Raw genomic sequence first — 225,088 nt, 5'->3', positions numbered from 1 at the left:
TTATGGCAAATTTTAAGGTTTGTCATTTTTCCGGCGATTAAACCGGTTGTGGCCACCTTATCGGTTCTCACATTTTTGACCATTTACAATGATTTCTTATGGCCGCTCGTTGTGACGAATACCGACGACATGAAGACCGTCACTGTCGGTGTAGCAAACTTGGTGCAAGGCGCCAATTTCGTAAACCCCGGCCGTATGATGGCGGCCACGTTAGTAGCCACATTGCCGGCGCTGATCATTTTCGTTGCCGCCAATAAGTACTTTGTAAGAAGTGTCATCAGCTCTGGCATCAAATGAGTTGAAACAATTGAATTCAGCATAAAGTGTGGACCTTACGGGGTACGCACTTTTTTTGCTTTCAAATTTTAAACCACAAAGATGAACGAGTGGCCAAATATAAGGTAAACTATTGGTATGGTCTTATATCCCGATTGAATTTCGGTATTTTTTACATAGTAACTCTATAGGAGGCAATCGAGTGAGCAGCTTTATCGTAATGCAAGGAGAAACCTATCAAGAAGAAAAAAAGAACGGCATTTTATGGTCGCCCCAAACTGACCGTTCCGGCATGGCGCAGCATTCATATAAACGATTAGAAGAAGTAAAAAAAGGCGATAAGATCTTTCATTATGTGAAAGGAGCAATTGTGGCGCTGAGCGTCGCTGTCGAAGATTGCAAAAAAGCCAAAAGGCCCTATCACGCAGAAAGCGAAAATGCAGAAGGCTATTTGGTCAAAGCCGAGTACAGAGAACTCGAGACACCGCTGCATGTAAGTGACTGCATCGATGACCTCGTTTCGTTGCTGCCCGTGAAGTATTCCGCTTTCCAAGAAGACGGCAGCGGAAATCCCGGCTACTTGTATCCGTGCAACGAAGAATTGACGCTGCAATTGCTTGAAGGAATCAGCTTGTTGAATGTCTACATCCCGGACGTTGAGCAATTGGAATTGGCAATGGAAGTGGTACGGACGACGGAGCATCATCCATTAATCATGCTAATAGCTGAAACCGTTCTTGAGACACGGACAAAAATGGAACGAAGAGAAATCTCTTTCCATCAGCGGGTAGCTCCGCTGTGGGACCATCAATGCGCCGTATGCGGAATTGATCAGGAAGTGTTGTTAAAAGCGAGTCCTGCAAAACCATGGAAAGACTGCACTGGCCTAGAACGGATGGATCCGCGTAATGGGATTTTATTATGCCGCAACCATGATGCTTTGTATACTAATGGGTTGATAACGGTGAATGCAAACGGCAAGCTGCAAGTTGCAGCAAAATTGGCGGAACAAGAAGAATCCGTTTATCTGCTGCCAAAAAAATTAAAAATCGTGGTAGATCCTGGAACCAAGCCGTATTTTAAATGGCATAAAAAACACGTCTTCATTGATAAACGGAAAACTGTCGCACCTCTTCTGTAATTTAGCGGCAAAGGCATATGCCGAATAGGCGCAAACAAAACCAACCGGCAACTTTTTAAAAAAAGAGCCGTTAAAAGCTACCTTTCAACTTTTTCTTGTTGAAACGCAGCTTTTTTTGCGCGAAAAAATAGGGCCGCTAATCAAATAAACTGTCCCAATTATGACGTATCAGCCTAAAAAATGGGTATAGGGAAGAAAGGAAAACAAGCGTTGCTTATTCCTGCAGATGGGAGAACTTCTATGGACTTGCTTATCATTATTTTATTACTGCTGGTGTGTTTATTAATTTCAAATATCGTCAGCCATTATACACCTTTTATACCGACAGCATTGATTCAAGTGGCATTGGGTATTATTTTAGTTTTAATTTTTGAGGATTTATCGTTTGAAATAGAAACAGAATGGTTCTTGCTGCTGTTTATTGCGCCTCTTTTATATAACGATGGCCGGCATTTCCCTCGTGAAGAATTGTGGAAAATGAGAGGGCCAATTTTGGGGAATGCGGTCATACTCGTAGTGCTGACGATGCTTGGAGGCGGTTATTTTATCCATTGGCTTATCCCGGCTATTCCGTTAGCTGCCTGTTTCGCCTTGGCAGCGATTTTGTCGCCAACCGATCCTGTCGCTGTAAACGGCATTGCAAAACGCATTCATATTCCGGAAAAAGTATTGAATTTGGTTCGAGGCGAATCGTTGATCAACGATGCATCAGGGCTGGTTGCATTCAATTATGCGGTAGCAGCTGTGGTCACGGGTTATTTTTCATTAAGCGAAGCTGTATGGGACTTCTCCTATAAGTTTGTGGCAGGTGCTGTATTGGGGCTCATTTTAGCCCTGGTGATCATTTGGGTGCGGTTATTGCTGCGCAAACAAGGAATCAATGACGTCACTTTTTTTACCTTGCTTCAAGTGATGACGCCTTTTTTGATATTTATTGTGACAGAAGACATGCTTCATGCTTCTGGCGTTATTGCGGTAGTGGTAGCTGGGATTGTTCATTCCTTGATACGGGAACGGACTGAGACCCTTATTGCTGAAGAGCAAGTATTGACTGAGAATATTTGGACCATTATTTTATTTATCCTAAATGGAATAGTTTTCCTGCTGTTGGGATTGAATATTCCTTCCTCTATGAGCGGAATTTTGGAGAGTGCAGATTCTCGCATTTGGACGATTTTAGGTTATGTGATTGCTTTAGGAATTGTCATCTTGGGGATTCGATTTGTTTGGGCGTATTTGTTTTCTATTTACGAATATCGCTTCAGCAAAGGAGAAGACACAGGCAAACCCAATTTAAAAACAACGCTTTTTGTCAGTTTGACTGGTGTGCGCGGTACAGTGACGATGGTCGGGGTACTGTCGCTTCCGTTGGTATTGGAAAGCGGCGAAGATTTTCCGAACCGGTCGTTGATCCTCTTTTTGGCAGCGGGAACCATTTTATTTACATTGATTTTGGCTACCGTCCTGTTGCCGTTGTTAAGCAAAGGCATGCTGAATGAAGGAGAAGGCGAAGATTTTCTCGATATCGAAGAAGCAAGAAGAAGAGTGCTGTTGGCGTCGATTCGCACGCTTAAAGAAGAAATGAACGAAGAAAACGAGCCGGTTGCCTATGAATTGATTAATGAATATCGGCTGCGTCTTCAACAGCTTCATCCAGATGATGAAAAGGCCCATAAAATCAATCGGAAACTTAGAAAGATCCGCTTGGCGGGGTTAGAAGCTGAAAGAAATTTCATCGAAGAAGCAAAGCGTACTTACGAAATTGATCCGGATATTCACGAAGCATTCGAGAAATCCATGAATCGCCGGGAAGACGCCATCTCGAAAAACATGCGTTCGTTTACTTTCTACATGCATGGAAAATTGATTCGGGCATGGAAGCGGTTTAGAGGGCAGTATATTAAAGATGAAGAAACGCGCCTTGTCAAAGTCCAAACCGGAAAAGACCTTCAAGTAAAAGCGCTGGAAGCTGCAGTCGGCCATTTAGAAGAAATGGCTGAAAAAGAAGAGCAAAAAGAACCTGTGGAAACGGTCATTGCCGAATACAGACGAATGATCAGCGGGCTTAAAAAGCCGGAATCGTTTTACAACGAACAATACGACCTCCAAAAAGAAGAACTGCGCATTCTTGTCATGGACAAAGGCCGCGCTGAAATATTAAAATTGTACAACGAAGAGGACATTACGCGGGATCAGGCAAAAGAACTGAGAAGGTACGTCAACTACTTGGAAAGTGTCACTATTCATGACCAAATTGAATAAGGGTATATTAGAAAGGGGAAATCGGTATGAAATTGGCGAAAATTCAATCTGTTCTTTACAAGGCGTCCCGCTTGGTAGGGGATGTAAAAGCGATCAAAAATGGAACTTTCCCGCAACGAATTGCGCAGCGCACCATTCGAAGAGCGGCTAATCGCATGCTTGATAAATTGTTTAAAATATAAAGCGGTTTGTAAATTTAGGAGATAAATTTAAAGCAGGAGCAGAACTGTTGCATCATTCAGTTGCTGAACCTGCTTTTTTTCATTGATGATAAACACGACTGTAAATGAACAAAAGGAAATGAAGTGGCAGTATTTTTTTAGTGTATAGAAGAAATGGTAAAGGGTATATTTACCTATTTAATAACTTTTCTTAAAAAATACAATATTTGGTCTAGTTGAATAAAATCAATACGTCTGTAGACAACTTATAGATTACAGGACCATTGGGCAAATAAGTTCAAAGGTCATAGTTTTCAGACTCATTCTGCCTGGCAATTTTGTATAATATAGGCGAATGCCCTACTAAAAATAAGGAGTGAATAATTTGTCTAAAAATGCCATTAGCCGCATTTTCTTAAGTGTTTTATTAGTATTGGCTGCGGCCCTGCCTTACTCTTTAACTGCCAAAGCAGAAGAGGCCATCACGGTGGCGGATGCCATTGCCAACAATACCGGATCAAAAACGGTTCAAGGCTATATCGTAGGATTTGCCCTCTCAGGCACGAGCTACGATCAGGAAGCACCCTTTACGGGAGCGACCAACATCGGTTTAGCGGATTCTCCAGATGAAACCGATGCGGCGAAAATCTTGCCGGTGCAATTGCCGACTGGCTCCATCCGCACAGCGTTGAATTTGAAAGACAATCCGCAAAACTTGAAAGCCAAAGTGGCCATTTCAGGAACACTTGAGGCATATTTCCAAGTTCCTGGCTTAAAGTCACCAACGGCTTACACGATTCTTGCTGCTGGTGAAGAACCGCCAGCGCCGCCTGCTGCGAAAATTGTTGGTTCCCTAGCGGAAGCACGTGCAACGCAAGGCGAAACGATTCAAGTGGAAGGCACGGTTACGACTGGAACTGGCTTCTGGGGCGGCAACGCGTTTTACGTTCAGGATGCAACAGCTGGACTTTACGTGTACACGTCCAATGCTTCAGTTTCACCGGGAGACACGGTTCGCCTGACTGGCGCCGTTTCTGCTTACAGCGGCGAACTGCAGCTGCAGCCTTCTAAAATCGACATTCTATCATCGAAAAATGAATTGCCAGCTGTGCAATCCGTCAGCCCTTCAGGTGTAGCGGAAAACACACAAGGCGAGCTTGTGGAAGTGCGCAACGTCAAAATTCAAGGCTTGAAATCCATCAACGATTTCGGCACGTTTGAATTTACTGCTGCTGCTGAAAACGGCGAATCGGTTGTCATCCGCAACGACAACCGAAATGGCTACACATACGAGCAGTTTACAAAGCAATTTAAAGAAGGCGACTTGATCCACGTATCGGGCATCGCTTCAAAATTCAATTCTAGCTATCAGCTGAAAACGCTTGGCCAAGAAAGTTTTGACCTAGTGAACAAGCCTGCAGTTTATCCGGACACATTCCCGGGTGTTGTTTCGGAAGGAACAGAAATCACCCTTCAATCAGGCTGGGAAAATGCAGTGATTTACTACACGGTTGATGGCTCAACGCCTTCAGCTTCAAGCAAAAAATACACGGCGCCAATCCTTTTAACAAAAGATACTACCATTAAAGCCATTGCTGTAGGTTCAGAAACATCAAACGTCTTTTCATTTGACTACACGGTATTAAAAACAGCAGATTTGAAAATCCGTGACATTCAAGGAGACAACCATTATTCGGATTATACAGGAGTCGTTGTTAATGACGTCGTCGGTGTCGTAACACACCTGTACAATTCAGCTAACTTCGTCATCCAAGATGTGAATGCTGACGACGATGTCACCACTTCTGAAGCCATCATGGTCAACATGGCATCGAACAACTTAAAAGTTGGCGACTTGGTGACTGTTAAAGGAACGGTGGAAGAGCATTTCCAAGAAGGCTATTCCGATATGAAAGTAAATGATTTGCCGATCACGCGCATCCGTGCGACGGAAGCGGTGACAACCGGCACAGCTGACTTGCCTGAACCGATTGTAATCGGCAAAGATGTGTTCCCGCCGTCTGAAACGATCGACAATGACGGTTTGGCAACATTTGACCCGCAAGAAGACGGCCTTGATTTCTGGGAGTCGCTGGAATTGATGCGTTTATCCGTACCGAATGCCAAAATCCTTGGACCTCAAGAATATGGGGAAGTGGTCGTAGTTGCTGAAAACTCGCCGAACACAAAATTCCACAAACAAGGCGGCATTTTGCTTTCGGAACAAGACTACAACCCTGAAAAAATCACCATTGACTTTGACGACGAAACGTTCGTTGCAAAAGCAGGCGATTCATTTGACGGAGACATTATCGGAGTCATGGGCTACGGCTTTGGCAACTACCGTTTATGGACCGAAAAAGAAGAATTGCCAACATTAGTAGAAGGAAACACCACACCAGAAAAAACATGGATCAAAAAAGATGAAGAAAAATTAACGGTCGCCGGCTATAACATGGAAAACTTCTCGGCCGACCCGAGCCACACATCCGATGAAAAAGCAGCACGTCTTGGAAAATCGTTTGTCGACAACTTGAATTCACCGGACATCGTATCGTTGATTGAAGTGCAAGACAACGACGGACCGATCACGTCTGGCAATACGGACGCCACACAAAGCTATGAACGCTTAATTGCAGCAATCAAAGCGGCTGGCGGCCCATCGTATAAATTCACAGATATCGCACCGGATTACAATCAAGACGGCGGGGAGCCAGGCGGAAACATCCGTGTTGGATTCCTTTACAACCCAGAACGCGTCAGCTTGGCAGAAGCGCCAAAAGGCAGTGCGACGGATAACAACATATGGGTGAACGGCGAATTGGCGTTGAATCCAGGACGCATCCAGCCGTTTGCAATGCCGAATACGCGCAAGCCTTTAGCTGCGCAATTTGATTTCCAAGGCGAGAAAGTGGTCGTCGTTGCAGCACACTTGAACTCTAAAGGCGGAGACCAAGGATTATACGGCAAAAACCAGCCGCCATTCCTTGGATCCGTGGAAGAACGCATTGAACTGGCAACAGCCATCAACGATTTTATTAAAGAAGGCCAAAAGCAAGACCCGGATTTAAACGTAGTCGTAACGGGCGACATGAACGACTTCGAGTTCACGCCGGCACTCAAAGCACTAAAAGGCAGCAACTTGACGAATAAAGTCGAAGAAGTGCCTTTAGAAGACCGCTATTCGTACTACTACCAAGGCAACTCACAAGTATTGGATCATGTATTGGTGACGAACAACATCGCTGATCAAACGGAACTCGACATGGTTCATATCAACTCAATGTTCATGTACGAACACGGCCATGCATCTGACCATGACCCGGTATTGGCACAAATTTCATTTAAGGATCCAGTAGTGCCAGGCGAACAACTAGCAGATCCAGACTACACTGGAAAAAATGCAGTCGTTGTAGCAGGCGAACCGGATAAAAATGGCAAGCTGGCCATTCACTTTAATGCAGAAACCGTTGCCTACTTGATCATCAGCAAGAAACCATTGTTGATCGACATGCCGACAGCTGACTTAACGCTGACAGCGGCGAATGTAAAAGAACTGGCAGCCCAAGCAGGCAATGCCTTCACGTTGAAATTGGCTTTTGCGGAAGGAGAACTTGCAGGGAATCGCCCGGCCATTGCCGACCAAATCGATTTCTCTATTGAAAACATTGGCGGAAGAGAAGTCAATGTCCGATTTAAGTCCCCAGCTCTGCTTGCTTTTGAAGTCCGCTCTAATGTGAAAATACACTTTGGAGCACGCGAAGACAAAAAAGGAAGCTGGAAAATCATTCAAGGCAAAAAAATGAATGGCATGTTTGAATTCGGCATCGACGAATTTGGGAATTACACCGTTGTATCCAATAACGGCCAAGTTAAAAAGTCTTAAAAGAAAAACCAGCAGCTTTTTCCGTAATGGAAGTAAAGCTGCTGGTTTTTTTGATTGCGGTTGTTTGGTTAAAAGGCTCCAGAACCCCCACCACCCCCGCCAACTCCCCCTCCGAAGCTTGTTGAAGAAGAAGAGCTCGCTGCATGGGCCGATGAGTTGGAATCCGCCGTAATAAATACTGCTGCGAGAAAAACAGGATTAAAAGCGATATCGCTAGAGTCGTTTCTTGCAGAAAATTTTTCTGCTAGGGCAAACGGCCGTGTTTCCTTGCTTCCGCTTGCAGGTTCAGTGCCGAGTGCGAACGTGTAGGCTCGGATTTTATCGTCTTTCGATAAGCGGTTCCAGGTCTCCTCTGGCAAGTTGTTCATGGCGTCGCGCAAGTGTTGCCACTCAGCCCGGATCTCATGGCCTTGTAAAGTGAGCGGTTTGTAAAAACAAGCGAATCCGAAAAACAACAAAGCCAAGAAAACACTGAAAGCGAGCCATGCATATAAACCATACAAGCCGAAGTATATGGCCAATCCTGCACTCAACAGGCTGATAAAGGCGGCTCCCCAGCGAATCCCCGGGTGTCGGCTGTATAATTTATGCTCTTTGATTTCAGCTGAAATTTCTTTGTTCCAAGACGACATAGCTTCTTGATAAGCTTCCGCATTCGATTCGTTTTTAGTAAAAGCCTCTAAGTCTTGTGTATTGAAAACCTTGCCGTCTCCTACAGAATTAAATAAAAAATCCAGGAACACCGCTTCATGAGGATGGCCAGAGCTTTGAAGAATGCGTTCGAACTGGCTATCGGATAGCTGGCGGACATATCCTTTTCGAACAGCATCCATCAATGCTGCCGCTGCCACATATGGTACAAAAACGGACGGCTTGGCAAAAAAAATGGTGGCTGGCATGCTCATTTTTTCTTTAGGGACGAAAAAGTCAGTGGCAAAGGTTCGGGCGTTTCGTTTTTTCTTTCTTGAAGCAAACCATACCGACCCGAATAACATCGCGAATAAACCGCTTAATACAGGAATTGCAGCCGAACCGGTTTTATTCCACAAATCCTTATTCGCTGCAAAGGCCGCAGCTTCTTCGGCTTGGTTTTCCTGTTCCCCAACTAACTCGGCTCTTATCGCACCTGGCTGCTCCTCTAGGCTTGGAAACAATTCTGGATCGTAAACAACACGGACATCGCCGTTTTCACCTGATGGAACGTTGCCAAGGTCAAATATTACTCCACCATTCGGTTCAAGCGATCCGGTATTGGCGGCTTCTCCATAACCAACAAAAAGAGGATCTTCTGCCGGTGCAGGGGGAAGGATGGTGATTGTCATATTGCCATAATCGCTTTCGTTGCGGTCGTCAAAGAAAGGCCAATAAAACTCTGCCCCGTCTTCAAATTTTTCCACGGCATCGATAATAAAATAATTCATTTCCACTGTTACCGTTTCATCATCCCCAGAACGAAAGATTTTGTAGACGTTTTGTTCTCGTTCTACTTTCAATTGGCTGCCGTTTTCAAAGGCAGTAAAGCTTTGAATTTTGGTTCCTTGTTTTGGAGCGATTTCTCTTGTTAAGCCATTAAAATCTCCATCAAATTCGTACGTGTGCGTCTCGGATACAGAAACGGTTCCATCTGCGTTTAACTGAGCATCAATGGCCACTTGTGTAATTTCAAAATCAACTGCAAACGCGTGAGTGGGGAGCATCAACAAAAAAGCTGCGAAAAAAAGAGCCACAATCTTTTTCCATTCCATACCAATCACCTCTTATTTAAGTATACGGGCTAAGTCAAAAAAAGTTCCTCAAAATTGAAACAATACAAAAAAAATGAGGTTTTTATGAGTAGAAGGAAATCGTTGCACAACACAACAAGCAGTGATAAAATTTTTTTATTCATCGTGGAGATGTACCCAAGAGGCTGAAGGGGGCTGACTCGAAATCAGTTAGGGCGTGCAAGCGCCGCGGGGGTTCGAATCCTCTCATCTCCGTAAACCACAGTTAAAAGGGGTTGTCCCAAAAGGGGCTGACGTCCATTGCAGCGGACGCTTTCCGCGGGCTCGCGCCGAACTAACTCAGGCTAAGCGCCCGAGTGGATTTCGGCACTTCGCTATCCCGCAGGAAAGAATCGACCGAAGGGAGTTCGGTCGATTCTTTGCGACGAAGCAGCGAAGCGATGCAGGAGCACATGGTTTTCGCCGCTTCCATTCCCGTCAGCTAGCTAAAAAACCGGCAAAGAAAAGTATCCTTTTCTTTGCCGGTTTTATATTTTGTAGTTATGAGACAGCCCCTTTTAACTGTTCCTTTGGAGTAATCATCAAGGAAAAATACGTTTGAATACATTAAAAAACAGGAATATCGTAGAAAGCGCAAATGAACATCAAACCATTAAATAAACCAAAATTATGTTAAAATAAGTATATAAGCATCAAGGGAAGGATGAGGCAGTGTGAAAAAATTCAATCGATCTGGCGCCCTTTTCCGCGGAGCGTCATTTTCTTCTATTAAACAACATAATAAGCAATTCCATATAAAAAACATTGTCATACTAGGAGATTCGGTCGCCTATGGCTACGGCACAAAAGGCGGCATTTCAAAATACTTGAAAGAAACATTTCCAGGAAGCACCATTGCCAATCTTGGCATCAACGGCCTTACGAGCAACGGCTTGGTTGACCGGCTACGCACCGAAAGTTGGGACCGAACACTAAAAGAAGCCGACCTTGTTTTGTTGAACATCGGCGGAAATGATCTTCTGCGGGGATTCCGAAACCATGGAACAAAAGGAATGGTCCGGCAATTTACTCAGCTAAAAAAGGCGTACCGGAAAAATTTGCTGGAAACGTACGAACATATCCGAAATTTGAATGGCGATGTGTTGATCGTTCAGAACAATTTATACAATTCCATGAAAAAAGAATTTCAGTATTTTGGATTCACTAATTTGCTGCTGCGTACCTGGAATACGGCGATCGGCGAAAAAGGGGTCATTGTTTCCAGAACCGAAATCATGGGCAAAAACCCGACGATTTGGCTCGATGCCATTCATCCAAACGATGAAGGTTATAAATTAATGCATGAAATATTAATGAAAACTTTATCGGCTACCGGCATTGTTTTACCTTCAGTTGAAAAACCAACTGAACAAATACGCCATTGAGGAAAAGCGCAAAGAGCGCTTTTCCTTTTTTCTAGGGATGAAGTTCATTTTTTCTCTTCAATTCCGCATAAAAAAGGGAAAGTTAGGGTAATGAAAACGAACAGTATTTTTTTTGCTGGTCATACATAGAGCGGAGGTCGAGGAAAATGGAAAGAATGAACCGGGGAATTATTACGTCGTTATCGGCGATTGGAATCGCGCAAGGCCTGAAAATTTTGACACATAAAAAACTGACGGGAGCCTGGGATTGGAAGCAAGCCTTCACAACAGGCGGCATGCCAAGTTCCCACTCTGCCGGCGTATCAGCGCTTGCTTCTTACGTAGCAGCGAATAAAGGAGCGGGCCATACAGAAACGGCTTTAGCCGTTGTCTTTGGAACGATTGTCATGTACGATGCACAGGGCATTCGCCGCCACACAGGCGAAATTGCTCAATTAGTAAATGACTTGGAAGACAGTTTCGTGTCCCTTTCAGGTGATTTTCCAAGCATGAAGTTTGTGAAACGTGAAAAAGAATTAAAAGAACTGTTGGGGCATCAACCTATAGAAGTGTTTGGCGGAGCCTTATTCGGAGTGGCGCTTGGATTGTTATCTGCGAAAATAGAAAACGATGAAAGAAGAAGAAACCGGCGAGTGCAGAAGAAGCAAGCGGCTGCATACCGATTGGAATCACGCGTTTAACTAAATAGCGACAAATTCAATCAGAATCTTTAAAAGTAAGAAAGCTGGCGGAAAGCCCATGAAAATGGCCAATCCGTCAGCTTTTCTTTTTGAAAGTAAGGCATGCAGTTGAAGAAAAAGGTAAAGGTCCGATTCCGTATTGCAGCATCTATAAATTGAGCATGAAAGGTTTGGAATTGTTTGAAATATCTATTAAGTTAGAGACAGATAATAGAAATAATGGTAAAATATTTTTCGGAAGGAGGTTTTTAGCGGATGCTACAAGCATCCACTATACGAGAGGAAGACATTCAAAAATACAGAAAACATGAAAGCGTTTTCTGAAAAGGGGATGGAATAAAGCGTGATTACTTTTTTTGTGTCAATTGCCATTTTGATTGCAGCCTATTTTACATACGGCAAATTTATTGAAAAGTTGTTTGATACAAACGAAACAAGAAAAACGCCTGCTTATGCGAACGCGGATGGTGTGGATTTTGTTCCCATGCACAAACAAAAAAATGCACTTATCCAATTATTGAATATTGCCGGAACCGGACCGATTTTTGGGCCGATCATGGGTGCTCTTTACGGGCCGGTCGCTTTTTTATGGATTGTTGTAGGGTCCATTTTTGCGGGGGCTGTCCATGACTACTTGACTGGGATGATTTCCATCCGCAATAAAGGCGCTCACATTCCGGAGCTAGCTGGCAAGTTTTTAGGCGCTGCTTCAAGACATGTCGTCAACATTTTCGCATTATTATTGCTTCTTTTGGTAGGAACCGTGTTCGTTACGACGCCTGCTTCGCTTCTGGCCTTATTGCTTGATGGCAGAGTCGCAGTTGGAATTATCATTGTCATTATTTTTGTTTATTATTTCTTGTCTACGATTTTGCCGATCGATAAAATTATCGGTCGCTTATATCCTTACTTTGGTGCTGTTTTATTAGTGGGGACAGTAGGAGTCGGCGGTGCGCTTCTGTTTTCGGAATACAAGATTCCTGAATTGAGCTTTACGAATATGCACCCAGCAGACTTGCCGATTTTCCCAATGTTGTTCTTTACCATCACGTGTGGCGCATTATCCGGCTTCCATGCTACGCAATCGCCTATCATTTCCCGTACGGTTGAAAAAGAGTCGCAAGGCCGTTACATTTTTTATGGCATGATGATTGCCGAAGCCGTCATCGCTATGATTTGGGCTGCTGCTGCGATGAGCATTTTTGACGGACAAACTTTGAGCGGCATCATCAATGCGGGAACACCTTCCGCAGTTGTCAACGAAGTTTCGATGACGTTGCTAGGTGCAGTTGGCGGGACAATCGCGGTACTCGGAGCCATCGTCTTGCCAATTACATCAGGGGATACGGCATTCCGTGCGGCGCGTTCCATTATTGCCGATTACATTAAAATGGACCAGCAAAAATTGATGAAACGATTGGTTATAGCGCTGCCGCTGTTTGCAATATCGGCGCTGCTGACACAAATCGATTTTAACTTGCTTTGGAGGTACTTCTCTTGGGCGAACCAAGCAACAGCGGCGATTGCGTTGTGGATCGGTGCGATGTACTTGTATATCCAAGGCAAAAACTATTTGGTCGCAATGGCGCCGGCGCTCTTTATCACGTATATGGTTTTTGTCTACATCCTCAATCAGAAAATAGGATTTGGCATCGATTTGAATACCTCGTTTATTATCGGCTTAGGGTTAACTGCCATAATCACGGCAATGTTCTATTACAAAGCGAAAAAGAACAAAGACGAAGATGTGGAAACCGCAGTCGCAGTCGATTAATAAAGCGTTTCAAAAGCATTCTCTTCGGAGAGTGCTTTTTTCTATTGAAAGAAGATTGAAACATTTATTCTTCTCGTTCATACTAAAAGGAGCAGCAAATTTTATCCAGATTATAGAAATGAACAAAGGGGAAATGGTATGGTTGCGAAACGAATTTTGCTGAGCCTCCTTATAGGCGGAATGGTGCTTTCGGGCTGTTCACAAGCGGGAACTGCGGCAAAAAATCCAAGTGAAGAAGCTGTGATTACGGTCCTGACTCATGAATTTACAGGTCCGGATAAGGAATTTATTCAAATTAAAGAAGAACTACAAAACAAAATGATCGAACAAAAAACGTCGGTGCTTCAAAATGACGACCCTAAACTAAAAGAATACAATGCCTATATGAATAAAACCTACGAAGCGTATTTTTCGGAGAAAGGCTATAGCCGGTTCAAGCCATTTGCTTTCGGCTATCACTTTTTAGGGGGAGAGTATGAGATGGAAATCAAAACCTCTCAGCTGAAAAAACAAACTGAAAATCCAGATACCTATGCGTTCGTGCTTGAAGTGGATTATCAAACGGATAAAGGCGAAGAAAAAGAGTTTGAAGTGATCGGGACTGCAACAGTAGCTTCAGAAGGAAAGATTGAGCAACTGGATATAGACGAGGATGAAGGCTTGAAATTGCAAATTCAAAAAGACAGTTATCAATAAAAGAAAAAAGGGCTAAAGTACTTTTGACATTCCGCAGAAAATAAAGTACATTATCTAATGGACGAACATTAATGAATAGTTCGTGCGATATTATTCGTATTTAGGGGTTGAAATAATGGATGTTGTATTTGATTACGAAGATATTCAACTAGTTCCTGCAAAAGCGATAGTGGAAAGCCGATCGGAATGTGATACTTCCGTTGAATTTGGCGGGCGGACATTCAAGCTGCCGGTAGTTCCTGCCAATATGCAGACAATTGTAGACGAAAAAATCGCGAAATTTTTAGCCCAAAACAATTACTTTTATATAATGCACCGGTTTGAACCGGAAAAGCGCTTGGCTTTTGCGAAAGACATGCAACAACAAGGGCTTTTTGCTTCAATCAGTGTCGGCGTGAAACCGGAGGAATATGCGTTTGTCCAACAATTGGCTGATGAAGGGATTATTCCCGAATACATCACCATCGACGTGGCACACGGCCATTCCAACGGCGTCATCAACATGATCCAGCACATAAAAAAACTGATTCCGGAAAGTTTTGTCATTGCCGGAAATGTCGGCACGCCAGAAGCGGTGCGTGAACTTGAAAACGCGGGCGCTGATGCAACGAAAGTGGGCATTGGGCCAGGGAAAGTGTGCATCACGAAAATCAAAACCGGATTTGGCACAGGCGGCTGGCAATTAGCGGCTCTGCGCTGGTGTGCCAAAGCAGCCAGCAAACCGATCATTGCCGACGGCGGCATCCGGACGCATGGCGATATAGCCAAATCTGTCCGTTTTGGCGCTTCAATGGTCATGATCGGTTCATTGTTTGCGGGACATGAAGAATCACCTGGGCAAACCGTCGAACAAGATGGCAAGCTGTTGAAAGAGTATTTCGGCTCCGCTTCCGAGTTCCAAAAAGGAGAGCGGAAGAACGTTGAAGGCAAAAAGATGTTTGTGGAATTCAAAGGTTCCATGAAAGATACATTGGTTGAAATGGAGCAGGACTTGCAATCGGCGATTTCCTATGCTGGCGGCGACAAACTGATGGCCATTCGCAACGTGGATTACGTGGTTGTGAAAAATTCCATTTTTAACGGCGACAAAGTATATTAAAAACGACACAAAGTCAAAAGCGTTAGGCAGCTCAAAACTAGAGCTAGCCTAACGCTTTTTTTAGCTTCAGCGGATCGTTATTCTTCTCCAGGGGTACGGGTGATTTTTACCAAGCTATTATTATTTTTATCCAGCAATTTGATGTTGTAGCCGTCTCCGGCGATTTGAGTATTAATTTCGTCGGAAGCTAAATAGTCCCGTATCGCTGTTTCGATAGATGCCAATATGTCGATGGACGTATTTTGAGAAAGCTTTGTTTTGATTTCGATAAAACCGGTTTTTCCAGTGTATCCATAACTATAGCCGGTGACATCATAGGCAGATTTTCCAGCTAAGGCATTGTAGATTTCGTCGCCAATCATACTCCACTGCATGTTTTGTTCACGTTCTTTTTCGTTATAAAGCTGCACATCGACTTTTTCAATCGGCAGTTTTTCTTTTTGGATTGCAGTGAGTAGTGCGGAGCGGATTTCTTCGCTTTCTTTTACTGTATCAGGCAGTTCGATGTATGCAGTGTCGTTGCTGAAGCTTATCCCTGAGCGTTCCGCAAATTCTGGGTAGCCCAAATTGCTTAATACATCTTTGTAAATCAAATTCAACTTTTCTATATTTGCTAGAAGCTCAGGATCTCCAAAATCACTTTCCTCGCTTCTTTTTTCAACTGAAATAAGCAGTTTGTATTTATCCACTCCTTGATCAGCCAAATACTGTTCGATTTGCGGCTGCAAGTTTTCTTTAACCTCTTTTAGATCGCCTTGTCCTGCCATAACAGAAACGTCGATGGTATACGGATCGGGTAATATGCCTAACCCTCCCATTTCATAACCATTTCCGCTGACGATTTCCATTATGCCATTGACAAATTCAGGAGAGCCGGACTGATTCTCAACTGAGCTGATTTTAAGTGGCAAAATTTTAGCCGCCAACGACGCCATGGATGTTGAATAAAAAGGCGAAAAGCCAACCAGCAGAAAAATTGCAGCTGCTAGTGACAGCCAAGTTTTATTGAGCTTGCGTTTCAAGGGAACAGGAGCTTTTCGGCTTTCAAGCACAATCCGTTTTTTCAATAGGTTGTGCTGCTCACTATCCATTTGAAGCTGTGTATCAACTTTTTTCAGTGAATCGCCCAATTGGTCATCGAATGATTGCTTCATATTCAAATCCTCCATTCACGAGTTCGTTTTTCATTTCACTTAAAGCGCGCGACAAGGTGCTTTTAACTTTGCTTTCCGACCATCCGAGCACTTCGCTTGTTTCTTTCGTGGAAAATTCTTTGATCATTCTAAGGACGATCACTTGCCGGTAAGACAGTTTTAGTTTTTGCAGCGAATGAAAAACGGCGGCTTCTTGCTCGCCAAGTTCTACTAATTGCTGTGGCGAAAACTGCGTGTCTTTTTCATTCAGCGACAAATCGAAATAATGTTTCAGTGGGTTCTTTTTCCGGAAATAATCTTTTGTGGTATTCTGGGCAATTGAAAACAGCCAAGTTTTCGTGCTGGATTGATGCAAAAACTGTTCTTGTTTGCGGAAAGCCTTGACGAATGTTTCCTGGGTTAAATCTTCTGCTTGCTGGTAATGGCCAACCATCATCAAAATGTATGTAAAAACTGCATTGCCGTAATCGTCGTACCAGTTCTCCACCGTATCCTGGTTGCTCAAAGCTTTTCACTCCTTTCATACTCCTTAGACGCAGCTGAGCGTTTTTGGTCGCATATTTTTTATCATATTCGATTTCCAGAAAAAAGAATATGTGTTAATATGATGAAAATTAAAGAATAACAGCACTGATGAGAAGAGTAACTAAATACGCCTTTCCAAGAGAGCTCCAGTTGGTGAAAAGTAGCAAAGGCGTTATTAGCGAACCAAGCCTCTGAGCTTTGCATAGGAGCCTGTTACAGGGGATGGTGCAACGGGAGCTCCCGTTACCGAGCTAGGTATTGAAATTTTAGTACCGAATGAGGTGAATGCGGCGACGCATTGACAAATAGGGGTGGCACCGCGACTTTTCAATCTCGCCCCCAAGACAAATGTCTTGGGGGCGGGATTTTTTATTTTGAAAAAGAAAAGCGCGGAAGGAGAATGGAGATGGAATTACGAACTTTACTAGAGACATGGAAAGAACCTGGCATGCTTCTCCTCAGCATCGGCACTTCCAATATTGGCGCTTGGGTGTATTTGCTTGCATTGAATTTGCTCGTTTTGGAAATGACCCATTCGCCGCTAGCAGTTGCGGGATTATACTTGGCCAAACCGGCGGCTTCGCTTTTGACCAATTTGTGGTCAGGCAGTGTGATAGACCGAATGAACAAAAGGCGGTTGATGATCGGGTTGGATGTGGCAAGAGCTGGAGTGGTTGCCTGCTTGCCGTTCGTTTCGTCGCTCGGTGCAATCTACGCGGCCGTGATGCTCATTAATATGGCGAGTTCGGTATTTGATCCAGCCTCTTTTGTCTATACGACAAAACTCGTGCCAAAGGAACAACGAAAACGATTTAATGCACTTCGCAGTCTAGTCGATTCAGGAGCTTTTTTGATTGGCCCAGCCGTTGCAGGCGTGCTGTTTCTAATTGGAACACCGACAGCTGCCATTTACATCAATGCAGCGGCTTTTGCGTTTTCTGGAATGGTGCTGGTTAGGATGCCTAATGTGGAGAAAAAAATGGATGCGCAAAAAATGGAAGTGAAAGTGTCTTTTGCTGTGGTCATGAATGATTGGAAAAGCGTAGGGCGTTTCAGCCGAAAAAACATTTCTGTCATGTCGCTGTTCTTTTTGTTCAGTTGTGTGATGGTCCTCTCAGCATCTATTGATTCACAAGAAGCGTCCTTTGCAAAAGCGGTGCTGCTGTTGTCGGATGCGGAATACGGTTTTTTGGTCAGCGTGGCCGGAGCAGGCATCATTTTAGGCGCTTCGGTGAATGCATTGCTTGTGAAGAAATTGCGTGCCGAATGGTTAATGGGCGGAGGGGCGCTCTTTTTTTCAGCCGGCTATGCCGTTTACGCATTTTCAACTTCTTTTTGGATGGCGGCAACCGGATTTGCGGTATTGGCATTTGCGATGGCATTCGCCAATACCGGCTTTCAAACGTATACACAAACCCATATTCCGGTTGGAGAAATGGGGAGGATCCTCAGTTTATATGGCTTCGTGGAAGCGCTGTTGGTCATTGCGGCAACAATTGCTATCGGCATCGCTTCACACTTGTTTTCCATCCAAGCGGCAGTCATCGCGGCGGCATTTCTTATGGGCGTTCTAGCTATAGTCGTAGCGTTCAAATGCTTTAATCCTGTAAAACAAAATGCAGTAGAAATAGTTAGGAGGTAAAGATGAAAACAGCAAACGAACAACAGATGGCAAGCACACAAAAAGTGAAAAGACTCTTACAAAAGTTTCATGCTGGGGAAGAGACGTATGATGCCACTGAAGATGCATATTTGGTGCCTTGCATGATGGCACACATCGGGTCGACTGACAGTGAACTTCGAGACCGCTTGATTTACGGAGGCTTTTACAAATTGATTCTTGGTGGCCAGCTGTCTCATAAGACTCTTATTGGATTAGCCGAAAAAAGTTTAAGCGATCAGTTTTTGATGAAAGGAATCGAGCAAAGAGAAAGCGATGCCATTTTTACGCGTTCCTTTACGACGTTGCTTTTGGCGCTGATCATCCAGAAAGACAATAACAGCGATTTTCTGCCGGCACCTATGGTCCAGCAAATAAATGATCGGATGCTGGAATATTTGGATGCAGAAAAAGACGTGAGAGGCTTTGTGCCAGGTAAAGGCTGGGCCCATAGTGTGGCCCACGCAGCTGATGTATTTGAAGAATTGGCAAAAAGCCAGAAACTGGGGTCTGATTCCCACTTAAAGCAACTTCATGCATTGTGGGGTAAAGCGTTGATCTCTGACAGTGTCTATTTCCATGAAGAAGAAGAGCGGCTCCTGGTTCCCATCATTGAGTTGGCGAAAAACAGGGGAGCTATTAAAGAGATTGAAACACTTTTATCTAAGCTTCCGGAAAGGATTGCTGCTCAAAAAGAACATTTGGAAGAAGAAAACTACTGGTTTTTATTCGCCAACTGCAAATTGTTCCTTAAAAGTTTTTACATTAAAGCGGCTGATGATCCGGAGCTGAATCCGCTACAAGCATCAATCAAATCATCGTTCCCTCATTATTGAACAAAAAAGCCCGGCTCAGTAGCCGGGCCATCCATCACGTCAACAGCGATTGCACAAAAAGCTGGAAATCCGAAGTCCAGATGTTCAAATAATACATTTTGTTAAAGTAAATCATCATGCCAAGGGCAACTATGATTGTTCCGCCAAATTTCATCAATGCGGCCGAATATTTAAGGACAAGCCGGGTTTTGCCGATAAAAAAGGCCATGATGATAAAAGGAATGCAAAACCCGAGCGAATAAGCCGTGACGACCGCAATGGTTTGTGCGGGATTAACCAAACTGCCATACGTAATGATGGCGCCAAAAATTGGCCCGATGCATGGCGTCCAGCCGGCCGAAAAGACAAATCCGACCACGAATGAATTCAAGTAACTGGACGATTTCTTTTTATAATCCAAGCGTTTTTCTTTGAACATGAACTCCGGCTTGATGATGCCCATCAAGAACAAACCCATGAAAACTAGGAAAATTCCGCCGAGCGACTGGATCAGCACTTGGTTGGTCCGAAATAAGCCGCCGATTGTGCTGAGCGAAAATCCCAGCACATAGTAAATGATGGAAAAGCCAAGTGAAAAGAAAATAGAGTGGATGAAAATTTTCTTGCGGAACGACGCTTCTTTGTTTTCTTTCAATTCATTGACTGAAACTCCTGTGATATAGGAGACGAAAGAGGGATAAAGCGGCAAGCAGCAAGGGGAAACAAACGCCAAAAATCCGCCTGCAAGGGCGACAAGTATCGTGATATTTTCCATGTTTAACACCTCAGACATACTATACCACAGGCATTTCCGAGCTTTCCCAAAGTTATTCCTATTTTATGGCAAAAAATTGAACGACATGAAAATCTAACACGAATAGGGTGGGTGCGATGAAAGCCTTTATTTGTACGACTTGCGGAATACAATACGCAGAAGCACCAAAAGAGCCGGAAAGGTGCATCATTTGCAGCGAGGAACGGCAATACGTCAATCCGGCGGGGCAGTCGTGGACAACACTTGAAGAAATGGAAAACGGAGATGAGTATAAAAATAAAATTCAGCGAGAGGAAGCGGGCCTCTACAGCGTCCATACGTTGCCTCATTTTGCAATCGGCCAGGTTGCATATATTGTCCAAGGCGAAAACTTTAACGTGTTATGGGACTGTCTTACGTATTTGGATGCTTCTACGATTGAGCACATCAAGCGGTTAGGCGGGATCGACGCCATCGCCTTGTCCCACCCGCATTATTACGCAACTCAAGTAGAGTGGGCAGAAGCGTTTGATGCCCCGATTTACATTCACGAAGATGACCGGCAATGGATCGTGAGGCCGAGCGAAAGAATCGTTTTTTGGTCAGGCGAACAACTGGAACTGGCTCCAGGGATTCGGCTCCACCGCTTAGGCGGCCATTTTAAAGGAGCGGCGGTATTGGAGTGGCAGGAAGGATGCAGCCAAGAAGGCGTGCTGCTGCCGGGCGATACGTTTCTGGTTGTTCCTGATCCTGAATGGGCAACGTTTTTATACAGCTACCCGAATAAAATTCCGCTGCCGGCAAAAACGGTCGAACGGATGGCCAAGCAATTGAAACAGCTGAAGTTTAACCGGGTATACGATGCGTTCCATCAAATGATGCCAGAAAATGCCCACCTGCGCGTCCAAAAATCTGCGAAGCGCTATATCGATGCGGCGAATGGTGATCTTTTTGATACGTAATCATAAGACAAATGAAGTTATACTCGTTGTCTCACTTTAATGTATAGTTCATGAAAATTTGAGCATTATTCTTCATTTAATGTACCGCTGCTTATTTTAAAAGCTTCAGTAAAAGTAAGAAATTATAGTTTTTTATAATTTAGTGCTTTTCATATACGATAAATTTAGGGATTAAAAATTTTCTTCTCCTCCTTGATTTTGATGAAAAGTGTTCAAAAAGGTATATGTGAACTCGAGAACGTTCGTAAAGTGTTTTATCACGTTTACAAACGTTCTTTTAGCCGTTTTTTATCCCTTTTTGAAGTGTACATAAAAGTGTGTTTTTACGAACGGTTATAAATAGCATTGATTTTCTACTGAGGCATAAAGTAAATGGGGATTATGTTACAATTAATGTAAACGGAAAATTCTTTTAATATTGAATGTCTTAAATATGCATTTGATCTATCGGTAGGCAAATCTTAATGTAACCGCACGATCTTTAGTCGCCCACAAGAATGTTCATCTTGAACCCCTTCAGACAACGTAAAAAGCCACCATTATATTAAGGATGGTGGCTTTTTCATTTTGAGTATTTTAATTAAATAGTTTAGCCCTTTATATTTTATCAGCAATATCCTTCAACCTTGCAAGATTCTCTTCTAAATGGACTTTATTTGGAAAATTATATTCTAGTAATTTAGAGTAAAAGTCATTTCCTGAAATAATTAAAGAGTTTATAAATTCTTTGTGTTCTAAAATAAACAGTTGTTTACTTTCTAGCTCATACTCGTGATATATCGTACATTCTAGTTTATTATTCCCTTTTTTAACCAACTTAATAATTCTTGGTTCAATCCCTAACATTGTTTCACTTGATTCTTTTTCTATAAGACTAACAAGTAAGTCTACAAAATTATCCCATAGATTTAAGCCTTTATTTTCATATCCCACAATTATTTTATTATTTTTTATGACAATTGCCATATTAAGATATTCGGGAGTAATACTTTCTTTGTTTAGTAAATCAATTATTTCATCTTTATTCTTAATACTTATATAGCAAAATTCTGGGTACTCCAAAAAAAGTTTTTCTGAATAATAATTAAATTGGGTCTCTATTTGGGTTTTAGGACGAGCAATATATGTTTCAATTGTATACAAAGATAGTCACCTCATTAAAAACTAATATGCTAAGCCTTTTTGACTTTCTCCTACATTCCATTGGTAAGGATAAACTGTAGTAACTGAACCGTTTGTTAAAACTAGTCTATATGGTTTATTTAGATACCTTCCATCTAAAACAACTCTGTCCTTATAATTGTTCAAAATTTTCTTTTCGTTATCCTTATAGTTAGCTGCTGTTATAATTACATTTTCGACATCGCAAAAAGTAAAATAATCTTCAAAGAACGTATTATAAGAGCCAAATCCCAGACTTATCCAATATTTCGGATGGTGTTTTGAAAGAATATGTTCCATTCCCCAGTCCTCGGTACCGTGTTCGAGGACAATTTTTTTACTAGATCCCTTAATCTGAATTGATATCAGATCGCTATATCTAGAATAGCTATACCCATAATAATTTTCTATAGCTTGTTCAACCTGTGCTTCTTGGTACTTATAATATGTTTTGACAGATTTCCATCCTATTTTGGTAGCATATACTAAATTTCAAACTCTTGCATCTTCTTAATAACCAATAGGTACAATGGTAGGATCTAATGAAGATCATGTACTAATAGATTCTAAATCCACAATATTGATCCGTGAGTATAAAGAAAAAGGGTTTACTCAAGAGCAAGCAGTTGCGCGGGCTTTAAGGGAGTTCGGTGACGTCGAAACCATCCAATCAGGTCTGCAAGATACGGTGCACCCAAACAATAAAATCCTGAAAAGCATCAGCTGGATTTTATTTAATATATATACGGCAATTGGACTTTGGTTTTTGTTGTTTGAAAGAATGCTCTACCGGCTGGTAAATTGGGGTTCATCCAATTGGTACTTTTGGTATCCCGAAGGAACTTCCACCTTCTTCGGTGCAGAAGTTTGGAAATTAAATACGAACATCATTCCTTTTCTAAATACATACAACTATCTAGTCGGCAGTCAGCATTATAATCTAGACATCATTCTTTTTAATACGCTCGGAAATATTTTGATTTTCGTTCCCTTAGGCATTTTTCTTTCGTTCCTATTCAGCCGTTTCAGAACCTTTTCGAAAGTAATGATGATTGGCTTTATGGTTACCGTCTCCATTGAGCTTTTGCAGTTCTTCCTGCAACTGGGCCAATTTGACATCGATGACATACTCCTGAATACGATTGGCGCTCTTCTTGGCTATTTCGTTTATAAGAGCATCAGGAAAGTATGGAATACATTTCAAGCAGGGAAAACGAAAAAAGCAATCCATTAAAGAAGGAAAAATCATTTAAAATAGGTTAACATAAGAGGGATTACCGGAAGGGAAGGAGCATAATAGCTTCTTTCCTATTTTGTTGTCTGTATAAGTGTACTTCTACGAACGCTTTCATTCCCAAAATTAGCTAGCTACCTTTGGAGTGTTTGGGTATATTCGAATAAACGGTTTCTGAATTCTCATTTTCCAAAATAATGCCCAAATGACGATTATAAGGGTTGTGTAGGAGGGGTAAGCAAGTTGGACGAATTAGTACAAATGCAAATAAAGCGGTTGCGGGATATGAATTTTGATGCTGAACTGTTGCTGAGCAAGAGAGGCGAGTTAGAACAGCGATGGGAAGAAGCTTTTGCGAAGGATTTAAGCAAAGCACAAAAAAGAAAGATCGCTTTTCCGCAGTGCATGTGGAATGCATTCAGCTGGAACAAAATTGAATGCCTAAAAGAGCAGGTGGCAGTAGATGCGTTCAATCAGCAAAAGAAGGCAAGATGCTATCTGTTCTATGCGAATATCGACGATGCATTGTTCATCAAAAAGGCTAATCGAATAAAAGCAGAAGATATCATCCATACCGATAGCCCTGCTATCGAAAAAACTTTTACTAGTGTCCACAATAATCAATCCTACTTTAACTCCGTTGAAGAACTGCGTGCAGATCTTTATGTCGTCGATGAACACTTTACCTGGACATATGTTCTGACACATGAAGAAGGCTGTGGTCCATACTTTTATAAGCCGTAACAGTTTCTTTTTTTACAAATCCTCGGTTAAAGAATGAAACAAATAAGACGATTTCATATTATTTCGAAGAAATGCCATTTCTAGTTTACCTATCAGCACTTATCAAAAGCTGCTTAAATTCGAATAGAGAGAAGAGGCTGATTATGGCCTATTTTCTCCATTTTCGTCCTTAAAAGCGTCCTTTTATGAACGGTTCATCGAGGACTATGTTGATTCAATAGGCAGGTTCTTATTTGACAGAGGCCATCCATTAAAGAACCATTCAATAAATCAGATTAGGAAGGATATTCCAGTGGTTCTGGAGAATCTATTTCTAAACTTACTTTGAAAAAGAAATAGTTATATTAAGTTATGGATATGCGTCATGAATTAACTAACTTTTGCCTTTAGTTCATTCCGAATCTGTCCAGAGAAGAGCTTTAATGCGATAACCTGAATTTCAGAGGGGAGAAGAACATGAAAAAGAGGCTACGTAAAAAAATGAATAAGGATTGGGAATGGTATGCAGTAAAGGTCTTGTACGCATGCATCATCTCGGAAGAGCGTTCTCAAGAAACGATGGATATAGCTTCACCAAGAGATCACAAGACTTTTGAGGAAACTCTCTTTCTCATAGAAGCTCCTTCTGAAGAGCAGGCTTATGCATTTTGTAAAAAGGAAGTGATAAAGCAGGAAGTGGACTATTTAAATGTATACGGCCAAAAGGTTGAATGGAAATTTATAGAGACGATCGATTGTTTTAATTTATTTAATAGACAACTTCAAACTGGCACAGAATTGTATTCACGCTTTTTGTATGTTCCCGACACGATATCCACTGAAGAAGTCATTTAGCATTACTACCCAGAAACGGTCGCAGAAGAACTGGTCGACAAGAATTTTCTTCTTAAAAACAAAGGTTTTAATACAAGTCCAAATTCAACTTAAAGAATGGCGCATCTTCAAGAATGGCAAAGCTTCTTCAACCTGAGAAATGTATCGGTTGAAAAAGCACATTAGGAGAGGGGATTTTTCATCAGTTTGAATGTAACTTAAGTGCAGTTAAGTTACATTCAAACTCAATAGGAAAATAACTAAAAGGTTTTTAATATGTTAAAAAAAGGAAAGTCGATTGCCGATGAAGAATTATTAAATATAAATTATTTGATACTAAAGGCGGTGAATTAAATGAAAGAAATACTAGTAGGGGGAATCGGGATTTTATCAGGAGTGATTTTATTCGGACTGACACTAGTGGGCGCAGCGATTTATTCTCCTTATTTAGCAACAGTAGGTTACTCTTCTGAATTAGGGTTATATGTCACAGCCCTAAAGGAAATTGGAATTTTACCAATAGTAATCAGCATTGCACTTTTTACTTCTAGAGGTTATTTTCTAGTCAAAGATCTGAAAAGTTAATTGCCAATTATATTACCTATAAAATTATTGGCTCATTAGAATGTAGATGAGTCTTTTTTGTAGTTTTGAATGTAACTTATTGTGAATTAAGTTACATTCATTTTCGCCAGAGCAGTAGACATCGGTACACTATTAAATCAGCAATTCAATCGAATTGCTGATCATAAATTAAAGAAAAGGCTTTCTCGTTTCAAAGTTCTCTCTTTGTAAAATTTTCTGCTAGCAACTTCTTTTCTTCTTCAAAAAGAAACTCCCATTTTTTGTGCGTTATCCATTTAAAAAACTCTTGGATTTCTACTTGTTTATTCTTAAAGTACATAAGAAACTCTAGCGCATTTTTCAATTCTTCGCTTTCAGTACCTCTTTTCCTTTTTAATATCGCTTTAATTCGTTCAGATACAGGTACGATGGCGGTCTCATTTCCATGCTTTTTAATGGCTGACATAGCATAAGACTTTACGGAAGCAGAATGACTTTGTAACGCTTCTAAGAAAACAGGCAACAAAGAATCGTCCCCTATTTCGCTTATTGCCAAAATAGCAGAACATTTTACATCTTCCTTTGGATTATCGATTAAGTTAATTAAATATGGAATTGATCTATTGGAACCAATATCTGATAATACAGAAACGGCATAAACTAGATCATACTTATCACTAGAGTCTTTTATGATATTGATTAAAGTTTCTTCTGCAACTGGGTGTATGCATCCCCGTAAGGAATTAATAGCCGCATGTCTGATGGCCCAACGTTCATCTTGGACATACTTTAATATACTTGCACACTCTGCTAGGTTTTTTTGTTCTGCAAGTCCTTCAAGTAAATCTACTAAAGCATATTTATTTTATTCTTTTTCAAGCCATTTCAAAAGGACATTGACCGCGTATTTATTTCCTGTATTTTTCCCTATTTTTCCGAGAATGTAATAAATCTTCCTTCTAATCTCTCCATTTTTACTTTTTTCTAACAGATCATCAAGAAAAGGAATGACATTTGGGTCTGATAACTGCTCTGCTTTTCGGTGGGCATTCCAGGACAAAGTATCATCGTTTATGTAACCTTTCTCTCCTTCATTTTCTAGACTATCTTTTTCTGACATTTGTTTTATCATCTCTACCAAGTCTTTTTCATTCATTGTGTATGTCTCCTTAGCCAATTTTTTATTTCAATAATTCAAGGATTTACCACAAATTATGCAGAATTAAAGGTAAAATTATCAACAGTCTTACCTTATTTTAATACAAACACCTGTAGTAAAAGGATCTGCCAAAGCCAAAAAGTTTCTTTTTTGTTCTATTTGAATGTAACTTATTGGCAAGTAAGTTACATTCAACACCTTGCTGCCATTATGTTACTAGAAAAAAGAGAATCACTACACTTTTTAAGAAAATAAGGTACATTCGAACTGCAATTATTAAAAGTGTTCCAAGTAGGTTTTGTCGATTAATCGGTTTACATATCAGCAGATGATCGAAAAAAGAATATACTGGTAGAAGAAGGGAATGTATCTTTTATACATTCACGTTTGATTGTTCGCAAAATATCAATTATATGAACAATATTGGATAGAAAAGTTAAAACTCTAGTTTATTATATTCATAACTTAAACATCCTAATAAGTTTTCATAAATGTTTTATACTCTTATTAGTTAATATTATGAAAAATCGCCAAAAGTTTTGTATATGAAGTAAAGACTTCGAAATACCTGCTTTCTCTATATTAAAGTTACTGGTTTTTAAAATTCTAAGCAAAATATAGCGCGAAATTGATGCATCCCATCTTTCAAAGTTACATCCGGTTGAAAGGATGTTTTTTTGTAGTTTTAGATTTATTTTTAAAAATCTGCAACATTTACTAAAGTAATCCGTATTAGAAGCAGGAATTGAATAAGAAGCCATGAGGAGGAATTAAGATGTCATTTTTCGATAAAGTGAAAGCAAGTGCAGGAATCGGCAATGCAAAAGTGGATACCATTGTAAATGGAGCTAGCGTAAAACAAGGCGGCCAAGTCGCTGGGGAAGTCAGGATTTTGGGCGGTGCAGTCGAGCAGCAAATTAACGCAATTTATTTGGCAGTGGAAACGTCTGTATTGATTGAGCACGACGACCGCAAATACCGGCAAGACATGGAAATTCAACGCCACAAAGTGAGCGAAGGCTTCGTGATTGGAGCAAAAGAAGAAAAAGTTATTCCATTTTCATTTGCTTTATCTTATGAAACGCCGATGACTGTTGGAAAAACTGAAGTATGGCTGAATACGGTGCTGGATGTGCCTTTTGCAGTGGATCCGAAAGACCGCGACTATCTGCAAGTAGGCGGAACGGACGCTGCGGAAACGCTTCTAGCCGCTGTTCAGCAGCTGGGCTTTACGACAAAAGCCGTCACCAACCTAAAAAGCCGTCAAACGAAAAGCGGCGTAGTGCAGGAATTTGAGTTTTATCCAGGATCAGACTTTAGAAGGCACTTTAGTGAACTGGAGCTCCTACTGCTGTCGGATGCAACCGGGACATCGGTTTACATTGAAATGGATCATAAAGCTAAAGGGCTAGGCGGCTTGCTTGCACAAGCGCTCGACATGGACGAATCCAGGCTGTCAATTAGATTTAGTAGAAACGATATGATTAGCACATCAAAAGCGGCTCAAGAAATACGGGAAGTACTTCTTTCAAATGTTCGCTAATTGGGTCTGAAACTGTTCCTTCTGAGGAACAGTTTTTTAATGGAGAAAATTACAATCAACATTGCTTGTGTTAACGGAATGTTTTTTCTTTGTAAATATTCTCCTTCTATGATTTTGGAAAAGTAAAAAGCCCACCAAAGTGTTATAATAGATTGAAAATACAGAAATATCAGGAGGGATGACAATGGCAACGTTCGATAAAGTCAGATCATCTGCCGGAATCGGCAATGCAAAAGTAGATACGTACGTACACGAAGCTCGTGTAAAACAAGGAGAAACGGTATCAGGCGATATCATCATTGTTGGCGGTGAGAACGAACAGCCAATCAATGCCATATACGTTTCCTTGATGACTTCCGTGGTAGTGGAACAAAACGGCAAAAGAGCGATGGAAAACTTTGAAATCCAGCGTGTTAAAGTGAGCGATTCTTTTTCCATTAATCCGGGAGAAGAAAAAACTGTACCGTTCGCATTTGATGTATCCCTCCAAACGCCGCTAACTGTGAAACGAATCGAAGTATGGCTCAAAACGGCTTTGGATGTTCGTTTTGAGTGCGAACCCAAAGACAACGACTTGATAAACGTCACGGGGTCTGAAACAGCCAAAAACATTTTGATGGCCCTACAGCAAATGGATTTTGCAATAAAAAGAGTTTTTAACATAAAAAGCCGTATTACGGAAAGCGGTATTGTCCAAGAATTTGAGTTTTATGCAGGCGGCGACTACCAAAAGAATTTTAAAGAACTCGAACTTGTTATGATTCAGAACATGAACGGTGTTACGGTTTTTATTTCTACAGACAATGGAGAAAGTGAAAGAACATTGTTTTTGGCACAGAGGATAAGAAGAGATGATCCCTTAATTTCAGTTCATTATAACGATGTACCAAGTGTTGAAACGGTGGCTGAACAATTGCACGACTTGTTTGTCAATAAATCTCGGAAGTAAACCAATGAAATCGCTATATTTTAAATCCCGAAACAACCGTTCGGGATTTTTACTGTTTAATGGACGCCTGCAAAAGGTATGTGCAAAAGACAAGGCGAAAATATGAAGGGACAAGGAGGAAAACGAATGTTTGAACGCACTGCAGGAAGTTATGTCATCGAGCAGTTAAAGGAATGGAACATCGACCATATATACGGAATGCCGGGGGATTCGATCAATGAGTTCATGGAAGAATTGCGAAAAGATGGAACGATTCGTTTTATCCAAATACGTCACGAAGAAACCGGTGCGCTTGCCGCTGCCGCTTATTCAAAACTGACCGAACGAATTGGGGTTTGCTTGTCGATTGCCGGACCTGGAGCCGTCCATTTGCAAAATGGCTTGTATGATGCAAAAAAAGACAAAACGCCGGTATTGGCATTGGTCGGCCAAATCAGCAGCACCATAGTCGGAACAGACAATTTTCAAGAGCTGAAGCTCGAATCGATGTTTGAAGAAGTGGCTGTTTTCAATCGGCGCGTCCAGAGCGCAGAGCAATTGCCGGATATGCTGAACCAAGCCATTCGGACGGCTTATGCCGAAAAAGGACCGGCAGTTTTAATTGTTTCGGATGATTTGTTCAGCACCAAAATCAAGCGGGATGAACCGATTGCTTCTTCTGTTTATACGGTTCCGAAAATCCGGGCAGCTGAAGAAGATTTGGTGGAAGCGCTCGAATTGATCAATCAAGCGGAAAAACCGGTGATTTTGGCAGGAAAAGGAGCAAGGCATGCTGCCGGCGAAGTGCTGGCATTTGCTGAGAAAATCAATGCCCCATTGATTGCTTCGCTTCCCTCAAAAGGAATGATTCCGGATAGCCATCCCCATAATCTAGGGCAGCTCGGCCAATTGGGAACAAAACCTGCAGCGGAAGCGATGCAGGAAGCGGATTTGGTAATTTTAGCTGGAACCGCTTATCCGTACCGGCAATACCTGCCAAAAAACGTTCCGGCCATTCAAATCGATATTGACTCGAGTGTCATTGGCAAATATTATCCGGCAACCGTTGGGATAGTCAGCGATTTAGCCTCGGCGCTTTCTTGGCTGTCAAGCCGATCAGAAGAAAAAGCAGACGCCTTTATGAACCGATATAAAGAAAAGCGAAACGAATGGCATGCACAGCTGCAGCAAGATATGGAAAAAGAAACGGAAATGCTCCAACCTCAGCAAGTGTTGGCTGAAGTGCAGCGGGTACTGGACGAAAATGCGGTCGTCTCGCTCGATGTGGGGAATGTCACGATTTGGACAGCCCGCTATTTGCAACTGTCTAACCAATCGCTCGTTTTATCAGCCTGGCTTGCGACCATGGGCTGTGCGCTGCCTGGAGCGATTGCAGCAAAGCTTGCTTATCCTGAAAAACAAGTGCTTGCCTTAGCGGGCGATGGTGGCTTTTCGATGGGCATGCAAGACTTAGTCACGGCCGTCAAATACCAGCTTCCGATGACGGTAGTCGTATTCAACAACCAAAAAATTCAATTGATAGAGCACGAACAAAAAGAAAAAGGCAACACGCCGACAGAGATTGAACTTGCCAATATCGATTTTGCCGCTTTTGCAAAAGCTTGTGGCGGGGAGGGCTATACTGTAAAAACACGAGAAGAACTGGCTCATGCGTTAGCGGCAGCAAAGGCGAGCATAGTGCCGTCGGTAATTGATGCCTATGTAGAAGATAATTCTCCTTTTGAGTAGATCCAGCCTTAAAACAACTAAAAGCAGCTGCCGTTCAATTGGCAAGCTGCTTTTAGCTGTTTTTGTTCATGAAAGCAACAAAGTAAATGAAGGATCTGGAAAATAATTTCTTTTTTCATATATCAAAAGCATTATAAATATGAGAAGATATAATTAAAAATGAAACTAATTTCATAAAAAAATCGTCTAAATAATATTCGTAATTTTGGCAATAATGTGGCTAAATTTAAACCTAATCAACGTAGAGCATTCATTCAGAAAGGGGGCGGAATCTCTGTGGATTATGTAAAAGAATTAAGAGAAAAAGTTGGGCATATGCCATTGATTCTGCCAGGCGCTGTTGTGTTAATGCTTAACGAACAAAGTGAAGTTTTACTCCAGCAGCGGACAGACGGCGGTTGGGGATTGCCAGGCGGCTTAATGGAACTTGGAGAAAGCTTAGAAGAAACCGCAAGGCGAGAAGTTAAAGAAGAAACTGGTTTGGAAATTGGAGCTCTCCAGCTATTGGATGTATTTTCAGGGCCAGACTATTATTTCAAAGTTTCCAATGGCGATGAACTCTATTCGGTGACAGCTGTATTCGTGACAACCGATATTCAAGGGTCTATGAAAATGGATTCTGCAGAATCACTGGATTTGAAATTTTTTAATTGTGGCAATTTGCCTGAAGGATTGACCGCAGAATACCGAAGCTACCTTTTCAGTTATTGTACCTTTCAGCCGACCACTGCATAATGTGCAGCAGAACCGCTTTGGCTATTATTCAGGAATTATTTTTTGCTTTTTCCGAAAAGCTGATTTTATAAGCAGAAGCCATTTCCGAATGAAGAGCTGGTTTTTGTTCCCTGCAACTAAAACCGACCGCTTGTCGGCTTACTTTTTCCTAAGCCTTTGGCCTGGCAGGGAAGTGGGCTCTCGCCTGATGTGTAAGTGATGAAATAAATTTAAACTGAAAATAGAGAAACCCTTAAAAAGAAGGTGAAGAAATGGAAATTTACCTCGTATTTACAGATACGAAAACCCCATTAGCACGACTGGTGAAAACTTGTACTCAACATACATACGGCCATGTTTCCTTGTCGTTTGACCCAAACTTAGAAACCATGTACAGTTTTGGGCGGAAAGATGTCGAAAATGCATTTGTTGCTGGCTTTGTCCAAGAAGATGTGCAAAACAGATTGTTCCAGCGCGCATATTGTGCGGTTTATCGATGCACGGTCAGCAAAAAAGGCTACTGGAAAATGTGGGCTTACGTCAAAAACATGGAAAAGCAAAAAGATCTGTATAAATACAATCTTTCCGGCTTGTTTGGCGTTTTACTGCAGCGGAATTTTGATCGCAAAGACGCGTTTTTCTGTTCGCAATTTGTGGCAACGGTTTTATCAGAAGGCGGAATTCGAGTTTCGGATAAACCGGCAAATTTAGTGAGTCCACGCGATATCTACTTGGCAGCGGGATTGAAAATTGTTTATTGCGGGCCCATGAACGAGTATCCCATGCATAAAAAAGAACTGTTCTATTATGAAAACAAACGAGGGCTAATGAGCGCGTTGTAATGTTTAAAATTCGCTTTGAGGTCAAAAAAAATTATAAAGCCAGCCTGTGCGTATGAGTCAGGCTGGCTTTTTGTTTGAAAAAAATGAATTTTCTATATTCAATGCTGAATCCATGAAGTATGATAAAAATAGAACATATTGTTTAAAAACTGTAAAGAAAATAGCCAATAAGACCGATAAACAATTTGATGGCTTTTTGCAGGAATATGTAGAAAAGTTAATGATTATAAGAAATAGAATGGGAGAGTTGCTGCATGCTCGAAGAACAAACACGATACTCTCGTTTGGCGCATATTACAAAGTTGATCAACTCGAAAATGGACCTTCGGGAAATGCTTGAACAAGTGGTAACTGCAATATCCGAGGAAATTGTCCAATGTGATTCCGTAGGGATTTACTTGCCACAAGAAGACGGCCAATTCAGGGGTTATGTTGGAAAACCCGAAGTGATCAATGGCATGACGCTCGATATGCATGTTGTGGATACTGAGTATGATTTGTTGGCTAAAGAAGTGATCGAAACAAAAAAAACCATTTACATACCGGATACATCAAAAGACAACCGGCCGGATCCAAGAGCGGTTCAAGGATTTAAAATCAAATCGTTATTGGCGTTGCCCATTACATACGAAGATGAATTGTTTGGAGTAGTTTTTTTGTTTGATTACGGCATTCCGATGAACTTAAAGCAAGAAGAAATTCAAACCGTAGAAGCTTTTGTCAATATGGCTGGAGTGGCAATCCGCAATGCCGCCAACTTTTCTCGGAAAGAAGACTTGCTTTCCGAAAAGCAATTGTTGCTAGATTTAACGCGGGATTTATCACTAGCTTCTGATATGCAGGAAGTATTAGATAAATGCTTTTTCTATGTAGGTGAAGTATTGAACAACCAAAACGTCGGAGTCCATTTGCTTGATCCGTTGGCTGAAAAGAAAATCAAACCCGCAAGCCTTAGCCAGGATAGCGATTGGACAGAAGAAGATTGGATGGAAATACACGGCAAGGCCCAAATGGATCCGAAAGAAGACGAAGTGTTTCAAGAAGTAATCCGTACCAAACAAGCATTGCTTATCCCAAATGTAATGGCTGATAATCGGCCCAATCATGACTTGTGCAGTATCTTTGGCATAAAAGGCATGTTTATGGTGCCCTTGGTGGCCATGGGTGAAATTTTGGGGGCTTTGGCTATTGTGGAACTGGAAAAAAGTGAGATGTATTTCTCGGAAACGGATATCCAGTTGGCGCAATCAATTGCCGATGCTACAGCGGCAACCTTATCCAATTTGCTGTACATGGAAAAACAAGAAGTCATTATCGAAGAACGAACCTCAGAAATTCGCATCAAAAACAATGAGCTGGAACGGGTCGTTTGGGAGTTGGAAAATCTGAGCCGGGAGCGGGAATTGATTTTAAATTCAGCTGGCGATGGAATTTTCGGCCTGGATTTGGACGGAACGATTACGTTTTGCAACGCGGCCAGCGAATCGCTTCTGGGCTATGAAAAAAATGAATTGATCGGAAAATCAGCCAATATTATTTTCGAAAATTCCAGCCAAAGTAATATTTCATCATCTTTATCCCAAACTCAACATTTTTGCAAAAAAGATGGCACAAGCTTTTTAGTAGAATACGTCATTTCCTCGATTAAAGAAGGCAACACCATTTTAGGGCAAGTGATTACGTTTAAAGATATTACCGAACGCCAAAAGCTGGAAGAAGAAATCAAATATTTGGCTTACTATGACAACTTGACCGACCTGCCGAACCGTATTCTATTGAACGATAAATTAGACCTGGAATTGATCGAAGCTAAAAAAAATGGGAGAAAGATAGCCGTTTTGTATTTGGACTTGGATCGCTTCAAATTCATCAATGACAGTTTAGGCCATAGTTTCGGCGATCTTTTGTTGAAAGAAGTAGCCGGGCGCTTGACTGAAAATGTACCGGAAGATGCGTTTGTTTCCCGTCAAGGCGGCGACGAATTCATGATTGTCCTGACAAATATCGAAAGCAAGCTGGATGTTTTGAAGGTCGTCGAAAACGTCTCCAATGCGTTTTCTCCTCCGTTTTCGCTCAAAGGAAACGAAATTTACATCAAAACAAGCATTGGCATCAGCATGTCACCTGCAGATGGCACGACTGCGGAAACGTTGATCATGAATGCAGACACGGCGATGTACAAGTCAAAAGAAAAATCAGGAACGTATTATCACTTTTTTGAAAATGATATGAGCGACCGCAATATGGAAAGCATCAAATTGGAAAATGCGTTGTATAAAGCGTTGGATAAAAATGAACTGGAGATTTACTACCAGCCGCAAATTGACGGCCATACGAATAAACTTCTCGGAGTAGAAGCATTGCTGCGCTGGAATCACCCAACCGAAGGCATGGTCTCTCCGATTGATTTTATTCCCATTGCCGAAGCAACCGGGTTGATCATTCCAATCGGCCGCTGGGTTCTGGTCAATGCAAGCAAGCAGTTAAAAGAGTGGCATGCCGATGGCCATTCCTCGATTACGATGTCCGTGAATTTATCCGGCCGCCAATTCGAAGAAGACAATTTGATTTCGATGATTGAAAGCATTCTGCGGGAATTGGATTTGGCTCCCGAATTCTTGCACATTGAATTAACGGAAAATCAAATCATCAAAAATACCGAAGTGACGATGAAGAAAATGAAAGAGCTCAAGCAGCTTGGCGTAAAAATCGCCATCGATGATTTTGGTACCGGTTATTCATCGCTAGGCTATCTGAAAAACTTTCCCATCGATGCCTTGAAAATCGATAAGTCGTTTGTCCAAGAAGTGGTGCAAGACGATTACAATGCCGCCATCACCAACACCATCATTACGTTGGCCCAAAACTTGAATTTGAACGTCATTGCAGAAGGCGTCGAAACAAAAGAGCAGCTGGACTTTTTGTTGGGTAAAGATTGTTTTATAATGCAAGGCTATTACTTTAGCCGGCCGATTCAAGCGAAAGAGCTGGCTAAAAAATATTTAAGATAAAACTGATGATAATTTTTAGTTTGAAATAAAAACAGCCCTCATATTATTTGGGCTGTTTTTGTGTTTAATATGTAAGCAATCGTTTATTTAAAGGCAAGAAAAACAGATGATTAAAAGCGACTTTTCCTTAATGGCAAAGTGGTTGAGTGATCAGGCGGTTTTTTCAATCAAGCCGCGGACGCAGCCATAGTTTCGAAAAATCCGCATAGCCAAAATGGCTGATGTTGACGTTGGCCAAATCGATGGAAAAAGGAATTTGGCGTTTAACGTAATAAAGTGGTACGACAACCGACGATTCCATCAAGGATTTTTCGACTTTTAAGTTTAAAGCGGTCCATTGTTCAAAAGGCGTTTGGGCATAGTCTTTCAAATAACGCGAAAGTTGTTCGTTTTCCTGCAATACGCGGGCGAGGGGCGACTGGCCGTTGGTCAAGAAATGATAAAACGAAAAGTTTTGGTTCATCTCGAAAACTTCTCCGTGGATAAACAAATCCGCTTGATTGTTTTGCCGGTCATCAAACGTATAGTCTTTAAACGGCAAATGCAAGACTTCGAACGGAACCCCTTCTTTTTCGAAGACCGACTCGAGCCAGTCGCTGATGGTTTTGACGTATCCGGTCGTCTTTAATACGAGCGGCTTTTCAAAGTTTGGCCGGCCGATTTTTGGCGGGACGTATTTTTGGTCATGTCCGGCCAAGCAGCTTTTGTGATTTGGAGATACATTGGCTTCGAGCCGGTCGATTTCGTGCCGGTGTTTTGCGATGATGTAATGAAGAAAGGCACGGACTTCCTTCCGGCTGATATCTGTTTGGCGGAAAGCATTCATGATCACGACACCAAACCCTGAATCGCTTTCAACTTGAAAAGTGGCGTTAGGTTTTTCTTCTGCAGCGGAGCGATAGGCAAAGTCGACGTCTTCCGGCACGACGACAAACTCCACGGCATCAAGCAAAGGCCGTTCGCGGAAATGCTCTTTGAAGGCAACCAGTTTGGTTTTGTTTTTGTGGCCGCCTTCTACATAAAACCCGCCGGTGCCGCTTAACTGCCCCTCAACTTCTTTGTAGATGCTCGAATTAATCATGCCAAGCATTTGAAGGCAATAGCTGCAGCCTTGCGGATGATGCAAATCGACGACGAGCGGCGCTGGGCTTTCAATGTTCGCAATCGGCTGCCACAACTCTTTATAATGCGCGTGATTTTTTAATCGGATTAAGCACTCCACAACGTCGTCAGCCGTCATTGTCGAGCCATCGTGGAATTTCACGTCTTTTTTTAAATACAATCTTAATTTTTCAGGGAAAAGGTCCCAACTGTGTGCCAGTTCTGGTGCAATGATTCCATTGGCATCCACCGCAACAAGCCGGTTAAAGACATTCGCGGCAATGCTTGCCCCGTGCACTTCTGCTGTCTCAAGCGGGTGCATCGTCAACAAAGGATAGCGCCTCGGGATGATGAGTTTATCGTGTTCGGTCGTGCTTTGAACGTAGCCGAATTTGGATTGAAATTTTTTCACGATCCGTTCTTTGCTGGTAGACGACCAATCATACAACAAATATTTGCTGCTTTTTTCAATGCCTTCTGCATCAATCATATCATTGAGCAGTTCTTCGTAATATTCTTCGACGTTTTTCAGCCATTTCAGCTGGGAAGCATTGCCTCTTCCACGTCCAGATTCATACGAGAACCATCCTTGTTCAACCCATTTTTTTATTGACCGTGTGGTTTGCCGCACACTCAACTGCAGGAGTTCGGCCAATTCTTCTTGCTTCACCTCTCCCGAAGGAATGGATTGCCATAAGGCGAGTAAATGTTTTTCCATCGCGATCTCCTTTATTAAAAGCTGACATTATAATTTAGATTGTCTATTTTTCATTTCTTCTGTCTAGTTTAATATACATAATACAAGGGAGGGAGACAACATGAGTTGGAAAGATTATCCTCAAAACATTAAAGTGCGCCTTATCACCTCGTTTTTTAACCGAGCCGTGTCTTCTGCCGTTATGCCATTCATGGCGTTGTTTTTCTCGCAGGAAATGGGCAAAATTTGGGCCGGGGCTTTTTTAGCAGGCACGGTGATCATCAGCTTCATCATCAATTTGATCGGCGGCTATGTATCGGACCGTTTCCAACGCAAAAAAGTCTTGCTCGCAACGTCTTCTTTGAATGCGTTGATGTTTTTCTTGATGCTGGTGAGTTTATTGCCGGAATCCAATTTTATCGCTTTGTTTGCTGCGGCGTATGTGGCGTTTATTGTTACGAGCAGCCTGGGGCGGCCAGCGATGCACGCCATCATCATCGATTCCACGACGCCAGAAAACCGGAAAGCGGTGTATGCCCTCGATTACTGGTTCGTTAACTTGTCGATGGCGATCGGCACCGCTTTAGGGGGACTGCTGTACATTAGCCACAAAGTAGAGCTTTTTGCTTTATTGACAGCCATCAGTGCTATGCTGCCGATCGCCTATAAAATTTGGCTGATCGATGAAGGCGCCATGCGTTTGGCGAAAAAGCATCAAAATGTCCTGGTGGATATGCTTCACAATTACAAAGTGGCGTTTCAAGATTGGCCTTTTGTCAAAGTGGTGGCTGGCTCGATGTTCATTTTTGCAGCCGAGTTTTCGCTCAACAGCTATATCGGTATCCGACTAGCCGAGACATTTGATCCGCTAAAAGTTGGCGATTTTGAAATTTCCGGCGTCCGGATGCTCAGTGTCTTGAATATTGAGAACATGCTGGTTGTGGTGTGTTTTGCATTTCTGATCAACAAATTTACCGACCGTTTTTCAAAGCAGCGCGTTTTGCTCGCCGGGCTTTTCATGTATTCAATCGGTTATATCGCCGTAACGTCGGCAAACTCGTGGCAAGTATTGATCGCATTCACTTTGATTGCGACGCTCGGAGAATTGGTTTATTCGCCAGTTCGCAATGCAGAACAGGCGAATATGATGCCGGCGGACAAACGAGGATCGTATTCGGCTTTTTCCAATTTGTCGTTTAGCGGAGCGGATCTGCTAGCGCGCTCGACAATCATCCTCGGGGCCTTTTTAATGCCTGTGATGATGTCGGTCTTTATCGGCGTGGTTTTATTGATCGGGACTGCATTGGTGTACACCGGTTTGTTCGTAAAGAAAGCGGAAATTGAACCCATACGAGAACATACGATAAAAGAGTCGTAAGAAAAGAGGACGAGATGAAGTTTATTTTATTATTCGGCCCGCAAGCGGCTGGCAAAATGACCATTGGACAGGAACTTGAAAAAATGACAGGCTTGAAATTATTCCATAACCACATGACGATCGATTTGCTTTATCCGTTCTTTGGCTTTAGCCCGGAAATGTGGCGTTTGGCTGATCTGTTCCGCAAAGAGATCTTCCAAACCGTAGCAGGAAGCGAGGTGGACGGCATGATTTTTACGTACGTATGGACTTTTGATATGCAGGAAGATTGGGATTTTGTCGAAAACACCGTTGAAATCTTCGAATCGCAGGGAGATGAAGTGTATTTCGTCGAACTAGAAGCGGATATGGAAGTGCGGCTAGAACGCAATAAAACCGGCCACCGTCTCGAGCATAAGCCGACCAAACGGAATATAGAAGAATCTGAGAAAAACTTGAAAGAATCGATGAAGATTCACCGATTGAATTCACTGGATGGGGAAATCAAACATAGCCGGTATATGAGAATCGACAACACAAACCTTCGTCCGGAAGAGACGGCTGAAATAATCCGAACTCATTTCGGTTTGTGAACGCCTTAACCGGGCCGGTTAAAAGAAAGATGGTTTCACCAAGAAGCTTGTCATGCCAATAAAAGGGTAAACTGATTTTATAAACCGACAGGAGGGAAAGCATGAAGAAACTGAAATTAGGCACAAGCGATTTAAGCGTTTCGGCGATTGCGCTCGGTTGCGTGAGCATGGGGAAACTGGACACTGCAGACGCGGAAAAAGTGGTCCGCAATGCACTTGATTTGGGGATCGATTTTTTTGACCATGCGGACATTTATTCGGACGGCAAATCCGAGGAAGTTTTTGCGAAAGCGATTGGCATGAACCCGTCCATCCGCGAAAAGATTATTGTGCAGTCTAAAGCCGGCATCCGGAAAGGCTTCTATGATTTTTCAAAAGAGCATATTGTGAAGACGGTTGAAGCCAGTTTGAAACGCTTGAACACTGATTATATGGACAGCTTGCTGCTTCACCGGCCGGATGCGCTCGTGGAGCCGGAAGAAGTGGCGGAAGCGTTCGATCACTTATACAATAGCGGGAAAGTGCGCCATTTTGGCGTCAGCAACCACAATCCGCTGCAAATCGAATTGCTGAAAAAACACGTCGATCAAGACTTGATCGTCAATCAGCTGCAATTGAGCGTCATGCACACAGGCATGATCGATGCCGGCGTTCAAGTCAACACGCGCCACGACAATAGCTTGAACCGGGACGGCAGCGTCCTCGATTATTGCCGGTTGAACGATATAACAGTCCAAGCGTGGTCGCCGTTTCGTTACGGAAGCTTTGAAGGATTTTTTGTCGACAACGAAGACATGCCGGAAATCAACGCGAAGCTGCAAGAAATCGCCGATAGCTACGGCGCTACGAAATCGGCAATTGCCATAGCATGGATTTTGCGCCATCCGGCAAAAATTCAAGCGATTGTCGGCACCATGACGCCAGAACGCCTGACAGCTATTGCAAAAGCAGCTGATATTTACATGACGAGGGAAGAATGGTATGAAATTTACCAAGCGGCAGGAAATCTTTTGCCGTAGCCAGGTGCCACTAAGAATATGTAATTCGGTGAGTTCTTGACCAATTCGAAATACTGCTCTTTTTGGCCAAGAAAGGATGTTTGATTATGGGGGCTGCATTATTGTGGGGAGCGGTTGCAGGAGCAGCCAATTTGATCGGTTCCTTTATCGTGCTGGCGGTTGATTTGCCTCAGCGCTTGATCGCTTATGTGATGGCGCTTGGAACCGGTGCTTTGATCGGGGCTGTCTGTTTTGAACTATTGGGAGAAGCGATGAAGCTCGGCGGCTTGACGGACATCGCTCTCGGTTTTTTGGGCGGCGCCGCTTTGTTTACGCTTTTTGATGGACTTGTTACAAGACAAGGCGGAATGCACCGAAAACGTTCGGGCCATGGCCAAGAGAAACTGGCCCATTCTGACGAAAGCACAGGGCTGGCCATTTTTATCGGAACCGTTATGGATGCGGTGCCGGAATCCGCGATGATCGGCCTTGGGCTTGCTCAAGGAGGCGGTGTGGGAATTGCGCTGATTGCGGCCATTTTCATCAGCAATTTGCCGGAAGGGATTTCCAGCACGACGGGGCTAAAAAAAGGCGGCTACAAGACAAAGAAAATTCTTCTCATGTGGGCATTCGTCCTTGTTGCTTCTTCCCTCAGTTCCTTTTTGGGATTTACCGTGCTGGCCCAGGCGTCCGAATCGGTGCACGCCATCATTTCCTCATTTGCAGCAGGTGCCATTGTGGCCATGATTGCGTCTACGATGATGCCAGAAGCGCATGAAAAAGGCGGGCCAATGGTTGGTTTGATTACGGCGTGCGGTGTTTTTATCACTTTGATGCTCGGTTGAAAAAAGTGTTTTGCTGGCTTGCAAAACGCTTTTTTCATTTACATAGCCATTCGCCTTTTTAGGATTCTATTCAAATCTCTTCCATACGTGCGGGAGAAGGTCGGTCAATTCATGAGCGAGCAGCGTATGGGGCGATCGTGTTTCGACCCAGGCATCTGCGCAAGCGCCGTGCAGAAAAACTGCATTCAAGACCGCATGTTTCCAGTCATCATGGATGCACAGCATGCCAAGCAGCATGCCGGTCAACGTATCGCCAGTCCCGCCTTTGGCCAGTGCACTGTTGCCTGTGGGGTTGATCCACGTTTCGCCGCCCGGAAAAGCAATGACGGTATCTTGCCCTTTTAAAACGATGGCAGTTTGCCAAGTGTGGGCCCAAAGTTTCGCTAGCGAAATCCGGTTTTGCTCAATTTCATGAATCGCAATATCGGTCATGCGGGAAAATTCCCCTAAATGGGGTGTTAAAATCGTCGGCGCTTTCCGGCCGTTATAGGTCCTTTTCGACAATGCACCGGCATCTATGACAGTGGGAACTTCGGCTGCTAAAAGCATGTCAATGGCTTTTTCTGTTTGTTCGTTCGGAACAATGCCTGGTCCGACTGCAATTGCCCGGTAAGGGGAAAGGTCAACTTTTCCTTCAGCGATTCTGCCCAAGCCATTTTGTTCATAGGTGGCTTCCGGCAATCGAGGAACAATAACAGCCATCACTTCCGGGTCTGTCCCAATGACCAGTTTGCCGACGCCGCTCCTCATTGCTCCAAGGCCGGCAAGCATCGCCGCTCCAGGCATACGGGCACTGCCAGCGATCAATAAACCGGTGCCGTATGTTCCTTTATGGCTGCTGCTTGTTCGTCTAGGAAGCGTGGACCGGACTTTTTCCATATTCCATTTAGCTGCGTTTTGATTATTGGCCATGCTGTTGTCCCCTCCATTCTAGTAGGAGTTTTCCTGCATCTTGCGAAAACTAAACCGAAAAACCCCCACTGCGTTTGCTTAAGCTTGTCCAGTATCCGCTGGAACTGGTAGAGTATTCTTATAATTCAGTTCAACAAATCGAAACTTTACTAACCCTAAGCGCAAAATCACTTTTTTCAAGGAGGAACAATATGTTTAAACGGTACCCGCTGCAGCTGAACGAACGAATTTATTTAATAGACGGCTTTGATATGGGCTTTCCCGAACGAACCGGAACCTATGTCATTATAGAAGAACAAATCACCTTAATTGAAACGGGGCCAAGCCCGTCGATTCAACACGTAAAAAATGGATTGGAAAAATTAGGAATTGCGCTTGATCAAATAAAATTTATCATCGTCACCCATATTCATTTAGACCATGCAGGAGGAGCTGGTTTATTGCTTCAAGAGTGCCCGAATGCAAAAGTGGTGGTCCATCCAAAAGGGGCACGGCACTTGTCCGATCCGAAACGCTTGATTGCCGGAGCGAAGGCCGTTTATACAGACCGCTTTTCAGATTTGTTTGAACCGATCGTGCCGATTCCAGAAGAACGGCTGCTCGTCATGGGCGAATCCGACCAATTGAAAATTGGGCCGCTGTGTACGCTGGAGTTTCTGGATACGCCGGGGCACGCAAATCATCATTTCAGCATTTACGATCCGGTATCCCATGGGGTATTTGCCGGCGATACGGTTGGAATTCGCTATGAGCAATTGGTGGATGAAGGCATTGACTTGTTTTTGCCTTCCACGTCGCCGAACCAGTTTGATCCAAAAGCGATGCATCAAGCAATAGAACGCCTTCGCGCCATGGAGCTCGGCGCCATTTATTATGGCCATTTCGGTATGACGACGCGCCCGAATGCGGCCTTAAAGCAAGTCAGCAAGTGGCTGCCGATATTTTTGGAAGAAGCGGAGGCGGTGTTCACAGAAGGCAAAGGTTCCGATATCCTTGCGCAGCGGCTGTTCGAGCTGGTGGCGAACGAGCTGCGGGCACAAGGCGTGCAAGGTGGCAGAGAAGTATATTCCATCATCGAATTGGACCTCCAAGTGAGCTCAATGGGGTTGATGGATTATTTAGCTAAACGGTAAAAGGGGGGCGGAGGAATGAGCGACAGGAAAGCAACTTTTCACTTGGGCAGAATTAGCAAAAAGCTTCAGTCGGCTGGGTGTATTTATGCGGAAGAAGAAGCATTTCTGCTTGTTTCAGCCGCGCATTCGCCTGCTGAACTGGCGTTGATGGTCGCCAAACGGTCAGCCGGTGAACCATTGGAGCACGTCATTGGGTGGGCGGAATTTTGCGGGCTAAAGATCCGTGTTGATCGGAACGTTTTTGTGCCGCGCCGGCGCACGGAATTTCTCGTTCACCAAGCCGGATCGGCCGTTCGTGAAGGGGCAATTGTGGTGGATTTGTGCTGTGGCTCCGGCGCGATTGGAGCAGCACTTGCTGCTTCAATTGGATCCATTGAACTGCATGCGACGGACATTGACAGCAATGCAGTTCATTGCGCTTGCCGCAATTTAGCTTCTATTGGCGCTCACATCTATGAAGGCGATTTGTACGAGCCGCTGCCTGCAGCTTTGAAAGGAAAGATCGACTTGATTGTCGCCAATGTTCCGTATGTTCCCACTGAGATGTTGGCGCGCCTTCCCGCAGAAGCCCGGCTCTATGAAGCGAGAGAAGCGCATGACGGGGGAAAAGACGGCTTGGCGATGCACCGGAAAGCTGCCGCTGGCGCTGTCACTTGGCTTGCACCAAGTGGATGTTTTATGGCGGAAGCAAACATACGGCAAGCCCCGCAGATCGTTGAAATTCTTAGCAGCCATGGATTAAAAACCGAAGTGGCGCGTTCTGAGGAGTTGGATGCCACTGTCATAATCGGCAAACCTTCTAGTGCATGACAGAATCAGAAACACCATTTAAAAGTTTAGGGCTTCCAATTGGCGGGAAATACAAACGGCGGCAACATAAAAGGAGATGTGCAAATGGACAGCATTATTTTTGATTTGGATGGGACGCTTTGGGATTCGCGGGAGGCGATTGCCATTTCGTGGAATCAAGTGTTTGAAAAGTTGGAAGAAGGCAATTTCTCAGTGACGAAAGACGATTTAACCGCCATGATGGGGCTGCAAATAGAGGAAATCGGAGAAAAGCTGCTGCCTAATTTGTCGGCAAGCAAAAGAAAAGAACTGCTCGATCGGTGCAGCATGGTTGAAAATGACTATTTGATTGAACATGGCGGGATCTTGTATCCCGATGTGAAAGAAGTGCTGGAACGTTTAGCGCAAAAATACAAGCTTTTCATTGTCAGCAACTGCCAGGAAGGATATATTGAGGCCTTTTTGGAATACTACGGACTTGGCAACCTTATTCAAGACTTTGAAAATCCCGGGCGAACCGGCTTGTTAAAAGGAGAAAACATCAAATTGGTGATGGACCGCAACCAGTTGGCGTCTTCAGTATACGTCGGCGATACAAAAAAAGACTACGAGGCTGCACAGCTTGCTGGAATTCCTTTCGTCTATGCGGCATACGGATTTGGCGATGTACATGATTCCGACTACACGATTCAGCAGTTCCGCGACTTGACCTCGCTATTTTAAAACGAAGCAAAAAGGTGTTCCGGACAAGTACGGAACACCTTTTTTATAAATCTCGTGCGTCGGTTTTTAATGAAAACAATTCAAGCGGTTCACCGGAAACATCAATTTTAATGCCAGTTAAATGCCCGGAGTAAGCCGCTCCGGTATCGATGTAATACGCATGGCTCGCTTGATCGTAAACAGGCTCTTTACTCGGCGTATGCCCGACAATTTGCAGTTTGCCCAAATTTTTTAATTTGCTGCGGTTCCAAAGTATGCCGTACGGGCTGTCTTCATCGAATGGGTCACGTGATTTTTCCGCAATGCCGGCATGGCTGACAAACAGCTTTTCGGTTTCATAAAATAAGGGCAGCGCGTTGATCCAAGCGATGTCGCTTGTGATATCCCGGCCAGCTGCTGCATACTGATCGACTGTTTCCTGGCCGCCTTGCAACAGCCAATTAAAATTCGGCGGTTTCGAAAAATGTTCCAGCATCATCGCTTCGTGATTGCCTTTTAAAAATATGGCTTGTCCCGGAACAGTTTGTTCTAAGTCCCTGGCCAGTTGAACAGTTTGCGGGGCGTTTTTGCCTCGGTCGACCAAATCCCCGACTTGAATCAATATTTCGTTGTTGCGGTCCCAATATTCGTGAAGCATCCGTTGAAAGGTGAAAAAACAGCCATGTATGTCTCCTACCACAAAAAAGTTCATCCCATCACTTCTCCGTTCCAACACGATTTGGCAAAAAGTTGACTTCTTATTGCTTCTATCTTCTGGAAAATCGGGAATTTTGTCAACATTTCACTTCTGCTCACCCGAAAGAATCCGATGATAACGCCAAACTGCTAGAGGCAGAAAGCTGGTTTTAAGGTATAATAAAGTATCTAGTCTCAAAGGAAGTGTAAGAAGAATGGCCTCATTAGAAATCTTTTCGGAATACATAAGCAATAATTTAGCCTCTTTAGGTGAAGAAGTGGTTTACTCGGTAGTAGCTGCCTTGCAGCAGGATATCCCGAAATGGGAAGCAGAACAAGCAGTGAAAATGTACAGCGAATTGCTGGACGTGTTCGGCAAATCGCTGTTGGACAAAAAGCAAGCTGCTGCACCTGAAGTATTGGTTGAATGGAGCAAAAAGAACGCCGAAATGCAAGTCGCTTCTGGAGGAGAATTGGCTACTATCGTCCTGCGCTATCCCCCAACACGTGAAATTTTTAGCGATTTGTTTACAAGGATCAGCATAGAACTTGGCATGTCCATAACCGAAAATGCTCTTATCATCAAACGAATCAACGCGATGTTGGATATCAGTTTAAACGAAACGTTTTTCGCCTTTGAACGCTTGTCGGAAGCCTGTAAGAAAGAATCCCAAAAAGAACTGGTGAAATTGTCAGCGCCGATTGTGCCGATAAAGGACGATGTCGTGGTCATTCCGTTGATTGGCTATATCGATGAATCCCGGACGCGCCATATTATGGACCATGTCATTCCGAAACTGACGGAAATGGGCGTCCAACACGTGATTACGGACTTTTCTGGTGTGTTGACCATTAACCAAGAAATTGCCGAAGGCATCTTTCATATTGGCGGAACATTGCGCCTGATGGGCATCCACGTCATTTCAGCGGGGCTGCGGCCAGATCTGGCCCAAACCATCGTTAACAGCGGCATCGACATGTCCGCAATCAGGGCCTATGCCACCGTAAAACACGCTTTGCAAAGCATCAATTAATTCACGCAATAAAAACACTGCTTTTAGGCAGTGTTTTTATTGTGGCTTAAAAATGGATCGGCAAAACGGTCGAAGATTTGATTTCCCGCAGTGCTAAGCTTGTTTGGATTTTCGTGATGCCCAGTTTGTTCAATTTGCGGATGAATGCCTGCAATTCTTTGCGGTCTTTGTTCGCGACTTTCAGCAAATAATCATACTCGCCGGTCAAGCATTGGCATTCGAGCACTTCAGGCATTGCTTCGAGGGCGCTTTCCAAGACGGTCAATTCTTCCGCTTGGTGGATTGTTGTGCTGATGAACACAAAACACAATAAATCAAAACCGAGTTTTTCCGGATCCAATATGGCCACTTGCCGCTGAATATAGCCTTCTGTTTCCAACCGTTTGATCCGTGCATGGACAGCCGGGGAGGAGAGGCTGACCCGTTTGGCGATTTCGATATTGCTGAGGTCGGCTTGCCGCTGCAATATGTCCAATATGGCAATGTCTGTTTTGTCCAAAACTTTGTGAATAAGTGATTCCATTTTTTTTGCTCCTTTTTTTCTTCAGAATTCTCTCCTAAAAATGCCTTCCAACTGAATAAAATTCAGTAATTCTTATAAGTACTTTAATTTAATTTGAATTTTACCAGTTTTTCTGAAAGATGAATAGAAATTACTTGGAAATGTTAAAATAAATAAAAGGAATATGGGAAATGAAAAAATGGAAAGAGGCGGGGCATGCGCTATTTTTATTATTTGATTTTATTGCTGACGAGTTTTTTATGGGCAGGGAATTTTGTGGTAGGGAAATGGCTGACAGACCATGCATCTCCGATGTCATTGACGAGTTTGCGGTGGCTGATTGCGGTGCTTTGTTTGCTGCCGCTCGTCTGGTGGAAAGAGCGGAAACTCGTGCCGCCGAAAAAAGCGCTGTTGCCGCTGGCATTGATGGGGCTGACTGGTGTGATGCTCTTTAACATTTTGCAGTTTATGGCGCTTGAAAAAACGTCTGCGACCAATGTCGGGTTGATTTCGACGTTGAATATGCTGTCGATTGCGCTGTTTTCAAGTCTTCTGTTAAAAGACAAAATTAACGCCTTTCAACTGGGCGCCATGCTGCTGTCGCTGTTTGGCGTCGTATTGGTTTTAACTAAAGGAAATGTTGCGTTATTGCTGTCGCTTGAACTGAACCGAGGCGATTTGTACATGGTCGGGGCCGTAATGATTTGGGGACTGTATTCGGTGTGCAGCAAATGGGCGATGGCTTCGGTTTCGCCGCTGATGGCCACTTTGTATTCCGGTATTTTTGGTCTGGCGTTTCTGCTGCCGTTTAATCTGCCGAATTTTGCCGTCACCAACGTCAACGCGTCGTTTGTCGGCTCGATCGTGTATACCGGCGTGATTTCTACTGTGCTTTGCTTTGTGCTGTGGAACATCGGTGTCCAAAAAATCGGTGCGACATCAGCGGGTATTTTCTTGAACTTTAATCCGGTTTTTACCGCAATCCTTGCATTTGCTTTATTGGGCGAACAAATGACGGCCATCCAAGTGATCGGCAGCGCCGTGGTCATTGCAGGCTGCTATTTGTTCACCGTCTTCAAAACAAAGCGGACGCTCACTAAAAAAGTAACAACACCAAGCTTGCAAAATTAAACACAAAAGAAAAAGCAGATCCGAAAGTCGAATAAACGACTTTCGGATCTGCTTTTTGATTATGCGTTGCCAAGGCGTGTTTTCATGTATTCTGCCACTTCCTCGGAAGTGGAGAGGGAAAGGATGTGGTCGACTTGGCTGGCCATATCCGCCTTGGATATTTTTTTCAGTTGTGCGCGTGCGCGTAAAATGGACGAAGCGCTCATGGAGAATTCGTCAAGGCCAAGGCCAAGAAGAATCGGAATTGCGGTTTCATCACCGGCCATTTCGCCACACATACCGGTCCATTTGCCTTCGCGGTGGGAAGCATCAATCACCATTTTCACCATGCGCAAAATCGCCGGGTTAAACGGCTGGTACAAATACGACACGCTTTCGTTCATACGGTCAGCGGCCATCGTATATTGAATCAAATCGTTGGTGCCGATGGAGAAAAAGTCCACTTCTTTGGCGAAGACATCCGCCATAACGGCAGTCGATGGAATTTCCACCATGATGCCAATTTCAATGGAATCGCTGACAGGAGTGCCTTCTTCTTGCAATTTCGCTTTTTCTTCCAAGAACAAAGCTTTTGCTTGGCGGAATTCGTCAAGCGTTGCAATCATCGGGAACATGATCTTCAAATTGCCATGGACGCTGGCGCGTAAAAGTGCGCGCAATTGCGTGCGGAACATGTCCGGCATTTCCAAACACAAACGGATCGCCCGCAAGCCGAGGAAAGGATTGAGTTCTTTTGGCAAGTTCAAATAAGAAAGCTCTTTGTCGCCGCCGATGTCCAATGTGCGGACAACGGTCGGTTTGCCGTTCATGCCTTTTAAAACGGCTGCATACGCGTCCACTTGTTCTTCTTCGGTCGGGAATTGATCGCGGCCCATATACAAAAATTCGGTGCGGTACAAGCCGACTGCTTCGCCGCCGTTTTCAAGGACGCCTGCAATGTCTTTTGGCGTTCCGATATTGGCTCCTAGTTCAACGGTTTGTCCGTCTGCGGTTACAGTCGCTTCGTTTTTCAAAACCGCCCATTCCGCTTTTTGCTGGTCGTAATCCGCTTGTTTTTGTTCATATTGTGCAATGGTTTCAGCATTTGGCGCAATGAGGATGTCGCCGCTTATGCCATCGACTATTACAAGAGTGCCGTTTTCAATAGAAGCCATTGCGGTTTTCGCGCCGACAACGGCTGGAATTTCAAGCGTACGGGCAAGAATTGCCGAGTGGGAAGTGCGCCCGCCGATATCGGTAACAAACCCTTTAACCAATTTGGGGTTTAATTGAACCGTATCCGATGGCGTCAAATCTTCTGCGATGATGACCACTTCATCAGTTATCATGCTAGGGCTTTGAATGGTGACGCCCAAAAGATGGGCCAATACGCGCTTCGTAACGTCGCGGATATCCGCAGCGCGTTCTTTCATGTAATCGTTATCCATTGATTCGAACATTGTGATAAACATATTGGCCGTTTCCTGCAAAGCAAATTCGGCATTGACTTTTTCGGAGCTGATTTTTTCTGTAATGGGACCAACCAATTCCGGGTCGCTCAAAACAAGAAGGTGAGCGCCGAAAATAGCGGCTTCTTTGTCGCTGATTTGTTCAGCCGTCCGCTTCTGAATCACTTCAAGTTCTGCGATTGAAAGAGACAAAGCGTCGTGCAAACGCTCGAGTTCTTGTTCAGTATCTGCAATTTCTTTTCTCGCAACATCCAATTCCGGATTTTCTAAACGGAAAGCTTTGGCGATGGCAATGCCATTGGAAGCGGCGATTCCTGATAATTGGGCCATCAGTCAGACAATCCTTCAGATGTCATGACTTCTTGGACGCGTGCCATCGCTTCGTTTTCATCTTCGCCGTTTGCTGCAATCGTGACAGTAGAACCGGAACCGATCCCTAAAGACATGACGCCTAAAATTGATTTCAAGTTGACTTTTTTGTCTTTGTGTTCAAGCGTAATGTCCGATTTGAATTTTGATAAAGCACCGACTAGCGCTGATGCTGGGCGAGCGTGGATTCCTGCTTGATCCGTGATTGTGAATTGCTTTTCTACCATGAGAAATTCCTCCTAAGAAATGTGATTGACTATGATTGAATTTTAACACATGAATGAATGCTTTTGGAAGTTTTCAGATGAAGATGAAAGTTTTTGAATGTTTTTGATTGATTTTGAAAGCGATTTCATGTACGATCATCTTATTAAGGATACGCTGAAAGAAGGTGACCAAGTGCTGACAAACGAACGGCATGAATTTATTTTACGCTTGTTAGAGGAAAAACAAACGATTAAAATTCAAGACATTGTCGACGCTACTGCTGCTTCTGAATCGACCATCCGCAGGGATTTGAACGAACTGGAAAACCAGCAGAAATTGGAGCGGGTGTTCGGCGGCGCTGTTTTGCCCGGCCGAAATTTGAATGAACCGAGCATTTCGGACAAAGCTTCGCAGCATCTCGAAGAAAAAATCCGGTTGGCCAAGTATGCCGCATCATTAATTAACGAAGGCGACAGTGTGTTTTTGGACGCGGGCACGACCACTTTCCAAATGATTCCGTTTTTAAAAGACAAAAACATTGTGGTTGTCACCAACGGACTGACATTGGTCGAATCATTAAATGACTACGGCATTGACACCTATTTGACCGGAGGCAAGATGAAGTCGAAAACTGGCGCATTGGTCGGTGCCCAAACGATTGAATCGCTGCAAAACTACCGGTTCGACAAATGCTTTTTAGGAGTCAATGGCTTGCATGCGGAATACGGCTATACGACGCCGGATCCGGAAGAAGCGTCCGTCAAGCGTTTGGCAAGTTCGTTGTCACGCCGGTCTTATGTGCTGGCGGACCATTCCAAACTCCAAAAAGTAAGCTTTGCCAAAATCATGGATCTTGACGGCGCCACACTTATCATTGACCAGCTTCCGTCCGATGTTTTGGCCAACTTAGAAAAAAAGACAACAGTAAAGGTGGAGAGCGCATGATTTATACGTGTACATTTGCCCCTTCAGTCGATTACACCACTTATTTACCCGATTTTAAACCTGGAAAACTGAACCGTTCTAAACAAGTGTATTACTATCCTGGCGGAAAGGGAATTAATGTTTCCCGCGTCTTAAAACGATTAGGTGAGGATAATGTAGCACTTGGGTTTTCCGGCGGTTTCACCGGGCAGTATGTCGCAGATTTTTTACACGATGAAGGCGTCGCAACTGATTTTATTCCTATAGAAGAAATTACTCGCATCAATGTGAAAATCAAATCGGATGCTGAAACCGAATTAAATGGGCCAGCACCGAATATATTGCCGGAGCAAAGAGATGCATTAATGGACAAAGTACAAGCGATGAAAAAAGGCGATTGGTTTGTTCTGGCGGGAACGCTGCCAGATTCGATTCCGCTTGAGTTTTTCAAGAAAATTGCTGAGCTGTGCCAAACGAATGGCATCCGCTTGGTGCTTGATACATCCGGTCCGGCGTTAAAAGAGCTGGTTGTGCTCAAACCGTTTTTGATCAAACCCAATGAGCACGAACTAGGGGAACTGTTCGGCATTGTCATCTCCGACAAAAGCGATGCTTACGCGTATGCGAAAAAATTGGTGGAAGACGGCGTCGAAAACGTCATCGTCTCCATGGGAGCGGACGGTGCGTTGCTCGTTACAAAAGACGCGGCCGTTTCTGCCAAAGCACCAAAGCGGCAAGTGGTCAATACGGTCGGTTCCGGGGATTCCTTGGTTTCCGGTTTCATTGCCTCATTTGTGCAGCAGCAAGATCCGCAAAAAGCGTTCCGCTACGGTGTTGCAAGCGGCAGTGCCACCGCTTTCCGCTCTGATTTATGCGAAAAACAAGATGTAGAAGCGCTGCTGGACCAAGTTCAGCTAGACCCATTCCATGAACAGGATGTGACGACATGAAAATCACTCAATTGTTAACCGATGAAACCATTATCTTAAACTTACAGGCAGCTTCTAAAGATGCCGTTATCACCGAATTGATCGGCCAGCTTGACCGGGCTGGAAAATTAAGCGACAAAAACCAGTTTACACAAGACATTTTAACGCGTGAAAGCCAAAGCACGACCGGCATCGGCGATGGGATTGCCATTCCGCATGCGAAATCTGCGGCCGTCAAATCGCCGGCGATCGCTTTTGGCCGGTCAAAAACCGGCATTGACTACGCAGCGCTTGACGGACAGCCATCCCATTTGTTCTTCATGATCGCGGCTTCAGAAGGCGCCAACAACGATCATTTGGAAGCGTTGTCTCGCCTCGCGACATTTTTGATGGATGACAAATTCCGCTCAGCGATACTTGCAGCCGAAACAAAAGAAGACGTACTAGAGGCGGTTACGGCAAAAGAACTAGCGGAAGACGGGGAAGACGAACTGGCAGAAGACTTGCAGACGCCAGGAGCTGTTGGCAATTCCAAGAAAATCTTGGCAGTTACGGCGTGCCCGACCGGCATTGCCCACACGTACATGGCGGCTGAAAAGCTGAACGAACGGGCAAAAGAACGCGGCATCGCGCTGAAAGTCGAAACGAACGGCTCAAGCGGCGTGAAAAACCGTCTGACTGATGCTGAAATTGTTGATGCGGATGCCATTATCGTCGCGGCGGACACAAAAGTGGAAATGGCGCGCTTTAACGGCAAACCGGTTATCCAGACCAAAGTCGGGAAAGCCATCTATGAAACAGACGAATTGCTGAACCGCGCCATCGAAGGCGACGCACCGATTTACAAGCATGATCGTTCAAAAGAAGAATCTGCGGGAAGCGACACGAAAGGCGGATTCTACAAGCATTTGATGAACGGCGTTTCAAACATGCTGCCGTTTGTTGTGGGCGGCGGGATCTTGATTGCGATTTCGTTTTTCTGGGGCATTAATGCTTCCAACCCGGACAGCCCGGAATACAATGAATTTGCGGCGATGCTTAATACGATCGGCGGAGGGAATGCATTCTTCTTAATGGTTCCAGTCCTTGCCGGCTTTATTGCGATGAGCATTGCGGAACGGCCCGGATTTGCACCCGGTATGATCGGCGGCTTGCTTGCGATCACCGTTACGGGTGTCGAAGGCGCGAGCGGCGGTTCTGGATTCCTTGGCGGATTGATCGCTGGTTTCTTAGCCGGTTACGTAACGCTGCTTGTGAAAAAAGTATTTTCCGTTCTTCCGAACAGCTTAGAAGGCTTAAAGCCAGTGCTGTTCTTCCCGGTATTCAGCATCGCGATTACCGGCATCATTATGATGCTCGTCAATCCACAGCTGACAAAAGTCTACACCGGCATTTCCTCCTTTTTGGAGAGCTTGGGCGGGACGAACTTGGTGCTGGTTGGTTTGCTTCTCGGCGGCATGATGGCGATTGATATGGGCGGCCCGGTCAACAAAGCGGCGTATACATTCGGCATTGCGATGCTTGATGCAGGCAACTTTAACTTCATGGCTACGGTTATGGCAGCGGGCATGGTGCCGCCGATCGGCATGGCGCTTGCCACCACATTCTTTAAAAATAAATTTACTCGTCCTGAGCGGGAAGCGGGGAAAACGGCGTATGTGCTCGGTGCCTGCTTTATCACGGAAGGCGTCATTCCATTCGCTGCAGCCGACCCGGCGCGCGTTATTCCGTCTTGTGTAGCGGGTGCTGCGACAACGGGTGCGCTCGTGATGCTGTTTGATATCAATCTTCGCGCTCCACACGGCGGCGTTTTCGTTATGGGCCTAGTAGACGGCGGGGCAATGAGCATTCTGCTTTATGCACTAGCTATCATTGCTGGTGCTGCTGTTACAGCGGTAGTCGCTGGTTTGTTGAAAAAGAAAATTGCAGTAGCTGCATAATATAAAAATGCCCAACCGAGCGGTAATCTCCTCGGTTGGGCATTTTTTTTATGATTTCGTATTGCCGTCTTTTCCTTGCTTCCATACGTAAAAGGCTACTGCTGAGAAAAGGATGGCCGAATTGAAGAAAAATACCAAATCATTCAAATTGCCGTCAAACACTAAAATATTCGTGATGGTGATCGCGTGCATCACAACAAGCAAAATTAATAAAACCGCTGATGTTTTCATGAAGTCATCCTTTTATATAAGTCATGTTTCTATTGTAGCGCAAAAAGAGCCCGTCAAAGCAGCCTAATTCAGTTAAGAAAAAAACAAACCTGAAGAATCTTCTATATTGAAAGTGCATATACTTGTAACATTTTACATAAGGAAATAAAAAAATAAAAGAAAAACAGTAACAAGGATAACTAAGCATAGAAATCGTTAGCTTGGCTAGAAACAATCAGAAAATAGGGTTGTTTAGTGGGCAAAGCGACAGGGTGCAATGCTGGGGCTATCATTCTTGGAGAAAAATTGCTCGTGTTTGATGCTCTCGGCACACCAGCAGCAAAGCCGTTAGCTTTTTTTGTCGACAGCCATTGGGTGACCATGTATTCGGCAATCAAGTGTTTGAAGACGCAGCGATTTTTTTCAACTGCTGAAACGGCCAATTGAACGGGGATATCCTGTTTTTAAAAAATAAAGTAAAAAAGCCCAACAGAACAAGCACGCTTTAAATGAATTTTTAGCGGTGCTGCCATCGCCTAATGCGTATGCCGACGGGAAAGGATCCAACGGTGCTGCCCGTAATGCAGCACTGGCATACCGCTTTTATGCAATCTAAAAAACAGCCAGGCGTTTATAGCCAAGCTGTTTTCATGTTACTTATTAAATTTGTCTTTTAAATCTTTGCCTTCTTCAGTAGCTTTGTCTTTACCTTTTTCTTTGTATTCATCTTTGTGGTCGTTTGCGTAATCCTTGCCTTTATCGGTCGCCTTGTCTTTGAGGTTGTCAAATTTATCGTTTGCTGTCATTTGCACTCTCCTCTCTGAGTTGGTCGTACAGTGGTTGTATACCCGCAGCAATCAAGTCGAAACATATTTTTGTTGTTTTAACTAAAATTTTGTTTTTTAATGCTGATTTTGCTGCCTCATGAGCTTGTCAATAAAAAAAGAAAAAAGGAAGGGTTTATTTTTAGAATATTCCTTCACTTGTGCTAAAATAGATAAAACCTTTTTATAGAACACGAAAGGAAGTGTTTCTTCATCGCTATATTTTAAAGGCAAGCAAAGTGCAAAATGCAAATCTTGGAGTCCGGCCGCGCAATAGAAATCAAAAGGAGTGAATTGCCATTACAATCATCTGCTTAGTTAGACATGGTGAAACCGATTGGAATGCCGAAGGAAGGCTGCAAGGAAGCATGGATATTCCGTTAAATCAAAACGGCATTATGCAAGCAAAAGCCTGCAGTGAACATTTGCAAGAAGTTCCATGGGATTTTGTCGTGACAAGCCCGCTTCAACGGGCAAAGGACACTGCAGAAATTATTAATGGAAATCTGAACCTTCCTTTGATTGTGATGGACGAATTTATGGAGCGCCATTTTGGCGATGCTGAAGGGATGACACTGGAAGACAGGCGGGCAATTTTTCCGGATAAAAAATACCCCAATCAAGAAACCAAGCTCTCACTGAACACGCGATTGATGGAAGGCATCAAAAAAATCAATGATCAGTTTGCGAACAGCCGGGTTTTGCTGGTTGCTCATGGAGCGGTCATCGATGCCATCTTGAATGCTTTTTCAGTAGGTGAAGAAGAAACGTTCACGCGCCTTCAAAATGGCTGCATTAGCCATATCCACTTTGAACAAGACAACTGGCAAGTAAAAGGCGTCAACGAAGTGTCTCACCTTCTTTCATATCCCCGCCAGTGATTCTGGCTAAATTTAGAAAGGAGAATTTTTCATGTCGGTCCTGAAAACTCAAGGCTTTTTCGAACAAGTCAACCAAGCTTTTTTAGAAGGCGATGCCGATTTTATTGCTAAAAATGTTACGGATGATGTGGTTTGGACAATGGCAGGAGAAGAAACTATCCGCGGAAAAGCCGCTTTTGTCGAGATGTTGGAAAAAATGGACTCACAAAGCGATAGCGGCGCTACATTGACGATCGACGCTATTATTTTAGACGGTCCTCGGGCAGCGGTGACTGGAAAAATGACCGGTAGAATGGAATCAGGCGAAGAGAAGGGATATGTGTATTGCGATCTTTACCTGCTCGATGAACTGCAAAATGGCAAAATCAAAGAATTGACTGCGTTTGTAGTGGAAAAGAAAGATTAGAAGTGAGCTGGCATTCGATTAGTAATAGAGTCTATGGAGCAGCGGGAAGGCGGGGTGTAACTTGGGGCAATCGTTATCCGGTAAAGTGGCATTTATAACAGGAGCGGGAAGAGGCATTGGGTGTGCAACGGCAATCGCTTTGGCTAAAGAAGGCGTCCGGGTTGGCTTGATTGCGCGGACGGACAAGCATTTGCCGGATGTCGCGAATCAAATCAAGGCGTTTGGCGGGACAGCCGCTTATGCAATTGCAGACGTTTCAAAGATGGACGAAGTGGAACAAGCCGTGATGCATTTAACAGGAGCACTTGGCCCAGCCGACATTTTAATCAACAACGCAGGAATCGGACACCATGACACTTTGCTGGATGCGGATCCTGCCGCCTGGAAAAGTGTGATTGAAGTCAATTTATTGGGTGTCTATTACATGACCCGTGCAGTATTGCCGCAGTTGATCGAAAAGAACGGTGGGGATATCATCAACATCTCTTCGACGTCAGGCCTTCGCGGTAGCGCGGGTTCAACTGCTTACAGTGCGTCCAAATTCGGTGTACTGGGCCTAACAGAATCGTTGTCGCAAGAAGTGCGCAAACACAACATCCGGGTATTCGGATTGGCTCCTAGCCGGGTCGTGACGGATATGACCATCCAAGGTTTTTTGAAAGATGACAATTTGGAGAAATTCATGCAGCCAGAAGACTTGGCAGAATACATGGTTTCCCTTTTAAAGCTGCATCCGCGTATGTTTATACCTACTTCAAGCCTTTGGTCGACCAATCCATTTTAAGAAAGCCAACACTGCAGAAATATAAATTCTGCAGTGTTGGCCTTTTTTTTTCGGGTTTTTTACTTTTATTTATAAAAAAATGTTGACCATGTCGTGCACACCGCGGTTTATGATAGTAAGGGGGGAGATCAATGTACAAAACGAAAGAATTCGCCGATCTTACGGGATTAACCAAAGAAACGCTGCGTTATTACGCAGAAATCGGCTTGCTTGAACCGGCATTTGTCAATCCCAAAAATCACTACCGGTATTACGATGATGGCAGTTATTTTTTAGCGGTTCTTTTGGTGAAATTAAAAAACTTGGGGTTTACGATCCAAGAAATGCATTTGGCGATGCAAGATGAATCGTTTGGGCGTCTTGAATCATTGATGAAGGAAAAACGAGCGGTGATTCAAACCCAAATTGAAGCGCTTCAAAACCAGCAACGGGGCATTGATGAATTTTTGAAATCCGGACAGGGGGAAGACACATGATTGAGTGGAAAGAGGAAATGGTCATTGCAGCCGATATCGAAAAAGTGTGGCGCTTGTTTGCCGATGAAAACATCAAACAAATCATGCCGAAAGTGGAAAGCCACCGATTGATTGAAAAACAGGCGACCGAAGCGGGAGCGAAACATGAGCAAACTTATCGGGAAGGAAAGCGCTTGGAAACGTACATCGTCGAAACGGTGGCGTACGAGGATACTCCTATGAACAAACACAAGCAAGTGAGTTTTTTATTAGGAAAAGCTTTTCAGGTTACTTATTCGTTTACGTTAGAAAAGATGGGGAATGGCCAAACAAAATTTGTGTACGCAGGGTCTAACCAAGGTGCGAACTTTGTGGGACGGGCCATGCTGAAGATGGCGACCGAAAAAAGTAATATGAATGTCGTGAGGGACTTTATGGAGCGGGTCGAGACAGAAGCATTAAAAAGCTGATAAGCGGGAGCCAAGCGCTCGCGCTTTTTTTATTGCTTAAGATTTTTACGCAATAATAGTAATAAACTACATAAGGAAAATATGCTTAAAAGCAAAACCAATAAAAAAAGGGAAGCAAGAAGCTGGAGAATTGGAACAAAGATGATCCAGGAAGAAAAAAGAACAAAGGCTATAGATTTTTAAACATGTAGATATTTACATAAGGAATTAAGAAAATAAAAAAACAAGCAACTAAGAAAAAAAGAGCATTTGCTAATAGACAAGCTCAAAAATTCTTTGAATAAGTGCAGTCGTTTCTGCATTGTCCTTAATTTCAAAAAGATAGTCTGCTTCTAAGGAATTCATTGTTGTCGCGCTTCTAAATATATTGGTAGGGCGTGTGCTATTTTTCACGCGTTCTTGGAGAACTGCTTCTAATATCGCAAAGTGCACGACAACGATTGTAAGGCCGTGTTGCCGAAACTGATCGATCAATTCAGCACGTCCATTTTCGTCGAGATTGGAGTTGGAAACAATCAAATGACAAATAGAGTGGTGGATGGCGTAATCGAGAATGGTCTGGGAAACAGCGTATTTAAGTTTGTTCGGTCCTTGTTTTGGGAGTAGTTTATTGTAATGGCTATTAATAAAATCAGCATGATTGTCTTGGTCAATCACTATCGAGTTCGGAAGCATTTTCTCTAATGCATAAGCAAATGTCGTTTTCCCGCTATGCGTTTTGCCGATAGTAAGAATGGCTAATCTCTTCATTATTTCAGCTCCTAGTCATTTTAAACGCTGAAAAGCCTCGACACAGCAAGAGCCGTGCGGAGACTTTCGTTGATGCTTTAACGAATGTTGGCTTGAGGCGCTTTGTCAGCTATCAAATTCAACTCGATGCCGTGTTCTAAATACGCTTTGCAGCCGCATAAGAGGATCGTAAAACCGCCCATCGAATCAATGGCTTGCATGACCTTGTCATTTGAAGAGCCAGTAAAACCGGTATTCACGATTGAAACGAAAGTTTCGCTGTCGGAAAGGGAAGCAAAGGTCCATTCAACAGACGTTTTAGCGTCAGCATCGCCCCAATTGATTGCGATCCGTTCATTTTCAACAATTTCCGTTACGTCTACTTCCGCTGAAGCGCCATACATTTGCCATTCCCACGTGAGCAATTTTCCTGTTTGCATGCGCCCGCTGCTTTTCGTAAACCAAAACTTTGTTGTGATGTCAGGATTGATAAATGCTTCGAACACTTCGGCCAGCGGCTTGCGAATTAACATTTCAGAGGTCACGATTGGTTCATTGATCAAGTTATCCACGTTCAGTGCTCCTTTCAAAGGTCATTGGTGTTTAAATCATAGCATAATTTTTAAAAGAACTTTTAGACAAATTCCATTTATTATTTTTTTGTTCTAAACTTATCCATTGATTATATTGGTTTTTTGTAATTGTTTTGATATTTGTGAAACCCTTTCGATCACCATAGCGTAGAATGAAGCATATGAAAGAAGGGGAAGAAAATATGGCCATCTTACATGAAAAAACACCTTACGAAAAAATCAATCCGTTTACAGGGGTCTGGGTGCGTACACGCGAAACTGTGCGCTATGTAATCGAAGAAAAACCGGTTAGTTTTGCTTTGTTGGTAATTGTCTTAGTCAGCATTGTCAATTCAATCGCCGGTTCTCTTGATCCGCAATTTACCGATACTTTTTCAATTGTGAGTACGGTGCTGATTGGCTTTATCGTCGGTCCGATATTTGGGTTGATCGGCGTGAGTATTTTATCCGCAGTTTACTTGTTAATTGGCAAACTGTTTAAAGGGAAAGGGACTTACCTCGATATTTTTAAAGCGGTTGCTGTGGGGCTCATCCCATCGTTATGGTTTGCGCCATTGCTGCTAATCGGCTATTTTGTGGCTCCAAGTGCCTTTGACTTAACTTCCGATGCAGAAATTTCAGTGCTTAATTTAATCGTCAGCGCTTTGGTCAGTATTGCCGGTTTCATTGTAGCGATTTGGACGATGGTCATTCAAAGTAAAGCCATTGGCGAAGCCCATCAGTTTTCTAGCTGGAAAGGTTTTTTCACGGTATTGATTCCAGCCGTTGTAGGAATTGTTTTGCTGATTCTCCTTGTCATTGTCGTAATCGCTGCTTTTGGGGCAATGCTAACGTAATTAAAGGCTTCGGCCTTTTTTTTATTTTACCCGAAATTTGAGATGACAGCCGCTCCCTGAATTTGTAAAATGAAAGAACAAAGGGGGTTTGGTGATGGCTCAGAATTATCCGCGGCACATTGTCGCTGTATCGGCCTATGTTTTGAATGCCCATGGGGAAGCGCTGTTGGTGAAAACTCATTTTCGCCAAGATACGTGGGAAGCTCCGGGCGGGCAAGTCGAAGAAGGCGAAGCGCTTGATGAAGCCGTCAAACGCGAAGTTCTGGAAGAAACGGGAATTGCGATCAAACCGCTTGGCGTAACCGGCGTTTATTACAATCAATCACGCTCCATTTTATCCGTTGTCTTTAAAGCCGAATGCTTAGCAGGAGAAATCGCCTTGCAGCCAGAAGAAATCAAAGAAGCGTGCTTCGTCAAGCTGACAGAAGAAAACCTTGGCGACTGGATTACACGGCCTCATATGAAGTCCCGGACACTTGATGCAATGAACGCCAAGCATTTTGTTCCGTATGAAACGTGGGAAACCAGTCCTTTCCGGTTAACCGGCCGATTAGATGAAGAATTCGAAACTACGCTTTTTTCAGCGGAATAAAGGAGAGCAACTCATGATTCAAGTCTATGAAAAAGAACAAGTCACTTGCATAGAAGGCACCCTTGAAGCGTCGGGGCGCACCGTTTTTTGCTTTTTGGTCGACGGCCTCTTAATTGATACCGGTGCAGAGAATTTGCAAAAAGAATTAATGGCCGTTTACACCTCTCTTGATTTTGACCAAGTCGTGTTGACCCATAGCCATGAGGACCATACCGGCACCGCCGCTTGGATTGCGGAACACTTGCGCGTTCCGCTTTATATCCATCCCGATTCGGTCGAATTTTGCTCGAAACCAGGCGACTATCCGCTTTACCGGTAGCAAACATGGGGCCAGCGAAAAGCGTTTCACGCATTGCCGCTTCGAAATGTGATTCGGTCCCGCTCCATGGACTGGCTGGTAATCCCGACTCCGGGGCATGCGGATGATCACATGGCGCTGTTTAACGAAGAAACGGGCATCTTGTTTTCCGGGGATTTGTTCGTTTCTGCCAAAACCAAAGTCAGCATGAAAAGCGAATCGATTCCCCTTATCATGAAGTCGCTCCGTTTGCTGCTCTCGTTTAACGTGACTTCGTTGTTTTGCAGCCACACCGGTTATTACCAAAACGGTCGCGAAATGCTCGAGAAAAAGCTGCGCAACCTTGAACACTTAACGGACCAAATTACATACTTGCATCACCAAGGCCATACAGCCGAGGAAATCAAAACCCAATTGTTTCCGGCGGCTTATCCCATCATCCCGTTTTCGAACGGCGAGTGGGATTCGCTGCATGTCGTAAAATCCATACTCAGCGGCGTGCAGGCTGCCCGTTCGGAAAAAGGGTGACCGTATGAAGCCAAGAGCCAATGCACTCGGCCTGCTTTTTAAAGGCGGCAGCCTCTTATTGGAAGAACAAACGGGCCGGCACTCGAGAGGCGCCGGTGTGTTTTACCGGCCGCTTGGCGGCACCATTGAATCGGGTGAATCGCCATCAGCAGCTGTTGTCCGGGAGTTTCAAGAAGAAATTGGCGCAACTGTCACCGTTCTTCGTCCGTCTGCCATAGTGGAAAACTGCTATTCGATTGATGGAAAAAAGTATCATGAAACGACCCAATTGTTGGTCGTCGCATTTACAGATGAACTAGTGTATCGGCACGAATGGTTTCCGGTAACGGAAGGAAAGAAAAAAACAGTAGCAAAATGGATGCCCATTACCGACTTGCAAAAGCCCGAAACCGTGTTATTTCCAAATAGCCTTTTGCAGGTGATTGAAGAGGAAGTTCAGAAGGGAGGCTTTGCGGAATGGAAATCGTAGCAGAAACGTCCCGGTTATGGCTCAAGGTATTTGCTGAAGAGGACACAGAAGCTGCGAGCCGCTTTTGGGGAGATGCGGAAGTCATGAAGCAGTCTGGCGGCGCAACGGCGCTGAAGAGGCTGCCAAAAGTGTTAGAAGGCTATACTCGCTGCCACATGGAAAACGGCTTGTCGGTTTATGCCGTTGTTGAAAAAGCCACAGAGCAAGTGATCGGCTGTTCAGGGTTTAATGCAGTGGAATCGATCGGTCAAGTTGAATTGATTTACCACTTCTCGAAAGCAAATTGGGGGAAGGGTTATGCCAGTGAAGCCGTTCACGCGTGTTTGGAACTTGCCAAACTGCATCCGGAAGTCCAGCTGGTCTCCGCTTCAGCTGACCCGGACAATAAAGGATCGCTGCGCATTCTGGAAAAAGCCGGGTTCACCTTTATTGAAGACCGCTATTTTGAAGATACGCAAAAGACGGAACCGTACTACGAATATCCTATAGGCAAACTTTAGAATCTCCGATATCGGGGATTTTTTATTTTCCCTCTAAATGAAAATGTATGAATATTTGTTATACTGGATAACAAGTTCTAACTTGCACAAACGAGAGGAGGCACTGACGTGGTTTATATGCGCTTGTTCATCGAAATGCTTCTGGTCGCCTTCTTTATTTATTTTGTCGGCGGACGTTTGATGGGTTCGCAAATTAATTTTACGAAACGCATTTTTTCCGTTACTTTAGGCGTTCTGCTGACAAGTTTTGTTTATTGGTATTCGTATTTGCGCTTTACGGATTTTTTGACCGGTAATGTCGTATCGGAAGTGGCGAATGTCAGCACCATCATCTGGATCGGGAGCATGCTTCTCATTTCCATGCTGTTTTACTTGTTTTTCGAACTGTTTGATCCGATTGAACTCGGCGAACGCGGAGAACGCATTACTGGCAGGAAATTCATTTTGCAGCGCATCCGGCATCGCTGGCGCCGGCAAAAACGCTTGTCGCAAGTGCTTGAAATTGCCATTCGAAACGGCATTTCGCGCGCCTTGAAATACGCCCGCCACCGGGAAAACGACCGGGAATTGGCAATTGCATTTCGGGACACACTAGAGCAAAGTGGGGGCATTTTTATCAAGTTTGGCCAAGTGCTGTCAACGCGCACCGAATTGTTTCCACCGGTCTTCGTCGAAGAACTGAAAACGCTGCAGCAAGACGTCAAGCCGCTCCCGGAGCCGCAAGTGCAGGCGATCTTGCAAAACTCGTTATCCGCGCCTGTTGATGACGTATTCTCCTATATTGACATGAAGCCGCTTGTTGCCGCTTCTATCGGCCAAGTGCATCAAGCAATTCTCCGGAAAAACAACCAGCCTGTTGTGGTAAAAATGCTGCGCCCGGAAATTAAACGAATCATGCGCGACGATTTGAACATTTTGGTTGAATTTGCCGAATGGGTGTCCAACCGCTCCAAGTGGGCAGAGAACTTGGGGTTCCGCCAGCTCGCCATCGGGTTTGCAGCTGGGCTCCGGGAAGAAATCAATTTTAATATCGAAATCCGGAATATGGTGCAAATCGCAAACGCTCTTGAAAAAAGCCCTTATAAAGTAAGAATCCCGCATGTGTATACGGAACTCAGCAACGATAAGTTGATCGTTATGGAGCATGTGACGGGTACAAGCATTTCCAACGGCGAACCGGTTTTCCGGCAGCTGGGCCTCGACCCAACCGAATTTGCGCGCACGGTTCTGTTTTCCTTTTTTGAGCAAATGCTGTTTTCGGGCATTTTCCATGCAGATCCGCATCCTGGCAACATTTTTATCGACGAACGGGACGGTTCGCCCATATTGCTGGATTTCGGGGCTGCCGGAAGGCTCGCTGAACAACAGCAGAATGGCATTATCCGCTTTATCATCGGCGTCCAGCAAAACGATCCAAGCGACGTCTATGAAGCGATCATCGCGCTTGTAGAAGAATACGAGCATATCGACCGCAACAAATTCGAACAAGCCCTTGGGCAATTGCTTCTTAAAATATCGTATGTTGATGCGATTCCAACGACGGAATTGATTCATGCGCTGTTTGACGTGGTGCGCCAATTCGGCTTGTCGTTTTATCCCGCCGTCAGCACCGCGCTGCGCTCGCTTATCATCTTAGACGGCACGCTGCATTTGATCGATCCAAAATTTGACGTCTTTGCGGAAGCGAAGACATTTGCCAAACAGTACAAAGCAACGGCCTTCAAAAAACCGTTTAAAGAACCGCATATCATTAAAGACCGAATAGAAGAAGAATTAACGCTGGCGGTACCGGAACTGTTAAAAATTCCAAAACGGCTTGACCAGCTGCTGCACCGAGTGGAAAGCGGAAAAGTCATTTTGCACCACGACGTGTTTTCGGACAAGAAAAATGCCAGTTTCGTTCTGCAATTGTTTTCCCGCTTTGTGCTATTGATGACCGGCATCACGTTTGGGCTGGTTTCTTCCGCGCTGCTCGCCATTGCCCAATTTATCGATGCCGCGTTTGCTGTTTATTTGAACACCGCAGCGTATACGGGTTTGTTCCTTTGCGTGATCCTGCTCGTCCGCTTGTCCATTCAAGCAATACGCGACATGAAACGCAACAGTGGGGCATAAAGGTTTGCCCACTTGCTGCTACCGGGAATAGAAAATCATGGCAGGTAGAAGCCATTACGGTACAATAAAGAAAGACGAAAGGGGTGACAGCATGGAAAAGCACAATGCTGACCAAATACTAAACCAAAAATTAAGGGAAACGCGACCGTCTTGGCAAAGAAGGCAGCCGGCGCGTCCGAAAAAATACAAATCGAGCACGAAAAAGACCGAAGACTACGTCATCTTGGATTTTGAAACGACAGGTTTAAAAGCCGGCGTCGACAAAATCATCCAAATCGGCGCCGTCAAATACATTGGGCACAACCGCGTGGATACGATGTATTTGCTCGTGAATCCGCAATGTGCCATTTCACCGACCATTACCCGAATTACCGGCATCACGAATAAAGATGTCCAAGGGGCGCCAGTCATTGAAGACGTGGCACACGAACTGATTGCGTTTATTGGCGGCTTTCCGATTATAGCGCATAATGCGCCATTTGATATGGGCTTCCTGTATGCCTTGGAAGAAATCACGCCTATTCCGGAATACACTGTTATTGACACCGTCCATTTGGCGAGACGCGTCATTTCGGAAACGCCGAACCACAAATTGACGACATTGAGTGCTTTTTTGGAACTAGAACACAACGCGCACGATGCGTTAGGCGACTGTTTGGCAACAGCTGCCATCTACCAATTTTGCATTAACCGCATGTAAGATGAGAAAACCTTCCTAACTGGGGAAGGTTTTTTGTTTGGAAAAAAGAGGCTATATGAGTTGAGCTAAGTATTTGATTTGCTGATATTCCGCAAAACAGCTCCGCTTTCCTGCGGGAGTCTTCGTTGCTTTGCTCCATATCTTCTAGCCTGCTGGCAATACTAGAACGATTCTTGTGTAATACCTTCTAGTAGTAAGAAATCACTTAGCTTCGGCGCGTCCACGGACGAGCTTGCGCAGGAGCACTATTCTTTGCCTTTCCCAAAGCGGCCGAAGCGGTGTATGAAATGACGATTCTTAAGTTCAACTTATATAGCAATTTTACTAAAAAGTTGACATTGTCAACTAATCATCGTACCCTTTCATTAAGTTAAACTATTCTGATAATTAGAAGGGGAGTACATCATGGATCATGTAGAACAAATTCGGAAATTTAACCGGTTTTATGCCAATGTTCTCGGAAAAATCGACCAGGAGATTAATAACCGTCCATATTCGCTCATTGAAGCGCGCGTCATATCCGAGCTGCACGCTAACCCGAGTGCTATTGCCAAAAACATCCGGGAGAAACTGGGCATAGACCGGGGCTACATGAGCCGAATCATCCATAAATTCGAAACGGGTGGACTCGTAGAAATTCAACAATCGCCAACAGACAAACGCCAGCAATTGCTCCAATTGACCGAAACCGGAAAAGCAGTTTTTGCTGAGTTGACGGCGCATGCGAATCAAGAAGTCGCCAAGATGATTGAACCAATACCGAAACACAACTTAGCAACATTGACACAGGCAATGGAAGCCATTGAATCGGTGCTGGAGCCGGATTTGGTGAAGAATCAGGTGGTGATTCGGCCGCACGGGCCAGGAGATGTCGGCTATGTCGCGCATCTGCACGGGACGTTATACGGCCACACCTATCAATTCGGCAAGGTTTTTGAATACTACGTCTTAAAAGGTTTAACGGAGTTTATGAAAAACACAACTGGAGGTGAATTGTGGATTGCTGAAGTAAATGGCCATATTGCGGGCTCTATTGCGATTACGAAATCGGCTGATGAAACGGCTCAGATCCGGTGGTTCATTCTCGATGAAGCGCACCACGGGCAAGGCATCGGCAAACAATTGATGGATACTGCCATGGACTTTTGCCGAGAGCAAGACTACCGGCATGTGTTTTTATGGACCGTCAACATTCTCGGCGCTGCTCGCTATCTTTATGGCAAATACGGCTTCACACTGACAGAGGAAAAGCCAAATAACGAATGGACCGATCAGAAATTGATTGAAGAGCGTTGGGATATGGATTTGAGGGATTAAAGAAAAAAACAGAAAATCCCTCGCATTTTATGCAAGAGATTTTCTGTCGAATCATTGATTGGTGATTTTTCGCACCAACGGATCTTCTTTTGTCACGTGTACCGGTTTGATTCCGGGGCTTGTTGAGCGCATTTCGCTGTTTAAGTGGCGGTGTGAGCGAACTTTTGCCAGCTTTTTTGCCGCCCGTTCTTTTACGTCTTCCGATCTAAATGGAGTTTTAGCAAGTGTCATTCCAATCACTCCTTTTGTTTATCATATAATAGTGTTGAAAAAGCGTCAAATTCCCTAAAGTTAAGCATGGGAATCGGGTGGAGAAGTGAGAGCCAGCAAGTATTCGTAGTTTTCGATGTTTTTGCTGACTGCGTTGTGCAGGGTTTCGAATAAGTACTGGTCAAAATAATCAAATGCATGCGTATAACTGCTGATGACCGTAATGTAGGACTGGTCCCGGTAGGAATATGCGTAAACAAAATAATTTTTCTGCACCAAGTTATTGGGTTCCGCTTTGTTAGAAAGAATTGAGGTTCCAGCTTCTTTTGATGCTTCAACGAAATCTTCAATTTTGGATGGGTAAGAGTCGGTATAGAGTTCATAAGAAAAACTGATGTCCAATGGGTCTTTTTTATACCATTCTTGAAGTTCCAATAAAAAATGCTCTAATATGTCTTTATAACGCAGCCCGATTTCATCTAAAATTTCCAACGTACGGTCAGTTGCAGCGTCACTCGTCAAATACAGCATGTATTTCGTTTTCGTCGCACTTGCTTCAATTGTTTGAATGGCTGCTTGTTCAACGTCATTCACTTCAATTTCCATATTAAAGAGCTTTAAGCGTTTGAGTTTCTTGAAAGCGACCGGAATGACCAAAAACAGCAGCATCCACACGAGCAGCAAGAATAGGCCCATGAAAATCACTTGATTAAAATTCGATTGGATAATGGGTTTGATCAATAAGTTGAGCCAGGTTTCATTGGCTGCGTCGCTTGGCGAAGGCCCGTTTGGCAGCAATAGCAACGCTTTCGGGTCATTGCTTGCGTTAGTCCAGGCAATGCTGGCCGAAGCAATTAGCATCCAGCCGACAATAAACGCGATGCCAACCGTATAGACGTACGGAATAAAGAAATTAATCCATTGAAAAAATGACCGTTTTTCTTGAAGTTGACGAGGCAATAAAATCACTCAATTCCAGTTTGCTAAGCCGAAGCTTTCTTCCTGATTATAACATAGGGACGTACGGGGAAAACCTGTAGCAAGAAGATAGAAATGCAAACAAGTTCGGTCAGCTTAGAAAGTTAGTTTATCCAAGTTAAGTCACCGAAATACGAAGCAGACGAATTAAATGAGAAATGGTTACAAACATTTCATGCATTAAAAAAACTAAAAGCATAGACAACGGTGCGCGGTTCGCATCATTAAAGGTTTAGCGGTCATTAGAACGGTTTATAAAACAGAATGAATCCGGCAGACGTAAAGCTATAATAAAAAAAAGCGTTGTGAATTAGAAATGAGCTTAAATAGAGTGATCTTCAAAAAGTGCTAGCAACGGTAAATTGAAGTGCGAAATGGCGCATAACTTGAAAATGCGTTTAAACGAGTTGAAAAGCAAGCATGCAAGTTGTTAGAGGCGAAGAGAGGCTTAAATAGAACGGTCTCTCTTCGCTAAAAATATTTTAGTAGACATAATATAAATTATCGGAAGTAGTGTTTCATTCAATAAGTATACTTAAGACAGTGAGACGAAACCGGTTTTTTGGCTGATTTAGCTGAATTTCAGCTTTTATTACACAAATGCTTATTTTGTTGATTCGTGAATGTTTTTTCTGGTTTTTGGCTAACGATCGTTTTACAGATCACAATTTTCATTTTGTTATTTTGCCGAATCAATTCAAGTTCATCTCAAAGTTTTAAAAAATTCTCCGTCTCAATTCTTTCGTTTGCAGCTTCCTGGATTCCGTGATGATTTATATGCTGTCTCAAACCAAGTTCTTTATTCACATAACCAGCAGATTCCATTTATGTCCGTCGACATCGCTAAACCCGGCTCCGAAAAAACTGTTTCGTTCGCCAGGCTCTGCAAACACCGTTCCGCCTGCTGATTTTACTTTTTGAACCATTTCATGCACTTCTTCTTCGGAATCGACAGAAATTGACAAAATGACTTCTGTTCCTTGGCTGGTGTCCGCTATGTTGCTATTGGTGACCGCTCGGAACGTTTCTTCTTGAATTAACATGACAATGGTGCCTTGATCGCCGACTTTGACACCCGCCATGTCTTCACGCTCATTAACCGGGAATTCCAGTGCGCGAAAAAAATCCATCGACTTTTGCAGCTCTTTTACCGGCAAATTGATCCAACATTCTTTTGCCATACCGCAGACCTCCGTATATTGAGATAGTTATACTGCCGCTCCTTCATTTGAAAAGTCTGAATAGCCAGGAATAAGTCACTTCGCGATACTTTCAACAACTTGCTTGTCTGGCCAGTTTACTAGAAATATGCCGATAAAGATCAAGCTGCCGCCTGACACGAGTGTGTAACCGACGGGTTCCCCGAGCAGCCACCAGCCGCTGATCACACCGAAAAACGGGGCTAAAAACAAAAATGCACTGACTTTTCCTGGATTGCCTTTTTGCAGCAAGTAAAACCAAACCGCAAATTGGACAATCGACGCTGGAATGGCAAGCCACAGAATAATGGCTACCGATGCCGCATTGAGGTCAAGACGGGCATTTTCTAAAAATGCGCTGCCAAGCAGCAAAAGGCATCCGCCAAAGAGCATTTGGTAGGCGGTTAACACCCATGTATCCAAGCGATCCCCCCACCGTTTGATCAACAATGTCGCAATTGCCCAAGAAATCGCGCTAAAAACCCCGAATGCTGTACCAATCTCCAGCTGCAAATGGAACCCCATGGTAACGGCTACTCCAATAAACCCAAAAAACACGCCTGCCCACTGAATCATACGATACCGGATGCCAAGAGCAAGCGTGCCAAATACCACGACCAGCAGTGGGTTCATGAACGTTAGAATGGCCGACTCCCCGGCGGTAATGGTCCGTAAACTCAGAAATATTGCCCCCATAACGCCAGCTGTCTGGAAACTGCCTATACAAAAAATACGCAGCCAATCTTTCAACGTGTTGGGCGTTGGCCGCTTTAACAACTTCACGATGGCGATCATCAATAGTCCGGCCACTGTAAATCGTATGCCCACCAGCAACAGCGGCGAGACATACCCCAATCCGATTTTTCCGACCGCAAAAGAAGATCCCATTAAACTGGTCGTAAGAACGACCAAAAAAGCAAAAGCCACTTTACCAGCCAATAGACCCCTCCCATCTCCCAAATGCTCTTTTGCCTTTACGTTATTCTACAAACCTGCTGCATAGTCCTGCCTTTTCTGTTTTAATCCATGAGCGCAGGGAAAAGAATAAAAGACCGAATACAAAAAGAAAGGGTTTGATCGTTTGGAACATCAAGCTATTGTTAACGCACTCCAGGAACAGACCGTCTTACTTCCAGATGGCACCCGCCTCCCCGCTATTGGCCAAGGCACTTGGAACATGGGCGGCATTCCGTTGGTTAAAGACCAGGAAATAAAAGCGCTTCAGCATGGCTTGGAACTCGGCATGGCCGTTATCGATACTGCGGAAATGTACGGCGAAGGCAACTCGGAACGCCTTGTGGGTGAAGCCATACAAGGCAAACGCGACAAGGTCTTTTTGGTTTCCAAAGTTTATCCGCAAAACGCTGGGCTCGACCGGATCAAAAAGTCGTGTGAACAAAGCTTAAAACGCCTGAATGCCGATACGCTCGATTTGTATTTATTGCATTGGCGCGGCCAAATCCCACTTGAAGAAACTGTCGAAGGCATGGAACAATTAAAACGAGAAGGCAAAATCAAGCGCTGGGGCGTTTCTAACTTCAATACGAAAGATATGGAAGAATTATGGCGTGCGCCAAACGGCAAAAATTGTGCAACGAACCAAGTGTTGTATCATCTTGGATCAAGGGGCATTGAATTCAGCTTGATGGATTGGCATGAAAACCACGGAATTCCGATCATGGCATACAGCCCCCTAGCTCAAGGCGGTTCACTGCGGAAAGAATTGCTGACAAATGAAGTGCTTGGCCAAATTGCAGCAAGGCACAACGCCGCTCCTTTGCAAATTGCGCTTGCGTGGACACTTCGCTCCAGGAATATCCTGGCGATTCCAAAAGCCGGCCAAGCCGCACATGTCCAAGCAAACGCAGAAGCTGCAGCCATCAAGCTGACCGATGAGGACCTCCGGCTTTTGGATGGGGCATTTCCACCGCCCGCACACAACATGCCGCTCGACATGATTTAATCTAACCCATAAAAAAAGACGGCACTCTTAGCAGATGCCGTCTTTTTAGGGATATTCTGAAATGCCGGTTATTCATCCAGCTTCAGCCATTCATTCAGCCACTCGCTTTGATTGCCTTCATAATGCTCCTCGAAAAAGACTGCGAATGTTCGGCTATCGACATGTTGGAACTTGTATTCGTTGTAATAGTCCGATAAAAAGTGGATAGCTGCTTCCGAACCGCCTTTATCCTGGAAAAAGTCCCTTAGCAGCAATGGGACCTTCTCGTAGAGAGTTGCACCATAACTCTGTTCGCCCATATCGTTCAACGGAAGATTCGCAAACTGTTCGGCCCGCTCCCGCTTCAACACGCTTACGGCATCTTCAAATACTGCTTCCTGATCGGTTCCCCGTTCGAGCAAATAAGCGTCGCCGGCATATTTTGACAAACTGCGGCTTAACCAAGCATCTTCGTAAGGATCGCTCAAGACGAGTTCTCCAAACCACTGAGAAGCTATGCTTGAAGGAAGACCTTGAGGTTCTATAGGCGGTTCACCCATTCCGATTACATTGGAATTCGAACCGAAAGAAGCACCGATAAGATCGAGTTCTTCGGAAGGGTGATCCCCGATATTTTCTTCAAAAAAACTGAAAGCCTCGTTGGCAGGAAAGACAGTTGTTTGTTCAATCGGTGAACCCGTCGGCAAGAAAAAGCGCAAATTGGTGTCGTTTACTTTGTTGGAAAAGCTCGTCCAATTAGCGGGATTTAAAAATCCGATGGCGAACGATTCTGTCTGCTTGCTTTCTAAGCTGCCGGAAGAGCGCTCCTTAACTTCTCCATCAACCGCTGAACTCACCACGAAGCGTGGGCTATCCACTTTGTAGTGAATGATAAAATCACTGTACGTAGGATAAACGGTATCTCCTTTTAGGCTCACATCATGTATGGACCATCCTTTATTATAATGAGCAATTTCCGGATACCATTGTGAAAAAAACAGATCATCCTCTGAGCTTTGATGAGTGCCATCGATGTTTTGATTGCGCAAGGCATACTCTACTGTGATTTTCTTTGTTTGCCCAGGTTCCAAAGGCTGTGGGAGTTGAATGAACAATTGGTTGTCATTTGATTTGTAATACAGATCCCCGTCCGCGTCTCTTACAGAATAAATACGGGTTTCCGTTACGGCAGCTGTAATTGCCGCGATGCCGCGTTCATGAAGGGCATTTGGCACAAAATTGAACCCTACGTCTTTCCATGCATTCGCTGATTTGTTTGCCACTTCAATTTCAGCCGAAACGGTTAAACTGCCATTAAAAACGTGAACCTCCATGTCGTAATCTGCAAATGCATTGGGACCGAGTTCCTGTTCTGCCTCTGTCACGTCGTCATCTTTCAAAACGAAAATATAGACGAGGCAAGCCGCAATTGACGTCAGCAAAATGGCCAACACGAATGGCCAATTGTTTTGTTTGGCATTCAACATCCTGTCCACTCCCTTTTCACTGTTTCACCTGGCCAGGCAGCAGCATCCGGGTGAGTGTTCGAGGCAAGAGGAAATAAATGAAATGCACCGCTCCTTTTCGATTAGAATAGGCAAATTGGCAGAACTGCTAAGTTTCTCCTAGGCGTACCTTTTACGCCCATCATACTCCTTTTTTTCCAATCATGCGCATCCAATTTCCAATTTTTCAACCCAAAAAACGCCTGCAAGTTCAAAGTGAACTCACAGGCGCCGCAATTACTTGTTACAGGTATTCTTTTTCAAATGGAGTCGTGCTTCGGACGGTATTGATCGGCCGGACCATGTTTTCAATCTGCTCGCGTTTGCCTTCTAAAAATGGCGGCAGCGATAATTTCTCTCCGACGGTTTCGTACGGCTCATCGCCCAAGAACCCTGGTCCATCCGTTGCCCATTCAAACAAGATTCCAGGTGCGACGCGTGCATACAGCGATTCAAAGAAAAAACGGTCGACGTAGCCGGAAGTCCCAAAGCCGAATTTTTCCATGCGGACGGTCCATTCGTCAAGGACTGCGCGGTCTTCAACCCGGAAGGCTGCGTGGTGCACCGTACCAAATCCTTGGCGGCCCTGAGGCAAGATGGTGTTGTACTCAACGATCACTTGTGCGCCGTTTCCACCTTCGCCCACTTCGAACAGGTGCAGCGAGCCTTCTTTGGCGATTTCGCGGAACAGCATAACTTTTTCCAGCACTTCTTTCATGTAATCAAACTGCGCAATGCGGATGTGGATCGGCCCAAGCCCCGTTATCGCAAATTCCAAAGGCACCGGGCCTTTTTGCCATGGCGTACCTGAGGAGATGCCTTCATTGCGCTCGTCTGACACGAGCATGTACTGCTGATCGTCAAAATCGGAAAACGACAAGGTTTGTTTGCCGAACAGCTCTTTGATTCCCGAATGCTTGACTTCGTATTTGTCAAAGCGTTTTACCCAATAAGCGAGTGCAGCGTCGGTCGGCACGCGGAAAGAGGTTTTGTAGATTTCATTCGTGCCGTGCGTCCCTTTTTGAATGCCCGGGAAATCGAAGAACGTCATGTCGGTTCCGGCAGAGCCTTTATCATCCGCAAAAAACAAATGGTAGGTTTGGATATCGTCCTGGTTGACGGTTTTCTTGACCAAGCGCATCCCGAGTACGTACGTGAAAAATTCGTAGTTCTTTTCGGCGCTGCTCGTAATGGCAGTAACGTGGTGCATCCCTTTAATGTGGTTCATGTGATCCGGTCTCCTTTTTAAAGCGTAGTTTAATGAAGATATCTTGAATTCGAGATAATTTTACTCCTTCTTTTCTTCGTTGTCAACCAACCTGTTTGCTCGTTTTCACCAACACAAAGCATGGGAACTGCCGGCTGACGGTTGAAGCAAAATGAAATAAATGGGAAACTAAGGAGAACCCAACTACCGAAAGGAGCAACACCATGAAATTTATTGATATCTCCTCCCCCATTTACACAGGTATGCCGGTATACAAAGACAAGCCGGAAAAGCAGCCGAATTTCATTACGAACACGAACGGCCACGTGACCGAGTCACGCATTGAAATGGATGCGCATACCGGAACGCACATCGATGCACCGCTCCACATGATCAACGACGGCGAGACATTTGAAACGATTCCGCTTGAAGACTTGGTTCGCCAAGTGAAAGTGCTTGATTTCACCAAAGTGGAAGATGGCATCACCAAAGCGGATTTGGAGCAGCAAGCGATTGACCACAACGACTTTTTGCTGTTCAAAACAAGCAATTCGTTTGACGAAGGCTTCAACCCGGAATTCATTTTCCTGAAAGAAGACGGTGCCCGCTATTTGGCGGATTTGCAGATCAAAGGCGTCGGCACCGATGCACTGGGCATCGAACGCAGCCAGCCGGAGCACCCGACGCACCGCGCGCTGTTTAAAGCGGGAATTGTCGTCATTGAAGGTTTGCAGCTGGGCGAAGTGGAACCGGGAAGCTATTTCATGGTCGCAGCGCCGCTTAACGTACGCGGCATTGATGCGGCACCAGCCCGCGTCTTGTTGTTTGAAAACGAAATTCAATAAAAAAAGGGGCGGCTTCGCGAAGAAGCCGTCCCTTTTCATGTTATTCTTGCCATTGCGTATGGAACGTACCCGGTTTGTCGGTCCGTTCGTACGTATGCGCACCGAAATAATCGCGCTGCGCCTGGATCAGGTTCGCCGGCAGCGTCGCCGTGCGGTAGCTGTCGTAATACGCCAGTGCACTAGAGAAAGCGGGCACCGGAATGCCTTGGGAGATAGCTACTGACAGCACTTCCCGAAGCGCCGATTGGTAGTCGACCACGACGGATTGGAAATACGGATCAATCAGCAAGTTCGGCAAATCAGCTTGGCGGTCATAGGCTTCCTTGATTTGCTGAAGGAACTGCGCCCGGATGATGCAGCCGCCGCGGAAAATCATCGCAATGTCGCCGTATGGGATGTCCCAGCCGTATTCATCGGATGCCGCCCGGAGCTGTGCGAATCCTTGCGCGTACGAACAGATTTTGCTCATGTACAGGGCTTTTCGGATCGCTTCGATTAATTGCGTGCGGTCGCCAGAATAACTGCCTGCTTCCGGTCCCGTCAGCAAACCGCTTGCCGCTACACGTTCTTCTTTAATAGCGGAAATAAAGCGGGCAAAGACCGATTCCGTGACGATTGGCAGCGAAACGCCAAGATCCAATGCATTTTGGCTTGTCCATTTGCCGGTGCCTTTTTGTCCGGCCTTGTCCAAAATTTGGTCGACAAGCGGGTTGCCGGTTTCGTCGTCTACTTTAGTGAAAATATCTGCGGTGATTTCGATCAAATAGCTGTTGAGTTCGCCTTCGTTCCATTCGGCGAAAATGTCATGCAGCTCTTGTGCATTGAGACCTAACGCATGCTTTAAAATAAAATACGATTCCGCAATCAGCTGCATATCGCCATACTCGATGCCGTTATGGACCATTTTCACAAAATGTCCCGCGCCTTCTGCTCCCATGTGGGCACTGCAAGGCACGCCGTCTACTTTTGCAGCGATTGCATCAAAGATGGGCTGTACTTTAGCATACGCTTCTTTCAATCCGCCAGACATAATTGATGGGCCGAACCGTGCACCTTCTTCGCCTCCGGACACACCGGCTCCAATAAAATGAATGCCGTGTTCCTGCAAAGCGGCTGTGCGCCGGTTGGTATCTCGGAAGAACGTATTGCCCCCGTCGATCAAAATGTCGCCTTCTTCAAGCAGTGGCACAAGCGACTGAATAACGTCATCCGTCGTTTCCCCTGCTTTGACCATCATCAGTATTTTGCGCGGCTTTTCAAGCGATGCCACAAAATTGTCCAAGGTGTCCGCCCCGATGATGTTTTTATTTGCTGCTTCCACGTTGCTGAATTCTTCGGTCCGGTCTGTCCAGTAGTCATAGACCGCTACCGAATAGCCGCGGCTTTCGATGTTGAGCGCCAAATTCTTGCCCATGACCCCTAAGCCGATTACACCCATTTGTTGCTGATTCATTCTATCGCCTCATTTTCTTCTGGTTTCTTTTCCCTGTTTTATTATACCGAATTCCTTAAAGCTTACCACCAGCTAAAGCCGTCTTCTTCGAGCAGCTGGTCAGCCGCTTCCGGTCCTCTTGAGCCCGCTGGATACAAATGGAGCGGCAGCGCATCTTCTTCAAAAGCTTCGAGGATCGGCTGGATCCATTGCCACGAAAGCTCAACTTCTTTCCAGTGGGCGAAAAACGTTTTGTCCCCTTCCATGGCATCCGAAAGCAACAGTTCATAGGATTCCGGCTGGATCTCCGAATTGACGGAGAAATTGATGCTTGTCGGTTCGTAATGCTCCGTTGACGGGTTTTTCAAGTTCACAAGCAACGACACGCTTTCGTTTGGATTGATTTCAAAAATCAACAAATTCGGGGAAATACCTTCTTGTTGCATGACGGCATTGTTTTTCCATTTGTTTTTGAATTCAATGACAATGCGCGTCGATTTTTGTTCCAGCCGCTTGCCTGTGCGGATGTAGAACGGAATGTCTTTCCAAGACGGGTTTTCAATGTGAAGGCGTGCTGCAAAAAACGTATCATTCTTGGAATTTTCCACGACGCCCGGTTCTTCTTGGTAGCCGATCACCGGTTTTCCGAGTATTTTCCCCGCTGTATACTGGCCGCGCACGATGTCTTTGAATGCCAGATCTTTCGAAATTGGCCGCACCGCTTCTACAACTTCACGTTTTTCCATTTCCACGGCTTGTGCCGTCAAGTTTTCAGGAAGATCCAATGCCGTCATCATCACCAGCTGCAGCAAATGGTTTTGCGCCATGTCGCGGATGGCGCCGGCTTGGTCGTAATAGCCCGCGCGCTTTTCAATGCCGACCGTTTCGCTCGCTGTGATTTGGACGTTGGCAATTTGTTCATGGTCCCACAGCAGTTCCAAAATCGGGTTGGCGTATTTGATTGTCTCCAAGTTTTGCACCATCGGTTTTCCGAGGTAATGATCAATCCGGTAAATTTCTTCTTCAGCAAATGCTTTGCTAAGTCTGGCATTCAGCTCTTGCGCCGTTTTTAGATCGGTGCCGAATGGTTTTTCGACAATCAGGCGCTTCCAGCCCGTCGTTTGGCAGATTTGGCTAGTCTGCAAGTTCGACGTAATGACTTCGACCAATTCAGGGGACACGGACAAATAGAAAAGCCGGTTTTGTTCAATGCCCAGTTCTTGTTCACGGGATTCGATCAATTCTTTTAAGCCTTGGTAGGATTCTTCGTTAAACACATCCAAGACACAGTAACGGAATTTCGCGATAAATTCCTCCACGTTGCCGGATTGCACCGGTCTTCTCGAAAATTCGTCAAGCGACGTTCTGACGTTCATTTGAAAAACGGCATTTGAGTAATTGGTTCTGCCAAGGCCAATCACTGACAGGGTTTTGGGCAACCTGCCGTCTAAGTATAGATTGTACAGCGCGGGAAACAGTTTCCGCTGGGCCAAATCGCCCGTTGCTCCGAATAAAACCAGCGTCAGGTTATCCGCTTGGTTGTGCCCGACCGCCTTCTCAATGCTGCTTTTGCCAGGAGTCTCTTGCATCTCGTTGTTGTCCATCATCATCGTCACTCACTCCAATTCCATAGATTGGCAGTTCTTTTTATATCGTCTTTTTAAACCGCACTCATTTCTAGTGTGTCGTTACGAAAACGATTTAGCAAGTCATTTGAAACGAAAAACTTGTGAATTCATACTTTTTTTGTTCCGTTATTAAGTGAATAGCCCTTTTGTGAATCCTTTAATCACAAACCCCAATATGTGTAAGCGGTTACGGGAAATTCCGTCGGCGAAAGGCGGCATTGTTGCAAAAAGGAAGAAAAAAAGAACCCGCGTAGAGTCCCTGTGTTGGTTATCCTTTAGCTAATGGCGGATCCGCTCACTCCAATCGCTGAATTCCCCGTTCCAGCTTCAAGAGCGCGTCTTCAATAGCTTCACCCCTTTTGAATTGAGGTGTTTCCGGCAGTATCGCTTGGCCAAATCGAATAAGGGCTTTTTCCCCTCTGAAAATGCCAGCTAGATGATTTGGCCCCTGGTATGCCGCCGGAATCAAAGGCACTTGCGCTTTAACAGCGATGGTCGCTGCCCCTTTTTTTAGCGGAACATTCTCAGCAGACCTCGTTCCACTTGGGAAAATGCCGACGCATTTGTTTTCTTTCAGCAATTTCAATGGAATTTTCAGCGTGCTTGGCCCTGGGTTTTCTCGGTTTACCGGAAATGCATGAATAGCGGTTAAAAATTTACGGAAAAGTACGCGGTCAAACAGCTCTTTTTTGGCCATGAAATGCACCGGTGTCGGATAAACCGCAAGTGCAAGCATGATCACGTCCACCCATCCGGTGTGGGTGCATGTAATTACGTACCGGGCTTCTTTTGGCAGATGCTCCTTGCCTTCTACAGTCAACAGCCGAAAAAGTTTGACGATACCCGCTAAAATGGAACTAATCATGAAATACATAATGCCCTCCTAGATTTTTTTCGAGCTGCGCAGCATTTGGGAACGTTTTGCAAAATAGACGAACGGATTGACGAAACCGAGGACAAAGGTCGCCAAAAACAAGAAAAACGACAGCGAATCGCCACCGAGCCCCAGCTCATCCACAATAATGGAGTCGTAAATTAAAACCTCTCCCGATAACATCACCGTGGCTGCCGATATGCCGATCACCGCAAAGCCGTTCAGGAAATTCCCGGAACGTTTCATGAATATAATGGCAGCGAACAAGCCGACGCTAATAAATAATGCCGTATAAAATACCGGCCGCATTAGCGTAAAGACGCCCAACGTTTCAAAGGTTTCATAGGTGTACATGCACTTCACCTGCCTGTTCATTTTAAATGCGATTGCTTATTCATCTATACGCCAAGCACCTCCATTAAGTTCCAAGTTTGGCAAAAGAAAACCCGGAACCGCGAAGCCATGTGCTTCTCGTTCCAGGTTTCTTTGCTTATTTGGTTTGTTGAAATTGGCTTCGGGTGCCGCCAGGCTGATACGCAAGCTCGAGCAGCTGGGCTACGACTTTTTCTCTCGTTTCAAAATCAAACGGTTCGCCGAGCGGCCGGCCCATTTTAAACGGCACGTGCAGCGTCCGGGGAACCCCGGCTTTGTCTGTTATTTCCGGGAATAGGGTCACCATGGCTGTGGCAATGGAAGAAGCTTCTAAAGCCCGGGCATACAGCCCGAGTACGTTATGGCAAGATCCTCAGCCAGGCACAAGCAGCGCCAGGTCGACGGCTTCGTTCCGCAGCAAGTTGACAACTTGGGGAATCGATTCCTTTTCGGCAAGGGCGGTATCGAGTATGCCGCCGTTCAAGCCGATATTTGTATCGGCCAGTGACTCAATGGTTCCGTTTTTTGCAAGCAACCGCAAATGCCCGAGCGGAAACACAATCGACGGATCGGCTTTTGCGTATTTCGTATCGATGTAAATATGAGTGACCGTCAGCTCGTCTTCTTTGGTGGAACCGGGAATTAAGCGGAACGTATGGTCCCCGGCTGGATTGTCTACATCAAATGGGGCATCCGTTTTTAAATGGACGCCTGCCGTTGACAACAAAGCAACTTTGCATTCGTTCAACGGTTTTGTCAAATGAGTTGCCGGTATGTCTTGATTTTCCTTCATGTGGCTCATCGTGAACTTTTTGTAAGCTTCCGGAAAATTGCTGGAAAACGTACGAGAAAGCTTGGATTTGATTCGTGTTTTCGTTTTCACTTCTGGTTTTCCCTCCTTTCGGATCTGCATCCGTCTGCTGTACTGTATTCAATTCGGCTTGGACTGAAATAATCCTTTGTCGAATAACAGATCCCAAAAACAAATTTTAGGCGGCGGTTCAAAAAAGAGGCTTGACTTGTCTGGCGGCCCTCGGTATGATGAAAAACAATTACATGTGAACGCATGGAAATACGGAAGTTGAATGATGTTTGAGTAATTCGATTGTGGGCAGCAGGCAGAGACTGGGTGATGAGTGGAAATCCAGGCAGCAATCCGAGTGAAGTACACCATCAGGAGTTTCAACTGTCAATGAAGTGGACAGGCCAACAGGTCTGTCAAATTGGGTGGTAACGCGGAGAAAACCTTCGTCCCTTTGTTTAAGGGATGAGTGGTTTTCTTTTTTTTATTTCATTTTAAGGAGGAAATCCCATGTTTCAAATAAAAGCAGTTATTGCCCCTTCGGTTAAAGAATCCATTGCGCTGGTGGCATTGATCGTGGCTATCGTCAGCGCGAGTCTCATTCGTTTTGGTGCGGTTCCGCATATTCCCATTTTGATCGCCATTTTGCTGTTGATTGGCTACGGGCTCGTGAAGCGGGTTCCATACGTGGAGTTGGAAAGAGGATTGGTGCAAGGAGCCGGTGCGGGCATGAGCGCGGTATTCCTGTTTTTCTTCATTGGCATTTTAATCAGTGCCTGGATGATGAGCGGAACCATACCGACATTGATTTATGCTGGGTTCTCTTTGATCACGCCGTTGTTTTTCTTTGCCATTGTGTTTATCATCACGTCAATTGTCGGCTTGTCGATTGGCAGTTCTTTGACGACAGTGGCAACCGTCGGTGTGGCGTTTATCGGAATGGCTTCCGTGTTGGACGTGTCATTAGCGATTACAGCGGGTGCCATCGTTTCGGGCGCGTTTTTCGGGGACAAAATGTCGCCGGTCTCGGATACCACTAACTTGGCGTCTTCCATCGTCGGAGTCGATTTGTTTGTACACATCCGCAATATGGGCTGGACGACCATACCCGCTTTTCTTATTTCGCTCGTCATTTTTGCCATCCTTTCACCCGAAGCTGCAGCAACGGATGCAGCGCGAATTGATGCGTTTCAACAAGGGCTGCTCGCTACTGGATCCATTCACTGGTATGCCATCATTCCGCTCGTCGTACTGATTCTCATGACGATTTACAAAGTACCTGCAATGATGACGTTAGCCATCAGTTCGGTGGTGGCCATTGCCTTGTCGTATGTCCATCAAATTTACCCGGTCTCAGACGTGTTTTCCATTATTTTCAGCGGCTACGTTTCAGAAACTGGTTTTGCGGATGTCGATGCGTTGTTGTCGCGCGGCGGCATGGAAAGCATGTTTTTCACCATTGGGCTTGTGTTGCTCTCGCTCAGCATGGGCGGCTTGCTGTTTACACTCGGCATTGTCCAAACCTTACTGGCGAAAATTGAAAACCTTTTAAGCAAAGCCGGTTCGGTTATTGCGGCGGCTGCAATGACCGCGGTCGGCATCAATGTGCTGATTGGGGAGCAATATTTGTCAATATTGCTGACTGGACAAGCATTTCAAGGATCGTTTGAAAAACTTGGTCTTACCCCGAAAAACTTGAGCCGGGTTATGGAAGATGCTGGAACAGTTGTGAACCCGCTGGTGCCGTGGAGCGTGTGTGGCATTTTTATTACGACGACACTTGGCGTTTCGACCTTGTCATACTTGCCTTTTGCGCTTTTTTGCTTGCTATCGCCAATTTTAACTGTCATTTTTGGCTATACCGGGAAAACTTTAACGTATCGAAAAGCAGACTAACCAAAAAGGAGAAAGGATGGATTTCCATCTTTTCTCCTTTTTCGTTGCTTATTAATCGCTACCGCCGCCTCCGCCGCCATCAGACCCTCCATCCGATCCGCCGCCGTCATAGCCTGAGTCGCCGCCATCCCAATTATCGTGTTTATCATCATTTGCCCCGTAATAATTGAAGGAGCTGTCGGAAGCAGCACCGGATTTGGTTTTTCGGAATTTCGCCTGTTGTGAAGAACGCTGACCACTAATCAAACTAAAAATAATGACAACCACGATAAATCCGACTACATACAGCATGGAAACTCCTCCTTTGTTTGGGCGCTTCGGTTTTATTCCTCTTCAAAAATCCCTAAATAATCAGTCGAGGTGATCAAATCAATTTTTTTATCGCCTTTTTGGTAAATCGGCGTCATATCTCCTGGCACCTCTTCCCAGCCATACGCCTTGAGCACTAACCGGTAGCTAAATGGAATGCCTTCGTCTCCTGATGCCTTATCCCACGTATAGTTGCTGCCATAACTGTTTTTATCCATCAATTCAGCGCCTTTCGGAATCGGGAAACCGGAATAGGCAGCTGAACGTTCGTATTGCAAGAACATGGATCCATACAAGCAGCCGATAAGTACCGCTAAAGCGGCCAAACTCACCACCCATTGCTTTTTCTTCATCAAACGCCTCCTTGTGCCGCTGCAATGTTCTTTCTATTACCTTCTACGGTTTGAATTATCTGGAAGTTTCATTTTCCTCAAAATTTTTTAGCCAATGTTCCGTAATGGCGACTTCTTTTTTCAAAGCGTCCATTTTGACTCGTTTTCCGAGGGGCAAAGTGAGCATCGGCTGGGTATGGGCGCAGTCAAAATCGGCGAGTATGGGAAAAGTTGGTTCGCCGATGACTTCCAGCAAAATATCGTGAGGCTGTCTTCCCGTTCCCTGGTCATCAAACAGTTCGTGTTTGCCAAGCAGAAGTCCGGAAATGCGGTCGAAAACGCCGTTGAGCTTCAGCAAATTAAAGTTTTTTTCGATGACGGAAGCGGATTTCATGGAATCTTCAAGCAAGAGAATATCTCCTTCTTGGATTTCGGGCATATACGGGCTGCCCCAAAAGCCCAACATCGTATTCAAATTGCCGCCGATCAAGCGGCCTTCTGCCACGCCTTCGTTAATACAAAGCCATTCGTTTGGCCGGTTTTCTTTTTCTTCGGTTTTGGTTTCCCAGTTCAAAGGTTCATCGCTCCAAAAAGGCGGTTTCGGAACCTGAAACGGCAGTTGTTGGTTTTCCATCAATAGTTGGGAGAAAAAATTGTATGTATGGCCAAGAAACGGTTCGTGTTCCCCGAAAGAAGGAACGAGCGCCGGGCCGTAAAACGTCGGGATCCCCGTTTTTGCGTAAATTCCCAGCAAAATCGCCGTAGCGTCGGAATAGCCGATCATGATTTTCGGGTGCTTCGTGAACGCTTCGTAATCGAGATACGGCAACAAACTATTCGAATTCGTTCCCCCAATCGTCGACATGATGCACACGATGTCGGGATTTTGAATCAATTCATTCAGCTCGTCGGCTCTTTCTTGAATCGAGCCGGAGCGGTAAAAATCGTGTTTGCCGGTAAGGCTCCCTTCCACGATTTCAAAGCCACGGGATTCCAGAAACGCTTTCGCACGTTTAAAGCGTATGGGTGAAGAATGGGTAACGGGCGATGACGGCGAATAAATGCCGATTTTATCCCCTGGTTTTAACGGTCCAAAAAACATCGTTCATCTTCCTTTCTTATTTTCAACACTAGTAGGCTTTTTTCTAACTATATCTAACTGCCTGCTAATAATCCATCTAATTTCCAGAATTGTTTAGTATAATTAGTTTATTGAAAGTTTTGAAAAAAAGGTTGGGCAGATTTGAAGCAGCGGTTATTGAAAAAGAGCGGCAGCACCGTTTCTTATTACGAATGGGGAAATTCCGCCAATCCGAGCATTCTTTGCCTTCACGGATTGGCGGGAAACGGCTGGTACAGTTTTACGGAACTGGCAAATCAATTGAAAGACCATTTCCACTTGGTTGCCTTGGACTGTCCCGGCCATGGTGGCAGCAGCCCTTTAGGGAATGAAAAAGATTACCTTTTTTCGAATTTGGCTAAATGGCTGGACGTTGCGGTACGCGAAATCCTGCCTCACTCATTTGTAATGATGGGCCATTCGTGGGGCGCTGATGTGGCGCTGCATTACGCCAAGCATTTCATAAAGTGGACGGACTCATTTTGCTTGACGGTGCGTTTACGTTTCCAGGGAACCAGCCGGAAGTGACGTTTGATGTCGCTTATTCCGGCTGGCAGCATTACATGGAGCAATCGGTATTTGAGCACATCCACGAAATCTATGAAGAGTACAAAACGTATACCACTCGCTGAGATGCCGAAAAAGAAGCGTATGCCGCTTCCCTTTTTGCCCAACGGACAGATGGCCAATGGGAACCGGTCGCTTCACGGTTTACGGTGCTGTCTATTATTAAAGCGTTTTTCGCGGAACCGTTTGCGCTTGCTTATCCGTTCGTTTCGATGCCGACGCTCTTAATCCATGCCAGTTTGCCGGCTGACTTAGACAAAGCGAGAGCGAAAGGCATTGAACAGATGGAACATGCCATCACGGATGTAACGATAAAAGCAGTCGCTGAGTCAGCACACATGATCCAGTGGGACGCACCTGAACAAACCGCTGATCAAATTCGCAGCTGGCTTTCTGTGAAATTGCCGACGCGTTAATGGAAAAAAAGGAAAGCCAGCTGACGCCGGTTTTCCTTTTTTAGTGGAACGATAAATGTTGATAGGTATCCTGGTTGCAAATGATAAACAAACGGGCATCTTTTGGAATCGGTTCGTTTAGCCGTCGGACAATGCCCAAATCGCTGCCGTTGGAAATCAGGTTTGCGCCTTGTTTTCGTAGTGCTTCAAATGCATCTCCATACGTTATCCATGAAGGAGCCGGTTTGATTTCCCAGAGGTTTTCTCCCGAAGTGTGACTGATCAACTGGGTGAACAATTGACTGGAGCCGTGGTGAAGCAATGTTTTTGCCATCAAATGAGGGAATGATTCGCTTGATAACACGAATTCGTCAACATTTGCATACTGAAACATGCGAATATGAGCTTCGTGTACTATTTCTGCAATCGTGTAAATTTGTTTGTTTTGTTCTTCTGCATATTCTTCAATGGCTGATGTGATCAACAAGGTTTTGCCGTCGGTCAATACCGGATCATCGCTTTCGGAGGCAAAAACGGTAACCGCATTTGCCTCATCGATATTTGCCATTTTCAACACATCTTTATCCGTGGGGTTGCCCCGGATGTAATGAAACCGCCGATGTTCATAAGGCGCTTGCTTTAAATGATCAATCAAGACGACATCTGTTTCTATATTTTCATCAAACAACAGATCTTCAATGGTTTTTTCTACACTTTTTGACCAGCCGATCAACAGAAAATGGTTTTTTCCTTTGTACTTGAGCCTTCCTTCCATTTTCAACCTCCTTACATAGGTATAGGAATCGACAATTTTTCCGATGATGACGCCGATAAGTCCGATGCCGAATAAATACAGCAACATGCCAAACAGCATGCCCGGTACCGTCTTCGGCGCATAATCGCCGTAGCCAATCGTGGTCACCGTGGTCATGACCCACCAAAAACCGATAAACGGCGTTGGAAACTCCTCGGGTTCAAGAAAATGAATGACAAACGCACTGGCGAGATAAAACATACTGGTGAACAGCAGTAGTTTGGCAATGCTGACCCGTACCACTTTTCTCATAATTTCGAACATCTGTCGGCCTCCAATTACGTAATGCGCTTTTGTTTCACGAATGTACTTTTGGTATACCTTTTCTTGGAGTAAAACTAAACAACTGACGTTTCTGATTTTAAGAGAAGGGGTAGAATAGCCGGGTAAGCTAGTTGAAAGAGGAGGATTTTCATGGCAGACACTAAATCGTTTACATTCCATAACGGCGTCGAAATTCCGAACATCGGATTTGGCACGTGGCAAATTCCAAACGAAGAAGCTTTTGATGCGGTGACGATCGCCTTAAAGAACGGCTATACCCATATCGACACGGCGCTCGCTTATCAAAACGAAGAAAACGTTGGCAAAGCAATCAAGAGTTTTGAGTTGCCGCGGGAAGACGTGTTTATTACAAGTAAGCTCCCTGCCCAGATAAAAGGCTATGACGAAACCTTCAAGGCGTTTAATGAAACCCTTTCAAATTTAGGCGTTGATTATTTGGATCTTTATTTGATCCATGCCCCGTGGCCATGGGATGAAATTGGCAAAGATTGCACGGAAGAAAACATCCAATCGTGGAAAGCGATGGAAAAGCTATATAACGACGGCAAAATCCGTGCCATCGGCGTGTCGAATTTCTCTGAAACGGATATCCAAGCACTGCTGGACGCGTGTGACATCGTGCCGATGGCCAACCAGATCCCGTTTTACATCGGACGCGACCAAGAAAGCCTGCTTGCGTTTTGCAACGAACGCAATATCTTGGTTGAAGCCTATTCGCCGTTAGCGACTGGCCAAATCTTAAACAGTCCGGTAATCGTAGAAATGGCAGACAAGTATGGAGTGACGCCTGCCCAATTGTGCATCCGCTATTGCTTGGAGCGCGGCACATTGCCGCTGCCGAAATCGACGAATGAAGACCGGATCATCGAAAACAGCCAATTGGATTTTCAAATCTCGGCTGACGACCTGGACAAGCTGAACGCTATTGAAGATGTGCGAAAGAAATAATAGCTGGATCACAAAAAAGTGAACGCAGCATAAGCGCGTTCACTTTTTTGTGAAGAAGTTGAGAAGTACGATCTTGTCTATCGGAAAAACGGAGCAGTTTTGCCGCTGAGCAAGTCATGAAAAATCATGGAATGGTCGGAAAACAACGCCGTTGGAAGTTCGTCCAGTTTGAAAAAGCGGACTGCCAGCGTTTCGTCGTTCTCGTCTATCAACTCGCCCGCAAATTGTTTGCAGGTGAAAAATACTTGGACGAGCGACACTTGGTTGCCGTTAGGAAACGTTTTGTCATATTGCGGTCCGGAGTAAATGGCATAGAGTTCGAGCTCTTTCGGCTGCAATCCTGTTTCCTCCAACACTTCACGTGCCGCCGTTTCTTGAAGCGTTTCACCCGGCTCCATAAAACCGCCTGGCACTCCCCACTCTTTTGTATCCGTCCGCAGCTGCAAAAGAAGCCGGCCGTCTTGGTCAAAAACCAAGGCGCCTGCAACCACCATCAAAACTTTTTCATTGCCGACCAATGACCTTAAGTGTTGAATGTATTCCAAAAAAATCTTCCTTTCGCGTTCCCTTAAAAATATGCGGGCAACGGTTCTTTAAGCATGGCTTCATATAAATGGCCGTCCGCTTTGAGCATGCAAATGCCTTTTCTCGACTGCTGGAATTCTTCCGGCAGCGCTTTAAAGCCGAAGCGTTCGTAATAAGCGGTGCCGATTTCGCTGTATAGCATAAAAGCGGCATCCGGATAAAGGCGTACGCAGCCTTCAATGAGTTGTTTGCCGAGCCCTTGGCTGCGAAAAGCAGGAGCTACCACAACCGAGCCGATCCCGAACAAATAAGGCTGAAACCGCAGCAGCATCAGCGACGCCACCGCTTCGTCATTGCGGTTCGCCAAAACGAACCGTGTGCCAACGGCTTCTTCTTTTTGATTATCTTCGATATATTGAGCAAGCGAGCGCCCTTTTGGCCATTCCTCGTACCCCATTCGGTAGATTGCTTCAAATTCACTTGTTTTTGCTTGGCGAAAAATCATTCTATCCCCTCCGAGTTGAGTAATGATTCGACTATTGGGTATGATAACAAAAAGAATACTATCTAGGAGGCAAAAGATGTCTAGAACCATTCAACCATTCACACACGACCGCGAAACACTCGCAGCCCAATTCGATGCATTCGGGCCATTGGTCTATTCCTTCGCGCACCGCTTAACACACGAAGCGATTGCTGCCGAAACCATCGTACAAGACGTGTTCAAAAACTTGAGCCGCACCTACATAGCTGATCAGAACTCTTTGTCTTCTTGGCTGCTGTTAATGACGCGAAAGAGTTCGCTTCAACACTTAAACGCGTCTGCCATCGACGAACCGCTGGCAGTTGAAGCCTTGAGGTGGCAAGAAAAAAGAGATTCGGTTCATCATGCCTTCAGTTTCTTGACTGACAAACAAAAAACGCTGGTCCAGTGGTTTTATTTTGATGGGCTTTCTCAATATTCTATCGCAAAACGCTTAAGCATGCCGCAAAAAACGGTCAACAATCAAATCCGCTTAGCATTGCAGCAGTTAAAGCCCCAAATCAACAGAGGGCAGGAAAAACTGCATGCGAAAGTAAGCGGCAATCTTGTGGATTATTTGAACGCCCACCTCCCGGCAAACGAAATGGCCGCATTTGAACAACATCTGGCCACCTGCTCCATCTGCCAAAGTGAACTGGCCGATTGGCATGCGTTAACCGAGGACCTCCCTTATCTTTCGGACCAGAAACAAGTTCCTAGCGGAATAAAAGAACGCCTGCTGGAAGCCGTTTATGGCGAAGAACCACCCGAACCAGAAGACGTGGATACACTAGTGATCGAAGAACCGGTGGAAGAAGTTTTAAAGCCGACGGTTGAGCATCCTGCTGCTTCAAAGGAAAAAAGCCGCTTGCCAATTTTGGCGGCTGCGCTCGTTTTAGCTGTTGGCGCAAGCGCTTTGTTGTCGCCGAAGCCGAAGAAAAAAGCAAAACTCTGATAATAAAAAAGAAGCCTTAAACCATACACTTTTCTGCGTGTATGATTTAAGGCTTCAACTTTAGGCTCTCGTTTGAACCCACCACAGATTATTGAACGGGTCGACAAAACCGCCCATCTGGCCGTCAGCGTTTTCCATGAGCGGCATAACCGAAGTGCCGCCTGCGTTTTCTGCTCTTTTTATCACTTCCGGCACATCGCTGACAAAAACAAACAGATGGATATTCGCAGGTTCTTTTTGCATCTGGTGCCCGCTCTCGTTTCGCTCTTCTTCTTTTGTCTCGCTTTTTTCTTCATCGGTTCCATCCGCAAAGTATATGAGGCTGTCGCCGATTTTCACTTCCCCGTGAATAATCTTTTGGCCGTTTTGGCTGTTGGCAATCGTACCCACTTCCGCTTGAAATGCTTTTTCCAGAAACGCAATAAAACCCGGGCCATCATGAACCATGACATACGGAACCACTTGCATCGCACACATTAGAACTCCACCTCTTTCAATAGATTTGCTTACACTTCAAGCATACAAGATTGGTGCAAATGCTAAGGTTTTGAGTTGTTGCGCTTATGAAATGAAAGCATAATCCGCCATGTGATTGAATGTTTGCTTTAAGCTTTCTTGGCAACATAAAGTTTTAGATTGGAAACGCTGATTTTTTTATGCGTATGTATTTTTTTGAACGTGCATAAGATTCGTTGAACGTGCGTATTTTTTCGTGAGCGTGCATAAGATTTGCTGAGCGTGCGTATTTTTTCGTGAACGCGCGTAAGTATCGCTGAGCATGCATATTTTTCTGTGAGCGTGCATAAATTCTGCCGAACGTGCGTATTGTCCGCTGTACGCAAGAATTTTCTTGCTCTCATGAATGAACATATCATAAAAACTTACGCCATCATGTACTTCAGCAGCCGCACCAGTATTTCATTCATTTCATTGGCTGTTTGGCGGAAGTTTTGGCGATGCCATTCGATGGCAAGGCCAATGATGGCGTTTGCCTGATAGGCGCTGATCATGTTCATATCTTCACCCGCTACATGGCGAAGACCAAAGTCGTTTTCCATCAACTGCTGAATGTGATCAAACAGCAAATAGTAATAGGACATTGGTGCCGCATGGGAAAAGACGATGTTGTAAAATTGCTCGTAGTTGGCGATGTGATGAAAAATGCGGATGGTCGCCGGATTCAACTGTTTTGTCTCGAGTTTCGGGACATGTTTGTATGGCTCTAAATAAGAGTCGGTCAAATCTTTCATGATGTCTTTAAAATAATCCTCGAACAAATCTTCTACTTGCCCATAATGCGAATAAAACGTTCCGCGATTTACTTTGGCCTTCCGGCAGACTTCCGTAATGGAAATGGATTTCAATGTTTTTTCTTTTAATAGCTCCACCATGGCTTCTTTCAATGCCTCTTTGGTCTTAACAACCCGTAAATCCGTTTCTTTCAAATTAATCCACTTCCTATTGAACAAATTTTCAAAATTTGTATGATAACGTACGTTTCTACTTTATTTGCTTATTGTAAGCCATTATTGAATAGGAATATACTTTTATTGTACAAGTGTTCATTAACTAGAGGAGGTTTTATTGATGAAGTTACAAAGTAAAGTTGCGGTTGTTACAGGTGCAGCATCAGGAATGGGCAAGGCGATTGCTGAGCTGTATGCAGCGGAAGGCGCAAAAGTCATTGTGGCCGACTTGAATTATGACGGAGCGGAAGCGGTTGTTAAAGGCATCAAAGCAAACGGCGGTACGGCGAAAGCGGTTAAAGTAAACGTGGCGACGCAAGAAGACATCGACACAATGATCGACACAGCGGTAAGCGCGTACGGAACACTGGATATCCTCGTGAATAACGCCGGCATCATGGACAGCTTTGAACCGGTTGGCGAGATTACGGACGAGAAATGGGATCGTATTTTTGATATTAATACGAAAAGCGTCATGCGTGCGACTCGCAAAACCTTGCCGATTTTCCTTGAAAAAGGCAAAGGCGTCATCGTCAACACAGCTTCTACTGGCGGCTTGAACGGCGCGCATGCCGGTGCAGCTTATGGCGCATCTAAGCACGCAGTAGTCGGCTTGACGAAAAACACCGGTTTTATGTACGCAAACGAAGGCATCCGCTGCAATGCCATCGCGCCAGGCGGAGTGGCTACGAATATCGCGTCTACCATGGCAAACGTGAGCCAATTCGGCGCGAGCCGCCTGCAAGCGGTGCAAGGCGTAATGCCGCGCATCGGCCAGCCAGAAGAAATAGCGCAAGTTGCCCTGTTCTTGGCATCGGATGAGTCGAGTTTTGTCAACGGCACCGTTATTACGGCGGATGCTGGCTGGACTTCAGCGTTTTAATTTCAACTAAAGATTGCCTCCCCGTTGCTTGATCCTGGAGAGACAATCTTTTTATTTTGCATCCTTCTCTTTATAAAACATCAAACCTGCAAGAGCAGTGAAACAGATGCCGGAAAACAGTTGCACTGCTAAATTAAACCAAAGCAACTTGTCATTTGGGCCATTAAGTGGCCCTGTTTTAGGAGCGTAGCCCATATACAAACTGAAGAAAGCAAGGGCCAAAATGCCAAGCCCGCCGCATAACACCGCGTATTTCTTCATTGCCCTCCCTCCTACTTTTCGATTCGGGCCAAGGTTTTCTCCGGCAATTCGATGGTGTCTAAATCTATCCGTCCAATCTGCAGCGTCATTTCACCCGTCCGCTTGTCTTGTTCTTCGCCTACCCAGCAGCTGTATAGTTCAAAAAAATCCCCTTCATCCAAATAGGCATCCATTATTTCACAAAGTTTAATCAATTTTTCTTTCGCTTCCCGGTTCGAGTCTTTATTCAACTCATCAGAAATTGCAATGCCCCAATCACTCGAAACTTCGTAGATGTACGGCGTTGAAAACTGGTATTTTTGCACATTCCGCCTATTGAACTTATCGGAAAAACAATGGCCGATCACGATCAGCTCCTCTGAACCTTCCGGGCTTAACGGAATTTTGCGGTTGCACCCGATGTAACTTGCTAAACTCACTGGTTTCACCCCTTAGCTATTTCAATTGTTTTTTATCCAATTTGCCGAGTGCGGTATACGGCAGGTGTTCCATAAAGACAATGTCTTTCGGCATTTGGTATTTCGCCAGTTTGGTCGACAGCCATTCCCTCAGTTCGAACTGGCTGATGCTTTTATCCGGACGCAACTGGACAAACGCTTTTACCGTCTGCCCGTAATGCTTGCAATCAACCCCGATCACCGTCGCATCCTCAATTGCAGCATGCGCAGCAAGAACCGTTTCGATATCGTTCGGATAAATGTTCATGCCTGCTGAAATGACCAAATCATCCGCCCTACCGGATAAAAAATAACGACCTTGTTTGTCGCGGTACCCCAGATCGCCGGTATCAATCAACCCATTTTTCTCATTTTTCATGGACCACTTGTTTTGAATACAAAAGTGGCCGATTTTGCCAATATTCACCTCGGCTCCTTCCTGCATGACGGCAAAACGCCCGCCTATAACCGGTTTGCCCACCGTGTTAGCATTCACAGCGAGGTCAGTCGGCGTCGCAATCAAGTTAAGCCCGGTTTCGGAGGTGCCATACAAGTTGTACAAGACATCCCCCAGACGGTTCTGGACGTTTTCGACTAACCTTTCGCTCAGCTTAGCTCCTCCAGACGCGATGCAAGTGAGCGTGCCAAGTGCTTCGGAATCCGTTTCCAGCATTTTGTGAATCATTAACGGAACCACCGTAATGACGTCCACTTTGTGTTCAAAAACCAATTCGCACGCTTTTTTTTCGTCGAATTTGTCGTGGATCACCACTTTTTTCCCTAACGCCATAAACGCGAGTAATATCGCAATGCCGTAGCCATGGTAAATCGGTGTCGCGATATAGGCTGTATGGGAGTTGAGCAGCTGCAAGCGCTCCAGTAAAGCCGAAAACGGAGCGAGAAAATTAAAAATGGACGGCTCATGCACCGCTTGTTTTGGCTTGCCTGTTGTGCCGCCCGTAAGCAAAACGATTTTGCTTTTGGAAGACGGCTCTAGCCGGCCGATTTCCACGGTTTCCGCTTGCTCAATAACTTGGGAAAGCGTTAGCTTTTTTAGCTGCTTCGGAGATGCCTCCACTAAAAACCGAAATTCCTCATCAAACACCACGCAGCCAAAATCATGCTCTTCTGCCAGTTGATCAAACTGCAGCCGGCTCATGGAAGGGTTCAGCAAAAAGAGCTGTGTTCCGAGACGCGAAAAGGCAAACAACGCTTGCACCAAACCTGAATGGTTCTTACACAGAAAGGCGATTTTTTGCCCTTCTTCTATTTCGCAGCGGAGGGTTAACAGCGTGACGAGCTTTTCGCTTTGAAGCCGCAGCTCGTTGTAGGTCCAAGTTTTATTGCCATCAATCAACGCAATTTGATGGCCTTTTTTCTGGTTATTCATCGTCAAAAGCAGCATCAAATTAATGCCGTCTCGTTTCATGGCGGATAAAAACGCATTTATTCCGTGCGGAGACAAAAACCCGAGCTTGTGGAGCACTTTCAGCAACTGAACCATGGCCTCATGCACGCTCCTTTTTCTTGGCTTGAGCCGCAAAAATCATGTCAAAAATAGGCCTGAACAGCACCGAGGCGAGCTGTCCGAAGATCAGCCACCACGGCTTGTAGGTTTTTCTTTTTGCTGCCACAGATTCGGCAATCATCCGAGCGGCGTGGGCCGGCAACATGGCCGGAGCGGTCCGGTATGCGAGTGTCGGTTCGATCATCGGCGTTCTGACCAATGGAAAATAAAGTGTTGTAGAGGAAATTCCCCTAGCCTGCCATTCCGGTGAAGCCGAGCGGAACCACGTGTCAAACGCCGCCTTGGAAGCCTGATAAGCCGCCCAGTAGGGAATAGGGTGAAGCAGTGCATTAATGGTGGAAACGTTTACAAGGTGGCCATTGTTTTTTTCCAGCAACGGCAGAACAGACAAAACGAGTTCAACTGGCGCCGTGTAATTGATGGCCATGGTCCGGGTGAAGTCATGAAGCCGGTCAAGCGATTGGTAAATCGGCCGGTTGATGGATTTTCCCGCATTGCTGACAACGATGTCTAAGCCGTTCGGGAAGCGGTGCAAATACCGCAACAGCTCCGCCATGTCTTCGGCGTCCCGCAAATCGGCGCGAAAAACGCTGACTTGTGCTGCACTAGATTCGATGTCGCGTTTGATTTGCTGCAGCTTGTCTTCTCTTCGTGCCACCAAAATCAGTTGGACATGCGCATCCTTTAAAAGATAAGCCAACTCTTTGCCGATTCCGGAACTTGCCCCTGTGATCAAGATGGTTTTGCCGTGCATCTTTTGTTTGATTCGATCTGCATTAAATCGGACCGGAAAAAACAAAATTTTTTCAATGAGTGTATAAGGAGGCATGTCCACAAATCCTTTGTTAAGTTGATAAAAAATTCAACTAATTCTTTCTTTTACTTTACCAGTAAATCACATTAATGGAATAGCTTTATTTTTCCTATTAAAAAAGAAGAAGAGCTCGCTTCCAGAGCCTCTTCTTCTTAGTGTCTTCTAACTCAGAAAATCTTGTACCAGTACAGCGTGATGTCGATATTCGGGTTCGCGTGCTGCTTCAACGTATCGGCGCCGCCTAACTCAAAGCCTTCTCTCGCGTAAAACCGGCACGCAATCACGTTATCGTTTTGCGCTTCCAAGGATAATCCGATAAGCGCTTGTTCTTGCGCCCAGGCTGCAGCCGCTTCCAGCAGCATGCGACCGATGCCGCCTTTCCGAAAATCTTTGCGGACCGCAATGTTTTCGATGTAAGCAAAGCGGTTCCAGTCTTTCACCAAACGGATTTGGCCAACACATTCGGTTTCATGAAACGCTAAAATTATCGCTTTCTTGCCACTGTCGATATACTCGTCCCACTCCAGCTGGTCATCCGGAAATTTGGTTTCCAACTTGTTTTCATAAAGTTCTTCTTTGTAGGACCAGTTGCCATCTATAAAACTTGGCACAATTTTTCCAATGATGGGAAACGATTCGTTTGTTTTATTGATCTGTTCGATCAAGCTTGTTTCCAAAGGCTTCATTACGATTTGAGCCATGAATTCACCCCTTGTCTAATAATTTTAGTCTATCAATTTGGTAGAATTGTTACAATACAAGCCGATAATAAAACCGGAGGTGAAGCAAGTGGATTGGAAATGGACAAAAGTAGACGAGCTTGAGGCTGCTGGGAAGTATAAAGCAGCATTGGATATTATGACTGCAATGTGGAAAGAAGAACCTTTGAACTTGAAGGTTTTTCTGCGGCTTGGTTTTCTGTCTTGGTATGTGATTGCTGAATGGGGCGTGTTAGGTGACACGAATTTAGAAGAAGCGCATTTTGAAGAGTTAGAGCGATTATTAAAAGAGCTGACCGCTTTCGGTTTCACTGAATTTAACGAAGAGGCTGAATTTTTGTGGTTGTTTGGCTACATGATTTCATTGTTTCCTTACTTGTTTGACACTGAAGAAGAATTGGGAAACCGTATGATCAATGCCGCACATAATCTCAAACCCGAAGACCCGGTCATTCATTTGATTTACCTTAAAAGCTTTACATGGGAGATAGCCACTCCCGAACAGTTCAACGTTCAAAAAGCGGCTGGACGTGTTTTAGCCGCAGCTTTTGAAGGAAACGGTGAAATACAGCGGTATTTTAAAGAAGTATTGCGGTGAATGAAATTTTTTCACCAACAATACTTCTTTTTTCTATGTGAGATCGTGCATCTGCATGATCAGCTTGAAATTTGGTTTAAAATCAATTTCGTATGTATGCAAATAATCTTCGTCCTTCACGGTCAATAAAATGCTTGACTCATTTTCGGCATCTGCTGTGATTTCGAACGTTTCAACTTGTTTTAAGTCAAGTTTGGCCAGCAAACGATTGGTAGACCGCTGATGTGTATGGATTTTCACATCGCCATAAGCGGGAGAAATTTGGACAAAAAGGTTTTCATCGTTGTTAGAAAAGCTGTAGGAAGCTTCATTATAATAAAACGGGAGATCTTTCGTGGCAACGTCAAGCAGTTCTGGCTCGGTTTCAAACAAGGAAAGCAATTCAACTTCATTTGGCCAGGTTTTCAATGTAATGCCTCCTCGCTTTTTTTCAAAGTGCCCGTGCATAATAAACCATCGTTGCAGGGATGCTGATCATCATAATTCCCGCGAGCATTATCAGAACTTCTTCCGCGGTTAAAGTTGGGATTCCGTATGAAGACGTCGCCAAAAACAAAAGGACAATGGTACAAAACAAAACAAAATAATTAACCGCCATGGCTTTCCCCATAATTTCTTTTGAGCGTTCATCTCGTGGAAACAAATGCGGCGACAAATAACTCATAAGCAGTTGGTTGATGCCTGCCGCCAACAGCAGAATGCTCGGCGGAAACTGGCCGTCCAGTATATAATCGGCATTCAAGTATACCGCCATGCCGATCAAAACAATTCCGGAAAACAAAAAAGTCAATCGATTTTCCTTTCCTTTATCCATTTTCCGCATCACGATTCCTCCTCGTCAATAAAAATATCTTCGATTTTGCAATGAAAAACGCGAGCCAGTTTAAAAGCGAGCGGAATCGAGGGATTGTACCTTCCCTTTTCCAATGAAATGACGGTCTGCCGCGAAACGCCTAATTTATTGGCTAATTCGTCCTGTTTCAACTGATGCGCTTCGCGCAAATCTTTTATGTTGTTTTTCATCCAACTTCCCACCATTCATGTAAAGTGCGCTTTACGTAAAGCAAACTTTACATGAATTTGATCAGAAAAGCAATACAAGCAAACAAAAAGGAAGAAAGCCCATAGCTGTTCTTCCTTTTTGTTTCTTTTTGCCAGCAAATCCGCCTCCTGTTCATCATTCATTCCCACACTTGATCCAATTTATCCGCATAAAAACGCAAGGCTTTTTTGTACGCCTTTATGTCTTCGTCTTCGGAAGTTTCCGTTAAACACGTAAGCATCAATTCCATCGCCTTGGCAAAATCCCCTAAATTGTAAAGCGCCATGGCCAGGAATGCCTGCATTGCGCGATTTTCTGGAAACATCTCCAAGGCATCGGTTATGACTTCTTTTGATTTTTGGTATTTGCCCAATGTGCGGTAAGTGCTTCCCAAACCGATGAATGCGCCTTCCATGTCTTTCCCCTGCAAGCCAAGGCGAATGGCTTTTTCATAATAAGGAACGGCTTGCGCTTCTTTTCCCAAAACATCATAACTCCAGGCGCATTGATAATGAACAAACGGATCATCCGGAAAGTCCGCTGCCAGCTGTTGAAGCAATTGGTTGGATTCCCCGTAATTTTTTTCAGTCCGAAGCCCGAGCGCCTTCTTTAGTACTTGCTCCATTCTTTCTACTGCTTTCATTCAATAAACCCCAAACGTCGCAATTACCGCAATCGTCCACGTTATCAATACAAAAGATGTGGTCATCCAAATCGTGTTAATAAATGTTGGCTGATCTTTTTTGATTTTTTTCAGAATCTCCACTAAATTAATGCAAAACATTATCGCCAGTAACGGTATTAAAAACCAGCCCATATACAAAAATACTATCCCCATAGTGAACCTCTTTCTTTTCTTTATTATAAAAATCCGGCCAATCGCTGTATGTTCTTAAATTAATTAGCCTTCTCTCTTTACTATTAATTCTCTATTTTCCTAAAAATCCCTTTTATTTTTTGAACAATTGCAGAAAAGCTTTCATTATAATTTGACAGAATAATGAAATTCCGAGACGATGTAAACGTGTTCATTTTAGATAAGCGACAAAGGGGATGAAAAAATGAAAGAAGTTAATGTTGGCATGATTGGCTATAAATTCATGGGGAAAGCCCATAGCAACGCGTACCGAGCGCTTCCGATGTTTTTCCCGGAAAGTTCGGTTCCGAACATGAAAGTGATTTGCGGGCGCCATCCGGAAGCTGTTGCAGAAGCGGCAAAGCAGTTCGGCTGGCAGGAATTTGCAACAGATTGGAAAGAACTTGTTGCCCGGAATGACATTGATGTGATTGACATTAACGCACCGAGCAATGTCCACAAAGACATCGCGGTCGAAGCCGCCATTGCTGGCAAGCATATCTACTGCGAGAAGCCACTTGCTTTGTCGCTGGCGGATTCCCGAGACATGTTGGAAGAAGCGGAAAAAGCTGGTGTCAAGCATATGGTAGGCTTTAATTACCGCTTTACCCCTGCAGTCATCCTGGCAAAGAAATTAATCGACGAAGGCCGGCTCGGCGAGATTTATCATTTCCGCGCTTGGTTTTTGCAGGACTGGCTAGTGGATCCCGCCTCTCCCCTCGCTTGGCGGCTTCAAAAAGACATTGCCGGTTCTGGCGCCCATGGAGATTTAGGTGCGCATTTAATTGACCTATCTCATTACCTCATTGGCGATATTTCGGAAGTTGTGGGGATGAGCGAAACGTTTATCAAAGAACGGCCATTGCCGGAAGAAACGAGCGAATTGTCCGGAACGAGCAGTTCCGATGCTGAAAAAGGACCGGTCACAGTAGATGATGCGACCTTGTTCATGGCACGTTTTGAAAACGGTGCGCTTGGCAGTTTCGAAGCGACACGTTTTGCGACCGGGCACCGCAGCAAAAATTCCTTTGAAATCAACGGCAGCAAAGGCAGCGTCGTTTTTGATTTTGAGCGGATGAACGAGCTCCAAGTGTATTTCGAAGACGATCAGGGCGACGTGCAAGGCTTCCGCCGCGTGTTGGCGACAGATGCTCCGCACGCGTACTCCGATGCTTGGTGGCCAGCGGGGCATCCGATTGGCTATGAACATACGTTTACCCATGCTTTTTTGGAATTCTTGAAAGCGATTGAAGAAGACCGCCAGCCGGTGCCGAATTTCGCTGACGGCGTCAAATGCCAGCAAGTACTGGAAGCCGTTGAATTATCCATTACTGACCGGCAGTGGGTCCGCGTTTCCAGTCTTTGATTTGCAGTTAACTTGATAGGGGTGTTTGTTTTTATGAAGAAAAAAGCATTGATTGTCCAAGGCGGTTGGGATGGCCACGAACCGGAACAAGTTTCCGCGATTTATAAAGGAATGCTGGAAGAAGAAAACTTTGAAGTGGAAGTTGCCGATACGCTTGATGCTTACGCCGATAGCGAAAAATTAAAGACGCTTGATTTGATTGTACCGAACTGGACGATGGGCGAAATCGACAAAAAATACGTCTGGAACGTTTCAGAAGCAGTGGCGAGCGGCGTTGGACTTGCCGGCAGCCACGGCGGCATGTGCGATTCGTTCCGCAATAACGTCGACTGGCAGTTTATGACCGGCGGCAACTGGGTCGCCCATCCCGGAAATGATGGCGTGGAATACAAAGTGAACATCAAACAGTCCTCAAGCCCGATTTTAGAGGGGCTCAATGATTTTACCGTCGTCAGCGAACAATACTACCTGCACATCGATCCTGCTGTGGAAGTGCTGGCCACTACCCGCTTCCCCGTCGCCGAAGGGCCGCATTCTTTGAATAAAGCCGTCGATATGCCCGTCGTTTGGACCAAACGCTGGGGAAGCGGCCGGGTCTTTTACAGCTCGCTCGGCCATGTCGCCAACATTGTCGCCATGCCAGAAGTGTCGCTCATTATGAAAAGAGGCTTTTTGTGGGCAGCTGAAGGCAAAGCACTATACGTAGAAAGCGCACAGAAAAGCCCCATCTATACCGGCATGGGAGATAGCCAATAAACAGCTTGGAGGAAAATAAATGAAACAAATGAACATTGGCATCATTGGCTGCGGCTATATCAGTTCCATTTACATGGAGAACATTCCAAGTTTCAGCCATTTATCGCTTGCAGCATGCGCCGACATCGATTTAGATCGGGCCCGTTCGCAAGCAGAAATTTATAACATTCCAAAAGCGTGCACCGTCGACGAACTGCTTGGAGATTCCGAAATCGACATCGTCATCAATTTGACGCTGCCAAAAGTGCATGCGGCCGTTTGCCTGCAAGTGTTGGAAGCCGGAAAGCACGTCTATGTGGAAAAACCGTTGGCGATTTCCCTGGAAGAAGCGCGTTTGGTGTTAGCGAAAGCCGAAGAAAAAGGTTTAGTGGTTGGCGATGCGCCCGATACGTTTTTGGGAGCAGGCATCCAAACCGCTTTGCAGTTGATCGAAAACGGCGAAATCGGCGTGCCGATCGGCGCTTCTGCCTTTATGATCAGCCGCGGGCATGAACATTGGCATCCGAATCCGGCTTTTTATTACGAACAAGGCGGCGGTCCAATGTTTGATATGGGCCCATATTACCTGACGGCTCTTATTGCATTACTCGGGCCGATCCACCGGCTTAGCGGATCTGCCCGCATCAGCTACTCGGAGCGGACGATAACGAGCGAACCGCTGGCAGGAGAAAAAATCCAAGTGGCGACCGAGACTCATATTTCTGGTACCATCGACTTTGCTTCCGGCGCAATCGGAACCATTACCACCAGTTTTGATGCGTTCGGCGGCTCTTCCCTGCCGCCTATCGAGATTTACGGCAGTGAAGGAACGCTGCTCGTGCCAGATCCGAATACATTTGGAGGGCCAGTCAAACTGCGCAAAAAAGGTGCGGAAGAGTTTACCGAGGTGCCTCTCGTTTCCCAGTTCCAGAAAAATGGCCGCGGCATTGGCGTCGCTGACATGGCGAACGCCATCGCGGGCGGAACTGCCCACCGCGCGAATGGCCAAATTGCGTTCCATGTGCTTGAAGCGATGCATGGATTTTTAACTTCTTCCAAAGATGGGGTCTTTTATTCCATGGAAAGCACGTGTGACAAGCCTGTACCAATTCCAATTGCCGATCAAATTTATCATTCATAGCACTCAAACAGCGTGGAAACATTTCCCCGCTGTTTTTTAGTTCTACCAGGAGATTGCAATTTCCCTTGTATGAACACCGAAAGTATAGTAGTATTTTCAGAGTGAATTCATTTAAATAAGATTATCTGTATAACTTCTAGAATATGGCTAGAGGGTCTCTACCAGGAACCGTTAAATCCTGATTACAGAAAACGAGCAAATCGTTTTTTGTAATCAGGATTTTTTTATTGTTTTCTGAATAGGCCCATTAGCCATTTTTTGGTTGCAGACAATACGAAAGGACGAGTAGTTACTCATGAACTTGAAAGTTTACATTTTAGCATTATCTGTTGTCGCAGTAGGCTTGGTGGAATTGATCGTCGGCGGAATCCTGCCGAGCATTGCCCAAGACTTAGACATCACGTTAAGCGCTGCCGGGCAGCTAATTACGGTATTCGCCCTCATTTATGCAATAGCCGGACCGGTGCTTTTGGTAATGACCCGGAAAATCGAACGAAAGAAATTGTATTTGATTTCGCTGTTCCTCTTTTTCCTTGGAAACGTCATGACGTACTTCAGCCCGGACTTTGCCTTTATGATGATTGCGCGGGTGTTGACCGCGGCAAGCACCGCACTGATCGTCGTGCTTTCGTTAACGATTGCCGCAAAAATTGTGGCGCCAGCCTACCAAGCGAAAGCCTTAGGCCTTGTGTATATGGGAGTCAGCTCGTCGCTTGTGCTCGGTGTGCCAATCGGAATTTTGGTGACTGAGGCTTTCGGGTGGCGCGTCATCTTCCTTGGCATCGCGGCTTTGTCGATCGGTTCTATGGTTTTGATTGCGTTGTTTTTAGAAAAAATCCCAGGTGTGGAAGCCATTCCGCTTTCGCAGCAGCTAAAAGCCGTGGCCAGTCCGAAAATTGGCAGCGCACATTTGGCGACGTTATTTATGCTGGCGGGCCATTACACGCTTTACGCATATTTCACGCCGTTTTTGGAAACCAACCTTCAGTTGAACTCCAACTGGATCAGCATCTTTTATTTGATATTCGGAATTGCTGCAGTGAGCGGCGGCGCATTTGGCGGTACGCTTTCAGACGCCATCGGGCCGCCAAAGAGCATCATTTTCGTTCTCGCGGCATTCGCCGTGGTGCTGTTCCTTGTACCGTTTACCACGTTTTCACTGATCGTCTTCATTCCCGTGATGGTGGTATGGGCAGCGCTCAGCTGGAGTCTGGCGCCGGCACAGCAAAGCTACTTGATTCAAACCGATCCGGCAACGTCCGATATCCAGCAGAGCTTTAACAATTCCGCGCTGCAAGTTGGCATTGCGCTCGGATCCGCTATTGGCGGTCTCGTGTTGAATCAAACCGGCTCTGTAACGACTACCGCTTGGGTCGGCAGCGTCGTCGCGGTGATCGCGCTGCTTTGTGCGGTATTTTCGTTAACGCGGCCAGCCATCGTAAGAACTTTCTCTCCCACTAAAAGTTCGAAAATTTAAGAGCGTGACAAAAGGAAGAGCATCGTTCTCTTCCTTTTTGCATGCTTATTTTTTGTTTCGATAAAGATAAATCGTCAGCGGAGCGAATATGGCGGTGATGATCAACGACACGATCAGCACCCAGATAATTTGCGGCGACGTCACCGTACCGTGCATAAAGCCGCGTACTGCCGTAGCCAAAATGGAAATCGGATTGACTTCGACGAACCCTTGGAGCCAGTTCGGCAAGGTTTCCGGCGCCACAAAGACGTTGCTGATAAAAGTCAGCGGCATCAAAACCATAAAACTGATCATCATCAAGGATTTTTCGGAACGGACAACCAGTCCAAAAGCGGTCCAAATCCAGGAAAAGCTGAATGAGAAAATCAAGATCAATACAATGGCACCGAAAAGGCCGACTATGCCTCCTTCTGGCCGGAAACCAAGTACAAAGCCAAGCCCGATCATCACAACCGATGCCATCGAGTATCGGATCACATCGACAAGCAATGCTCCAATCAGTGCAGACGGCAGCCAAATGGGCAGCGTGCGAAAGCGGTCAAAAATCCCTTTGCGGATGTCATTGTTTAAATCAATGCCGGTGTACATCGTAATTTGGGCAACCGTCATGACGAGTATTCCAGGAAGCAGAAACTGGAGATATTCAGCTGTTGAACCAGCAATGGCTCCGCCGAATAAATACGTGAACATGAGCAAGAAAATAATTGGGAAAACCGTAACGTCAAACATTTGTTCAGGGACGTGCTTGATCCGCAATAATGCCCTTGTCGCAAAAGTCATGGTGGATGCGAATGCGCTTGGCGGTTTTGGGCGCTTGCTTGAGGCGATCGAATCGCGCAATTGCTCTTCCCTGGCTTGATCATCGCGTTGCTCAACAAATTCCGTCATGGGGTTTCCTCCTCAGGCGATTTGTCCTGTTCAGCTTTGTGTCCGGTTAATGTAAGGAAAACTTCATCAAGACTGGGTCTGCCAAATGAAAAATCACTGATGGCGATTTTCTCACGCGCTAATTCGCTTAATGCGTCTGCAACTAAAGAAGGGTCGTTCATTTGTGCGGAAAGCGAAGTGGAATCAGCTGCAAAATGAACAGCAACAGACAATCTCCGTTCTAGTATGGCGACACCCTTCGACCGATCCGCAGCCTCTACTAGCTGGATAGTTAAGGTTCCACTGCCAACAGAAGCTTTCAAATCGCTGCTCGTGCCTTCTGCGATAATTTTGCCTTGATGGATCACAGCAATCCGGTCCGCCAGCTGGTCCGCTTCGTCCAGATATTGAGTTGTAAGGAGAACCGTCGTTCCTTCATTGACAAGCGCCCGAATAATATCCCATACTTGGTTGCGGCTTCTCGGATCCAAACCGGTTGTAGGTTCATCCAAAAACAACAGATCCGGTGTCACCACGATGCTCGCGGCAATATCAATGCGTCTTCTCATGCCTCCAGAATAATTCCTCACTTGGCGTTTTGCTGCATCTTCCAAGCCAAAAGCGCCCAGCAATTCGGAAGCCCGCACTTTTGCCGCTTTTCGGCCGTAACCCATCAGCCGCGACATCATGACAAGGTTTTCCATGCCGGTCAAATCTTCATCAATCGAAGCGTATTGGCCAGTCATGCTGATGCGGCTTCGTATGGCATCCGGTTCTTTGATAAGGTCATGGCCGAACACTTTAGCCGTTCCGGCATCCGGCTTTGAAAGCGTGGCGAGCATGCGGATAGTTGTCGTTTTACCCGCTCCATTCGGTCCTAGAAATCCGTAAACAGTGCCTTTTGGAATTGTTAAATCCACTCCGTCCACTGCTCGGTCTTTGCCAAAAACTTTGACCAGCCCTTTTGCTTCAATCGCCCACTCGTGCTTGTTAATCATCTGTTTCACATCATTCAAAATTCTCACCCTTTCTTTCCATAAGCAAAGCGGCGTAAATCTACTATGTATGACAGAAAACTACTTGAATAATTGCCGGTTTGTTATTGCAAAAGGGATGAAACCGATACAGAACATATGTTCTTTTTTATTATATACCTAGGCTTCAGCAATGTAAACAAAGTTTTTAGATTATTTTAAAAATTATGTATTAGAAAAGGTTTTAACTTTAAAAGACTTATATTTTTTCCGTTGATTTAGAAAAGGAGTTCTTCGTTTTTGCAAACCGATAAGGTAAATGAAACCGCACACCGGAGTGGATCGCGGCCATGCGAATGGCAACAACTAGAAAGACCGCTAAAGTAAGTTCAAGCGGATTCGTCCAACCCAACCATACATAAATGCCACAAAACAGGGTCAATATGGCATGGATTTCTTCTTTCAAGGCTAAAGGCTGTTTTCCGGCCAAAAGGTCCCGAATCATTCCCCCGCCAAGGCCTGTAAACATGGCCGCTAAAAGCATCAAGCCGATGTGGCCATCAATGAGCTGGACAGCAAGTGCGCCTTGCAAAGCAAAAGTTGCCAGCCCAATCGAGTCAAAGAACAACCCCCACCTTTTCCAATGCGACGTCCACTCCAGCGGAAGCAAAACAATCACCACCAACGTCGCAAATACGATGGCTATCGTTTGAGGTTCCCAGAGCGAAGAAACCGGTGCGCCAATGAGCAAATTGCGGATTGTGCCTCCCCCGAAAGCGGTCGTTAATCCCAAGACAAAAACGCCGATAAACGAGTATTCCACTTCAATAGCAATCAATCCTCCGCTGGCAGCGTATGCCGTTATGCCAATCATGATCAATAAAGTCCAAGACATCTTTTTTTCCTCCTAATTTTTCTCCACATTGCTGCGAAAAAACAAAAACCACCATTCAACAGGCAGACTTCGCCTGTTGAATGGTGGTTAGTTAATAGCACTTGCGTACCTTATCCCAATCCGCCACTAGTTGTCATTTATTTTTCTCGCGGGAAATCAATTGGCCGATCAAATACAAAAATCGACATCACTTCATCGTTTTCTACGTTAATATCGGTAAACAGCTTTTCAAACTTCGCGCCTACCAATTCTTCCATTTCAGTCGGTCGGATTTGATTGTACAGCTCCTTGATCATTTGGGTCCGAGCCTGCCAAATCATATTCTTCCCGTCTTCATTTTGGATGATAAATTGTTCCACCGTGCTTAGGCTGCCACTCATGGAGGCGATGGCCCAATTGTTGTGGAACGTCACTTTTATTTTTTCCGGCCCTTTGCCGACATGTTTTTTCCGATAAGACCGGACCAAATTTGCAAATTGCTGTTCAACTAATTGAGTGGACGACGGAATAGCCCCCACCTGCTTTCATTGTTTTATCCATGTTAATAGCTAAACGGATTTTTTAATTTCACAAGTAAATAGTATACCACTCTGTTATTTTCCTGCAAACTAAGTTGCTCGCCTCGAGACGAGTTTTTCACCTTTAATTAATCAGCATCTATTAACCCGTACCGTCGTTTTTCCCCCATCCATTCGCTGATTTCGCGCCATTGAATTTCTTTTGCTGAAATCCAACTGCTGGTGCCATCAAACCGCTGTTCCAATTGCCATTCTTCCGTATCTGCCCAATAGAAAAATCCGTCCTGCATAGTCAATGTAGCACCGCGGATAACGGAATCGTAATTCGCTGGACGAGGGATGAGGATTAGCCCGGTCACGCCTTTAAAAACCAACTCGATTGCAGAGGGTTTTTCTTGTCTTTGAAACAATACCCGGACACAGGTATCCATTTCCATCGACATGCTCATTGAAAGATCTTCTTCTATATAACTATCGGTCAACATAACGAGTTCTTTTAAACAGCTGTCATGAAAACCGCCGAAAAAGTCCATAAGGGTTAAGATATCGATTTTATCTTGAATAACTTCCCATTTCATTTCATTTCATCCTCTAGTGAATGTCATAATTTATTTTATCTTTTATTTTACTAAATGATTCTGAATGGTCATATTTTTTTCTTATAAGTAAATCAGTTAAACAAAAAAACCCCCGGCTCGATTTCTCGAGCCGGGGGTTTGCCATTACTTGCAAAAGGTCATTACCCCTTAAGCTTCATTTTCTTTTTTCTTCTTAATGCCTACCAAAGCGCCAACTACAACAATTCCGACAAGCACGGTCCAGAAGACGATTGTCCAAGGAGTTGAATGCGGGAAGTCATGTGGCAATACGCCAAGTTTCTCGTGAGACAATGTCATAACAAGAAGCTTAACCCCTACCCATCCGACAATAACAAATGCTGCTGTTTCAAGCTGCGGATAGGTTTCCAACAGCTGAACGAATTTGTGGGCTGCAAAACGCATAATGATAACCCCAATCAAACCACCGGCAAGCATTACGAAGAACTGCCCGGAGTTGATTCCGCCAATATCTGTGAATCCGAATACGTCCCAGTGCGGCAAAGTAACAGCAAGTGCTACCGCTGCAAGCATAGAATCGATGGCGAATGCAATATCGGCCAGTTCGATTTTAAGGACAGTCATCCAGAAGCCAGAACCTTTTTTCTCTTTTTGTTCAGCATCTTCTTCGTGATCATCTCCATGTCCTTTACGCTGATCGTAAATGTGCTTGAAACAGATGAACAATAGGTAAGCTGCACCCAATGCTTGAATCTGCCAAATATTCACGAGCAACGTGATCATGAACAAAGCCCCGAAGCGGAAAATAAATGCCCCTGCTAACCCGTAAAACAATGCTTTTTTCTGTTGCGCTTTTGGCAAGTGCTTAACCATAACCGCCATAACTACCGCGTTATCCGCAGCCAATAGCCCTTCCAAACCAACTAGTACTAGTAAAACCCATGCATACTCCAATAATATTGCTGTGTCCATCTTTTTCCTCCTCCTAATTTTTGCCAACAAAAAAGACCCTTGCCTAATAAAAGGCAAAGGTCTCGCTAAGCAAAATTGATTGCTATCACAACCGATGGCTACGAACCATGTAATGACGACTGTGAAATAGGTTTCCCTATAGCTACTCCCCCTTGACTGAAAGTCAAAGTATATTGAGTTGTACGTTTAGTATAGCATTCTTTATCTCTGTATAGCAATCTATCTATGTCCAATTTATGACAGCACTTTTGAAACGGCTACATGACGGCTTTCTTCGTTAACGTGAATTTCGTATAAAACGTGGTTCCGGCTGATCCCGTTTCAATTTCAATCTTCGCGTTGTGGCGGGCTGCAATTGCATAACAGATGCCAAGGCCTAAACCGGTTCCGGTATCTTTCGTCGTGTAAAAAGGAGTTCCTAGTTTTTCTAAAATCTCAGGGCTAATGCCCTTGCCTTGGTCTTTAATAGCTAAGACTACACAATTTTCATTTTCCATATACGTACCGATGGACAAAACTTTTCCTTCCTCCATCGCCTCAAGGCCATTACGGTATAGGTTAATGATCAATTGGCGAATCTCATCCCGGTTTAACAACAATTCAGGAAGGTCTTCTGTAACAATTTGAATCTGCTTTCCTTGTGAAAACGTATCGACTTTGATCAACGGTGCAATTTCATGGAGAACTGCGTTCAAATCCAGCATTTGCAATTCGGATGTCCGCGTGTTGCCCATAGAAAGAAATTCCGTAATGATGGAATTGGCGCGATCCAATTCATCAATCATCAAATCAAAGTATTTGGCGTGTTTTTCAAAATCCGTTTCTTGAGTCAATAACTGCAAAAATCCGCGCACCGTTGTCATCGGGTTTCGGATTTCATGGCTGATGCCCGCCGCCATTTGGCCAATCATTTCTAATTTAGACAGTCTTCCCAATTCTTTTTCGTAATTCTTTTTATCTGTGATGTTTTTGAACAGGCAGCAAATGCCATCGTCATACGGATACGCGACTACTTCGTGCCAGTATTCTTTAGTTGTCGAAAGAAGTTCAAAATGTACCGGAATCCGCTCGTTCATCACCCGGTGGAACTGTTTGTACATTGGTGTGTTGATAGCCTGAGGAAATTCTACCCAAAAGTTTTTCCCCATTACGCTGTCTGGTGTTTTTCCTTCAGGCAAATATTGGTGGCTGTTGACAAACGTGAACTCCCATTCTTTGTTGAAGGCCATGAACCCATCGGGAATGCTTTCGATGACACTTGTGAGTTTTTCGTTTGCGGAAGCTAATTCTCTTGTTCGCTCAACCACCATGCTCTCAAGCTGATCCAAATACATCAAATTAGAAAACGTAGGAGCAGACGCTTCCACAATTGCTTGCGCTTGTTGGATTTGGAAATCTTCAAATCCTCTTGTTTGCATCGACAAGTTCACAATCGTAATAATGCCGAGCACATTTCCCATGGAAATCATCGGATACAACAACAGCCACTTTGCTCCTTTTTCTGGATAACAATAGGCGGTTTTATTTTTCAACACCTGCTGAACCATCTCTTCGTAAGTTCCACCGCATACATTGTTAATTTCGGTGTTCCAAGTGCTGTCGGTCAAGCGGCTAGTTTTGCTTATCGCAGTTGCTTCACTTATCTTTCTCCTTGCCGGATCCAACAAATGCATCGCTATATCTTCGCTGGATAAGATTTCCCCTAAATACTGGAAGCATTTGTCCGTACAATCTTTTAGGGACGAACAAGCCGTTAAATCACTCGCAGCATTCAGCATCAATTGCTTGTCATACAACAGCTTTTCTTTTTGCGCTAAGTTCCGCGCATTTTGAATAGCCACTGCTGCCATATTCACATAAGCTTCCACGCTTTGGATTTCGGATTCTGTCAAGTTCATCGGAGTGCCGTAATCAAACAAAAACACTAAACCGAACAGTTCTTGCTCAAAAGCAATTGGCAAAGCCAGTAGAGATTTGATTTGAAATGCAGCCACTGACCGGGGATCTGGACGGTTATCCACCGACGTATCCGATATATATATGGTCTTTCGCGTCTCACTTACTTCTTTTGCCAATAAATCGATCTCAAGGTCGATTACTTGTGTGTCTAGGGTTACGCCATTAATGAACTCGGGTTTTCCCGCAAACCCTCGATACGTTCCATCAGGCTGTTGCAAATAAATGCCGACCGAATTGCACCGGACAATTTCTTCAGAGATGGCTTTGGTCACATGCTGCAAAACTTCGCGTAATTCCAATTTGGTGTTGATGATTTTTGTGATATTTGCCAACCTGGAATATCTCGTCTGTTCCTCTAACATTCGTGTGGTCTCCTAACTCATAAAAAATCATATCGAACTATTCCTATCGCACTATTTTACAGATAATAGTAAAATAAACCCTTGCTTATCCTTTTATTGTAACGTGTATAACGAAACAAGAAAAGAAAGTGGCAGCATTTTCTTTATTGCTGCTAGCACGCTGAAGTGACGGAAATTTTAATAAATGATTGAGCGGATTTGCTTTTTGCCCTACACTTAAGTTCAGCGAGGTGATTTCATGGAAACGAAAAAAATTAAAAGAACAAATCCAGCAGGCGTACCAGCGCCAGTAGGCAATTACACGCACATCACAAAAATCCCGCGAAATGCGGAGTTGTATGTGATGTCCGGCCAAATCGGCGTCGATGCACATGGAGATTTGCCTGGCAATTTCAATCAGCAGATTGCCAATACGTTCAGCAACATAAAAAATGTATTGGCATCCGAACAACTGAGTTCAGAAAACATTATCAAAGTAAATGTTTGGGCAACAGAAAAAATCGATTGGGATTTCATGTACACGGAGTGGTCAGGTTTATTTGGAGATGAATACCCGGCCATGACGGTTGGATATCTCGTTGAATTGGGATGGCCTGAAATCAAAATTGAAATAGAGATCTGGGCTGCGAAAGCCTAAATAACATTTGAAAAGGAGCAGAGGTTTATGAAATTGGCATGGAGTCTTTATTTGATAGGATTAGTTCTAGTAATCATCTACTATAATACGGGCTCTGACCTTTCTTTCTTCACTGGAATAATCTTTATGATTACTGGATTTGTGATTCGGACAATTAATAAAAAGAAAAATACAGGTGCTGGAAGTGGTATCTAGGGAGTTATTATTTGTAAAAGGTTAAATAACCTTTCGCCCTAAATATAAGAGCGTATTATCCCTAAAAAAGCAGAAGCTCGACATTCCGCTTCTGCTAGTACTTTATTCGCTTTAGTTAATTGCATCATATGCACGTAAAACTTTTAAATAATCCAGCGTTAAAATCCCGCGCCACTGTTCTTTCGCCTTTTTCCATTCCGATTCATATTGGCCCCAAGTCCATGTGGGATCCCAAAAGCCTACATCGGCTTGTTTTTTGATGATGAAATCCAAGTTGATTGGGATTTCTTCTGCAAACAAATCAAAAAATTTCGATGAAGGAGAAAACGCCACATCCAATGGAAGCAAACAGTAGCCTTCCCATTTTTCTGGATTTGTCGTGACGCTTTCCACTGCCATTCTTCTTAATTTCTCTTGAATGGAAAGCTGGTCATCAAGTGGCAAGTATTTTTCCAATTTAATAAAACACAAAAATTCGTGCTGCTCGTATTCCGAGAGGCTGTTAATAGAACGAATGGCATATTCGGTTAACTCTTTTAAGAAATCCTTTGGCACCAATTCCTTGAAATGATGAAGGAGCCCAAGGATTTCTGCCGTGGGATTTCCCCATGCCCAATCTTCACTGTAATTCCACCAAACTGCCCGTGGCTCCGTTTCCACTTGTTTCGGCACAATTTGCCATCTCATCTTTTCGTGATCGAATGTCTTCAGCAAATAAACGATTGCATTTTTGACCGCTTCCTCTGTCACCGATGCTCCAACCTCTGCCAAGTGGCGAAGAGCGATTGAAGTAGCCAAAGCAGAGGATTCTTTGCACCAAAAATCCGGTTCGAGTCCGCGTCCGAATCCGCCGTCTTCATTTTGATAGGTTTTTATTTCGTTTATAACAGCTTCAGGGCTGCCCTGCTCAAAGTCATAGTCATATAACGCCCGTTCCAACTCGCGCGCTCTCGTTTTGATAAAGGTTCTTGCCAAAGCAAATTGATCTTTTGATAGCTTCGCCCCCTGTCTTTATCCTACTCCACCTGTTTGCTTGGCATTTCATTTAATACATAATTGCAACTTATTGTTGCGTTGAGAGATTGGACAACAGAGCAATAAGTGTCACGGGATAATTTGATTGCGCGGACGACTTTGTCTTCCGGTACATCGCCTTTTATATGGTACGTGATGGAGATTTCAGTAAATCTCTTCGGGTGGTCCATTGCGCGCTGACCATCAATTTCAATGTAAAATGCATCAATTGCCAAGCGCATTTTGTTCAACACAAAAACGATATCCATTCCGGTGCAAACTGCCGCAGCATGCAGCAAAATTTCCGTCGGGCGAGGTCCGCTGTCGACACCGCCGCTTTCCAATCCAGCATCCAGGACGACGTTATGCCCGGACTCTGTCATTCCGCTAAAAGCCATCCCGCCATTCCAATTTACCGTAGCTTTCATCTCAATCATCCTCTCTATTAGTTATGCAAGCTGTTTCACTTAATATAACCTTATCCAAGAGATTCTTCATTAATTTCCCTGAAAAAGTAAGAATAGTTTTAAAACTTCGATTCGCTTTCTTAGAATTTATGATAAAATAACGAATATACGTTCTCTTTAATGAAAGTTTTAGTCAAGCAGAATTTAAAGCAAGAAAGGTGGCGAAGAATAATGGAACTAGAAACGGTCATGCAGGAACTGGAATCGCTTGGCAAAGAGCGAATCAAAAAAACGTACCTGCGAAACGGTGCAAAAGAGCCGGTTTTCGGTGTAGCTACCGGCGAAATGAAGCCGTTAGCCCGAAAAATCAAGAAAAATCAGCTTCTCGCCGATGAGCTTTATGCCACTGGAAACTACGACGCCATGTATTTTGCCGGCATCATTTCGGATTTTTCGACTGAAGAAGAATTTGAACGCTGGTTAGACGGTGCGTATTTTTACATGTTGTCGGATTATGTCGTTGCGGTCTCGTTGGCAGAAGCTGATTTTGCCCAAGAACTGGCTGATAAATGGATTGCAAGCAATGAAGACTTGCGCATGTCCGCTGGCTGGAGCTGTTACTGCTGGCTGTTGGGCAATCGCAAAGACGAAGAATTCAGCCAAGACAAACTGTCCGCAATGCTAGACCAAGTAGAACGCAATATTCACGATGCTCCTTTGCGGACAAAAATAGCGATGAACAACTTTATCTACACTGTTGCGATTTCTTATGTGCCGCTCCACGAAAAAGCTGTTGAAACTGCAAGTGCCGTAGGAGCAATAGAAATCAAAAAAGACGAGAAAAAAAGCAGTTTCCTGAATGCTTCGGAAAGCATTCAAAAAGAGCTGGACCGTGGAAGACTCGGCTTCAAACGCAAGTATGTCAGATGTTAAGTTTAACGTTGCTTCCAAAAATTAAAGAAGGGAAAGATGCTCGTTATGCATCTTTCCCTTCTTTTTCTTAATCACATTAACTTTTAGCAACAAGATCTTTCATCATAAGAATATGTGGAATTCCATCTTCCAAAAAAACAGCAGAGGCCGTGTGGTAACTGAGTTTTTGGTAAAACCCTTCAGCCTGTATCTGTCCGTGCAATTTAACTTGCTTGGCACAGTGTTCCTCGGCAATCTCTTCTAATGCAAGGATAACGGATTTGCCAAGTCCAAATTTGCGAAAAGGTTCCAGAATACAGATTCTTTCCAGTTTGCCCACTTTATCGACAAAGCGAATTCTGCCAGTTCCAACTGCTTGGTTATCGGAATAGACGAGAACGTGCTCACATCCTTTATTCAAAACGTCAAACTGGTCAAATTCATCTTCTGCGGGCACTCCTTGTTCGTTTACAAACACTTCTTTTCGAATGGCAAATGCTTTTTTTAAATCTTCTTCGGTTGTGATTTTTTGTGTACGCATCTGGTCAGTCCTTTAAAATCATTTTAAATTCAATATAACTTCTTTTTGTTGCATATACAATAAATGACTTGAATAGTTTTAATCAAACTATTCTTTAAACCCCGGTATTCTCAGTTGCTTTCTCGACGAAAAAATTATTCCGCTAATCGGCAGGAATTCAAATGGAATTGGAGGAATCTATTCATAACAATACTTACAACAGGAGGAGATAAAGGTGACCTTTGTCTATAAGCGCATTCTCGTAGCTGTCGATGGATCAAATGAAGCTGAATGGGCCTTTAGAAAATCGGTTGAAATAGCCAAACGAAACAATGCGGAGCTTAATTTAGTCCATGTAGTGGACCTTCGCACTTACTCGACCATAACCAAACGCCTCCCAGACATGGACGATCGGGTCTTTGACCAGGGAAAAGAACTTCTCGCCCGCTATCAAAAGGCTGCCCAAGAAGCCGGTCTTTCGGATGTCCAAGTGTATGTCAGCTCTGGCTCACCGAATACTGTGATTTCGCGAGATTATGCCAAACGTCTGAAAGCCGATTTGATTGTTTGCGGAGCCCAAGGGTTGAATGCAATGGAACGCTTTTTAATGGGAAGTGTGTCTCAGCACATTGTTCGGAGCAGTCCTTGTGACGTTTTGGTCGTCCGAAAAGAAGAATCGGACAAAAATACTGCCCCAAAGACGAGCCAATTTTAAAAAAAGATCAAAGGCAACCGGACTTTCCCGGTTGCCTTTGTAATTCCTTTCTTTTTCCTCGTTACACAGCGGTTGCTAGGCGTTGCTCCAAGCAATAACGCCAAGAAGAATGGTTCATTCTTTTTGCGTCTTTCTTTGCCATTTTTGATGATGGCTTATCCACTTTTTTGCGAATAAGGGAGAATGAGCTAATGTTGATGAAATAAACGAAAAAATTGCTATGAGCTTATTGTCTTTTACGTTAAGCGAACTTCGTGTATGCGAACTACGAGAAATGATACGCAAATTCAATGAATATCCGGAGTGGCACCTCTCTATCTTGAAGCTAGAAGATGATTTTGGTGGTGTGAATGGAATTGAATTGAATTGAAGGAGCATACATTCATTGTCTACCACGCAGCTGTCCATCCTTCGTTCCGAAATGAAGGCATTATCCACCAGATAGTTGAAAATGTTCAGCGGCTTCATGGGCCGCTCGCTCTGTGCCCAACAAAAGAAACAAATGAATTTCTTACGAAATGATGGGATTTATAATATTTTGTAAAGTGAAAAAGAAGCCTGTATTCACTATGATTTTCCTGCTTTTCGTTATTTATCGCCATCAAAAAATCCAGGACTGCCTTTGGGCTTTCCTGGATTTCTGTTTTCTTGAAGAAGATCCGAATCTATGCTTCTTCTTCTGTTTTTTCTCTATTATAAAGTGCTATGAAACTTCCGATTCAGCCGAAATATTCGAGTGGTCGCATGCATTTACTGCAACCTAGTTGAATTATTTTATAACGTATTTATTCAAGGCGTATGCGACGCCGTTTTGATTGTTCGAGTATGTAACAACATCACAAACTTCTTTTACTTGGGGCTCTGCATTTCCCATTGCAACTGAAAGGCCAGCGACTTGGAGCATTGGAAGATCGTTGAAATTATCGCCAATTGCCACCGTATCGTGCAGAGGAATTCCGTAATGGTTGGCAACTCTTTTTAGCGCATTTCCTTTATTTCCTTCTCGATCCATCACTTCAATATTTAAAGGATGCGAAGAAGTAAAACCAATGGTGGAAATTCCCTCAAAGTACGCTGTCAAATCCGCTTTAATGCTGTCGTTTAATGTCAGCACAAAGAATTTTTGGACGGTCAACTCTTGCTCATTTAACAATTCGCTATGGTGGCTGAAAAAATTAATGAGACTGGACTTTTGGGGTTGTTCCGTTATCCTTTGATACGTTTCATCTGACAGGCCCTCGACTTGAATCTGTTCCTTTTCCATCGCATATTCCACTCGTTTTGACCAGTCTGCTGGCAGGAAAATGCCGGAATCCGTGTAAATCCGGTACGGTACGCGCTCATGATCCAGCTTTTGCGCGATAGTAGTTATGTCTACTCGATTCATGGAAACTCTTTTTAAAACCTCCCCCTCAGCTTGCACAACCGTTCCGTTGCTGCCAGCCAGCGGAATGGAGAATTCGTATTTATCGAGGATTTGCTGTATATCCTCCGGGGCACGGCCAGAGCAGATCATGACAATATGGCCTTGGCTTTGCGCTTTCCGCATCGCCTCCAGGCTTTCTTTCGTAATTTCCATTTCCGGGGACAGCAACGTGCCGTCCAAATCAATCGCAATAAGTTTCATTCATCGTCACCTCTATTAAAAGATATCATACTGTTAAAACATTATCTTAATATGCCTCTAAAATCCAAAGAAAATGGAAGTGTATTGGGAAACGCGGCGAATAATAACCCTTCTATTTGAATAAGAAACGGCGAAACAAGCATTGTGGTAAAAGCGGTTCAGTTTTATAACAGCAAAAAAGGAAACAACGCAAAACGCCGTTTCCTTTTTTTGCTGCCGTTCCCTTTACTTTTCCATTCGAATGCGCTGCAGCCGCAACGCATTCAAGACAACCGATACGGAACTAAAAGCCATTGCTGCCCCAGCTACCCAAGGCGCCAGCAATCCGATAGCGGCAATCGGGATGCCTACGGTATTGTAGGCAAATGCCCAAAACAAATTCTGTTTGATATTGCGCATCGTTTTGCGGCTCATGATGATGGCATCTGCGATGCTGTTCAGGTCGCCCCGAATCAACGTGATATCTGCCGCTTCCATTGCCACATCTGTGCCTGTACCAATGGCCATGCCAATATTGGCAGTTGCAAGAGCCGGTGCATCATTGATTCCATCGCCGACCATCGCCACTTTTTTGCCTTGCTGCTGCAGTTTTTTCACTTCATCTGCTTTTCCTTCCGGAAGCACTTCTGCAATGACTGCATCGACGCCGACTTCTTTGCCGATCGCTTCAGCCGTACGTTGGTTATCACCAGTCATCATGATGACCCGGATTCCCATTTGCTGCAGGCGCTGGATGGCACCTATAGAAGTATCCTTGATCGTATCCGCTACGGCGACCATCCCGGCGTACTCGCCGTTAATGCCGGCTAGCATCACCGTTTTGCCGTTGCTTTCTAATTCCTCCATCAAAGGAAGGACGGATGAAATCCCGATACCGTACTGCTGCATCAGTTTCCGTGTCCCAACGATAACGCCTTGCCCAGACACCGTGGCTTGCACCCCGTATCCGGGAACGGCTTCGAAATATTGCACGTTGCCGAGTTCAACGCCTTTTTCCCGAATGCCTTGAACAATCGCTTCCGCCAATGGATGTTCAGATTGCTTTTCAGCTGCACCGATAAGCGCCAAAAACTTCGTTTCATCTTGTCCATTAGCCAGTAGAACATCTGTCAACTCCGGTTTCCCGTGCGTCACGGTGCCGGTTTTGTCGACGACTACTGTGTCAATGCTTTGCGTTTGCTCCAAGTGCTCGCCGCCTTTAAACAAGATGCCAAGTTCTGCAGAACGCCCAGATCCCGCCATAATCGAAGTTGGCGTTGCAAGGCCCAGTGCACAAGGACAGGCGATGACGAGTACCGCAATCAATACTTCAAGAGCCGGCGTAAAGTTGCCGGGATCTACCCAGATAAACCACACCAGGAAAGTCAATACGGCTATACCGACGACGATCGGGACGAAGATGCCGGAAATTTTGTCCGCCAGCCGCTGAATCGGAGCTTTTGTCCCTTGAGCATCTTCCACCACTTTGATGATTTGCGCCAGCGCAGTGTCACGCCCAACTTTTGTGGCTTTCATTTGAATAAAGCCGTTGCTGTTGATCGTCGATCCGTACAAAACGGCACCAGCGGCTTTATCCACAGGTAAACTTTCGCCCGTCAGCATCGATTCATCGACCGCAGATGTTCCTTCAATCACTTCTCCATCAACCGGAATTTTTTCACCTGGTTTGACTAAAAGGGTGTCGCCAATCACGACTTCTTCCAATGGCACTTCTTGTTCAATTCCATTTCGAACCACAACTGCTGTTTTAGCCTGAAGGCCCATCAATTTCTTGATTGCTTCAGAGGAACGCCCTTTTGCTTTCGCTTCAAACAATTTCCCTAAAATGATGAGCGTAATCAGCACCGCACTGGTTTCAAAATACAAGTGAGGCCCATGATGCGTACCAGCTGTCACAATCGCTTGATAGACGCTGTAGAAATATGCGGCCGACGTTCCAAGGACTACAAGCACATCCATGTTGGCGCTGCCGTTGCGAAGGGCTTTATAAGCTCCTACGTAAAACTGCTTGCCGACGATGAACTGGATGGGCGTCGCTAAAGCCATCTGAAACCATGGGTTCATCAAAAGATCTGGAACGTATAAGAATGAGGTGAAGGAAAAGTGCGCGACCATTGTCCATAGCAACGGCAAGGACAATATAGCTGAAAAGATAAATTTCCGTTTCTGGTCCGAAATCGCCTTTTCCCGGTAATCCACCTGCTCGTGATCTTCCTGCTTTTGATGGGCGCCGTAGCCTAATTTCTCCACTTTGGCAATAATTTCGCCAACGCTGACTTCGGTTGGATTGAATTCAATCGTTGCTTTCTCCAGCGCCAAGTTGACATTCGCAGAAGCAACGCCGCCTAGTTTATTGATGCCTTTTTCAATGCGTGTGGCACATGCCGCACAGGTCATGCCGGTAATGTCAAATTCCGCCTTTTGCTTTACGACGCCGTAACCAAGCGCTTTAATTTTCTTTTCAAAATCAGCTTCGTTTAATTTGGAAGGGTCATAGTAAATCAAAGATTTTTCAAGTGCCAAATTGACGTTTGCCTGTTCGACCCCTTCCATTTTGCTGATCCCTTTTTCGATTCGGGCCGCACACGCTGCACAAGTCATGCCGGTGATTTGAAAGCTCGCTTCTTTTAATTCCGTCGTCATGGCGTTCTCCTCCTCCCTATACTGCCAGGGGGTATAATTCTTTCGAAAGTAAAGAGTGCTGTGAAAGCACTCTTATACGACGTCATATCCTTGTTCTTCAATAGTTTCCTGGATTTCAGTTAAAGACGTTTTGTTCGTGTCGAATTCAACTGCTACTTCTCCTTTGGCAAGGTCAACTTTGACAGTTGACACTCCCTGAAGTTCGCCAACGCTCGATTCAACCGCATTTACACAATGGCTACAAGACATGCCTTCTACTTTTAAGGTTTCATTCATTTATAGTTCCTCCTAAATATAGTTTTCCACAACATAACATACCCATTTGGGATGTATCAATTAATTAACTTTGTCTTTTATTTAGTCATGGTTTTCATAACATCCATCAGTTCGCTGATTGCTTCCTCGCCTTTGTTTTCTTTAATGGCTTTGGCTACGCAATGATGTGTGTGGTCTTCCAGTAAAGCCAACGACACTTTGTTCATGGCCGATTGGATCGCACTCACTTGATGCAAAATGTCCACGCAATACCGATCGTTTTCAACCATTTGGTGGACGCCGCGAACTTGGCCCTCGATCCGTTTCAACCGGTTTAAAAGCTGCTGTTTATTGGGCTGCACTGTTGATTTCATCGTTTCTTCCATTATTCGAGCCTCCCGAATCAATATACCCTATACCCGTACCATACTAAAATAGTGGCCGTCTGTCAAAAAACTGATTCGCTCTAAGAGTCAAGAACGTGATGAGCCTCCAATTTCTCTGTTGTTTCAGTCAGTTGCAGAAAGTTCGCTTTCTGTGACCCATTTGTGGTTTTTCACTTGTTCGCCATCAGTTGACGTGTAATTTATCATGTAGACGGTTGTTTGTTCAGCGGAATCAATCGTTGCTTCTGAGCCTTTCATGCCTTCCATGTGATCGGCTTCTACTTCCACTTTCGCTCCTTCTTGATAGGGCTCACCGCTTGCATCTTTGATTTCTTCTTGAACGATCCATTTATGGTTTTCGACTCGTTCTCCACCGGTTGTTGGCGTGTATGAAATGGCGTAGACGGTGGTATCAAAAACGCCTGCAATCGTCGCTTCAGCCCCGTTCATGCCCTTCATATGGTCGGTCTGAAGAATGGCTTTGCTGCCAGTTTCGAAGGTTGGGGTTTCAGCTTTTTTCAGTCCTTCGGGCAGTTCACCTGAACTTGAATGTTCCATGTGCTCCATTTCTTCTGTACCTGAGTGATTCATTGCTGAATGTGCATCCTCCTTCTCGCCGCTGGAGCATGCCGCTAACAAGACAGCGAGAAATGTGACAAAGAATACAAAAAGTAATCGGTTAATTTTCATATCAATACGCTCCTTACGCGCCTATAAGAATTTAGGTCAAAGGCAATAGCAGCTGCAAGATTTTCTAAACATATGCTGAAAGTCTCCTACGTCTTTTTTCTTTACTCCTCCTTCCTTCGCTATTCCTATTCCAATAAACAATTCACAGCGCTTTTGAATTTTTCAACTTTATATTTCACAAGTTCAATATACTATACCCCCCTATAGTATGTAAAGAGGTTTGCTTTTATTTTAAAAATAAACTGTTAGCTATTGCGAAAGGGAAACATTCTCCCCTATCAACAAAAAAGAAGACACTTGGTTTCAAGTATCTTCCCAGTCTATTTTGAATTGCAATACGCTTTATCATTCCAACTCCGTGTATTTATAAGATTATACATCCCGATTCTTAAAACTATAGATGGAAAAACATACAGCCGCTGCCCCGTACAACAAGGCGTACCATATCATAATGTTTGCCGGTGTGGAAATGCTCGTAAACATGCCACCTTGTGCCATCGATAGTGGATTGTCTGTGGTATCAAATAAAAACACCGTCATTTTGCGGTACATCGAATCGATTGGAAAGACGAGGCTCATGATGATGCCGATATTGACGAGGCTGGCTTTTTCGATGATGGCCCCGAATTGTTCAATAAAGCCGCCGATAAACGAAGCCCCGTACAAGATAATCGCCACAATCCCTGCGTTTAATGTCGTCATCCGCGTGCTCAACAAAAGCCCGAACGCAATCAAAACAAACGGCTGTATTGCAAAAACGCTTACCGCCTTGATCAACTGCAACGGCTCAAAGTCGAGCGCCATCCAATCCACGCCAATTCCTTGGTGCAGGAGGATAATACTGAAAAAGAGGCAAGCGGCATAGACGATCATGAGAAAAGCAAGACCGAAAAATTTGCCCAGCACGAATTCTGACCGCGAAATCGGCCGCATCAGCCATGTATCGATTTGGTGGCTGGATACTTCTCCGGAGATGGAACTGACACTCGACATGATTGCCAGCAAAGCGGTGATAAAAGACGAAAAATAAAGGCCGACTCCTAAAAGCTGCGAAGCGACAAATTGCTGCATCATAAACGTTTCGGTGCTTTGGACCGCATTCCGCATTTCCGGTGCTTCTTTACCCGCAAAATAGATGGCTGTCCCGTAAAGCGCCAGAAAAACGATTGTCATGATAATGGTAATCAAAAAAATCCGCTTTGTGATGATTTCCCGTAAGGTGATCTTACTGATTGTCCACATAGGCGTTCTCCTTTTTTTGGTTTACCCAATACAAAAACACATCTTCTAAATGAGGGATGTTCGGCTTTACTTCAAAAACATTTACTTTCTCGGCTGATAAAAAATGAAGGAGTTTCGGAATATCTTTGTCGCTCTCGAGTTGTAGGGTCCATCGCGTAAATCCATTCTTTTCATTGCCTTTTTGATGCGTTTTCACAAAGGCAGGAAATTGGGCTGCAACCACTCCTTCTGTCACGATTTCAACTTGGGCTTCGGTCATCATCAATTCGCGCCATGGCCCTTGGACAATCATTTCGCCTTGGTGAATGATCGAGACATTGTCGCAAACAGATTCTACTTCATGCAGCAAATGGCTATTCAAAAAGACAGTCTTCCCTTGATCGCGAAGATAAACCATAAGATCCCGTACATCTTTTCGGCCGATCGGGTCGAGGGCTGACGTAGGTTCATCCAAAAAAATAACTTTCGGATCGTTTAATATGGCGCAAGCGATGCCAATCCGCTGGGACATCCCTTTTGAAAAACCGCCAATGCGGCCTTTCTCTCTTCCGGTCATGCCGACTAATTCCACCACTTCTGCAATTCGCTTCTTTCGTTGCCGGACAGGGATTTTGCACAGTTCTGCATGGGTTTCGAGCAGCTGCGTTCCGGTCAGCCAGTCAGGGTAGCGAAACAACTCGGGCAAATAGCCGACTTGTTCCCGCGACTTCGTCGATCCGATCGGTTCCCCGAGAATATATCCTTCTCCGCTCGTCGGCTGCAGCAATCCGAGAAGCGTCCGTACAAAAGTGCTTTTCCCCGATCCGTTCGGCCCTAAAAAACCGTAAATAATGCCTTCTCCAATAGACAAAGTGACGTCTGAAATACCACCTTGTCCGTTATATGTTTTGGTTAAGGATTTTGTTTGAATAACGTCCATCCGCGCTCTCCCCCATCAATGAATAAAAGTTCAGAGTGCTGGCAAACCACTCTGAACTTTTTACATGAAAATCAATTTAATTGTTCGCTTAACCCGATCAGTTCATCTGCCGTCAATTGGTCTCTTGTGAAGAGGGTTTGGATATCGCCGTTTTCCTGCCAAACTAGATAGGAATTGTCTTCACTTTCAACGGCAAAGCCTTCTCCATTTCCGACACGAACTTCACTCATTTTTGACCCTTCTGTTTGGGCATAAGGAACTGGCAGCGTCGATTCGATATTGTCGATATTAGCCAGCTGCGTTTTCACATTTTCAGGCAGAAATGGCAAAGACAACAGCGTTGTTCTTAGTTCTTCAATCGATACGCCATCCGGAACCGTAATTTCCGGAGATTGGGTGCGCATATAAGAAATGTGTTGATCGTCCCGTTCAAATTCCGTGTGAATCGCTTCAGCTGTTGCTACGGAGAATGGTTGGCCATCCAGCAAAGCATCAAATTGCTGGTCAGAACCAACTTGTTCCAACAATTGATTCGCTTTTTCCACATCCAGCGTAAAGGTTATAATTGAAGCAGGCATGACGCCTACTTCGTCCACGTCAAATTCACCCAATGCAGGCACTTGATAGCCGGCTGCTTCCGCACTTTCCGCTGAGTCAAAAAATTCTTTCTCTCCGGCTGATTTGGCCATTTCCAATTGCCCGATTCCTTTTAGATCCAGTGTCCCGTCTTTATTCTCACTCACCCAGCTCTCAATTTCCTGGATATCGTTTTGCGTCAACGTCACAATTTCAAACTGACTGACCCGGAATAACGATAAAAACTGATTGGCTTCCACTCGAACTTGAGGGTGTGCGAGTGAGCTGAACAGGGCCGCCGCTACGGCTCCGGCTGCAAGCCAGCGCTTGGTTTTCGTTTTCAATGTGCTCCACCCCTTTCTATGTTGAATTTTTTCATTTTCTGCTTTGCCCATAGTTTCAGCAACATGCAACCTGCGTTCAAATTTATTCCATGCTTGATCGGTGTCTACTGCTGCATCTTTCGCTTCTAATGCGTTTTCACAAAAAGCGTGTAAGGTTTGCAATTCTTTGATCGTGGCACGGCATTTCTGACAGCTCTCCAAATGCTTCATGATCTGTTTTTTCTGCTCACGGCTGACTTCCGCATCCAAATAAGCCTGCAGCACCCCCGTATCAAGACAAGTCATTTTTCTCCGCCCCTTTCTGCCAGGTAAGAATTCTTAAACCTTTTTTTAGCACGAGCAAGAAGAGCGCCAACGGAAAGTTTTTCAATGCCTTTGTTTTCAGCAATTTCATCATAGCTGTAGCCGGAAAATTTCATGATCAACAAATCGCGGTCCCTCTCGGTCAAGTTCATCAATGTTTTTTGGACTTCACTGATGTCCTCGAGCTCCAAATACTTATCTTCAACAGATTCAACGGAAATTTTTTGAAAGATTTTCTGCTTGGCCTTTCGGGCACGGTGGCGATTTTCTGTGCGAATCTGATTGTATGCCGTGTTGACCGCAACTTTTGTAAGCCAGCCGGGTATATTGTCAATAGCATCTCGGTCTGCATAAAACAGCTTGACGAACACATCTTGCGCTATATCTTCTGCAAGAGATTGTTCTTTCACAATTACCAGAACTTTTCGAACGACAAAGGAATAATGCTGTCTGAATAAAACCTGAAAAGCGTCTTCCGTTGACGAATCTTTGCTGCCATCAGACAAATTCGCCTTCACCTCCATCATTCTTTCCTCCTTTCAAAAAGCCCTATATTGTAATGACACCAGTTTTCTTAATTTTGTGACATTTCAGTTGATAATACAATGATTATATAAAAATAAACGAAAAAAAGCCTTTGCAACGGCGTATCGGCCACTCACCATTAAACGGACTTTTACTAATCTAATCTCTTATCGAGTATTTTTTCATTCAAAATCAATTCTAAAACTTTCGAGCAAAGCTCGTGTTGTTCGGTGAGAACCAAGTGCGACGCAAACGGAATGATAGAAACATGCACATGTTCAGCAGTTGAATGAAAGGATTTCAAAAAATCCCTTTGCCTCCTGCTTTCTTTCTGCATTATTAAATTAGTTTTGGTTGAGGTGCCACAGTTGCGTTATGGGCGTGTTTTCATATGTTTTTTAAAATTTTCCTTAAGTATTTTATTACAAGTATTGTTTGGCTCTTCACTCTGAAGTCTTTGTCAGCAGCTCGAGCGCTTTTTTGGCGATTCCTTTTCCTGTAAACACTTCATCTATCCGAAAGTTGATTTCCGATGAATGCGTTTTAGTATCAAAATCAATCAATTTAATTCTTCAGGCAATAATTCAGTCCTGGTCTTTAATCAAATAAAAGCGGGAAAAGCCTCCCGCTTTTTCTTTAAGTATTTATGGAAGATCCATTAAAACATTTAATTTTTCCAGTGCTTCGTTTACTTCTTTTCGAAGTTGTTCCTCCGAAATTACATAAGCCGTTTCCTGGCCGGAGAAGCATTCATGCCAATAGCAATCAGCTGCTATAAATACTCCATTCAAAATTTCAAATTCTTCAACATTCAATCGGTCATCCCATTCGACGAAAATTTTCAAATAGAGAGTCTGAAAGTCATCAGCCGAAAGCTTTCCTTCGATAAATTTTTCCATTATATCTCTGTATTTTGCTAACACCTTTCTCCCTCCATCATCAGTTTAAAAATTTGATCCAATATTTTTAAGGTTTCTTATTTTGTAGACCTATACATAAGTAAAAGGCAATTAAAAGACGTTTCTATTACAAATACTGTGTACTCCTTAGGTGTCGAAGTATTTTTTAGAATTGGTACAGCGAGTTAAAATTACTTATCAAACTAATTTAAACTGAAAATTTCTAATAATGCAATACTTTTTACATACATTTTAACCAGTACATGGTATTATTTATCTAAATATGGAAAACAGCCAAGTTTCCTCACTTCCCTATTCTTCAATTCCAATTAGAGCGGAGATGCCAGGTGAAAAAAATCATTCTATACGGGTCGGTTTTGTTTACAGTATGGAAAGCTGTCTCCTATGCAAAGAAGCAGCTGCGGAACCAGGAAGATGAACGGTTTAAGGAATTAAAGGAGTTCAACGAAGAAGATTCTCTGACAGTTCATTCAGGAAGTGTCGGGCTTTCATTTCAAATATCTGAAACGGAAGACAATCGATTAGAAGTGGTTGTTGGTTATATTGGAGATGACCATATTCCTTATTTGGACACCGGCTACGATGACATCTATCCTTACACTGCTGAACCGTATGAAAAAGAAGTAAAAAGTATTTCCAGGATTTTGGCTTCCCTCATGCAAAAATTGGATGATAAAAATGAACACTTGCTGCTGTCGCATTATGGCCGATTGATTCCTGCAACAAGTTCTTTCAACCAGGCAACTGATGAAACGGAGAAAAAAGTGCTGCAATTGGAAAAGCGCATCGGTTATCGCTTGCCAAAAGACCACCGTTTGTTTTTGTTGGAATTTAACGGCGCCAGGATTTACGATCGTTTGCTTCATGGACAGAATATCGGCGGAGGGTTTCATTTGTTCTCGGTAAAAGAAATCTTCGAGAACTATAACATGTTAGAAACTGGCTATCCTGAATTCTTGCCAATCGGCGATGTGGAGCAGCAAATTCTCGCCATCAGCCTTGAAGCGTTAAAAAACAAAAACCCAAATTACATTTTCCGCATCGATAATATGGAAGGCCCGGTACCGCTCAAAATGAATTTGCTCATGTTTTTAGATTATTTTGTCGTCTCCCAAGGTTCGGTATTTTGGGAATGGCCCATTTTTGATGCGGTGAATTTTCTGCGGTTTGAGGATGAGGAAGATTTTTGAGAATGAAATGTTTGATGCAAATCCACATTTGAATAAAAGACAAAAAAGGACCTTTATCGGGTCCTTTTCTACTGAACAAATTATTTTTCATCTTAAGCAATTATTTCACTTCAAAGTTTTAGCTAGTTACTCGCCAACCATACCGTCATGATCATTGTCTCGCATATAAGGATATAACCAATGATCACTCGTTATCGGCATACTATGACCTGCATCTTTTGCTTCTTGAATCGTCACTTGTCCATTGCCGTTTAAATCAACACTTGAAACATCGCCGGTTTCTTCAACACTGGTAGCCTCTTCTTCAGCTTTTGGAATGGTTGAAGCAGCAGGTTCACTGTCTGTTAAACCGAGTGATGCATTTACTTCGTCCGGGTTCACATTGTCAAATTCATCTACGATTTCATTGCCTTTTAACGTATACGTGTACTGATAATGGGAAGGAATCTGGGTATTCGTATCTGAATAAGTGATAACGGCTTCAAAATCAGTCGCTTCACCTGCATCACGGATGACGTCTTCCATATAAGCTTGATCGCCGTGCCGGTTGAGCGTACTTTCTTGCGGGGTGATATTATACGCATTCGATACCCCTCCAAGTGAATCCGCGATGACATGGCCTTCATCTAAAGCTTCACTTTCAACCCCCGGAACCTTTGCTTCATCTGGATAGTAACGGCCAGAAGAAGTGACAGGTTCGCTGCTGTCATCCTGCATTACAAGTTTGTCCGCAACGACACGTACCAATTGCCCGTATTCATTCGTGAAGGCCCAATATTCGCGGTCCCCATAACCAATATTTACGGCAACATTCGGTTCACGGTGCCCAGACAAATCCCCGCCATCTACTTCGATTACGTCGTAACCGTCGAATTGTTCATTCTTTGATTGAGTCGGCGGTTCCTCTGCTTTTGGTTCATCAACTACCGCAGGGGCCGCTTCTTCTTCACTGCTTTTGTTTGTTTCAGCTGTGGTTGCTTCTTGTACATCTGTTACTACCTTTGTATCAGATGTTTCTTCTGCATCGGTGCAACCTGCCAATAAGATGGCCGTTAAAAATAAAATAAAATAACTCTTTCTCATTCTAAGACGCTCCTCTAATAGTTTCCCATTGTTCTGAAATACGTATTAACTACCATTAATTTACATTTCAAGAGTGACGATAACAGTATATTCCAAGAGTAACATGGTTAATCCCATGATAATAGTCTATTTCATGATTATCTTTTTACAGAAGATGCCTTGCTCAAGCAATAGGTAAAAGATGGAAGAAAAAATTTAGAAATGAAATGCACCAAACCAGATTTTACTTTCCTGGAATTTAAAAGACCAGTAACCTTGTATAAACAGGTTACTGGTCTTTTATTACTGCTTATTTTAAAACTTAAGATAATCCCTCAGAGGCAATTAATTAGTACGCCGTTTATTAACTTCAATCGCAATGAACTCCGGCAAATAATTGGGCGTGCAGTTTTTTGCTACCATTTCATCTTTGTAAAGACCCGTTTTCTCCCCAATTTTAATGCAGCGCGCGCGATTCTCTTCATCATAAACGCCTATCCATCCTGCGGTGAAATTCATAGCCCATTGAACTTCCGGTTCTTCCTGTGTAATATTGGCTTCTACTGCAGCTAGCAGGTCTTCGGTGTTATCAGGAGGAGTTTGTCCTGTCCATCTCAATCGCCCTTGGTAATACCAGTAAGCACGCCTTTGAAGAGCAGAAGGACTATTTTGCCATGACTCCATCAATGCAATGTTTTTCTTGTCTTTCATGAGCTGATTAGCCATTAACCAATCCATTAAGTTGTTTCGCTCTTTAAAAGTGTGAGTTTGCATATCCTTATCAAGCTCATTTATCGCATCTAGGGAAAGCAATTTTTTGTCCATAATTAAGATGGCTAATAGTCTCGGCAAAAACTCTTCGGTTGACCAAAGTTCCATAGCTAGTTCGTGATCTTTTTTAATGTCCTTTGCGATTTTTCGCAAGTCGCCCAGCCTAGTATTACTATGAATCTGAGATAAAATGTTTTCTGCTTTTGAAGAGCGTTTGATTTCCGTCTCTTTTTCACCCATTTTGCTCAACTCCTTTCTCAATTCCAAGTTGATTGAATCATTTTTTCTAGCAACTGTAATTCCTACTGCTACTCTTTAATTTAAATTATGATGTGAGTTTTGAATGTAACTTCTTTCACAAAAAGTAACATTCAGAATTAAATTAAGTTTTCTTAATATTTCCACTTTCGTTATTTGTGACCGATTTTTTCATTCTTACTATTCATGGCTCTTTCTTAGTTTATTTTTCATGTCAGCAAGCATTTTCTTGTTAATTAGCGGATTCTGCAATGTCCGCGCGCTCGCAGAAGAAATTGATGCATTCTAAACTTAAAATACACATGAAAATTAGCCCGAAAATGCATCTCCAAGCCCATAGTACGTGAATGTCCGTTAGTTAACTAACCCATTCCGATCATTCATTCAAAACATTCCACCTTGATCGCTTTGCCGTCCAACGTCTCGTAAAGCATCTGCTTGAGCTAAATTCTGATTCAAAGTCTGTTCCTGTCTAGTTAAACTATATTTTCGTCGAGTTAAAACATCCACAAGATAACTGCTTAAAAATAAAATTGCCAAGGAGCCCCAAAAAAACCACATCATCCAATGCATATATTTCCCTCCCGTTTCATTTCACTCATCGCTTCCATCAACCATTGCCTCTCTGTATCTTATAATACGGTTTACCACTTAAATAAGTTTCACTAATTCAAATTTTACAATAAATCCTAATTTTATTTCGAGTCAATCTTATGACTAAAGATGGGCAGAACTAATTAAGTAGCGATTCATCTAGCTCGTCATGTACCTTTAAGTTTTGAAAAACAAACCTTAACTATTCATTTCTTAAAAGAAAAAAACATTCTGGAACTTACCCGTTTTCAGAATATTTTTTAGAATACTTTTTTGCCTGTATTAATAGGATATAATGTCGTTAAGAGGGGAAAAATTGAAACTATAGTCTATTTCATCCGATGGTTCTACAAAAATTGAGAGGAGCACTACTATGCCACTTATCGATCCATTTTTAATGCAATTATTTATCGTTCCTATATCAGTTATCGGTTTGGGCTTAGTTGCAACGGCCATTTCAAAAAAGACAAGGTTAGAAGTAATTATAGGTCCGATTGTAACTTTGCTGCTTAATATGCTATATGAGGTTTGGTATAGTTTTTCTTTTGACCCTAACATAGAATTAAGTTTTTCATCGTCGAATATTATTAATCCTTTGATTACATTTTTCTTGTCTTGGATCCTGATAAATAGGGAAAAATCAAATGAGAATTCGAACTCCAATAAAACATATTGAGTATCTTTGAAAATTTGTTTTGCCCACTCTTCATTGTATGTTGGTTGAAGAAAAGATGAAGAGCATAAAGGGCAACTGCTATCACTTTCGATACTAGCCAAGAGGGAGCCTGAATTTATCCTTATACAACCCTAATACGATGGCCAAGGTATTGTATTCTGAATTCTAATTTTTAATATAACTATTCAATTTGTTTAACTGAACCCTACTTTCTTATTTAAATAACTTTTTATATTTCTTTCTTCTAATTTTAATGACCTGAAGGAACGTTCCTAAAAGCACCTTTTTATACACATAAGAGGAAGATAAGTGCCAATCAGCATTTTTTTTGCTACTGGGATTACCGCTATTACCGAAAAGTCATGATATTTAACCAATTCATAGAGAAAATATAGGAAAAGCGCCTAAAATGAAATCTGATAGACGCTTTTTCTCTATGAACGAATTTTTATGATTCTTTGTTAAACGACTGCACGGCGATTTGAAAACTTTTGTAGCTTTCAAGGCCAAACTTTTTCGGATTTCCATGGAAAAAGGTTTTCAACATGAAATCGCTGGCGCAATTGATGCTGCAGTCTTGTGAACTCATGATAAGCAATAGATAAGAACGGAAATAGTCAGGCTGTAAACGCCCGCCGTGATTCACAGTCATTTCACCTATCTCCTTTAACAGCAGCTTGAACTGCTTGCTGGAATTACTTGCGTACCGTTCGATGAAAGTTTGACGCTGCATACACCGGTCTCAGGCAACTCCAACTCTACGTTCTGTGCTCCATCGAAATCTCCAGTGAGGTACGCCACGACGGAACGAACTTGTTCATACCCCGTTGCCATCAGAAAGGTCGGCGCCCGGCCGTAGCTCTTTATGCCAACGATGTAGAAATTCTTTTCCGGTTGCCGTAGTTCTCGTTCGCCGTGCGGGCGAACCGTTCCGCAACTGTGAAAGTTGTGGTCGATTAAGGGAGCCAGCGCTTCGACACTTTCGGTTGCCGGATCGATTCTGATGCGCACTTCACGCAAGAATGAAAAGTCGGGTTGGCTGCCCGTGTTGACGATCACTTCATCTAGTCCCTCAATCGAATGGCTTTCTTCTTTCCATTCCCCTTCAAGCATCAACGTTTCCTCAGTTTGGCTGACATCATAGATCCGGTAAGGTGTGAACACTTCCACTTGGCCAGAATCGACCAACTGGTGAATCCGCGACCCTAATTCGCCCCGTGCTTGCAGCGCATCCTTCGCTTCGCCGCCATACGCGTCTTCCACGTTATTTTTACGCAGAATCCAGGTGATTTTCAAATCAGGCAGATCCGCCAATTCCAAAATCGTATTGATGGCGGAATGGCCACCGCCTACCACCGCTACCTTTTTGCCGGTGAACCGGTCGCGATCTTTTCCTTGAATATCCGGAATGCCGTAATACATGTGCTGTTGCAGCTTTTGTTCGTTCTTTGACGAAATGCCGCTGGCGCTTAACGAGTTCGGCTGTCCCCAAGTTCCCGTGGCGTCGATGATCGCTTTCGCTTCAATGTGTTTCGCCGTTTCGCCGTTTTCTTCTATATATAAAACAAAAGGAAGGTTCCCCCGGCCAGCGGTTTTCATTTTGTCCTGGCCTTTTCGGCTGATGCCTAACACACGGGTATTGAGCCGGATCGATGGCTTGATGGCTGGCAGAGCACCCAATTTCACCAAGTACTGTTCAACCAATTCTGTGCCCGTCGGCAATTCTTCATCTGCCGGAGCTTCCCAGCCGGAGCGTTCCAATAATTCCCGTGCCGCTTTGTCAATGTTGTATTGCCAAGGAGAAAACAACCGGACATGTCCCCACTGCAGGATCTGATGACCGATGGTTGGCCCTGCTTCAAGTACCAAGAATTTCTCTCCAGCTTTTGCCAAATGGGCGGCCGCAGCCATTCCGACGGGTCCGGCTCCGATGACGATGATTGGCAACGCATTCGTTTCTTTTTTAGGCAAGTCAAATTGGATGGATACTGGTTTTGTGGAACAACAAGCAGTTTGTGAATTCATTCAATTACCTCCTTTAATATCTATAAATAAAATTTGATTTTTGCAAGTAATGTTTTAGGGCAATTAAAAAATCGGTTTGCAGCAAACCGTGGATTTTGCCATCGCTTGATTAAGCAATTGCATGGACTGCAGCACGATTTCTCGTTCAAATTCATTTAGTTGCGAAAAAATCTCGTCCAAATGGGTTTCAATGCCTTGCTGGATGACAGTCGCCGCGAATGTCCCTTCGGTTGTCAGTTGCAAGACATAGATTCGTTTATCGGCTGCCGAAGGTGATTTGGTGACCAAATTCATTTTAATTAGGGTCTGGATTTGGCGGCTGAACGTTGAAAGATCGGTCGCTAGGGCGTCCGCCACTTCCTGCATAGAGGGTGCTTCCCGTTTGTCGATTTCGTACAGAATATGACTCTGGACCAAGCTGATTTCCACGTCTCCGATCATGCAGCAGTTCTTGTTCAATAGCCCAAATCGCTTGACCATGCTTTGAAACAGTTCTCGTTTGTTTTCCATGTCTTCCACCTCTTCCTTAGCTTATGATTATTATTTGCAATATGCAAGTAATAAGTCTATACTTTTAATTATTAGGAGAAAGCATAAAGGAGTTGAGAGTATGAGTCAATCTATCCGAACGTTAATAGAAGAAGATTGGCCCGCTGTCAAACGGATTTACGAAGCCGGACTGGCTACTGGATTGGCTACGTTTGAAACCGACATGCCGTCTTATGAAGAGTGGGCAAATCAAGCGCCTCCAGGATGCCGTTTGGTCCTGGAAGAACAGCATCAAATCCTGGGCTGGTGCAAATTGTCGTCTGTCTCTTCCCGGAAAGTATATGAAGGAGTCGGTGAAGTCAGCGTCTACGTCCATCCGGCTTATAAAGGGAAAGGCATTGGGAATCTATTGCTACAAGCGTTAATCCGCACCTCCGAACAAGAAGGCTTTTGGATGCTTCAAGCCAGCATTTTTCCTGAAAATCCTGCCAGCTTGCTGCTTCATTTGAAGAATGGTTTCCGGGAAGTCGGCCGACGGGAACGCATTGGCCAACTGAACGGCGTTTGGCGTGATACGATTCTTCTGGAAAGAAGAAGCCAAGTGAATGGGATAAAATAAAAAAGAGCTCATTACGAGCTCTTTTTTTATTTAGCAGCCAGTCGGTGCGCCAATCTTTACCAAACCGGATTGATCGCCTTGCGTTTCAAAATCCAATGTTAAGCTATCTGCTAGATCTTTTGCTTCCGGGACGATGGCCATCTGGATTCCGTTAACGTCCGTGACTTCGTCGCTTGCTTCTGGTGCTTCGAGTGACAAGCCGATTTGTGGTCCGCAGCTGCTAGGCGTTCGGGAAAAATCGCTGAAGGGATTCCTTTAAGGGCGGTTTTACGTTGATTTTCTCGCGCACGCACTTCTCCTGAACTTCCGCCTCTTCGATGCTGTCCGCTTTCCCCAAAGTCAAGTGCGTACCGATCGCCACGGTGCCCGTCCGGTTGCTGCCGCCGGCACAGTGGAAGTAGAGTTAATACAAGTTGAAAGAAATTGATATCCAGTTAACGCCACACGTGTTCCGCCATGAGTTTTCCATCATATCTCAGCTGAGCAGTGCGGATCGGTTCGATATCGTGCGGTCGCTTAGCCATATAAAGCCGGAAACGACGATGATCTATATGAAAAGTTTTTTATCCGGGAGCAGCATGCGATGAATCTATGGATGCCAAATATTTTTCAAAAGTTTCTACAAATACACGAATCTAACTAAAAAAAATCTTTCATCAAAAAAGAAAACATCCTAAATTGTCACTACAATAAACTGAGCCCTGAATGGTAGGCATTTTTTAAAGTATCCACCATTCAGGGCTCAGTTCAGTTATTACTAAGCAAGACTTTTTATTTTAAACTTCCAAAAATTCTTTGGTATGCTTTAGATTCATCAGGAATTTCCATCTAACCTGTTGTTACTATACAAAGACAGTTTTATTAGAAGCGAAAAATTCTATCTCGGTTCTTCCTTGTTCACGGGAATGTGAGCTCGATTGCTTCATCCCACTAAAAGGCGCCTGCAATTTCACGCCCGCGCTTTCTGCATTAATTCGAACCAGACCTGCTTCCTTTGGTTATTGTATATAAAAAAGCCGAAGGGTTGGTGCGTCCTTTCAGCTCTCCCCGCTCTATCGGTACGTCAATGGATTGGTTTTCCATCACCACGTGCTTTCCTACATTTACTTCTCCTTTTGAGCACGGTCTTTGTTCGCGTTTAAACGCTCTTCGGGAAGTTTGGTCTGTTGTTCCTCCGTTTGGTTTTTAGGTGAGATGGTTTGGGTGTAATCATTCACATCTACGTGCCCTACATCTTCTTCACTAATGTGACTTTCTGGATCCCAAGTTGCGCTGTTTATTACGTTTCCGCGTTCCCCCGTTGTAAAGGTTCCTGCTGGTTCCCGAATGGTGTCATCCCAATCATTGCTTTTTTGCCAACCGGTTTCTCTACTCGGATTTGGTGCTTCCGATTCCCGCCAGTCCGCCGGATTATTCGGGTCTTTTTTTCTGAGTGTAGTGTCCCCATCTGAAAGATAAGGCTCGTTCGAACTATCGTTGTTAGTGTTTGAACTGCCTCTTTCTCGAAGTTCGTTGTCCCCTTGTGCTTTTTTTTCGATATTCCTGTCTGTACTTGGATCTGCCGTCTGGAATTGCTTAGTATCTTGCAAATCTTTTCGGACAGAATCATTACGATTATTTTTTTCCATATTAATCCCCCTAGTTTGATAAGTCTACATATACCCAGTTACCCGTTAAGTGAATAATCAAACTTTTTTTATAGAGCAAAAGAAAAACCCCTTGAAGGTAACAGGTTCTTTTTTGAAGTACAAATAGGATAAATGTAAACTGAAAAACCTCTATTCCGCATCCGATTTGGTGATTTTTTTGTTGGGTTAAAAGGAAAAACTCCAAAATTCTTTTGCTTGTGACGTATGATTAAGATTTAGACTTGTTGGAAGGAGAAGTTGTGTAACTTAAACTAAGTTTAATATGCTTGTATTTGATCCATTTTACATTTCCTTTAGATCTAAATGGCAATTGCATAATTTCGGAAATAAACCGTTCGTAAAAGTGGCTCACCACTTAAGAACGTTTTTAAATTTCCAACTACTTTTCCGAAGAATATTTTCATTCAAAATCAAACAGTTATATTTTTAGAACCGTTTCATTATTCGGTGACTCACTTCTCTCTTCAGCCGCACCTAAAGGTATAATTACCAATCTGCCTTCATCTCGGCAGCACCATTTTCTTATACATGTAAACAGTGAAGAAATAATAGCCTGTATAAATGGCTAAAAAGATGAAAACAGAAAGCCAGAGCCGGTAATACGGATCGACCAAAGTGAAAGCAAACATTTTCATGCCGACAAAGACATGCAGCATCCCCAGTACTGCCGGGAAGAGAAAAACGATGAACAATTCTTTGGAAATGGATTTGCTTAACAGCTGCGGACGGACGCCGAGCCGTTGGAGGTTTTTGTAGCGGCCAATGTCATGCAGCGCGCCAGACAGGATTTTGAACATCAAAACACTTGTCAGCATGGTCAAGAACGCGAGCCCTAAAAAGAATCCCATGAAGAAGGTGCCGCCCGCAAATGCGTAATGGCTTTGGAATTGCGAGAATTTGCTTGAAACGGCGTCTTCGGCCGGATTGAACGAAATCGGCAGTTTCTCATAAGTCGCAGCTTGCAACTCATCCAGTTTGCCCCACTGTTCCACATATTTCGAGAAGTATTCTGTTCGTGCCAACACGACTGCAATTTCCTTCTGCTCGATTTGGCCGTAAGCTTCACTTGGAACGATCCGGCTCGGCAATAAATAAGCGAGGGCCGGATTGATGGTCTCCAACGCTTGCGTCCATTCGTCCGACAGGATTTGGTAGCCGGATTCATCAACTGGGAGAATTTCAGGGAGCGCTCCTGGCCGTTTGATTTTGTAATCGATCCAATCGTTGATCAACGGCGGATGAGCTTCAAGTTCCTGCTGATTAAAATAAATAAACTCATCATCCATTTTTAAATGGTATTGCTTCTGCTCGATCAGCGGTACGGTTTTCAAGACTTTTGCTTCTGCCGCTCCCGGATTGTACAGCACCGCATCATACAGCAAGTTCTCGTCGACGGCCAACAAGGCGTCGTTTTTAAACGCAAACCCGCCGGCAATCGCCCCTGCCGATAAGGCAATGAGCATGGCAATTGTCGCCAGGAACCATTTCAAATCATTTAGGCGGAAACTGAGTTGCGAAAACGTGAATGCGTTGATGCCTTTTAAATTAAGTTTCTTATTCTTTTTCCACCGTTTGACGATGATCGGCAGCAGTGAAACAAAAAGCAAATACGTGCCGAGTGTGGTCGCAATGGGAGCCACAAACAGACCGATAAAGCGCAGGATTTCCATAAAATACAGCGACAAGTAGCCGGCGGCAAGAAAGACAATGCCGAAGAAAAGCTGGAACTTTGCGCTTTTTTGTTTGTTCGGCACGTGGTCAGTTTGTGCTTCCGCTTTTAATAAGTCGATAATCGACGCTTTCGCCAATTTCGAATTGCTGATCCGTGAAGTGATGAACGCCATGCCGAGGAAATAAAGCATCGTTAAAAGGATGGCTGGCATGTACAACGGCTTGAACGCCACAAACTCCAGGTTCAGCTGGTTCATCAAAATCCACGCTACCGTTTGAGAGATAAGGATGCCCAGGACAATCCCTAGAATCAACGAAGAACCGGTAATCAAGAAAGTTTCGACCAAGAAAACCCGCTTGATCTGGTGCTTTTTGACGCCAATCATTTCGTAGATGCCAAACTCTTTTTTCCGTAAAGCCAACAGGAAGCTGTTCGTGTAAAGCAGATAGAAAAACGTAATGGCCGACAGCAAAACCAGCCCAACGATGAACACCAGTTGAATGTGGTTGATGACAGAATTTTGGATGATGAATTCTTTATTGATGGCAAGCGTCAAAAACATATAAAAAACCGCAATCGATATGATGAGTCCGGTGAATAACACCAAGTAGTTTCCGAGCTTTCCTTTCAAGCCGTTCAGCGATAGTTTGAGAATCATCGCACGCCACCTGCAGCGGGACGGCGGTCCATCGCGGACAGCACCGACAAAATGTCGTTGTAAAATTGCTCGCGGGTGCCGCGGGAATGGAGCTCCTGATCAATCTTCCCGTCTTTGATAAACAGCAGCCGGCTGCAATAGCTGGCGCTTTGCGCATCATGAGTAACCATCAAAATAGAAGCCGTTTGTTTTTTATTCAAATCTGCCAGCGTCGCCATTAGTGTCGCGGCGTTTTTCGAATCGAGCGCCCCGGTCGGCTCATCCGCCAAAATCAGAGCCGGCTTATGGATGAGCGCCCGTGCAATCGCGGTCCGCTGTTTTTGGCCGCCAGAAATTTCTGCCGGGTATTTCTCCAAAATGCTTTCGATGCCGAGCACTCGAGCGAGCTGATGGACCATCGTTTCAATCGCTTTAATGGGTGTTTTCCGAAGCGACAGCGGCAGCGCGATGTTTTCAAACACGCTCATGTTTTCAAGTAAGTTAAAGTCTTGAAAAACAAACCCCAGTTTCTGTGAACGGAAATCGGACAGTTCGTCTTGATCCATAGTGGATAAAGGCGTTTCATCAATTAGAATTTTTCCTTCCGTAATCGAATCCAAAGTAGAAACGAGGTTCAATAGCGTGGTCTTGCCCGATCCCGACGGCCCCATAATGCCGATAAACTCGCCTTCTTTCATCGAAAATGACACGTTATCGACCGCAGTATACAAGCCCCTCCCTTTTTTGCCATAAACTTTTGTCAGGTTCGTTGCATTTAAGATTGTTTTCATAACGCTCTCCTCCATGATTCTGTTACATGATAATCCTGAGTATAAAGGAGAGAAATGAAGAATTTCAGTGGATAAAAATGAAGGATTTCTTAAGGTTTTGTGAAAAAAACTTGTACACTGGAATGGAGTATAGATTAATTTACTGAGATGAATATATTGAAGTTGAGGTTCTAGTTGAAAGAGGATCATGGTTAATAGCCATAAGTAGAAGGTTAATTAAAAACCTATATTAGGTCTTGATATCGAATCTTAGCGTAATATAGAAAGATCGTATCAAACAGAATTGAGCAGTAAATCCGAAAAGTAAAGTCCTAAATATAGAAAGTAAAATAATATTCCCGCCTATCGTCTTCTAAATTTTACTTTTTTAAAAATTTTAAAATTAAAGTGACTAAGCCTTTTAAATTTCACGCTAGTTCTGCAATGACTAAATTCAATAGATTTTTTCATATCAAGAATATTCCTAAGTACAAAAAAGTAATTCCAAATATCATAATAATTGTTTTCGTCACCCACCATGGACCAATGCTCATTAGTAATCCAATAATAAATATTATTACGAAAGCGAGTAAAGAGTCTGATCCAGTGCCTGCTAAAGCACCTTCGTTAAATTCATCGTGATCTTTTTTTCTATAAAATATGCCTCCTATTAATATTGCAACTCCAAGTATGATAAAGACAATTTTTGCTATCATTTCTCCATCCATTTTCCCTCTCCTTTAATATTTTTTTGTATACCATCCCTTTTACAAGGAGCAATATAAAAGTTCCGCTTCATTAATATTGTTCTTTTCCATCCTTTTCAATTAAATCCAGCTCCATATTCCTCCGCATTTTTCATAACACCCCGTAGTACTTTTGTCATCGTTGATATAGTTCGTAACAGCATCCTACAATTCCTATCAAATCAAAGTATTAAAGAAAATTTTATTGGCACTTTCTTCGCAAATAAATTTTTCATAGTAATTCACCGCTGAATTATTTAAGCACTCTCTCTTTGTCCATAGAACAAAAAGATGGCTCCGCATCAATAACGGAGCCATCAACCTGCAGCAAAAGCGACAAACACTTTTTTAAAATTTTTACTCAACGCCACAGCTCTTTACGCTTTCCCTTATGCGCGATATGCGACCAGTACTCAAACGCCGTGATTCCATAGATGCTTTTAAAATGCTTGTTCAAATGGGTCAGATCGACAAAGCCGTATTCAGTAACTGCTTCGTAAATGTCGCCGGTTTGCTCGATGAGCTGTTTGGCGCATTCCACTTTGGCGTTTAAAAAGTATTGATACGGCGTAATGCCGGCAGCAGATTTAAAGGAGCGGATAAACTGGTATTTCGACATGCCGAGTTCCCCGCTGATTTCGTCAAGTGTCAGAATGCCTTTCACGTGAGCATGCAGGCTGTCTTTCGCTTTTTTGATCAGCGCGTTGTCGTTCCCGTAGTTGGCAGAATGATCGGTTTGGATGAGGCTGTCGGCTAACGACAGCAGCATTTCGCTGCTCAACGCTTCGTTTTGTCCATTCAGCACCGTTTGTGCCAGCTGGCGAATTTTGCGTTCCAGCTGCGCGTTGTAGACGACCGGCTCCGGGAAACGAATGATGTCCTTCTCACCGGTCACTTCCAACAGCAGCTTTGGGCCGATGTACAGCATGACATAATCGAGGCCATCCGCATCGTGCGCCATGCCGTCATGGGTGTCTTCCGGATTGAACAGCATGATGCCGCTCGGATGCGACAATTGGAGATTGCCGTTCAAATGAAAATGCTGGATGCCGCGGAGCGTCACCCCGATCGCATATTCTTCGTGCGCGTGCTTTTTATACGTAAAATCCTGCATGCTTGCCGACAGCGCCGTAATCCCCGCCGATTTTTTATAGACAAACCGGTCCATCTCCATCACCTCTCTTTAGCAAAGCTACATCCAGATCATGACCGCTGCGTAAACAAGAAATAACGCCATTATGACATTGACGACCCGTTCATGCTTCTGCAAGAATTTCTTGAAAATGGTGCCGAAAAGCACCCATGTGCTGAACGCTGAAAACCCGATAAACGTCAAAACCAACACGCTGAGCGACACCACTTTCATGTCCGTATAATACGGCAAGATGAAAGTGGGAATGACGGTCATCGTAAACAGAACCCCTTTTGGATTTAAAAACTGCATGAGAAACCCCGATAGAAAACTGCCAGTTCGGTTGCTTGATGCTTTTGACACGTCCATTTTGTACAGCTGATGCGCTAAGTAGAGGATATAGAGGGTTCCGATCACTTGCATCACCAGCAGAATTTTGGGCACGACTGCCGCCAATGCTGTATTTAATGCAGCGGAAGCCGCGAGCAAAATGCCGAATGCCAGCGTCGAACCGTAGGTGTATTCCATGGCTTTTTTTGTCCCTAAATTATGCACCGTCGACAAAATGATAATGTTCGTGGGGCCAGGAGTGAACGTGATGATAATACTGTAAATCAAAAACGATGCCATATTCATAAGGTTACTCCCTTTCCGATTTCTCCTTTCATCCTATTCGTTTCGCGTTCCCCTAGATAGTACATTATTGCAGTGTCTGCTGAAATTAGGAAACAGCGTTTTTTCTAATATTATACCCATTTGCAGCTTATTTTTTATTGCAAATGCAATAAAAATAATTTAAACTAAATTTAATCACTGGCATAAGGAGCTTATTATGAATGAAATACTACGCGAAATCGGTATGATTGCAAGGGCGTTGGATTCCATCAGCAACATCGAATTCAAAGAGTTCGACCTGACCAAAGGGCAATATTTGTACTTGGTGCGGATTTGTGAAAATCCAGGAATCATCCAGGAGCAGCTGGTGGACATGATCAAAGTGGACCGTTCGACTGCCACGCGCGCTATTCAAAAGCTGGAGCTCAACGGGTTTATTGAAAAAAAGGACGATCCCAAGAACAAAAAAATCAAAAGGCTTTTTCCACTGATAAAAGGGACATCGGTCTACCCTTTCATCAAAAGAGAAAATGATTATTCCAATCTCGTGGCATTAAACGGATTTTCCACACAAGAAGCAGAAACCGTGGTGAATTTGTTGCAGCGCATCCGAAAAAACGTTGAAAAAGACTGGGAAGCTGTCAAAAAAGGAAACAAAAGAGACTATTAAGCAATTGAAGGAGCGAACAAATACGATGACCATCAAACAATGCACCCCAGAGGATGTACAGGACTTGCAGAAAATCAGTGTTGAAACATTTACCGAGACATTCGAGGAGCACAATTCTCCTGAACACTTGAATGCTTATTTGGAAACCGCCTACAACTTGGAGCGGCTCGAACAAGAACTGGTTACTCCCTCTTCCCGCTTCTTTTTTGTTTGTTTTGATGAGGAAGTGGCAGGCTATTTAAAGGTCAATACCGAAGACGCACAGTCCGAAGCTATGGGCAGTGACGCTCTGGAAGTCGAGCGGATTTACGTGAAAAAGAAATTCCAGAAGCACGGGTTCGGAAAAAAGCTGCTAACCAAAGCATTTGAACTTGCGGCCGAGCAGCAGAAAAAGAAAATCTGGCTGGGCGTATGGGAAAACAACGAAAATGCCATTGCGTTTTATAAGAAAAAAGGCTTTATCCAAACGGGTTCTCATTCGTTCTTTATGGGCGATGACGAACAAGTAGATTTGATCATGACCAAAACTCTTTTGTGAAAGGCGGTGCTTCATGTACATTCCAAAATTCTATAAAGTAAGCGATTTCGATGAAATTCGAGAATTTATCCTCCAGCATTCATTCGGTACACTCGTCACGACGAGAAAAGGCAGGCCGATTGCGACGCATTTGCCGCTGCAATTGACCAAAGACGGTGAACACACTTATATCACCGGGCATATGGCTTACGGAAATCCGCAGTGGAGAACGTTCGAAACGAGTGATGAAGTCCTCGTCATGTTCCAAGGGCCGCATGCCTACATTTCTTCTTCCTGGTACGAACAGGAAAACGTACCGACTTGGAATTACCAGGCTGTCCATCTGTATGGTTCGCCGACGATTTTAACGGACGAGGAATTAAAGCGAGACTTGACTGGGCTTCTCCAAAAATACGAGCACCATCGTGAAAATCCCGTTTTATGGGATACGCTTTCCCCCGAGTTATTGGAAAAAGAACTAAAAGGCATCGTCGGCTTCAAAATCAACATCACCGAAATTCAAGCGGCCAATAAACTAAGCCAGAACCGGAAGGATGAAGATTATCGCAACATCATGCGGAAGTTGTCCGAGGAACCGGATGCCGCTTCTCGCGAAATGGCGCAGGTAATGGAGAAAAAACGGAAATGATGGCTTCAAGTCTAAGCACGGAGCAACTTCCTGATGAATGCTTCCTCCTTTTTGGACCCGCTTTGTTTGATATCCGGACATCAGTCCTGTATCATCAACAGTAATTAGATATCTAAAATGTTTTCTAGGGTTCCGCAGCATGCTGGTCTGGTCCGAGAGAAAACTCACAGCATTGCTGTGTCACGGAAGGACAAAAGCCTGGGAGAAACTGTTTTTACAGTTCTCCCAGGCTTTTTTTATTTTCAATAAATGAGGAGGAAATGAAAATGAATTCAACATGGTTGAAAGTAGTTGCCGCTGCTGTTTTTGAAGTCGTCTGGGTCATTGGTTTGAAACACGCGGACAGTTGGGGTGAATGGCTTGTCACAGTATTTGCCATTGGAATTAGTTTTTACGTCATGATCATGGCGGGACGCAAATTGCCGGTCGGAACGGTATACGCGGTTTTTGTCGGGCTAGGCACGGCTGGTACGGTGTTATCAGATATTCTGATTTTCGGTGAACCGGTAAAAATGGAAAAATTGGTGCTGGTCGCGGTTCTTTTGGCCGGCGTCATTGGATTGAAACTCGTAACAGAAGATGCACCCGTTGAAGGAGGCAAAGCGTAATGGCTTGGATGGCACTGGTTTTTGCAGGAGTTTGTGAAATGTTTGGAGTGGCGATGATTAATAAATTGCACCAAGACCGCAATTGGCAGTCGTTATTGCTGCTGGTTGTTGGGTTTGGCGCAAGCTTCGGATTCCTTTCTTATGCTATGGAAACCTTATCAATGGGCACGGCGTACGCCATTTGGACCGGAATCGGCGCTTCCGGCGGCGCGTTACTAGGCATGCTTTTTTACAATGAGTCTAAAGACTGGAAGCGAATTCTTTTTATTGCGATGGTGTTGGGAGCTGCAGTTGGGCTGAAACTGGTGGGTTAATTAAAAATATCGAACGGAAAGGCAAAGGTGCAACAAGTACCTTTGCCTTTCTTTTTTTCACTGCACGTCCGCTTTCCTTCTAGCAGTTTTTTTCAGAAAAAACAAATTATATAGTTGCTTTTTCTAATCAACCGGCGTATATTTTTCCCATAGGAAACATTTTATCGCAAAAGAAACATATCCGTCGTCTTTCATTCATGAGAGGAGGAGGAAATATGGTCGACCTTAACGTCAAAAAGGTAGAGTCCGAGTACAAATCATTCCAGGAAATTTCCACTTATCGAAAACAGCATCACCGCATACTGGTATTTTTAGGGCCCGCTTTTATTGCCGGCGTCGCTTATATCGATCCCGGCAATTTTGCGACAAACATCACGGCCGGATCCAAATACGGTTATTTGCTGCTTTGGGTCGTGCTGGTCTCGAACGTCATGGCAATTCTCATTCAATCTTTGTCTGCGAAATTAGGGATTGCGACCGGGCTGAATCTTCCCGAAGTATCCCGTGAAAATCTGCCGAAGCCCGTGTCGTTTGGCTTGTGGATCCAAGGCGAATTGGTGGTCATGGCGACCGACTTGGCGGAATTTATCGGTGCGGCACTCGGCTTGTATTTGCTGTTTGGCATCCCTTTGTTTCCCGCGGCGCTTATCTCGGCAGTCGGCTCGTTTGCCATTTTGGAGCTGCAGCGTAGAGGCGTGCGGCAGCTGGAGGCCGGCATTGCAGGATTGGTTTTGATTGTGGTCATTGCATTTGGGCTGCAGATGTTTTTTGCTCAGCCGGACCCTGCATCGATTTTCAAAGGGCTGTTCACGCCACAATTTCAAGGCGTCGATAGTGTCATGCTGGCAGCGGGTATTTTGGGAGCAACCGTTATGCCCCACGCCATCTATCTTCACTCCGCATTGACACAAAATCGCGTCGTCGGAAAAACGGAAATGGAGCGGAAAAAGATTTTTCACTATGAATTTCTTGATGTATTTATTGCCATGATCATTGCAGGTGCTGTCAATGCCTGTATGTTGATCGTAGCGGCGGCGCTGTTTTTCAAAAGCGATTTGCTCGTGGAAGACTTGGATGTGGCATTCAATCAATTTTCAGCGCTCATCGGTCCATTTGCCGCCATTTTGTTCGGTGTTGCTTTATTGGCGTCTGGACTTGCCAGTTCGTCGGTTGGTACCAAAACAGGAGACATAATTATGCAAGGCTATATTAAACGCCGGATTCCGCTGTATTTGCGTAGAGCAATTACGATGATTCCGCCGCTTGCGGTTATCGCTTTAGGCGTCAATCCGACAGCAGCACTTGTCATCAGCCAAATCATCTTATCTTTCGGTATTCCATTTGCACTCGTGCCGCTCATTATGTTTACCAGCAACAAGAAAATCATGGGCGGCTTGGTGAATCATGGGCTGACAAAACTCTTTGCTTGGTCAATCGCTTTCGTGATCATTTCATTGAATTTGTTTTTGCTGTATCAAACGCTTCAATTATTGTTTTGAGCGACTTCAAACTTTCCTGAGCAATAGCGTTTTATTTTTTGCCGCGAGTTCTATGACTTGGATAAATGGATATTAAAACAAGCGTTTCTCCGCATGGGGGAAACGCTTGTTTTTGTTCGTTATTCCACAAAAATTTTTCCTTCCGCCAGACGGAACAGGAATTAATTTAGCAACCCCTTGCACGATTCCAATAAATTATTTCGTTGTATTTTTATAGTTATAACCTAGGATCCACTGCATCGGATTCCATCGCCAAAGTCCCCAAGCTGCATTCGTGGACGCGTTCGATTGTTTCCCCGTTTGTAAAGCGAATCAGCCCTTCAAGGCCCAACGCGAATTCTCTTAACGCCAATTTTTGTTTTTTGCCTGTGTTTCGGTTTTTTAACCTTTCCAAATTCCGCTCTTCCAAATAATCCATGCCGTAAATGATGCTTAAGTACTTTCGGCCTCTAACTTTAATGGCCGGCTGCAGCAACTTTCCTTTATTCTTCGCAATATACGCTTCCGGTTTGATGATGATGCCTTCATGGCCATCTTCCGTCATGTTCCGCCACCACTCGATCACATCGTTTTCACTCGTTTCATCGGAAATAATTTTGAATTCCGTTTTAACAAACAAATCGGAGTGACTGGCCAGGTGGCGGTTCATTTCCATATGCCACGTATGCGGTTTGTCGAAAAAGCTTCCGCTGCTGTGAGCCAGCACATGAAACGGTGCAATTTGGATGGCATCGGTAGAGTCGACATTCCAGCAGTATTTCTGGAACACGTCTTGGAACACGTGAGCATTTTCTAATTTTTGCTCATATTCATCCAGCCATTGCTGCAAACCTTCGTTAGTCTGAACGGAGCCGGACAGTTTTTCGCGCAGCAGCGTTCGGTCGACCAGCGCATTTTCTGCGACATGTGCATACTGATTGGCAATAAGTTCTTTTGCTTTTAAATTCCACGGCATGATTTCAGCGTCAAGGAGCACATAATCGGTTCCGTGTTCTTCAAAATAATTCATGCCATTCAATTCTTTGTTCAACTGAAGAAGCAATTTTTCTTCCGTTTCTTTGTCGAAAAAGCGCTTTCCGGTTCTTGAATAGATGACTCCTAACGAAGAAGTTCCCGTATGCTGTTCTGCAGCCGATTTATTTTTAAATAAAAACAGAATCGCCCGGCTGCCCATGTGCTTTTTCTCGGCAATCATTGTATGGATGCCCTGGCTTCGGTAATAGTCGATTGCTTCTTGTGGATGCTCCAAATAGCCGTCCAAAGCAGACGGTTTTGGGGGCGGACTCATCGTAGGTGGAATATAGACCAATTGTTCAATGGGCACCGTGAAATGGGACACCGCGTCCATTGCCGGTTGAACAAGTTCTTGAGGGACTTTTACTTCCCCCAGCTCTTCTGTTAACACGGAATAACCGGACAGGAACTTGGCAAGGTTCGGCGGATTCAGCCGGTTCTTTTCCCAATCTTTCAATGGATTGTCAGCGGCTCCGGAATAATCCTCTTTTGCTTTGACCGCCACAAATTCTCTTTCAGGATAGCGATAGGCCGTCAATTCTCCACCGAAAACCGCGCCTTGGTCGATGTTAATCGTGTTGTTGATCAACAAAGGCTTTGGTTTTGGATCGTGTCCCCACACAATCAGCAAACTGCTTTGGTGAGAAACCGTCCAATCTTTCCTGATCGGTTTTCCGTTCTCGTCAAAACCCCCGGAATCTCCATAGCGGCAAAAATCGCTGATCGCTTCGGATTGCTTGCCAATAAATTTATCCCTGATCCCTGCATGGGCACAAACCATGACCGGCACGCCGTTCTTTTTAAAGACGTAATGGGAAGGCGCATCCATCAAGAACGTTTTTAGCTGCTGTTTCAACAGTTCGAGCTCTTCTTTTCCAGCTTCTTTGCCATAAGCGCTAAACTCTGCTTCTACTTTCTCATCGCCGTGGCTCAGCACCACTTGCCGTCCGTCGAGCCATCTGGCAATTTTCCAGCCGTGGTTGCTGTCGATCATCAACGCCAGATGTTGCTGCACGTGTTTATAGAAAAACGCCATTGTTTTGATAGAAGCCGGCCCTCTGCTCATTACGTCGCCAACTGATACAAACTTGCGGCCTTCCGGGTGAACATAAAACCCGTCTCGATTTTCCTGATAACCAAGCTTCTCCAGCAATTCAATCATTTCTGAATAGCAGCCATGAATATCCCCAATCACATCGATGCCTTGGCCCAAATCGATTTCAATCGGATTTAACTGCCGGAAAATCTCGATTCCCTCTTTTTCTTTAAAGGTATAAACAGATGCAAATCCTTCTTTTTTGATGAAACGCTTTTCATTTCTGAATATCTGGTACTGTTGCTTGATTCGGCGCTTGCCTCGCGGATTGTCGCGGGCATCATCTCGATCAAGCAATGTTCGCTCAGCCACGTCGAAAACAATCGCATGGATCGGCACATGGTTTTTTTCAGCCATTAACACGTATTTTTTCCGGTCGTCCGAACGGAGATGCGTTGCATCCACCAATACGATTTTGTTCAATCGGCATCTCGCTTCAATCACCGAGTCCATCATGGCGAATGCTTCTTTTGAAATTTCCTGGTACTCATCCATTAAGCCCGCGGCTTCATCTTGCGGCCGATTCCGCCACTCGATAAATTCCTGGTCACTGACTAAGACGCGGAAATCATCGGAACTGATAATCTCCGATGGCAAAATCGCTTGTTCTTCTATTAACTGTTTTAAGAACGTTGATTTCCCGCTGTTGGACGGACCAATCAACAAAACAATTCCTGTATGCGGCAAGCCGATTCTCATTGTTCGTTCACCTTCCTTTTAAACACGCACATCTGCGTTGGAAATCCTTGCTGAAGATCTTCTTCGCCAATTCCCATGAACTCCAGTTCATAATGGCCATGATGATTTCGCGCAGTGCACCAGTCGCGGAATTCTTGGCGCGTCCATTCAAATCGGTGATCGTCGTGGCGGAAATGGTCATCCATATCGTATATTTCATTGTATTCCCGGTTTGGGGTCGTCACAATAAGAGACGTTGGGGCATAGGAATTCAAAATGGTATCAAAGGCTTTTGGCAGACGCTCTTCATCGATATGTTCGATCACTTCGCAAAGAATCATCAAATCTTTCCCTTTAAGACGCTCATCAAAATAATACAGCGATCCCCAAAGCGTTTCGGGCTCGATAAAGTTTGCTTGGTCCCGAACCTTTTCAAATCGCTTGATTGCTTTGGCAGTTGCTGTTTGCGACGGCTCGACGGCCAGCACTTTCCGAACGCCGTTTAAAAAGCCTAACTGAACGGCCAGTTTCCCTTCTCCGGAACCGAAATCGACAATGCTTGTCGGGCTCAATTGCTTAGCCATTTCCACAATTTTGTCGTAGCGCAGTTCGTTTAAACGGGCTTTTCTCAGCGGTTCGGCTTTCTTCTCTTCCTCATTAGAACTTTCCACAAGGCTGTAAACTTCTTTAAAGCGAAGGGCCTGCCGGTAAATAAGATCCCGCAATGGATGATTTTCAAGCCAGCCCTCCCCGTAACGCTCCAGTTTTTCAATCTCTTTTTCATCGATGTAATAATGCTTATAGTTATCGATGACCGGAATCAACACAAATAAATGCCTCAGCGAATTTTGCAAAGTTTGCTTCCCATTTAGTGTAAGCGTCCGCACTGAGCTTTTTTCTTTTAAATCAAATGAGTAGTGAATATCTGGACGCGCAATGCCCACTTCATAACCCATCGGTTCAAACAAGTCTTTCAATTGCCGATCAGAAAGCGCAGAAGCCACCGGCCCGAATTCAATCGTAAACGGGAATTGATAAGGCACCCATTCCGCATACTCTTCTTTCGGCTGGCCATTTAAAGCGGTTCCTAACGCAGAGCGGATAAAGGAACAAAAAATGCTGCTGACGGCAAATTCCCGATCATTTATGTAATGGGTGATATCAAAAGAATTCGACTTGTTTTGAATCAGTTCAATCGGATCGGGCGTGACAAAAATTGTCACTTCCATCTCTTCATCCGTAAACTTGCTGTAAAACAAACGGACCAAATGGCCTTTATGATTTCTTTCATATAAGTTGTTCGGATTTTTTGATAATAAATAAGATACTGCTTTGACATTGTCCCCTGAAGCTCGAATCGTCAGTTGCATAGGTTAGTCTCCTTTTCGAAAATGCAGTTGTTGAATAATACATCTAACATACCATAACCGCTGGTAAATAATTCATAAAATTCAAGTGAATATTGAGCAGACTTTCTTACAATAAAAATGGGGTAACCAATTATTATTCATCACTTTTTATGAAGAAATAGTAAATAGGCACGCTTACATTGCTAAGTTATTTATTCGATATTTATTGAACATTAAATTCAACTGTTATAGAATTTAAATCAACAGTAAGTTAGGAGGAAGCCTTTTGAAAATATTACATGCTGACTCGCCGACAGAAACCGTCGCCATCCAAGTGGAACAATCGCCTGTATGGGAGTTGATCTTAGGAATTGCCGGCTATACACATGAACAACTGCGGCATACATTTGAACTGGATGAAGAGTGGAAAACCGGAGAAGACGCCATGCCTTCTTCTCTTGTCGCACGTTTAAACGAAATAAAAGAGACAAATCTTTGGTACGGCATGATATTGCTGCAAAACCAATTTGCTGCGGCTTCTGTTCAAGACTTCACGGATCGACTGCATGCTGCTTCAACTGCTGATTTTTATGAATGGCTTCTTCCCTATCAGGACCGGGAACTCGAACCCCTTAGAAAAGCTACCGCTGCCAAACCGAATCATCCTGCCCTTTGGAAAAATTACGCCACTCTGTTTAAAGGCCATGACTATTTAGAAGGATACGTCGAGCAGTTATACCGGCTTTCGCAATCCGAGGTGAGTGATTTGATGGCTGCCGTATTGGAAGAATGGGAGCAGTGGATGGCCGAAAAACAGGGATGGGGCAGATGGCTGCAAGCCCTTGCGTTTGAACAAAAACAAGCTGGCCAATTAGATCTTCACAATCCAGCTGCCGAGATCGAACGCGTGACAGGCGGTATCGATTATATGCCGGAGCCATCAGTCTGGACCATCAAACTCGTTCCGCAAGTGTCTTACCGGCCCTGGGTGCTGACCATACGTACAGCTGACACGAAGCTGTTCTTTTATCCCGTAAAAGAAGAACATTTGCTTGAACCGGGAGTTCCTTCTAAAGAATTGATAAGCGGCCATAAGGCATTGGGCGATGAACTTCGGTTGAAATTATTGTATCAGCTCCAAGAAAGCCCCTTGTCCCTCCAGGAAATGAGCGGGCAGTTCAACATTTCAAAAACGACTCTTCATCACCAGTTGACGTTATTGAAAGCGGCGAAATTTATCAGCGTCGACAAAGGGGTTTATTCCATCAATGCTAAAAAGCTGGAGGACTTCACACAGAAATTAACGAGTTATTTTGGCCTTAAAGTATGAAAAGGTATTCGAAAAAATTCGAATACCTTTGGGTGGGAGAAATCGTCTCAGAATTTGGCGGAGCGGCAGGCGCCATTGTCAACGGGTTGTTGTTGTATGAGTTGACCGGATCACGGGAATGGATGGGCATTCTTTGGCTCGTCTATTTTCTGCCTTCTTTGGTGCTGCAAGGCATCAGTTCCCCTTTTCTTAATTATGTCATCAAAGAAAAAATGCTCAAAAACATTCAACTGATCCGGGCCGGTGCTTACCTGATGCCCTTAATCGGATTTGGGCTTGAAACGGATACGGGCATCATTATTGGCTTGGTTATTCTGCAATGCACATTGGGACTGCTTCAGCCCATTTTTGCGAGCTTATCGTTTTCCTTGTTGCCGGAAATTTGCACACCGAAAGAATTGGCTGATGCCAATGGCTTGCTCGATGGCACGCTTCGTCTAATGAGTTTTTTGGCACCTGGTGCGACATCGCTTTTGCTGCTGCTAATGCCGATTCAATGGATTCATGGCATTTCAGCCCTTTTGTTCTTTTTCAGTTTCCTGGCGCTTACACGCCTCCCACCTTCCCCCAAGCAAAAGGCGGCTGTGTGGACGAAGAAGTTTTGGTGGTCGGAAACGAAAGAAGGCTACCGCAGTTTTTTCAGCCACCCTCAGCTTCTCCGGCTGACGCTCTTGTCTTCAACCGTTCAGTTTGCGGTTGGGGCGACGTTGGTGTTAAGCATTCCGTTCATTCGCGGGGAACTTGGCGGTGAGACGTGGGAATATGCTATTTTTAACGGCGCTTTTCCGATCGGCTACGTGCTGGGCATGCTTCTTTTGACGAAGCTTCCTAAAAGCGATCGAACGATGTACATTGGGTTGATTGGAGGCGGAATGTCGTTTTTGCTGCTGGCGTTTGTTTATTCGGTTCCCTTTGCCTGGCTATGCGAATTGCTTGGCGGTCTGCTGTTCCCGCTTTTCAATGCCCAAAGCGCTGCGGTTTTCCAGCGTGAAGCTCCGAGAAATCGCCTGGCGCAATTAAGTGCGGTCCGGTTGTTGTTCCTGCGCGTCACGATGCCGCTAGGAATTCTTTTCGCTTCTTTGCTGACACTGGAAATCCGCTATGTGTATATCGGAATCGGTACAATTATCCTCTTGCCTGGCGTTTATTATTTACTGAGTTCTGTTCAAACGAAGAAAACCTTAATCCCAGGTAAAGAGTAGTTGCCTGAATCGGCGTAATTCGTTCAATAAAATAAGCACATCAAAGTTTCGCATTTGCATAGTAGATCAAATGATTACTAGCTATCAGATTGTTTCGTTAATTCGATTATAATAGATTTTCAAGTGCTACTAACTAGTAAAAATTAGGATTCGTGTCAAAACAAAAGCAGGCATTGAGAAAATCTCAATGCCTGCTTTGTTTTAGTTTGTTATTCAAACAATTGTTTGATGCTGTCTGTCGGCAATGCGCCTTCTCCGCCGAGAATGTAGATCTCGTTTGCGGATTTCAATTGGTTTTGAACCGTATTAACTGTCGCTTTGTCTGGTGCTTTTGGTGAAGTCAAAACTAGCGGTGCCTTCTGTTTCGCTGCTAGCACTGATCCCGCCAATGCATCCGGATAGTTGGTGCCAGTTGAAATGTACATCTTCGTCAGATCCATAGATCCTTTGAAGTATTCAATGATGGCACTGTTCGTTTCGTACCGTGAAGCTCCTGAGATGCGCACAACGTTTTTCGCTTCTTTTGCTGCTTTATCCGAAACTGCGCTTTTTCCGCCAATGACATACGTTTTCTTATATGCTTTTGACGCAAAGTGGGCTTTAACTTCCGGAGATAATGCAGTCGATTTCGTCAATAAAATCGGCATCTTTTTGTTTCCAGCAACTGGGGCGATCGACAAAGCGTCTGCAAATGTGGAACCGGTAGCTATCACTGCTTCTGTGGCTCCGTTCATTTCTTTCGCTATGTTTACGGATGTTTCGTAACGGTTTTTCCCGCTGATCCGTTTGATGCTTGTTTGCTTAATTCCGAGGCTGACAAGTTCTTTTTCCACCTCGGACTGGATGGCTGTCTTGCCGCCGATCAAAATGACTTCTTTTGTTTTCAGTCGTTTCAATTCATTTTTTACTGCTGTTGGCAAGGCATCTTTTTTCGTCAATAAAAGCGGCGCGTTGTAATAAGCAGCTAGCGGCGCGGCACTTAAAGCATCCGGGAAGTCTCCGCCGGTAGCAAGAAGCACTTTGTCTGAAGTGGCCCAGCCTTTTTCAGATACTTTCACTGCTGTGTCGTAGCGGCTAGCTCCACTGATTCTGTCAGCTGTGTGGTATTTGTCGAACAATGCTTGGATGGCTTGTTCTGCATTTAAGCGGCCCCATCCTGAAACCAAATCATAGCCTTCAACCAGTTCGTCCGGTTCATATGGGTAACCGGGTTCCTCTGAATCGTCATCCCCAATGATAATTGGTGGATACATATCATCGTATTGAGGGCGATCTTCTTCTTTAAAGGCAACATCATCCGCAGAAACAGTAAGTAGCGTCTGAATTTGCCCAGATGTTAAAGCCGGATTAAGTGATTTCAAGACCCCTGCAACTGCGGCTACGTGCGGCGTAGCCATAGACGTTCCAGACATAAGCGTTGCATTTCCATCTGGTACAAGGCTCGGAATATCCGATCCCGGTGCAACCAGGTCCAGTCCTTTGCCGTAGCTTGAGAAATCAGAAACAAGATCCAAGCGGTTTGTTGATCCTACAGCAATCGTGTATTTAGACGATGCCGGGTAAGAAAGTTCTTCGTATCCATCGTTGCCAGAAGCGGTAACGATCGTCACGCCGCGGTCATAGGCGTATTTCAATGCGTACTCAATCACTCGGCTATAGCCGCCGCCCAGGCTCATGTTGATAATGTCTGCTCCTTGGTCAGCCGCATAAATGATGCCGTATGCGATTTTTTCGCTATCCCCGCCTCCAGCGTCATCCAACACTTTCACCGGAAGAATCTTCGTGAATTGGTTGATGCCTGCCATGGAGTAATCGTTGTTTGCTTCTGCCGCAATAATGCCAGCGACATGAGTTCCATGCCCTTGATCATCAATTGCTTCGTGATCGTTGTTGATAAAATCATAGCCTGTGCCAGCAATTTGATCCTGAAGATCAGCGAGCGTGTAATCCACCCCCGTGTCGACAACAGCTGTAATGGTTTCGGTCATCTTTTGGCCTTGAAGCGAATCGCTCATTGGTTCAAAGCTGATGTCTGCCCCTTTGATGCCCATGCCTATGCCCGAATTTGAAAGCGACCATTGTTCGTCGTAATACGTGTCCGCTGCAAGCATTTTGTAGTCCTGGACCGGTTCGATAAATTCCACTTCCTGCAAAGACTCTAGTACTTTAACGGTTTTATTGACACTTGAAGCCGACATTCCCGCTGCTAAGTCCACAACATGGAATTGGTCAAATTTCGGTGAAGAAGCTTTAAATTCGGATACCGATTGAATGCTCGAAGATGAAGCTTTGAATTTGTTAAGTGATGCACCGTCTTTCAACTTCACGATGACGCGGTTTGAAGTCACTTCTTTTTTGACAAAGCCCGTTTTCATCATTACGGACATGACTGAACGATTCGCCAACGAATTAATGCCGATTGAATCTCCAGCTTTTTTCACTTCGCTCCGTAGTTTTTCGGGAGCCGCTTTTAATGATAGTTCGTACAATTCCGTAATGGCTTTTTGATCGGCAACTGTAATCATTTTTGAACTATAGAAGCCGTCTTGCGCAATTTTGTCCATCAATCCATCAAGCTGCTTCAAGTTGCGGGAAAGTGAATCTCTCACCGATGCATCCTTGATGGCCTGGAAGCTGATGAATGGAGCAATTTTATAATAAAGCTTTGTCAATTCTTTGCCGCTTTCAGTCTGCGAAAGCACGTCGCTGCGGATAGTTCGCAAGTTATCAAGCAAATCCTGTTCAGAAAGGTTGGTCCCTTCCAGGACAAGTTCTGCCGGACACTCTTCTCCTGCGATCATCCGACCTGCTTTTAATTTTGTTCCTTTAAAGGCAACTGTGAATTTGGTATCTGTGATTTCTTCCGTTTCACCTAAAAATCCTCCATTGTAGGAAGAAACTTTTATGTAATAAGGGCCGTCCCAAGAAATTGGGAATTGAATAGATGCGGTTTGATCCAGATAAGAATAATTCCGGTAATGATCAAACGTCTGATCAATAGCCGCTCTTTCAGCACTTGAGTACACGGCATACGTCAGTTCCTGATCCGACTCAAGTGAAATGTCGAAATGCGAATACTGCTCCACTTGTTCGGGTGTGACGTCTATTTGGTACCAGCGTTCCGTGGCGTCTTCCGAAATGGTCCCCGACAAACCTTTTCCTTCTGTTAATACTTCCGCATCCACTTGATTTGCAGCGTTTGCTGTTTGTTTTGCAGGTAATACCCCTAATATTGATACCAACAGTATAAAACTGATGATGATCTTTAAAGTGCGATCCATTGCATCCCCTTCTTTTCTATATATTTACAGTTTAATTAAACCACAAATTGATACAGAAAAATAGAAATATTTGAAAATAATTTTAGGTATTATTTATTACTTTCTTGGAGAAACTAGTTCTTTTTCAGGGACAAGGAAAGGTAAATAGAATCAGGTTGTTTTTATTGAGAAGATATTTGCGATCACTAAAGTGTTACTTACATTATTTTTTGAACTTATATAATCGTATAGAAAAATCAAAGTCGTTAATATAGTATGTAAATAACATGGAATTCAGTCACGACTTAATAAGTTCAAGAAAGGACGGCGATCCCCATCAAAGCAGTTATTTTTGATTTTGACGGTACTTTGGCGAATACCTTGCCTGTTTGCGATTTTGCTTTTCAGCACGTCTTTAAGAAATTCGATCAACGCGAGCTCACTTCCGAGGAAATCCGAGCCATGTTCGGGCCATCGGAAACCGGCATTATCCAGAAGAATTTAATCCATATGAACAAAGAAGAAGCAATTGAATTGTATTATACGAAATACCTGGAACATCACGCGGAGTTTGTCGAGCATAATAAGGAAATCGAAGATTTGCTGCGGCACTTAAAAGAAAAAGGGGCGAAAATAGGAATCGTTACGGGGAAAGCGAGAAGAAGTTTAGATATTTCGCTGCAAGCGCTCGGGATGGAATCTTATTTCGATGCCATTATTACCGGCGATGATGTCATCAATCCGAAACCGGATCCGGAAGGCGTTTTCAAAGTGTTACATTTATTAAACGCTGCACCTCAAGAAGCGATGTTTATCGGTGACAGCGATGCGGATATTCAAGCGGGAATCCAAGCCGGCGTTTTTACCGTAGGCGTCCACTGGCTGCCTGATTTTCAAACTTTAGAGTTTGCGGTTGCGCCGAATTCTTCTTATAATACCGTTTCAGATTTTATGGCTTCCTTAGCAGATCGCAACTCTTAAACAACAGGGCTGGGCCAAGCATCATAATGCTTGGCCCAGCCTTTAAATTTCACCTGATTTTCAAGCAAATCTTCCCCGAATAATGTCTCGATAATGCGAGGTGCGCAGAAGAAGCGTCTTCTAGCGCAAAGCTTCCTCCAATATGCGCTTTTACTTGTCCAGTCTCCAAATAATTTTTAAACCGGCTGATGATGTCCGCATTCGGTTCCCCGTTATAGCCTGTCGTCTCAACTTCTCCAACCGGCTCCGGGTAGACCCCGTTCGGGAAGACCGCCCGCCCATCTTTTTTCATCGCTTGCAAAATGAGGTTCGCTTGCTCACCGCCCGCTGTGAGTAAAGCGGCATCAAATCCGCTTGGCGCAAACGATTGCAAAGCAGCCAGCAGATCCTCTCTATATCCGTCGACTACATTTTCTATGCCGAGCTTCCTCACCATTTCTACTCCGTCATTTCCTGAAGCCACCGCGAATACTCTTGCTCCCATCCCTTTCGCAAGCTGTACCGCTATATGGCCAATTCCGCCGCTTGCGCCAAAAACGAGTATGGATTCGTCTTGTTTGAGTTTCAGCACATCCTCCAAACCGCGGAGTGCCGTTGTCCCGACGCCGGAAACAACGCCGGCTTCTTGCCCAGGCATGCTGCTTGGAATATGCATGACAAGTTGAGAATCTACCGCAACATACTCCGCATAAAAACCGCCTTTCGGATTCATAAAACTGGTGCCGATGACGCTGTCTCCTACAGTGAATCCACTAACCTTTTCCCCTATGGAAACAATCGTTCCTGAACCTTCAGATCCTAAAACATAAGGGAATTTTGTTTCCACTCCCATCATTTCCGCATAGCCGCCTTCTCTTTCAAAAACGTCCCATGTCCCGATACCGGCATATTCAAGTTTTATCAATACTTCATTTACATCAATCTTTGGCATTGGGATAAAGTCCGTGACAAGTTGTTTCTCGTTACCAAATTGGTTCAACACCGCTGCTTTCATTAAACCGGAGCGGATATCCGCTTGAGTATTCATCGCTGTTTCTCCCTTTCGTCTTTATTTAATAAAACTCAACTCAACTTTTTCGGGACCACAGCATCACCGGAATCAAAAGCAGCGACAACAAGCCGCCGCTCAATGCCAACCCAGCAAAACTCGATCCGGCCACGACCATGCCGGACAACGTGCCCCCGGAAGCGCCGGATAATGCGACAAACACATCAACATTGCCTTGGGTTTTAGCGCGGCTCGCTGAGTCTGTTGAATCAACCAATTTCGTCGTTCCGCTGATCAACCCCATGTTCCAGCCGATTCCAAGCAACCCTAAAGCGAGTATAAGAGAGACCAATGAATCGCCTGGAGTCAACGCGGCTATGGCACTCGCAAGTGCCAGAGTTGCACCTGCAGCAACCGACATACTCGTTGTGCCAAATTTGTCCACCAGAATCCCAGTAAACAGCGACGGCAAGTACATAGCACCGATGTGGACGCCGATTACAAGCCCGATGTCTCCCAGGTCATGGCCATGCCGCCCCATATGGACAGGCGTCATTGTCATAATGGCAACCATGATCAGCTGCGTCATCACCATGATTGCAGCACCGACAGTCACGCCTTTTTTGTTGGAGGGTTGAGCCGCTTTAGCTGAAGCGTCTTGAAGGCCATTCTTTTGGTTGTAAGCTTCGATGGCATTTGCAACCAACAGCGGATCCGGACGAAGCAGCAGGAAAATGACCAATCCTGCGAGCAAAAAGGCAGAGCCCGATAACAAAAATGGGCCAGCCAGCGCCGGAATCCCGATGGAAAGAGCGAATTTCCCCATGATATCGACCAGGTTCGGGCCGGCAAACGCACCGAATGTGGTCGATACCAAGATGATGCTTATGGCTTTCGCCCGCTGGTTTTTGCCTGCCAAATCCGTTCCGGCATAGCGCGTCTGCAAATTGGTCGCGGCGCCCGCTCCGTAAATGAGCATTGAAACGATCAACAGCGGAAGGCTGTTGAGTATCGCGGCAAAAACGACGCCGAGACCTCCGCTTCCTCCAAGCAAAAAGCCCGTGGTCAATCCGGGACGCCGCCCGAAGCGCTGCGAAAGGCGTCCGACGAACCAGGCCGTTCCTGCCGAGCCAAGCGTAAACAATGCAATCGGCAGCCCTGCAAAAGCGGCTGTGCCCAGCATTTGCTGAGCCAATAAGGCGCCAACTGTAATTCCAGCGGCTAACCCAGCACCGCCGAAGAGCTGTGACAGGCTCGCGACAAAAATAGTGCGCCAATATAATTTTTTTAAACTTTCCGGTGAGTCTAAGAATGGCTGCATGGCGTCGTCGGTTTTTGCACGCAAAATTTTCACCTACTTTTATCGGAATGCTCTAAAAGGGTATTGCTGAGAAAAAAAACCGTCCGTTCAGTTTTTAATCAGTGCAACTCTTAATTACTGGCTGTTAGCTTTTTCAATTTTTTTAAACTTAGTTCTTCTAAGGCATTTTGCATGGAGGATCGCGCTGCAATTGTCGCTTCTCTCCGCAACGCAGTCTCTAGTGATTTTTGAATTAGTTTTTCGTTGTCTTGGTCTGCTAAATCGACAACGTTATTGGCGACAGCACACCTAACGTGATAGCTGGGTCTTTTAATAAGTTCAAAAGCGATTTCAGGTAGATTTTGTAACCTAATAAATACAATTCAATATAGAAACCAACTTTTGCCGTACTGCTCGTTTCCTTCTGGAGATAAGTTAGCAGGACTGGTATCACTGTATCAGTGCCTAACTTTCCAAGTCCTTCAGCTGCAAACCTTCGTACAAGTTCGTCCTCATCCTTCAATGCTTTTATTAGAAATTCTTCTGCTCTTGGATCTCTCATTTCTCCTAATGTTTCTACTGCTGACATACGCACTAGTTCCTCACTGTCTTTTAACCGACTCACAACAGCTCTAAAAACATCATCTCCGGTATACCCCCACAAAGCCTCGAGCGTTTGATGCCGGATTTCTTCCTCAAGATGTTCGGTCCATGGCAATAAGATGGATTTTATTTCATCACTAAGAGGAAACTCACCTAGAGTTTGGATGGCTATTAACTTAACCATATAATCTTCATCCTCTAAAAAAACTGCAATTTCCACTGCAGACTCTGGTCCGTCTTTTGTTTGCAACTCTCGTATTTCATTTATTTTTTGCTCTGTATTCATGGCGGCAAGTTCAACTCCTTCACTCTGTTAAAGTGAAATCTGTTTAGGAAGTTTGATACGGTCCCATTAAATTGGCTAATTTTATACCGGTTGAGCTCACGATGTCCTTCTTGGCCCCATGCTTCAGAAGAATATTTACCACCTCTTCATTAAAAGTTTCGGCCGCATAAAACAAAGCCGTTTTCCCTTGCCAATCTTTTATTTCCGTGCCAGCTCCGTTGTTGAGAAGGACTTTTACCACTTGGGGATGGTTAAAAGCGCTGGCAATCATCAATGGCGTAATCCCGCCTCTCGGTTCATTCACTTCTGCCCCATGCTGAATTAAATACTCAGCAAGCATTGCGTTTCCTTTTCCCGCCGCGATGTAAAGAGGCGTAAAACCGCTCTCCGTTTGTTTCGATAAATCCGCACCGTTTGTGACCAATCGCTTCACACAGTCGATCTGCCCTTCTTGCACCGCCCAGTGCAACGGGGTATAGCCTTTTCCGTCATCGTCTTGGCTGTCGAGCGGCACGTTTTTCTCCATCAGAATGCTCAAAATCAAAACGTCCCCTTTTGCTGCAGCTGCATGAAGCGGCGTAAAGCCTTTCCGGCTGCTCAATAGATCACTGTCCTGCTCGATAAGGAACTTGGCAATCGCCGAATGCCCCTTGTTTATCGCGACTTCCAATGGCGTGAATTCTTGAATATCCTTGGCATTCACATTTGCCCCAGCCCCCACTAAAAAAGTGGCCAGTTCTTCATGGCCCTCTTGCACCGTCCAATGCAAAAGCGTATAGCCATCGGCATCTCCTTCATTAATCTCAAATCCTCTAGAAAGAATGTTCTTCAATCGCTGAATATCCCCATCTGCCGCTGCTTGAAAAACATCTTTGGCCGGCATGTCAATTCCTCCCACTTTTTAACAACTCAAGCTTTGATTCTATTAAACTTATGGATAGATAAGCGAATGCAGAGAACGAATGGCACTTGCCGCATGCCGCCCCCAATGTATTTCAAAGTGGAATTTCCACTCCCAAGCCGCTTCAACAAAAGCCTCTTGTTCATATAACAGCAAGCCCCTTTTAACATCTGTATAAATATCCGAAAGATCATCAGACAAAAGGCCGGTCATCGGCTTTTTATCTTGATAAGGATCGAAGATTACGGACTATGCATCACTATTTCCGACATCTACGTGCGGCACTGTAAATGTCAGATTGATTACTTCTTCCACTTCAGATGCAACGCTTGGAAGGCTAAAGGCTTTTACATAAAGCGTGGAAAGAGTGAAAAGCAATCCCTTTAATTCTTCGGTCCGCTTAAAAGAATGATCAGACTCAATCAGCTTACAATAGTTATTGGCTGCATCTTGAAATTCCTCAACTTCTTTGCCTGGCATACACCCGATCAACTCCGATGATTTTACTTGGTACGCTATATTCTCCTTTACTAAGTTCGCCTAATTTCGTTGCAATCCTTTTTTGCCAGCCGCTCCAATTTTCAACATCCATTTCGATAAGTTTGATTTTAATAGTCAAAAAAGAGAAAGCACTTCAAACGAAGTTCTTCCTCTTTAAATTAAGATTTATAAATAAAAGGACAGACAAATCGAAGCTTTTGGTTTAAACAATTATTCTTAGACGCCTTTTTCATTTCTTGTATATCGCATTTTTTAAACCAACCTGAACATGAATATAGCGCTCAAGGAAGTAAAACTAGATCTCTTCATATGGCCAAGTATGAAAAATTGCAGAAACTCCATATTCCACTGCTTCATCAAAGCAGTTTAGTGAATTTAAAAGCTCTGGATCATTTTCATAGAGCTCTCGAGAAGCAGTATATTGGGAATCAAGTCTAATTATTTTCCAGCCTTCTTCATTAATATAGTTTCTTGCTTCCGCAAATGCTAAGTTTAAATCTATTGAATGGACCCAACAATTTACAAAAGCTCCTTCAAATTCTTCTATTTCCGGATTATCAAGCTTTGGTAAGGCTTCAAACGTAAAGAAGTAGATAGCCATTGCATCCTCTCCATTCTTCTAGTATTAGCAGGCTTTAAAATGGTTTATAGAGCTCCATTTTCCAAATCCAATAAATCAATGCGAGCATTCCACTGCAAAAAAGAAACACCACTAATTTAAAAAAGATTAAATAAAAGGATAACGGAAACATTTTTTTAGAAAGCCATAATACCTTCTCTAACACCAAAGCGAAAATATCGAGAGCCTAATTCCCATAACTGAGGAAATCCAATACTTCTTCGTCATCTTCCTCATATTTTTTTATAACTACTGCAAAGCAACTGATGGAAAGATAGACGAAGACAAGACTTGCTGATATTGCTAGTACGAGTTCGAGGGTTAGGGTCATGTAACACCTCCAAATAAGATTGGAGACCACAGATGCAGTTTTATTCAGGAGGATAATTAAGCAACTTTGTTTTTGAGTTTAAAGTAGAAGTACAACTGAATAACCGGAAGTATAAGAAACGGATAAAAATAAGGTTGCATCTGGAGAAAAAGGAGGGCCAAAAAGATCGGATAAAACAAGATGTTGCTAAACAAGATGAGCTGAGGCGATTTCTTTATTAGCCCATATCCCAAAAGCAAAAGAGAAGGAACGATCAGAACTAGCGGACCATTGCCGTATAAAAAACCGACGAGTTGTTCAATGGTTTTCATAAAACTGCCCCTTCCAGCATTTGATTTTTTCATAAAGTTTAAAATGGTTTACATGTATAAGGATTTAGTTCTTTCTATTTGCACCAAATCATTCTTCCCCATTCCACTGCGGAGACATTCCCCCTATCGGACGAATCTCTATTTCAGGATCGTTCGATTGAATAAAACTCAGCAATGCTTTTCCTTCCAATAAAAACTCCCAGGAATTCCAATGGATGATGTCTAATATACTTACGGCCACTTCATGATATTGAGCAAGGAATTTGTCGAAACCATTAAAAACCAATAAAATACCGGTGTGTTTTGGCTCTAAATCTGACAAACAATCCTTAAATGCATTTAAATTTTCACCGTAGTAGGCGGGAAACCCTAATGCCTTTGCGGCTTCTTTATGGAAAGCCTCCTCATCCCACTCTGCACAATCAAATCGAACTACCTCAAATCCTTCAGCTTTGACCTGCCTGATTTCTTTTTCTAAAATGCTGGTTTGGCTGTACATTATTACGCTGCCATTTCCCATCATTTTTTTCCAAGTAGAAGCTTGCCTTTGCACGTTTCTCACCTCTCATCCATTTATTTTAAATACTGTATTGGCATTCTTTACCTGTTCAATTTTAATTCTTCTTTTATTGTGTATTATCCTTTTTTAGTTCTTCATATAAAAAAAGAAAGAAACTATTGGCCAAGTTTCTTTCTTTTTATAAAGATAATTTATTAAAATTTTAAAGAAAGAAATCAAAAAACAAAATTGCCAAAATACTAAAATTGTTTGAGATATACGCAAGAAACCCCAGCTATTCCAGTTCGTCTTATTAAGAATCAGGATGTACTTTCTAGTGTAATGAAAGATTTTGATCGACCAGCAGAATAAAAAAGAACGTTTTCGCAAATATGGACTCGAAAGGTGTGGACTATGAGCATGAAGAATAAAACTAGAAGCAAAAGAAAAATGATTGCGTATCCGCTCATTTTTATTGTCATTTCAATTTTCTCGTTGGTTTTATTATGGCATCAAGGCATGATTATTCCCAATGCTTCGAGCGCAGAAGATTACCCGGTAAAAGGGATTGATGTAGCGTCTTACCAAGGAGATATTGAGTGGCCCCAAATCCAAAATCAGGATATCAAATTCGCTTTCATCAAAGCCACCGAAGGAAGCTCTTTTGTCGATGAATACTTCCAATCCAATTGGGATCATGCAGGAGATACGTCTTTGCGAATTGGAGCCTATCACTTTTTCAGTTACGAAAGCAAAGGGATAACGCAAGCGCAAAATTTCATTAACACAGTGCCAAAAGATGCTGACGCATTGCCGCCTGTGATCGACGTTGAATTTTATGGCGATGTAGAAAAAAACCTCCCCGAGCGGGAACAAGTTGAAAAAGAGCTGCAAGACATGGTGACTCTGCTTGAAAAGCATTATGAGAAGCGCGTCATTCTTTACACGACACAAAAAGCATACGACCTGTACATAAAAAACAGTTTCGAGCAATGCGATATATGGATACGAGCTGTATTTTCCAAACCTTCCTTATCCGACGATCGATCGTGGACTTTTTGGCAGTACACAGACCGAGAAAAGTTAGATGGCTATAACGGAAAAGAAAAATTCATCGATGTGAATGTTTTTAATGGCACTGAACAGGAGTTTGAAGAGTATGGCTATTAGTTCGATATTTAAGACTCTTCCTAGAATAGCCAGCAGCCCATTTTCACTCAATGCAGCACGAATTCACCTTAACTAAGTATATTCGTGTTAGAAAACGATGCTTTTCTTTTCCTTCACATACAAAAATGCCGCTGCAATAAAACAAAGCACAGAAAAGAAGCCGGCATATTGAATAGGCGTCTCACCCGAAAAGAAGTATAAAGAGATTGGAAAAGTGACAATTCCAAGCACTAAAAAGCTTTTCCAATTATGGACAATCAATGCATAAAAGAAAATGGCGATTGAAAATATGACGGACAGCCCAAATATAATGCTAAATAAAATTCCTATTCTAGCACCTCTTTAGCTTTTTTTAGATTGGTCTTTACTGATTTCCCTGAATTACTTGGAACCCCTTTACTATTAAGTGCGGAGAAATCTATTTTCTTTTTGTTACTGAAGAGCTAGAAACTAATCCACTTCCACTACAAACGTATAAGAAACTTCTCCGTTCTTCCAGTTCGCCAACACCTCATACGTATAACGGCCTTTGCTGGAAGGAGCGGTGAATTGATTGTTTTCTAAAACGATGTCTTTATCACGATCTTCTTCAGTCCATAAATAAACACGCTGCTTCGGATTTCCTTCAATTTCAATCACGATGTTTGTGCTCGGTTCCAACGCAATGGCTGGGAAATCTTCTGCCAGTTTGGATGGCGATGGAGCATCCGTTAAGACCGTTTCTGTTTCTGCCCCTTTTTTTCTTTCCCACCTACTATTGCCTTCCTCCATTTCGTAGATTTCTCCCTCAATATTAACTAGTCCAGCCATTTTTGGCGGAAAGTCAGTTGAAACCTCTTCCACAACAGTTGCCATTTCATTCGAAGCGTTTGTACAGCCCGTTAGTAATAGAATAGATGTAATCGTTAATAGCGAGTGTCTTATTTTCATACTTGACCCCTTTTCTATTTTTCCGAAACCACAAATAAAAGATTTTCTTCCAGGTCTTCACAGTCTCTTAACACATACTCTGACCCCTTAGTTGTCTTCTTCTCCTTTACTTCGCCGCATACTGTGCTCCAAATCTCACCCGAACCGTATGCATCTTCTGAACTGTCGATCGTAGTTTTAATAACGTCACCATCATATGCCAGTTCCTGAAAAATCGGATCTCCTTCGACCGTGTAGTGGATGAGTTGAATTCGATCCGACTCTTTTTGATTGAAATTCGTTAAAAAACGTTGAAACCGCTCTAAATTCTTTATTTCACCGGAAACAGGGCTTTCAATTGTGTCCGCAGCTTCGATTGAAAGAGCTCCACCGTTTTGATGTGTACCAGACAGCGCTTCTCCATGGCATCCCATTAAAATCAAACAACTGAATAAAACCATTCGTTTCATCTCTTTCCACCCCTTTTGCTGGATTAGACAAGAGTTCAACTAAAAAGTTACAGCCATTTGGTTTTAAAAGTCATTTTATTTTTCCAAAACTGTAAACTAGAGACAAAAAAACACCTTGCGATTGGCAAGGTGTTCACACTTCTTTATTTTGCCCCTTCCAGTGACACGGCACCGGAAGAGCTTTCTTTCGAATCCATACGATAGCTGGCGTAAGCCAAACCAGAGGCGATCAGCGCGCACAATGCGCCGACCCATGATAAATGGATGTAACTGCCATTTGCAACTACATAGCCGCCGAGTGTCGCTCCCAGCGCAATGCCGATGTTAACAGCTACTGGCGTTAGCGAAGAAGCGAAATCTTTGGCTGCCGGGAAATAGACACTCGCCAAGTTCATCAAATACAGTTGGATAGTCGCGTTCATGGCATAAATCATTACTGCCATCAGCATCAAGCTGATAATGCCGGCATAAGTGGATTCCATGGTGAAATACAGCGATCCTAAAATAACGGCTTGGACGATAAACACAAAGCGGAGCTTGCTTACGCCGTTGCGGCTGGCGATTTTGCCTGCCAAGATATTGCTGAGGATCGAAAACGCACCATAGCCAAGCAAGATGGCACTTACGTAGCTTGTGGAAATCCCCAGCCCTTCTTCCAGAATCGGCGTGATGTATGTGTAGATTGTATACGTTCCGGCGATTGAAAATGTCGGGATAAAGAAAGCCAAAATCATTCGTGGATTTGTCAGCAGCCCAAGCTGTTCTTTAGCGGACGCTTTTTGGACTTTCAGCTTTCTCGGCAGGATAAAAATGCTCATGACCAGACTAATGACGCCCAGCAATGTCGTGAACCAGAACGTCAATTGCCAGTTGCCGAGCTGCCCAATGAGTGTCCCGAGAGGAACGCCGATGACATTCGAAATCGTAAAGCCGGCGAAAATCAGCGCAATGATCGGCCCTTTTTTGCTTTCCGGCATAATGTCGCTGGCAATGCTCATCGACAGCGCAACCAAGACGCCGCTCACGACCGCGGTAATGATGCGAGAGAAAATCAACAATTCATAGGAACCGGACAAGGCACTGATGATATTTCCCACGATGAACAACGAAATTAACGTCAACATCAACGGGTATTTAGGAAAACGGCTGACAAAGGCTGTCAGCAAAGGCGTTCCGATGGCATACGCAATCGCAAATCCGGAAACTAACGTGCCCGCTGTAGCCAAGCTGATATGTAGATCGGAAGAAACTTCCGTTAAAAGGCCAACAATGACAAATTCACTCGTCCCCATTACAAACGTTAAAAGCGTTAATGTAAAAGCCAATACTTTTTGTTTCGTGTTCAACAATTCTGTTTTTACCAATTTAAAACTCACTCCTAAATTTACTTTCTCGCAACTGCTGCAAGAATGTTTTATTTTGATATAAATTGGTTCTGTTCATATTGATATATCTAAAAATATCGATATAAGAAATAAAAAAAAGACATGGCGCTGCCTTAGAGTTCTCCGTTGATAAAGGCTGCAATTTTCGCCAATGTCTCTTCGTTCCGCCGGTAATACGTCCATTGCCCGTAGCGCACCGCTTCCAACAAACCTGCTTTTTGCATGAGCGACAAATAATGGGACACGGTGGATTGCGATAAATTCACTTTCTCTTGAATATCCCCAACACATACGCCACCTTTAATGCTTACCTCCTTAGGCAAATGCGCTTGTTGCACTGGGAAATTCTTCTCTGGTTCTCTCAGCCATTTTAAAATATTAAGGCGTGTTTCATTAGACAATGCTTTGAATATATCCAACACATTTAAATTATCCATAAAAGCATCTTATATCGAATTAACTCGATATGTCAATTTGACTGCTCACTTCAGTTGAGTTTTCGATAAATACCCGGTACGCCTCTTTAAAAACCACTGCCTCCTCCAAAAACGGATAATGATTGCTTTTGTCAAAGATGCTAAGCGTTGAGTTCGGAATCAGTTCAGCCATTTCTTCCGAGTATTCGAGCGGGCATTGCACGTCAAATCTGCCGCAGATGATCAATGTCGGTGTGCTTATGAAGGCTAGTTTCTTCGTGACATCAAACATATGCAGCTCTCTGCTAAAAAAGTTCAGCCGGATAGCAGACATCTCTTTGCTGATATTCTTGGAAAAATATTCTTCGTATTTCGTCGGGTCCGCCAAAGACAGTTTGGTCCTTTCAATTTTCAACGCTCTTTTTCTTTCTGCAGGCAACTCAGGCCGTTTTAACATTTCCATGAGTTCTTGCATTCGGGCAAATTGATGGTGTCCGGAATTATAGATGCAATTGTCCGAGAACGTCATGTAGTCACGTGCGGCGGCTCCGACCACCACATTGAAACTGAGCATGTCTGAAAAATAAATGGCATAGACAATCCCTAACATGCCGCCTGTAGAATGTCCGGCGAATCCCCACTTGTCGATGTTTAACGCTTCACGGATCGCTTCCAAATCCAATACGGTTTCCAGCATGCTCAATTGATAAGGGTGAACCGCTTTCTCAGAGCTTCCTGCTTCTCTTAAATTGACGAGATAGACCTGGTTGGTTTTTGTGAACGACTCCGCAAAATAATCCCCTGTTTCATTAAACTCAGAGTAATGGTGTGTGACGCATAAAGGTGGACCTTCGCCTTTGGTAAACACTTCAAAATCTCCGCGAGCTGTGGAGAGCAGTTTCCTATCCCATTTCATGAACTTGCCGCCTTTCTAATTTCATATCGTTATTCATACAACGGGTTTGAATGTCCGTACTTCGTGGTCAAAAACGGAAACAAACATCGACTCGTGGCGATGAAAATGGCTCTCGTTTTTGACGGGAAGCCTCTCGGGTATTGGGATACCTCTACGGTTGTTTCAAAATCCCATCACCATAACTTCGTTTCTTCCAAAAACGCTCCGAATTCGTAAGTTAAGGCAAAGTTGGCGACATTGCCCGCGTCAAAAGGCAGTTCAAGTATTTTTCAATTTCCAGTTTTTTGTTTAAAAAATTAAGTTTATTGGCCTCTCCCCAGCTGAGGCAGGCATAAGGTTTATAGCGGGCAAAAAGAGCTTCTTACAAAAGAATGGTTTGCATGGCAATGTCGTTGAAAGATTCCAGCTGCTGGAAAGGAGCAGCATAATTCAAAATGTTTCTTCCGATTTTATTGCCAAAGACGCCTTCATCTCCGTAAATGCAAAGCACGCCTTGCTTTTACGAAAACACCTCGAAAATATCTGTTCCCATATCACAATTAGAAATTCGTTCACCTGCAACTGTGTAAAAAGATAATGTCGAATCATAAAGCAAGCAAAAATGCTCTTCATAAAACGAATCATCCGATGCCCCGCTGAAACCGCAAGAATGGTGTTGCCGTTCAGCTGAATGAGGTTTTCACTTTTTACCTTTTAACAGGACGATCACATCGTTTTTTTACAATCCGCGTCGATTATAATCATTTCATTGCTTTTGGAAATTGTTGCTTCGTTCAAATACATACCGGTTATCCTCCCCTTCATACCTTTAACACCATTCAAAATTTTAAAAAATTCTATTACAAAACTAAAATTGAGAAGAAACTTAATATCTCATCTTAATCCATTTGATTAGACAAGGTTTCCGGATTCTCAGTTTGCATCGGCCCTTCATGAACTTGGCGCAATTCAATTTGACCTTCGCCATTTCCCATCGGGTCCGGCATCCTCATGGTCCATTCCACAGCTTCTTCTCTTGACTTCACATCGAACAGGATAAATCCGGCAATTAATTCGTTCGTTTCCGTAAATGGACCTTCTGAGACGACCGGCTTTTCCCCTGGTTCCGAATACGAAATGCGAAGTCCATTTGAACTTGGATAAAGCCCCTTCGCCATCACCCGAACGCCTGCCTCTACAAGTTCTTCATTGAACTTAGACATAGCTTCGATAAGCTCAGCGTTCGGCAGCTCCCCAGCCTCTGAATGTCTTGAGGCTTTGACAATTAGCATGAATTGCATAATACCCCTCCTTTTATTAAACGGTCTCTTTTCTTATTCTGCTTTCATTTGGATTTGGAGAAGACTGTGCTTTAAGACTAAACCAAACGCTATCATTCAATCCTTGATCCCTTTCAACATTTGCCGGATAGCCCCAAGATGATAAGCCGAGTGAGCTATAGAACCTGAGATTTCATTGGCCAAATACTCCGTCCATTGAATGTTGTCGAATGCTTTTAACAGTCTGGCATATTCGTTTCTTAATTCTTCTTGAATTTGACTCCACTTTACTTCATCTACTGAAGCAATTTTCCAGCTTTCCTCCCAGTCCATTTCTGGAAAAACACCGCTTTTCAATAATTCGTTGGTCCCCCACAAATGATAGCGTACGTGGTCAATATGAGCAGCCAAAGTCGAGCCGTAAATGGAGATTGAAGCTTGTTTTACATTTATTCCCTCCATTGCGCCAAAAATCCCTGCATTCGGCTGATTGTTAGTAAACCAGCTTTCCGTATATGGACTCGGCGGCCCTTCAAATGCTTCCATAATCCTTTCCTTTATCGCATTTTCTAGTGGATGATTCATGTTTGTCCTCCTATCGAGTTGATTCGTCGCAAAAAATGTCTTTTGCCCATTCATGCCCAAGCGGGAACTGCCGATTCAGCGCTTCCAATAGCCATGCTTTCTCCTCCAAAGATAAAGTCGGCAGAATTTTCATAGGCTGTGTTTTACTCGACAAATGTCTTTTCAAACTACAGAACCGAATATTAAAATATAGAGGAAAAATCCGGCCAGAAATAAGCCCAATATAAAGATGAAAATTCTTTTAATTTTTATTGTTGAAAAAGACAAAAACAAACTAACTACAATTGCAAATAAATCAGCAGCACCGTAAATAGAAATTGGTTCGATATCTTTGTCTTCAGAAAAGATGGAAGCGTACATCAATACACATCCACTTAAGATCATTAAGGAAAGAACAATTATGGCAATCACCTATATCCCTCTTCTCTTCAACCATCCAAGAAAATTTTTTCTCTTACCTGCCTATTTAAAATTTTTTTGCATTAACTGAAAATGCTGCTGTTTTCATATAAGAACTAAAATTCAAGATATATTCGTTCAAATCCTTTATTCAATTTAAAATTAAGGAATCGGTAATCTTTAAAACATTTATGGTACTTCTTCATGGCTGAGATAACCCTTAACTTCGTTTTCATTTATGAGTGATATAAATGGCTTGCTCGACACCAAGTTTACAAGTAGTCTGCTCTAGTTTCATGCCCGGTCAATCTAATAGTCTGCAAAAAGCCTAGTTAGCGGTTTATGTTTCAGTCACCACTTTTAATATGTTTAATTCACCTAAAGCAAAATTGATTATTACCGATTGGATAACACACTTATCCAGACAAAAGGGAGAGAGGCCGATCTCTCGGCCTCTCTCCCTTCTATTGCGTTCATTTAAGATGATGATTCCTTTGCGACTATTCGCGAAGCACTTTATACCAAATTTCGACTTGCTGATCGGTTTCGATGGTGCGCACTTTTTCCAGCTGAATCTCCAGATCCTCCAAATGCTCAAACAACCGCAGCCCTTTGCCAAGCAAAATAGGGGCAATTGCAATTTGCAGTTCGTCTGCCAGCTTTGCCCGCAGAAGCTGCTGGCCAACATTCGCTCCAAACACGACGACGTCTTTTTCCTTTGCAGCAGCTTTCGCTTGCCGGATCGCACTTTCGATTCCATCCGTTACAAACGTAATCGTTAAGTTTTCGTTTTCCTTAGGATGCTTTTCTGGAGGACGATGCGTCAACACGAATAATGGCACTTGAAATTCATAAGAATCGGCATAGGCATCCGGATCTTGATGCTCACCCCCATCAAAGCTAGTTCGGCCCATCACGACGGCGCCAATATTTTCCCAAGATGCTAAAATGACTTCGTTCGGTTCAAAAGTGGCATAGAGTTTCCCTGTCTTCCCGTTCCGGTCATTGACAAACCCATCAATCGACTGAATCAGTCCAAAGCTTACTTTCCCCATGTTCTTTCCTCCATTCTTTTGCTAGCGGCTAGTAGTCTTCCTCAAAAGCACAGACATTATCAGAAGATCAGCACATTGCGAAGAAATCGGGCTGCAGGTTTTACCTAATGAAGCTGATTAAATTCAATATACAATGCCTATTGGCAGAAAACTAGTCAAAAAAAGGGTTTATGAAAGTTTAATTTCCAGGAAAGAAAGCATTCATGTCGAATGACTCTTACCTGCTCTTCTGTTCTAATTGATTCTCTTTTAAAACTTAAATTGCCAAATCGGAGGATTACCATTCCAAGGTTTAAACCTCTGCTTTTATCCATACTAAAAAGAGAGAAGTTAATTTTCTGTCAACTTTCTTTCCTTCTCCTTATATACAATTTTTGGTATATCATGATACGTAAACCCGTGATGAATAAAACTTGCGCTAGTTGGGGATGTTCATCTTTAATTAACGGATGGCCGTTTATTTATATAAATTTTTTATTATAATTTGCTTATTATATTTTTGGCGTTTCGGAGAGAGAGGAAACCACTTCCAGTCACAAAACAGATGATTTACGCTATGTGTTACAGTGAATAAATATTGATATTTTATCTTTGGAGGATATGAAATGAGAATTTATGCAGAAGATTTCTTATGGAGATGCTGCGGAGAAAAGATTCAAAGAAATAATGGATAAACTTTTTTGCTTTTTCGTTTTTTCCAGTTTGTGTTGACTTGACCATACCTATAAGTCTTTCTAATGCATTTACATTACTTAAGCACATAGTTTTGAATGACGATACGGTACTTAGTATGATAGCCATTGCTACTATCTATGATCGGCCTTTTGGAATTATTTATTGGCACTGGACCAAAGAACTCTCCTTCCGGCTAGTCCTCCTATTATTACTAGTTAAAGTTTATTTTCTAAAAGGTAGAGTGGGCAATTAAGTGCAACATCCAAAAAACCAAAAGTCTGGGATGGTTATTCGGGAAAGAGGATATTTTAAAGGAGCTGCGAAGAAAATGGAAAAGAAAATAATGATTGCAGGAGCGGGAATCGGAGGATTGACCGCAGGGTCTTTGCTGGCGAAATACGGATTAGAGGTGACATTGCTTGAAGCTTCTTCTGAGCTTGGCGGCAGCGCAGGTAAATTCAAGCGGAAAAACGAGGTATTTCCCGTAGGCGCCACGCTCGGCATGGGTTTCGAAAAAAACGGCATCCACGAGCGGGTTCTTCGCTATTTGGATAGGCCTTTTCCAGTCGACCCTCTCGAAACCGTCATGGAAATGGTTTATCCCGAAACAACATTTGTTTTCTATAAAGACCGGACTCGGCATGTCAACCAGCTCATCCGCCATTTTCTGGGATACGAAAAACAGATTCAGGAATTTTACCAAGAAATTTACCATACCGCTGCAACTGTAAGGACATTAATGGACCGACTGCCCGCCTTGCCACCCTCTACTGCAAAGGAATGGCTCTATTTAACAACCTCGCTGCGCACCCGGCATACCCGGCTTTTGCCGCTGTTCAACCAAACATTGGGGCAGCGGTTAAAGCGCCATGGCTTGGATCAGCTCTTTCCGTTTCGCCATATGATCGATGGGCTTTTGATTGACAGCATGCAGACGGACAGTAGCCACGTCTCTTATTTGCTTGCGGCAGTAGCGCTTGATATTTACCACGAAGGGGCTTATTACATTCCGGGCGGTTTATACCGGCTTGCTGAAGAAATGGGGCAAAGCCTCTTGGAAAACGGCGGCACCTTGAAAAAAAGGCGGGCCCTCAGTAAACTGGAACGCGCCAATAATATGTGGATCGCTACAGACCATCGCGGCAATCAATACGAAGCAACGGATGTCGTGTTAAATATTCCAATCCATCAGCTGGCGAACATTTTAGCACCCGAACTTATTTCACAGCTTAAAAAGCCGCTCCAAAAAGGGCTTACGGAACCCACCTGGACTACGCTGGCCCTATATATGACAGTCGATTCAACAAAATTGCAATCCCCTTTGCCGCCGTTTCGGCAAGTTTCAACTGCTCTCGGCGACCGGCTTTCGGAAGGTGCGCACTTCTTTATGTCCGCTTCCCGGCCGGGTGATTTGCTTCGCGCTCCAGAAGGCTTTCAAACCGTGACGGTTTCGACCCACTCAAAAGCTGAGAATTGGGATACGCAAGAGAAATACGAAGACATGCGGAAAACACTGACAGAACGCATGCTTGACGCCATTGAACAAGTGGTTCCTCGGTTCCGGCAAGCCCTGGTCCATTTGGAAACAGGCGCACCAAAAGCCTGGGAGCGCTATACTGGCCGGCCAAACGGCTATGTGGGCGGGTTCCCACAGACCCTTGACAATGCGTTGTTCAACTCCATCTCTCACCGCTCAGGCTTGCCCCGCCTATACATTTGCGGAGACCATGTTTTCCCTGGCGGCGGAACGATAGGAGCTGCAACAAGCGGCATCCACGCTGCCCGCTCGATCTCCGGCAGCCAATTGATTTAATAATGGCATAATCACGCTTTTTGGCCACTATTTATTAAAAACTACTAAAGAAAGGAAGGATAGAGTGGCTCAAGCAAAAGCTTCTATCCTTCCTTTTTTAGATAAGGTACCACTTCTGGTAAAGTTATACCTTTCTTCTTTTATACTTCGAGCTTTACACCCTTTTGGTGCAATTTTTAAATGTATCTTTTTTTTATGAAAACAGTTTTAATAGGTTTTTTAGTGAAGCTGACTAAATCAGGGCCTTAATGTAACTTACTTCTTATTAACTTACATTCGAAACCATGATAAAGTTTTCTTTGAATTCCTCTTTTTTGTAAAAATGAAACATTATTGGAAACAGATCGGTATAGTTATTGTACCTAATCGAACAATATTGGAGGCGATTTCATGTATGGCGTTGAATCCTCTTTTTTGTTAGCTTTACTTCTCATACTTGCCATTTTCCTCGTAATGCTGGCCTTATTTAATGCCATCATGCGAAAGTGGTTAGGAGTAGAGAAACCAAAAGCATTCTCTAATAACCATATAAATGATAAACACAAGAAAATCGATTGGAGCATCCGAATTTTCGGTATTGCTGTGATGGTAATAGGATATTTTGTTAATGTGACAAGGCTACCTTTAAAACCCTATTTCTTTTTGGAAACATGGTTTTTGTTGTTAGTACTCCTCTTTTCCACCGAAATCATAAGAGCAGCCATGGAACACAAATATGCGAAAAATCCCAATGCCTATATTTATACAATCAGCCAACTGGTGTTTCTACTAATCTTTCTTATTTCATTATTTGCGACTGATTTTTTCGGTTTTTTATAACCAATATAACCAGTGCTTTTACTGGAATTTGAAAATAACTTAATTGCTAATAAGTTACAGTCAAACAAAGATAAATCTGTCTTGAAGTATAAATACAGTCGGTGATGATAAGACGCCTTCGTTGAACATCAATAAGGGCGTCATATGCATTCGCGAAATCTTGAATTTGTTAGTTAAACTATTCTTCTGCTTTATATCCCAGTACCTTACCTGCGATATTTTTTCTTGGCAAGGGACCCGAGATTGTTGTTCTGAACCAGTCATCTCCGATTACATAAACCTGGTCTACAGGTACCGTCACCTCGGTTACATTCCTATTCTCAAAGTCATTTATATTGCTCTCCACATTTTCTTTTGATTGAAGGAGACTAAAATTATCCTCTTTCAACATGCTCTTAAGTTCTTCCAGGTCCAATCCTACTCGATGAGCTCTTCCATAGAACGCATCAAGCTGTTTTTTGTTGATATAGATTTGACCGCTTTCGATTTTTACTTTTTCTCCAGGTAAGGCGATAATTCGCGTCAAATTGAATCGGTCATCAGGCATCTCTTTATAAGCGATGACATCTCCTCTGGCTAACTCATTTTCTTCGTAGTAGCTTGTATTAATCACGACTTCTTTTGCATAGTATTCGTAATTTCCGCGATCCATCGCATCATATCGATAATCATAAACTACCATGTCAGACGTTAGATTCCCAACCGTATCGATAACAGGTTCCGTGTCAGGGTCCGTAATGGTCTCTACTGCAACTTCACTTTCTGGCTGGTTAATAGGTTGTGTAGCTTCATCGGCACAGCCAGCTACAAACAAAAGCAATAAAAGAGACGCCGTAAGTGATCGTTTCATTTCCCTCAATGGACTCACTCCTTTTTTATCCGCAAGTAACTTAACTGCATTTTTGTCACATTCACATAAGCGAAATATCAAACTTCTGAATAAGATCCTTAAAAGCCGGTCTTTCATTTCCTTCCCGGCCCATCACGGCTTCTGCTGTCACAAGTGAATTTAATACCGCTTCTTCAGTCGCTTCCCCGACCGCTCGAAAAGCCACATCCATTTCTTCTTCGTGAATTTGAGGGATGTTCAGAAGATGTTCCGACTTTTCATGCGGAATCTTGGTGGCTGTTGAAAATCCAATGACGACCTCGCCACTTCCATTGGTAATGATTGAACCCGTTCTAGATAACCCGGTTATGGATCTTTTGATGATCCGATTCAATTGCCTCTCAGACACAGGAAGATCGGTGGCGATAACAATAATGATGGATCCTTTGTCCTCTTCTTTATACGGTTCGAGTAGGGCTTCTTTCAATTCCTGGCCAACCGCTTTGCCCTTCACCAGCAAATCGCTTAAGATGCCGAAATTCGACAATACCAGCACCCCGATGGTGTATTTCTCAGCATGTATGTCCAAAAGCCGAGAGGCTGATCCGATTCCACCTTTTAGTGAATAACAAAGCATGCCGGTCCCGGCGCCCACTGTTCCTTCTTTAAATTCATCCGATGTATTCTCCAGCGCTTGAAGAACGTGTTCCGGTTTCACAAACTTTGCCCGCACATCATTTAGGAACATGTCATTGCATTCACCGACCACCGGATTCACCGTTCCGGTCGTGCGTCCAATTTCCGGGTTTTGTTCAAGCATGTAATCAATCAAGGCATCTGAAGCCAACCCGGCACTTAAGGTATTCGTTAAAAGAATAGGCGTCTCTAAAGCACCTAATTCGTTCAGTTGGATCGTCCCCATCGTTTTGCCAAACCCATTGAATACATGGCTGGAAGCAATCAGTTTTTCTTTAAATATGTTGCCCTGATGTGGCAGAATGGCAGTCACTCCTGTCTGCATGTTTTTATCGCTAAGCGTCACATGCCCGACGGATACCCCTTCTACATCTGTGATCGCATTATGCACCCCCGTTTCGAATTGGCCAATTTCTATCCCGTAATCTCTTATTCTTTTTTGATTAAACATTTGCTCTCCCCTTTGTTCGCTCATCATTTTCTTTCCTTAATTATACCGATTCTTTATTGATTGATAATTAGAATATGTTCGGTGAGATATATTGGCGTTCGTAAAAGTGCACTAAATAAAAAAGAGGAAAGGCAGTGCTTATCAGCACCGCCTTTCCTCTTTACTTTTCTTATAAGAATAGCTACTACTTCTGATAAGTTATGATATGAAAACCTTTTAGTCCCTGCTGATTGAAAAGTACCTATGAATGGTTTATTCATCGCCCTCCAAGTAATAGCGGCTAGCCGCGTTGTAAATTGGCCAATCCCAGAACGGAGCCCCTTGAGCCACAACAAAGCGATCCAAAAACAGATGGAAGTTAAGGGGCAAAGTTTGTGGCCCATCATCGTTATCTATTCGGTAAAGGTAATTGGGGTCTTCTTTCTCAACCGCTTCCAGACTGATGGCCAAGTAATGGTCATAAACGATGCCAATTGGCAAGAAACCAGGGTACACTTCCATGTAATCGAGTCTCTCTTTTAGTTCTGGTAATGAAAAAACTTTCAATCCTCCGCCGCCCTGGCTTCCTAAATCAGAAATGAATTGATAAATCCATCCTCCATTGTATTCCAGCAGAAAGGAACGATAGTCCTGTGGCAACTGATACCCAATCTGTCTTTCAAGTTCGGCAATGGCCACTTCCTCGGCAGGGGGATTCGCCATGCTGGTACTTCTGAAAATTGCCCCGTCCTCTAGAATTAACAACCGTTCGTTATTGCTATCCACCGTTTTTAAAACTGATTCTATAATTTCTTTGATGCCCAAATGACCACTCCTTTCCTCATTTCACAACCAGTCATTTCCGGAATTTTTTTGATTACTGCCTTTTTTGAAATCTTTACACTAAATATATATTAACATTAATTTCCACTGTTTTAGCCTGTCTCATTTTTTATTTTGTATGTTCTTGCAGACAAAAAGAAAGAAATAACTTCTTTCCCTTTTAAGCAGTAAAGCGGGTCTTGGCAGGATTTCGCTTTTTTTTCGAGAATCTAACTAGAGAACGGAGGCTGAAAAATGAAGACGGAAATAGTAACACAGAATCAACAAAGTTAAAATACGGTTGCCGGCCACTTTAACGGCATTGATGCTTTGCCAAGCTTCGGCCCCTTTACGCAAACAGACGAAGAACTGCACCTATTTGAAGCAATTCAAGATAAAAAGGTGCTGGATATCGGCTGTGGCAGCGGCCATTCCTTGGCTTATATGAACGCACAAGGAGCTGCAGAATTATGGGGCGTCGATTTTGCTGAGAAGCAAATCGCCACCGCGAAGAAAACCTTAAATGGGCTGCAGGCGAATTTAAACTGCGCGGCTATGGAAGAAGATAGTGGTCTTCCCAAAGACTATTTTGACATTGTCTACTCCATCTACGCCATTGGATGGACTAGCGATTTGGAAAGCACGTTCAACTTGATCTATTCCTATTTAAAACCCGGCGGCTATTTCCTGTTCAGTTGGGACCATCCGCTTTATCCCCATCTGCAGAGTGAAAATGGCTACATTTTGTTAAAAGGCTCTTATCAGGCAGAAGGCATGACGCGCTACGAGAAGTTCAAAGGGGAAGATGCGCCGGTCGTTATTCCGCAGCGTAAATTCAGTACATACTTAAATACATTGATTCAATCCGGTTTTACCATTGAAGAAGTCGTCGAGGCGGACGTGCCGCTCCAACTGAAGAACACGGAACCGGAAGTATCCGACCGCTATTATTCACTTTACAAAGCGCAAAAGTTTCCAACCACGATGATCATTAAAGCGCGAAAATAACTTCACTTATCTAGTCAAGAGAGGAAAAGCCTTGCTGATTTCCACTGCTCTTCCTCCCTTGCATTTTGCAATTGAATAGTTGCTGATTAATGTTAAAAATGCTTGTGAAAAAGTTTTACATTATGATTCGTTAGAGATCCCTTAGCAAACAGGAGGAAACAAAATGCCGAAAATCACAACAGATAGACTATTAGTAATAACTTTTGAAGCAGAAATGATAAAAGCCTTGTTGGAAGGTGTGGAAAAACTAGAAAAACTGATTCCTTACAATGTGCCTGTTGACTATCCCATGGATGTCTATAAACAGTTCTTCCCGTACAAAATTGAACGGTTTAGCCAGTATCCTGAGGAAAACAAGTGGGAAGGTTTGATTATTGATAAAGAGAACCAGACTGTCATTGGGGATATTGGATACAAAGCGGGACCAAATGAAAAAGGAGAAATTAATTTAGGATACAGCATTCTGCCTCGCTATCAAGGCAACGGTTATGCAACAGAAGCGGCTTTGGCGATGGTTTATTGGGGATTAAGGCAGTCTGGTGTACAGAAGATAACAGCGACTTGTTCGCTTGAAAATAGTGCTTCCATCCGAGTATTAGAGAAAGCAGGGTTGAGACAGATACACAAAGATGAGAAAAAGATCTATTGGATGTCCTAGAAAGTGATTTATATGCCAGTAAAATTGGAAAACGTTCTTAAAAGTTCTCTTTTACAAACTAAAAAGACAAGAAATTCGTTTATGGATTTCTTGTCTTCCGATAATCCCTCATATTTAAACTCAATCTTTTATTTTGGTTTCCAGAAGAATAGTCTAAAATAGCGTTACTCCATTTCTATTATTTGGTATATTTGGAGCAGTTGCTATTTCATGGACTAAAAATGCCCTGCCCGTTATTGCCCCAGAAGTGCAACGAGACAAATTCTTTTGCTACTATCTGCCGTAAATAAGAAGATTTTTTATCTAATTGTAATTGCTGTTCTATCTTTGGATTGCGAAAGGGAGCGCGTTAACATGAAGAAACATTGGGTGTTAGTTTTATTCAGTTGCCTTGTTCTCGTTGGTTGTCAGAACGATCATGCTTCTTTTCCAGCAGCAGATACGATTACGACGGCGACATTAGAGATAGAAAATGTGGATCGTTTCTACTCGTTTTTGGAGAACTTCACTGAAAAGGATCCGGATCATATAAATATTATCTCTTATACGACAGAGGGTGATCCCATTTACCGAAATTTACAATACGATGGCAAGGTGATTCATTTTAGAGTGGATAGGTCTAAAGATAAACATAGTTCAGAAAAAGTGACAGAAACGGTTTGCACAGAACTGCGCAATGAGGAGTCAGATAAACGAGTGGATTATCTGTTGGGCAATTGCGAAGATCAAAGTCAGGATACCGTTTTGGTTGTTATAAACCAATAAATCGCATTCCATTTTATCAACCACTTTCAAAATTCGCCATTTTCAAAAGTAGACTTGTCTAGGTAGAAGCAAAAGGAAGGGCGGTGCTGACTTAGCACGCCCTTCCTTTTGGATAGTGCAGCTAGAATATCGAGTTCTTCTGATAACACATGATATGTAAACTCAATCACTCTAACATTTCTCCAAAGTTAATGTAATGGTCAGTTGAAGTTCATTATTATGCCATCGCTTTTTTCTTAGGCCGCATGAAGAGGTTAAATTCAGTCCTTCTAAACAGCCAGTTAATATAGGCTACCTATCAATGGATCGATCCATTCATTACCTTCACTATGAAAAAGCAGAGGAAGCAATAGAAAAGAACCGAAGAATTCTTTTCCCCTTCTTTTTGCTTTACCTTCACCCAAACGGGTATAAAAGGAAAAAGGTGAAGTCAGGAGGGATCGAACATGAAAGAACTTGCCTCAATGGAAGAAGTTCAGTCTTTTAGCGAAGAACCTGGACTGCAATTTCTCTATGTCCTTACAACCCATTGAAGTGTCTGCCACGGTTTACTTCCTCAGGTGGAGGAAGCGATGCATGATTTTCCGCGTATCCAAACAAGGCTGGCAAATGCCGAGGAAATTCCCGAGCTGGCCGGTTTCCTGTCCATTTTCACCGTTCCAGTCCTTGTGTTGTTTGCTGATGGAAAAGAGATCTTGCGGGAAGCCAGGTTTGTTCACATGGAAGAGTTCAAAAGGAAAGCCGAAAAAATCTACAGTGGTTTTTACTCTTGAAGACAAAGCAAAAAGGAGGCAGCTTGGCTGCCTCCTTTTTTGTCGGACACCTTACAAAATATCGATCCAGATTTTAATGGCTGTCGCTAAAATCAACAGCGATAAAATCCATTGGAGGTATTTTGTGTTCATCTTCTGGCCCAGTTTCGCCCCGAGCGGTGCCGCCAAAATGCTTGCCACGACCATGATGGCTGCCGGCCCGTACAAAATCTGGTCGGTTATGATTTTGCCAGCTGTCGAGCCGATGGACGAAATGAACGTAATCGCAAGCGACGTCGCAATGGTCATCCGCGTCGGAATCTTCAACACCACCAGCATAATCGGAACCAAAATGAAAGCTCCGGCCGCACCAACGATGCCGGCCGCAATGCCGACGATGAACGCCAGCCCGGCAGCCAGCCATTTATTGAACGTTACTTGATCGACCGGAATATTGTCGATGTCTTTTTTCGGCAGGAACATCATGATGACCGCAATCGTCGCCAAAATGGCATAGACAAAGTTAATGCCCTGTTCTGACATCAGCGTCGAACCGTAGCCGCCGATAAAGCTTCCGAGAAGAATCGCTCCGCCCATATAAGCGATGAGCGTTTTATTCAGATAGCCGCTGCCGCGGTAGGCCCAGACTCCCGCGATGGTCGCAAAGAATACCTGGATCGCGCTGATGCCGGATACTTCATGGGCGCTGAAGGCTGTATAGCCCAGCATCACCGGTATGTAGAGGAGCATCGGATACTTGATGATCGAACCGCCGATGCCCACCATGCCGGAGATAAACGAACCAATAAAACCGATCAGGAAAATAGTGATAATAAAATCTAGACTCATCCCAGTTCCACCTTTCTAAAAGGAAAAAGGGCATCAGCTCGATGCCCTTTCCAGCCTTTAGCCTTTCTGGATCCAGAACTTTAGGACATCGCCATCCTCTTGGGAATCCAGCAGTTCATGGCCGCCGGATTTTGCCCAGGCAGTCAGGTCAGCTTTTGCCCCTTTGTCAGTAGCAAGAATCTCCAATACCTGGCCCGATTCCATTTCTTTCATTTCCTTGCGTGTTTTTACGATCGGCATTGGACAAGCCAAGCCTTTTGCGTCTAATACTTTATCTGAGTTCATCAAAATCTCTCCTTTGGGTTTATGTTGTTTAATTGATTTAATAGTCGATATTCCGCAAAACAGTTTCGCTTTCCTGGAGAGCTGCGTCGAGCTAACCTGGGCTATTCATCCGAGTGGATCTCGTTACTTCGTCGAAACCAAATTGGAAAGTCAATTCCGTTTCTGCTCCCCATGGAGTCTTCACTATTTTGCTTCATATCTCAGCTGTCTCTTAACGCCGAAGCGATTTTTAAAGTACTTTTTTATTGTAACTACTTACCGAACCGCACAACGATTCGGCCCGATTTCCATTTCACGCTGCACTTCTTCGTCAGGCGTAATTGCGCCCATGTTGGTTTTGCGGATATCCTGATAAGCATTCGGCTGCGGCGGCAGGTTCTTCGTGACCATGTCGCGGAATTCCTGTTCATCTTCGATGTTCAATCCGTGGTTTTCCTTGAACAGGTCAGCCAACTTTTTAGCGACGCTGCCGTCTTCGTTCAGCTCTTCCATGATCATAAAATGTGCTGGAAGCACGATCAAATCGTCTGCCAATTCCTGATAGCGTGTGTAAAGAGATTCCCGCAAATCACCCACCCAGTCTTCCGCCAGACCGGCAAGGTCTGGTCGGCCGATGGAATCGATGAACAAAATGTCGCCTGTCATCAAGTAGTGGTCATCCAAGATGAAGGATGTAGAACCGATTGTGTGGCCTGGCGAATAGAGAGCTTCAATTTTAGCGCCGCCCAGTGTCACGTTCAATCCGTTAACCAACTCAATATAATCAAAAACGACTTCTTCCGCATCTGCAGGCGGCAAGTAATACGTTGCGCCTGTGGCTTCCGCGATGTTGCGACCACCGGAAATGTGGTCTGCGTGCAAATGCGTATCAAATACGTGCTTAATTACTGCACCTTTTTCCTGCGCGAAATCCAAGAAGATATCCGCCATGCGCGTTGCATCGATAATGGCGGCTTCGCCGTCTGAGATCGCCATATACGACAAGCATCCTTTTCCGATGCGAACGAATTGGTATAACTCCCCACCATTTTTCAAATCGCCGACTTTCACTGGTTCCAGGTGTTCACTCCACGCTTTCATGCCGCCTTCAAGGTACGTGACATCGACGCCTTCTTCCGCCAGCATTTCCGCCACCATGACAGAAGATCCTTCTTTCGCACAAACCACCAGGATGTCTCTGTCTTTCGGAAGTTCTGAAACCACTTCTTCGACTCCGTCCAATAAATCAAAATAAGGGGTGTTCAAATACTGGATGTTGCCGCCTTCGATTTTCCAATCGGCGAATGCATCGCCGTTTCGAACGTCCAGAATAAACAATGGTTCGTTGTCGATCACTTTTCGTGCCACTTCTTTTGCTGTCATTGCTTTTATCGTCAATTTGAATACCTCCACCCGTATATTTTCAATTAAAATTTTTTAGATTAGAATGTCAACGTGACGTCTGCGTCTTTGGCGAATTCCAGGAACGTCACCGCTCCGCCGACTTCAATGCCGTCCACGAAAGCTTCTTTTTCAAGGCCGAATAAGTCCATCGTCATTTGGCAGCCGATGAACTTGACGCCAAGTTCCTGCGCCATTTCCGCCAGTTCCGGAATTGCCGGTACGTTTCCTCTTTGGAATCCTTCGGCAATTGCTTCCTTGCCTTCCGGAAGCGCCAATTGGCCGTATGCTTCCTTGTTGATGAGGTTCAGCCCTTCAAACGTAAAGAAGATGGCCACCTCGTGATCGCTTGCCGCTGCTGCCGTGGCGATGTTGTAGACTTTATAGGCATCGAATAAAGTTCCATTTGATGCGATGATTGCTGTTTTTCCAGCCATTTGGTATTCCTCCAGTTAAGTTGTTTTTTTAAGTTGCTTACGCGTTGTTTTGATTTGTTGCGCCGTTCCATTGGGTCATACCCTCGACGGCATTTTTCACGCGGTTAAAGCCTTTTTCAGCCAACTGTTTGGCCGCGAAATCGCTGCGGTTGCCGGTTCGGCAAATGACGATGACTTCTTTTTCAGCATCTAATTCCTGTACACGGTTTTCCAACTCGCCAAGCGGAATGGAAACCGCACCTTCAATATGGCCAAATGCATATTCTGCCGGTTCACGGACATCGAGTACAACTACATCGTCGCGGTCCATTTGTTCCTTTAATTCTGCATTTGTCACGGTATGCGGAAATTGGACTTCTTCTTTTTCTTCTGACTGATCAGCTTTGCGTAAATAATGCTTCAGCACATCGCCTTCTTCAGTCGTGCCAAGGTATTGGTTGCCGCTGCTTTTCGCCCAGGCTTTAATATCAGCCAAAGAACCTTTATCTGTTGCCTGTACCTCAATCACCTGGCCCGGCTCAAGCTCAGTCATTGCTTTCTTCGTGCGGACGATCGGCATTGGACATGCCAGCCCTTTTGCATCCAGTAATTTATCTGTTTGAATCATTCAAATTCCTCCTAGTTACCCCTACGGGTATAATTGTAGTTAAAAAAATATTTTTTACTCAGTCGGTCCGTCCCAATCCAGCATACCGCCGTCCATATTGATAACATTATATCCGTTATTTTCAAGGATATTGGCGGCCATACCGCTGCGGTTGCCGGAACGGCATATCATAATGTGTTCTTTTGATTTATCGATGTCCTGTAAGCGAAACTCGATAAGGCCTAGTGGAATATTGACGGCGCCAGGAATTTTTCCTACCTTTACTTCCTCTGTTTCCCGTACATCAATAAGAGATGCGTCTTTATTATTTTCGATGTATTCTTGTACTTCCTGAGTTGTCATGCGATTCATCTTTTTTTCCTCCTCCAAATTACGGACGGTAGCTTCCCATGCCGCCTCTGACATTGATTACGTGGTCGAATCCTTTTTTCTTCAAGATTGAAGCTGCTTTGCTGCTTCTCATGCCGCTTTGGCAGATAACATACGTTTCTTTAGTTGCATCGAGTTCACCAATGCGTCCAGACAATTCATTCAATGGAATGTTCTTGAATTCCTTGATGCGGTTCGTCTTGAATTCCGCCGGTGTCCGAACATCGATGAATTGTTTATTTTTTTTCTTCAATTCAGGTTTTAAATCGTCAGTGGAAATGGATTTCACAACGATTTCCGGTGACATAGCCCGGTAACCGATAAAGACAATGACAGCTCCGATTAGAATCATTAACCAAGTATCCATGTTTCCCCTCTTTTCCTTCTATTAGATGAACAAGTTTACGTTGCCGTCTTCTGCATCCGCAAGATAAGCGGCTACACCGGCGTAAGTGACATCTTCCAGCAATTCTTCCTGCTTCAGCCCGAGAAGGTCCATCGTCATCGTGCACGCCACAAGGTTGATTTCCTGCTCCTGCGCCATTTCGATCAGCTGCGGCATCGTCATCGCATTGTGCTTGTTGATGACCTGTTTGATCATTTTCGGTCCCATGCCGCCCATATTCATATTGGACAAGCCCATCTTATCTGCGCCTCGCGGCATCATCTTGGCAAACTGCTTTTCCAGGAATGTTTTCTTCACTGCTGGCGGGTTGTCTTTTCGGAGTGCATTCAAGCCCCAGAACGTATGGAAGATAGTGACTTCATGATCATAGGCCGCTGCTCCGTTGGCAATGATGTAAGCTGCCATCGCTTTGTCGTAATCCCCGCTGAATAAGATGATGTTTGTTGTCTTTTTCTGTTCCATCTGTTTCGTTCCTCCAATAATATACCCATAGGGGTATATAAAAGTCAAAAATAAAAAATTCACCGGCTTGAGCAACAGAGAAATTAAATACCTACAGGGGTATATTAACATCCGAAATGAAAATTCGTCAACCCTTAAGTTTGACGAATTTTCTTATCGGCTTTTCACAAGCAGGCTGACTGCATCTTTTACAAGTTTGTCTGTACTTTCCCCTTTTTCAAGGCTTTCCCGGACACATTGCTCCAGATTCTCGCTGACTATCACGCCGATGGCACGATCCACTGCACTTCGCACAGCTGATAACTGGGTGACGACATCCCGGCAATCTTCATTTTCTTCGACCATCCGCAAAACGCCTTTCAGCTGGCCTTCAATTCGTTTTAACCGGTTCTGAACTTGTTTATCGTATTCCATCACTCTCTTGCCTCCAGTTAAAGAATCAATCTCATAAACCCATTATATACCCTTGAGGGTATATAATCAACTAATTGAACTGACAGATGGAAATAAAGGATCATACAGTAGCATCTGCTGATACAAGGTTTGAACTGCAGAGTTAAGGATGATCCTTTATCTTCTTTTAAGGAATTGATTAATTACCACATGGGGTATACTCTTTCAGAAAAAAATTGAGCCGGCTGCTGTTACACCGACTTATCGATGCATCCAATCAACCGCTCTTCGATTTCCACTGCAATTTTTTTGATCGACTCATTTTCAACCATTTCAGTCAACGCACTTGGTTTCGGCATTCCGATTTTTGTTATGCCGTTTTCTTCATACACGACAATTTTGCAGGGAAGAAAGTACCCGATCATTAAATCTTCCGAAAGGACCCGGTTCGCTTCCTGCGGATTGCAGACTTCAAGTACCGTAAAAGGCGTATCAAAGCTCTCGCCTTTTTCCTGCAGTTTGGCCGTCAAATCAAAATTCCATAGGACCCCAAACTTTGCTTCCTTTAACTTCTCTTCAAGAACCTGTACCGCTTCGTCTCTGCTTTTTGAAGTTTCCACCGTGTAATTAAACATGTTGTTGCTCCTCTCTTTTTTGAACCTGTTCTTTTGGTAAAATTCCCGCATTTTTCCGAATAAAACATATAGCACTTTAATTAGATTAGTAAAGCTTCGTTATAAGCGTAAATAATAGAAACGCCATTCCTGCCAGGAATGCAATTCGTTGAACCGGTCACAAAGCGTTCCATAAAGCTTTCATGCCTTCGCCTCCTCCACGCCACTTAAACCCCATGGGGTATATTACGCTTTAAGAATATCGCTAAATACTTTCAGAAACAACAGAAACGACTTAGTGATAGATCGAAGCTGGACTTTCCGTACCACTTCTTAAGCATTAGTTTAAAGCGTAGTGTGCCAATAAAAACTAGTGAAGGTAGGAAGTACTGGAAATAAAAGCGTTCGTAAAAGTACACTTATACAGACAACAGGGGAAAGCATTGCTAATCAGCATTGCTTTCCCCTTTAGATTTTTCTATTAAAATAACCATTACTTCTGATAATCCCTCATATGTAAACTTTAAAACTATGTTTCACTATACAAGGTCTTCATACCTCTGATTGACTATAGTCTCTTACAAAACTGTGCCCCCAAGGTTAAAGAAAATTCAACTTCGGGAGGCACCATTTCTCATGTGCGACTATTAAACATTGTATTAAACAGATTTATGCTTCAGTCTTAATGCCATAGCGTTGACCGCAACGATCACCGTAGACACGGACATCAGAACTGCACCGACTGCAGGCGCTAACGTAATACCGATAGAGGCTAAAACACCGGCAGCTATGGGAATTGCAATAAAGTTATAGCCGGCTCCCCAAATAAGGTTTTGTTTCATTTTGCTGGTTGTTTTGTTGGCCAGTTCGATAAAGGATGCAATATCTCCTGGATTTGACTGCGTCAATATTACATCAGCGGAATCAATCGCTACCTGTGTTCCGGCTCCAACTGCAACCCCGACATCTGCCATCGCCAGGGAAGGGGCATCGTTTACGCCATCGCCGACCATAATCACTGTTTTCCCTTGGTTCTTCAGTGATTCAACTAGATCATATTTATCTTGCGGGGATTGATTGGCTCTGTATTCTATGCCCAGTTCCTCAGCCACCCCTTTGGCAGCCGTTTCATTGTCACCCGTAGCCATAATCGGTTGTATATTGTTATGTTTCAATGCTTGTATCAGAGTTTTACTCGTTTCTTTTAATTCATCACCTAATGCGACCGTACCGATCGGTTTTCCGTCTTCAACCAGTATACTTAATGTGGCCCCTTTCGGAACATCCACCGCCACATCTTTTCCAAGTGCCTTTTGGCTGATCAATTCGTATTTCCGGCCATTGGCATTTCCTTCCACACCGGCACCCGACACAACATCAATTGAATCAAAGCGGACAGGTCGAATCCCCTGTTTCTCTGCGTAATAGACGATCGATTGGGCGATTGGGTGGCTTGAACCGCCTTCAATCCCTGCCATAAGGGCCCCTATTTCCGCTTCGGTATGTTGGCCATCCAGTGTTTCCATGCTCAATACTTTAAATTCCCCCGTTGTCAATGTGCCTGTTTTATCCAGTATCATCACATTGGCCTTACTTGCTAATTCCAATGCTTCCCGGTCTTTCACCAACAGTCCGCGGCTTGCACCCAAACTGGTGCTTCTTGCAATAACTAAAGGAATGGCAAGGCCTAGAGCGTGCGGACATGCGATAACCAACGTCGTGACCGTAAAGAGAACAGCGGTTTGGAAATCCGCTATATACAACCAAACTCCAAACGCGATGATGGCTGCCGCAATGGCGATATAAAATAGCCAGCCCGCTACTTTTTGGGCTAAATTTTCAGCTCTTGAAGGCTGATTTTGAGCCTGGCCAATAAGGGTTTGAACTTGAGAAAGGAACGATTGGTCGCCGGTTTTCTGCACTTCAAGATACAATATGCCTTCACCGTTCGTGGAACCGCCAATTACTTTGTCTCTGACTCCTTTTTCGACGGGTTTAGATTCTCCCGTCAGCAAGGCTTCATTGATCCGGGAGGCTCCTCTTTTAATGATGCCATCGGCAGGAACATTTTCGCCAGCCTGAACCCGTACAAGGTCTCCGACTTTCAACTCGGTTACCGGACGCGTCTCGATCGAATCGTCTTCCAATACCACATGCGCATCTTTCGGCACTAATTCAGCGAGCGATTTTTGCGCGTCTCCTGCTTCTCCGACAGCTTTCATTTCAATCCAGTGGCCAAGGAGCATAATCAAGAGCAAGGAAGCGAATTCAAAGAAAAAGTCCATGACGTGTTCGCCTATTGCATAGCGAGCCAGCACTGCGTAAATACTATACAAATACGAAACGGATATCCCCAAAGAAATAAGGGCCATCATGCCCGGAGCTTTTTGCTTGAATTCGGCGATTGCCCCTTGAAAGAAGGGTTTTCCACCGTAAACCAATAAGATGGTTGCCAACACAGCGACTACAATGTCCGAGTATGGAAAGGTGAATTGAAAGGGAAGCCTAACGTCCATCATTGGAGACAACAACAAAATGATCATTCCCAAGGGTAGAGACTTCAGAAAAATTTCTTTGAAGTTCCCATGGTGCTGATGATGGTCATGTTCTTCGTGGTCATGGCTCTTCCGCGTGTCCGGATCACCATAATCTTGGTGATCATTGTTCCCGGAAGCATTGCTGTGATCATGAATGCCCTCTTCTACTTGCGCTTTATGATAGATATGTCCAACATGTTTGGAGTGATCTATCTTACTGTGATCTACCTGTTCGTGGTGATGATCTTTCTCATGTTTTGCCATTAAGAACGCCTCCTTCAAACTAGTTACTTCTTTATGCCACTCAATCCCATTTACATTCTTAGTGACGAGAATAACCTTTGGATTCATTCATCCCTCTATCGCCGTTCTGCCCGTTCTTTGTTTGAACGTTTTAAGATCCAGCTGGAGACGACAATACTGACTTCAAACATCATGAAGAACAAAATGATATTTAGAATATCGAACATGAAATTTCGTTAAATCCTTAGTTTCACTTAGTATTCCTTGAGCCGTTTCTCCCTTATTTTCATCAATTTGAAAGAAAAGGCCGAAAGCAATGCAACTTCGCTTTAGGCCATCCTTTTATGATTTCTTTCTATATAAATCTTTACTTTTCCAATTTCACTCGTTGCAGCCGCAGCGCATTCAAGACGACCGACACGGAACTGAACGTCATTGCTGCCCCCCGCTGGAAGGTCGTCAGCTCCAGTTCCTCGTCCTCATCCATATACTTTGCAATGGTTACAAGTTGTCTGGAAGTAAGTTTTGCCCCGTATCCAATGCCGCCATTAACAACAATTTTTATTTTCTCTTTGTTCTCCACGCTCTTTTTCCTCCCTTCCTTGATTTATAGGATAGTATGTTGGGCTGCAGAAAGGGCTGCTCAATCATTCTGCAGACTGTCTCGGTCTTTCTGCTCCAGTTATTGCAAAATGTTTATAAGACATGCCGTTGGCACCGAACTTCTTTTTCTAAAAACCATCCTTCCTTTTTATTTCTCCATCTTCTTTCTACGACTCGAAGGACAAGCTGTGCTGATTTTTATTTATTAGCAGTTCGTGCTTTTGCAAATGAAACTGCGGTTCGAACATTTCGAAGATACCTTCGTGATTTTATCTGATCTATTGACTTTATAAGCCCACTATAAGATACCCCCCGATAGTATGTAAAGAGATTATTTTATTGTTTTCGAATGAAAAATCATACCTCTTTGAGCACAGCATTTTGCACATTTGCTTTTTAAGAAACCGGGCTGGCGTATTGCCTAAATACACATAAGAGGAAGATACTCGCTAGTGAGCATCTTCCTCTTAGTAAAATTAAATTAATTTCTCGTCTGATTTCCTTGCGTGTAGCAGCTAAATATCACTGGACACTCTCGGATTCAGTATTTCCACAATCCGATAATGCCATTTCGCCGATAAATAATTTGCCGATTTTTTAAAATCCGCAAAATATCCACCAGCTCCAGATAGGAAAGATCCAGCTCGGCCGTTATCTCTTTCATAGTTTTGAACAGGATTCCTTCTGGAGTGCAATTCTCCAAGAAATACCTCATAAACTTTTCTCCGCTTCCTACTAAGTCCTTCTTGTCATTGATAAAAAAGTTCCGTGCGTCTTTCATGATTTCCGGTTCTATAAAGGACATTGATTGTCTCATAAAGAGTCTCCCTTTTTTAGTAAAAAAATTTGAGTATCGGTATACAAGATTAGAAGGAAATTCTATTGCTTCTTCCTATATGGAAATTAGGCTATAAAAACCTACTTCTCACCATGCCAGTAATTGTCGCTTAACACGTCAGCTAACGCTTCCACGGTCCGATTTAGTTCCTCTACCGTACTGTCCACCCCGCCGATTTCCACAATGACGGAGTTTGCAGAAAGGTCCTGATTGTAAATCCCATTTCCTTTTGCGCTGCTTTTTTCCAATATTCCCTTTGATATGCCTGGAAAGCTGACATTGAGCTGTTGGTGCAGCCCTTCTGAGAATGCTAGATTCTTCTTGAAATTCTGATGGCCAGTTCCGACCACAAACAAGAGTTGTGCATAGTCTTTTCCGTTAACAGAAGCGGTGGTGGATGTCTTCCTAAGAGAATCCCGATGAATATCCAGGAAGATGTCCAGTTCGCTGTTTTCTTTTTGGGCAGCCTGCACATGTTCACGAGAAACAGAATAAGAGCTGCCATAGTCCAGTCCCCGGGCATCCAGTTCTTCCACAATATCAGACGAGTTGACTGTCGTTTCCATTCCTCGTCTTTCGAGGGACTCTCCTATCATTTTGCCTACTAAGGTGATATTTCCCTTGGAATGAAAGGCTTCTTCCGGTTTCTCTGCGCCTTTCAAATAGGGCAAAAACGCTTCTCTACTATGGGAATGATAGACGTAGACGACTTCTTTTCCAAAAGTGGAATGCATCGGCTCCATTTCTTTTGGGGATTTCCAGTTCTTAAAGAGTGATTCAATCTTCTCGATTGTCAGCTCCCTATCCCGGAACAGAGTTTCCATTGGGGGCTGAAATTCATCCCTGCTGGCATCCTCCTGGCTCGCTTTCAAGTCAGCATTGGCTGAAGAATCGGAAGCTGTATTGGATGGTGCTAGAAGTTTAAAATACACTTTGTCCGTCTCTTTTTCAGCAGAAGATGCAGCATCCTCCTGAATCTGTCCCATGTTTTCTTTGGACTCCTTATTTATATAGAAGAAACCTGCTGTCAGAACTGCCAGTAGCCACAACAGCAACAATGCGATGGCCAAGTTCAATGAATTTAGTTTTTTCGTTTTCTTCTTTTTAGCTTTCGCCTTTTGGGGATTTTTTAAAACCATAATGCAGACTACCTTTTGCCTTTCATTGTTTTTCGGCTTCTTGGTTCAACCGTTGTTGAGGAGGCTTATGCCTTTCAATTTAAAATACTTAAATCAACAACCAATTAACGGTATGTTTATTTACTAAAGGAATCGCTTTTCTTCCCCTTTTTTATTTATGCCTTCAATAGTTTTGCATTAATCGCGACGATAATCGTACTCAGGCTCATGAATACCACGCTGATTGCAGGGCTCACGACAATTCCCCAAGGCACCAGAACACCTGCGGCTAATGGGGTTGCAAAAATGTTATAGCCCGTCGCACACCATAGATGCTGTACCAGCTTCCGGTACGTTGATGGCCCTGGTAGCTCTGATGTCCTTAATAGTCACTTCCTATTTTTTCCGGGTGCATGTTCTTTTCCAACATCGTTGATTTGGGGTAATGCGGTTCTGACGGATGAACCTCCTGCTCAGTGGAATGCGAGTGTATATGACGCTGACTTTGGTCAGCTTTTTCATTAACTGATTTCAGGTTGGTATCTTCCTATTAAAGAAACAAAATATCGAGAAATTATCGAGAAGACAATAAGTAGCCAAGTCTGTTGGAATTGTGCAGTTTCTATGGACTTTGCTCATTTCTGTTTAAACGGAAGAGCACCGGGAAGTCTTACTAATGAATTAAACTATAAAAATGGAGGTTTTTAAAATGGCACATGAACAACATCAAGAACTTATTAAAATTTTTCACGATTGCGCAGCGGAATGTAATCATTGTTTTGACGCTTGTCTGCAGGAAGATGATGGTGCAGTGCATCCGTTTAGACCGAGAATGTGCAGCTATCTGCGTATTTTTAGAACAGGCAATTACCCGGAACTCTCCATTTGTTGCTGAACTTGCTAATGTCTGCGCAAAAATCTGTGAAGCATGCGGAAATGAATGCGCCAAGCATGCCGAACATCATGAACACTGCAAACGTTGCGCGGAAGCTTGCCGGAACATCGCTTGATTCCATACAAATGTCCTGCTGGAAAAAGAAACTTACCAACAGGTTATTTTTTTGGAAGTGGGATTCCGTTATTCAATTCCGTTGATCCATTTGTAGCCGATGCCCCAAACCGTAATAAAGTGGTCATCTACCGGGAAACCGACTTGCCGGATTTTTTCCCGGACATTCCGGACATGGGAATCAATGGTCCTGCCTTCTGTCTCGGAATCAAACCCCCAGATCAATTGAATCAACTGTTCTCTGCTGAACACTTTATTCGGGTTTTTCAGCAGATGCCCCATCATCAGAAATTCTTTCGGCGTCAGTTTGATGGATTGCCTGTTGTAGGTAAATTCGAAACGGTCCTCGTCCCAGAGTAATCCATTCACCTTAATGACGTTCTTAGGGGACATTCTGCGAAGCAGCGCCCCCATTCGGGCCAACAGTTCTTCCTCGTGAAAGGGTTTTGTGATGTAATCGTCCGCTCCCAATTTCAACCCCTTAATGATGTCTTCCTGCTGTTCGCGCGCCGTCAGCATGATAATCGGCACATCGGAAAACTTCCGAATTTCATGGCACAGCTCCCATCCATCCATTTCCGGCATCATGATATCCAATAAGATAATATCAAAGGATTCCATTTCTAAAAATGCCAGGGCTTCAAGTGCACTGACGGCCTTTTTACAGAAGTAATTATGTGGCTTCAAATATAGCGCTATCAAATCTAACATTCGTTGTTCATCATCGACCAAGAGCACTTTCTGCATAGTTATCCACTCTTTCCAATTCAATCAGGACAGCAGTCCCTTTTCCATGTTCACTTATTACAGAGATGGAACCTCCGTGCGATTCGACAATTTCCTTGGCTATGGATAATCCCAGCCCGCTTCCACCACTTAGCCTGGATCTGGATTTATCCACCCGGTAGAGCCGCTCAAAAACATAGGGAAGGTCTTCAGAGGGAATGCCTTCCCCTTCATCCACGATGCGGATCGCAATCGTTCCTTGATCCTGCTGGCATTGAATGCGGACCTGCGAACCTTCAGCAGAATGTTTTTTGGCGTTATCCAGCACGTTCAGCAATACTTGCTGAAAACGCTCCCGGTCAATAAAAGCAACAATATCCGCTTCGCAATCAACAGATAAGCCAATGCGTTTTTCGTCAAAGGATGGGCGCACCAAACCGCTTACCGATGAAAGCAGTCGACTCAGCGGGACTAATTCCTGATTAATCAAAAACTGGTTTTTGTCGTGCAGGGCCAACTCGAACAATTGCTTGATTAAGGCCGTTAAATGGGCGGTCTCTTCCTGAATGATGGCGATGTATTCGTTTTTTTCTTCATTTGAGATTCCCGGTCGGCTTAGAACCTCTGCGTACCCTTTGATATAGGTCAACGGTGTCCGTAGCTCATGGGAAATGCTAGCTAAAAATTCATTGCGAGCATTTTTCAAGTGGTCCAGGTTATTTGATAAAGTGGTGATGGCATTCGCTAACTCACCAAGCTCGTCATTCCGGTCGATATTGAGCTTGACCTGGTTGTTTCCTTTACTCAATTGTTCAGTCGCTTCTTTCATCCGGATCAAAGGCAAGGTAATCAACCGCGACAATACCAAGATGGTCGCGATGGTTAGAAAAATTGCAATTAGACCGACTGCCAGGAACTGATTTCTGAGATGATCAACCATCTTCTTTATGTTGTTTGTCTCCGCAAACATGAAAACATGTCCCTGATGTTCTCCATTGATGGTAATGGGGCTATCCGTTGCAATGTACTTTTTCTCATTCCATTTCTCTTCAACTACTTTTCCATCTGTTAAGACTGTTTCAAAATCAGTGTGAATCAGGACTTCCTCCATCTCTGACTCGATTGAATCGGAATTCACCAGTCGGTTTCCAGCTTCGTCCGTTATAATGACGATAAAGGCGGAAGCTGATTCCATCATTCCGACATGACTTAATGTGGTTTGATCAAAGCTGTCTTCCAATACCTCGCTGTGAGTGTTTCCTCTGGCCAACAAATTGGCCACCACTTCATCCACTCGTTCCTCTACAAATGAAAAATACAAGGTAAGAAACAAAAAGGATTCAATGATAAGGATAAAAACAAAAAATAGCAACCCAATCTTTAATGAAAGTTTATTGAACATACTCTTCCTCTTTATGACCATTCGCCGTCCTATTCCTTCTATATAAAAGAATGAACCGAGGTCGTCAGTTTTTTAAGAAGCTTTAACCTTCTTTTTCATTACTTTGAAAGCTTCACCCAAGTTTCTGCATTATTTTCTGACAAGTAGGCCACCCCTTGAATCGAGAAGATGGCCAGTTCCTTGGTATCCTTCGGATTTTGAGCAATGAACGCAATACCGTCCTGTTTTAATTCCGGCAAAGCCAATTCTTTCTGTCTTCCATCTTTCAGGTTGTACTTTTTGAATGTTGGGGCTGTACCATAACCCGCGAAATACAAACTATCTTCGTTAAAAAATACAGCTGTTCCACTTTCATCTTCCTCTGTCACAACGTGAAAACTTTCCCCCGCATCTTTTGATAGGTAACTCCCCGTTGTCGTTGCAGCTGCGACAAAATTGGAATCCATCGGATGAATAGCCAGTGCAGAAACTTCCCCTTCCAATCCGCTAGCCATCACGCTTTCCCAGGAACCGCCTTTCCCATCTTTCTTATAAAACCCGGCATCCAACAGCGAATTTTTTTCGGGGTTCAACAAAATGATGTTGTGACTGTTATACCCGACTGCCATTACATGAAAGTCCGTTTCCCCTTGAAATGCAATATTTTCCAATGATTCTCCCCCATCAAGGCTGCGCTGTATCCCTAACGGATTTGGCAAATCCGAATCGGCACTCGGATGACCTGAGGTGTAAAATCCTTTATCTATGGCACTAAATCCCATGTAATCATGAAAATTATCAGCTGTCTCCAACCACTTTCCGTCGCGGTAAATCTTCAATCCGCTATGGGAAGCAAAATATATTCCTTCATTGTTTCCAGCATAGCCCATTCCGTGTACATGACTTAATTCCTCGTCAAATGGTACTTCAAAAGGTTCTGTTGCCTGGCTGCTGCATCCAGCCAACAAGAATCCTGCTAAAACCATCATCATTAATCTATTTTTGTTCATCTTTTTTGCCTCCATTTGTATGCGAATCATCATTCTGCCTAAACTCTTAAAACCAGTTTAGCGGAAAGTTATCGATTTTCTGTGCAGACTCTTCTTTTCCTCTCTTGTATTCTGGCTTTTCATTTTATTGTTTAGCAATCACTATGCAACTCATCTGCTGTATTTATGCAATTCTATTACTAAATGTTTGCTATGACCAGTATATAAGAAATTGTCATTACTTCTGCACACTATTTGCATACCTAGTGGGTAAAGTAGACAGAGAAGACAAAGAAAGAGGGATAAAGATGAAGAAAAATAAATTTATGATGGGTACCATGGTAGCCCTTACGGCTTTTTCTTTGGCGGCATGCACGAGTGGGGAAGAAAGCACACCTTCTTCCCACGGAGAGATGGAAATGCAGACAAACCCGGAAACGAAAGACAATTCTGCCCATTCAAGCATGAACCACTCCAGTTCCGGAGAAATTCCAGAAGGATTGAAAACGGCTGAAAACCCAACCTTTACAGTTGGCAGTAAAGCCGTCATCCAAGCCGATCACATGGACGGCATGGACGGCGCTGAAGCCACGATTTCAGGGGCCTTTGATACAACTGTCTACGCTGTTTCGTTTACGCCTACCACCGGCGGTGAAAAAGTGACGAACCACAAGTGGGTAATCCATGAAGAACTTGAAAATGCCGGTGAAGAACCTCTAGAACCAGGGGCAGAAGTCACCATTGCTGCAGACCACATGGAAGGCATGAATGGCGCAAAGGCCACCATTGACGCTGCTGAAGACACAACGGTCTACATGGTTGATTTCACTCCGACTACTGGAGGAGATGAAATGAAAAATCATAAATGGGTAACGGAAAGCGAATTGACAGCTGAATAATTAGTGAAGAATCCGAGATCTTGTCTACAAGATTTTGGGTTTTTTATTTGAATCGGCATCTAGGTGTTCTGCATATGGTTTACCCTCCTCAAAGCCCCTACCTGACTGTGAAATATGGCTGTTTTTTAGATATAGCCCTCCGCCCTTCCCAAAACTTTAGACAGAAACTTTGCATTACAAGAAAGTAAAGTTTCTCCGGCATACCCCTCAGTCAAACTTCTGCACAATTTCTCAACATTCTTTGTGTAGAATAAAACGGATTAAATTGTTTCGGAGAGGTTAACGATAGAATGAAAATTAGCCAGCTGTTATATGAACTTGATACAAAAACTAGATTAGACCCCCAAATTTCCGAGTTGGACATTGAGGGTATTGCCGATAACTCAAAGGATGTCGGCAAAGGGTATGCATTTGTTGCGATTACAGGCTTTGAAAGTGACGGCCATCAGTATATTGAACAGGCAATTGAAAAAGGAGCGGCGATTGTTATCGGGGAAAAGCCGGTAACCGGATTGTCCGTCCCTTATCTCCAAGTGCAGAATAGCCGGAAAGCGCTTGGAAGGATTGCCAGAAACTTTTATGGCAATCCTTCCAGCCAGAAAGTGGTTATCGGCATCACAGGAACGAATGGAAAAACGACGACCAGCTATATGCTGCAGCATTTATTGGAGAGCAGCGGGAAAACGTGTTCAGTCATTGGCACTATACAAAACATCATAAACGGCCAAAAGTTGAAAAGTGCCAACACCACACCCAGCTCTCTTGCTTTGCACAAACTGTTATCCCTTAGCAGGGATGAAGTCGTCATAATGGAAGTTTCATCCCACGGGTTATCCCAATACCGTTTAGAGGGCATAGAATTGGATTACTGTTTGTTCACCAATCTTCATCATGAACACCTGGATTACCATGACACCATGGAGGACTACTTTCAGGCTAAGCTGCTGATGTTTAAACAATTGAAAATTAATGGAAAGTCTATCGTGAATGTGGCTAATTTTTGGGGACAGAAACTCGCAGATATCCTGAAAAGTGAAGGGAAATCAGTTTATACGATTGGGGAATCCGTTGAATGTAACTTCCGCATTCAACAAGTCGACTCACAAAATTCGCTTGCTATCATTGAAGACAACGGTGAAATCCGTACAATTTTTTATCCAATGAACGGCATTCACAATTTGTACAATACACTGATGGCATATGCCACCTCAAGATTACTAGACATTTCCTCTGAAACCCTTATCCATTCCACTTATCGGTTCAAGGGTGTGGAAGGCCGGTTTGAAGTCTCTAAACTAGCCAATGGTTCAACCGTTGTGGTGGATTACGCCCATACTCCGGACGCTATTTCGTACTGTCTAAAAACAGCAAGACTGCAGGGTGCCCAAAGAATTATTCATATTTTCGGCTTTCGCGGAGATCGGGATTCCAGCAAGAGGAAGATTATGCTGACAGTAGCTGCTGAATGGAGTGATCGCTACATTTTGACCTTTGATGACTTAAATACCGTTTCAGAAAAAGGAATGACGGATGCCTTGCAGCAGCTGAACGAAGAATACGGAAATTCTAAAGGAACGATTATTATAGACCGTACACTCGCCATAAAAAAGGCGATTACTGAAAGTAAGCCTGGCGACTGGATTATTATTACCGGAAAAGGACATGAAAAATACCAGCAGCCCTATGAATTACCGACAGGCTCTGATCGGGAGACCATTGAGTTTGTATCAAATCAATTAAAAAGGGTAAACCAGGAGTATCAATGAAAAAATTAATCATAGTGGTCATATCATTGGTTATTAGCAATACCATATTTGTTTCCCAAGTTTACAGCAAACTAAATACAGCCACTCCCTCCCTTTCCAGTGAGGCAGCTATTGTCATAGAAGCGAATTCCGGGGAAATCCTTTACGAAAAAAATGCCCGAATCTCTATGTACCCTGCCAGCGTCACAAAGATTGCCACTGCAATCTATGCAATAGAAACTGCAGAGTTAAACGAAGTTGTGACCGTTAGCACCAAGGCAAGACTTACAGATGGAACCCGTGTATACCTAGAAGAAGGCGAACAAGTACCGTTAAAAAAACTTTTGCAGGGCTTACTTGTAAACTCGGGAAACGATGCAGGTGTGGCAATTGCTGAGCACTTAAGCGGGAGCGTTGAGCTCTTTGCTGCGGATATCAATGCTTATTTGAAAGACACAGTCGGCATACAAAACACAAACTTCGAAAATCCGCATGGTCTTTTTGATAAAAACCATGTGACAACAGCGGAAGATTTAGCCATCCTAACCAAATACGCGATGAAGAACGAAGAATTCATGGGCATATTCGGCACAAAAGAACTGCCTTGGGATGGAGAAACTTGGGATACGATCCTTTATAATCACCATAAGTTGATGAGGGAAATGCCTTACGAAGGAGTAACCGGTGGCAAGAACGGATTTGTCGAACAAGCAGGGACCACGTTGGTCACAACTGCTGAAAGGGAGAATCTCAGCTTAATTGTCGTAACGTTGAAAGGGAATTCAGAATCAGCCGCCTACAGCGATACCATCAAACTGCTGGATTATGGATTTGGGAGTTTTGCAACTTCCAGCATCGATGAAGGAACTCGTTTTGCAGCCGGAGGACTAGAATACAGTACCTCACGAGAACTCTTTTATACGCGTCCCATCGGTGAACAGCCGAGCATGCAGGTCCAACAAGGTGGCAAGCTGGAAATCACCGATTCGGAAGGGACTCTCCTCTTTTCGAATCAACTGCAGCTGGTCGACGACAGCAAAGGTAAACAGGCTGTCGCTGCAGAGCATACAAGTTCGATGATAGAAAAAGTCTTTTCAAATTCTCACTATCTTTTAATAGTGGCAGTTGGATTGTTCGCCTTCTTTTGCTTCCGAATCCGAAAAATTTAATTCCATTTTGCCGTTGCCCTATAAAAACTCTCATGAAAGAAGATCTTCTAAAAAGTAAGCCACTAAAGCGTTTGTCGGCTAATAACCTTGAAGCTTTTTACTAGGTTTGCGATTATGTAAGGAATTGCAATACTGAAATTGTAGCTAAATCTTTCTATAAGAAAGTTAGATAAAGCAACTTTCCAAGATGTTTCTATAGAAAAGAATGGGAACTGCTCGTTGTGAGCAGTTCTCTTTTTCGTGTGAATTTCACCCGCTTTCTAACAGAGAAGACTTCAAGATGTCCCCTAAAATCTCTAACCAATACCACCCGATTTTTTAAGCATCTTCCTTCTTTTTCCCAAATCTATATGAATACGTTTGAAGTTTTTTAATGACATTATATAGATTCCTCTTTGCATGCCAAAGTTCAGTTCGTGCTCGCTCTTCTTTTTTCCCTCTATTCCAAGAAAAGCATAGAAAGCCTGAATAGCTTATGCAACGGCAACGCAGTAATGGAAAACTTTTTAAGCATTTTAAAGATCCGAATTATTTTATTTATCTATAGGACTTCGTAAGCGTAGGCACTTTACTGAAGAACTTGATGACAACAAAGTTTAAATTACCCCAAACAGGTGAAGGCTAAATTAAAAAACATGAGTCCAGTGGAATACCGGACTCATGACTAATAAGTAACTTATTTTTGTCTAACTTTTTTGGTCAATTCATAAAGAGTTTAATTTTTTGCAAACCTTAAAGGTAATTTAAGGGATTTACTGCATTGGAACGCGCGCTGTTCCATGGCCCAATATGGATTTCAAAGTGAAGGTGAGGACCAGTAGAACGCCCGGTATTTCCTGAAGCTGCAATTTGCTGGCCTTGAGATACGGATTGACCAACTGATACATCGATTCGGCTCAAGTGTGCATAAACAGTTGTATACAATTGGCCGTTCATCGAATGCGTGATCATGACGACGTTGCCGTATGTCCCTCCGGGGCCTGCGTAAGATACTTGTCCAGAAGCAGAAGCTGAAACGGATGTGCCCGTGCCGACAGCTACGTCTACACCGCGATGGTTTTCATTTCCTGCTCCGATATTGCGTCCACCAAAGTTCGATGTCAATCTGCCCGGAGCTGGATTGATGAAGCCAGAACTTACTTTAGGTTCTGGTGTTGGTTCTGGTGTCGGAGCTTTATAAGTGCTTTCCGCTTTTTTAGTACTTGATGATTTCGCGCTGCTTTTTACTTTCGCTGCTTCTTGTGCTGCCGCTTTTTCAGCCGCCGCTCTTTCAGAGGCTGCTTTTTCGGCTGCCGCTTTTTCAGCTGCTAGTTTGCGTTGGTGTTCTTCTTCCGCTTTGCGTGCAATTTCAAAAAGGCGAGCTTGTTCTTTTACAATTTCTTTTTCCAGTTCGGCGCTTAGAATCAATGTTTCATCAAGTTCGCCTTCTAAGTTTGATTTTTCTTTTGACAAACGGTTTTGTTCAGCTTTTAATTGTTTCACCAGGCCGGCTTGTTCTTTCTTCTGGCCATCAAGTGAAGATTTCAATGTGACCAATTCAGCACGGCGTTCTTCTTGTTTAGCAAGCTTTTCTTCCACTTGAGCTTTTTGTTCAGCCAGCAATTTTTTGTCGGCTGCTTGTTCGCGCATGATTTCGCGGTCAGCATCGATCAACGTATTCACTGCAGAAAAACGGTCGATAAAATCGATAAAGCTGTTCGCTCCAAGAAGTACGTCCACGTAATCAACAGAACCGCCGCTCAATTGAATAGCGCGTGCACGTTCTTTCAACAATTCTTCGCGTTCTGCAATTTTGCGTTCCAATTCTTCAATCGATTTTTTCAACTCATCGATTTCTGTTTTTGTTTGGTCAATTTCAGCTTGGACACTGGAAATTTTCGCTTCCGTTTCGCCGATCTTTTTGTTCAACTCATCAATTTTAGCAGCAAGCTTCTCTAATTTAGAAGCGTTGTTGCTGATTTTTTGGGATTTATCGTTAATTCCAGAGTTTAACTGGTTTTGTTGTTGCTGTGCTTCCTGCTTTTTTTGTTCAAGCTCGCTTAATTTATCTGCACTAGCTGTTGGTACCAAAATTGATAAAGCTAATACTGACGATATACCAGTGACCATCCATTTCGCTTTCAAATGCTTGTTCCCCTTCCAATCCTACAATCATTTCTTATTTGAATCTTATACATTTCTAACTATAATTTTTATGTATTCCTGCTATATTTTTAGATAAATAATATAAATATGTTACAAAAAAATAAATTTTTTCTTATTTTTCTCCTTCACTAGTATAACAGCCCGAAACCAAAATCATATTACAGTCCTGTTTCAATTCTATTCCATTATTGAAATGTTTTTTCTATTTATTACCAATTATTTAATGAAAAAAACTATGGGTACTATCTAAATCCATTTTATATGGTTAGCCGATTGTTTTTCTTTAAACATCTTGATCGCTTCTATATGAGCTCAATGGAAAAATTGGATATAGTTAAAATCCCTTTTTTATTACCTTCTTTCGAATTTTTGTTTTCTTAAAGCCATCGCCAAAGTATCCATTCGGCTTGTTATTTTATCATCTGGAAGATGTTTTTCCAATGCCGCTAAATTCATATCCAGCTCTCCTTCTGTGAATCTTAAATACATCCGGTCTTTCATATCGATCAAAACGAATCACTGTTCTCACTCCCAGTTATCTTCTTTAACAACCAGTCTACTTCCTTAAAAAAGTGATTCGTCGAATTTCCCTTTTTCCCCTTTTATACGTTCCATTATTCTTTTCAAAGCGTTCGTAAAAGTACACTTTTACGAACGCTTCAAAAACAGCAAAAAAACGGCTAAATGAACGTTCGTAAATGTGTCAAAACACTTTACGAACGTTTTCAATCTTAAGAGGAGTTTTTCGAACAGAAAAACGTTTATTCGACGTTCTGCCATTCAGTTCATCTGCTTTTCATTTCATTCTCTCACTTTGGAGAAAAAGATTGTAAATGGCCGGAATCAGCAAAGCCCCTGCAATACAGACAAGTGCATCTAGTTTGCTTTATTTTCTTAAGCGAGCCTCGCCGTTTTTCAAATGCTCTAAAAAAGCGAACTTGAAATACATGCTAATTCTAAGCAAAATTATCGATAATATCCCAAGCCAATTCCCTGTGTCAAACCACTCAAAATCAAACATTCTGTTTCCCTATTTCTTCTTTCAGCTTAATTTCCTGTTTTTGCAGCGTTTTTTAAAATAACAATATAGAAAAACTTATGCAAAAAACGCCAAACGAATAATCCAGTTTGGCGTTTCTTTTGTTTATTTCAGTTATCGCGATTTGCTTTTTCCGTGTCACGGACGTTCTTCTGCACAGTAACAACGGCGAACAAGCTCAGCACAAGCGAGATGCCGTAAAAGCCTTTTTCGGTAAGCGTGATGCTTACTGCGTTGAACAAACCGATGGCTATTAAGGCAATTGTCCTCTTATTTTAATTAAAAATTGCGGGCTTTCGCCGATGTCGGCTGCAGCTGGAGAAACGGTTAGTTGATTAACAGCAAAGCAGTTATAAGAGAAACTTTTTAGAGATCAGTTTCACGTAAAGTTTATTCTTTTACAAGTATTTTCAAAGTATATGTTATTTATTAACCTTTTTAGAAGGAAAAATCTATCAGATTTTTAGTAATGTGTTTAGCTATTTTCGACTAGAGTCGTAAAGCTAATTCCAGATGTAGCATTACGGAGCTTTTTCTTCGTTTCAATAAGGAAATAATCTTAACTAACAAAAAGGTTCAAAAAAAGTAACACCATTATTATCGACTGTTTATTTTATCCAATTTAGAGGTATAGTTAATAAAATGTTATAATTTTTAAAAATATCAAAATTTTTACACAAAGGGAGATTGGGTATGAAGAAATTAATAGGTTTTTCGCGATTTTGGTTTTGGCTGTATTGTTAACAGCGTGCAGCGGAGGAAGTGAATCAACTAAAACGTTCGAATTGGATAAGGATGGCGTGTTGACCACCATGGTGTACACCGCCAAAGGCGATAAAGTCACCAAACAGACAACTGAAAATGTCATTCAATATGAATTAGCTGGCATTGAATCCAAAGAGCAGGCGCAGCAACTATTAGACCCCATGGTCAGCCAATTTCAAAACATTGATGGCGTCACTCACAAATTAGAATACGAAGATACAAAAGCCATTGAAACCTTAGCCATCGATTACGAAGTCGTCAATATCGATGACATCGAAGGCTTGCCAGGAATGAGTTTTAGCGAAGGTGCGAAAGACCAAGGCATCAGTTTGGAAAAGTCGGAAGAATTGCTGGAAAGCCAAGGCTTTAAAGAAGTGGAATAATTGAAGGACGCGCGCACTGGGAAGTTCCGGTGCGTTTTTTTATTGCGTTGAACCTTACATGAAAAAAAACAGCAAAAAGAACGACCGTAACCGTGCCAAAACACGTGACAGTCGTTCTTTTTTACTTTTAAGACCAAATTACAATTTGATTTCAGCTCTTAATTCACTTTCTTCACGCCGCTCCAGTACATTTCACGCAGCCGGAATTTCTGCAGCTTGCCGGTGGCCGTCTTAGGAAGCCCTTCGACGAACTCGACCGATTTCGGTGCTTTGAAATGCGCCATGTTGGAGCGGGTATAGTCGATGATGTCTTGCTCGGTGGCTTTCGCACCCGGCTGCAAGACGATGATCGCTTTTGGCACTTCCCCCCACTTCTCGTCCGGAACCGCAATGACGGCAACTTCCATGACGTCGGGATGCTTGTACAAGACGCCTTCAATTTCCGTCGAGGAAATGTTTTCGCCGCCGGAGATGATCATGTCTTTGATGCGGTCCTGGATTTCGATATAGCCATCGGGGTACGTGACAGCCAAATCGCCGGTATAAAACCAGCCGTCTTTGATTGCTTCCGCTGTTTTTTCCGGGTCTTTGTAATAGCCTGACATGACGACATTGCCGCGTGTGACGATTTCGCCAAGTTCTTTTCCGTCCCACGCCACTTCTTTTCCGTCTTCCTGGTTGATGACTTTTGTTTCGCCGTTGAATGCCAACTCAATGCCTTGGCGTGCTTTGATGGTCGCTTGTTCTTCCGGTGACATTGAATCAAACTCTTTTTTCCATTCGCAGTATAAGATGAACGGCGACGTTTCGGTCAAGCCGTAAACGTGCATCATGTTTAGTCCGAGAATGTGCTGCGCCCGTGCGATCAAGGCCGCTGCAGGAGGCGCTCCGGCCGTTGCCATGCGCGGGTTGGTGGTGATTTTGATGTCTTTGGCTGTTGGTTCGTTGACCAGCATGTTGACGACGGTCGGCGCTCCGCACAGCAGTGTGATTTTGTGCTCATCAAACAGTTCCAAAATGCGCGGCGGGTCGACTTTGCGCAAGCAGACATGCGTCGCCCCTGCAGCGGTCACCGCCCAAATGCCGCCCCATCCGTTGGCATGGAACATTGGCAAAGTATGCAAATAGACGTCGTCGTGGATAACGTTTAAATGATGCAGGAAGTTGGCGGCGTTCATGTAATTGCTGCGGTGCGTCAGCATGACCCCTTTGGGATTGGATGTCGTCCCGCTCGTGTAGTTTAATGTCAGCATCTTGTTTTCATCGATTTCCACATCGGGCACTTTTGCGTCCTCTGCCACATTGGCAAGAAACGCTTCGTAATCTTCGCCGCTAATCGACGTTTTGCAGCCTTCCACATGCACCACGATGTATTTTTCAAGCGGCAAAGAGTCTTGGAGATCTTCGATGAGTGTCCCGAATTCTGCATCTACAATCAGCATTTTTGCGTCGCTGTGATTTAAAATGTATTCCAAATCTTTTGCTGCTAAGCGATAATTGAGTGGAACCATGACCGCACCCAGCTGGCAAATGCCATAAAAGCATTCGAGCATATAATGGGTGTTCGGCAGCATTACCGCTACGTGGTCTCCGGGTTTGATTCCTGCGTTATGTAAGGCGATGGCAAGCTTGTCCGTCCGCTTGCCGAATTCCCGGTATGTAAATTGCTTGTCTTCATCAATGACGGCGATTTTTTCGGGATAATACTTGATGGCTCTGCGTTTCCAATCGAGCGGCGTGAGTGGTGCGAACATAAACAGATTCCCCCTTTAAAGTGGCCATTAAAAGCGTTGTTATAAAACAGTATAGGTAGCGGATTTTTCCATGTCAACGAAGTTATAAGAATTGTAAGAAAACTCAAATTTCCAGAAAGGCGTGATTCCGATAGCTGTCTCGTTAAATCATACTCGTTCCTCTCAATTAAATGCAGATTGCAGCAAGTGCTTCGGCTTGTGCTGCGTGGCACTCCCTTTTGCCCGGTCTGCCGATTTTGCTTTTGACAAAGACGGCGGCGTCCCATGTCCGAACTTGCAGGCAGATTTTCGCTGCGGCATCCACACCGAGCTGCGCGAAACAGGATTCCGGGGCTGCACCGTCTATGAATGCTTCGGTGCGGGGCAAAAAGTTTCCCAACTCACTTACAACGGCATGGACTGGCGCAACAACCCGATGTCTGCCGGCGAAATGTATGCGGTCCTGCCTGTCATGCAGCAATTGCACGAAATGCTCTATTACGTAAATGAAGCACTTAATGCAAAAGCGGCTTCTATTCTCCATTCCCGTTTACAAGAAGCTCTTGTGGAAACCGAACGCCTGACGTTTCTCGATGAAACGGAGTTGTTAGCGCTCGATGTCGCCCATCACCGCACGGCCGTCAATAGCCTTTTGCTGCAGGCAAGCGAGTGGGTTCGCTCGAAAAAGCCCGAAGCCAAGAAATCAAAAAAGGCAAAAAAAATAAAGCCAAGAAGCAATTTGATGGGTGCTGCTTTAAAAGAAGCCGATTTGCGTTGCACCAATCTGAGAGGATCGCTGCTCATTGCTGCGGATCTTCAAAACGCTGATCTTAGGAACACGGATTTTATCGGGGCTGACCTGCGGGACGCCAATTTGTCCGGAGCCGATTTAACGGGTGCGATTTTCCTGACACAAGCCCAAGTCAACTCCGCAAACGGCAACGCCTTAACGAAGCTGCCGGCGTCGTTAATCGTTCCAAACCACTGGCTCTAACGGAATTGCTGCGCTGTTCTCAGGAATGGCGCGCTTTTTCTGCATTTCAGGTTTACATAATTAATTTATATTTTACATAAGAATCAACTTATATATTATTTTATTCTTGAATTCCGCATTGTGTTTTTAGTTCACATAATTATAATATTTTATATATAATCTTTTTCTTATATGAGTATTTTTCGTCTTGCTCTTTTCACCAAGGTTATAGTTGCATATAGTTAAGGGTATAAAAAGAGATGATTACCTACTTGAAAGGCGGAATCTTATGACTGCATTATTGCAAATCAATCGCACGCGTTTAGTAGAGTTGGCCCGGGGATTTCAAGACAAAACGAATGTCATGGCGGTTGTTAAAAACAATGCTTACAACATCGGTTTGGAACTGGCCTTTGACGCTTTTTACGAAGCGGGCGTCCGGGCGTTTGCCACCGCTTCCTTAATCGACGCTTTAAAGTTGCGGGCACTGGATCCGGATGTATACATATTTTTAATCAATCCTTCTACGGATTTCCAAACCATAAAAGAGCACCGGATTGCGATCTCCCTCCCTTCCCTTTCCTTTTACGAACAATACCGCGGGGAACTTGAAGGCATTGAAGTGCATTTGGTTTACAAGAATCTATTGCGGCGCTTCGGCTTTAGTTCTGCTGAAGACATGATGCGGGTATTGGACGACCCCGCGGTCAACGTCACCGGCATTTGGACGCATTTTGCCTTTGCGACGGATTTTCCGGACACGGATTACGAGCGCGAAAAAAGCAACTGGCTGTCCTTATTGGCTGAGCTTGAGCCGTATCTCGAAAACTTGCCGTTTATCCACGCCCAAAACAGCGGATCAATGATGCGGGACGGCGCTTTTCCCACTCCCCATACCCACATTCGGGTAGGTGCGATTTTATACGGCGCACGGCCGTTCTTTCTGAATTTACCGCCAGCCGCATTGCCCAATGTCTTGACGCTCTCTGCGACCGTCGTGGAGACGACAAACATCAAAAAAGGCGAAAGCGCAGGCTATTCCGCGGCCTTTCAGGCAGAAGCCGATAGCAAACTGGCCATTTGCGACGTTGGCTACGGCGACGGATTGCTGAAAGCACGGGGCAAACACGATGTCATGATCAACGGAACACGCTTTCCGATTGCGGTATTGATGATGAGCCATTTGATTATCCAAGTGGACGATTCGGTCAAACCGGGAGACACGGTTTACATTTACAACGATGACTTGCGCATCGATCATTTCACAGAACTCGGCGTTGGTGCCGTAGCGGAACAAATGAATGCGTTGAATCTCCAGTCGCTTCAAGTGGAAATCGTGGAATAAAAAAAGGCGGAACCAGTTTTTGGTTCCGCCTTTTTGTTATTCACTTAAATTTCTTTGCCGGTTTCATCGCCTTTTCGCTTATAGACAGCGTTGACTTTCCCTTCGGTTCCTTCGTCGATAACGAACGATCCATTGGAATAACGGTCGACCGGTTTTAGATTGGTTGGAGCGAGTGTAAAGCGAATGTCTTTTTCTGTGACCAGCAAAATTTCATCTTTGCCGTTGGTGCTCGTGACCGCAATTACGCGGTGCGGGTTTGCTTTGAGTTCCCGGAGCATGATAACGCCCCGTTTGGCACGGCTTCCCACTTCAAATTCCTGCAGCTTCATTTTCTTCGCTGCCCCTCGTTGGGTGACGAGAATCAAATCTTGCTTTTCTTCCGGATTGATCAACAACGCGGAAACGACCGAATCGCCGTCTTTCAAATTGACGCCTTTGACGCCCGCAGTCCGCAATCCCGTAATCGGAACTTCATCCAGCGGGAACCGGACACCGTAAGCGTGCTGTGTGGCGACAAACAATTCGGTTTCGTTTGTCATCAGCCCAGCAAATACCATCGCGTCGCCGTTTTTCAAGTTCATTGTTTTAATGGCTTTTGAATAACGCTGGACGTGGTAGTCTTTCAACGCCGAACGTTTCACTTGGCCATGTTTCGACATCGTGACGATGCTGGCCTCCGCATCGAAGTTTTCAAACGGATAAACCGCTAAGATCGATTCGTTCGGCTCCAGCTGCACAATGCTCGAGAGATGCTGGCCAAGGTCTTTCCACTTAATGTCCGGCAGTTCGTTGATCGGCTGGTAAACAAAATTTCCGCCGGTCGTGAAGATCAAAATCGTGTGCTGGGTGTTTAAATTCCCTTCAAACAACAAGTGATCCGATTCTTTCATCGCAAAATCCTGGCCATTTGATGCCGCATGTGAGCGGGTGCTCGTGCGTTTCACATAGCCGTCTTTTGTGACCGTTACGACCACTTCTTCGCTTGGAATCATCACTTCTCGGGTAATCGTGATTTCCTGAATTTTGTCTTCAATGACCGAACGGCGCGGTTCTGCAAATTGCTTGCGGATGCCGGCAAGGTCTTTTTTGATGACGTTTTTCAGTTTCGTTGCACTAGTTAAAATGCCCGTCAATTCATCGATCAGTTTCCGCAAATCGTTTTCTTCTCGCTGAAGTTCGGTAATGTCGGTGTTCGTCAACCGGTAAAGCTGCAAGGAAACGATGGCTTCTGCTTGCGCTTCCGAGAAACTGAACGAAGCGATCAAATTATTTTTGGCATCGCGCTTGTCTTTGGAAGCTCGGATCGTCTTGATAACTTTGTCCAAAATCGACAGCGCTTTGATCAAGCCTTCGACAATGTGCATGCGGTCTGTCGCTTTTTGCAGATCGAATTCCGCGCGTTTTGTCACGATTTCTTTTTGGTGGGCAATGTACGCATCCAGAAGCGACTGAAGCGTCATCATCGTCGGGCGGCGTTTGTAAATGGCCACCATATTGAAGTTGTAGCTGACTTGCAGATCGGTGTTTTTGTACAAATAATTCAAGATGCCATTGGCGTCGACGTCTTTTTTCAGTTCGATGACAATGCGAAGGCCCGTGCGGTCGGATTCGTCGCGCACTTCGGAGATGCCTTCAAGTTTGCGGTCAAACCGGTGGTCGTCGATTTTTTTGATCATCGTCGCTTTGTTGACTTCAAACGGAATTTCCGTCACGACGATTTGCTCTTTGCCGCCTTTTAACGGTTCAATGTCCGCTTTTGCGCGGACAATGATTTTGCCACGTCCCGTTTCGTACGCTTTCCGGATGCCGTCAACACCTTGGATGATGCCGCCTGTCGGGAAATCAGGCCCTTTGATGACGGTCATCAATTCATCGACTGTTGCTTCGGGATTGTCCATGCGCATCAACACCGCATCGAGCACTTCGTGCAAAGCGTGCGGGGGAATGTCCGTCGCGTAACCCGCAGAAATCCCCGTAGAGCCGTTCACCAACAGATTCGGGAAACGTGCCGGAAGAACAGTCGGCTCCATATCGGAATCGTCAAAGTTTGGAATAAATTCCACGGTGCGTTTGTCAATATCGCGCAGCAATTCTGAAGAAATCGCCGAAAGCCTTGCTTCCGTATAACGCATCGCAGCCGGCGAATCGCCGTCCATCGAGCCGTTGTTGCCGTGCATTTCAACAAGCATGTGGCGGATTTTCCAGTCTTGGCTCAAGCGAACCATCGCTTCGTATACCGAGCTGTCGCCGTGCGGGTGGTAGTTCCCGATGACGTTCCCGACCGTTTTGGCCGATTTCCGGAACGCTTTGTCGTTCGTATTGCCTTCCCGGTACATTGCATACAAAATGCGCCGCTGAACCGGCTTTAAGCCGTCGCGCACATCCGGCAAGGCCCGGTCTTGGATGATGTATTTGCTGTAGCGGCCAAACCGATCGCCGATGACTTCTTCTAATGCTAAATCTTGAAAACGTTCGGTTGGTGTCATACGAGTTCCTCCTCAGCGTGCAGCAATTCGTTCTCGAGAATATTGCTGTCATCTTCCAAGCCGAAATCCACATTCTTTTCAATCCATTTTCGTCTTGGTTCTACTTTATCGCCCATCAATGTGGTAATTCTTCGTTCAGCACGGGCGCCGTCTTCAATGGTCACACGGATCAACGTCCGGGTTTCCGGATTCATCGTCGTTTCCCACAATTGGTCGGCGTTCATCTCGCCAAGCCCTTTATAGCGCTGCAGCATGTAGCCTTTGCCGACTTTTTTCGTCGACGCTTCCAGATCCGCTTCTGTCCACGCATAATCGATCACTTCTTTTTTTCCGACACCTTTGGATACTTTATACAGCGGCGGAAGTGCGATAAAGATTTTGCCGCCTTCAATCAGCGGTTTCATGTAGCGGTAGAAAAACGTCAAAAGCAGCACTTGAATGTGCGCGCCATCGGTATCGGCATCTGTCATGATGATGATTTTATTATAGGCAATGTCTTCGATGGAAAAATCGGACGATACCCCGCCGCCAATGGCATGGATGATCGTTGAAATTTCTTCGTTTTTCATGATTTCCTCAAGCTTCGCTTTTTCGGTATTGACCACTTTCCCGCGCAGCGGCAAAATGGCTTGGAACGTGCGGTCGCGACCTTGTTTTGCCGAACCGCCCGCAGAATCCCCTTCGACCAAATACAATTCGTTTTTCGACGCGTTGCGGGATTGGGCAGGCGTCAATTTGCCGGATAGCAACACATCCGACTTTTTGCGTTTCTTGCCGTTCCGTGCATCTTCCCGCGCTTTTCGTGCTGCAAGGCGCGCCTGCGACGCACGTATCGCTTTTCGAACTAATGACGCACTGAGTTCGGCGTTTTCTTCTAAATAATACATCAATTGCTGCGACACAACCGCGTCCACAATGCTCCGCGCTTCGCTCGTGCCGAGCTTGCTTTTCGTCTGGCCTTCAAACTGCAGCATCGCTTCCGGGATGCGGACCGAAACGATGGCAGCCACTCCTTCGCGGATATCCGAGCCTTCCAAGTTTTTATCTTTGTCTTTTAATAAATTGATTTTCCGTGCGTAATCGTTGAACACGCGCGTCATTGCAGCTTTCGCTCCGGTTTCGTGCGTCCCGCCGTCACGGGTGCGGACGTTGTTGACGAACGACAATATGGTCTCGGAATAGCCGTCGTTAAACTGGAACGAAAATTCCACTTCCAGTTCGTCTTGTTTGCCTTCAATATAGGCAACCGGATGCAGCACGTCTTTTTCTTCGTTCAAGTACGCGACAAAAGCCTCGATGCCCGTTTCATAGAAAAACTCTTCTTTTTGTTCGGTACGTTCATCGGAAAGCTCGATTTTCAAGCCTTTTAACAAAAACGCCGATTCGCGCAGCCGTTCGCTTAACGTGTCGTAGTTGTATTTGGTTGCTGAGAAAATCGTATCGTCCGGCAAGAAATGGATCATCGTGCCCGTTTCTTTTGTTGAACCGATTTCTTCCAACGTGGTGGCTGGTTTCCCGCCGTTTTCAAAGCGCTGGCGGTATTTTTTGCCGTCGCGATGAATGGTCACTTCCAAGAATTTGGAAAGTGCGTTGACAACGGATGCCCCAACGCCGTGCAATCCGCCGCTCGTCTTATAGCCGCCTTGGCCAAATTTCCCTCCGGCGTGCAGCACGGTTAAAATGACTTCCGGGGTCGGTTTGCCGCTCCGGTGCATCCCGGTCGGCATTCCGCGACCGTAATCGCGCACGCTGATGCTATTGTCATCATGAATAGCCACAGTGATTTTGTCGCCGAAACCAGCCAATGCTTCATCCACTGAGTTATCGACAATCTCGTAGACCAAATGGTGAAGACCGCGGGTATCGGTCGAACCGATATACATACCTGGTCGTTTTCTAACGGCATCTAGACCTTCGAGTACTTGAATCGCTTCTTCGTTGTATGCCGTATTTTGAGTTTTAGCCATTAATTTCCCTCCAACAAACATTTGTTCGCATCTTTTCTTTAATCGTATTCCAAACTTGGCCCATCTGTCAAACATCATAGAAAAAGAGCGCTGGGCGCCCTTGGAGTTGCCTTATTTCAGGATGGCGTGTTCCACTTTGATGCAGCGGTCCATGATAACCGTGTGTCCTGCCTCAGACAATTGCTTGAAAACGTCCTCATCGACGACATTCAGCTGCGTCCAAAAAACCGGACAGTCGATTTTTAGAAACTCTTCTGCAATCCCTTTTAAAAATTCGCTTCGTCTGAAGACATTGACGATGTCCACTGGATGCGGGATGTCCGTCAATGACGCATAGCTTTTCTCGCCCAATATTTCATCTGCTTGCGGATTGACTGGAATGATCCGGTATCCGGCTTGTTGCATGGCTTCTGATACCATAAAAGAAGTTCGTTCCGGATTGGGGCTTAACCCGATGACCGCAATTGTTTTGGCGGTATCCAAGATTTTTTTGATTTCTTCACGGCTTGGGTTGTTCAAGAGAATCACCTATCCTTTTTATCTATCATACACGAAAATAGAGCATTTGTTGAAAAATCCTACTTCGGTTGTTCAACGAATGCGCTTCATGGTAAACTTAAAACATAAATATAGATGTTTTAAAGGAGTTCATCATGGACATACTGCTTCCCATAATTATAGCTTATTTACTCGGCTCCATTCCATCGGCATTGTGGATTGGCAAAATTTTTTATAAGACCGACATTCGGACAAAAGGAAGCGGGAACTTAGGCGCCACCAATACGTTTCGGACGCTTGGCGCCAAAGCCGGCATCGTCGTGACGGTTCTTGATATTTTAAAAGGGACGGCAGCTACGATGCTTCCCATGTTTATCGAAACACCGGTCCATCCGTTGATTCTCGGTTTGATCGCAGTGGTCGGCCACATGTTTCCGGTTTTTGCGAAATTCAAAGGCGGAAAAGCCGTGGCAACGTCCGGCGGCATCTTGCTGGGCTACCAATGGCCCTTATTTCTGGTCGCGGTCGCCGTCTTGCTGATTGCGCTGAAAATCACGAAGATGGTTTCGCTGTCTTCCATTATTTTGGCCATCGTTGCGACGGTTTACACCACCATTTACGCAATCACGACCGGCGACTATCCGTTTATGATTGTCATCATGATTTTATCCGCCTTTATCATTTATCGCCACCGAGCGAACATTTCCCGCATCAAAAACGGGACCGAACCAAAAGTGAACTGGTAAGAAAGGGCGTGCACGTGTGGAGATTATCATTAGTGAAGATGCTTTGAACTGGTTTCAGCAAGAAATGGAAACCGTGAACGGCGAAACGGTCCGGTTTTTCGTTCGCTACGGCGGATCCAGCAAATTGCAGCCCGGTTTTTCACTGGGCGTGACCAAAGACGAGCCGCTTGAAGCAACTGTCCAAACAACCCATGACGGCGTCTTGTTTTTCATTGAGCAAAGCGACGTGTGGTATTTCGATGGACACAACTTGCTCGTTTCCGTGAACGATGAATTAAATGAATTGGCTTATGACTACGAAAAAGCAGGGAATTGATTTCCTTGCTTTTTTTTTCGCTTCATTGCTCAAAAGAGGCGGATTCCAATTGGAATCCGCCTCTTTTCTTCTTCGTATGGACTTTTCACGCTTGCTCTTTGTGGAATTTCTCCAATTGGCCGCTCATATTTTCAGCCGACAAAATCCGTTTCTGGTGTTCGCCGAACAAGTCAAAATGCGGGTAATTGCCGCGGAGATCCAGCCATTCTGCTTTTAAGCCGTATTGCTTTCCCCACTCGATCAACTTGTCTAAGTCGCAGCAGCCCACTTTGGTCACCGTTGAACAGCCTGGAAAACGGGGATCCACCCAGTAATGCGTTAAAAACGAAATCTTCCCTGCCGCGACGTCCTGTTTCCAGCGGTTCAGTTCATCACGCTTAATTCCGAACGCCATTGGAATCCTGCTTTTTGATCGCTTCGTATTTTTCGTGCCAAGCCGGATTCACTTTTTTCAGTGAAACCGGACGGAACGTATCTTTTTTCACCACAACGTGTTCAGAAGTGGCTTTCGCCGCAATCGTGCCGTCTTCATGCACCACTTCGTAGCCGTAAGTCGTACGGAGCCGCCCGTGCTCTTCCACCCAGGTGCGGACAAACGCTTTCTGGCCGTAGCGCAGCGAAGCTTTGTACTGGATCGAGATATCCGTCACCGGCGATAAAAAGCCTTCGTTTTCCATTTCGGCATACGTAAAGCCGACATCTTCAATCAGCTTCGTGCGCCCCAGCTCCAGCCAAATCAAATAATTGGCGTGGTAGACGACCCCCATTTGATCGGTTTCCGCATAGCGGATTTCTATTTCTTTTTCACTTATGTGCATATCCAATTCACCTCTATGTAAGTATACAAAACATCTGGGCATTAATAAAAAATAAAAGGCTGCCCGGGGGCAGCCTTTTGATTGTATTCTTACGCTTCCACTAATTTTCTGCGAAGCACCATTTGTAGGATGCCTCCGTGGCGGTAGTAATCTACTTCCACTTCAGAGTCAAAACGTGCAAGAGCTTCGAATTGTGTAACCGTTCCGTCTTCAGCTGTCGCTGTAACCGTCAAGATGTCGCGTGGTTTCACGTCATCAGACAAGTTAACGGAAATCGATTCACGTCCTGTTAAACCAAGTGATTCAGCGTTTTGTCCGTTGATGAATTGCAACGGCAGGACTCCCATCATCACAAGGTTTGAACGGTGAATACGCTCGTAGCTTTCAGCGATAACTGTTTTAATGCCCAAAAGGAATGTCCCTTTAGCAGCCCAGTCACGTGAAGAGCCCATACCGTAGTCTTTGCCGGCCAAAACAACTAAGCCAGTGCCTTGGTCTTGGTATTTCATGGCAGCATCGTAAATTGCCATTGTTTCGCCCGTAGGCCAGTAAGTTGTGTAACCGCCAGTTGTTCCTGGAGCTACTTGGTTACGGATGCGGATGTTTGCGAACGTTCCGCGCATCATGACTTCGTGGTTACCACGGCGAGATCCGTAAGAGTTAAAGTTACGCGGCTCTACGCCTTTTTCACGCAAGTACTTGCCGGCTGGTGTATCTTTGCCGATCGCGCCTGCTGGTGAAATGTGGTCAGTCGTGATGGAATCTGCGAATTTCGCTACAACGCGCAAGCCTTCAAGTGCTTGAATCGCTTTTGGTTCAGCAGACAAGCCTTGGAAGAACGGCGGGTTTTGGATATAAGTCGATTCTTCGTCAAACGCATACAACGAATCGTCGTTTGTTTCGATTGCGTTCCATGTTTCGTTCTCATCGAATACGCGTGCATATTCTTTGCGGAACAATTCAGGAGTAACTGTGCTCTTAACCACTTCGTTTACTTCTTCAGTAGTCGGCCAGATGTCGCTCAAGAAGACGTCGTTGCCTTCTTGGTCTTGTCCGATTGGGTCGTTTTGAAGATCGATGTCCACAGTTCCAGCTAATGCATAAGCGACAACCAACGGCGGTGAAGCCAAGTAGTTTGCTTTTACTAGCGGGTGGATGCGTCCTTCAAAGTTACGGTTACCGGAAAGAACAGAAGTCACCAACAAGTCGTTGTCCAAAATCGCATCTTCGATTTCAGGAAGCATTGGGCCGGAGTTTCCGATACATGTTGTACAGCCGTAACCTACCAAGTTGAAACGGATTTGCTCAAGGTAATCTAAAAGCCCGGCTTGTTTCAAGTAGCCTGTAACGACTTTCGAACCTGGCGCCAATGACGTTTTCACGTAAGCAGGTGGCATCAAGCCTTTTTCAACTGCTTTTTTCGCAACCAGTCCAGCCCCTAACATAACGTACGGGTTCGAAGTGTTTGTACATGAAGTAATCGCAGCAATGCCGATCGCTCCTGTTTTCATCGTAGCCGTTGAGCCGTCTTTGAAGTTGACTGTTGCTGTTTTACTGATTTCCTCTTGGCTTAATGCGAAACCGTGAGGGCCTTCAGGTGCAGTAACCGCTTTGTTGAATTCTGTTTTCATTTGAGACAACGGAATCAAATCTTGCGGACGTTTAGGGCCTGAAAGGTTCGGCTCGATTGTCGAAAGATCAAGTTCGATTGTATCTGTGTAAACAGGGTCTTTGTCTGCATCGAAGAACATATCGTTTTCTTGCAAATAAGCTTTTACAATCGCGATGTGGCTGTCTTCACGGCCAGTTAAGCGAAGGTAATCAAGAGCTTCTTCGTCTACTGGGAAGAATCCGCAAGTAGCACCGTATTCAGGAGCCATGTTGGCGATTGTTGAACGGTCAGCAAGCGGCAATGTTGTAACACCCGCTCCGTAGAATTCAACAAATTTGCCGACTACGCCTTTTTGGCGAAGCACTTGAGTGATTTTAAGGGCCAAGTCAGTTGCTGTTGCACCGTTTGGCAATGAATTTGTTAATTTAACGCCGATAACTTCAGGAATTGGGAAGAATGAAGGTTGTCCAAGCATGCCCGCTTCCGCTTCAATACCGCCGACGCCCCATCCAAGAACACCCAAACCGTTGATCATTGTTGTATGAGAGTCTGTACCAACCAAAGTATCTGGGTACGCTTCGAATGTGCCGTCTGCATTTTCAATCGCATGGACAACGTTCGCTAAATACTCCAAGTTTACTTGGTGGACAATACCGGTTTCCGGTGGAACAGCACGGTAGTTGTCATACGCTTTTTGAGCCCAGTTAAGGAACTGGTAACGTTCAGCATTGCGTTCAAATTCCAATTTCGTGTTGATTTTCAACGCTTCGTTTGTGCCGTAGCTATCAACTTGAACCGAGTGGTCGACAACTAGGTCAACCGGCACGTCCGGGTTAATTTTGTTTGGATCTCCGCCCATTTCAGCCATTGCTGAACGAAGGGAAGCCAAATCAACTACTACGGGTACGCCGGTGAAATCTTGCAGGATAACACGTGAAGGTTTGAAAGGCACTTCTGCTTCTTCATTTGCGTGTTCGCCCCATTTGGCAAGGTCTTCAACATGCTCATCTTTGATGACATAGCCGTCATGCTGACGCAATACGGATTCTAAAAGAACTTTAATTGAATAAGGAAGGCGTGATACTTTCGCGATCCCTGCTTCTTCTAATGCAGCTAAACGATAATAGTTGTATGTCTTACCATTAAGCTCAAAAGAAGTACGGCTGTTGTGCAAACTGCTTTTTGCCATGAGTATGTTCCTCCTTTGAATCTTCTGAAAAGGCTTTTACAGCGACTTTTCTCCTCTTCCATCATAACGAAAACCGAAGCATAAGTAAATTACATTAAAATTATAGATTGTGATAAGTTTTTTGAATTACTCATGCTTCTCTTAAGAAAGTTGCTTCAAGGTTTTCTGAAGCTGTTTTAAATGACGCTTTTCATGGAGCCCGACAAATGGAAACCATTGGGTCAATGGGACTTTGCCGAAAACCGGATGCGGCATCGAATTTTGCTCCAGCGCTTCTTCAGTCGTGCTGTCATACACCTGGAGGAGCAATGCATGTGAATCGGCCAGCCGTTTTTTCATGTCTTCAAGCGCAATAAACTCGGTTGATGGGACGACATGCTTGGGCGCATCCACTTTGACCATGCGGCTGACCGTCAGCTGGATCGGTTTTTTCGATGCTTTTTCTTGTTTATCACTTGCCAAATGTTTTGAAACGTTTTTTGCAATCATCGTTTCCATCAATTGCAGATGATCCAGGATTTGCATTGGAGACCAGGCATCTTCAGAAGGTTTGCGGTTTAAAAATTCATCCGGCCGACCTTCCACTGCGTTCAGTACCTCTTCTCTTATTTTTGCGTTGTCTTCTTTAAACACAGCCATTCACTCTCCCCAGCCTCAAAAAAATCTTTTCCTTATTGGAATACCCCATTTTCAAAATTCCATGCTAGTTTTTGGATATTCCCTCCCATTCATTCTAGACGGTTTTTTCTTCTTTGTTGCTATGTCTTGAATTTTGATATTTTTCCTTATGTAAAATACTACATTTACTAATAAAAGCTTGCTGTAAGTGGATTCTTAAGGGAAAGTACGTTCTATTTTTCTGATTTTATGGTATAATTATTGCCAAATCCTAGGAAGAGGTGATGCTTTGTGCTTGATGGTTATGAAAAATTTCGCTTAGACAAGGGCATCAGCCCCAATACCGTCGTACATGAAGTGCAGCTGATCCGAGCGCTCTTCGCTTTTCTTCGCAATACGTATAAAAAACCGGTCGAACCGCACGAAATCCGCCCGGTGGATATTCAAAAATTTCTCCAGCAGCAGCACGATACCGGCATCAAAGACTCGACGTTGAACCGCAAGCTGATTTACATACGCCTTTGGTTTGATTACATGTGGCAAGTTGGCCGCATTCCGGTAGACTTTATGCCAAAATTCAAGTTCTCTGAGAAACTGGATTTGACGCCGCCTGACATCCACATGGATTACGAGGCGCTCTTGGCTAAAAAAGATGCCGTTTTGGAAACGGATCAGCTGTCGCTGACCGCAAAAATTTTCTTTCTTCTGTACATGCGCGGCTTGCGCTTACGCGATATGATCGCCATTGAAGTGGAAAATTTCGTCGACAAAGGCGACGTGTTGGCGCTTTTGGTCGAAAAAAAAGACGGCTATGTCAGCCATCTTGAATTTACCGGAAAAGAATTACCGATTTTATTGGACGGCATCGAACGTGCTTCGTTCCGCGGGACGCCGTACCTTTTGTCTTCAAAAGTAAAAAACGAATACACCGTGTTTCAACTAGGCTCGCTTTCCGATTATACGGAAGCCTTGTCCGCATTTGTCGGCATGCCGATGCGCTCTGGCGACATCCGCTTTGCCTACGTCCACTATTTATATGCAGTGGAACACAAAAACCTGGAAGACATCCAACGGATTTTGGGCGTCAGCCTGGATTCGGCTTCCCGCATTTTAAAGGATTCGTTGGTCCGGCTAAAAGCGCCAAAAGAACAAGAACCAAAAAAATAACCTGTCTCCTTGTAGAGACAGGTTATTTTTTACCCAAACAAAGTGGAATTCACGGCAAAATTAAAGATGATCAACGTGTGGATGATAACAAAGATTAGCCCTTGGCGGTTTAGTTGCTCTACGTTTTCGTATTTCATCTTTATCATCTCCTTCACTTTGATTATACTGAATATTTCGTTTTCTTTCAATTTATAAATCTGCTTCTTGGCAATAAAAAATAACCTGCCCCTTTTTACAGGAAGCAGGTTATTTTTTACATGAATAATTCAAAATCGATTGCAAAGTTTAAGATTACTAGCGTATGGATGATAACAAATATCAATCCCTGCCGGTTTAGCTTCTCAACGTTTTCATAATTCATTGTCATCATCTCCTTTACGGATAGTATACTGAACATTTCATATATTAGCAATTCTTTAATTATGTTTTTGCGATAAGTTTTTTCTTTTTAAAAAATTTTTTTGATTATGCCCTTCAACGGCAAAAGCTATTTTTTTAGCGCACTATAGATGAAGAAAATTATTCTAGCCCTTTGGAAATTGAAGTTTTACAGGAATAAATAGCTTTAAGAAAGCCATAGTCCTATAGTTTTTTCCATGAAGAGGTTTCAAATAGCACAAATGAGGTTATATCTAAAGTGTAGCAATTATACTTTATCTTAAAGGAGATGGAATCAATGGGCTTTATTCTTTACTTGATCGTAGGCGGTATTATTGGTTGGTTAGCAGGTTTGATTCTTGGGAAAGACATTCCAGGCGGAATCATCGGAAACATCATTGCAGGGATTATCGGAGCATGGCTAGGCGGAATGCTGCTTGGCGACTGGGGACCTGAAATTGCAGGCGTATACCTCATTCCAGCTTTGATCGGTGCTTTAGTATTAGTATTCGTTTTGAGCCTAATCCTTGGTTCAATGCACAAAGGCAGAAGAAGAGCATAATAAAAAAGCGGACCCGCGGGTCCGCTTTTTTTATTGCGTTGAAAATTGATTTTCGTATTCGTGGTAGTAATGCAAAACATCTTTGACGTACTCTTCGCTATGGTTGTATTGAAAAATGGCTTGTTCCAATTTGCCGTCTGCTGCTCCGTTTTTCGACAAATATTTGGCCGTGCTGTAAAGTGCGTCTTTTAAATTATACGGATCGGCTTTCCCATCGTTATCGGCATCCACCCCGTAGCCTCCGTAATGCGCAATGGTTTTTGGATCGGTTTTTTCTTCTTGGGGAATGTCGCCTTTTCCCTTGCCTTTGCAGCTTGGATGGCTCCAGCCGACAAACGTGCACGGCATAAATTGCAAATGCCCTTCGGCTCCGACCGGCGAAAGCATCGGATCCATCGTGGAAAAGCGGGTTTCAATCCGGTGATGCGCCGCAAGCAGCGTCCAAGGCACGCCGTATTCATCGGCAGCTTCTTTATACAACGGGATGTATTCTTCCGGCACTTTCATTTCAAACAAATGGACCGGGGTTTCTTTTACCGTTTCCAGCAAATCTCTTGGCTCAGCCACATAAAAAATAACAACCAATAGCGTGGCAATGACCAGGAGTGCCGGCAAAATCATCAAGTTTAATAAAAACTTGATCCATCTTTTCTTTTTGGTGTTTTTCTTTTTCTTTTTCATCATTCCACACCTAAACAATCATTTTCTCCCATTCTATCATACCCACCCGCTTTTTTACGCCTCTTATCCTTTGTCCGCTGTCATTCGAGAACCGGTGGGGAGTTGGAAAAACCTTTAGTTTTCACTTTTAATGGCTCGTTCTGCAGGATTCTTATAAATAGCCTAGTCAAACGCCCTCCCTATCGCTACACTTTTAGTAAGGAGGCGTTTGGAATGTGGGAAGATTTTAAGAAATTTGCCATAAAAGGCAACGTGATGGATTTGGCTATTGCCGTAGTAATCGGGGCGGCTTTTGGGAAAATCGTGACATCTTTGGTAGCCGACTTGATCATGCCCGCAGTGGGAATTTTGCTTGGCGGCTATAGTGTAGCCGAACTTACGTATACGTTTAACAGTGCCGAATTGCGTTATGGCGCATTTTTACAATCTGTCATCGACTTTTTCATCATTTCGTTCTCGATATTTTTGGTCATCCGATTATTCACGCAGTTTAAGCGCAAAAAAGAATTGCCAGAAGAAACAAACGAACCGGTTCTTACCTTGAATGAACAGCTGCTGACAGAAATCCGTGATTTGCTGGCGAAAGAAAAAGCCGGCCAGTAAGCATTCCGACCAGTATCGCTTGCATCAGCAGCTATTGGCTTGCCAATTTCCATCGAAAACCAAGACGTATAATCCTGCAAAAAAACGCCAAGAGGTTTTACACTCTCGGCGTTTTTGCATGGTTATTTTTCTTTTATCAGTTTTTCCAAATCTTTCTGGATGTCCGCAACGGGCACGTCTTGGTAGCCGTCGTAATTTTCCCGGACGACGCCTTTTTTATCGACCAAATAAAACGAAGTGCCGTGGATCACTTGATCGCTTTTGGGATCGTCTTTGATGAATGTGCTGAAATTGTCTTTGGCAAATTCCCCGATTTCCTGCTGCGTATAGCCCGTCAGCAAATTCCATTTGGATTCGTCTGGAACGGAGAAATTGGCCAAGTATTCCTGCATTTTTTCAGGCGTGTCTGCCTGTGGATCGACGCTAAAAGCCACGATTTTATAGTCCTCGATGCCCTTTTTTTGCAGTTCTTCTTGTATTGCTGCCATATTAAACGTCATCGGCGGGCAGACGGTCTCACAATTGGTGAACACAAACGTCGCCAGCCAAGGCGTGCCTTTTAAATTTTCAGTTGAAACCGTTTCGCCTCTATGGTTGGTATACGAAAAATCGTCAATGCTTGAACTGCCGCACCCTGAAACAATCAACATCAGCCCGATCGCCGCTGTGAGTAACAGTCGTTTCATGTTGTCGCCTCCACTCTATCGTCGCTTTAATGTTAACGAAAGCGCCAAGCGAACACAACAACGAAACGGCGTTCTTTGTCACAAACTTGTGAATGGCATTCACATTTTCATCGTGATGAGCGCTTCATGAATGGCCACCAGCTTGGTTTCGACCCGGTGCATCAAATAAAACGATACAAAAATCGGGAATCCCACTTCCTGGACCAATCGCATCCACTCTTCCATTGTCTCACCTCTTTCTGATTTAAAAAGGCCCTCCTGTATAGGAGAGCCCACCCAACTTATAATTCGTATTCCACAACATTCCGTTCAACGACGCGGGCGCCTTTAGCAAGTGAAAACGGCGAACCTTGCACTTCAAAAATATTTTGCGCAATGATCGCTTGCATGCCGGCAAGCATTTCTTGTTCCGTGACGTTTTCTCGCGGCTCATCGACCGAAAGCGTGACATCTTTCCCGGCAGCCGTTTGAAAAATCAATTCCAGTGTTTTTGCCATGTGTTATTCCCCCCAATTTGCGATTAGTTGTAAATGGTGATGCCTGACTGTTTTTCCAACGTCATAAGCGGTTTTGTTCCGAACTCGCTCAGTACGCGCCCTACTTCAAAAATTTCGTCTGCTGCAGCAGCTTCTGTTACGTTTTGGTACGCTTTTACTTTTGTCTTCACTTTGCCTTTGTCATCCAGGCCATTTTCGTATGTCAGGCGGATGCTGGCGCTTTTAAAATCGCTGTTTGCCATGTCGATCACCTCCTTTCATTCGCTATATAGACACAAATGAAAAAAGAAGATACCTTTTTAATGAATTTATTCGCTATTCCTTTTATAATAGGAGTAATGGAAAAAACGAGGTGAAGCAACATGCAACTTGAAGGCTGGTTTTTATGGTTGATCTTATTTTGGGTGGTTTTGCTTGTCGGTTCGTTTGCCATCGGCGGTTATTTTATGTTCCGGAAGTTCTTGAAGTCAATGCCAAAAAAAGACGGTTTGTCTGATTTAAATTGGGAAGAATATTACGTGGATAAAACCATCCATTTATGGGGCGACGAAGAAAAAGCGCTATTGAATGAATTGGTCCAGCCGGTTCCGGATTTGTTTCGGCCCGTGGCCAAGCAGAAAATTGCCGGGAAAATCGGCCAGATTTTGCTGAAGGAAAAAGTGAGAAAGATGAAGCTCGAGCACATCATCCGTGGCTATATCCAAGCGACGCCAAAACGCGACCACAAATTTCTCCGCAAAAAATTAAACGAAATGAAAATCGACGTCAGTCCGTACGAACAGTATTTTGAACAGTAAAAAGCGCCATCCCTTAACTCGGGACAGCGCTTTTTGTTTTATTTGCCAATTTTTTAAATTGCATGTACATCGCGATGCGCCATGGCACAATCATGCCAAACGCCAAAATCCAGAACATGCCGCCCAGTTCGCCGACGTCAATCGATGAACTCAAGACGATTTTACCGACCAGCCGGACAATAAGCAAACCGATCAAAATAAAAACGAACGCCTTGGATTGCTTCAAGTAAATATCGCCGTCGCGGATTTCAAATTTCGATGTCCAGATCAGCACCGTTGAAAAAAGCAGGCCGACAACGAGCGCTTCAAAGATCTGCATCGGGTGGACGCGGAAAAATGGAAAGATGAACATCAACGCGCCTGTGGACATAAACAATGGCGGCAAGACGATTTTTTTGACACTAGCCGGTTTTTTTGCCGCTTTGGTCCGCATGAACATGACGAAAATCCCCATCACGACTGCTCCAACTGAAGTCACGATCAGCAGCAGTTCCGGCGGAATTTTTTCAAACATGTAATCCCTCCTCCAATTCATCCAGCCGCCCGCGCAGTTCTTCTAATGGAACAAAACGCGCAAAACGCTGAATTTCTTTGCCTTCATGAAAAAGCAGGACGACCGGCGCAGCAAACAGCAAAAGCTTGCCGGCAAGACCGGGCAGTTTTGCTGCATTTGCCGCATAAAAAGGCACGGTGTAATCTTTTTCAAACGCTTCAACTTGCGGCTTCAGCCCATCGCAAACCGAACAATTATCGGTTTTTACAAACAACGGAAAAGACGCACGCTCAACGATTTTTTCTTTAAATTCGGTTATGGATGTTATGTGTTGCATGTTGTCTCACCTCGTCAGAATCCTTGGAAGTCACCGAAAAACGGGCTTAGGATCCGAATCAAATAAGTCATGCCGTCGAAAAACAGCAAGACCCCGACAGCAATCATGATATAGCCGCCTGCGGTCATGATGGTTTTATTGTGCTTGCGCAGCCAGCCCATGCGTGTCACAAAGAACGACAGCACGAAAAACGGAATGGCAAAGCCAAGCACATACGCAATCATGTACCAGACGCCAGAGCCGGGATTGGTCGCAGCAAGCGCATAAATGGCTGCTGTGATGGGCCCTGTACAAGGCGTCCAGCCTGCAGCGAACGCCAAACCGATAACGAACGTCCCAAGAAATCCAGATGGCCGGTTTTTAAACGAGAACTTCCGGTCTTGCATCAAAAACTTCGGCGTAAAGACACCGACGATCATCAAGCCGAACAATACGATAAAAATCGCCCCAAGTTGGCGGATCAAGTCATCGTAGCGCAAAAACCATTCATAAAAGAAAGAAGTGCTGAACCCTAATGCGATAAAAATAGTGGAAAATCCTAATAAGAAAAAGAGCGTATGAAACATGCCTCTTTTTTGCATGACCCGTTTGTCGTTCCTGATTTCATCTATGGTCATGCCGGTAATATAAGATAAAAACGCTGGATACAGCGGCAACGTACACGGGGAGACGAAGCTCAAAAACCCTGCGCCAAACGCCAGAAATAAATTGATATCGGTTGCCACAACTGTCACTCCTTCAATATGCTTCCCCTATCTTACCAAATTTCGGCTCCCACTACCCCCTTCTTGTTTGTGAAATCTTTGTGGACGAAGCAATTAGTGAGGTCGATTAGTCGATTTTTCGTTGGTTTTTTATTGCGGATTTTGAATTTTGCTCAGATTTCCTTATGTAAATATTTACATTTACTGGTTTAGACAAGATTTTTCTTATTAATGAAGACAACATGGCGGATTCATGAGTTTATGCACGCTTGTGGGAAAATACGCACGCTTCTGCCCATCTTATGCACGCTCACGGAAAAATACGCACGCTCAGCGAATTTTATGCACGCTCACAGAAAAATACGCACGCTCAGCCATTCTTATGCACGTTCACGGGAAAATACGCACGTTCTGCGAAACTTATGCACGCTCACGAGAAAATACGCACGCTCAACCATTCTTATGCACGCTCACGGAAAAATACGCACGCTCAGCGAATTTTATGCACGCTCACAGAAAAATACGCACGTTCAGCCATTCTTATGCACGTTCACGGAGAAATACGCACGTTTAGCCATTCTTACGCACGTTCCTCTCCATTCTTCCGGCAACAAAAAAAGGGCGGCCAAGGCCACCCCCTCTTCTACTCCACTATGCCGTTTTGCAGCAAATACATTTTGTGGTACAGCCCGCGTTTCATCAGCAATTGCTGGTGGGTGCCCCGCTCGACGATTTCGCCGTGGTGCAGCACCAGAATTTGTTCAGCGTCTTGGATTGTGCTCAAGCGGTGCGCAATGGCGATCGTCGTCCGTCCGCGCCGCATCCGCTCTAAGCTCGACTGGATCGCCACTTCTGTTTCGGTGTCGATGTTTGCGGTAGCTTCGTCGAGCACCAAAATTTTCGGATCGGTCGCCATGGTCCGGGCGAACGCCACGAGCTGGCGCTGGCCGCTTGAAAACGTGGAACCGCGTTCGGTCACCGCTTGCTGGTATTTATCCGGCAGCGCTTCGATAAAGCGGTCGGCTTGGACAAATTCGGCTGCCGCTTGGACTTCCCCTCCAGCCATTGCCTTGTTATGAAGCCTGATATTGCTTTCAATCGTTCCATAGAACAAGAACGGGTCTTGCAAGACCAGCCCCATTTTCGCCCGCAACTCCTGTGTGCTGTAATTTTTCACCGACTGGCCGTCGATCAAGATGTCGCCTTCTGTGAATTCGTAGAAGCGCATCAGCAAATTGATGATCGAGCTTTTCCCGCTGCCTGTGTGCCCGACAAGCGCCACAGTCTGGCCGGGCTCCGCTGTAAAGGAAATGTTTTTCAACACATCGTTTTTGCCGTCATACGAAAACGTCACATTGCAAAATTCGATTTTGCCGTCTGTGATTTCGCCCGGCACGTTTTTCTGGTTCGGCGCCAAATCTTCTTCATCGAGCAAGCTGAACACACGGGATGCCGCTACAATCGCTTGCTGGAAAATAGACAAGCGCTGCATCACTTGGCCGACCGGTTCGAAAAAACGGTCGACATAGGTGACAAACGCGTAAATGACGCCCACTTCCACGACATTGTTAAACGAGGTCACCCCGAAATAACTGAGCAGCATGATGAGTGCAACTGCATAGACGATGTCGATCGCCGGCCGCAGCAGCAAGCCGTCAAGCTTGATGTTGCGCTGCCCTGCCTGCCAATGCTTTTCGTTGATTTGGTCAAATTCGTCCTGGAGCCGGTTTTCTTGGCCGAATGCCTGAACCATGCCCATCCCTTGGATCGATTCCGACAGTTTCGCATTCAACTGGCCGAGCCGCTCGCGCAGATCCTGGTAAAAGACCGAACTGTATTTGCGGTACAAATACATAATCCACAATAATAACGGCAGCAATACGAGCGTAATCAATGCCAAACGGGCGTTCAAGAAGAACATGGCAATGTAGACGCCAATGATCAAAAACGCACTTTGAATAAACCCGATCAAGACGCTGACAAACATTTCCTTGATCGCTTCGGTGTCGTTCGTGACGCGCGACACCATGCTGCCGGCAGGCGTCCGGTCAAAATAGCGCATGCCGAGGTTCTGCACTTTCGTAAACACGTCAATCCGCAGCTGTTGAATAATTTTCAATGCCGCTTCCTGGAATTTCAATAATTGAAAATAGCTGACGATGACATTGCTCGTTTGAATAAACAAATAGCCGAGTGCAAGCCCTATGACCGGACCGCGCGGAAATGTTCCGGGCGTTACATAGTCGTCAATGAACGTTTTGATGATGATCGGCCCGAGCACATCTCCTACTACCGTCAGCACCAAAAGCCCAAGCGCCAAAATGACCATCTTTTTATGCGGCACTAAATACAACAAGAGCCGTTTAAAAACGATCCACTGGACTTTGCCGGTCAATTCTTTTTGCTATTCCATCACGCTTCGCCTCCTTGCTCAACGAGCGCTTCAAGCTGCTGCAGTTGATACATTTCAAAATAACGCCCTTTTTTCTGAAGCAATTCTTCATGCGACCCGATTTCAGCGACCGTTCCTTCGTGCATCACCAAAATTTGGTGGGCATGCTGAATCGCACTCAGCCGGTGCGACGTAATGATCGTCGTTTCGCCGGTGCGGGTCTTTTTCAACGATTCCAATATGGCTTCTTCTGTTTTGGCGTCGACCGCTGACAGCGAATCGTCCAAAATCAAAAGTTCCGGCTGCATCATGAGGGCCCGCGCAATGGAAATGCGCTGCTTCTGGCCGCCGGACAGCGATACGCCCCGTTCGCCGACTACCGTGTTATAGCCATTGGCAAAATTCAAGATGTCCTCGTGGATATGGGCCAGTTTTGCTGCTTGGTGCACTTCTTCGAGCGTGGCATCC

The 225,088-nt window shown here is 44.2% G+C and carries 238 protein-coding genes, 1 tRNA gene, 9 pseudogenes and 2 riboswitches (2 of these 250 running past the window's edge); of the genes and pseudogenes, 101 read left to right on the top strand and 147 right to left on the bottom strand.

Annotated features, from left to right (window positions below; all coding sequences use genetic code 11):
* The 5 genes from ACRRQV_RS03280 to ACRRQV_RS03260 all read left to right on the top strand — a co-directional run.
* On the top strand, positions 1-297 hold the 3' end of the coding sequence (locus tag ACRRQV_RS03280; protein ID WP_432527583.1) for a carbohydrate ABC transporter permease. It extends 534 nt beyond the left edge of the window; 297 of the gene's 831 nt are visible here — the last part of the coding sequence; its start codon lies beyond the left edge, outside the window; it ends in the stop codon at positions 295-297.
* Between the two features lie 181 nt (positions 298-478).
* Complete coding sequence (locus tag ACRRQV_RS03275; protein WP_432527581.1) at positions 479-1,417, top strand: HNH endonuclease; 939 nt, start codon at positions 479-481, stop codon at positions 1,415-1,417.
* 240 nt (positions 1,418-1,657) lie between these two features.
* A complete protein-coding gene (locus tag ACRRQV_RS03270) occupies positions 1,658-3,679 on the top strand; it encodes a Na+/H+ antiporter (protein ID WP_432527579.1) in 2,022 nt (673 codons plus the stop codon).
* Positions 3,680-3,705: 26 nt separating this feature from the next.
* Positions 3,706-3,861: a hypothetical protein gene (locus ACRRQV_RS03265; RefSeq protein ID WP_432527577.1), complete on the top strand. Its 156-nt coding sequence runs from the start codon at positions 3,706-3,708 to the stop codon at positions 3,859-3,861.
* 364 nt (positions 3,862-4,225) lie between these two features.
* Complete coding sequence (locus ACRRQV_RS03260; protein ID WP_432527575.1) at positions 4,226-7,726, top strand: DUF6359 domain-containing protein; 3,501 nt, start codon at positions 4,226-4,228, stop codon at positions 7,724-7,726.
* Between the two features lie 68 nt (positions 7,727-7,794).
* Here the strand turns inward: ACRRQV_RS03260 and ACRRQV_RS03255 are convergent, their stop codons facing one another.
* On the bottom strand, positions 7,795-9,471 hold the full coding sequence (locus ACRRQV_RS03255) for a DUF2207 domain-containing protein (RefSeq protein WP_432527573.1): 1,677 nt from the start codon (positions 9,469-9,471) through the stop codon (positions 7,795-7,797).
* Positions 9,472-9,617: 146 nt separating this feature from the next.
* On the opposite strand from ACRRQV_RS03255, the gene ACRRQV_RS03250 reads away from it, so the two are divergent.
* The 6 genes from ACRRQV_RS03250 to guaC all read left to right on the top strand — a co-directional run bounded on the left by ACRRQV_RS03250 (position 9,618) and on the right by guaC (position 15,123).
* Positions 9,618-9,705, top strand: a tRNA-Ser gene (locus ACRRQV_RS03250).
* 458 nt (positions 9,706-10,163) lie between these two features.
* Positions 10,164-10,874, top strand: a complete 711-nt coding sequence (locus ACRRQV_RS03245; RefSeq protein WP_432527571.1) for a GDSL-type esterase/lipase family protein — start codon at positions 10,164-10,166, stop codon at positions 10,872-10,874.
* A gap of 146 nt (positions 10,875-11,020) precedes the next feature.
* The gene (locus ACRRQV_RS03240) at positions 11,021-11,554 is read left to right on the top strand and encodes a divergent PAP2 family protein (RefSeq protein ID WP_432527569.1); all 534 of its coding nucleotides are present in this window, start codon (positions 11,021-11,023) and stop codon (positions 11,552-11,554) included.
* A 343-nt stretch (positions 11,555-11,897) separates the two neighbouring features.
* Positions 11,898-13,328: a carbon starvation CstA family protein gene (locus ACRRQV_RS03235; protein WP_432527567.1), complete on the top strand. Its 1,431-nt coding sequence runs from the start codon at positions 11,898-11,900 to the stop codon at positions 13,326-13,328.
* A 138-nt stretch (positions 13,329-13,466) separates the two neighbouring features.
* On the top strand, positions 13,467-14,024 hold the full coding sequence (locus ACRRQV_RS03230; RefSeq protein WP_432527565.1) for a hypothetical protein: 558 nt from the start codon (positions 13,467-13,469) through the stop codon (positions 14,022-14,024).
* Between the two features lie 115 nt (positions 14,025-14,139).
* Positions 14,140-15,123 carry a GMP reductase gene (gene guaC / locus ACRRQV_RS03225; protein ID WP_432527563.1) on the top strand — a complete coding sequence of 328 codons (984 nt, stop codon included), beginning with the start codon at positions 14,140-14,142 and terminating at the stop codon, positions 15,121-15,123.
* A gap of 77 nt (positions 15,124-15,200) precedes the next feature.
* On the opposite strand, the gene ACRRQV_RS03220 is transcribed toward guaC, so the two are convergent.
* Entirely contained in the window at positions 15,201-16,277 is a 1,077-nt protein-coding gene (locus ACRRQV_RS03220) for a hypothetical protein (protein WP_432527561.1), read from the bottom strand.
* Positions 16,258-16,782, bottom strand: a complete 525-nt coding sequence (locus tag ACRRQV_RS03215) for an RNA polymerase sigma factor (RefSeq protein WP_432527559.1) — start codon at positions 16,780-16,782, stop codon at positions 16,258-16,260. Before ACRRQV_RS03215 ends, ACRRQV_RS03220 begins: the two co-directional genes overlap by 20 nt.
* Before the next feature lie 426 nt (positions 16,783-17,208).
* Here ACRRQV_RS03215 and ACRRQV_RS03210 point away from each other — a divergent pair, with 426 nt between their 5' ends.
* Positions 17,209-18,444: an MFS transporter gene (locus tag ACRRQV_RS03210; RefSeq protein ID WP_432527557.1), complete on the top strand. Its 1,236-nt coding sequence runs from the start codon at positions 17,209-17,211 to the stop codon at positions 18,442-18,444.
* Positions 18,445-18,446: 2 nt separating this feature from the next.
* On the top strand, positions 18,447-19,298 hold the full coding sequence (locus ACRRQV_RS03205) for a DUF2785 domain-containing protein (RefSeq protein ID WP_432527555.1): 852 nt from the start codon (positions 18,447-18,449) through the stop codon (positions 19,296-19,298).
* Between the two features lie 34 nt (positions 19,299-19,332).
* Here ACRRQV_RS03205 and ACRRQV_RS03200 read toward each other — a convergent pair whose 3' ends face one another.
* Positions 19,333-20,052, bottom strand: a complete 720-nt coding sequence (locus ACRRQV_RS03200; RefSeq protein WP_432527553.1) for a cytochrome c biogenesis CcdA family protein — start codon at positions 20,050-20,052, stop codon at positions 19,333-19,335.
* Positions 20,053-20,168: 116 nt separating this feature from the next.
* Between ACRRQV_RS03200 and ACRRQV_RS03195 the strand changes: the two genes are divergently transcribed.
* On the top strand, positions 20,169-20,993 hold the full coding sequence (locus ACRRQV_RS03195; RefSeq protein WP_432527551.1) for an MBL fold metallo-hydrolase: 825 nt from the start codon (positions 20,169-20,171) through the stop codon (positions 20,991-20,993).
* A 597-nt stretch (positions 20,994-21,590) separates the two neighbouring features.
* Here ACRRQV_RS03195 and ACRRQV_RS03190 read toward each other — a convergent pair.
* Together ACRRQV_RS03190 and ACRRQV_RS03185 are read right to left on the bottom strand one after the other, a co-directional pair.
* A complete protein-coding gene (locus ACRRQV_RS03190; protein ID WP_432527549.1) occupies positions 21,591-22,136 on the bottom strand; it encodes a hypothetical protein in 546 nt (181 codons plus the stop codon).
* A 21-nt stretch (positions 22,137-22,157) separates the two neighbouring features.
* Positions 22,158-22,454: a hypothetical protein gene (locus tag ACRRQV_RS03185; RefSeq protein WP_432527547.1), complete on the bottom strand. Its 297-nt coding sequence runs from the start codon at positions 22,452-22,454 to the stop codon at positions 22,158-22,160.
* Positions 22,455-22,734: 280 nt separating this feature from the next.
* On the opposite strand from ACRRQV_RS03185, the gene ACRRQV_RS03180 reads away from it, so the two are divergent.
* The 4 genes from ACRRQV_RS03180 to ACRRQV_RS03165 all read left to right on the top strand — a co-directional run bounded on the left by ACRRQV_RS03180 (position 22,735) and on the right by ACRRQV_RS03165 (position 25,530).
* Positions 22,735-23,388: a VanZ family protein gene (locus ACRRQV_RS03180; protein WP_432527545.1), complete on the top strand. Its 654-nt coding sequence runs from the start codon at positions 22,735-22,737 to the stop codon at positions 23,386-23,388.
* A gap of 243 nt (positions 23,389-23,631) precedes the next feature.
* Positions 23,632-24,132, top strand: a complete 501-nt coding sequence (locus tag ACRRQV_RS03175) for a DUF4275 family protein (protein WP_432527543.1) — start codon at positions 23,632-23,634, stop codon at positions 24,130-24,132.
* A 456-nt stretch (positions 24,133-24,588) separates the two neighbouring features.
* Positions 24,589-24,966 carry a DUF4288 domain-containing protein gene (locus ACRRQV_RS03170; protein ID WP_432527541.1) on the top strand — a complete coding sequence of 126 codons (378 nt, stop codon included), beginning with the start codon at positions 24,589-24,591 and terminating at the stop codon, positions 24,964-24,966.
* A 333-nt stretch (positions 24,967-25,299) separates the two neighbouring features.
* Positions 25,300-25,530: a hypothetical protein gene (locus ACRRQV_RS03165; RefSeq protein ID WP_432527539.1), complete on the top strand. Its 231-nt coding sequence runs from the start codon at positions 25,300-25,302 to the stop codon at positions 25,528-25,530.
* 190 nt (positions 25,531-25,720) lie between these two features.
* Here ACRRQV_RS03165 and ACRRQV_RS03160 read toward each other — a convergent pair whose 3' ends face one another.
* Both ACRRQV_RS03160 and ACRRQV_RS03155 read right to left on the bottom strand, forming a co-directional pair.
* Positions 25,721-26,305 carry a HEAT repeat domain-containing protein gene (locus ACRRQV_RS03160; RefSeq protein ID WP_432527743.1) on the bottom strand — a complete coding sequence of 195 codons (585 nt, stop codon included), beginning with the start codon at positions 26,303-26,305 and terminating at the stop codon, positions 25,721-25,723.
* Positions 26,306-26,374: 69 nt separating this feature from the next.
* Positions 26,375-26,665 (bottom strand): hypothetical protein, encoded by a 291-nt coding sequence (locus ACRRQV_RS03155; RefSeq protein ID WP_432527537.1) that lies wholly within the window; start codon positions 26,663-26,665, stop codon positions 26,375-26,377.
* A 778-nt stretch (positions 26,666-27,443) separates the two neighbouring features.
* Here ACRRQV_RS03155 and ACRRQV_RS03150 point away from each other — a divergent pair.
* The 6 genes from ACRRQV_RS03150 (at position 27,444) to ACRRQV_RS03125 (ending at position 35,455) form a co-directional block, all read left to right on the top strand.
* Positions 27,444-28,211 (top strand): sporulation protein, encoded by a 768-nt coding sequence (locus tag ACRRQV_RS03150; protein WP_432527535.1) that lies wholly within the window; start codon positions 27,444-27,446, stop codon positions 28,209-28,211.
* A 184-nt stretch (positions 28,212-28,395) separates the two neighbouring features.
* A complete protein-coding gene (locus ACRRQV_RS03145) occupies positions 28,396-29,160 on the top strand; it encodes a sporulation protein (RefSeq protein ID WP_432527533.1) in 765 nt (254 codons plus the stop codon).
* 126 nt (positions 29,161-29,286) lie between these two features.
* Positions 29,287-30,888 (top strand): pyruvate oxidase, encoded by a 1,602-nt coding sequence (locus ACRRQV_RS03140; RefSeq protein ID WP_432527531.1) that lies wholly within the window; start codon positions 29,287-29,289, stop codon positions 30,886-30,888.
* Positions 30,889-31,164: 276 nt separating this feature from the next.
* Positions 31,165-31,623: an NUDIX hydrolase gene (locus ACRRQV_RS03135; protein ID WP_432527529.1), complete on the top strand. Its 459-nt coding sequence runs from the start codon at positions 31,165-31,167 to the stop codon at positions 31,621-31,623.
* A 251-nt stretch (positions 31,624-31,874) separates the two neighbouring features.
* Entirely contained in the window at positions 31,875-32,444 is a 570-nt protein-coding gene (locus ACRRQV_RS03130; protein ID WP_432527527.1) for a hypothetical protein, read from the top strand.
* Between the two features lie 254 nt (positions 32,445-32,698).
* A complete protein-coding gene (locus ACRRQV_RS03125) occupies positions 32,699-35,455 on the top strand; it encodes a bifunctional diguanylate cyclase/phosphodiesterase (protein ID WP_432527524.1) in 2,757 nt (918 codons plus the stop codon).
* Between the two features lie 163 nt (positions 35,456-35,618).
* Here the strand turns inward: ACRRQV_RS03125 and ACRRQV_RS03120 are convergent, their stop codons facing one another.
* A complete protein-coding gene (locus ACRRQV_RS03120; protein ID WP_432527522.1) occupies positions 35,619-37,274 on the bottom strand; it encodes an ABC transporter substrate-binding protein in 1,656 nt (551 codons plus the stop codon).
* A gap of 100 nt (positions 37,275-37,374) precedes the next feature.
* On the opposite strand from ACRRQV_RS03120, the gene ACRRQV_RS03115 reads away from it, so the two are divergent.
* From ACRRQV_RS03115 to ACRRQV_RS03100, 4 genes are all read left to right on the top strand, one after another.
* The gene (locus ACRRQV_RS03115) at positions 37,375-38,631 is read left to right on the top strand and encodes an MDR family MFS transporter (protein ID WP_432527520.1); all 1,257 of its coding nucleotides are present in this window, start codon (positions 37,375-37,377) and stop codon (positions 38,629-38,631) included.
* A 14-nt stretch (positions 38,632-38,645) separates the two neighbouring features.
* Positions 38,646-39,203 carry an AAA family ATPase gene (locus ACRRQV_RS03110; RefSeq protein ID WP_432527518.1) on the top strand — a complete coding sequence of 186 codons (558 nt, stop codon included), beginning with the start codon at positions 38,646-38,648 and terminating at the stop codon, positions 39,201-39,203.
* 101 nt (positions 39,204-39,304) lie between these two features.
* Positions 39,305-40,222, top strand: a complete 918-nt coding sequence (locus ACRRQV_RS03105; protein ID WP_432527516.1) for an aldo/keto reductase — start codon at positions 39,305-39,307, stop codon at positions 40,220-40,222.
* 86 nt (positions 40,223-40,308) lie between these two features.
* Complete coding sequence (locus ACRRQV_RS03100; protein WP_432527514.1) at positions 40,309-41,046, top strand: ZIP family metal transporter; 738 nt, start codon at positions 40,309-40,311, stop codon at positions 41,044-41,046.
* A 66-nt stretch (positions 41,047-41,112) separates the two neighbouring features.
* Here ACRRQV_RS03100 and ACRRQV_RS03095 read toward each other — a convergent pair whose 3' ends face one another.
* Positions 41,113-41,958 (bottom strand): NAD(P)H-hydrate dehydratase, encoded by an 846-nt coding sequence (locus ACRRQV_RS03095; RefSeq protein WP_432527512.1) that lies wholly within the window; start codon positions 41,956-41,958, stop codon positions 41,113-41,115.
* Positions 41,959-42,149: 191 nt separating this feature from the next.
* Here ACRRQV_RS03095 and ACRRQV_RS03090 point away from each other — a divergent pair, with 191 nt between their 5' ends.
* The 3 genes from ACRRQV_RS03090 to ACRRQV_RS03080 all read left to right on the top strand — a co-directional run bounded on the left by ACRRQV_RS03090 (position 42,150) and on the right by ACRRQV_RS03080 (position 44,603).
* Positions 42,150-43,091 carry an MBL fold metallo-hydrolase gene (locus ACRRQV_RS03090; RefSeq protein WP_432527510.1) on the top strand — a complete coding sequence of 314 codons (942 nt, stop codon included), beginning with the start codon at positions 42,150-42,152 and terminating at the stop codon, positions 43,089-43,091.
* Between the two features lie 15 nt (positions 43,092-43,106).
* The gene (locus ACRRQV_RS03085) at positions 43,107-43,901 is read left to right on the top strand and encodes a putative protein N(5)-glutamine methyltransferase (RefSeq protein ID WP_432527508.1); all 795 of its coding nucleotides are present in this window, start codon (positions 43,107-43,109) and stop codon (positions 43,899-43,901) included.
* Between the two features lie 84 nt (positions 43,902-43,985).
* Entirely contained in the window at positions 43,986-44,603 is a 618-nt protein-coding gene (locus ACRRQV_RS03080) for an HAD family hydrolase (RefSeq protein ID WP_432527506.1), read from the top strand.
* A 43-nt stretch (positions 44,604-44,646) separates the two neighbouring features.
* Here ACRRQV_RS03080 and ACRRQV_RS03075 read toward each other — a convergent pair whose 3' ends face one another.
* Positions 44,647-45,294 carry a metallophosphoesterase family protein gene (locus tag ACRRQV_RS03075; RefSeq protein WP_432527504.1) on the bottom strand — a complete coding sequence of 216 codons (648 nt, stop codon included), beginning with the start codon at positions 45,292-45,294 and terminating at the stop codon, positions 44,647-44,649.
* A gap of 199 nt (positions 45,295-45,493) precedes the next feature.
* Here ACRRQV_RS03075 and ACRRQV_RS03070 point away from each other — a divergent pair, with 199 nt between their 5' ends.
* Entirely contained in the window at positions 45,494-46,312 is an 819-nt protein-coding gene (locus tag ACRRQV_RS03070) for an STAS domain-containing protein (protein ID WP_432527502.1), read from the top strand.
* A 46-nt stretch (positions 46,313-46,358) separates the two neighbouring features.
* Here ACRRQV_RS03070 and ACRRQV_RS03065 read toward each other — a convergent pair whose 3' ends face one another.
* On the bottom strand, positions 46,359-46,835 hold the full coding sequence (locus ACRRQV_RS03065; protein ID WP_432527500.1) for an Lrp/AsnC family transcriptional regulator: 477 nt from the start codon (positions 46,833-46,835) through the stop codon (positions 46,359-46,361).
* Positions 46,836-47,030: 195 nt separating this feature from the next.
* On the opposite strand from ACRRQV_RS03065, the gene ACRRQV_RS03060 reads away from it, so the two are divergent.
* Positions 47,031-47,945 (top strand): DMT family transporter, encoded by a 915-nt coding sequence (locus ACRRQV_RS03060; protein ID WP_432527498.1) that lies wholly within the window; start codon positions 47,031-47,033, stop codon positions 47,943-47,945.
* A gap of 59 nt (positions 47,946-48,004) precedes the next feature.
* Here the strand turns inward: ACRRQV_RS03060 and ptsP are convergent, their stop codons facing one another.
* Positions 48,005-49,723 (bottom strand): phosphoenolpyruvate--protein phosphotransferase, encoded by a 1,719-nt coding sequence (gene ptsP / locus ACRRQV_RS03055; protein ID WP_432527496.1) that lies wholly within the window; start codon positions 49,721-49,723, stop codon positions 48,005-48,007.
* Entirely contained in the window at positions 49,723-49,989 is a 267-nt protein-coding gene (locus tag ACRRQV_RS03050; protein WP_432527494.1) for a phosphocarrier protein HPr, read from the bottom strand. Before ACRRQV_RS03050 ends, ptsP begins: the two co-directional genes overlap by 1 nt.
* Before the next feature lie 172 nt (positions 49,990-50,161).
* On the opposite strand from ACRRQV_RS03050, the gene ACRRQV_RS03045 reads away from it, so the two are divergent.
* The 3 genes from ACRRQV_RS03045 to ACRRQV_RS03035 are packed head-to-tail and all read left to right on the top strand — an operon-like array spanning position 50,162 to position 53,762.
* The gene (locus tag ACRRQV_RS03045) at positions 50,162-50,914 is read left to right on the top strand and encodes a DeoR/GlpR family DNA-binding transcription regulator (protein WP_432527741.1); all 753 of its coding nucleotides are present in this window, start codon (positions 50,162-50,164) and stop codon (positions 50,912-50,914) included.
* Positions 50,911-51,843, top strand: a complete 933-nt coding sequence (gene pfkB / locus ACRRQV_RS03040) for a 1-phosphofructokinase (RefSeq protein ID WP_432527492.1) — start codon at positions 50,911-50,913, stop codon at positions 51,841-51,843. Before ACRRQV_RS03045 ends, pfkB begins: the two co-directional genes overlap by 4 nt.
* A complete protein-coding gene (locus ACRRQV_RS03035) occupies positions 51,840-53,762 on the top strand; it encodes a PTS fructose transporter subunit IIABC (RefSeq protein ID WP_432527490.1) in 1,923 nt (640 codons plus the stop codon). Before pfkB ends, ACRRQV_RS03035 begins: the two co-directional genes overlap by 4 nt.
* Before the next feature lie 48 nt (positions 53,763-53,810).
* On the opposite strand, the gene ACRRQV_RS03030 is transcribed toward ACRRQV_RS03035, so the two are convergent.
* The gene (locus ACRRQV_RS03030; RefSeq protein ID WP_432527488.1) at positions 53,811-53,993 is read right to left on the bottom strand and encodes a hypothetical protein; all 183 of its coding nucleotides are present in this window, start codon (positions 53,991-53,993) and stop codon (positions 53,811-53,813) included.
* Positions 53,994-54,227: 234 nt separating this feature from the next.
* Between ACRRQV_RS03030 and ACRRQV_RS03025 the strand changes: the two genes are divergently transcribed.
* Positions 54,228-54,419 (top strand): hypothetical protein, encoded by a 192-nt coding sequence (locus ACRRQV_RS03025; RefSeq protein WP_432527486.1) that lies wholly within the window; start codon positions 54,228-54,230, stop codon positions 54,417-54,419.
* A gap of 206 nt (positions 54,420-54,625) precedes the next feature.
* Here the strand turns inward: ACRRQV_RS03025 and ACRRQV_RS03020 are convergent, their stop codons facing one another.
* The gene (locus ACRRQV_RS03020) at positions 54,626-54,778 is read right to left on the bottom strand and encodes a hypothetical protein (protein WP_432527484.1); all 153 of its coding nucleotides are present in this window, start codon (positions 54,776-54,778) and stop codon (positions 54,626-54,628) included.
* Positions 54,779-55,095: 317 nt separating this feature from the next.
* Between ACRRQV_RS03020 and ACRRQV_RS03015 the strand changes: the two genes are divergently transcribed.
* The 5 genes from ACRRQV_RS03015 to ACRRQV_RS02995 all read left to right on the top strand — a co-directional run bounded on the left by ACRRQV_RS03015 (position 55,096) and on the right by ACRRQV_RS02995 (position 57,792).
* Complete coding sequence (locus ACRRQV_RS03015) at positions 55,096-55,677, top strand: histidine phosphatase family protein (protein WP_432527739.1); 582 nt, start codon at positions 55,096-55,098, stop codon at positions 55,675-55,677.
* A 31-nt stretch (positions 55,678-55,708) separates the two neighbouring features.
* The gene (locus ACRRQV_RS03010; RefSeq protein ID WP_432527482.1) at positions 55,709-56,083 is read left to right on the top strand and encodes a nuclear transport factor 2 family protein; all 375 of its coding nucleotides are present in this window, start codon (positions 55,709-55,711) and stop codon (positions 56,081-56,083) included.
* A gap of 61 nt (positions 56,084-56,144) precedes the next feature.
* Complete coding sequence (locus tag ACRRQV_RS03005; protein ID WP_432527480.1) at positions 56,145-56,867, top strand: 3-ketoacyl-ACP reductase; 723 nt, start codon at positions 56,145-56,147, stop codon at positions 56,865-56,867.
* Positions 56,868-56,998: 131 nt separating this feature from the next.
* Positions 56,999-57,343, top strand: a complete 345-nt coding sequence (locus tag ACRRQV_RS03000; protein WP_432527478.1) for a MerR family transcriptional regulator — start codon at positions 56,999-57,001, stop codon at positions 57,341-57,343.
* The gene (locus ACRRQV_RS02995) at positions 57,340-57,792 is read left to right on the top strand and encodes an SRPBCC family protein (protein WP_432527476.1); all 453 of its coding nucleotides are present in this window, start codon (positions 57,340-57,342) and stop codon (positions 57,790-57,792) included. Before ACRRQV_RS03000 ends, ACRRQV_RS02995 begins: the two co-directional genes overlap by 4 nt.
* A 252-nt stretch (positions 57,793-58,044) precedes the next feature.
* On the opposite strand, the gene ACRRQV_RS02990 is transcribed toward ACRRQV_RS02995, so the two are convergent.
* Positions 58,045-58,542 carry an ATP-binding protein gene (locus ACRRQV_RS02990; protein WP_432527474.1) on the bottom strand — a complete coding sequence of 166 codons (498 nt, stop codon included), beginning with the start codon at positions 58,540-58,542 and terminating at the stop codon, positions 58,045-58,047.
* A 77-nt stretch (positions 58,543-58,619) separates the two neighbouring features.
* Entirely contained in the window at positions 58,620-59,093 is a 474-nt protein-coding gene (locus ACRRQV_RS02985; RefSeq protein WP_432527472.1) for an SRPBCC family protein, read from the bottom strand.
* Positions 59,094-59,296: 203 nt separating this feature from the next.
* On the opposite strand from ACRRQV_RS02985, the gene ACRRQV_RS02980 reads away from it, so the two are divergent.
* The 8 genes and pseudogenes from ACRRQV_RS02980 to ACRRQV_RS02945 all read left to right on the top strand — a co-directional run bounded on the left by ACRRQV_RS02980 (position 59,297) and on the right by ACRRQV_RS02945 (position 66,469).
* Positions 59,297-59,950: a YIP1 family protein gene (locus ACRRQV_RS02980; RefSeq protein ID WP_432527470.1), complete on the top strand. Its 654-nt coding sequence runs from the start codon at positions 59,297-59,299 to the stop codon at positions 59,948-59,950.
* Positions 59,951-60,044: 94 nt separating this feature from the next.
* Complete coding sequence (locus ACRRQV_RS02975) at positions 60,045-60,542, top strand: NUDIX domain-containing protein (RefSeq protein WP_432527468.1); 498 nt, start codon at positions 60,045-60,047, stop codon at positions 60,540-60,542.
* A pseudogene (locus ACRRQV_RS02970) lies at positions 60,505-61,368 on the top strand (MBL fold metallo-hydrolase). Before ACRRQV_RS02975 ends, ACRRQV_RS02970 begins: the two are co-directional and overlap by 38 nt.
* A 4-nt stretch (positions 61,369-61,372) precedes the next feature.
* On the top strand, positions 61,373-61,837 hold the full coding sequence (locus tag ACRRQV_RS02965; protein WP_432527466.1) for an NUDIX hydrolase: 465 nt from the start codon (positions 61,373-61,375) through the stop codon (positions 61,835-61,837).
* The gene (locus tag ACRRQV_RS02960) at positions 61,825-62,337 is read left to right on the top strand and encodes a GNAT family N-acetyltransferase (RefSeq protein ID WP_432527464.1); all 513 of its coding nucleotides are present in this window, start codon (positions 61,825-61,827) and stop codon (positions 62,335-62,337) included. The genes ACRRQV_RS02965 and ACRRQV_RS02960 overlap by 13 nt, the downstream gene beginning before the upstream one ends.
* Before the next feature lie 117 nt (positions 62,338-62,454).
* Positions 62,455-64,452 (top strand): ABC1 kinase family protein, encoded by a 1,998-nt coding sequence (locus tag ACRRQV_RS02955; protein WP_432527737.1) that lies wholly within the window; start codon positions 62,455-62,457, stop codon positions 64,450-64,452.
* 91 nt (positions 64,453-64,543) lie between these two features.
* Positions 64,544-65,152, top strand: a complete 609-nt coding sequence (locus ACRRQV_RS02950; RefSeq protein WP_432527462.1) for a 3'-5' exonuclease — start codon at positions 64,544-64,546, stop codon at positions 65,150-65,152.
* Positions 65,153-65,557: 405 nt separating this feature from the next.
* Positions 65,558-66,469 carry a bifunctional helix-turn-helix transcriptional regulator/GNAT family N-acetyltransferase gene (locus ACRRQV_RS02945; RefSeq protein WP_432527460.1) on the top strand — a complete coding sequence of 304 codons (912 nt, stop codon included), beginning with the start codon at positions 65,558-65,560 and terminating at the stop codon, positions 66,467-66,469.
* Between the two features lie 51 nt (positions 66,470-66,520).
* Here the strand turns inward: ACRRQV_RS02945 and ACRRQV_RS02940 are convergent, their stop codons facing one another.
* From ACRRQV_RS02940 to ACRRQV_RS02925, 4 genes are all read right to left on the bottom strand, one after another.
* Positions 66,521-66,700, bottom strand: coding sequence for a hypothetical protein (locus ACRRQV_RS02940; RefSeq protein ID WP_432527458.1), 180 nt, complete (start codon positions 66,698-66,700; stop codon positions 66,521-66,523).
* A 60-nt stretch (positions 66,701-66,760) separates the two neighbouring features.
* The gene (locus ACRRQV_RS02935) at positions 66,761-67,648 is read right to left on the bottom strand and encodes a hypothetical protein (protein WP_432527456.1); all 888 of its coding nucleotides are present in this window, start codon (positions 67,646-67,648) and stop codon (positions 66,761-66,763) included.
* Positions 67,649-68,460: 812 nt separating this feature from the next.
* On the bottom strand, positions 68,461-68,838 hold the full coding sequence (locus ACRRQV_RS02930) for a VOC family protein (RefSeq protein ID WP_432527454.1): 378 nt from the start codon (positions 68,836-68,838) through the stop codon (positions 68,461-68,463).
* 75 nt (positions 68,839-68,913) lie between these two features.
* Positions 68,914-69,795 (bottom strand): DMT family transporter, encoded by an 882-nt coding sequence (locus ACRRQV_RS02925; RefSeq protein ID WP_432527452.1) that lies wholly within the window; start codon positions 69,793-69,795, stop codon positions 68,914-68,916.
* A 142-nt stretch (positions 69,796-69,937) separates the two neighbouring features.
* On the opposite strand from ACRRQV_RS02925, the gene ACRRQV_RS02920 reads away from it, so the two are divergent.
* On the top strand, positions 69,938-70,819 hold the full coding sequence (locus ACRRQV_RS02920; protein ID WP_432527450.1) for an aldo/keto reductase: 882 nt from the start codon (positions 69,938-69,940) through the stop codon (positions 70,817-70,819).
* A gap of 68 nt (positions 70,820-70,887) precedes the next feature.
* On the opposite strand, the gene ACRRQV_RS02915 is transcribed toward ACRRQV_RS02920, so the two are convergent.
* Together ACRRQV_RS02915 and ACRRQV_RS02910 are read right to left on the bottom strand one after the other, a co-directional pair.
* Positions 70,888-72,294: a hypothetical protein gene (locus tag ACRRQV_RS02915; RefSeq protein ID WP_432527448.1), complete on the bottom strand. Its 1,407-nt coding sequence runs from the start codon at positions 72,292-72,294 to the stop codon at positions 70,888-70,890.
* 253 nt (positions 72,295-72,547) lie between these two features.
* A complete protein-coding gene (locus tag ACRRQV_RS02910) occupies positions 72,548-73,531 on the bottom strand; it encodes a ring-cleaving dioxygenase (RefSeq protein ID WP_432527446.1) in 984 nt (327 codons plus the stop codon).
* A 203-nt stretch (positions 73,532-73,734) separates the two neighbouring features.
* Here ACRRQV_RS02910 and ACRRQV_RS02905 point away from each other — a divergent pair, with 203 nt between their 5' ends.
* Positions 73,735-74,355: a cyclase family protein gene (locus ACRRQV_RS02905; protein WP_432527444.1), complete on the top strand. Its 621-nt coding sequence runs from the start codon at positions 73,735-73,737 to the stop codon at positions 74,353-74,355.
* Between the two features lie 40 nt (positions 74,356-74,395).
* Here the strand turns inward: ACRRQV_RS02905 and gndA are convergent, their stop codons facing one another.
* The 6 genes from gndA to ACRRQV_RS02875 all read right to left on the bottom strand — a co-directional run bounded on the left by gndA (position 74,396) and on the right by ACRRQV_RS02875 (position 79,544).
* Positions 74,396-75,808 (bottom strand): NADP-dependent phosphogluconate dehydrogenase, encoded by a 1,413-nt coding sequence (gene gndA, locus ACRRQV_RS02900; RefSeq protein WP_432527442.1) that lies wholly within the window; start codon positions 75,806-75,808, stop codon positions 74,396-74,398.
* Between the two features lie 62 nt (positions 75,809-75,870).
* Complete coding sequence (zwf, locus tag ACRRQV_RS02895) at positions 75,871-77,376, bottom strand: glucose-6-phosphate dehydrogenase (RefSeq protein ID WP_432527735.1); 1,506 nt, start codon at positions 77,374-77,376, stop codon at positions 75,871-75,873.
* Between the two features lie 334 nt (positions 77,377-77,710).
* Positions 77,711-78,289, bottom strand: a complete 579-nt coding sequence (locus ACRRQV_RS02890) for a lysophospholipid acyltransferase family protein (RefSeq protein ID WP_432527440.1) — start codon at positions 78,287-78,289, stop codon at positions 77,711-77,713.
* A gap of 9 nt (positions 78,290-78,298) precedes the next feature.
* A complete protein-coding gene (locus tag ACRRQV_RS02885; protein WP_432527438.1) occupies positions 78,299-78,643 on the bottom strand; it encodes a hypothetical protein in 345 nt (114 codons plus the stop codon).
* 136 nt (positions 78,644-78,779) lie between these two features.
* A complete protein-coding gene (locus tag ACRRQV_RS02880; RefSeq protein WP_432527436.1) occupies positions 78,780-78,968 on the bottom strand; it encodes a hypothetical protein in 189 nt (62 codons plus the stop codon).
* A 66-nt stretch (positions 78,969-79,034) separates the two neighbouring features.
* Positions 79,035-79,544, bottom strand: a complete 510-nt coding sequence (locus ACRRQV_RS02875) for a glycine/sarcosine/betaine reductase selenoprotein B family protein (protein WP_432527435.1) — start codon at positions 79,542-79,544, stop codon at positions 79,035-79,037.
* Positions 79,545-79,973: 429 nt separating this feature from the next.
* Between ACRRQV_RS02875 and nhaC the strand changes: the two genes are divergently transcribed.
* Positions 79,974-81,359: a Na+/H+ antiporter NhaC gene (gene nhaC / locus ACRRQV_RS02870; protein ID WP_432527433.1), complete on the top strand. Its 1,386-nt coding sequence runs from the start codon at positions 79,974-79,976 to the stop codon at positions 81,357-81,359.
* Positions 81,360-81,410: 51 nt separating this feature from the next.
* On the opposite strand, the gene ACRRQV_RS02865 is transcribed toward nhaC, so the two are convergent.
* Genes ACRRQV_RS02865 through ACRRQV_RS02855 form a run of 3 tightly spaced genes read right to left on the bottom strand, consistent with a single transcriptional unit; the run spans position 81,411 to position 83,102 of the window.
* Positions 81,411-81,650, bottom strand: a complete 240-nt coding sequence (locus tag ACRRQV_RS02865) for a hypothetical protein (protein ID WP_432527431.1) — start codon at positions 81,648-81,650, stop codon at positions 81,411-81,413.
* A 32-nt stretch (positions 81,651-81,682) separates the two neighbouring features.
* Entirely contained in the window at positions 81,683-82,021 is a 339-nt protein-coding gene (locus ACRRQV_RS02860; RefSeq protein WP_432527429.1) for a hypothetical protein, read from the bottom strand.
* A 55-nt stretch (positions 82,022-82,076) separates the two neighbouring features.
* The gene (locus ACRRQV_RS02855) at positions 82,077-83,102 is read right to left on the bottom strand and encodes a S66 family peptidase (RefSeq protein ID WP_432527426.1); all 1,026 of its coding nucleotides are present in this window, start codon (positions 83,100-83,102) and stop codon (positions 82,077-82,079) included.
* A gap of 141 nt (positions 83,103-83,243) precedes the next feature.
* Between ACRRQV_RS02855 and ACRRQV_RS02850 the strand changes: the two genes are divergently transcribed.
* Both ACRRQV_RS02850 and ACRRQV_RS02845 read left to right on the top strand, forming a co-directional pair.
* Positions 83,244-83,648, top strand: coding sequence for an alpha/beta fold hydrolase (locus ACRRQV_RS02850; RefSeq protein ID WP_432527424.1), 405 nt, complete (start codon positions 83,244-83,246; stop codon positions 83,646-83,648).
* Positions 83,649-83,836: 188 nt separating this feature from the next.
* Positions 83,837-84,103: an alpha/beta fold hydrolase gene (locus tag ACRRQV_RS02845; protein ID WP_432527422.1), complete on the top strand. Its 267-nt coding sequence runs from the start codon at positions 83,837-83,839 to the stop codon at positions 84,101-84,103.
* 40 nt (positions 84,104-84,143) lie between these two features.
* On the opposite strand, the gene ACRRQV_RS02840 is transcribed toward ACRRQV_RS02845, so the two are convergent.
* On the bottom strand, positions 84,144-85,160 hold the full coding sequence (locus tag ACRRQV_RS02840) for an ion channel (RefSeq protein WP_432527420.1): 1,017 nt from the start codon (positions 85,158-85,160) through the stop codon (positions 84,144-84,146).
* A gap of 150 nt (positions 85,161-85,310) precedes the next feature.
* Here ACRRQV_RS02840 and ACRRQV_RS02835 point away from each other — a divergent pair, with 150 nt between their 5' ends.
* A complete protein-coding gene (locus ACRRQV_RS02835) occupies positions 85,311-86,129 on the top strand; it encodes an aldo/keto reductase (protein ID WP_432527418.1) in 819 nt (272 codons plus the stop codon).
* Positions 86,130-86,206: 77 nt separating this feature from the next.
* Here the strand turns inward: ACRRQV_RS02835 and ACRRQV_RS02830 are convergent, their stop codons facing one another.
* Both ACRRQV_RS02830 and ACRRQV_RS02825 read right to left on the bottom strand, forming a co-directional pair.
* On the bottom strand, positions 86,207-86,674 hold the full coding sequence (locus ACRRQV_RS02830; RefSeq protein WP_432527416.1) for an NUDIX hydrolase: 468 nt from the start codon (positions 86,672-86,674) through the stop codon (positions 86,207-86,209).
* A gap of 23 nt (positions 86,675-86,697) precedes the next feature.
* Entirely contained in the window at positions 86,698-87,159 is a 462-nt protein-coding gene (locus ACRRQV_RS02825) for a GNAT family N-acetyltransferase (protein WP_432527414.1), read from the bottom strand.
* 76 nt (positions 87,160-87,235) lie between these two features.
* On the opposite strand from ACRRQV_RS02825, the gene ACRRQV_RS02820 reads away from it, so the two are divergent.
* A complete protein-coding gene (locus tag ACRRQV_RS02820) occupies positions 87,236-88,132 on the top strand; it encodes a sigma-70 family RNA polymerase sigma factor (RefSeq protein ID WP_432527412.1) in 897 nt (298 codons plus the stop codon).
* 60 nt (positions 88,133-88,192) lie between these two features.
* Here the strand turns inward: ACRRQV_RS02820 and ACRRQV_RS02815 are convergent, their stop codons facing one another.
* Together ACRRQV_RS02815 and ACRRQV_RS02810 are read right to left on the bottom strand one after the other, a co-directional pair.
* A complete protein-coding gene (locus ACRRQV_RS02815; RefSeq protein WP_432527410.1) occupies positions 88,193-88,609 on the bottom strand; it encodes a VOC family protein in 417 nt (138 codons plus the stop codon).
* Between the two features lie 404 nt (positions 88,610-89,013).
* On the bottom strand, positions 89,014-89,577 hold the full coding sequence (locus tag ACRRQV_RS02810; protein ID WP_432527408.1) for a TetR/AcrR family transcriptional regulator: 564 nt from the start codon (positions 89,575-89,577) through the stop codon (positions 89,014-89,016).
* A gap of 142 nt (positions 89,578-89,719) precedes the next feature.
* Here ACRRQV_RS02810 and ACRRQV_RS02805 point away from each other — a divergent pair, with 142 nt between their 5' ends.
* Positions 89,720-90,481, top strand: coding sequence for an SDR family oxidoreductase (locus ACRRQV_RS02805; RefSeq protein WP_432527405.1), 762 nt, complete (start codon positions 89,720-89,722; stop codon positions 90,479-90,481).
* 51 nt (positions 90,482-90,532) lie between these two features.
* Here the strand turns inward: ACRRQV_RS02805 and ACRRQV_RS02800 are convergent, their stop codons facing one another.
* The 5 genes from ACRRQV_RS02800 to ACRRQV_RS02780 form a co-directional block, all read right to left on the bottom strand.
* Positions 90,533-90,742 (bottom strand): hypothetical protein, encoded by a 210-nt coding sequence (locus tag ACRRQV_RS02800; RefSeq protein ID WP_432527403.1) that lies wholly within the window; start codon positions 90,740-90,742, stop codon positions 90,533-90,535.
* An 11-nt stretch (positions 90,743-90,753) separates the two neighbouring features.
* Positions 90,754-91,161 carry a hypothetical protein gene (locus tag ACRRQV_RS02795; RefSeq protein WP_432527400.1) on the bottom strand — a complete coding sequence of 136 codons (408 nt, stop codon included), beginning with the start codon at positions 91,159-91,161 and terminating at the stop codon, positions 90,754-90,756.
* A gap of 16 nt (positions 91,162-91,177) precedes the next feature.
* Positions 91,178-92,683: an AMP-binding protein gene (locus tag ACRRQV_RS02790; protein WP_432527398.1), complete on the bottom strand. Its 1,506-nt coding sequence runs from the start codon at positions 92,681-92,683 to the stop codon at positions 91,178-91,180.
* A gap of 4 nt (positions 92,684-92,687) precedes the next feature.
* Positions 92,688-93,536, bottom strand: a complete 849-nt coding sequence (locus tag ACRRQV_RS02785; RefSeq protein WP_432527396.1) for an SDR family NAD(P)-dependent oxidoreductase — start codon at positions 93,534-93,536, stop codon at positions 92,688-92,690.
* A gap of 152 nt (positions 93,537-93,688) precedes the next feature.
* On the bottom strand, positions 93,689-94,222 hold the full coding sequence (locus tag ACRRQV_RS02780; RefSeq protein ID WP_432527394.1) for a GNAT family N-acetyltransferase: 534 nt from the start codon (positions 94,220-94,222) through the stop codon (positions 93,689-93,691).
* A gap of 88 nt (positions 94,223-94,310) precedes the next feature.
* Here ACRRQV_RS02780 and ACRRQV_RS02775 point away from each other — a divergent pair, with 88 nt between their 5' ends.
* On the top strand, positions 94,311-94,838 hold the full coding sequence (locus ACRRQV_RS02775; RefSeq protein ID WP_432527392.1) for a hypothetical protein: 528 nt from the start codon (positions 94,311-94,313) through the stop codon (positions 94,836-94,838).
* A 33-nt stretch (positions 94,839-94,871) separates the two neighbouring features.
* On the opposite strand, the gene ACRRQV_RS02770 is transcribed toward ACRRQV_RS02775, so the two are convergent.
* The 6 genes from ACRRQV_RS02770 to ACRRQV_RS02745 are packed head-to-tail and all read right to left on the bottom strand — an operon-like array spanning position 94,872 to position 96,718.
* Positions 94,872-95,246 carry a hypothetical protein gene (locus ACRRQV_RS02770; RefSeq protein WP_432527390.1) on the bottom strand — a complete coding sequence of 125 codons (375 nt, stop codon included), beginning with the start codon at positions 95,244-95,246 and terminating at the stop codon, positions 94,872-94,874.
* A 22-nt stretch (positions 95,247-95,268) separates the two neighbouring features.
* Positions 95,269-95,661, bottom strand: coding sequence for a hypothetical protein (locus tag ACRRQV_RS02765; protein ID WP_432527388.1), 393 nt, complete (start codon positions 95,659-95,661; stop codon positions 95,269-95,271).
* Positions 95,661-95,861 carry a helix-turn-helix transcriptional regulator gene (locus tag ACRRQV_RS02760; protein WP_432527386.1) on the bottom strand — a complete coding sequence of 67 codons (201 nt, stop codon included), beginning with the start codon at positions 95,859-95,861 and terminating at the stop codon, positions 95,661-95,663. The genes ACRRQV_RS02765 and ACRRQV_RS02760 overlap by 1 nt, the downstream gene beginning before the upstream one ends.
* 15 nt (positions 95,862-95,876) lie before the next feature.
* Positions 95,877-96,023: a hypothetical protein gene (locus tag ACRRQV_RS02755; RefSeq protein WP_432527384.1), complete on the bottom strand. Its 147-nt coding sequence runs from the start codon at positions 96,021-96,023 to the stop codon at positions 95,877-95,879.
* A complete protein-coding gene (locus ACRRQV_RS02750) occupies positions 96,020-96,523 on the bottom strand; it encodes a tetratricopeptide repeat protein (RefSeq protein ID WP_432527382.1) in 504 nt (167 codons plus the stop codon). Before ACRRQV_RS02750 ends, ACRRQV_RS02755 begins: the two co-directional genes overlap by 4 nt.
* Entirely contained in the window at positions 96,524-96,718 is a 195-nt protein-coding gene (locus tag ACRRQV_RS02745) for a hypothetical protein (RefSeq protein ID WP_432527380.1), read from the bottom strand.
* Positions 96,719-96,941: 223 nt separating this feature from the next.
* Between ACRRQV_RS02745 and ACRRQV_RS02740 the strand changes: the two genes are divergently transcribed.
* From ACRRQV_RS02740 to ACRRQV_RS02725, 4 genes are all read left to right on the top strand, one after another.
* On the top strand, positions 96,942-98,102 hold the full coding sequence (locus tag ACRRQV_RS02740; protein ID WP_432527378.1) for a Gfo/Idh/MocA family protein: 1,161 nt from the start codon (positions 96,942-96,944) through the stop codon (positions 98,100-98,102).
* 33 nt (positions 98,103-98,135) lie between these two features.
* Positions 98,136-98,858 carry a ThuA domain-containing protein gene (locus ACRRQV_RS02735; RefSeq protein ID WP_432527376.1) on the top strand — a complete coding sequence of 241 codons (723 nt, stop codon included), beginning with the start codon at positions 98,136-98,138 and terminating at the stop codon, positions 98,856-98,858.
* Positions 98,859-98,877: 19 nt separating this feature from the next.
* Positions 98,878-99,978 carry a Gfo/Idh/MocA family protein gene (locus ACRRQV_RS02730; RefSeq protein ID WP_432527374.1) on the top strand — a complete coding sequence of 367 codons (1,101 nt, stop codon included), beginning with the start codon at positions 98,878-98,880 and terminating at the stop codon, positions 99,976-99,978.
* Between the two features lie 105 nt (positions 99,979-100,083).
* A riboswitch (purine riboswitch) is annotated at positions 100,084-100,183 on the top strand.
* Positions 100,184-100,273: 90 nt separating this feature from the next.
* The gene (locus ACRRQV_RS02725; RefSeq protein ID WP_432527372.1) at positions 100,274-101,455 is read left to right on the top strand and encodes an MFS transporter; all 1,182 of its coding nucleotides are present in this window, start codon (positions 100,274-100,276) and stop codon (positions 101,453-101,455) included.
* A 45-nt stretch (positions 101,456-101,500) separates the two neighbouring features.
* Here the strand turns inward: ACRRQV_RS02725 and ACRRQV_RS02720 are convergent, their stop codons facing one another.
* From ACRRQV_RS02720 to ACRRQV_RS02685, 8 genes and pseudogenes are all read right to left on the bottom strand, one after another.
* Positions 101,501-102,343 (bottom strand): ABC transporter permease, encoded by an 843-nt coding sequence (locus ACRRQV_RS02720; protein WP_432527370.1) that lies wholly within the window; start codon positions 102,341-102,343, stop codon positions 101,501-101,503.
* Positions 102,340-103,320, bottom strand: a complete 981-nt coding sequence (locus tag ACRRQV_RS02715) for an ATP-binding cassette domain-containing protein (protein ID WP_432527368.1) — start codon at positions 103,318-103,320, stop codon at positions 102,340-102,342. The genes ACRRQV_RS02720 and ACRRQV_RS02715 overlap by 4 nt, the downstream gene beginning before the upstream one ends.
* A 235-nt stretch (positions 103,321-103,555) precedes the next feature.
* Positions 103,556-104,191, bottom strand: a complete 636-nt coding sequence (locus ACRRQV_RS02710; protein ID WP_432527366.1) for a trimeric intracellular cation channel family protein — start codon at positions 104,189-104,191, stop codon at positions 103,556-103,558.
* 137 nt (positions 104,192-104,328) lie between these two features.
* Complete coding sequence (locus ACRRQV_RS02705) at positions 104,329-104,709, bottom strand: DUF2294 domain-containing protein (RefSeq protein ID WP_432527364.1); 381 nt, start codon at positions 104,707-104,709, stop codon at positions 104,329-104,331.
* Positions 104,710-104,837: 128 nt separating this feature from the next.
* Positions 104,838-105,287 (bottom strand): hypothetical protein, encoded by a 450-nt coding sequence (locus tag ACRRQV_RS02700; RefSeq protein WP_432527362.1) that lies wholly within the window; start codon positions 105,285-105,287, stop codon positions 104,838-104,840.
* Between the two features lie 168 nt (positions 105,288-105,455).
* Positions 105,456-106,238 carry a TerC family protein gene (locus ACRRQV_RS02695; protein ID WP_432527360.1) on the bottom strand — a complete coding sequence of 261 codons (783 nt, stop codon included), beginning with the start codon at positions 106,236-106,238 and terminating at the stop codon, positions 105,456-105,458.
* Between the two features lie 257 nt (positions 106,239-106,495).
* Positions 106,496-107,728, bottom strand: a pseudogene (locus ACRRQV_RS02690) (two-component system sensor histidine kinase NtrB); the annotation flags it as partial.
* A gap of 161 nt (positions 107,729-107,889) precedes the next feature.
* Positions 107,890-108,559, bottom strand: a pseudogene (locus ACRRQV_RS02685) (GAF domain-containing protein); the annotation flags it as partial.
* Positions 108,560-108,797: 238 nt separating this feature from the next.
* Here ACRRQV_RS02685 and ACRRQV_RS02680 point away from each other — a divergent pair.
* Together ACRRQV_RS02680 and ACRRQV_RS02675 are read left to right on the top strand one after the other, a co-directional pair.
* Positions 108,798-109,196 (top strand): RidA family protein, encoded by a 399-nt coding sequence (locus ACRRQV_RS02680; RefSeq protein ID WP_432527358.1) that lies wholly within the window; start codon positions 108,798-108,800, stop codon positions 109,194-109,196.
* Between the two features lie 27 nt (positions 109,197-109,223).
* Complete coding sequence (locus tag ACRRQV_RS02675; protein ID WP_432527356.1) at positions 109,224-109,391, top strand: hypothetical protein; 168 nt, start codon at positions 109,224-109,226, stop codon at positions 109,389-109,391.
* A 111-nt stretch (positions 109,392-109,502) separates the two neighbouring features.
* Here the strand turns inward: ACRRQV_RS02675 and ACRRQV_RS02670 are convergent, their stop codons facing one another.
* Positions 109,503-110,366, bottom strand: a complete 864-nt coding sequence (locus ACRRQV_RS02670) for a hypothetical protein (RefSeq protein WP_432527354.1) — start codon at positions 110,364-110,366, stop codon at positions 109,503-109,505.
* A gap of 41 nt (positions 110,367-110,407) precedes the next feature.
* On the bottom strand, positions 110,408-110,833 hold the full coding sequence (locus ACRRQV_RS02665; protein ID WP_432527352.1) for an OsmC family protein: 426 nt from the start codon (positions 110,831-110,833) through the stop codon (positions 110,408-110,410).
* Between the two features lie 210 nt (positions 110,834-111,043).
* Between ACRRQV_RS02665 and ACRRQV_RS02660 the strand changes: the two genes are divergently transcribed.
* Positions 111,044-111,745 carry a DNA alkylation repair protein gene (locus ACRRQV_RS02660; RefSeq protein ID WP_432527350.1) on the top strand — a complete coding sequence of 234 codons (702 nt, stop codon included), beginning with the start codon at positions 111,044-111,046 and terminating at the stop codon, positions 111,743-111,745.
* A gap of 76 nt (positions 111,746-111,821) precedes the next feature.
* Here ACRRQV_RS02660 and ACRRQV_RS02655 read toward each other — a convergent pair whose 3' ends face one another.
* A complete protein-coding gene (locus tag ACRRQV_RS02655) occupies positions 111,822-112,265 on the bottom strand; it encodes a GNAT family N-acetyltransferase (protein WP_432527348.1) in 444 nt (147 codons plus the stop codon).
* A 214-nt stretch (positions 112,266-112,479) separates the two neighbouring features.
* On the opposite strand from ACRRQV_RS02655, the gene ACRRQV_RS02650 reads away from it, so the two are divergent.
* Together ACRRQV_RS02650 and ACRRQV_RS02645 are read left to right on the top strand one after the other, a co-directional pair.
* Positions 112,480-112,959, top strand: a complete 480-nt coding sequence (locus ACRRQV_RS02650; RefSeq protein ID WP_432527346.1) for a universal stress protein — start codon at positions 112,480-112,482, stop codon at positions 112,957-112,959.
* Between the two features lie 366 nt (positions 112,960-113,325).
* The gene (locus tag ACRRQV_RS02645; RefSeq protein WP_432527344.1) at positions 113,326-113,481 is read left to right on the top strand and encodes a hypothetical protein; all 156 of its coding nucleotides are present in this window, start codon (positions 113,326-113,328) and stop codon (positions 113,479-113,481) included.
* Positions 113,482-113,728: 247 nt separating this feature from the next.
* Here the strand turns inward: ACRRQV_RS02645 and ACRRQV_RS02640 are convergent, their stop codons facing one another.
* The 10 genes from ACRRQV_RS02640 to ACRRQV_RS02595 all read right to left on the bottom strand — a co-directional run bounded on the left by ACRRQV_RS02640 (position 113,729) and on the right by ACRRQV_RS02595 (position 123,392).
* Positions 113,729-114,586: a Cof-type HAD-IIB family hydrolase gene (locus ACRRQV_RS02640; RefSeq protein ID WP_432527342.1), complete on the bottom strand. Its 858-nt coding sequence runs from the start codon at positions 114,584-114,586 to the stop codon at positions 113,729-113,731.
* A 225-nt stretch (positions 114,587-114,811) separates the two neighbouring features.
* Entirely contained in the window at positions 114,812-117,229 is a 2,418-nt protein-coding gene (locus ACRRQV_RS02635; protein WP_432527340.1) for a heavy metal translocating P-type ATPase, read from the bottom strand.
* Between the two features lie 72 nt (positions 117,230-117,301).
* On the bottom strand, positions 117,302-117,505 hold the full coding sequence (gene copZ, locus ACRRQV_RS02630; RefSeq protein WP_432527338.1) for a copper chaperone CopZ: 204 nt from the start codon (positions 117,503-117,505) through the stop codon (positions 117,302-117,304).
* 77 nt (positions 117,506-117,582) lie between these two features.
* A complete protein-coding gene (locus ACRRQV_RS02625) occupies positions 117,583-117,870 on the bottom strand; it encodes a metal-sensitive transcriptional regulator (RefSeq protein ID WP_432527336.1) in 288 nt (95 codons plus the stop codon).
* A gap of 123 nt (positions 117,871-117,993) precedes the next feature.
* A complete protein-coding gene (locus tag ACRRQV_RS02620) occupies positions 117,994-118,560 on the bottom strand; it encodes a YdhK family protein (protein ID WP_432527334.1) in 567 nt (188 codons plus the stop codon).
* A gap of 372 nt (positions 118,561-118,932) precedes the next feature.
* Positions 118,933-119,802: an ABC transporter permease subunit gene (locus tag ACRRQV_RS02615; protein WP_432527332.1), complete on the bottom strand. Its 870-nt coding sequence runs from the start codon at positions 119,800-119,802 to the stop codon at positions 118,933-118,935.
* Positions 119,786-120,721 (bottom strand): ABC transporter ATP-binding protein, encoded by a 936-nt coding sequence (locus tag ACRRQV_RS02610; RefSeq protein WP_432527330.1) that lies wholly within the window; start codon positions 120,719-120,721, stop codon positions 119,786-119,788. The genes ACRRQV_RS02615 and ACRRQV_RS02610 overlap by 17 nt, the downstream gene beginning before the upstream one ends.
* A gap of 71 nt (positions 120,722-120,792) precedes the next feature.
* A complete protein-coding gene (locus ACRRQV_RS02605) occupies positions 120,793-121,926 on the bottom strand; it encodes an anti-sigma factor family protein (RefSeq protein WP_432527329.1) in 1,134 nt (377 codons plus the stop codon).
* A complete protein-coding gene (locus ACRRQV_RS02600; protein ID WP_432527328.1) occupies positions 121,923-122,471 on the bottom strand; it encodes a sigma-70 family RNA polymerase sigma factor in 549 nt (182 codons plus the stop codon). Before ACRRQV_RS02600 ends, ACRRQV_RS02605 begins: the two co-directional genes overlap by 4 nt.
* Before the next feature lie 642 nt (positions 122,472-123,113).
* On the bottom strand, positions 123,114-123,392 hold the full coding sequence (locus tag ACRRQV_RS02595) for a colicin immunity domain-containing protein (RefSeq protein WP_432527326.1): 279 nt from the start codon (positions 123,390-123,392) through the stop codon (positions 123,114-123,116).
* 323 nt (positions 123,393-123,715) lie between these two features.
* Here ACRRQV_RS02595 and ACRRQV_RS02590 point away from each other — a divergent pair, with 323 nt between their 5' ends.
* The gene (locus tag ACRRQV_RS02590) at positions 123,716-124,579 is read left to right on the top strand and encodes an SMI1/KNR4 family protein (protein WP_432527324.1); all 864 of its coding nucleotides are present in this window, start codon (positions 123,716-123,718) and stop codon (positions 124,577-124,579) included.
* A 126-nt stretch (positions 124,580-124,705) separates the two neighbouring features.
* Here the strand turns inward: ACRRQV_RS02590 and ACRRQV_RS02585 are convergent, their stop codons facing one another.
* From ACRRQV_RS02585 to ACRRQV_RS02575, 3 genes are all read right to left on the bottom strand, one after another.
* Positions 124,706-125,662 (bottom strand): DNA/RNA non-specific endonuclease, encoded by a 957-nt coding sequence (locus ACRRQV_RS02585; RefSeq protein WP_432527322.1) that lies wholly within the window; start codon positions 125,660-125,662, stop codon positions 124,706-124,708.
* Between the two features lie 324 nt (positions 125,663-125,986).
* Complete coding sequence (locus tag ACRRQV_RS02580; protein ID WP_432527320.1) at positions 125,987-126,652, bottom strand: DNA alkylation repair protein; 666 nt, start codon at positions 126,650-126,652, stop codon at positions 125,987-125,989.
* Between the two features lie 402 nt (positions 126,653-127,054).
* Positions 127,055-127,243: a hypothetical protein gene (locus ACRRQV_RS02575; RefSeq protein ID WP_432527318.1), complete on the bottom strand. Its 189-nt coding sequence runs from the start codon at positions 127,241-127,243 to the stop codon at positions 127,055-127,057.
* 394 nt (positions 127,244-127,637) lie between these two features.
* Here ACRRQV_RS02575 and ACRRQV_RS02570 point away from each other — a divergent pair, with 394 nt between their 5' ends.
* Complete coding sequence (locus ACRRQV_RS02570) at positions 127,638-127,940, top strand: hypothetical protein (protein ID WP_432527316.1); 303 nt, start codon at positions 127,638-127,640, stop codon at positions 127,938-127,940.
* A gap of 448 nt (positions 127,941-128,388) precedes the next feature.
* On the opposite strand, the gene ACRRQV_RS02565 is transcribed toward ACRRQV_RS02570, so the two are convergent.
* The 3 genes from ACRRQV_RS02565 to ACRRQV_RS02555 form a co-directional block, all read right to left on the bottom strand.
* Entirely contained in the window at positions 128,389-128,592 is a 204-nt protein-coding gene (locus ACRRQV_RS02565) for a hypothetical protein (protein ID WP_432527314.1), read from the bottom strand.
* A gap of 14 nt (positions 128,593-128,606) precedes the next feature.
* Positions 128,607-129,965 carry an NAD(P)-binding domain-containing protein gene (locus tag ACRRQV_RS02560; RefSeq protein ID WP_432527312.1) on the bottom strand — a complete coding sequence of 453 codons (1,359 nt, stop codon included), beginning with the start codon at positions 129,963-129,965 and terminating at the stop codon, positions 128,607-128,609.
* Positions 129,966-130,028: 63 nt separating this feature from the next.
* Positions 130,029-130,475: a MarR family winged helix-turn-helix transcriptional regulator gene (locus tag ACRRQV_RS02555; RefSeq protein ID WP_432527310.1), complete on the bottom strand. Its 447-nt coding sequence runs from the start codon at positions 130,473-130,475 to the stop codon at positions 130,029-130,031.
* A gap of 100 nt (positions 130,476-130,575) precedes the next feature.
* Here ACRRQV_RS02555 and ACRRQV_RS02550 point away from each other — a divergent pair, with 100 nt between their 5' ends.
* A complete protein-coding gene (locus ACRRQV_RS02550; RefSeq protein WP_432527308.1) occupies positions 130,576-131,073 on the top strand; it encodes a GNAT family N-acetyltransferase in 498 nt (165 codons plus the stop codon).
* Positions 131,074-131,103: 30 nt separating this feature from the next.
* On the opposite strand, the gene ACRRQV_RS02545 is transcribed toward ACRRQV_RS02550, so the two are convergent.
* Entirely contained in the window at positions 131,104-131,271 is a 168-nt protein-coding gene (locus tag ACRRQV_RS02545; protein ID WP_432527306.1) for a hypothetical protein, read from the bottom strand.
* Between the two features lie 22 nt (positions 131,272-131,293).
* On the bottom strand, positions 131,294-131,434 hold the full coding sequence (locus ACRRQV_RS02540) for a hypothetical protein (protein ID WP_432527304.1): 141 nt from the start codon (positions 131,432-131,434) through the stop codon (positions 131,294-131,296).
* Positions 131,435-131,486: 52 nt separating this feature from the next.
* Between ACRRQV_RS02540 and ACRRQV_RS02535 the strand changes: the two genes are divergently transcribed.
* Positions 131,487-131,660, top strand: coding sequence for a hypothetical protein (locus ACRRQV_RS02535; protein ID WP_432527302.1), 174 nt, complete (start codon positions 131,487-131,489; stop codon positions 131,658-131,660).
* Positions 131,661-131,915: 255 nt separating this feature from the next.
* On the opposite strand, the pseudogene ACRRQV_RS02530 reads toward ACRRQV_RS02535, so the two are convergent.
* The 7 genes and pseudogenes from ACRRQV_RS02530 to ACRRQV_RS02500 all read right to left on the bottom strand — a co-directional run.
* A pseudogene (locus ACRRQV_RS02530) lies at positions 131,916-132,065 on the bottom strand (aldehyde dehydrogenase family protein); the annotation flags it as partial.
* 111 nt (positions 132,066-132,176) lie between these two features.
* Complete coding sequence (locus ACRRQV_RS02525) at positions 132,177-132,701, bottom strand: hypothetical protein (protein ID WP_432527300.1); 525 nt, start codon at positions 132,699-132,701, stop codon at positions 132,177-132,179.
* Positions 132,702-133,222: 521 nt separating this feature from the next.
* Positions 133,223-135,052 carry an FtsX-like permease family protein gene (locus tag ACRRQV_RS02520; protein WP_432527298.1) on the bottom strand — a complete coding sequence of 610 codons (1,830 nt, stop codon included), beginning with the start codon at positions 135,050-135,052 and terminating at the stop codon, positions 133,223-133,225.
* Positions 135,049-135,822 carry an ABC transporter ATP-binding protein gene (locus ACRRQV_RS02515; protein WP_432527296.1) on the bottom strand — a complete coding sequence of 258 codons (774 nt, stop codon included), beginning with the start codon at positions 135,820-135,822 and terminating at the stop codon, positions 135,049-135,051. Before ACRRQV_RS02515 ends, ACRRQV_RS02520 begins: the two co-directional genes overlap by 4 nt.
* Positions 135,823-136,268: 446 nt before the next feature.
* Positions 136,269-136,529 carry a hypothetical protein gene (locus tag ACRRQV_RS02510; protein ID WP_432527294.1) on the bottom strand — a complete coding sequence of 87 codons (261 nt, stop codon included), beginning with the start codon at positions 136,527-136,529 and terminating at the stop codon, positions 136,269-136,271.
* Between the two features lie 379 nt (positions 136,530-136,908).
* Positions 136,909-137,715: an AraC family transcriptional regulator gene (locus ACRRQV_RS02505; RefSeq protein ID WP_432527292.1), complete on the bottom strand. Its 807-nt coding sequence runs from the start codon at positions 137,713-137,715 to the stop codon at positions 136,909-136,911.
* A 24-nt stretch (positions 137,716-137,739) separates the two neighbouring features.
* On the bottom strand, positions 137,740-138,315 hold the full coding sequence (locus ACRRQV_RS02500) for a LysE family translocator (RefSeq protein WP_432527290.1): 576 nt from the start codon (positions 138,313-138,315) through the stop codon (positions 137,740-137,742).
* A 196-nt stretch (positions 138,316-138,511) separates the two neighbouring features.
* Here ACRRQV_RS02500 and ACRRQV_RS02495 point away from each other — a divergent pair, with 196 nt between their 5' ends.
* The 6 genes from ACRRQV_RS02495 (at position 138,512) to ACRRQV_RS02470 (ending at position 142,551) form a co-directional block, all read left to right on the top strand.
* Positions 138,512-138,964, top strand: coding sequence for a MarR family winged helix-turn-helix transcriptional regulator (locus ACRRQV_RS02495; RefSeq protein ID WP_432527288.1), 453 nt, complete (start codon positions 138,512-138,514; stop codon positions 138,962-138,964).
* A gap of 25 nt (positions 138,965-138,989) precedes the next feature.
* The gene (locus tag ACRRQV_RS02490) at positions 138,990-139,502 is read left to right on the top strand and encodes a GNAT family N-acetyltransferase (protein ID WP_432527286.1); all 513 of its coding nucleotides are present in this window, start codon (positions 138,990-138,992) and stop codon (positions 139,500-139,502) included.
* 13 nt (positions 139,503-139,515) lie between these two features.
* On the top strand, positions 139,516-140,130 hold the full coding sequence (locus ACRRQV_RS02485) for an FMN-binding negative transcriptional regulator (protein WP_432527284.1): 615 nt from the start codon (positions 139,516-139,518) through the stop codon (positions 140,128-140,130).
* 113 nt (positions 140,131-140,243) lie between these two features.
* Positions 140,244-140,337: riboswitch (guanidine-I (ykkC/yxkD leader) on the top strand.
* 59 nt (positions 140,338-140,396) lie between these two features.
* Complete coding sequence (locus tag ACRRQV_RS02480; RefSeq protein ID WP_432527282.1) at positions 140,397-140,738, top strand: DMT family transporter; 342 nt, start codon at positions 140,397-140,399, stop codon at positions 140,736-140,738.
* Entirely contained in the window at positions 140,738-141,052 is a 315-nt protein-coding gene (locus ACRRQV_RS02475) for a DMT family transporter (protein ID WP_432527280.1), read from the top strand. Before ACRRQV_RS02480 ends, ACRRQV_RS02475 begins: the two co-directional genes overlap by 1 nt.
* 215 nt (positions 141,053-141,267) lie before the next feature.
* On the top strand, positions 141,268-142,551 hold the full coding sequence (locus tag ACRRQV_RS02470; protein WP_432527278.1) for an Nramp family divalent metal transporter: 1,284 nt from the start codon (positions 141,268-141,270) through the stop codon (positions 142,549-142,551).
* Between the two features lie 217 nt (positions 142,552-142,768).
* Here the strand turns inward: ACRRQV_RS02470 and ACRRQV_RS02465 are convergent, their stop codons facing one another.
* Both ACRRQV_RS02465 and ACRRQV_RS02460 read right to left on the bottom strand, forming a co-directional pair.
* On the bottom strand, positions 142,769-145,360 hold the full coding sequence (locus ACRRQV_RS02465; protein ID WP_432527276.1) for a polynucleotide kinase-phosphatase: 2,592 nt from the start codon (positions 145,358-145,360) through the stop codon (positions 142,769-142,771).
* A complete protein-coding gene (locus ACRRQV_RS02460) occupies positions 145,357-146,709 on the bottom strand; it encodes a 3' terminal RNA ribose 2'-O-methyltransferase Hen1 (RefSeq protein ID WP_432527274.1) in 1,353 nt (450 codons plus the stop codon). Before ACRRQV_RS02460 ends, ACRRQV_RS02465 begins: the two co-directional genes overlap by 4 nt.
* A gap of 265 nt (positions 146,710-146,974) precedes the next feature.
* On the opposite strand from ACRRQV_RS02460, the gene ACRRQV_RS02455 reads away from it, so the two are divergent.
* Together ACRRQV_RS02455 and ACRRQV_RS02450 are read left to right on the top strand one after the other, a co-directional pair.
* Entirely contained in the window at positions 146,975-148,018 is a 1,044-nt protein-coding gene (locus ACRRQV_RS02455; protein WP_432527272.1) for an ArsR/SmtB family transcription factor, read from the top strand.
* Positions 148,015-149,220, top strand: coding sequence for an MFS transporter (locus tag ACRRQV_RS02450; protein WP_432527270.1), 1,206 nt, complete (start codon positions 148,015-148,017; stop codon positions 149,218-149,220). Before ACRRQV_RS02455 ends, ACRRQV_RS02450 begins: the two co-directional genes overlap by 4 nt.
* 209 nt (positions 149,221-149,429) lie before the next feature.
* On the opposite strand, the gene ACRRQV_RS02445 is transcribed toward ACRRQV_RS02450, so the two are convergent.
* The gene (locus ACRRQV_RS02445) at positions 149,430-152,501 is read right to left on the bottom strand and encodes a cell wall-binding repeat-containing protein (protein ID WP_432527268.1); all 3,072 of its coding nucleotides are present in this window, start codon (positions 152,499-152,501) and stop codon (positions 149,430-149,432) included.
* Between the two features lie 315 nt (positions 152,502-152,816).
* Between ACRRQV_RS02445 and ACRRQV_RS02440 the strand changes: the two genes are divergently transcribed.
* Positions 152,817-153,461 carry an HAD family hydrolase gene (locus ACRRQV_RS02440; protein ID WP_432527733.1) on the top strand — a complete coding sequence of 215 codons (645 nt, stop codon included), beginning with the start codon at positions 152,817-152,819 and terminating at the stop codon, positions 153,459-153,461.
* A gap of 49 nt (positions 153,462-153,510) precedes the next feature.
* Here ACRRQV_RS02440 and ACRRQV_RS02435 read toward each other — a convergent pair whose 3' ends face one another.
* The 8 genes and pseudogenes from ACRRQV_RS02435 to ACRRQV_RS02400 form a co-directional block, all read right to left on the bottom strand.
* A complete protein-coding gene (locus ACRRQV_RS02435; protein ID WP_432527266.1) occupies positions 153,511-154,488 on the bottom strand; it encodes an NADP-dependent oxidoreductase in 978 nt (325 codons plus the stop codon).
* 40 nt (positions 154,489-154,528) lie between these two features.
* Positions 154,529-155,770 carry an MFS transporter gene (locus ACRRQV_RS02430; protein ID WP_432527731.1) on the bottom strand — a complete coding sequence of 414 codons (1,242 nt, stop codon included), beginning with the start codon at positions 155,768-155,770 and terminating at the stop codon, positions 154,529-154,531.
* 256 nt (positions 155,771-156,026) lie between these two features.
* Positions 156,027-156,638 carry a HEAT repeat domain-containing protein gene (locus tag ACRRQV_RS02425; RefSeq protein WP_432527264.1) on the bottom strand — a complete coding sequence of 204 codons (612 nt, stop codon included), beginning with the start codon at positions 156,636-156,638 and terminating at the stop codon, positions 156,027-156,029.
* 43 nt (positions 156,639-156,681) lie between these two features.
* A complete protein-coding gene (locus ACRRQV_RS02420; protein WP_432527262.1) occupies positions 156,682-157,521 on the bottom strand; it encodes an ankyrin repeat domain-containing protein in 840 nt (279 codons plus the stop codon).
* A gap of 48 nt (positions 157,522-157,569) precedes the next feature.
* Positions 157,570-158,019, bottom strand: a pseudogene (locus ACRRQV_RS02415) (DUF5063 domain-containing protein).
* Complete coding sequence (locus ACRRQV_RS02410) at positions 158,000-158,158, bottom strand: hypothetical protein (protein ID WP_432527260.1); 159 nt, start codon at positions 158,156-158,158, stop codon at positions 158,000-158,002. Before ACRRQV_RS02410 ends, ACRRQV_RS02415 begins: the two are co-directional and overlap by 20 nt.
* A gap of 177 nt (positions 158,159-158,335) precedes the next feature.
* The gene (locus ACRRQV_RS02405) at positions 158,336-158,641 is read right to left on the bottom strand and encodes a hypothetical protein (RefSeq protein WP_432527258.1); all 306 of its coding nucleotides are present in this window, start codon (positions 158,639-158,641) and stop codon (positions 158,336-158,338) included.
* A gap of 748 nt (positions 158,642-159,389) precedes the next feature.
* A complete protein-coding gene (locus ACRRQV_RS02400) occupies positions 159,390-159,863 on the bottom strand; it encodes a barstar family protein (RefSeq protein ID WP_432527256.1) in 474 nt (157 codons plus the stop codon).
* Positions 159,864-160,250: 387 nt separating this feature from the next.
* Here ACRRQV_RS02400 and ACRRQV_RS02395 point away from each other — a divergent pair, with 387 nt between their 5' ends.
* A complete protein-coding gene (locus tag ACRRQV_RS02395) occupies positions 160,251-160,970 on the top strand; it encodes a glycoside hydrolase family 25 protein (RefSeq protein WP_432527254.1) in 720 nt (239 codons plus the stop codon).
* Between the two features lie 450 nt (positions 160,971-161,420).
* Here the strand turns inward: ACRRQV_RS02395 and ACRRQV_RS02390 are convergent, their stop codons facing one another.
* The 10 genes from ACRRQV_RS02390 to ACRRQV_RS02345 form a co-directional block, all read right to left on the bottom strand.
* Complete coding sequence (locus ACRRQV_RS02390; RefSeq protein WP_432527252.1) at positions 161,421-161,900, bottom strand: hypothetical protein; 480 nt, start codon at positions 161,898-161,900, stop codon at positions 161,421-161,423.
* A 14-nt stretch (positions 161,901-161,914) separates the two neighbouring features.
* Positions 161,915-162,349 (bottom strand): DUF4362 domain-containing protein, encoded by a 435-nt coding sequence (locus tag ACRRQV_RS02385; protein ID WP_432527250.1) that lies wholly within the window; start codon positions 162,347-162,349, stop codon positions 161,915-161,917.
* A 143-nt stretch (positions 162,350-162,492) separates the two neighbouring features.
* Complete coding sequence (locus ACRRQV_RS02380; RefSeq protein WP_432527248.1) at positions 162,493-163,713, bottom strand: MFS transporter; 1,221 nt, start codon at positions 163,711-163,713, stop codon at positions 162,493-162,495.
* Between the two features lie 134 nt (positions 163,714-163,847).
* The gene (locus ACRRQV_RS02375) at positions 163,848-164,171 is read right to left on the bottom strand and encodes an ArsR/SmtB family transcription factor (RefSeq protein WP_432527246.1); all 324 of its coding nucleotides are present in this window, start codon (positions 164,169-164,171) and stop codon (positions 163,848-163,850) included.
* Positions 164,172-164,190: 19 nt separating this feature from the next.
* Positions 164,191-165,066: an alpha/beta fold hydrolase gene (locus ACRRQV_RS02370; RefSeq protein WP_432527244.1), complete on the bottom strand. Its 876-nt coding sequence runs from the start codon at positions 165,064-165,066 to the stop codon at positions 164,191-164,193.
* A 361-nt stretch (positions 165,067-165,427) separates the two neighbouring features.
* Complete coding sequence (locus tag ACRRQV_RS02365) at positions 165,428-165,556, bottom strand: hypothetical protein (RefSeq protein ID WP_432527242.1); 129 nt, start codon at positions 165,554-165,556, stop codon at positions 165,428-165,430.
* 388 nt (positions 165,557-165,944) lie between these two features.
* Entirely contained in the window at positions 165,945-166,346 is a 402-nt protein-coding gene (locus tag ACRRQV_RS02360; RefSeq protein WP_432527240.1) for a YciI family protein, read from the bottom strand.
* A 96-nt stretch (positions 166,347-166,442) separates the two neighbouring features.
* The gene (locus tag ACRRQV_RS02355; protein ID WP_432527238.1) at positions 166,443-166,910 is read right to left on the bottom strand and encodes a hypothetical protein; all 468 of its coding nucleotides are present in this window, start codon (positions 166,908-166,910) and stop codon (positions 166,443-166,445) included.
* Between the two features lie 162 nt (positions 166,911-167,072).
* On the bottom strand, positions 167,073-167,321 hold the full coding sequence (locus ACRRQV_RS02350; protein WP_432527236.1) for a hypothetical protein: 249 nt from the start codon (positions 167,319-167,321) through the stop codon (positions 167,073-167,075).
* A 488-nt stretch (positions 167,322-167,809) separates the two neighbouring features.
* The gene (locus ACRRQV_RS02345) at positions 167,810-168,364 is read right to left on the bottom strand and encodes a dihydrofolate reductase family protein (RefSeq protein ID WP_432527234.1); all 555 of its coding nucleotides are present in this window, start codon (positions 168,362-168,364) and stop codon (positions 167,810-167,812) included.
* Between the two features lie 1,003 nt (positions 168,365-169,367).
* Between ACRRQV_RS02345 and ACRRQV_RS02340 the strand changes: the two genes are divergently transcribed.
* The gene (locus ACRRQV_RS02340) at positions 169,368-170,852 is read left to right on the top strand and encodes a phytoene desaturase family protein (RefSeq protein ID WP_432527232.1); all 1,485 of its coding nucleotides are present in this window, start codon (positions 169,368-169,370) and stop codon (positions 170,850-170,852) included.
* Between the two features lie 390 nt (positions 170,853-171,242).
* A complete protein-coding gene (locus tag ACRRQV_RS02335; protein WP_432527230.1) occupies positions 171,243-171,671 on the top strand; it encodes a DUF4181 domain-containing protein in 429 nt (142 codons plus the stop codon).
* A 178-nt stretch (positions 171,672-171,849) separates the two neighbouring features.
* Here ACRRQV_RS02335 and lepB read toward each other — a convergent pair whose 3' ends face one another.
* The 3 genes from lepB to ACRRQV_RS02320 form a co-directional block, all read right to left on the bottom strand.
* Positions 171,850-172,521, bottom strand: a complete 672-nt coding sequence (gene lepB / locus ACRRQV_RS02330) for a signal peptidase I (protein WP_432527729.1) — start codon at positions 172,519-172,521, stop codon at positions 171,850-171,852.
* 61 nt (positions 172,522-172,582) lie between these two features.
* Positions 172,583-173,647, bottom strand: a complete 1,065-nt coding sequence (locus ACRRQV_RS02325; protein WP_432527228.1) for a P1 family peptidase — start codon at positions 173,645-173,647, stop codon at positions 172,583-172,585.
* 252 nt (positions 173,648-173,899) lie between these two features.
* A complete protein-coding gene (locus ACRRQV_RS02320) occupies positions 173,900-174,451 on the bottom strand; it encodes an SMI1/KNR4 family protein (RefSeq protein WP_432527226.1) in 552 nt (183 codons plus the stop codon).
* Between the two features lie 318 nt (positions 174,452-174,769).
* Between ACRRQV_RS02320 and ACRRQV_RS02315 the strand changes: the two genes are divergently transcribed.
* The 4 genes from ACRRQV_RS02315 (at position 174,770) to ACRRQV_RS02300 (ending at position 177,652) form a co-directional block, all read left to right on the top strand.
* Positions 174,770-175,456 (top strand): class I SAM-dependent methyltransferase, encoded by a 687-nt coding sequence (locus ACRRQV_RS02315; RefSeq protein ID WP_432527727.1) that lies wholly within the window; start codon positions 174,770-174,772, stop codon positions 175,454-175,456.
* Positions 175,457-175,619: 163 nt separating this feature from the next.
* Positions 175,620-176,114 carry a GNAT family N-acetyltransferase gene (locus ACRRQV_RS02310; protein ID WP_432527224.1) on the top strand — a complete coding sequence of 165 codons (495 nt, stop codon included), beginning with the start codon at positions 175,620-175,622 and terminating at the stop codon, positions 176,112-176,114.
* A 354-nt stretch (positions 176,115-176,468) separates the two neighbouring features.
* Positions 176,469-176,879, top strand: coding sequence for a DUF4362 domain-containing protein (locus ACRRQV_RS02305; RefSeq protein WP_432527222.1), 411 nt, complete (start codon positions 176,469-176,471; stop codon positions 176,877-176,879).
* A 572-nt stretch (positions 176,880-177,451) separates the two neighbouring features.
* Positions 177,452-177,652 (top strand): thioredoxin family protein, encoded by a 201-nt coding sequence (locus tag ACRRQV_RS02300; protein ID WP_432527221.1) that lies wholly within the window; start codon positions 177,452-177,454, stop codon positions 177,650-177,652.
* Between the two features lie 51 nt (positions 177,653-177,703).
* Here the strand turns inward: ACRRQV_RS02300 and ACRRQV_RS02295 are convergent, their stop codons facing one another.
* The 15 genes and pseudogenes from ACRRQV_RS02295 to ACRRQV_RS02225 form a co-directional block, all read right to left on the bottom strand.
* Complete coding sequence (locus ACRRQV_RS02295; protein ID WP_432527219.1) at positions 177,704-178,480, bottom strand: sulfite exporter TauE/SafE family protein; 777 nt, start codon at positions 178,478-178,480, stop codon at positions 177,704-177,706.
* A gap of 57 nt (positions 178,481-178,537) precedes the next feature.
* Positions 178,538-178,765, bottom strand: coding sequence for a sulfurtransferase TusA family protein (locus ACRRQV_RS02290; RefSeq protein ID WP_432527217.1), 228 nt, complete (start codon positions 178,763-178,765; stop codon positions 178,538-178,540).
* A gap of 255 nt (positions 178,766-179,020) precedes the next feature.
* Entirely contained in the window at positions 179,021-180,142 is a 1,122-nt protein-coding gene (locus ACRRQV_RS02285) for an MBL fold metallo-hydrolase (RefSeq protein ID WP_432527215.1), read from the bottom strand.
* A 44-nt stretch (positions 180,143-180,186) separates the two neighbouring features.
* Positions 180,187-180,582 (bottom strand): DsrE/DsrF/DrsH-like family protein, encoded by a 396-nt coding sequence (locus ACRRQV_RS02280; RefSeq protein ID WP_432527213.1) that lies wholly within the window; start codon positions 180,580-180,582, stop codon positions 180,187-180,189.
* A gap of 37 nt (positions 180,583-180,619) precedes the next feature.
* On the bottom strand, positions 180,620-181,189 hold the full coding sequence (locus ACRRQV_RS02275; protein ID WP_432527211.1) for a sulfurtransferase TusA family protein: 570 nt from the start codon (positions 181,187-181,189) through the stop codon (positions 180,620-180,622).
* Positions 181,190-181,243: 54 nt separating this feature from the next.
* Complete coding sequence (locus tag ACRRQV_RS02270) at positions 181,244-181,540, bottom strand: rhodanese-like domain-containing protein (RefSeq protein WP_432527209.1); 297 nt, start codon at positions 181,538-181,540, stop codon at positions 181,244-181,246.
* 19 nt (positions 181,541-181,559) lie between these two features.
* Positions 181,560-181,925 carry a rhodanese-like domain-containing protein gene (locus ACRRQV_RS02265; RefSeq protein WP_432527207.1) on the bottom strand — a complete coding sequence of 122 codons (366 nt, stop codon included), beginning with the start codon at positions 181,923-181,925 and terminating at the stop codon, positions 181,560-181,562.
* 21 nt (positions 181,926-181,946) lie between these two features.
* Positions 181,947-182,426 (bottom strand): DsrE/DsrF/DrsH-like family protein, encoded by a 480-nt coding sequence (locus ACRRQV_RS02260; RefSeq protein ID WP_432527205.1) that lies wholly within the window; start codon positions 182,424-182,426, stop codon positions 181,947-181,949.
* 153 nt (positions 182,427-182,579) lie between these two features.
* On the bottom strand, positions 182,580-182,840 hold the full coding sequence (locus ACRRQV_RS02255) for a metal-sensitive transcriptional regulator (RefSeq protein ID WP_432527725.1): 261 nt from the start codon (positions 182,838-182,840) through the stop codon (positions 182,580-182,582).
* Between the two features lie 230 nt (positions 182,841-183,070).
* Complete coding sequence (locus ACRRQV_RS02250; protein WP_432527203.1) at positions 183,071-183,454, bottom strand: DUF302 domain-containing protein; 384 nt, start codon at positions 183,452-183,454, stop codon at positions 183,071-183,073.
* Between the two features lie 638 nt (positions 183,455-184,092).
* Entirely contained in the window at positions 184,093-186,234 is a 2,142-nt protein-coding gene (locus ACRRQV_RS02245; protein WP_432527201.1) for a heavy metal translocating P-type ATPase, read from the bottom strand.
* Between the two features lie 424 nt (positions 186,235-186,658).
* Positions 186,659-186,796 (bottom strand): annotated as a pseudogene (locus tag ACRRQV_RS02240) (nitrite reductase); the annotation flags it as partial.
* 561 nt (positions 186,797-187,357) lie between these two features.
* Positions 187,358-187,633, bottom strand: coding sequence for a replication/maintenance protein RepL (locus ACRRQV_RS02235; protein WP_432527199.1), 276 nt, complete (start codon positions 187,631-187,633; stop codon positions 187,358-187,360).
* 101 nt (positions 187,634-187,734) lie between these two features.
* Positions 187,735-188,793, bottom strand: a complete 1,059-nt coding sequence (gene spoIIP, locus ACRRQV_RS02230) for a stage II sporulation protein P (RefSeq protein ID WP_432527197.1) — start codon at positions 188,791-188,793, stop codon at positions 187,735-187,737.
* A gap of 155 nt (positions 188,794-188,948) precedes the next feature.
* Positions 188,949-189,128: pseudogene (locus tag ACRRQV_RS02225) on the bottom strand (heavy metal translocating P-type ATPase); the annotation flags it as partial.
* A 353-nt stretch (positions 189,129-189,481) separates the two neighbouring features.
* On the opposite strand from ACRRQV_RS02225, the pseudogene ACRRQV_RS02220 reads away from it, so the two are divergent.
* Positions 189,482-189,782, top strand: a pseudogene (locus tag ACRRQV_RS02220) (four-helix bundle copper-binding protein).
* Positions 189,783-189,850: 68 nt separating this feature from the next.
* Here the strand turns inward: ACRRQV_RS02220 and ACRRQV_RS02215 are convergent.
* From ACRRQV_RS02215 to ACRRQV_RS02205, 3 genes are all read right to left on the bottom strand, one after another.
* Complete coding sequence (locus ACRRQV_RS02215; RefSeq protein WP_432527195.1) at positions 189,851-190,528, bottom strand: response regulator transcription factor; 678 nt, start codon at positions 190,526-190,528, stop codon at positions 189,851-189,853.
* Positions 190,503-191,909 (bottom strand): sensor histidine kinase, encoded by a 1,407-nt coding sequence (locus tag ACRRQV_RS02210; protein ID WP_432527193.1) that lies wholly within the window; start codon positions 191,907-191,909, stop codon positions 190,503-190,505. Before ACRRQV_RS02210 ends, ACRRQV_RS02215 begins: the two co-directional genes overlap by 26 nt.
* A gap of 98 nt (positions 191,910-192,007) precedes the next feature.
* A complete protein-coding gene (locus tag ACRRQV_RS02205; protein WP_432527191.1) occupies positions 192,008-192,898 on the bottom strand; it encodes a F510_1955 family glycosylhydrolase in 891 nt (296 codons plus the stop codon).
* 287 nt (positions 192,899-193,185) lie between these two features.
* Between ACRRQV_RS02205 and ACRRQV_RS02200 the strand changes: the two genes are divergently transcribed.
* From ACRRQV_RS02200 to ACRRQV_RS02190, 3 genes are all read left to right on the top strand, one after another.
* Complete coding sequence (locus ACRRQV_RS02200) at positions 193,186-193,776, top strand: YdhK family protein (protein ID WP_432527189.1); 591 nt, start codon at positions 193,186-193,188, stop codon at positions 193,774-193,776.
* A gap of 290 nt (positions 193,777-194,066) precedes the next feature.
* Entirely contained in the window at positions 194,067-195,542 is a 1,476-nt protein-coding gene (locus ACRRQV_RS02195; protein ID WP_432527187.1) for a UDP-N-acetylmuramoyl-L-alanyl-D-glutamate--2,6-diaminopimelate ligase, read from the top strand.
* Positions 195,539-196,690 carry a D-alanyl-D-alanine carboxypeptidase family protein gene (locus ACRRQV_RS02190; RefSeq protein ID WP_432527185.1) on the top strand — a complete coding sequence of 384 codons (1,152 nt, stop codon included), beginning with the start codon at positions 195,539-195,541 and terminating at the stop codon, positions 196,688-196,690. Before ACRRQV_RS02195 ends, ACRRQV_RS02190 begins: the two co-directional genes overlap by 4 nt.
* Before the next feature lie 732 nt (positions 196,691-197,422).
* Here the strand turns inward: ACRRQV_RS02190 and ACRRQV_RS02185 are convergent.
* Both ACRRQV_RS02185 and ACRRQV_RS02180 read right to left on the bottom strand, forming a co-directional pair.
* Positions 197,423-198,814, bottom strand: a complete 1,392-nt coding sequence (locus ACRRQV_RS02185) for a murein hydrolase activator EnvC family protein (RefSeq protein WP_432527183.1) — start codon at positions 198,812-198,814, stop codon at positions 197,423-197,425.
* Between the two features lie 1,170 nt (positions 198,815-199,984).
* A pseudogene (locus ACRRQV_RS02180) lies at positions 199,985-200,140 on the bottom strand (YiaA/YiaB family inner membrane protein); the annotation flags it as partial.
* A 462-nt stretch (positions 200,141-200,602) separates the two neighbouring features.
* On the opposite strand from ACRRQV_RS02180, the gene ACRRQV_RS02175 reads away from it, so the two are divergent.
* Positions 200,603-201,022 carry a YehR family lipoprotein gene (locus ACRRQV_RS02175; protein WP_432527181.1) on the top strand — a complete coding sequence of 140 codons (420 nt, stop codon included), beginning with the start codon at positions 200,603-200,605 and terminating at the stop codon, positions 201,020-201,022.
* A gap of 158 nt (positions 201,023-201,180) precedes the next feature.
* Here ACRRQV_RS02175 and ACRRQV_RS02170 read toward each other — a convergent pair whose 3' ends face one another.
* Positions 201,181-202,776 carry a long-chain-fatty-acid--CoA ligase gene (locus ACRRQV_RS02170; protein WP_432527179.1) on the bottom strand — a complete coding sequence of 532 codons (1,596 nt, stop codon included), beginning with the start codon at positions 202,774-202,776 and terminating at the stop codon, positions 201,181-201,183.
* A 124-nt stretch (positions 202,777-202,900) separates the two neighbouring features.
* Here ACRRQV_RS02170 and ACRRQV_RS02165 point away from each other — a divergent pair, with 124 nt between their 5' ends.
* On the top strand, positions 202,901-203,749 hold the full coding sequence (locus ACRRQV_RS02165; RefSeq protein WP_432527723.1) for a pentapeptide repeat-containing protein: 849 nt from the start codon (positions 202,901-202,903) through the stop codon (positions 203,747-203,749).
* Positions 203,750-204,017: 268 nt separating this feature from the next.
* Entirely contained in the window at positions 204,018-205,073 is a 1,056-nt protein-coding gene (locus ACRRQV_RS02160; RefSeq protein WP_432527177.1) for an alanine racemase, read from the top strand.
* Positions 205,074-205,117: 44 nt separating this feature from the next.
* On the opposite strand, the gene parC is transcribed toward ACRRQV_RS02160, so the two are convergent.
* The 3 genes from parC to ACRRQV_RS02145 form a co-directional block, all read right to left on the bottom strand.
* The gene (gene parC, locus ACRRQV_RS02155; protein WP_432527175.1) at positions 205,118-207,559 is read right to left on the bottom strand and encodes a DNA topoisomerase IV subunit A; all 2,442 of its coding nucleotides are present in this window, start codon (positions 207,557-207,559) and stop codon (positions 205,118-205,120) included.
* A complete protein-coding gene (gene parE / locus ACRRQV_RS02150; protein WP_432527173.1) occupies positions 207,556-209,526 on the bottom strand; it encodes a DNA topoisomerase IV subunit B in 1,971 nt (656 codons plus the stop codon). The genes parC and parE overlap by 4 nt, the downstream gene beginning before the upstream one ends.
* Before the next feature lie 111 nt (positions 209,527-209,637).
* Positions 209,638-210,045 carry a CoA-binding protein gene (locus ACRRQV_RS02145; RefSeq protein WP_432527721.1) on the bottom strand — a complete coding sequence of 136 codons (408 nt, stop codon included), beginning with the start codon at positions 210,043-210,045 and terminating at the stop codon, positions 209,638-209,640.
* A gap of 134 nt (positions 210,046-210,179) precedes the next feature.
* Between ACRRQV_RS02145 and plsY the strand changes: the two genes are divergently transcribed.
* Positions 210,180-210,770 (top strand): glycerol-3-phosphate 1-O-acyltransferase PlsY, encoded by a 591-nt coding sequence (plsY, locus tag ACRRQV_RS02140; protein WP_432527171.1) that lies wholly within the window; start codon positions 210,180-210,182, stop codon positions 210,768-210,770.
* A gap of 16 nt (positions 210,771-210,786) precedes the next feature.
* Entirely contained in the window at positions 210,787-211,086 is a 300-nt protein-coding gene (locus ACRRQV_RS02135) for a HesB/YadR/YfhF family protein (RefSeq protein ID WP_432527169.1), read from the top strand.
* An 85-nt stretch (positions 211,087-211,171) separates the two neighbouring features.
* On the opposite strand, the gene ACRRQV_RS02130 is transcribed toward ACRRQV_RS02135, so the two are convergent.
* The 4 genes from ACRRQV_RS02130 to ACRRQV_RS02115 form a co-directional block, all read right to left on the bottom strand.
* Complete coding sequence (locus ACRRQV_RS02130; RefSeq protein WP_432527167.1) at positions 211,172-211,480, bottom strand: hypothetical protein; 309 nt, start codon at positions 211,478-211,480, stop codon at positions 211,172-211,174.
* A complete protein-coding gene (locus ACRRQV_RS02125) occupies positions 211,464-211,904 on the bottom strand; it encodes an acyl-CoA thioesterase (protein ID WP_432527165.1) in 441 nt (146 codons plus the stop codon). Before ACRRQV_RS02125 ends, ACRRQV_RS02130 begins: the two co-directional genes overlap by 17 nt.
* A gap of 89 nt (positions 211,905-211,993) precedes the next feature.
* A complete protein-coding gene (acnA, locus tag ACRRQV_RS02120; RefSeq protein WP_432527163.1) occupies positions 211,994-214,705 on the bottom strand; it encodes an aconitate hydratase AcnA in 2,712 nt (903 codons plus the stop codon).
* A gap of 141 nt (positions 214,706-214,846) precedes the next feature.
* On the bottom strand, positions 214,847-215,344 hold the full coding sequence (locus tag ACRRQV_RS02115) for a DinB family protein (protein ID WP_432527161.1): 498 nt from the start codon (positions 215,342-215,344) through the stop codon (positions 214,847-214,849).
* 270 nt (positions 215,345-215,614) lie between these two features.
* Here ACRRQV_RS02115 and ACRRQV_RS02110 point away from each other — a divergent pair, with 270 nt between their 5' ends.
* Together ACRRQV_RS02110 and ACRRQV_RS02105 are read left to right on the top strand one after the other, a co-directional pair.
* Complete coding sequence (locus tag ACRRQV_RS02110) at positions 215,615-216,490, top strand: site-specific integrase (RefSeq protein ID WP_432527159.1); 876 nt, start codon at positions 215,615-215,617, stop codon at positions 216,488-216,490.
* Between the two features lie 676 nt (positions 216,491-217,166).
* Complete coding sequence (locus tag ACRRQV_RS02105) at positions 217,167-217,430, top strand: GlsB/YeaQ/YmgE family stress response membrane protein (protein ID WP_432527157.1); 264 nt, start codon at positions 217,167-217,169, stop codon at positions 217,428-217,430.
* A gap of 30 nt (positions 217,431-217,460) precedes the next feature.
* Here ACRRQV_RS02105 and ACRRQV_RS02100 read toward each other — a convergent pair whose 3' ends face one another.
* Positions 217,461-218,114, bottom strand: a complete 654-nt coding sequence (locus tag ACRRQV_RS02100) for a lytic transglycosylase domain-containing protein (RefSeq protein WP_432527155.1) — start codon at positions 218,112-218,114, stop codon at positions 217,461-217,463.
* A gap of 210 nt (positions 218,115-218,324) precedes the next feature.
* Between ACRRQV_RS02100 and mscL the strand changes: the two genes are divergently transcribed.
* A complete protein-coding gene (gene mscL, locus ACRRQV_RS02095) occupies positions 218,325-218,714 on the top strand; it encodes a large conductance mechanosensitive channel protein MscL (protein WP_432527153.1) in 390 nt (129 codons plus the stop codon).
* Between the two features lie 122 nt (positions 218,715-218,836).
* Here mscL and ACRRQV_RS02090 read toward each other — a convergent pair whose 3' ends face one another.
* From ACRRQV_RS02090 to ACRRQV_RS02075, 4 genes are all read right to left on the bottom strand, one after another.
* Positions 218,837-219,400, bottom strand: coding sequence for an SCO family protein (locus ACRRQV_RS02090; protein WP_432527151.1), 564 nt, complete (start codon positions 219,398-219,400; stop codon positions 218,837-218,839).
* Positions 219,401-219,499: 99 nt separating this feature from the next.
* The gene (locus ACRRQV_RS02085) at positions 219,500-219,625 is read right to left on the bottom strand and encodes a YvrJ family protein (protein ID WP_432527149.1); all 126 of its coding nucleotides are present in this window, start codon (positions 219,623-219,625) and stop codon (positions 219,500-219,502) included.
* Between the two features lie 56 nt (positions 219,626-219,681).
* Positions 219,682-219,897 (bottom strand): DUF2922 domain-containing protein, encoded by a 216-nt coding sequence (locus tag ACRRQV_RS02080; RefSeq protein WP_432527147.1) that lies wholly within the window; start codon positions 219,895-219,897, stop codon positions 219,682-219,684.
* A 23-nt stretch (positions 219,898-219,920) separates the two neighbouring features.
* On the bottom strand, positions 219,921-220,139 hold the full coding sequence (locus ACRRQV_RS02075; RefSeq protein ID WP_432527145.1) for a DUF1659 domain-containing protein: 219 nt from the start codon (positions 220,137-220,139) through the stop codon (positions 219,921-219,923).
* A 120-nt stretch (positions 220,140-220,259) separates the two neighbouring features.
* Here ACRRQV_RS02075 and ACRRQV_RS02070 point away from each other — a divergent pair, with 120 nt between their 5' ends.
* The gene (locus tag ACRRQV_RS02070; RefSeq protein ID WP_432527143.1) at positions 220,260-220,694 is read left to right on the top strand and encodes a DUF2621 family protein; all 435 of its coding nucleotides are present in this window, start codon (positions 220,260-220,262) and stop codon (positions 220,692-220,694) included.
* A gap of 13 nt (positions 220,695-220,707) precedes the next feature.
* Here ACRRQV_RS02070 and ACRRQV_RS02065 read toward each other — a convergent pair whose 3' ends face one another.
* The 5 genes from ACRRQV_RS02065 to ACRRQV_RS02045 form a co-directional block, all read right to left on the bottom strand.
* Positions 220,708-221,208: a CcdC family protein gene (locus ACRRQV_RS02065; protein WP_432527141.1), complete on the bottom strand. Its 501-nt coding sequence runs from the start codon at positions 221,206-221,208 to the stop codon at positions 220,708-220,710.
* Entirely contained in the window at positions 221,201-221,524 is a 324-nt protein-coding gene (locus ACRRQV_RS02060) for a thioredoxin family protein (RefSeq protein ID WP_432527139.1), read from the bottom strand. Before ACRRQV_RS02060 ends, ACRRQV_RS02065 begins: the two co-directional genes overlap by 8 nt.
* Before the next feature lie 14 nt (positions 221,525-221,538).
* Positions 221,539-222,249, bottom strand: coding sequence for a cytochrome c biogenesis CcdA family protein (locus ACRRQV_RS02055; protein ID WP_432527137.1), 711 nt, complete (start codon positions 222,247-222,249; stop codon positions 221,539-221,541).
* A 622-nt stretch (positions 222,250-222,871) separates the two neighbouring features.
* On the bottom strand, positions 222,872-224,623 hold the full coding sequence (locus ACRRQV_RS02050; protein WP_432527135.1) for an ABC transporter ATP-binding protein: 1,752 nt from the start codon (positions 224,621-224,623) through the stop codon (positions 222,872-222,874).
* Positions 224,624-224,640: 17 nt separating this feature from the next.
* On the bottom strand, positions 224,641-225,088 hold the 3' end of the coding sequence (locus tag ACRRQV_RS02045; RefSeq protein WP_432527133.1) for an ABC transporter transmembrane domain-containing protein. The gene runs 1,307 nt beyond the window's last position; the window shows 448 of its 1,755 coding nt (coding positions 1,308-1,755); its start codon lies off the right edge, out of view; it ends in the stop codon at positions 224,641-224,643.

The organism is Planococcus sp. YIM B11945, from assembly GCF_050864155.1.
Taxonomy (GTDB): Bacteria; Bacillota; Bacilli; order Bacillales_A; family Planococcaceae; genus Planococcus.
Note: the sequence above shows the minus strand (reverse complement) of the source record. Positions and strands in the feature narration are given on the sequence as shown.

What these genes read in the sequence shown, in the direction of transcription:
- ACRRQV_RS03270 (WP_432527579.1), top strand. Translation starts at nt 1,658, where the DNA reads ATGGACTTGCTTATCATTATTTTATTACTGCTGGTGTGTTTATTAATT.
- ACRRQV_RS03265 (WP_432527577.1), top strand. Translation starts at nt 3,706, where the DNA reads ATGAAATTGGCGAAAATTCAATCTGTTCTTTACAAGGCGTCCCGCTTG.
- ACRRQV_RS03255 (WP_432527573.1), bottom strand. Translation starts at nt 9,471, where the DNA reads ATGGAATGGAAAAAGATTGTGGCTCTTTTTTTCGCAGCTTTTTTGTTG.
- ACRRQV_RS03240 (WP_432527569.1), top strand. Translation starts at nt 11,021, where the DNA reads ATGGAAAGAATGAACCGGGGAATTATTACGTCGTTATCGGCGATTGGA.
- ACRRQV_RS03230 (WP_432527565.1), top strand. Translation starts at nt 13,467, where the DNA reads ATGGTTGCGAAACGAATTTTGCTGAGCCTCCTTATAGGCGGAATGGTG.
- guaC (WP_432527563.1), top strand. Translation starts at nt 14,140, where the DNA reads ATGGATGTTGTATTTGATTACGAAGATATTCAACTAGTTCCTGCAAAA.
- ACRRQV_RS03220 (WP_432527561.1), bottom strand. Translation starts at nt 16,277, where the DNA reads ATGAAGCAATCATTCGATGACCAATTGGGCGATTCACTGAAAAAAGTT.
- ACRRQV_RS03210 (WP_432527557.1), top strand. Translation starts at nt 17,209, where the DNA reads ATGGAATTACGAACTTTACTAGAGACATGGAAAGAACCTGGCATGCTT.
- ACRRQV_RS03205 (WP_432527555.1), top strand. Translation starts at nt 18,447, where the DNA reads ATGAAAACAGCAAACGAACAACAGATGGCAAGCACACAAAAAGTGAAA.
- ACRRQV_RS03200 (WP_432527553.1), bottom strand. Translation starts at nt 20,052, where the DNA reads ATGGAAAATATCACGATACTTGTCGCCCTTGCAGGCGGATTTTTGGCG.
- ACRRQV_RS03195 (WP_432527551.1), top strand. Translation starts at nt 20,169, where the DNA reads ATGAAAGCCTTTATTTGTACGACTTGCGGAATACAATACGCAGAAGCA.
- ACRRQV_RS03185 (WP_432527547.1), bottom strand. Translation starts at nt 22,454, where the DNA reads ATGGAACATATTCTTTCAAAACACCATCCGAAATATTGGATAAGTCTG.
- ACRRQV_RS03170 (WP_432527541.1), top strand. Translation starts at nt 24,589, where the DNA reads ATGAAAAAGAGGCTACGTAAAAAAATGAATAAGGATTGGGAATGGTAT.
- ACRRQV_RS03165 (WP_432527539.1), top strand. Translation starts at nt 25,300, where the DNA reads ATGAAAGAAATACTAGTAGGGGGAATCGGGATTTTATCAGGAGTGATT.
- ACRRQV_RS03155 (WP_432527537.1), bottom strand. Translation starts at nt 26,665, where the DNA reads ATGAATGAAAAAGACTTGGTAGAGATGATAAAACAAATGTCAGAAAAA.
- ACRRQV_RS03150 (WP_432527535.1), top strand. Translation starts at nt 27,444, where the DNA reads ATGTCATTTTTCGATAAAGTGAAAGCAAGTGCAGGAATCGGCAATGCA.
- ACRRQV_RS03145 (WP_432527533.1), top strand. Translation starts at nt 28,396, where the DNA reads ATGGCAACGTTCGATAAAGTCAGATCATCTGCCGGAATCGGCAATGCA.
- ACRRQV_RS03140 (WP_432527531.1), top strand. Translation starts at nt 29,287, where the DNA reads ATGTTTGAACGCACTGCAGGAAGTTATGTCATCGAGCAGTTAAAGGAA.
- ACRRQV_RS03130 (WP_432527527.1), top strand. Translation starts at nt 31,875, where the DNA reads ATGGAAATTTACCTCGTATTTACAGATACGAAAACCCCATTAGCACGA.
- ACRRQV_RS03125 (WP_432527524.1), top strand. Translation starts at nt 32,699, where the DNA reads ATGCTCGAAGAACAAACACGATACTCTCGTTTGGCGCATATTACAAAG.
- ACRRQV_RS03120 (WP_432527522.1), bottom strand. Translation starts at nt 37,274, where the DNA reads ATGGAAAAACATTTACTCGCCTTATGGCAATCCATTCCTTCGGGAGAG.
- ACRRQV_RS03115 (WP_432527520.1), top strand. Translation starts at nt 37,375, where the DNA reads ATGAGTTGGAAAGATTATCCTCAAAACATTAAAGTGCGCCTTATCACC.
- ACRRQV_RS03110 (WP_432527518.1), top strand. Translation starts at nt 38,646, where the DNA reads ATGAAGTTTATTTTATTATTCGGCCCGCAAGCGGCTGGCAAAATGACC.
- ACRRQV_RS03105 (WP_432527516.1), top strand. Translation starts at nt 39,305, where the DNA reads ATGAAGAAACTGAAATTAGGCACAAGCGATTTAAGCGTTTCGGCGATT.
- ACRRQV_RS03100 (WP_432527514.1), top strand. Translation starts at nt 40,309, where the DNA reads ATGGGGGCTGCATTATTGTGGGGAGCGGTTGCAGGAGCAGCCAATTTG.
- ACRRQV_RS03095 (WP_432527512.1), bottom strand. Translation starts at nt 41,958, where the DNA reads ATGGCCAATAATCAAAACGCAGCTAAATGGAATATGGAAAAAGTCCGG.
- ACRRQV_RS03090 (WP_432527510.1), top strand. Translation starts at nt 42,150, where the DNA reads ATGTTTAAACGGTACCCGCTGCAGCTGAACGAACGAATTTATTTAATA.
- ACRRQV_RS03085 (WP_432527508.1), top strand. Translation starts at nt 43,107, where the DNA reads ATGAGCGACAGGAAAGCAACTTTTCACTTGGGCAGAATTAGCAAAAAG.
- ACRRQV_RS03080 (WP_432527506.1), top strand. Translation starts at nt 43,986, where the DNA reads ATGGACAGCATTATTTTTGATTTGGATGGGACGCTTTGGGATTCGCGG.
- ACRRQV_RS03075 (WP_432527504.1), bottom strand. Translation starts at nt 45,294, where the DNA reads ATGAACTTTTTTGTGGTAGGAGACATACATGGCTGTTTTTTCACCTTT.
- ACRRQV_RS03070 (WP_432527502.1), top strand. Translation starts at nt 45,494, where the DNA reads ATGGCCTCATTAGAAATCTTTTCGGAATACATAAGCAATAATTTAGCC.
- ACRRQV_RS03065 (WP_432527500.1), bottom strand. Translation starts at nt 46,835, where the DNA reads ATGGAATCACTTATTCACAAAGTTTTGGACAAAACAGACATTGCCATA.
- ACRRQV_RS03060 (WP_432527498.1), top strand. Translation starts at nt 47,031, where the DNA reads ATGCGCTATTTTTATTATTTGATTTTATTGCTGACGAGTTTTTTATGG.
- ptsP (WP_432527496.1), bottom strand. Translation starts at nt 49,723, where the DNA reads ATGGCCCAATTATCAGGAATCGCCGCTTCCAATGGCATTGCCATCGCC.
- ACRRQV_RS03050 (WP_432527494.1), bottom strand. Translation starts at nt 49,989, where the DNA reads ATGGTAGAAAAGCAATTCACAATCACGGATCAAGCAGGAATCCACGCT.
- pfkB (WP_432527492.1), top strand. Translation starts at nt 50,911, where the DNA reads ATGATTTATACGTGTACATTTGCCCCTTCAGTCGATTACACCACTTAT.
- ACRRQV_RS03035 (WP_432527490.1), top strand. Translation starts at nt 51,840, where the DNA reads ATGAAAATCACTCAATTGTTAACCGATGAAACCATTATCTTAAACTTA.
- ACRRQV_RS03030 (WP_432527488.1), bottom strand. Translation starts at nt 53,993, where the DNA reads ATGAAAACATCAGCGGTTTTATTAATTTTGCTTGTTGTGATGCACGCG.
- ACRRQV_RS03020 (WP_432527484.1), bottom strand. Translation starts at nt 54,778, where the DNA reads ATGACAGCAAACGATAAATTTGACAACCTCAAAGACAAGGCGACCGAT.
- ACRRQV_RS03010 (WP_432527482.1), top strand. Translation starts at nt 55,709, where the DNA reads ATGTCGGTCCTGAAAACTCAAGGCTTTTTCGAACAAGTCAACCAAGCT.
- ACRRQV_RS03000 (WP_432527478.1), top strand. Translation starts at nt 56,999, where the DNA reads ATGTACAAAACGAAAGAATTCGCCGATCTTACGGGATTAACCAAAGAA.
- ACRRQV_RS02995 (WP_432527476.1), top strand. Translation starts at nt 57,340, where the DNA reads ATGATTGAGTGGAAAGAGGAAATGGTCATTGCAGCCGATATCGAAAAA.
- ACRRQV_RS02990 (WP_432527474.1), bottom strand. Translation starts at nt 58,542, where the DNA reads ATGAAGAGATTAGCCATTCTTACTATCGGCAAAACGCATAGCGGGAAA.
- ACRRQV_RS02980 (WP_432527470.1), top strand. Translation starts at nt 59,297, where the DNA reads ATGGCCATCTTACATGAAAAAACACCTTACGAAAAAATCAATCCGTTT.
- ACRRQV_RS02975 (WP_432527468.1), top strand. Translation starts at nt 60,045, where the DNA reads ATGGCTCAGAATTATCCGCGGCACATTGTCGCTGTATCGGCCTATGTT.
- ACRRQV_RS02965 (WP_432527466.1), top strand. Translation starts at nt 61,373, where the DNA reads ATGAAGCCAAGAGCCAATGCACTCGGCCTGCTTTTTAAAGGCGGCAGC.
- ACRRQV_RS02960 (WP_432527464.1), top strand. Translation starts at nt 61,825, where the DNA reads ATGGAAATCGTAGCAGAAACGTCCCGGTTATGGCTCAAGGTATTTGCT.
- ACRRQV_RS02955 (WP_432527737.1), top strand. Translation starts at nt 62,455, where the DNA reads ATGCGCTTGTTCATCGAAATGCTTCTGGTCGCCTTCTTTATTTATTTT.
- ACRRQV_RS02950 (WP_432527462.1), top strand. Translation starts at nt 64,544, where the DNA reads ATGGAAAAGCACAATGCTGACCAAATACTAAACCAAAAATTAAGGGAA.
- ACRRQV_RS02945 (WP_432527460.1), top strand. Translation starts at nt 65,558, where the DNA reads ATGGATCATGTAGAACAAATTCGGAAATTTAACCGGTTTTATGCCAAT.
- ACRRQV_RS02940 (WP_432527458.1), bottom strand. Translation starts at nt 66,700, where the DNA reads ATGACACTTGCTAAAACTCCATTTAGATCGGAAGACGTAAAAGAACGG.
- ACRRQV_RS02930 (WP_432527454.1), bottom strand. Translation starts at nt 68,838, where the DNA reads ATGGCAAAAGAATGTTGGATCAATTTGCCGGTAAAAGAGCTGCAAAAG.
- ACRRQV_RS02910 (WP_432527446.1), bottom strand. Translation starts at nt 73,531, where the DNA reads ATGAACCACATTAAAGGGATGCACCACGTTACTGCCATTACGAGCAGC.
- ACRRQV_RS02905 (WP_432527444.1), top strand. Translation starts at nt 73,735, where the DNA reads ATGAAATTTATTGATATCTCCTCCCCCATTTACACAGGTATGCCGGTA.
- gndA (WP_432527442.1), bottom strand. Translation starts at nt 75,808, where the DNA reads ATGAATCAGCAACAAATGGGTGTAATCGGCTTAGGGGTCATGGGCAAG.
- zwf (WP_432527735.1), bottom strand. Translation starts at nt 77,376, where the DNA reads ATGCAAGAGACTCCTGGCAAAAGCAGCATTGAGAAGGCGGTCGGGCAC.
- ACRRQV_RS02890 (WP_432527440.1), bottom strand. Translation starts at nt 78,289, where the DNA reads ATGTATTTCATGATTAGTTCCATTTTAGCGGGTATCGTCAAACTTTTT.
- ACRRQV_RS02885 (WP_432527438.1), bottom strand. Translation starts at nt 78,643, where the DNA reads ATGTACACCTATGAAACCTTTGAAACGTTGGGCGTCTTTACGCTAATG.
- ACRRQV_RS02880 (WP_432527436.1), bottom strand. Translation starts at nt 78,968, where the DNA reads ATGGTGACCCTATTCCCGGAAATAACAGACAAAGCCGGGGTTCCCCGG.
- nhaC (WP_432527433.1), top strand. Translation starts at nt 79,974, where the DNA reads ATGTTTCAAATAAAAGCAGTTATTGCCCCTTCGGTTAAAGAATCCATT.
- ACRRQV_RS02865 (WP_432527431.1), bottom strand. Translation starts at nt 81,650, where the DNA reads ATGCTGTATGTAGTCGGATTTATCGTGGTTGTCATTATTTTTAGTTTG.
- ACRRQV_RS02860 (WP_432527429.1), bottom strand. Translation starts at nt 82,021, where the DNA reads ATGAAGAAAAAGCAATGGGTGGTGAGTTTGGCCGCTTTAGCGGTACTT.
- ACRRQV_RS02855 (WP_432527426.1), bottom strand. Translation starts at nt 83,102, where the DNA reads ATGTTTTTTGGACCGTTAAAACCAGGGGATAAAATCGGCATTTATTCG.
- ACRRQV_RS02840 (WP_432527420.1), bottom strand. Translation starts at nt 85,160, where the DNA reads ATGTTCGAAATTATGAGAAAAGTGGTACGGGTCAGCATTGCCAAACTA.
- ACRRQV_RS02835 (WP_432527418.1), top strand. Translation starts at nt 85,311, where the DNA reads ATGGCAGACACTAAATCGTTTACATTCCATAACGGCGTCGAAATTCCG.
- ACRRQV_RS02825 (WP_432527414.1), bottom strand. Translation starts at nt 87,159, where the DNA reads ATGATTTTTCGCCAAGCAAAAACAAGTGAATTTGAAGCAATCTACCGA.
- ACRRQV_RS02820 (WP_432527412.1), top strand. Translation starts at nt 87,236, where the DNA reads ATGTCTAGAACCATTCAACCATTCACACACGACCGCGAAACACTCGCA.
- ACRRQV_RS02815 (WP_432527410.1), bottom strand. Translation starts at nt 88,609, where the DNA reads ATGTGTGCGATGCAAGTGGTTCCGTATGTCATGGTTCATGATGGCCCG.
- ACRRQV_RS02805 (WP_432527405.1), top strand. Translation starts at nt 89,720, where the DNA reads ATGAAGTTACAAAGTAAAGTTGCGGTTGTTACAGGTGCAGCATCAGGA.
- ACRRQV_RS02800 (WP_432527403.1), bottom strand. Translation starts at nt 90,742, where the DNA reads ATGAAGAAATACGCGGTGTTATGCGGCGGGCTTGGCATTTTGGCCCTT.
- ACRRQV_RS02790 (WP_432527398.1), bottom strand. Translation starts at nt 92,683, where the DNA reads ATGGTTCAGTTGCTGAAAGTGCTCCACAAGCTCGGGTTTTTGTCTCCG.
- ACRRQV_RS02785 (WP_432527396.1), bottom strand. Translation starts at nt 93,536, where the DNA reads ATGCCTCCTTATACACTCATTGAAAAAATTTTGTTTTTTCCGGTCCGA.
- ACRRQV_RS02780 (WP_432527394.1), bottom strand. Translation starts at nt 94,222, where the DNA reads ATGGCTCAAATCGTAATGAAGCCTTTGGAAACAAGCTTGATCGAACAG.
- ACRRQV_RS02765 (WP_432527388.1), bottom strand. Translation starts at nt 95,661, where the DNA reads ATGCGGAAAATGGATAAAGGAAAGGAAAATCGATTGACTTTTTTGTTT.
- ACRRQV_RS02760 (WP_432527386.1), bottom strand. Translation starts at nt 95,861, where the DNA reads ATGAAAAACAACATAAAAGATTTGCGCGAAGCGCATCAGTTGAAACAG.
- ACRRQV_RS02755 (WP_432527384.1), bottom strand. Translation starts at nt 96,023, where the DNA reads ATGAATGATGAACAGGAGGCGGATTTGCTGGCAAAAAGAAACAAAAAG.
- ACRRQV_RS02750 (WP_432527382.1), bottom strand. Translation starts at nt 96,523, where the DNA reads ATGAAAGCAGTAGAAAGAATGGAGCAAGTACTAAAGAAGGCGCTCGGG.
- ACRRQV_RS02745 (WP_432527380.1), bottom strand. Translation starts at nt 96,718, where the DNA reads ATGGGGATAGTATTTTTGTATATGGGCTGGTTTTTAATACCGTTACTG.
- ACRRQV_RS02740 (WP_432527378.1), top strand. Translation starts at nt 96,942, where the DNA reads ATGAAAGAAGTTAATGTTGGCATGATTGGCTATAAATTCATGGGGAAA.
- ACRRQV_RS02735 (WP_432527376.1), top strand. Translation starts at nt 98,136, where the DNA reads ATGAAGAAAAAAGCATTGATTGTCCAAGGCGGTTGGGATGGCCACGAA.
- ACRRQV_RS02730 (WP_432527374.1), top strand. Translation starts at nt 98,878, where the DNA reads ATGAAACAAATGAACATTGGCATCATTGGCTGCGGCTATATCAGTTCC.
- ACRRQV_RS02725 (WP_432527372.1), top strand. Translation starts at nt 100,274, where the DNA reads ATGAACTTGAAAGTTTACATTTTAGCATTATCTGTTGTCGCAGTAGGC.
- ACRRQV_RS02720 (WP_432527370.1), bottom strand. Translation starts at nt 102,343, where the DNA reads ATGACGGAATTTGTTGAGCAACGCGATGATCAAGCCAGGGAAGAGCAA.
- ACRRQV_RS02715 (WP_432527368.1), bottom strand. Translation starts at nt 103,320, where the DNA reads ATGATTAACAAGCACGAGTGGGCGATTGAAGCAAAAGGGCTGGTCAAA.
- ACRRQV_RS02710 (WP_432527366.1), bottom strand. Translation starts at nt 104,191, where the DNA reads ATGTCTTGGACTTTATTGATCATGATTGGCATAACGGCATACGCTGCC.
- ACRRQV_RS02700 (WP_432527362.1), bottom strand. Translation starts at nt 105,287, where the DNA reads ATGAAATGGGAAGTTATTCAAGATAAAATCGATATCTTAACCCTTATG.
- ACRRQV_RS02695 (WP_432527360.1), bottom strand. Translation starts at nt 106,238, where the DNA reads ATGGACACAGCAATATTATTGGAGTATGCATGGGTTTTACTAGTACTA.
- ACRRQV_RS02680 (WP_432527358.1), top strand. Translation starts at nt 108,798, where the DNA reads ATGGAAACGAAAAAAATTAAAAGAACAAATCCAGCAGGCGTACCAGCG.
- ACRRQV_RS02675 (WP_432527356.1), top strand. Translation starts at nt 109,224, where the DNA reads ATGAAATTGGCATGGAGTCTTTATTTGATAGGATTAGTTCTAGTAATC.
- ACRRQV_RS02665 (WP_432527352.1), bottom strand. Translation starts at nt 110,833, where the DNA reads ATGAAAGCTACGGTAAATTGGAATGGCGGGATGGCTTTTAGCGGAATG.
- ACRRQV_RS02660 (WP_432527350.1), top strand. Translation starts at nt 111,044, where the DNA reads ATGGAACTAGAAACGGTCATGCAGGAACTGGAATCGCTTGGCAAAGAG.
- ACRRQV_RS02655 (WP_432527348.1), bottom strand. Translation starts at nt 112,265, where the DNA reads ATGCGTACACAAAAAATCACAACCGAAGAAGATTTAAAAAAAGCATTT.
- ACRRQV_RS02640 (WP_432527342.1), bottom strand. Translation starts at nt 114,586, where the DNA reads ATGAAACTTATTGCGATTGATTTGGACGGCACGTTGCTGTCCCCGGAA.
- ACRRQV_RS02635 (WP_432527340.1), bottom strand. Translation starts at nt 117,229, where the DNA reads ATGACGACGGAATTAAAAGAAGCGAGCTTTCAAATCACCGGCATGACT.
- copZ (WP_432527338.1), bottom strand. Translation starts at nt 117,505, where the DNA reads ATGAATGAAACCTTAAAAGTAGAAGGCATGTCTTGTAGCCATTGTGTA.
- ACRRQV_RS02625 (WP_432527336.1), bottom strand. Translation starts at nt 117,870, where the DNA reads ATGGAAGAAACGATGAAATCAACAGTGCAGCCCAATAAACAGCAGCTT.
- ACRRQV_RS02620 (WP_432527334.1), bottom strand. Translation starts at nt 118,560, where the DNA reads ATGAAAATTAACCGATTACTTTTTGTATTCTTTGTCACATTTCTCGCT.
- ACRRQV_RS02615 (WP_432527332.1), bottom strand. Translation starts at nt 119,802, where the DNA reads ATGTGGACAATCAGTAAGATCACCTTACGGGAAATCATCACAAAGCGG.
- ACRRQV_RS02610 (WP_432527330.1), bottom strand. Translation starts at nt 120,721, where the DNA reads ATGGACGTTATTCAAACAAAATCCTTAACCAAAACATATAACGGACAA.
- ACRRQV_RS02605 (WP_432527329.1), bottom strand. Translation starts at nt 121,926, where the DNA reads ATGACTTGTCTTGATACGGGGGTGCTGCAGGCTTATTTGGATGCGGAA.
- ACRRQV_RS02600 (WP_432527328.1), bottom strand. Translation starts at nt 122,471, where the DNA reads ATGATGGAGGTGAAGGCGAATTTGTCTGATGGCAGCAAAGATTCGTCA.
- ACRRQV_RS02585 (WP_432527322.1), bottom strand. Translation starts at nt 125,662, where the DNA reads ATGAGAAAGAGTTATTTTATTTTATTTTTAACGGCCATCTTATTGGCA.
- ACRRQV_RS02580 (WP_432527320.1), bottom strand. Translation starts at nt 126,652, where the DNA reads ATGGGTGAAAAAGAGACGGAAATCAAACGCTCTTCAAAAGCAGAAAAC.
- ACRRQV_RS02575 (WP_432527318.1), bottom strand. Translation starts at nt 127,243, where the DNA reads ATGCATTGGATGATGTGGTTTTTTTGGGGCTCCTTGGCAATTTTATTT.
- ACRRQV_RS02570 (WP_432527316.1), top strand. Translation starts at nt 127,638, where the DNA reads ATGCCACTTATCGATCCATTTTTAATGCAATTATTTATCGTTCCTATA.
- ACRRQV_RS02565 (WP_432527314.1), bottom strand. Translation starts at nt 128,592, where the DNA reads ATGACTGTGAATCACGGCGGGCGTTTACAGCCTGACTATTTCCGTTCT.
- ACRRQV_RS02560 (WP_432527312.1), bottom strand. Translation starts at nt 129,965, where the DNA reads ATGAATTCACAAACTGCTTGTTGTTCCACAAAACCAGTATCCATCCAA.
- ACRRQV_RS02555 (WP_432527310.1), bottom strand. Translation starts at nt 130,475, where the DNA reads ATGGAAAACAAACGAGAACTGTTTCAAAGCATGGTCAAGCGATTTGGG.
- ACRRQV_RS02550 (WP_432527308.1), top strand. Translation starts at nt 130,576, where the DNA reads ATGAGTCAATCTATCCGAACGTTAATAGAAGAAGATTGGCCCGCTGTC.
- ACRRQV_RS02525 (WP_432527300.1), bottom strand. Translation starts at nt 132,701, where the DNA reads ATGGAAAAAAATAATCGTAATGATTCTGTCCGAAAAGATTTGCAAGAT.
- ACRRQV_RS02520 (WP_432527298.1), bottom strand. Translation starts at nt 135,052, where the DNA reads ATGATTCTCAAACTATCGCTGAACGGCTTGAAAGGAAAGCTCGGAAAC.
- ACRRQV_RS02515 (WP_432527296.1), bottom strand. Translation starts at nt 135,822, where the DNA reads ATGAAAACAATCTTAAATGCAACGAACCTGACAAAAGTTTATGGCAAA.
- ACRRQV_RS02510 (WP_432527294.1), bottom strand. Translation starts at nt 136,529, where the DNA reads ATGGATGGAGAAATGATAGCAAAAATTGTCTTTATCATACTTGGAGTT.
- ACRRQV_RS02505 (WP_432527292.1), bottom strand. Translation starts at nt 137,715, where the DNA reads ATGGACCGGTTTGTCTATAAAAAATCGGCGGGGATTACGGCGCTGTCG.
- ACRRQV_RS02500 (WP_432527290.1), bottom strand. Translation starts at nt 138,315, where the DNA reads ATGAATATGGCATCGTTTTTGATTTACAGTATTATCATCACGTTCACT.
- ACRRQV_RS02495 (WP_432527288.1), top strand. Translation starts at nt 138,512, where the DNA reads ATGAATGAAATACTACGCGAAATCGGTATGATTGCAAGGGCGTTGGAT.
- ACRRQV_RS02490 (WP_432527286.1), top strand. Translation starts at nt 138,990, where the DNA reads ATGACCATCAAACAATGCACCCCAGAGGATGTACAGGACTTGCAGAAA.
- ACRRQV_RS02485 (WP_432527284.1), top strand. Translation starts at nt 139,516, where the DNA reads ATGTACATTCCAAAATTCTATAAAGTAAGCGATTTCGATGAAATTCGA.
- ACRRQV_RS02480 (WP_432527282.1), top strand. Translation starts at nt 140,397, where the DNA reads ATGAATTCAACATGGTTGAAAGTAGTTGCCGCTGCTGTTTTTGAAGTC.
- ACRRQV_RS02475 (WP_432527280.1), top strand. Translation starts at nt 140,738, where the DNA reads ATGGCTTGGATGGCACTGGTTTTTGCAGGAGTTTGTGAAATGTTTGGA.
- ACRRQV_RS02470 (WP_432527278.1), top strand. Translation starts at nt 141,268, where the DNA reads ATGGTCGACCTTAACGTCAAAAAGGTAGAGTCCGAGTACAAATCATTC.
- ACRRQV_RS02465 (WP_432527276.1), bottom strand. Translation starts at nt 145,360, where the DNA reads ATGAGAATCGGCTTGCCGCATACAGGAATTGTTTTGTTGATTGGTCCG.
- ACRRQV_RS02460 (WP_432527274.1), bottom strand. Translation starts at nt 146,709, where the DNA reads ATGCAACTGACGATTCGAGCTTCAGGGGACAATGTCAAAGCAGTATCT.
- ACRRQV_RS02450 (WP_432527270.1), top strand. Translation starts at nt 148,015, where the DNA reads ATGAAAAGGTATTCGAAAAAATTCGAATACCTTTGGGTGGGAGAAATC.
- ACRRQV_RS02445 (WP_432527268.1), bottom strand. Translation starts at nt 152,501, where the DNA reads ATGGATCGCACTTTAAAGATCATCATCAGTTTTATACTGTTGGTATCA.
- ACRRQV_RS02435 (WP_432527266.1), bottom strand. Translation starts at nt 154,488, where the DNA reads ATGAATACTCAAGCGGATATCCGCTCCGGTTTAATGAAAGCAGCGGTG.
- ACRRQV_RS02430 (WP_432527731.1), bottom strand. Translation starts at nt 155,770, where the DNA reads ATGCAGCCATTCTTAGACTCACCGGAAAGTTTAAAAAAATTATATTGG.
- ACRRQV_RS02425 (WP_432527264.1), bottom strand. Translation starts at nt 156,638, where the DNA reads ATGAATACAGAGCAAAAAATAAATGAAATACGAGAGTTGCAAACAAAA.
- ACRRQV_RS02420 (WP_432527262.1), bottom strand. Translation starts at nt 157,521, where the DNA reads ATGCCGGCCAAAGATGTTTTTCAAGCAGCGGCAGATGGGGATATTCAG.
- ACRRQV_RS02405 (WP_432527258.1), bottom strand. Translation starts at nt 158,641, where the DNA reads ATGGCTATCTACTTCTTTACGTTTGAAGCCTTACCAAAGCTTGATAAT.
- ACRRQV_RS02395 (WP_432527254.1), top strand. Translation starts at nt 160,251, where the DNA reads ATGATTGCGTATCCGCTCATTTTTATTGTCATTTCAATTTTCTCGTTG.
- ACRRQV_RS02390 (WP_432527252.1), bottom strand. Translation starts at nt 161,900, where the DNA reads ATGAAAATAAGACACTCGCTATTAACGATTACATCTATTCTATTACTA.
- ACRRQV_RS02385 (WP_432527250.1), bottom strand. Translation starts at nt 162,349, where the DNA reads ATGAAACGAATGGTTTTATTCAGTTGTTTGATTTTAATGGGATGCCAT.
- ACRRQV_RS02375 (WP_432527246.1), bottom strand. Translation starts at nt 164,171, where the DNA reads ATGGATAATTTAAATGTGTTGGATATATTCAAAGCATTGTCTAATGAA.
- ACRRQV_RS02370 (WP_432527244.1), bottom strand. Translation starts at nt 165,066, where the DNA reads ATGAAATGGGATAGGAAACTGCTCTCCACAGCTCGCGGAGATTTTGAA.
- ACRRQV_RS02360 (WP_432527240.1), bottom strand. Translation starts at nt 166,346, where the DNA reads ATGCAATTCATGCTAATTGTCAAAGCCTCAAGACATTCAGAGGCTGGG.
- ACRRQV_RS02355 (WP_432527238.1), bottom strand. Translation starts at nt 166,910, where the DNA reads ATGAATCATCCACTAGAAAATGCGATAAAGGAAAGGATTATGGAAGCA.
- ACRRQV_RS02345 (WP_432527234.1), bottom strand. Translation starts at nt 168,364, where the DNA reads ATGGGGAAAGTAAGCTTTGGACTGATTCAGTCGATTGATGGGTTTGTC.
- ACRRQV_RS02340 (WP_432527232.1), top strand. Translation starts at nt 169,368, where the DNA reads ATGGAAAAGAAAATAATGATTGCAGGAGCGGGAATCGGAGGATTGACC.
- ACRRQV_RS02335 (WP_432527230.1), top strand. Translation starts at nt 171,243, where the DNA reads ATGTATGGCGTTGAATCCTCTTTTTTGTTAGCTTTACTTCTCATACTT.
- lepB (WP_432527729.1), bottom strand. Translation starts at nt 172,521, where the DNA reads ATGAAACGATCACTTACGGCGTCTCTTTTATTGCTTTTGTTTGTAGCT.
- ACRRQV_RS02325 (WP_432527228.1), bottom strand. Translation starts at nt 173,647, where the DNA reads ATGTTTAATCAAAAAAGAATAAGAGATTACGGGATAGAAATTGGCCAA.
- ACRRQV_RS02310 (WP_432527224.1), top strand. Translation starts at nt 175,620, where the DNA reads ATGCCGAAAATCACAACAGATAGACTATTAGTAATAACTTTTGAAGCA.
- ACRRQV_RS02305 (WP_432527222.1), top strand. Translation starts at nt 176,469, where the DNA reads ATGAAGAAACATTGGGTGTTAGTTTTATTCAGTTGCCTTGTTCTCGTT.
- ACRRQV_RS02300 (WP_432527221.1), top strand. Translation starts at nt 177,452, where the DNA reads ATGCATGATTTTCCGCGTATCCAAACAAGGCTGGCAAATGCCGAGGAA.
- ACRRQV_RS02295 (WP_432527219.1), bottom strand. Translation starts at nt 178,480, where the DNA reads ATGAGTCTAGATTTTATTATCACTATTTTCCTGATCGGTTTTATTGGT.
- ACRRQV_RS02290 (WP_432527217.1), bottom strand. Translation starts at nt 178,765, where the DNA reads ATGAACTCAGATAAAGTATTAGACGCAAAAGGCTTGGCTTGTCCAATG.
- ACRRQV_RS02280 (WP_432527213.1), bottom strand. Translation starts at nt 180,582, where the DNA reads ATGGCTGGAAAAACAGCAATCATCGCATCAAATGGAACTTTATTCGAT.
- ACRRQV_RS02275 (WP_432527211.1), bottom strand. Translation starts at nt 181,189, where the DNA reads ATGATTCAAACAGATAAATTACTGGATGCAAAAGGGCTGGCATGTCCA.
- ACRRQV_RS02270 (WP_432527209.1), bottom strand. Translation starts at nt 181,540, where the DNA reads ATGAATCGCATGACAACTCAGGAAGTACAAGAATACATCGAAAATAAT.
- ACRRQV_RS02265 (WP_432527207.1), bottom strand. Translation starts at nt 181,925, where the DNA reads ATGGATACTTGGTTAATGATTCTAATCGGAGCTGTCATTGTCTTTATC.
- ACRRQV_RS02260 (WP_432527205.1), bottom strand. Translation starts at nt 182,426, where the DNA reads ATGGAACAGAAAAAGACAACAAACATCATCTTATTCAGCGGGGATTAC.
- ACRRQV_RS02255 (WP_432527725.1), bottom strand. Translation starts at nt 182,840, where the DNA reads ATGGAATACGATAAACAAGTTCAGAACCGGTTAAAACGAATTGAAGGC.
- ACRRQV_RS02250 (WP_432527203.1), bottom strand. Translation starts at nt 183,454, where the DNA reads ATGTTTAATTACACGGTGGAAACTTCAAAAAGCAGAGACGAAGCGGTA.
- ACRRQV_RS02245 (WP_432527201.1), bottom strand. Translation starts at nt 186,234, where the DNA reads ATGGCAAAACATGAGAAAGATCATCACCACGAACAGGTAGATCACAGT.
- ACRRQV_RS02235 (WP_432527199.1), bottom strand. Translation starts at nt 187,633, where the DNA reads ATGAGACAATCAATGTCCTTTATAGAACCGGAAATCATGAAAGACGCA.
- spoIIP (WP_432527197.1), bottom strand. Translation starts at nt 188,793, where the DNA reads ATGGTTTTAAAAAATCCCCAAAAGGCGAAAGCTAAAAAGAAGAAAACG.
- ACRRQV_RS02215 (WP_432527195.1), bottom strand. Translation starts at nt 190,528, where the DNA reads ATGCAGAAAGTGCTCTTGGTCGATGATGAACAACGAATGTTAGATTTG.
- ACRRQV_RS02210 (WP_432527193.1), bottom strand. Translation starts at nt 191,909, where the DNA reads ATGTTCAATAAACTTTCATTAAAGATTGGGTTGCTATTTTTTGTTTTT.
- ACRRQV_RS02205 (WP_432527191.1), bottom strand. Translation starts at nt 192,898, where the DNA reads ATGAACAAAAATAGATTAATGATGATGGTTTTAGCAGGATTCTTGTTG.
- ACRRQV_RS02200 (WP_432527189.1), top strand. Translation starts at nt 193,186, where the DNA reads ATGAAGAAAAATAAATTTATGATGGGTACCATGGTAGCCCTTACGGCT.
- ACRRQV_RS02195 (WP_432527187.1), top strand. Translation starts at nt 194,067, where the DNA reads ATGAAAATTAGCCAGCTGTTATATGAACTTGATACAAAAACTAGATTA.
- ACRRQV_RS02190 (WP_432527185.1), top strand. Translation starts at nt 195,539, where the DNA reads ATGAAAAAATTAATCATAGTGGTCATATCATTGGTTATTAGCAATACC.
- ACRRQV_RS02170 (WP_432527179.1), bottom strand. Translation starts at nt 202,776, where the DNA reads ATGTTCGCACCACTCACGCCGCTCGATTGGAAACGCAGAGCCATCAAG.
- ACRRQV_RS02160 (WP_432527177.1), top strand. Translation starts at nt 204,018, where the DNA reads ATGACTGCATTATTGCAAATCAATCGCACGCGTTTAGTAGAGTTGGCC.
- parC (WP_432527175.1), bottom strand. Translation starts at nt 207,559, where the DNA reads ATGACACCAACCGAACGTTTTCAAGATTTAGCATTAGAAGAAGTCATC.
- parE (WP_432527173.1), bottom strand. Translation starts at nt 209,526, where the DNA reads ATGGCTAAAACTCAAAATACGGCATACAACGAAGAAGCGATTCAAGTA.
- plsY (WP_432527171.1), top strand. Translation starts at nt 210,180, where the DNA reads ATGGACATACTGCTTCCCATAATTATAGCTTATTTACTCGGCTCCATT.
- ACRRQV_RS02130 (WP_432527167.1), bottom strand. Translation starts at nt 211,480, where the DNA reads ATGGCGTTCGGAATTAAGCGTGATGAACTGAACCGCTGGAAACAGGAC.
- ACRRQV_RS02125 (WP_432527165.1), bottom strand. Translation starts at nt 211,904, where the DNA reads ATGCACATAAGTGAAAAAGAAATAGAAATCCGCTATGCGGAAACCGAT.
- acnA (WP_432527163.1), bottom strand. Translation starts at nt 214,705, where the DNA reads ATGGCAAAAAGCAGTTTGCACAACAGCCGTACTTCTTTTGAGCTTAAT.
- ACRRQV_RS02115 (WP_432527161.1), bottom strand. Translation starts at nt 215,344, where the DNA reads ATGGCTGTGTTTAAAGAAGACAACGCAAAAATAAGAGAAGAGGTACTG.
- ACRRQV_RS02105 (WP_432527157.1), top strand. Translation starts at nt 217,167, where the DNA reads ATGGGCTTTATTCTTTACTTGATCGTAGGCGGTATTATTGGTTGGTTA.
- ACRRQV_RS02100 (WP_432527155.1), bottom strand. Translation starts at nt 218,114, where the DNA reads ATGATGAAAAAGAAAAAGAAAAACACCAAAAAGAAAAGATGGATCAAG.
- mscL (WP_432527153.1), top strand. Translation starts at nt 218,325, where the DNA reads ATGTGGGAAGATTTTAAGAAATTTGCCATAAAAGGCAACGTGATGGAT.
- ACRRQV_RS02090 (WP_432527151.1), bottom strand. Translation starts at nt 219,400, where the DNA reads ATGAAACGACTGTTACTCACAGCGGCGATCGGGCTGATGTTGATTGTT.
- ACRRQV_RS02085 (WP_432527149.1), bottom strand. Translation starts at nt 219,625, where the DNA reads ATGGAAGAGTGGATGCGATTGGTCCAGGAAGTGGGATTCCCGATTTTT.
- ACRRQV_RS02080 (WP_432527147.1), bottom strand. Translation starts at nt 219,897, where the DNA reads ATGGCAAAAACACTGGAATTGATTTTTCAAACGGCTGCCGGGAAAGAT.
- ACRRQV_RS02075 (WP_432527145.1), bottom strand. Translation starts at nt 220,139, where the DNA reads ATGGCAAACAGCGATTTTAAAAGCGCCAGCATCCGCCTGACATACGAA.
- ACRRQV_RS02070 (WP_432527143.1), top strand. Translation starts at nt 220,260, where the DNA reads ATGCAACTTGAAGGCTGGTTTTTATGGTTGATCTTATTTTGGGTGGTT.
- ACRRQV_RS02065 (WP_432527141.1), bottom strand. Translation starts at nt 221,208, where the DNA reads ATGTTTGAAAAAATTCCGCCGGAACTGCTGCTGATCGTGACTTCAGTT.
- ACRRQV_RS02060 (WP_432527139.1), bottom strand. Translation starts at nt 221,524, where the DNA reads ATGCAACACATAACATCCATAACCGAATTTAAAGAAAAAATCGTTGAG.